Raw genomic sequence first — 230,686 nt, 5'->3', positions numbered from 1 at the left:
GCAGCATGGCTGGCGATCGTGATCACTGCGCACCGGCTTTACCTGACAGTGCGAAAACACCACGAACCACGAGATGTTAAGCACACCCCCGCCGGGAATACGTAACAAACACCCTTACAACCCGGGACTTACCGGTGATCTGTCGGCTTATGCGCTGCCGTCGACGCGTAATATTTCTCAATATTGGTTCGACGTGATATTGAGCCGGAGTCTAGCTTGTTCTGGTGAGCACTCAGACAAGCACCCCCTCTCCCGCACGGAAGACCGGATTCCAGCTGCCCAAGTGGGCGGGCTCGTTCGGCTTCCAGATCATCGCCGCCCTCATCGTGGGCCTCGGCCTCGGCCTGCTGGCAAAGTACACCGGCAGCAGCCACGACAACCCCAACGCCCTCGGCGCCACGCTGCAGACCATCGGCTCCAGCTACGTGTCGCTGCTGCAGACCGCCGTCGTCCCCCTGATTTTCACCGCCGTCGTCAGCTCCATCTCCAATCTCCGTCAGGTATCCAACGCCGCCAGGCTGGCATGGAACACCCTTCTGTGGTTTGCCATCACGTCCCTGATCGCCGTACTGATCGGGATGGGGCTCGGCGTGCTGCTCCAGCCCGGCGCCAACACCGGCATCACCCAGCAGGCCAAGTACGCCGGCAAGTCCGGTGACTGGTGGGCCTTCCTGGTGGGCCTCTTCCCCAAGAACTTCCTGGGCCTGGGTGCCAGCTCCACTGTCGGCGATTCCGGCGCCGTCACCACCTCCGTCAGCTTCAATGTCCTGCAGATCCTCGTCATCGCCATTGCCGTGGGCGTGGCCGCGCTCAAGGTGGGCAAGGCCGCAGAGCCGTTCCTCAACCTCAATGCTTCGGCCCTGGCCGTGATCCAGAAGGTCCTTTGGTGGATCATCCGCATCGCTCCGCTGGGCACCGTTGGCCTGATCGGCAACGCCGTTGCCGTCTACGGCTGGGACACCATCGGTTCGCTGGGCAAGTTCACCGTGGCCATCTACGCCGGCCTGGTCCTGGTGCTGTTCGTGGTGTACCCTATCCTCATCCGCAGCCATGGCCTGTCCATCAAGCAGTACTTCTCCGGTGTGTGGCCCGCCGTCCAGCTGGCCTTCGTGTCCCGCTCCTCCGTGGGAACCCTGCCGCTGACCCAGCGCGTCACTGAGCGCAGCCTGGGCGTGCCCCGGGCCTACGCTTCCTTCGCAGTGCCGCTGGGTGCCACCACCAAGATGGACGGCTGCGCGGCGATCTACCCCGCCGTCTCGGCCATCTTCGTGGCCCAGTTCTTCGGCATCCAGCTGGACTTCACCCAGTACCTGCTGATCGCCCTGGTCTCGGTCCTCGGATCAGCAGCCACCGCCGGCACTACCGGCGCCGTGGTGATGCTCACCCTGACGCTCTCCACGCTGGGACTGCCGCTGGCCGGCGTCGGACTCCTGCTCGCCATCGACCCGATCCTGGACATGGGCCGTACCGCGGTAAACGTCGCAGGCCAGGCCCTGGTCCCCACCATCGTGGCCAAGCGCCAGGGCATCCTGGACGAGTCGCTGTACAACGCGCCGCGCAACGGCACCCCGTTCGTGGATGACAGCGTGGCCGGCGAAACCGCCACCGACGGCACCACCGCGGACACCGCACCCCGCGAACTGCAGGACGCAAGGGCGTAGCGCCCACCAGCAGAGAAAAGACGTCCCCGGGAGAACCTCCCGGGGACGTCTTTCTGTATTAGGGACAATGCGTCATTCAGGACCAGGCGCCTGGCGGGAGGGCAGCAGTCAGCGGCGGCCGCCGCCAATCACCCCGTTCTGGACCGCCTTGGTCACGGCGTCGGCCTCCGCCTGCGTCAGCTTTCCGTCGATGACAGCCTTGTCGAGGCGCGTCTTGAGCGCGGCAGCATGCTCGGACTGCTCGTCGCTGCGGATCTCCTGGAGGGCAGCCGTCACCTTTGCTTCATCAATGCCAAGTGATGCAGCCAGGGACTTGGCGAGCGCGGCCTCGCGGGCGGCGGGGTCCGGCTTCTGGCCGTCAGCGGGCGGAGTGGTGGGTTTGTTGGCATCGCGGAAGGCCTTCAGCGCGTCGGTCACCTTGGCTTCGTCCACCCCGAGCTTCGCTGCCAGTGCGGACGCCTGCTCCATGCCTTGTCCGCCGCGGCCGCCATGCCTGCCCATGCCGTCGTGGCCGGTGCCGGTGTTGCCGTCGGTGGCGGCACTGGAACTCGAGCTGGGGGTGGGAGTGGGCGCCGTGGTGGTGGCAGAGGCCATGCCGGCCACTCCGATTCCTGCACCGAGTGCCAGCGCCGCGGCTGACAGGCCCAGGGTCATCTTCTTCGTGCGTGTCATTTCTTGTCTCCTGATTCGCCGTCACCTGACGGCTGCTGGTCATACGCCTCATGGCGGGACATCCCAAGCATCCGCGGCCAGGTTCGGGAATGGCTGTTGGGAACCTTTCGTTCTCCTGTGAATGAAACTTGCATACCGTGCAAACTTGCACGTAGTGTAAGTGCGTGCCAGTCCCTTTTTCGTCTCCGGACCCTGAACCTGCCGTCCCTTCCCGGCGCGAGCTGAACAAGGCCGCCACCCGCCAGGCCATCACGGATGCCGCACTGGGACTCCTGCGCTCCAAAGGCCCGGGAAACTTCACGGTGGAGGACATCGCCGACGCCGCGGGAATCTCGCGCCGCACCTTCTTCAACTACTTCGGCAGCACTGACGCCGCCCTGGCATCCATCGTCCACGGCTTCCTGGACAACGCCATCCAGCAGCTGCGGCTCCGCCCGGCCGACGAACCCATGCTGGAATCGGCCCAGGCAGCACTGGTGGCCCTGGCCGACCCCAAGGCCATAGCACCGCTGGCCGAACTGTTCACGCTGACCCAGCAGAGTCCGCTGATGTCACACACAGAACTCGAGGCGTGGGACCACTGCCGGGCCCAGGTCTTCACCGTCGCCCGCGAACGCCTTGCCGGCACTCCCGGCGCGCAGGACGAGCTCTACGTCCATGCCCTGGCCGGCTCCATCATCTCCTGCGGAAAGGCAGCCATGGAGGTCTGGTTCAACCGGCGTGGGCCGGACCTGTCACCCGCCTCCCTGGCGGAACTCCGCAAGCTGCTCATCGACGCCATGGCCCTGCTGGGCGCCGGCTTCAACACCACCGCTTCACCATCCGCCACCCGTTCCTCCTGATCAGATCGGTTCTCCCGCATGGCACTCCTCCTCTACCGCCTCGGCAAGTTTTCCTACCGCCGGCGCTGGCTGGTCATCTCCCTGTGGCTTGCCGTGCTGGTGGCAGTGGGCGGTTCTGCCGCAGCCTTCCACGGCACCCTGTCCAACAACTTCCAGATTCCGGGGACCGAGACCCAGCGGATCGCGGACAAGCTCAGGCAGGATTTGCCGTCGGCGTCGGGCGGCAGCGCCACGATTGTTTTCGAAGCGTCCGACGGCGGCTTTAATGCCGGGAGCCGGGCGGCCGTAACGGACGCGCTGAAGAAGCTCCAGGCCCTCCCCGAGGTCCGCGGCACGGTGGATCCGTTCGCCACCCAGGCCCAGGTGGACCAGGCCGGCAAGGCCGTCACCGACGGCGAGCAGCAGCTGGCGGCCGGCCAGGCACAGCTTGACGCCTCCCGGGCGCAACTCGATGCCGGCAAGGCACAGCTGGCGGCCGCCGAGCAGCAGCTCACCGCGGCAGGGGCGCCGGCCGCACTGATCGAGGCGCAGCTGGGCCAGCAGAAAGCAGCGCTGGCGGCCGGCCAGGCCAAGCTCGACGCCGGCGCCCAGGAGCTGGCGGCGAACAAAGCCAAGCTGGAACTCGGCAAGCGCCAGGCCCAGGCGGCCTCGGCCATCCGCTTCGTTTCGGAGGACAACAAGGCCGCTGTGGCGCAGGTGCAGTTCAAGACCTCCATCAACGGGCTGGCGCCCGCGGTGCGCAAGCAAGTCCAGGAGATCGCGCACGGTACCTCCTCGGCCGGTGTCACGGCCTTCGCCAGCAAGGAAATCACCGAGGACATCTCGGCCCTGTTCGGCACGGCGGAGATCGTAGGCATCGCCGTCGCGGCACTGGTCCTGATCCTCATGCTGGGCACGTTGGTCGCCGCCGGGCTGCCGCTGCTGATGGCCATCATGGGCGTCGGCGTGGGCGTCGGTATCACCTTTGCGCTCTCCGGCCTGTTCGACATGAGCTCCATCTCCCCCATGCTGGCCCTCATGCTGGGCCTCGCCGTCGGCATCGACTACTCCCTGTTCATCGTCAACCGGCACCGGACCCAGCTCCTGGCCGGCATGGACCCTGAGGAGTCCGTGGCCCGGGCCAACGGCACGTCCGGCAACGCCGTGGTCTTCGCCGGCCTTACCGTGATCATCGCCCTGGCCGCCCTGGTGGTCCCCGGACTGCCGTTCCTCACCGTCATGGGCCTCGCTGCAGCGGGAACGGTGGCGGTGGCGGTCCTCGTTGCCATCACCCTGACCCCCGCCATGCTCTCGCTGATTGGCCGCCGCATCATCTCCAAGCGGGCCTGGGCGAAGTCCGAGGCGCACAATGCCGAACCGGACCACGAGGCAGCCGACCTCGCCACGGACCGCGAACGCAGCACCCGCGGCTGGGGCGGCCTGGTCACCAAGCACCCTTGGTTTGCGCTGATCGCAGGGGTCCTCCTGCTGGGCACCCTGGCCCTGCCCGCCACCCAGCTGCAGCTTGCCCTGCCCGACGGCGGCTCCGAGCCCGTGGAATCCGAGGCCTACCAGGCCTACGACCTCACGGCGCGCAGCTTCGGCGAAGGCGTGACCGGACCCATTGTGGCCGTGGGCGAGTTCCCCGCGAACCTGGACGCAGCCCAGGCACAGAGGCTGCAGTACGACATCGCGGACAAGCTCCGCGCCGTAGACAACGTGGTGGCAGCCGTGCCGGTCGCGCTAAGCGAGGACCGCCGCACCGCCGTGTTCCAGGTCATCCCCAAGGAAGGTCCGGCCAGCGCCAGCACCGTCAAGGTGGTCTCCGAACTCCGCGGCCTCAACGGTGAAATCCAGTCCGACTACGGCGTCGCCATGGGCTTGACCGGGCAGACCGCCGGCAACGTGGACGTCTCCACCAAGCTCGGTGACGCCCTGCCGCCCTACCTGGCGATCGTCGTCGGACTTTCCCTGGTCCTGCTGCTGCTGGTGTTCCGTTCCATTGTGGTGCCGCTGCTGGCCACGGGCGGCTTCCTGCTGTCCCTGTCCGCGGCCTTCGGCGCAGTGGTGGCCGTGTACCAGTGGGGGTGGCTGGGGAACGTCTTCGACGTGGCCAACCCCGGTGCCGTGCTGAGCTTCCTGCCCATCATCCTGATCGGCGTGCTGTTCGGCCTGGCCATGGACTACCAGGTGTTCATCGCCTCCGGCATGCGCGAGGCCTACATGCACGGATCCTCGGCCAAGGAAGCGGTGCGGGTGGGCTTCCGGCATGCAGCGGCCGTGGTTACCGCCGCCGCGATCATCATGGTCAGCGTGTTCTCCGGCTTCATCTTCAGCCACCTCACCATGGTCCGGCCATTGGGCTTCGCGATGGCCTTCGGCGTGCTGTTCGATGCCTTCGTGGTCCGCATGACCATTGTCCCGGCCGTCATGTACCTGCTGGGCGAAAAGTCCTGGTGGCTGCCGCGGTGGCTGGACCGGATCCTGCCGGACGTGGATGTGGAAGGCGCCAAGCTCAACCGCGGCCAGGCGGCACCGGTTTCCAGCGAACTGGTCCACTAGGCTGAAGCCGTGCACCATCTGATCCTCGCCTCCCAGTCCCCCGCCCGCACCAAGCTCCTGGCCGAGGCCGGCATCCGGCACACCGTGCTGGTGTCCGACGTCGACGAGGACGCCGTCCAGGCACGGTACGGCGTCACCGACCCCCACGACACCGCGCTGCTGCTGGCCCGGGCCAAGGCCGAGGCCGTGGCGTCGCTTCCGGAGGCGGAGGGCGCCCTGGTGCTCGGCTGCGACTCGGTCTTCGAGTTCGACGGCGAGGCGCACGGCAAGCCCTATACCGCCGACGTCGCCCGCGAACGGATGCTCCGCATGAGCGGCAGCGCAGGCGTGCTCCACACGGGGCACTGGCTGGTGGACTGCAGGGACACGGACGACGACGGCCCCGACGGCCGCGGCTCGGGCGCCACGCTCGGGGCGGTGGCCTCCGCCGAAGTTTCCTTCCTGGAGATGGACCCGGCAGAAATCGATGCGTACATCGCCACCGGTGAACCGCTGCACTGCGCCGGGTCCTTCACCATCGACGGCCTGGGCGGGGCCTTCATCCGGAAGGTCGACGGTGACCCGCACGCCGTCGTCGGCCTGTCCGTCTCCACGCTGCGCGGCCTGCTCGCTGCCGCCAACATACGCATCACGGACCTCTGGCCGCCGCGTTAAGGGTGCCGTTTTTCGGACACCCTTGTAGCTTCCCTACAAAGGAGGGCCGGTTTACACGCGGATTCCGCAAGTAATATCGGCGGAACCCTCAAAACCGCGCTAGGCTCCCTGAAGGAAAGAAGGAGACGCCTTGTCAGCAAATTTGGAGCAGTCCGCAGGAACCACGCAGCCGAGCCTCACAAAGGTGCTGATCGCCAACCGCGGCGAAATCGCCGTGCGGATCATCCGGGCGGCCCGGGACGAGGGCATCGCCTCCGTGGCTGTCTACGCTGACCCGGACCGCGACGCGCTGCATGTCCGGCTCGCTGACGAGGCCTTCGCCCTGGGCGGCACCACCGCCGCCGAGTCCTACTTGGTCATGGACAAGATCATCGACGCCGCCCGCCAGTCCGGCGCCGACGCCATCCACCCCGGTTACGGGTTCCTGGCCGAGAACGCCGGGTTCGCCGCCCGCGTGATCGAAGCCGGCATCACCTGGATCGGCCCCTCCCCTGATGCCATCTCCGCCCTGGGCGACAAGGTCCAGGCCCGGCACATCGCCGAAAAGGTGGGCGCTCCCCTGGTCCCCGGCACCGCCGACCCCGTCGGGTCCGCGGAGGAGATCCTGGACTTTGTGGACCGGCACGGCCTGCCCGTAGCCATCAAGGCGGCCTTCGGCGGCGGCGGACGCGGCATCAAGGTTGCCCGCACGCGGGAGGAGATTCCCGAACTCTTCGAATCCGCGGTCCGCGAGGCCACCGCCGCCTTCGGCCGCGGCGAATGCTTCATCGAACGCTTCCTGGACGCCCCCCGGCACGTGGAAACCCAGTGCCTGGCCGACGCCCACGGCAACGTAGTGGTGGTCTCCACCCGCGACTGCTCCCTCCAGCGCCGCAACCAGAAACTCGTGGAGGAAGCCCCGGCACCGTTCCTCACCGAGGACCAGAACCGCCGCCTCTACGAATCCTCCAAAGCCATCCTGAAGGAGGCCGGCTACCTCGGCGCGGGCACCTGCGAATTCCTGGTGGGCCAGGACGGCACCATCTCCTTCCTTGAGGTCAACACCCGCCTGCAGGTGGAGCACTGCGTCTCCGAGGAAGTCACCGGCATCGACCTGGTCCGCGAGCAGTTCCGGCTGGCCCGCGGCGAGGAACTGGGCTACGGCGATCCCGAAGTGCGCGGTCACTCCATCGAATTCCGCATCACCGGCGAGGACCCGGGCCGGAACTTCCTGCCCGCCCCCGGCACGCTCCGCGTCCTGAAGAACCCCACCGGCCCGGGCGTCCGGGTGGACTCGGGCGTGGAACAGGGCGACGTTATCAGCGGAAACTTCGACTCCATGCTGTCCAAGCTCATCATCACCGGCGCCAGCCGCCCCCAGGCGCTGCAGCGTGCCCGCCGCGCCCTGGAGGAAATGGTGGTGGAGGGCATCCCCACCGTCATCCCGTTCGACCTCGCGGTCGTCTCCGACCCCGCGTTCGCGCCCGCTGAGGGTCCCTTCAAGGTCCACACGCGCTGGATCGAAACCGAATTCACCAACAACCTTCCCGCCTGGACCCCGGACAGCGCATCCGACGCCGATGGCTCCGCCGAGGAGCGCCAGCGCGTAGTGGTGGAGGTGGGCGGCAAGCGCCTCGAAGTGGTCCTCCCCGCATCCTTGGGCACGCCGGGGACGGCATCAGCCTCAGCCGGAAAGCCTGGCAAGGCCAAGAAACGCTCCCGCTCCGCCGGCCCTGCGGCCGCCACGGGCAATGCGCTGACCTCCCCCATGCAGGGAACCATCGTGAAGGTGGCCGTGGCGCACGGGGACGCGGTGTCCGAAGGCGACCTGGTAGTGGTCCTTGAGGCCATGAAGATGGAGCAGCCCCTCACCGCACACCGGTCCGGCATCATCACTGGCCTGACGGCAACGGCGGGTGAAACGGTGTCCGCGGGCGCCATCATCGCCACCATCGAAGACTAGAAAGCGGTCCAGGCAGCCATGCTCGCACCAAGTTTCCAGGAAGAAGTGGACCGCTACCACCAGGCGGTTCCCGAGATCACCCGGGGCAACCCGGCGCCGGTCAAGGAGCTGTACTCCCGGCTGGATGACGTCACCCTGGCCAACCCGTTCGGCGGAATAGCCCGCGGCTGGGCCCAGGTGGAGGCCCGGCTGGACCAGGCGGCACGGCAGTTCAGCGACGGCGAGATGCTGGGCTTCGATACCGTCAGCTCCTACACGGCCCGCGATACCGCCTACCTGCTGGAGACCGAGCATTTCCGGGCCCGGCTTGACGGAGCTGCCGCCACGGAGGAGTTCGCGCTGCGCGTGACCAGCATCTTCCGCCGCGAGGAGGGCTACTGGAAGCTGGTGCACCGGCATGCGGACCCTGCGGCCCGGCCCCAGTCCCGGCGGTCACTGCGCCAGCACACAGCCTGAGCAGGAACACGCCCCGCAAAGGCGCTGCCTGACCTGTCGGTGGCAGGCGGCGCCGGCAGGATGCAGACTTAGCACATGCTGCCTTTCCTGCTCCTGGCCTCCCGCGCGGAAGACGCCGCGGCCGAGGATGAGTATGCCGCGTACCTGAGGTACGGCGGGCTGGAGGAACGGGAGCTGCACCGGGTCCGGCTCGAGGCCGCTTCCCTGCCCACAGTGGACCTTTCGAAGTACTCCGGCGTCATCGTGGGCGGCAGCCCGTTTACCTCCAGCGACCCGCCGGAACACAAGAGCCCGGTACAGCACCGGGTGGAACGGGAGTTGTCAGCCCTCCTGGACCAGCTGGTGGACCTCGACTTCCCGTTCCTTGGCGCCTGCTACGGCGTAGGCACGCTCGGGAGCCATCAGGGTGCCGTGATCGACCGGACCTACGGCGAACCGCTGGGCGCGGTGGAGGTGGAACTCACGGAGGCCGGACTGCAGGACCCCATCCTGCAGGGCATGCCGCAAACCTTCACGGCCCTGACCGGACACAAGGAAGCTGTCAGAACGCTGCCCCCGCACGCCGTGCTGCTGGCGCGGGCCGCCACCTGTCCGGTCCACATGTTCCGCATCAGGACCAATCTTTATGCCACCCAGTTCCACCCCGAGCTGGACGCCGACGGGCTGGCGACGCGGATCGACATCTACCGGCACGCCGGCTACTTTCCGCCGGAATCCGCAGAGGAACTCATGGCGGCGGCGCGGCAGTTCACCGTCACCGAACCCATGACCGTACTGAAAAACTTCGTGGCCCGCTACGCCCGCTGAACATGAAAATGCCCGGCGTGCCGGAAGGCAGCGCCGGGCATTGTGGCAATAGAACCGTCAGGCCACGTTGTTCTCGTAGTCCAGGTCGCGGGTTTCGCGGGTGAGGAACAGCGCGATCAGGGTCAGCACCGCCATGGCGGTCAGGTAGATACCCACCAGCCCCGGACTGCCCTTGGCCGCTTCCCACAGGGCGACGGCGATGAACGGAGCCACCGCGGCGCCCAGGATGCTGGAGAAGTTGTAGCTGATGGCCGAGCCGGTGTACCGGACGTTCGTGGGGAACAGTTCCGGCAGCAGGGCGCCCATGGGGCCGAAGGTGAGGCCCATCAGGGAGAAGCCGATGATCAGCAGGCCCATGGTGCCCGCGAAGCCGCCACTGAACAGCGGGACGAACAGCAGGCCGAAGACGAAGATCCCGGCTGTGACGGCGAGCAGCATCTTGCGGCGGCCGTACTTTTCGGCGAGCGGTCCGGAGACCAGGGTGAAGATGCCAAAGAAGACGACGCCGGCAATCAGCATCCAGAGGAAGTCGTTGCGGGTGTAGCCAAGGCCGGGGACAAACGCGGCGGCAGCGGCCTCGGACATGGGTTTTCCGGCCTTCTCGGCTGCGGCCTTGGCACCCTCCAGGGTGGGCTTGGTGCCGTAGGTGAGCGTGAACGTGGTCATCAGGTAGAACAGCACGTACGTGGCCAGCATGATGAAGGTGCCCAGGATCAGCTGGCGCCAGCTGGACTTGAAGACGCGGCCCAGGGGCAGCTTGGCTACCTCGTTGGATTCCACCACCTTGGTGAAGGCGGGGGTCTCGATCAGCTTGAGCCGGACGTAGAGGCCCAGGATCACCATGACGGCGCTGAGCAGGAAGGGCACGCGCCAGCCCCAGGCCTGGAAGGCATCCGGCGTGAGGGTGTAGCTGGCCACCAGGAAGATGACGTTGGCGATGATGAAGCCGATCGGCGCGCCGAGCTGCGGGAAGGTGCCGTAGATGGCGCGCTTGTTGGCCGGGGCGTTCTCGGTGGCCAGCAGCGCGGCACCGCTCCATTCGCCGCCGAGGGCCAGTCCCTGGGCGAAGCGCAGGACCACCAGCATGGCCGGTGCCCAGAACTCCCAGCCCGGAACCAGTGCGGTGGGGAGGCAGCCGATGAGGAAGGTGGCAATGCCCATGGTCAGCAGTGACGCAACAAGGGTTCCCTTGCGGCCGAACTTATCGCCGAAGTGCCCAAAGACGATCGAGCCGAGGGGGCGGGCAATGAAGGCCACGCCGAAGACGGCGAAGGAGCTGAGCAGCTGGGTGGTTTCGTTCGCGCCCGGGAAGAAGAGCTTGGGGAACACGAGCACGGCTGCGGTGGCGTAGACGTAGAAGTCGTAGAACTCCACTGTGGTGCCGATCAGGCTGGCCACGATGACGCGGCCGCGGGAGTTCACCGGCTGGTGCGAACCGGGCACCTTGGTGGTATCGGTGGATGACATGGGTAAACGCTTTCGTGAGACCGGCCGGGCGCTGGCAGTGCTGCCTCCCGGCTCGAATAGTTAGAGTTCGATCTTACTTCTCCCCGTCCAGTCAATGGACGAAACGTCCATTATGCGGACATGCGTTGTGCGTCCCATGATCCGGTCGGTTTTCGACCTCCTCACGCCGTCCAGGCGGCCCGGATAGGCAAAAGTCACAACGCGTTAACAAACATCGACTGTCCGCGAAATGAGCCGTCCCTACCTTGGAGGAACAACATCCCCTGAAGGAGGTAACCCGTGACTGTTGACCGCACCGTTGATGCCGTATCCGCCAGCGCACAGCCCGGCTCTACCCGCACCACTGACGCCCCTGCCCTTGAATTCCGCCCCGGCCGCTGGATCGCCAACTGGGATGCCGAGAACAAGGAGCAGTGGGAGGCCGCGGGCCGGTCCATTGCCCGCCGCAACCTGAATTGGTCCATCTTCGCCGAGTTCCTCGGCTTCGTGGTCTGGCAGCTGTGGTCCATCGTGGTGGTCCAGCTTCCCGCCGCTGGCTTCACCTTCTCCACCTCGGAAGTCTTCTGGCTCATCTCCATGCCGAGCCTGGTGGGTGCCACCCTCCGCATCCCCTACACCTTCATGGTCCCCCGCTTCGGCGGCCGCAACTGGACCATCGTGTCTGCCCTGCTGCTCCTGATCCCCTCCACCGGGCTGGCCCTCTGCGTCTCCAACCCGGAAACACCGTTCGGCGTCATGCTCCTGGTGGCTGCCCTCGCCGGCTTCGGCGGCGGCAACTTCGCCAGCTCGATGGCCAACATCACCTTCTTCTACCCGGCACGGGAAAAAGGCTGGGCGCTGGGCCTGAACGCGGCCGGCGGGAACCTGGGTGCCGCCGTCGCACAGCTTGCCGTTCCCATCGTTATCACCCTGCTGGCCGCCGGCACCGTCAACCTTCCCATGGCCGGCTGGATGTGGGTCCCCTTCATCCTGCTGGCCGCGTTCGGGGCCTTCAAATACATGAACAACCTGACCAGCGCCAAGGGTGATGTTGCCGGCTCCGTCGCGGCACTCAAGGAACCGCACCTGTGGATCATGGCGTTGCTGTACATCGGCACTTTTGGCTCCTTCATCGGCTTCGCCGGTGTGTTCCCCAAGCTGATCAAGGACTACTTCCCGGAGTTCTCCTCCATCGCCGTGGGATCCGTTGCCCTGTCCCTGGCATTCCTCGGCCCCCTGGTGGGCTCGCTGGCCCGCCCCTACGGCGGCCGGATGGCGGACCGAATGGGCGGGGCCCGGATGACGGTATCCGCCTTCGCCGCCATGGCCGTGATCACGCTGACCATGATCTGGACCCTGCCACTGAAGAACTTCCTGCTCTTCCTGGTCCTCTTCCTGATGCTCTTCACCGCCAGCGGCTTTGGGAACGGTGCAACGTACCGGATGATTCCGGTCATCTTCGCCACCTCCAGCCGGGCCGCACGCAAGGGTGCAAGCTCCGTGGCCACCCAGCGGCTCGCGTCCTCGGCACTCGGCCTGGTCTCCGCGATCGGCGCCTACGGCGGCTTCGTGATTCCCCAGGTGCTGAATGCTTCCAGCACCGCCAGCGGCTCCTACACCCCTGCGTTCTACGGCTTCGTCGGCGCTTACGTCCTGATGCTGCTGGTCTGCTGGACCTGCTACATCCGCAAGGCCGGCCGGAATGCGATGGGACACGTCTAGCATGACCACAAGCGCCGACACGCACTGCCCTTACTGCGCCCTGCAGTGCGCCATGACGCTCACGTCCCCGGCGGACCCGGCCCCGGCTTCCCAGCCGGGGCCAGGCACCTCCGCACTTGCTGCACCCAAGGAATCCCCCTCCCTGGAGGTTGCCGGCAGGGACTTCCCCACCAACCGCGGCGGCCTGTGCCGTAAGGGCTGGACCTCAGCCAGCCTCCTGAACCACGCGGGCAGGATCACCGAGCCCCTGCTGAAAGACGCCGACGGCGTCCACCGGCCCATCGGCTGGGACCAGGCCCTGGATCTCGCCGCCGCGGCGGTAAGGGAGGCCCGCGCACGGTACGGGGCAGACGCCGTCGGCGTGTTCGGCGGCGGCGGGCTCACCAACGAGAAGGCCTACCAGCTGGGCAAGTTCGCCCGGCTGGCGCTGGGCACCTCCCGGATCGACTACAACGGCAGGTTCTGCATGTCCTCCGCGGCCGCCGCTGGAATGCGCGCCTTCGGCGTGGACCGCGGCCTGCCGTTCCCGCTCGAGGCCCTGGACACCGCCGGCACCATCCTGATGCTCGGCTCCAACGTTGCCGAAACCATGCCGCCGTTCGTCCAGCACCTCAAGGGAGCCCGCGACGCCGGCGGGCTGATCGTGGTCGATCCGCGCCGCTCCGCCACGGCGGCCTTCACTGCCGACGGCGGCATCCACCTCCAGCCCCTGCCGGGCACCGACCTCACCCTCCTGATGGGCCTGTCCCACGTGGTCATCCACGAAAACCTGGTGGACACCAACTACATCGAAGAGCGGACCACGGGCTACGGCGGCGTGGTCCGCAGCGTCAACGCGTTCTGGCCCGAACGCGTCCAGTCCCTCACCGGCGTCCCGGCGGAACTGATCCGGGAAACCGCCCGCCTGCTGGCCGCGGGGGCCCGAAAGGGCGGCAGCTACATCCTTACCGGGCGCGGCGTGGAACAGCATGTGGACGGCACCGACACGGTCACGGCCGCCATCAATCTCAGCCTGCTGCTGGGACTGCCGGGGACTGCCCGCAGCGGCTACGGCACCCTCACCGGCCAGGGCAACGGCCAGGGCGGCCGCGAGCACGGCCAGAAGGCCGACCAGCTTCCCGGCTACCGGAAGATCACCGACCCCGCCGCCCGCGCCCATGTGGCCTCCGTCTGGGGCGTCCCCGAAGAAACGATTCCCGGCCCCGGACTGCCCGCCGTCCAGCTGCTGAAATCACTGGGAAAGCCCGACGGCGTCCGGTGCCTTTTCGTGCACGCCTCCAACATTGCCGTGGCAGCACCTGATGCCAACGCCGTGATCGAGGGGCTGCGGAGCCTGGACTTCCTGGTGGTCTGCGACTTCTTCCTCTCCGAAACCGCTGCGGAGGCGGACCTCATCCTTCCCGTGCTCCAGTGGGCGGAGGAGGAAGGCACCCTGACAAACCTGGAAGGCCGCGTCCTGCGCCGCCGCCGCGCCATCGCCCCTCCCGCCGGCGCCCGCAGCGAGCTCTGGATCATGGCGCGCCTGGCGGAGCGGCTGGATGCCCCCTCCACCTATAGCGAGGATCCGGAAACCGTCTTCGAGGAACTCCGCCTGGCTTCCGCGGGCGGCCTGGCCGACTACTCCGGCATTGACTACGCCATGCTGGACCGGGGCGAGGCCGCCTACTGGCCCTATCCGGCCGGCAGCACCGGAACGCCGCGGCTGTTCCGGGACGGCTTCGCCCACCCCGACGGCAAGGCAGTCATGGTCCCGGTGGCGCCGCGCCGCCGTCGTACTCCCGACGCGGAGCCCGCCGGGCACGCAACAGACCCCGCCGGCAAAGCCATGACCCTCATCACCGGCCGGCTCCTGGAGCACTACCAGTCCGGGGCCCAGACCCGCCGGGTCGCCGAGCTCGTCGCCGCCCAGCCCGGGGCCACGGCGCAGCTCCACCCGGCGGCGGCCGACGCCCTGGGCATCGCCGCCGGAACGCTGGTCTCGGTGTCGAACGGGCGCGGCGAGGTGGTGTGCCGGGCCGAGCTCAGCACCGCCATCCGCCACGAGACGGTCTTCCTGCCCTTCCACTTCCCCGGGGCCGAAAGCGCCAACCGGCTGACCGAAGCCGCCACCGATCCGGTATCCGGGATGCCCGAGTTCAAGTTCAACACCGTATGGGTCCGGCCGGTGGCCGCACCCGATTCCGCCCGCATGCTGCAAACGACGGAGGCCTCATGAGCGAGCAGATTGTCATTGTGGGATTCGGTCCCGTGGCCGCACGCCTGGTGGACGAGCTCCTGCCCGCCGTGCGCAGCGGACACGCCAGCCTCACAGTGGTGGGTGAGGAGGCAGAAGCCGCCTACAACCGCGTCCTGGTGGCCGATCTCGGCGTCGGACGGACCACCGCTGGCGCCCTGGCGCTGGCCGATGCCACTGAACTGGCTGCAGAGGGCGTGGACGTCCGGCTGGGCGTCCGCGTCAGGCGCGTGGACCGGGCGCGGCAGCAGGTGGTGCTCACCGAGGGGGCGCCGGTGCACTACGACAGGCTGGTGTTCGCCACCGGATCCCGGCCGGTGATCCCCAACCTCACCGGCATCAATCCGGACCCGTCCTCCCCCGTGCTGCCCGCCGGGGTTACAGCGCTTCGGGACCTGCGCGACGCCGAGGTGCTGCGCCGGGCCGTGGCCGGCGGCCGGCGCGTGGTGGTCCTGGGCGGCGGCGTCCTGGGCCTGGAAACCGCGCTGGCCGCCGCGGAGGAAGGCGCCACGGTCACCGTGGTCCACAACGGCCCACACCCGCTGGGACGCTCCATTGACCGGGGCGGCGGGGCCGTCCTGGCTGCGGGGCTGCGCCGCTGCGGCGTCCGGGTGGCCGGCAATGCCCGGTCCATCGGCGTTGAGCATAACGCGCCCGACGGCGGTTTCTCGGCTTTGCTGCTCGATGACGGGTCCGCGATTGACGGCGACCTCCTGGTCATTTCGTGCGGGGTACGTCCCCGGACAGAGCTGGCCGAAGGATGCGGCCTCTCCACCGGAACCGGGATCCTGGTGGACCACCGGCTGCGGGCGCACCACGAGCCGCACATCTTTGCCATTGGGGACTGTGCCGAACTCCGCTGCCCGGACCCGGGCTGCGCCGCCTGCCGCAACGCCAAGGGCCCGTCCGGCCTGGTGGGTCCGGGCTGGCGCCAGGCCGAATGGCTGGCCGGCTACCTCACCCTCCTTGCCTCAGGCCTGGCCGCTGAGGCCGGACTGCTGCCCGCCCTGCCGCCGGAACAGCCCGGCGTCGTGGTCCTGAAAGCCCGGGGCATGAACATGGCCGTGGCCGGAGACAACGCTGCCGAGCCCTGGGACGAGGAAGCCCTCACGGCCGGGGCGGTCAGCGGCAGGCCCCGCCTGCAGGTCGCCCAATGGGCCGATCCTGAGCACGGCCGATACGTCAAAATGACCACGCGCGGCGGCGTGCTGGAAGGCCTCGTGGCGGTGGGCATGCCCCGCACCGCGGCTGAACTGGTGGGACTCTTCGAGCGGGGCGCCGAGCTGCCCGCCGACCGGTCGCTGCTCCTGCGCCTGGATGGACCGGACCAGCTGCCCGGGGCTGGAGCTACCGACCCCGCCGGCACGGTGTGCAGGTGCGCCGGGGTCAGTGGGGCGGCCATCACGGCGGCGGCCTCTGACGGCTGCTCCACGGTGGCCGAGGTTTCCAAGGCCACCCGCGCGGGCACTGGATGCGGCGGCTGCCACGAGGACATCAAGGGACTCATCGAGAAGCATTTCCAGGTGGCTGTGGCATAGGGGCATCCTGGGCTATGCCGGCACGGCCATGACCATCGCCGGCCGGCTCCACTCCGGGAAAGGTCCACATCAACGAACAGACCGTGTCCGATGAGGCGAACTCTCCTTTCGGCGGAACGAAGAACTCTGGTAACGGCTCGCGGATCGGCGGCCAGCACGCCACCATGGAGTCGTTCACCGAGATCCAGTGGCTGACCATGCGCCCCGACATCGCCCCGTACCCGTTCCAGGACAGGCGCCTGCCAGAAAGGACAGGGTTGGAAGGGGCCCAGCCCCCTCCTTACGGGAAACCCTTACATGTGGACGTGCAGGCGGCGGGCGGCCTCGGAGATGGACCCGGTCAGCGACGGGTACACCGTGAAGGTGCTGGCGACGTCGTCCACGTGCAGTTTCTGCTTGACCGCGATGGAGATGGAGAAGATCAGTTCGGATGCGTTTGGCCCGACGACCACGCCCCCGATGACAGTGCCGGAGCCCTTCCGGGCGAAGATCTTCACGAACCCGTCTTTGGCGTTGCGCATCTTGGCGCGGGCGTTGCTGCGCAGGGAGAGCTTGACGATGTCCGCCTGGTACTTGCCGGACTCGATCTCGGCCTCGGAGACACCCACGTTCGCGATCTCGGGCGAGGTGAAGATGTTGGACGCCACCTGGTGGAGCTTAAGCGGGGTGACGCCGTCGCCCATGAAGTGGGCCACCGCGATGCGGCCCTGCATGGCGGCCACGGAGGCCAGCGGCAGGACACCGGTGCAGTCCCCGGCGGCGTAGATGTTCGGAGCCGTAGTACGGGAGACGCCGTCGACCTTGATGTGGCCGCTTTCACTGACCGCCACGCCGGCCTCCTCAAGGCCGATGCCGGCGGTGTTGGGAATGGAGCCAAGGCACAGGAGGCAGTGGCTGCCGGTCACCGTGGAGCCGTCGGCGAGCGTCACCACCACGCCGTCGTCCGTGCGTTCCACCGCCTGGGCGCGGGAGCGGGAGAGGACCCGGACGCCGCGGCGTTCAAAGACTTCCTCCAGGACCACTGCGGCGTCAACGTCGGAGCCCGGCAGCACCCGGTCGCGGCTGGAGACGAGGGTGACCTTGGAACCGAGGCCGTTGTAGGCGGACGCGAATTCGGCGCCGGTGACGCCGGAGCCCACCACAATGAGCTCCTCGGGCAGCTCGTCAAGGTTGTAGATCTGGGTCCAGTTCAGGATCCGTTCGCCGTCCGGGCGCGCCGTTTCCAGCTCGCGGGGGTGCGCGCCAACGGCCAGCAGGATGGTGTCCGCTTCCACGGTTTCGGTGCTGTCAGCGGTCAGGACCTCAATGGTGTGGCTGTCCAGGATCCGCCCGGAGCCTTCGATAATGCGCACGCCCTGTTTCTCCAGGCCGTCGCGGATGTCCCGGGACTGGTTGCGGGCCAAGTTGAGGAGGCGGTGGTTGATGTGCTTGAGGTCGGCGTGCATCACCGGTACGAAGTCGCCGCCGTCGACGTCGAACTTCACGCCCAGCTCGCCGGCCTCTGCCACCCGGGTCATCAGGTCAGCCGTGGCGATGAGGGTCTTGGAGGGAACCACATCGGTCAGCACCGCGGAACCGCCGAGCCCGGCACGCTCGATGATGGTGACGGTCGCCCCCAGCGAGGCGGCCACCATGGCAGCTTCGTATCCGCCGGGACCACCTCCCAGGATTGCGATCCGGGGGGAACTGAAATCTGGGTGCGTAGTCACAGTAATCCATTCTCTCCCATTTACGGCCCGACCACCAAGAAACCAGGGCGCTTTCCGGGCCTGCCGTGACCGGGGCAACATGGGAGGCAGGATAACTTGTACTGGTGAGTACAACAGACTTCCTGAACACGGACCCGTTTGCCGCCGCCCGCGCCGCCGCGGACTACATTGCGGAAGAGACTGGAGTGGACCGCCATGACACCGCGCTGGTTCTCGGCTCCGGGTGGGGCGAGGCGGCGGACCTGATCGGCGAGACCACCGCCACGCTGTCCGCCGAGGAGGTTCCCGGCTTCCACGCCCCAGCCGTGGAGGGCCACGTCGGCACCATCCGCTCCGTGCTGACCAAGGAGGGAAAACGCGCCCTGGTCCTGGGCGCCCGGACCCACTACTACGAGGGCAAGGGCGTCCGTGCCGTGGTGCACGGTGTCCGCACCGCCGCCGCGGCGGGGTGCAGCACCCTGGTCCTCACCAACGGCTGCGGCGGCCTAAACGAGGACTGGGCCCCCGGCACGCCGGTCCTGATCCGGGACCACATCAACCTCACCGCCACCTCTCCGCTGGAAGGCGCCACCTTCGTGGACCTGACGGACCTGTACTCCCCGCGGATCCGCGGGCTGGCCCGCGAAGTGGACCCCACCCTGGACGAGGGCGTTTACGCACAATTCCCTGGCCCCCACTATGAGACGCCGGCTGAGGTGCAGTACGCCAAGCGGATCGGTGCGGACCTCATCGGCATGTCAACGGCGCTGGAGGCCATCGCCGGGCGGCACGCCGGCATGGAAGTGTTCGGCATTTCGCTGGTCACCAACCTTGCAGCGGGCATCAGTCCCCAGCCGCTCAGCCACCAGGAAGTCATTGAATCCGGCCAGGCAGCGGGGCCACGTATTTCCCGGCTGCTGGCTGACATCATCGCCCGGCTGTAGCGGGTCAGGCGCCCTCGGTGCGTCATGTGGACGGGCAATGACGATAGCGTTATGCCCATGACGTCTTCCGATGCCGAACTTCGCCTGCTCACCGAGGCCCGCGAATGGGCTGCCCAAGACCCGGATCCCGCAACGACGGCGTCGCTCCTGGAGCTTGTCCGGCTTGTGGAGGATGGCGATCCCGCGGCCCGGCAGGAACTGGAAGACAGCTTCCGCGGCACGCTGCAGTTCGGCACCGCGGGACTGCGGGCCGCGCTGGGCCCCGGGCCCAACCGGATGAACCGGGTGGTGGTCCGCCGCGCCGCCGCGGGACTCGCCGCGTTCCTTGTCGATGCCGTGGCCAAGGCTGCTTCGGGTACCCGGCCGCGCGCCGTCGTCGGCTATGACGCCCGGCATAACTCGAATGTCTTTGCAGCGGAAACGGCGGCGATCTTCACTGCGGCCGGCATCGAGACGTTCCTGCTGCCCGCACCCCTCCCCACTCCCCTGCTGGCCTACGCTGTCCGCGCCCTGGACTGCGACGGCGGCGTCATGGTCACTGCCAGCCACAACCCGCCGCAGGACAACGGGTACAAGGTGTACCTGGGGCGGCACGCCGTGCCGGCGGACGGCGACGGTGCCCAGATCGTGGCGCCGTACGACGCCGAAATCGCCGCACGAATCAGCGCTGTGGGGCCGCTGGAATCGATCCAACTGGCCGCGGATGGCTGGACTGTCCTGGACGGCTCGCTCGCTGCCGACTACCAGCGGGCGACGGCGGCACTCGCCATGCCGGAGCGTTTTCCGGCACGCGACCTTCGGATTGTCCTGACCCCGCTCCACGGCGTTGGCGGGGGCACGGCGCTGGAAGTACTGAAGTCGGCAGGTTTCACGGATGTCACCGTGGTGGCCGAGCAGGCCGATCCGGACCCCGATTTCCCTACCGTCAGTTTCCCCAACCCGGAGGAACCCGGTGCGCTGGACCTTGCCCTGGAAGCAGCGGCACGGCTCGACGCCGACCTCGTCATCGCCAATGACCCCGACGCCGACAGGGCTGCGGTGGCAGCGAAGGACCCCGACACCGGGGCGTGGCGCATGCTCCGCGGCGACGAAGTGGGTTCCCTGCTGGGCGCCCACATGGTGGCCCGGCTCGCAGACGGCGACTCCGTCGCGGAGGCTGACGGCCGGCGTGTGTTCGCCAATTCGATTGTTTCCTCACGGCTGCTGGCGCGCATCGCCGCCGCCGCCGGACTCGACCACGAGGAAACTTTGACCGGGTTCAAATGGATTTCCCGGGTTCCCGGGTTGGTCTACGGCTACGAGGAGGCGCTGGGATACTGCGTCGCTCCGGATCAGGTGAAGGACAAGGACGGCATTTCCGCCGCGGTCCTGATCGCCGAACTCGCAGCCACGGCCAAAGCAGCGGGCAAGACGGTTTTCGACACGCTGGACGAGCTGTACCTTCAGCACGGCCTGCACGCCAGCGACCAGCTGAGCATCAGGGTTGCGGACCTGGGCCTGCTGGACGCCATGATGAACCGCCTCCGGGTTTCGCCGCCGGAGTCGTTTGGGCAGTCAGCGGTGGAGGTCTTCACGGACCTGGCCGCAGGGAGTGCCCAGCTGCCGCCCACGGAGGGCTTGCTCTACATCACCCGGAACCTGACCCGCGTCATCATCCGCCCCAGCGGGACGGAGCCCAAGCTCAAGTGCTACCTGGAGGTCATCCACCAGGTTGGCTCGGCCGCGGAGCTGCCGGCCACACGGCAGGCCGCGCGGGCATCGCTGGACGAGGTCCTGCACGACGTCAGCGAAGCGCTGGGCCTGTAAACGGTTTAAGCGTGAAAAGGGGCGCCGCGGCTTTTGAAAGCCCGGCGCCCCTTTTTGTGTCGTGCCGCTGTTTGTGTCGTGCCCCTGTTTGTGTCGTGCCCTAGTGAGTCGTGGGCGTCAGAGCTCCACCTCGACGAAGCCGTCCCTGACACGGGTCCTGAACGCTTCCAGCCGCAAGCCTGCCGCGGTGAAGCACTCGCCGGTCTCGAGGTCATAGACCTCCTTGTGCAGCGGCGAGGCTACGGTGGGGCGGGTCCCCCTGGAACCGAGGATGCCACGGGCCATGACGTGGGCTCCGGTGGCCGGGTCCTGATGCGCCACGGCGAAGACTTCACTGGGGCCGGTGCGGAAAAGCGCCACCTGGCGGCCTGCCACCAAGGCGGCCTCGCCCCATGCTGGTTCAAGATCGTCCACCGCGCAGACACGGCGCCAGCCGGTCCCGAATCCTGCGATGTCTGATTCGGCGGCGAGCGCCCCGAGTTCAAGTGTTGCCGTCATGTCCGGCTCCTTTCCCTGTGCCTGTTGATCGGTGCCTGTTGTCCCCTGCAATGGCTGCTTTTGCGGCCGTGTCCCACGCTAGGGTCCGGGTGTTTCAACGGGGTGCGGTGAATGTGTCCGGCGGGTAAAAGAGACCTAACGTGGGCGGAAATGCGTTCGTGATGCAGAAGTTAAGTTGACGAAACAAATGGGAAACTGAGGCGAAACTGCCCTTTCCTAGGCTGGAGGCACAAGCTGCAGAGCACCGTCTGCGGCCCATGCGAAAGGCCCACAGTGACCGAACAGACTTCAAGCACCGAGATTCCGCGCCGCATCGTCGTCGCCGGCGGCGGCCCTGCGGCCCACCGTTTTGCGGACGCCATGCATGCCCGCGGCCTCGACGGCTGGCATGTCACGGTCCTCACCGAGGAAGCCCACCTCCCCTACGACCGGGTGGCGCTCTCCAAGGCCCTCACCGATGCCGGAGTGGACCTCACCCTGGGCACCGCCTCAATGTGGGACCACGGCTCGCTGGTCCTGAAGACCGGCGAACGCGTGGTCAGCATCAACGCAGAGGCGAAGACGGTGGAAACCGCTGCGGGGCACGCCTACGAATATGACGAACTGGTGGTGGCCACGGGCTCCGATGCCGTGCGCCTGCCTATTCCCGGTGCACAGCATGCCCACGTCTACCGCACCCTCGAGGACGTGTGGGCCATCAACAAGGCCATTGCCGAGCTCACCGAAAAGCTTGGCCGCAAGATCAACGCCGTGACCATCGGCGGCGGGCTCCTGGGCCTTGAATCCGCCGCCGGCACCGAGCAGCTCGGCGCCACCCCCGTGGTCATCAACGGGGCTCCCTGGCTGATGAACACCCAACTGGACGAGGGCGCCGGCCAGGCCCTGGGCCGCCTCATCGAAGCGAAGGGCTTCGAAGTCCACGGCGGCGTGTTCCCTTCCGAAATTTTGGCGGACGACGACGGCCAGGTCACCGGCGTGCTGATGGCGGACGGACGCATCATTCCGGCCGACCTGGTGATCGTCGCCGTCGGCGTCAGGCCCCGCGACGAGCTCTTCCGCGCCGCCGAGGGCGAAGAGCAGCTGTTCAGCCTGGGCCCGCGCGGCGGCGTGGTGATCAACGACTTCTGCGCCACAGAGGTACCGGGCATCTGGGCCATCGGTGAAGTGGCCAACTTCGGCGGCATGTGCCTGGGCCTGGTGGCCCCCGCCAACACGATGGCCGAGATCGTGGCTGACCGGCTCCACGGCGGCGACGCCACCTTCCCCGGCTTCGACACGGCCACCAAACTGAAACTGTCCGGGGTGGACGTGGCCAGCTTCGGCGATGCCTTTGCCAGGACCGAGCACGCCCTGGAAATTGTCTACGCCGACCCCGCCCGCGGCGTGTACCAGAAGGTCGTGACCACCGACGACGCCAAGACCCTTCTGGGCGGCATTTTTGTGGGCGACGCGTCCCCCTACATGAGCCTGCGCCCGCTCCTGGGCCGCGAGCTGCCCGCCGAGCCCGGCGCCTTCCTCAGTGCTGCAGGCGGCGGCGAAGCTCCCGAAACAGAGCTCCCCGACGACGCCACCTTGTGCTCCTGCAACAACGTCACCGCGGGCACCATCCGCGACACGATCAACGGCTGCGGCACCTGCGAGGGCAACGCCCCCGTCCAGGAGTTGGGCGAGCTGAAGGGCTGCACCCGGGCCGGCACCCAGTGCGGCTCCTGCGTGCCAATGCTGAAGAAGCTGCTGGAAACCGAGCTGACCAAGTCCGGCGTCGAGGTCTCCAAGGCCCTGTGCGAGCACATCGAGCTGTCCCGCCAGGAACTGTTCGACGCCATCCGCGTCCTGGAATTGACCTCCTTCGAGGAGATCATGGCCAAGTACGGGACCGGCGCCGGCTGCGACATCTGCAAGCCCACCGTCGCCAACATCCTGGCCAGCCAGAACAGCGCCTATGTGCTGGACGCCGGCCGCGGCACCCTGCAGGACACCAACGACCGCGCGCTGGCCAACATGCAGAAGGACGGCACCTACTCGGTGGTCCCCCGCATCGCCGGCGGGGAAATCACGCCCAAGAAGCTCGGCGTGATCGCGGCGGTGGCGGAGAAGTACAACCTGTATACCAAGATCACCGGCGGCCAGCGGATTGACATGTTCGGTGCCCGCCTGGAGCAGCTCCCCGAGATCTGGAAGGAACTGGTGGATGCCGGCTTCGAGTCCGGCCAGGCCTACGGCAAGAGCCTGCGCACCGTGAAGTCCTGCGTCGGGTCCACCTGGTGCCGGTTCGGTGTCCAGGACTCGGTGGCCATGGCCATCCAGCTGGAACTGCGCTACCGCGGCCTGCGGAGCCCGCACAAGCTCAAGATGGGCGTCTCCGGCTGCGCCCGGGAATGCGCCGAGGCCCGCGGCAAGGACGTGGGCGTGATCGCCACCGCCGACGGCTGGAACCTCTATGTGGGCGGCAACGGCGGAGCCACCCCGGCCCACGCCCAGCTTCTGGCCAAGGACCTGGATGACGAGACGCTGATCAAGTACATCGACAGGTACTTCATGTACTACATCCGCACCGCCGACCGCCTGCAGCGCACGGCCCGCTGGCAGGAAGAGCTCGACGGCGGCATCAAGCACGTGGAGGATGTGGTGGTCAAGGACACCCTGGGCATCGCAGCCGACCTCGAGGCCGCCATGGCCAAGCATGTGGACACCTACATCGACGAGTGGGCCGACACCCTGAAGGACCCTGAGCGCCTGCGCCGGTTCCGCTCCTTCGTCAACGCCCCGGACCAGAAGGACGACTCCATCACCTTCGTCCCGGACCAGCGCGGCCAGATGCGTCCCGCCACCCCGGAGGAAAAGGGGAAAGTCCTGATCGGCGCCTCCATCCCGGTCCGCACGGCCACGACGGAACCCAACGGAAACGAGGCATAACCATGCAGCTCAGTATCGACCTCACCGGCCGGAACGTCCTGGTGACCGGCACCTCCACTGCCGCGCGGCAGGCGGTGCGTCGCTACGAAGCCGCGGGCGCCGTCGTCCATCGCCTTGCCAGCCCCGGCAGCGTCCAGTCTGTCGAACTCCCGGAGCAGCTGTTCCTGGTTGCCGCCGTCGAGGATGGCCAGCCCGGTTGGGCCCCCCTCCTGGACCGGTGCCGGGAGGCCGGCATTCCCGTCGCCGCCGAACCTGCCGCCGGCCCCGCCGGCCACGTCACCCTGGTGGGCGGCGGCCCGGGCACCAGCGACCTGCTCACCGTGGCGGCCCTCAAGGTGCTGCGGGATGCGGACGTGGTGTTTTATGACCGGCTGGCCCCGTACCAGGAGCTGCCGCTGCTGACCTCCGCGGAATTGGTGGACGTGGGAAAGAAGCCCGGCCACCACAAGGTCAGCCAGTCGGACATCGAAAAACTGATGGTTGAAAGTGCGCTGGCCGGCAACAATGTGGTCCGCCTCAAGGGCGGGGACCCTTACGTCTTTGGCCGCGGCGGCGAGGAAGTAGCGGCCTGTGTGGCCGCAGGCATCAAGGTGCAGGTGGTATCCGGCGTCACCAGCGCCATTTCAGTGCCGGCCGCCGCGGGAATCCCGGTCACCCACCGGGAAGTCAGCCACATGTTCACGGTGGTCTCCGGGCACGCCCCGCTCACCGAAAAAGAGCACCACCACCTGGCCGGGCTGGGCGGCACCATCGTGGTGCTGATGGGCATCGGCACCCTCCACCAGCTCGCTGCGGGACTGCGCCGCGCCGGAATGCGGCCGGACATGCCCATGGCCGTGGTGGAACGGGGATACCGGCCCGGCCAGCGCACCACCATCGCCGACCTGGGCACCATCACCGCTGCTGCTGCCGGCTGCAGCAACCCGGCCGTGCTGGTGATCGGCGAGGTGGTGAGGGTGGCTGAAGCCAACCGGCAGCACGCCGGAGCCGCCGACCTGGACCGGCTGGCGGCCTCGCTGCTGGGATCATGAAAGGATTGACCCCCATGACTGCACTTGCACCGGTTGAACAGCCCCGGCCCGAACCAACCCAGGCTGAAGAATCCACCGATGCCGCGGAGTCGCCGCTGGAGGGATTCCGGATCGGCGTCACCTCGGACCGGCGCTCCCGCGACCTGATCGAGGCCCTGGAGCGCCGCGGTGCTGAAGTGCTGCACGCCCCGGCCTTGAAGATCGCCCCGGTCCAGGAGGACATGCGCCTTATCGAGGACACGCGGGCCATCATCGCTGCCAAACCCGACCTCTGCATCGCCACCACCGCGTACGGCATGCGCCGGTGGTGCGAGGCCGCAGACTCCTTCGGGATCGGTGACGAACTGCTGGAAACATTGGGAAACACCCGGATGTTCGTCCGGGGACCCAAAGCCCGCGGCGCCGTGCGCGCCGCCGGCCTGGCCGACGTCGGCATCAGCAGCGACGAAACCACCTCCACGCTGGTGGACATGCTGCTTGCTGAAGGCGTCCGGGGCAAGACCGTCGCCATGCAGCTGCACGGCTACACCGACGTCCGGCAGATCGAACGCCTGCGGATGTCCGGTGCCACTGTCCTGACCGTCACGCCCTACCGCTGGGTCAAGCCCGACGGCGAGGACAAGCTTCCGCGGTTGATCGACGCCGCCTGCACGGGGAACCTGGATGTCCTGACCTTCACCAGCGCGCCCGCGGTGGACGCGATGTGGAGCACTGCCCATGAGATGGGGCTCTACAAGCAGCTGGTGGAGAGCCTGAAGCTGAACGTCACCACCGCCGTGGTGGGCCCCGTGACGGCGCAGCCCCTGCTCGACGCCGGGATAACGCCGCTGATCCCGGAGCGGTTCCGGATGGGCGCCCTCATCCGGCTGGTGTGCGAGCACCTGGCGCTGAACCATGTCCGGCGGTTGGAGACGCGCTCGGGGAGCATCGAGCTTCGGGGCCGCAGCCTGCGCATCGACGGCCGGCAGGTGGAGCTGGCGCCAGCTCCCCTGCTGCTCCTGCGTGCCCTGCTCGGCGCGGGCGGCGCGGTCCTGTCCCGCGAATCGCTGTCCGAACTGCTGGAACTGCGCGGCTCCGTCCACGCGCTGGATATGACCGTGAGCCGCCTGCGGTCCTCGCTGCCGGACGGCAAGCTCATTGAGACGGTGGTCAAGCGCGGGTACCGGATCCGCGTCTGACGTGCAGGGAAACGTCCAATGTGTCTGCCGGCTGCCGGATGAGAGGTGCGTCACGGGTTCTGTTACCGGCCGGTAAATACTGGCGAACGCGGAGCCTTTAAACAGCAACTGGGGGGAAACACCCCGGAAAAACCGCGAGCCTACGCTGGGTTCCATCACGAAGTTCCGGCCACTTCCGGCCGCCAGCGAAAGGGCCAGCACATGTCCGCTCCGGCACCCTCCCCGTCCAACTCCGCCGCAACCCGCATTGTCATCGCCGGCGCGGGCCCAGCCGCGCAGGCCCTGGTGGCGCAGCTGGACCGGGCCCGGTTCACCGGCACCATCACCGTGCTGAGCAACCGGGATGACACCCCCGGCGAACTGCTTGAGCTGGCCATGCTGCCCCAGGTTTCCGTACGCTTTGGCCAGCCAGCCAGCAACATCGACGCCGTCAACCGCACGGTGGCAACGGCCGATGGCATGGAGTTCGCGTACGACCAGCTGGTCATCGCCACCGGCTCCGGCCCCGTGACCAAGCCCGTGGACGGCGCCGCCCAGTGCCTGCGCTACGCCACAATCGACGACGCACCGCGGATAGCGAAGGACGTGCAGAAGGTGGCCCGCGAGTTGGGGCGGCGCCCGGTGGGGATCCTGGTGGGCACCGGTGCCACGGCCGGACAGGCCGAAGCGGTCCTGCGCGCCAAGGGCGTGCGGCCCATCCGCACCACTGCCCGGCCGTCCGCCATCATCCCTGCGGTCGTATCCGGCCAACCCGCGTCCCGGGCCGCATCCGCGGTGGTCTTTGAAGATGGCAGCAGCATGACCGGTGACCTGGTTGTCCTGGCCGAGGAGCGGGTCTCCCGCGACGGCCTGGCCGCAAGCGCGGGCCTGCAGACGGCAGCCGGGGGTGGCATCGTGATCAGCCGCGACTACCGCACCTCCGTCCCGGGAATCTGGGCGATTGGGGACGCGGCAGCGTTCGACGGCGTCCGGCTGGGGCTGCTGGTGGCGGCCGCTTCGGCCGCTGGCGCCTGTGCCACGCAGCTGCTGACCGCGGTTTCGGCGGCACCGCTCCTGGAGGCGGCCTGAGCGGCCAAGCCCCGCTGCGGGCGCTCCTGCGCTGGGGCCTGCTGCGGTCCGGTCCACTGTGACAAGATGGTTCCCGAAACCGAGTCAACGCCGGGCCCACAAGGCCCTTCGAGAGGACCATTATGAGCAACGAAGCCACCGTTCACGCAGGCACGGCGGATCCGGCCGGCCCCGCGAACATCGCCTCCTATATTGACCACACATGGCTCAAGCCCGAAGCCTCGGAAGCTGACGTGCTGAAGGTCTGCGCCGAGGCATCCGAGTACGGGTTCAAGTCGGTGTGCGTCAACCCCATCTGGGTCAAGACCGTCTCCACGGCGCTACGGGGCTCGGGCGTCCTCACCTGCTCCGTGGTGGGCTTCCCCCTGGGGGCGACCCCCACGGACGTGAAGTCGTTCGAAGCCCGCGGCGCAGTACTGGACGGTGCGCAAGAGGTGGATATGGTCATCAACATTGCTGCCGCACGGGCCGGCGACAAGGGCGCCCTGGCAGAGGACATCGCCGCCGTGGCCGAGACCGTGCACGCGGGCGGCGCCATCCTGAAGGTCATCATCGAAACAGCCCTCCTGACGGACGGGCAGAAGGTGCTCGCGTGCCAGGCTGCCGTGGAGGCCGGAGCCGACTTCGTGAAGACTTCCACGGGATTCAACGGCGGCGGCGCCACAGTCGAAGACGTGGCACTGATGCGCAAAACCGTAGGTCCGGACCTTGGCGTCAAGGCCTCCGGCGGCGTACGGTCCCTGGCGGACGCTCAGGCTATGATTGCAGCAGGTGCAACACGAATTGGTGCCAGCTCCGGAATCGCCATTGTCAAGGGCGAACAGGGTTCAGCCGCTTACTGACCTTGGCCGGAAGCCGCCACAGATCAAGCCCCGCGGGGCCGAGGAGGAACACATGTCCAGCCAGATCAACGCATCCAGCAAAGACCCGGCGTCGAACCAGGACTACGTCCGGACCCCGCAGAACGAGAACAAGCTCGGCGGCAGCATCGTGCTTTTCGTGATCTGCTTCGCCCTGTTCCTGGGTGCCATCTACTCGCTGTCCTTCCTCAGCCTGGGCAACCCGTGGCCCATGGCCGTCTGCCTGGTCCTGTTCGGTCTCGCGTTCTGGATTCCCCAGACGATCTTCGGCCGCTCCGACTCAGCCGGTGAGCACTAAAGGCCCCATCAACAGCAGCAACAGTAGGGACCCCGGACTTTGTCCGGGGTCCCTTCTTTTGCTGCCTGCAGGAGTTGCTGGCCGCTAGAACCAGAGCCGGATCCATGCCCCCGCGGCTGCCGCCACGCGTCCCCAGTGGTGTTGGGCGATGGCCCAGCCGGCCATGGACAGGCCCACCATGGCGTAGGCGCTCACCGGAATCAGCACCAGCCATTCCCGCTTGGAACCGGCCCGGCCCAGCAGGGGTATGGACAAGGCGCCATTGGCCCGCCATACATTCCGCAGCAGGGGCAGCCGGCGCAGCGTTTTCGGCGGCCGGAGCACCAGCGGCCACAGCAGCGGCACTCCCCCGGTGGTGATGAGGTCGCCCACGATGTGCACCACCACCCCGATCAGCATCGATGTGGGCAGCCATGTCCACTGCTCCGGCGCATAGACGGTGACCAGGCCGGCCATCACCAGGGCGAAAATCCAGTTGGAGACGAAGCCGTTTTTGGGGAACAGCTTCAGTGCCTTCGCCGCGATGTTGATCAGGAACATGCACAGCAGCCCGGCGCCGACGGACAGCCGTCCCCAGCCAGTGTCCATGTGTACCTGCGATGCCAGGCCGGCCAGGAACACGAAGAACGCCGCCCCAAGGATGGAGTGCGTGCCCTGCCGGTGGCCACCGCTGGCGTTTTCAATGCCGCGCGCCACCATGTTGGACAGCGGCGGCAGCGAATGGGCCACGGTGCTGGCCCGGTGGTCCCAGTCACAGACCAGCGCGGTGCCGGCCGTGGCCATGCCGCCGATGAGGATGCCCGTAGGATCCAGCGGGTACCAGCCCAGGGTGTACGGGCCGGTGGACGCAACAGCTACCCACGCCGCGGCTCCTGACGCGGCGTGGTGTCCTCCCATCAAGTCCTAGCTCACCGCCAGCGGGGCATCGGAAAAGATGTTGCGGATGACGCCGTTGGCCCATTCCAGGATCTCGGCATCCTGGAGGTCCCGGCCGCCGATCCGTGCTGTCTTGGGCTTGGGAATGAGGATGGCGTCCAGGGCAGGCTTGGACTGCGATCCCGGGTACATCCGGTTCAGCCGCATGGTCTTGGACTCCGGGAGCGATGCCGGGGAGAACTTGATGAAGTTGCCCTGCAGCGCCACGTCGGACAGGCCGGCCTCGCGCGCGGCTACCCGGAACCGTGCCACTTCCACCAGGTTCCGGGCAGGCAACGGCAGCTCGCCGTAGCGGTCCACCAACTCCGCCTGGACCTCATCGATGGATTCGTTGGTGAGGGCGGCGGCGAGCTTCCGGTAGGCCTCCAGCCGGAGGCGTTCACCGGGGACGTAGTCGTGCGGCAGGTGCGCGTTGACGGGCAGCTCGATCTTCATCTCCGCAGCCTTCTCCTCGGCCTCGCCACGGAAGTCCGCCACGGCCTCGCCCACCAGGCGGATGTACAGGTCGAAGCCCACCCTCTGGATGTGGCCGGACTGTTCCCCGCCCAGCAGGTTTCCGGCGCCGCGGATCTCCAGGTCCTTCATGGCCAGCTGCATGCCGGCGCCCAGTTCGTTGTGCGCCGCGACGGCTTTGAGCCGCTCCAGTGCCACCTCACCCAGCGGCTTTTCCGAGGGATAAAGGAAGTATGCGTAGGCACGTTCCCGGCCACGGCCAACACGGCCCCGGAGCTGGTGCAGCTGGGACAGGCCATACTTGTCCGCGCCGTCGACGATCAGTGTGTTGGCGTTGGAGATGTCCAGGCCGGTCTCGATGATGGTGGTGCAGACCAGCACATCGAAGCGCTTCTCCCAGAAGTCCACGATGATCTGTTCCAGCCGGCTCTCGGACATCCTGCCGTGCGCCACCTCCACGCGGGCCTCGGGCACCAGCTCGCGGATCTTCGCGGCGGTGCGTTCGATCGTGGAGACGCGGTTGTGGACGAAGAAGACCTGCCCCTCGCGCATCAGCTCTCGCCGGATCGCCGCGGAGGTCTGCTTGTCCGTGTAGGGCCCGACATAGGTCAGCACCGGGTGCCGCTCCTCCGGTGGGGTAGCCAGGGTGGAGGTCTCCCGGATGCCGGTCAGCGACATCTCCAGGGTGCGCGGGATCGGCGTCGCACTCATGGCCAGGACGTCCACGTTGGTGCGCATCTTCTTCAGCGCCTCCTTGTGTTCGACGCCGAAGCGCTGTTCCTCATCCACGATCACCAGGCCGAGGTCCTTGAACTCGAAGTCCTTGGACAGCAGCCGGTGGGTGCCGATCACCACGTCCACGGCGCCGCTCTTGACGCCCTCGGCGGTTTCCTTGGACTCCTTGGCGGACTGGAAGCGGGACAGCGGCTTCACGCGCAGGGGGAAGCCGGAGAACCGCTCGGTGAAGGTCTCGTAGTGCTGCTGGGCCAGCAGCGTGGTGGGTACCAGGACGGCCACCTGCTTGCCGTCCTGCACCGCCTTGAACGCAGCGCGGACCGCAATTTCGGTCTTGCCGTAGCCCACGTCGCCGGAGACCAGCCGGTCCATGGGGATTTCCCGCTCCATGTCGGCCTTGACCTCGTTGATGGTGGTCAGCTGGTCCGGGGTTTCAACGTACGGGAAGGCTTCCTCGAGCTCGCGCTGCCAAGGGGTGTCGGGGCCGAACGCGTGCCCGCGGGAGGCCATGCGGGCCGAATACAGCCGGATCAGCTCGCCGGCGATCTCCTTGACGGCCTTGCGCGCCTTGGACTTGGTGCTGGCCCAGTCGGCGCCGCCCATCTTGCTCAGGACCGGGGCGTCGCCGCCCACGTAGCGGGTCACCTGGTCCAGCTGGTCCGTGGGGACGAACAACCGGTCGCCGGGGGCGCCGCGCTTGGCCGGCGCGTACTCCAGGACCAGGTATTCCCGGACGCCGTCGCCGCCGCCGGCAACCTTGCGCTGGATGAGTTCCACGAACCGGCCGATGCCGTGCTGTTCGTGGACCACATGGTCCCCCGCCACCAGCTGCAGGGGGTCCACGGCGTTGCGCCGCTTGGAGGGCATCCGCCGCATGTCCTTGGTGGACCCGGCGGAGGTACGGCCCAACAGGTCGGCTTCGGTGAGCAGGCCCAGTTTGAGGCCGTCCAGGACAAAGCCACGGCCGACGGCGGCAGTGGTCACCTCGATGATGCCCGCCTGGGGCTCGTGGTCCAGGCTGTCCACGCGGGCGCAGGGGATGTCGTTCTCGTGGAAGAGTTCCGCCAGGCGCTGTGCCGGCCCCGGGCCTTCGGTGGCCACCACGATCCGCCACTGGTCCCGGACGTGCGAGCCGATGAAGTCCATCATCTCGGCAACATCGCCCTGGTAGCCGCGGGGCTCCCGGGCGTGCAGGTTCAGGACGTCGATCTCGGGCAGCAGTTCCGTATCCTGGGCCAGGGAGGTGATTGACCACCAGGACACCCCGTGTGCCAGGGACGACGAGCGGGTTTCGGCCAGCGAGCGGAAGCTCGCCGAATGAAGCGCCGCGGACGCCTGGGAGCTGAGGTCCAACGGTGCCGAGCCGCCGTCGGACGCGGTGGACCACGCCGCCTCGAGGAACTCCTCGTTGGTGGCAGCGAGGTCATGGGCGCGGGTGCGCACCTTCTCCGGTTCAATCACCACTGCGATGGAATCGGCCGGCAGCTGGTCCACGAACGGCACCATGGCGTCCACCAGGACCGGCGCCAGGGATTCCATGCCTTCCACCGCGATGCCGCCGGCAATCTTCTCCAGCATGTCCGCGGCGGCCGGAAGCTGCGCCTTCAAAGTCGCCGCGCGGGACATCACGGAGGGGGTGATGAGGATTTCGCGGCACGGCGGGGCGTGCAGCTCGGTGGGGTGGTGGATGCCCGGAGCGGACAGCGAGCGCTGGTCGGCGACGGCGAACCAGCGCATTTGGTCCACCTCGTCCCCGAAGAACTCCACGCGGATCGGGTGGTCTTCCGTGGGCGGGAAGACGTCAATGATGCCGCCACGGACAGCGAACTCGCCGCGGTGGGTGACCATGTCCACCCGGGCGTAAGCGGCGTCCGCGAGCCTCTTCACCACGCTGGTGAACGGAACGTCCTGGCCCACTGTCAGCGTGACGGGAACCAAATCGCCAAGGCCGGCCACCACGGGCTGGACCACGGCGCGAACGGGCGCGACGACGACGCGCAGCCGGGCCGCCGTCGAACTTTCCGGATGTGCCAGCCGGCGCAGTACGGACAGCCGCCGGCCCACGGTGTCAGAACGCGGCGAAAGCCGCTCATGCGGGAGGGTCTCCCAGCTGGGGAACTCCGCCACCGAATCCGCGGGCAGGTAGGCGCGCAGGGCTGCGGACAGGTCCTCCGCCTCCCGGCCGGTGGCGGTGACGGCAAGCACGACGCCAGGCCCCCCGGCGTCAGCCTGTTCCGCCACGGCGGCCGCGAGCCCGTCCGCCATCTCCGCCAGCAGGGCGGGGCGCAGGCCGGCAGGAGCGCTGATCTGGTAATCCTGCCCGCGGACGGCAAAGCCCCTGGCGGCCTCGGCACGGACGCGGGCGAACGTCCGGTCCGGCTCCAGGGCACGGCGCAGTCCGTCCAGCGACGGGGATGTGCTGACTGTGCCGGCGGCGGACTGGCCGGGAAGACTCATGGCAGAAGCTCCTGTGGTGTTTCTCGAAGACAAGCAGGCAACGCGAAAACCCGAAATTCGCTGCGAATCCCGGGTACTCCCAGCCTACCGCGCGCCAGCGACATGGCAGGGCGGCAACCACAGGCCTAGGCTGGCAGGGCCGGCCCATTGGCGGAGCGGCGCCCGGACGGGTTGGAACAGCCGTCCGGACGCTCCGCCGCTCCGAACCACCAATGTCGAACAATGGGCCAGGACGAACAGGAGCCAGCATGACCGCGATGAATGCCCAGCCAACACCTCGGACCGTCCTCGTTACCGGCGCCACCGGCTACATCGGCGGCCGCCTGGTTCCGAAACTGCTGGAAGCAGGGCACAGGGTGAAAGTGCTGGTCCGCTCCCCCGAGAAGATCGCCGGTGTCCCGTGGCGCGACAAAGTGGACGTCGTGCAAAGCAGCCTCGACGACGGGGACGCCCTCCGGGAAGCCCTGGCCGGCGTCGACGTCTTCTACTACCTGGTGCATTCGATGGCGGCGGGGGCGGGGTTTGAAGCGAAGGAAAAGGCCATGGCCAGGACCGCAGCGGACGCTGCAGCCGCCGCGGGCGTCCACCGGATCGTCTACCTGGGCGGCCTCCACCCGCAGGACGTGGAGCTCTCCACCCACATGCGGTCCCGGGAGGCGGTGGGCAAGGTGTTCCTGGACAGCCCGGTGGACGCCGTCGTCTTCCAGGCTGGCGTAGTGATCGGTTCGGGCTCGGCGTCCTTCGAAATGATCCGCCACCTCTCCGAAACGCTGCCGCTGATGCCGGCGCCCAGCTGGGTGCGCAACAGGATCGAGGCCATCGCCGTGCGCGACGTGCTGTACTACCTGGTGTCCGCCGCTTCGCTGGAGGGCGCCATCAACCGGACCTTCGACATCGGCTGCCGGCAGGTGCTGACCTACGCGGGAATGATGAAGGAGTATGCCGCGGAGGCAGGACTGCCCCACCGGGTGGTCCTGGCGCTGCCCGTACCGGCACCCAAGCTGGCAGGCATGTGGGTGGCGCTGACCACACCCATTCCCCTCGCCATGGCCGTGCCCCTGGTCCAGTCGCTGCAGCATGACGCGGTGTCCAACGAGCACGACGTCGACCAGTACATTCCACAGCCCGACGGCGGCCTCACCACCTACCGCACAGCCGTGGCCCTGGCACTGGGCAAGGAACGCGACGGCCAGGTGGAGACCACGTGGGCCAATGCCGGCGCCGACTCCGATCCGCTGCCAAGCGACCCCGACTGGGCCGGGCACAAGGTCTACATCGACGAACGGACGTTCCACGGCGATGTTGACCCGGCCCACGTGTGGACGGTCATCGAGGGCATTGGCGGACGCAACGGCTGGTACTCGCTGCCGCTGGCCTGGCAGGTCCGGGGCTGGCTGGACAAACTGACGGGCGGCGCCGGGCTGCTGCGCGGGCGCCGGCACCCCCACACCCTGGCTACCGGTGAGGTGGTGGACTGGTGGCGTGTGGAGCGGATCGAGCGCGGCAGCTTGCTCCGGCTGCGCGCCGAAATGCGGGCACCGGGACGTGCGTGGCTTGAGCTCTCCGTGGAGCCCGACGGCGCGGGCAGCCGCTACCGGCAACGCGCCATTTTCTTCCCCAAAGGCCTGAGCGGCCGGCTGTACTGGCTCGCCGTCCTCCCGTTCCACAGCCTGATCTTCCCGGCCATGGCCCGCAACATCACCGCGACGGCCCGGAAACTGGCCGATGCGGAGCCCGCGGCCGCCACCCCGTAGGATGTTTGAGGCGTAAATCCTTTCCCCACGTCCCAGGAGGACCCATGGCGCTGAGCGCAACCACCACCCTTCCGCACTCCGTTGACAGCGTTGCCGCTGTGCTGGTGAACGAGGACTTCCAGCGCCACATCAGCCAGCTGGTGGGCGGCAGCCTGGAGTCCTTCACCGTGGACGGTGACATCGCCGGGGCCTTCAACACCACCTCCGTGCGCACCCTTCCCACCACGCGGCTGCCCGAAATCGCCCGGAAGTTTGTCGGTGAGCACCTCAAGGTGACCCAGGTGGAGAACTGGGATGCCCCCGCGGCAGACGGTTCCCGCCAGAGCAACATCTCGCTGAAGATCGCCGGGGCCCCCGTGGACGTCACCGCCGTCCAGCGGCTGGTGGCCGACGCCGGCGGAACCCGCGTGGAGCTTGAAGGCGCCGTAAAGTCCTCCGTACCGTTCCTGGGCGGAAAGATCGCCGACGCCGCCGAGCCCATGGTGGCCAAGGCACTGAACCTGCAGGCCGCACAGGCGCAGGCCTGGCTGGAAAGCCACTAGCCCCATGCAGCTTCCCGTCTTCGCCGCACTGGTCCTCGTCATCGCCGGCGTCTGGTCACTGGCGGTCTGGCCGCAGTTCCTGCGCCGGGTGATGAAGGACCCGCGGGCCCGCGATGCAGGCGGCAAGGCAACTAAGTTCCTGACCGTGCATGTGGTGCTGGTGGGCATCTCCATGGTGCTCGGGCTCGCCACCGCCGTGATCGGCGTCCTCGGCCTGCTGGGCTGACCTGGCCTAACTCACGCGTTTTTCCGCACGAAACAGCCCGGGCCTTCCTCCTGCTGGAGAAAGGCCCGGGCTGTTTGCTGTCCGGCTCAGGCCGCCTGGTTGAGGGCGTCCTCAGCGGCGACCCAGGAGATCATGGCGCACTTGACCCGGGCCGCGTAGCGGGCCACTCCCTCGAACGCTGCCGCATCGCCCAGCAGTTCGGGATCGGCGTGGACCTTTCCCCGCGAGCGCAGCACTTCCCGGAAGCTGTCGATGACTTCGTGCAGTTCGGCCACTGTCATGCCCTCTGCGAGATCAGTGAGGACGGACGCGGAGGCCATGGAAATGGAGCAGCCGGCACCGTCCCAGGCGATCTGGGCCACTTTCCCCTCCTGGACGGCAAGCCGGAGGGTCACTTCGTCCCCGCACACCGGGTTGAGCTGGTGTGACTGCCCCGTGGACGTGCCTTCGGGCGCCTCAGTAGCGGCGAGCCCGCTGCCGTGGCGGGCCTTGGAATGGTCCAGGATGATCTGCTGGTACAGCTGGTCGAGGCTCATGGTGTCACCTTTCGTCTTCTCCGCTAGGCGCGGAAGTAGGCCCGGACGCCGGCCACGGCTTCAAGGAAGCGGTCCACGTCGTCGGTGGTGTTGTAGAGGTAGGCGCTGGCACGGGTGGTGGCCGTCAGGCCCAGCCTTCGGTGCAGGGGCTGGGCGCAGTGGTGCCCCACGCGGACGGCAATGCCCCGGGAGTCCAGGAACTGCCCCACGTCATGGGCATGGACACCTTCGACGTCGAACGCGGCAAGGCCGATCCGGTCCTTTCCGGCGGCCGGGCCCAGGACCCTGATACCGGGAATGCTTTCCAACCCCTCAACCATGCGCTGGCCCAGTTCGGCCTCCCACCGGTGGATGCGGTCCAGCCCGGTTTCGGTCAGGTAGTTGGCGGCGGCGGCGAGGGCTACCGCTTGGGAGATGCGCTGGGTCCCGGCCTCGAAACGCTGGGGCGCCGGAAGGTACTCGGCCCGCTCCATGGTGACGGTGGTGATCATGGATCCGCCCGTCAGGAACGGCGGCAGGATGTCCATGAGCTCCTGCCGGCCGTACAGCACTCCGATCCCCGTGGGGGCAAGCATCTTGTGGCCGGAGAAGACCGCGAAGTCGACGTCGAGCTCCTTGACATCCAAGGGCAGGTGCGGCGCCGACTGGCAGGCATCCAGGACTACCAGGGCGCCCGCGGCATGCCCCAGGGCCGTCAGCTCCCGCACCGGGTTGATAATTCCCAGGACGTTGGAAGCTTGGGTGAATGCCAGGACCTTGGTACGCCGTCCGATGATCGCCGCGGCCTGCTCCATGCGGAGGCTGCCGTTGTCCTCAATGGGAATGTAGCGGAGCGTGGCACCGGTGCGGAATGCCAGTTCCTGCCATGGGATCAGGTTGGCGTGGTGCTCCATTTCGGTCACCACGATTTCGTCACCAGGCTTCAGGGCAAGTCCCCGGAGCGCCTCATCGCCGCGCCCCTGGGCGGCCCATAGACCGGCATTGGACAGCGCATAGGACAGGAGGTTCAATCCCTCCGTGGCGTTTGACGTCCAGATGGTTTCCGCATAGTCCGCACCGATGAAGTCGGCGATGGTTTGCCGGGCATCTTCGAAGACTTCGGTAGCCTCCACCGCAAGATGGTGGGCGCCCCGGTGCACGGCGGCGTTGCGCTGCTCGTAGAACTCCTGCTCAGCTTCGATGACGCTCATGGGGTTCTGCGACGTGGCTCCGGAGTCGAGGTAGACCAGCGGCTGCCCGTTGACCAGTTGGTTGAGGACCGGGAAGTCGTTGCGGATACGCAGCACCTCGGCGTTATCCATGACAGGTACGGCACGTTCCAGTGTGGCTGGCGTTGATACTACGGCCAAAACGAACTCCTTGGGCTGCCAATGTCTGACACCCAATTGTCCCACACACGGCTGTGGCGGCCGCCCGGGAGGGGCAGCCGCCACCGCTGCCCCGGGCTTCAGCCGAGGGAGCAGAGGGCCGGCGACGGCTGGGGGGAGAGTCTCGGTCTCAGAAGACTCTGACGTCGCCGACCCCGTCTATGTCCGGCCCTGAAGGACCGGAAGTTGAGAGGGCCTCAATGTCCTGTTCGGCTGCTCCGCGGCGTCCTGCCGGCCGCTTTGCTTTGCCTCCTTAAGTAAAGCCCGTGGCGTCCTCCCGTACACGAGTAGGAAGTACTCGAATCCCCCGGGGAGCACTACCGGTGCGTGGTGCTCGTACGCGCCATGCCGTCGAGGCCGAACGCCGGGAAGCATGCACTGCAGCACGGGTCGGGGCGGCACTGATCAGGGCAGCACTGTATGCCAGGCGGTCGACGGCGGACGGGAAGCGGGCGGCCGACGGCGCGCTTGGGCGGCGCACAGCCGCTCGCGGAAGGACCGGGCGTGGAAGGACCGGGCGCGGGCGCCCGGTACGAAACCTACTTGGGCAGGGCCGACTCCAGCTCATCGCGGCTGCGGACCCCGAGCTTGACGTAGGTGCGGTACAGGTGGCCTTCCACTGTCCGGACGGAGACCATCAGCCGCTGCGCGATCTCCCGGTCAGTCAGCCCCTGCACGGCCAGTTCCACTATGTCCTGTTCCCGCCGGGTGAGGCGGACGGCAGGCGCCGCCGCAATGAACCGGCCTTCACGGAACCGTTCACCCAGTTCGTGGTCGCACTTTTCGCGCTGGGCAACGGCCTGCCGTGACCGGCGGCGTTCGCCGGCCTGCTCCAGTACCGTGCTGGCACGGGCATACGCTTCACGGGCCATGTTGACAAAGCCTGCCTCCTCCAGCGAGGCAGCCGTTGCCATGAGGGCGTCGCCGTCGGCGTCTTCCCAGGCGGTGGCCAGGGTCAACAGCGCTTCCGCCCAACGGCCTTCCACTCCGCGGGCGGCTGCCTGCACCATGGGGACCACCGAGGGGTCCCCGAGGTCCCAGCACATGGCAAAGACTTCAAGGAGGTTTCCGGTACGCGCGGAAGCCTCAGTGGTGGTCATCAGCGTCTGCAGGGCGGCGAGCCCCTTGCCGTCACGGGCCAGATATTCCGCGGCTGCGGCCACGTAGGCTTCGGCAAGGAGATCATGGGCCGGCCAGCCGGCGCCGGCGTCCTTGTGATCCTGCTCCAGGCGTTTTGCCTGTTCCGTATCCCCGAGCCTGGCAGCAGCGTAGAAGCCCAGTGCTGTGCCAAAACGGTACAACTGAAGCGGATCGTTGCGCCTCAGCGCCTCCACCGCAGGCAACAGCACCTGGTACGCCCGCTCCATTCTCCCCTGCCGCAGCAGCGAGTAGCCGTGGAGCAGTTGGAGGCTCCCGTTGAAGGTGGCCGCAGCAGCCGGATTTCCGGCGGCGTAGTGGTTAATCTCCCGTTCAGCCGATTCCCACTCACCCATGGCCAGGTAAGCGGAGACCAGCCGTCCCAGCACGAACTCAGGGAAAAAGAACAGGCTGCCTTCCAGCGGGGGAAGTTCCGAGGCTGCCAGCAGGGCTGCCTCCAAGCCCTGGACCGGGCGTCCCGCGGAAGCAAGGGCATGCGCCAGGAGCCCCTCGGCCAGGGCGCGCAGCGGCTCTCCGCCGGACCCCGTGCGGCGCCTGCGCATATCGTTTACTACGTCGTTCAAGGCCTGGACATTCACCTCAGCCCCCAACTGCAGGAGGTGCAGGAGCTCTTCCTGCCAGCTCCGTTCGCTGCCGGAAGATGCGAAGTGCTTTTCGACGTCCTCCGCCACCACGCCAAGGGGGTGGCCAAGGGCCTGGTGTGCGGAGACCCGGAGCAGCAGGACCGCCGGCCCATCGGTGTCCTGTGCCAGCGGAAGCCAGCATGCGTCCAGGAGGGCCGCCGCCTCGGAATAGGCACCTTCGTTATATAGCGCCCGGGCCTGGATGGCCTGGGCCAGCGGAACCAGCGGCGGATGGTGGATGCGGGCGGCGATGGAACGCGCACCATGATTATGGAACCTCAGCAGGGCCTCTTTGGCTGCCGCCAGCATCTCCTCGTCACTGACCCGGACGCCGCACTCCAGGGCCCACTCCACGGACCGCAGCCTGCCCTCCCCCTGCAGCAGGGCAGGATTCTGGTGGGCGTTGACCTTCTCCAGCAGCTGGAGGCTGCGGGAGACAGAGACGGTATTCCTGATGGCGCCTGCAAAGAGCCCGTTCCACATGGAAAGCTCGGACGGGATGCCGGGGGCTTCCACGATCATCTGCTGGTCCAACAGTGAACGGACCACTGCTGCTCCACTGATGTCCTCGATGACTTTTCGGCCCACCGGCCCGGCCAGGGCGATGAGTTTCAGGGCTTCCAGTTCCTCCGGCCCCCGCCGGAGGTGGTCTTTGGCCACCACTCCTGCGAGCCGTGCCCCATCCGAGGGCAGGGGGGCCAGCAGCATCCAGATTCCGTTCCGCTTGGCGAGGACGCCGGCTTCGGCGGAGTCATGGAGCAGGGCATCCAGCATTCGGGGGTTGCCTCCCGACGCGTTCCAGATGGCATCCACTGTTGCTCCGGGGACGGTCCCGTCGAGGACGTGGGCCAGGACGTCCTCGATCTGTTCGCGGTTGAGGGGCCGGAGGTCCACCCGCTCGGCAAGACCGTCGTACCAGAGCTGGTCAAGCGGCTGTGGCAGGCCAGGCCGGGGCCGGGCGGCGGCGATCACTGTTGCCCACCCGGCGGAAATCACTTCTGCCAACACGCCCGCGGAGGCGTCATCCAGATGGTGGGCGTCATCGACTGCAAGCAGGACAGCCGCACCTTTGCCGCCCTTCAGCTTCTCGAAGTATGACCACATCGAACGGAGCACTGCCACGGGTGAGACGGATTCCTCAGCAGTGAGTTCCCCCGTGTAAGGGGTCAGGACCCCGAAGGGCACCCCTGCCAGGGCCGAGCTGGCATGGATACGCAGGATGTTCATGCTCCCGGCAAGGCGCTCCGTGACCGCGTCAGTCACGGCCGACTTTCCAATGCCCGGCCCGGCCATGATGAATACGGCCTGGTGGGTGCCGCTCCGGACCAGGTTGCAGATCCGGTCCACCGGCTCACGGCGGCCGGTAAGGAGCCGGTGCGCAGCCGGCGGCTTGTGGCCATTAGACGAGTCCAGTCAGATCACCCCTTGAGGTCACGCCGAGCTTGGTGAAGACCTGGTACAGGTGGCCTTCCACAGTGCGGACTGACACGCCCATTTCCATGGCGATGTCACGGTTTGAGGCGCCGCGGCCGGCCATCCGGGCAATCTGCCGTTCCCGGCTGGTCAGCAACGGGCTCCCGCTGCTGGGCACGATGGGCAGGTTGGACACGGTGGCGGCCAGGATGTCCAGCCGCGCCTGTGCCGTCCTTGCCGAGAGCGCGTCCCCCTCATGGCGGGCGAAGTCCACCGCCAGTGCCATGCACCGGGCTTCCACGGCATCGAGTTCGAGCGTGGCTGCGATTTCCCCGCCGGCAAGGAGGGCCTTGGCATCCTTTGTCCTGCTTCCGACTGCGATCAGCCGTGAGACTTCAGCTAATGGGCCTTGCCGGTGACCGGCGATGTCCTCTAGAAGGCGGAAGTCTGTGTCGCTGCCGTTCACTGTTGCTGCCAGCAGGTAGATGCCAGCGACAGTGTGCCTGCCCGCCTCCAGGTTCTTGCGGGCCCCTTGTTTCAAGGCCGCCGCCGCCTCCGAATCGCCAAGCCAGCGCCCGGCGGCCAACGCGCAGAATTCAATGATGGCCTCCGTGGCAAACCCTGCCCTGCCGGATGTCCGTTGCAGTTTGGTGAGGTACTTGCGGGCAAACGCGGCGTTGCCGGTCTGGGCATACGCCAGAGCCGTGGCCGCGTACGCGGTTCTCAGCGCCGCCTGGACCGGCTGGAGTTCCAGCTGGGCGGCGGCGGAGATCAACGGCTCCAAAGCGGCCTCGCCGCGGCCGGAAAAAGCAAAGGCCACCCCGGCAGCGAGCTCGGTGGCGGCGCTGCGGTACGGCAGCCGGTGGGGCTGCCCCGAACTGAAGGGGCTCAGGAGGTCTATGCAGCGCCGCCACTGGCCAGCCACCAGCAGGACGAAGTAGGCCTCCCTGACGTAGCGCTCGCGGAGGCCAACGATGTGCGAGGCGTCAGTGAGTTGGCCGCCGAGTTGGCGCATGAGTCCCAGCGCGTCCATTTCGCGCCCAGTCAGCGCGAGGGCGCTCATCAGGGTGATAGCGGACTGGAGCCGGTACGCGGCGTCCGGGTTGCCGGCAGGATCGGCCGCCCGTTCCAGGGCGGGAATCATGGCAGCATAATCGCCCGTATGGGCGTGGTATTCGAATTCACTCAAGGTGATGCGGTTCCCTGCCACCGCTGCGGGCGCGGGCCAGGGAGAGTGCGGGGCCGTCCTGTCCAACCGTTCCCGGGCGGAGGCGAGCAGTTCCGGGACCTTGCCCGCCTGCTCGGGGATGAAGAGCATGACCCGCGCTTTGGCGGCGACTACCTGGGCGTACTCCTCGAGATCCAGGGCTTCCAGTTCGGGCCGGGAAATATCTTCCAGGGCGGAAAGGGCCTGGACCGGCATGTCCAACTGAAGGTACGCCGCTGCCTTTTGCCGCTGCGCGGATGCCCACCCGGCGTCGGTCCGCTGGAGCATCTCCGCGTAGGTCAAGGCAAAACGCGGATCGAAGAGCTGGACCGCGGCCTGGGCCGCAGCCAACGCCAGCGCCGGGGCCAGTTGGGCCTCGCACTCGTGGGTCCAGGCGGCAAAGGACATCAGTTCTTCCACCGTCATGGTTGCCGGATCCGGCTCCCGGCCGCCCAGCAGCACGTTGCGAAGCTCCCGGCGCCGGGAAATGCTCAGCCAGGTCCGGACCACGTCGCCGATATATTTCTCCCGCAGCGACACCCAGCGGTGCTCGGAGTCGTCGATCTCCAGCAGTCCGCCGTCTTCCATGTCCGCAACCACATCCGCGCCGTAAATAGCGGTAAGGCCGGACAACTCCACCCTGCGGGCGCAGGAGAGCATCTCAATGACTTCCCGGGTTTCCGGTGTTTCCCGTGACCAGCGTGAGCGGACGATGTCATCAAGGCTGGCAGCACCGTCAAGCACTACTTTGTCCCGCAGCGTCCAGACGGAATCCGACAGGACCAGGTTCCCGGAGTGCTGCTGTTCGGTGACCAGGGCTTTGAGCAGCAACGGATTCCCACCCACCATCTGGTGGTAGGTGCTGACCAGGGAGGACGCGACGCGGTGACCCAGCAGGGACAGCAGGACCTGCCTGGTCTGCAGCTCGTTGAGGTTGCTGAGCCGCACTTCGGTGAGCTTCCGTTCCGTCAGCAGCCAGTGGAAGTCCGCCGGCAAGTCGCTGGAATTGGGGGCGACGGCTACAATCTTCGCCGTCCCCGTCAGCAGGACGTTCAACAGGACGCCTGCGCTCATGTCATCAATACTGGTGGACGTGTCCAGCGTAATGACGCATGGCCTTCCGGCGGCGTCGCTGCGGATCAGCGAAGTGATGCCGCGCAGGATTGCAGTGGGCGAGCCCATGTAGGCCTGCGGCAGCCGCGCCAGCAGGAACGACAGGCAGCCGTAGGGGGTGGTGGAGCCAGAGGGCCCGCTCCGGAGCTGCAGCGACCAGATATCGGGACCCAGGTCTGCCACTGCTGCCCGGGCCAGGGAGGACTTGCCCACTCCCCTTGCACCGGTGATGACAACGCCGAGGGAGTTTTCGCTGGTCAGGGCGGTGCGGACGGCGTCGAGGTTGGCGCTTCGTGCAGGCATGGACCATTGCTGGCCCTCCGGAACCCCGGAGGTCGGCGTGGGCAGCCCAGCACCTTGCGGCGTTGACCCACGTCCCCAGCTAAGTGGCTCGATCGACATGAACTTTTCCCCTACATCCTGCAATAGCGGGATGTAGCCCCTTTGCTCCCCCGCATAGGAAGAAGAGTACCCCGTGCCACAGACAGGGAAACAGGGCCGGAGGGAACTTTTACGATTCCGGCTGGTTTGATCCCGTTTTGGCAGGGTGGAATTTCTGCTGGGCGGCGGCGAGCCCTTCACGGAGCAGGGACTCCACGGCATCGGCGGCGTCGTCCAGCAGGAAGGGCAGTCCCTTATGCTCCGCCGTGCCGAAATCACGCAGTACGTAGTCGGCGGTGTCCATCCTGCCGGGCGGCCGTCCCACCCCGACGCGGATCCTCAGGTAGTCCTTCGTGCCCAGCGCCTTGGAAATGTCCCGCAACCCGTTGTGGCCGCCTTCCCCGCCGCCGAGCTTAAGTTTGACCGTGTTGAACGGGATATCGATCTCGTCATGCACCGCAACTACATGGTCTGCAGAGATGCCGTAAAAGTTGGCGAGGGCTGAGACCGGGCCGCCGGAAACGTTCATGTAGCTCATCGGCTTCGCCAGCACCACCCTGGGCCCGCCGATACCCAGGCGGCCTTCAAGGACCTGGGCGCGGGCCTTGTGGGTCTTGAAGCCGGCCCCGATGCGGCCTGCGAGTTCATCGAGCACCATCTGGCCCACGTTGTGCCTGTTGCCTTGGTACTGTGCGCCGGGGTTGCCGAGGCCAACAATCAGCCAGGTGTCTGTCATGGATTCAATCCTATGGTCGCGGCTTGGGAACGGTGGAACCGGACGCACACGGACGCCGGCTGCGGACATGACAGTGGCCGGACCCCTGGGGGATCCGGCCACTGCGGAAACTGCGGTGTTGTTACTCGGCTGCGGCTTCCTCGGCAGCTTCGGAAGCTTCGCCGGAAACAGCCTCGCCGCCTTCGGTGGCGCCCTCTTCCTCGGCGGCGGCAGCTTCGGAGATGTTAACCACGAGTGCCTCGGCGTCGGTCAGGAGGACGGTGCCCTTCGGCAGGACCAGGTCGGAGGCGTGGATGTGCTCGCCCGCGGCGCGGCCTTCGATGTTGACCTCGACGGCGGTGGGCAGGTGGGTAGCCTCGGCCTCAAGGGACACGACCGTCAGTTCCAGGTTGTGGACGGTGCCGGGGGCCGTTTCGCCTTCAACGTGGACCGGAACGTCAACCGTGACCTTCTCGCCCTGGCGGACGGTCAGGAGATCGATGTGCTCGATGATCTGCTTTACGGGATCGCGCTGGACGTCCTTGACCAGGGCCAGGTGTCCTTCGCCGTTGATGTCCAGGGACAGCAGGGCGTTGGGGGTGCGGACGGCCAGGGTGGTGGCCTTTGCCGGCAGGGTCACGTGGATGGGATCTGCGCCGTGGCCGTAGATGACGGCGGGGATCAGGTTGGCCATCCGGGCGCGGCGGGCGTAGCCCTTGCCGAATTCGGTGCGCAGTTCTGCTGCGAGCTTCTGCTCAGACATGGAAATCTCCTTGAAGACTAAACGGTGTTCAGCAAGGGCGGAGGTCTGGTGTGACCTTCAACGCCGGGCGGCCGGAAGGCGACCCTTCAAGAAGGCAGTCCCTCGCGGGAGGGACCAGCAGACCCAGTCGATAACGGAGACCTGCAAACCGGTGTCCCGGTTGCTCTCCCTCGCCAAGGTATCGGGAAAAGCCTACCAGCGCGGACCCGTTTGGCGAAAACGGGCCCGCGGGCAGCGTTATTAGGCCTTGCCGTCGAAGAGGCTGGTGACCGAACCGTCGTCGAACACTTCACGAATGGCCCTGGCAATCAGCGGTGCGATCGAGAGCACCGTCAGCTGCGGGAATGTCTGGGACGAGTTCAACGGAAGCGTGTTGGTGACCACCACTTCACGCGCGCCGGACTCCGAGAGGCGGCGGGCTGCAGGGTCGGAGAAGACGGCGTGGGTGGCTGCGATGATGACGTCCTTGGCGCCGGCGTTCTTCAGGACGGTGACGGCGCCGGAGATGGTTCCGCCGGTATCGATCATGTCGTCGATCAGGACGCAGGTCCGCCCCTCGATCTGGCCCACCACGGTCTTGGAAACGGCCTGGTTGGGGACAGTGAGGTCCCGGCTCTTGTGGACGAAGGCGAGCGGGGCGCCGCCCAGACGTTCGGCCCACTGTTCGGCCACGCGGACGCGGCCGGTGTCCGGCGACACGACGGTGATATTGTCCGAACCCACCCGGGTCCGGATGTAGTCGGCCAGCAGCGGAATGGCCATCAGGTGGTCAACCGGGCCGTCGAAGAAGCCCTGGATCTGGGAGGTGTGCAGGTCCACGCTCATGATGCGGTCCGCGCCGGCGGTCTTGTAGAGGTCCGCCACCAGCCGGGCGGAGATGGGTTCGCGGCCGCGGCCCTTCTTGTCCTGGCGGGCGTAGGGGTAGAACGGCGAAACCACCGTGATCCGCTTGGCGGAGGCCCGCTTCAGCGAATCAATCATGATCAGCTGTTCCATGAGGTGGTTGTTCAGGGGTGCGGGGTGCGCCTGGATCACGAAGGCGTCGGTGCCGCGGACGCTTTCACCGGCCCGGACGTAGATCTCGCCGTTCGCGAAGTCGTAGGCATCCAGGGGCAGGAGTTCGGTGCCGAGCTCCTTGGCGATTTCCCGGGCCAGCTCCGGATGGGCCCGCCCGGAGGCCAGCACCAGCTTCTTCTCGCCGTGTGCCGTAATTTCGCTCATTGTTACTTGCCCTCTTCTGTAGATGCCGGGGTACTTGAGGAGTCATTGGTGGCCGCGGCCTGGGCCAGTTCGGCCGAGCGGGTTCCCGGGCGGTGCGCCGGGACCCAGCCTTCGGAGTTGCGCTGTGCAGCGACGCTCAGCGCGAGCGCACCCGCCGGCACGTCTTTGCGGATCACCGCGCCGGCGCCGCTGTAGGCGCCGTCCCCCACGGTGACCGGAGCAACAAAGACGGTGTTGGAACCTGTCCGGACGCCCGAGCCGATCACCGTGCGGTGCTTCTTCTGGCCGTCGTAATTCGCCGTGATGTTGCCGCAGCCAATGTTGGTGTCCTCGCCGATTTCGGCATCCCCGGCGTACCCCAGGTGGGACAGTTTGGAACCACGGCCGATGGTCACGTTCTTGGTTTCGTAGAAGGCGCCGATCTTGCCTTTTTCCCCCAGCACGGTGCCCGGGCGGAGGTAGGTGAAGGGGCCGACGGCGGCACGCGGGCCGATCACCGAGCCGGAACCATGCGTGCGGACCACCGTGGCGCCCTCGCCGACAGTGACGTCTGTCAGGGTGGTGTCCGGCCCCACGACGGCGTCGCGCGCCACGGTGGTGGCGCCATGCAGCTGGGTGTTGGGCAGGAGCCTGACGTCCTCGTCCAGGGTGACGGACGAATCGATCCAGGTGGTGGCGGGATCCACCACTGTCACCCCGGCGCGCATCCAGGCCTCCACTGTGCGGCGGTTCAGCTCGGCACCGAGGGCGGCCAGCTGGACGCGGTCGTTGGCGCCCTCCACCTGCCAGCGGTCCGCGGTGACGACGGCGGCAACCCGGCCGCCTGCCCCGCGTGCCAGTCCCAGCACGTCGGTGAGGTACTTTTCGCCCTGCGCGTTGTCAGTGGTGACCTTGCCAAGTGCGTCGCGGAGCACGGCGGCATCGAATGCATAGATCCCGGAGTTGACCTCCCGGATCAGCCGTTCGGCCCCGGAGGCATCCTTGTGTTCGCGGATGCCGGTGACGGAGCCGTCCTCGCCGCGGAGGATGCGGCCATAGCCGGTGGCGTCGTCCAGGACCGCCGTGAGCACCGTGACGGCGTTGCCTTCGCGCTCGTGGGTGGCGACCAGTTCGTTCAACAGTTCCCCGGAGAGCAGCGGAACGTCGCCGTACGTGACCACAACGGTGCCTGCCAGGTCCTGGTCAGCGTGCAGCGCCTCAAGCGCGGCTTCAACGGCGCGGCCGGTGCCCGGGACGTCGTCCTGGTCCACGATGACGGCCTGCGGATCCAGCGCGGCCACGTGGCTTTCCACCAGGTCGCGTTCGTGGCGCACCACAATGGCAAGCCTTTGCGGGGTGATGCTGCGGGCCGCCCGGAGGGCATGGCCCACCATGGACAGGCCGCCGATCTGGTGCAGGATCTTGGGGGTACGCGACTTCATCCGGGTGCCGGCGCCTGCTGCCAGGACGATTACAGCGGCCGGACCGGCATTCTCGGGGATCACGTACGGGCTCTCCTTGCTTGATTGTGCTCGCGCACTTTCTTCTGCTGGCGCATTGCGGCATCCGGCGGGCCAGCCGCCGGCACCGGGTGCCATCCTCATGATCGCGCCCCGCGCAGCAGTTCCGCCCATAGGATTCGAACCTATACTCCACGGCTCCAAAGGCCGGGGTGCTGCCATTACACCAGAGCGGACCGTGCCGGAGGACGCAAGGCCCGGGCACAAGTCCCTATTTTGCCATGGGTTCAGGGGCCCGCGCGACACGGGGTGTTCCGCTCCCGCCGTCCCGCTGAATCGTGCCGCCGGCGGTGGGGCATGATGGGAAGGTGAGCAACAACCTTCCGCGGATGCGGATGACTGGCCTGCAGCGCCGGAGCCAGCTGATCGACGTCGGCCGCGGCCTTTTCGCCGTCCGGGGGCTGGACGGGACCACCATTGAGGAGATCGCCGCCTGCGCGGGGGTGTCCAAGCCGGTCATCTATGAACACTTCGGTTCCAAGGAAGGCCTGTACACCGAAGTGGTGGACTGCGAATTCCACATCCTGCTGGACGCGGTCAACGCCGCCCTCACCGAGGAAGCCAAGCCCCGCGTCCTCGTGGAACGCGCGGCCCTGGCCCTGCTGACCTACATCGAGGAACGCACGGAGGGCTTCCGGATCCTGATGCGGGACGCTCCCCCATCCCAGCCCGAGGGCGCCTTCTCCACCCTGCTGTCCCACATCACGGCGCGCGTGGAACACATCCTTTCCGACGAGTTCTCCCGTCGGGGCCTCAGCGGCGAGGACGGCGCCATGTACGCGCAAATGCTGGTGGGCATGGTGGCCATGACCGGCCAATGGTGGCAGGACAGCCGCCAGCCGGACAAGCACACCGTCGCTGCGCACCTGGTCAACCTCGCCTGGAACGGCCTGACCGGCCTCAAGAAGGACCCGGAGCTGCAGTCGGAGCCTTAGTCACCCAGGAGTTCTGAGGCCTCGAGCCATTCGAGTTCCAGGGCGTCCTTTTCGTCGGCGAGGTCCTTGAGCTGGCTGTTCTGCCGGGCAAGGGCGTCAAAGTCGGACTTCTCCGTGCTCTTGACCATGTCGTCGTGGAGTTTCTTCTCCTGCTGGTCGAGCTTCTTGATCTGCCGCTCGATCCTGTTGAGGGCTTTGCGGGCCTCGCGCTTCTCGGCCTCGGAGGGGCCGGTGACCGCGCCGGCAGCCTGCGCCTGGCCGGCGCTGGTGACGGGGTTGCCGCCGCCGGTGACCGTGGATCCCGCCAGGGCTGCCTCGCGGAGCTCAAGGTACTGGTCCACGCCCCCGGGCAGGCCCCGCAGCTTGCCATCACCCAGCAGCGCCATCTGGTGGTCGGTGACGCGTTCCAGCAGGTAGCGGTCGTGGCTGACCACCACCAGGGTGCCGGGCCATCCGTCGAGGACGTCCTCGACGGCGGCGAGGGTATCGGTGTCGAGGTCGTTGGTGGGCTCGTCGAGCATCAGCACGTTGGGCTCCCCCACCAAGAGCCGGAGGAGCTGCAGGCGGCGCCGCTCACCGCCGGAGAGGTCCCTCACAGGTGTCCACTGCTTCTGGTTGGTGAACCCGAGCTGCTCCACCAACTGGCCGGCCGTGAACTCCTTGCCGCCCACGTTGAAGGAACGTTTCTCACGCTCGATGACCTCGATGACGCGCAGGTCCGCGACGTCGTCGAGCTCCTTGACTTCCTGGGTGAGGACCGCCGTTACCACGGTCTTTCCCCGCTTGAGTTTTCCGGCGTCCGGGGTGATCTCGCCGTTGAGGAGCTTGAGGAGGGTGGTCTTGCCGGCGCCGTTGACGCCCACCAAACCGAGTCGCTCTCCCGGGGCCAGGCGGAGGGTGATGTTGTCGAAGAGCTTCCTGCCGTCGTCGGCACCCTGGAAGTCCAGGGACACGTTCTCCAGGTCCAGGACATCCTTGCCCTGGCGCGCCGTGGCCATCTTGCTCAACGCCATGGAGTCACGCGGAGCCGGGACGTCGGCGATGAGCGCGTTGGCTGCCTCGATCCGGAACTTCGGCTTGGCGGTACGGGCGGGGGCGCCCCGGCGCAGCCAGGCGAGCTCCTTCTTAACCAGCTGCTGGCGCTTGCCTTCCACCACGGAGGCCGTCCGGTCCCGTTCCGCGCGGGCCAGGACGTAGGCGGCGTATCCACCTTCGAACGGGTCCACGATCCCGTCGTGCACCTCCCAGGTCTTGGTGCAGACTTCGTCGAGGAACCAGCGGTCGTGGGTAACCACCAGGAAGGCGCCCTGGTTGGCCCGCCAGCGTGTCTTCAGGTGCCGGGCCAGCCAGGCCACGCCCTCAACGTCCAGGTGGTTGGTGGGCTCGTCAAGCATGATGACGTCGTGGTCCTCGATAAGCAGCTTGGCCAGGGCCACCCGCCGCTTCTGGCCGCCGGAAAGGGCGTGGACGTTGGCATGCCAGTCGACGTCGGACACCAGGCCGCCCATGATCTCCCGGATGCGGGGGTTGCGGGCCCATTCGTAGTCCGCCTGGTCCCCCACGATCGCGGCACCCACGGTCAGGTCGCCGTCGAGCACGTCGCTCTGGTCCAGGTACCCCACGTTGACGTCGCCACGCTTGGTGACCCGGCCGGAGTCCGGGGTGGAGCGCAGGGCGAGCAGCCGCATCAGGGTGGACTTGCCGTCACCGTTGCGTCCCACCATGCCGATGCGGTCCCCCTCCTCCAGGCCCAGGGTGATGCCGTCCAGGACGGTGCGGGTTGCGTAGGAAACCGTGAGGTTCTCGCCGCCAAGAAGGTGTGCCAAAGGGAACTGCTTTCTGCTGCCGGACTCGAAGTATTAAAGGATGGTGTCGGAGATGATGCGTGCGCCCGGGACCGGGCCGTGGACGGCGAGGGCTGTCAGGCCGTAGCGCTGCAGATCCTCTGCCAGGGCAGCGGCTGCAACAGAGTCCTCGGCCAGCAAAGCCACGGTGGGGCCGGACCCGGAGACCATGCCCGCGATGGCGCCATGGGACTCGCCGATTCCCAGCGTATCGCGCAGCGCGGGCGAGAGTTCAATGGATGCCCTTTGCAGGTCGTTGACCAGCACCCGGCTCAGGGATCCGGCGTCGCCGCCCCGCAGCGCGGCCAGGATCTTCGGGTCTACCCCGGTGGGTTCGCTGGCGTCGATCCCCTCGGCCTCGCGCAGCCGGTCCAGGGTCCGGTACACCTCGGGCGTGGAGAGGCCGTAGTCGGCCACCACCAGCACCCAGTGGGTCTGCGCCTTGGCCAGGGCCGGAGACAATTCGTCGCCCAGGCCCAGTCCGACGGCGGTCCCACCCAGGAGCGAGAAGGGGACGTCGGCACCGAGTTCCGCTGCAAGGTGTGCCAGTTCCTCGCGGGACAGCCCACTGTCCCAGAGGGCGTCGCAGGCCAGGAGCGTGGCAGCGGCGTCGGCCGATCCGCCGCCCATGCCACCGGCCACGGGGACCCGTTTTGTGATCTCCAGGTGCACACCGGTGGCATGCTCGGAGACGTCAGCCATGATGGCCGCGGCCTTGTAGGCAAGGTTGCTGCTGTCCAAGGGGATGTCGACCGCGTCGAGGTCCAGGGTGCTTTCGGGGCTGAGGCTGATGGTGATCCCGGCGGCAGCGGTGCTGGTGGCTGCCACTTCCTCGTAGAGGGACACGGCGAGGTAGACGCTGGCCACCGGGTGGTAGCCGTCCGGCCGCAGCGGTCCTACCGCGAGGGACACGTTGACTTTGCCGGGTGCCTTGACGCGCACCGTCCTGGCCGCGAAACGCCCTGCCGCGCTCACGGTCGGTTTTCCCTGGCTTCGGCGATCCTGGCGAATGCGGTGATGTCGATGACCTCGCCGCGTGCGGTGGGATCCACGCCGGCCGCCAGGAGGCAGCGCTCAGCTTCCGGTGCGCCCCCGGCCCAGCCGGCAAGCGCTGCGCGGAGCGTCTTGCGCCGCTGCGCGAACGCGGCATCCACCACGGCAAACACCTGTTCGCGGGTGGCGGTGGTGGCCGGGGGCTCGCGGCGGGTGAAAGCCACAAGCCCGGAGTGGATTTTCGGGGCCGGCCAAAAGACGTTCATGCCGATCACGCCGGCCTTGCGCATCTTGCTGTACCACGCCGCTTTGACGGAGGGAACACCGTAGGTCTTGGATCCCGGCCCGGCTGCCAGGCGGTCTGCCACCTCGTCCTGCACCATCACCAGGCCGTGCCGCAGGCTGGGGAAATGCTGCAGGAGGTGCAGCACCACGGGAACTGCCACGTTGTACGGCAGGTTGGCTACGAGGGCCGTGGGTTCCACCGGCAGTTCGGTGACCTTCATGGCATCCGCCTGCACCAGGTGGAACGCGTTCGCAGCCGCCGGCCGCCATTCCTTCACGGTTTCGGGGAGTTTTGCCGCGAGGACAGGATCGATTTCCACGGCGACAACGGCCGCTGCCGCGTCCAGCAGCCCCAGGGTAAGGGACCCCAGCCCGGGGCCGACCTCAAGCACCGTTTCATCGGGCCCCACGCCTGCCGCGGCGACGATCCGGCGGATGGTATTGCCGTCAATGACAAAGTTCTGGCCCAGGGTCTTAGTGGGCCTGACCCCGATTTCCTCTGCCATCCGGCGGATGTCGGAGGCACCGAACAACGGTGCGGGAACGGCGGGGATCGGTTCAGTCACCTAGGTATCCTATCCCCCGCCGCATATTGGCCCTGCCGTTTTAACGGCTGTGGCCGGCCCCAGGTACCTGGGGCCGGCCACAGCCGTTACCTGCGCGTTTGCGTCCGGCGGATCAGCTGCCTGCTGCCCAGCCGCAGCCCCAGGGCGACAGGCCGCGCTGAGCATAAATGCGGTTGGCGATGTCGATCTGCTGCGCCTTGGTGGCCAGGCTGGCGTTCGGGGCATAGGCGCCACCGCCGGCGCCGATCCAGGTGCGGATGTCGAACTGGAGGCCGCCGTAGTAGCCGTTGCCGCTGTTGATGCTCCAGTTACCGGTGGATTCGCACTGGGCGATCTTGTCCCACATGGCTTCGTTCATCACGGCGGGAGCTGCCGCGCCGGTGTTGGCGGCTGCCGCAGCAGGCGCGGGTGCGGCCTGGGGTGCCGGCTTGGCCTTGGTGCCCACGGTGACCTTTTCGGTGACCGGCTGGACAGCGACGTTTTCCGAGACCAGGGTGCGGGAAGCTTCCCGGCCGTCCACGAGCACCAGCTTAAAGGTGCGCTCAATCTTTCCGGCTGCTCCGGCCTGGGTCACCTGCTTCTCACCCTTGAGCATGTCGGCGCTTTCGGCGGTGACAGTGTCGAAGGGTACGTCTTCGCTGGTGACCGCGGTCTGACCGGTGTCCACCCGGGAAACCTTGATGACCATGTTGTTCACCACGTTGGCGTTGGCCGGCTGCGAGGTTCGGTCATTGGCGCCGAGGGCCACGCCGGAGTCCTCAAGGACCTTTCCGACGGTGGGGGCGGTGGTGGTGGCGGTGTTCACCTTGCCGTCGGCGACGATGCTGACGGTCTTGGGCGTGGAGATGGAGACGTAGGAACCGGCCAGCGAAAGGGTGGCATCCTTGGGCGCCGAAACGGACGAGGCACTGGCCACGCCGAGTTCAGTTACCAGGTCTTCAACGTCCTGCGCCGTGGTGTTGACCGTCTTTTCCGCCCCATCCAGGCTGACCTTGACTTCCTTGGCCTGGTTGATGTTGATAACGGTCCCGTCCTGGACGGTTGCGTCAAGGGAAGGCGAAACCCGGTCGCTGGGCTTCAGTTCCAGGTTGGCGCTCTTGACCACCTGTGCCACTGTTCCACCAAAGGACTGCACGGACGATGCTTTGCCGTCCACGTTGAGCGTGATTGTTTTGTTATTGCCCACGAAGGCTACGAGGCCCGCGACCAGGCCGCAGAGCACCAACAGCTGGGCGCCAACCTTAATAAAGCTGAACTTGCCGTCCGATGTGAAGAACTTGATCACGATTGCCCGTAACTCTCGGTCCATCCGGGCACGGGGAAACGCGCAGAAAAATGCCCGGAGTAACCTCAAATAAGGATCCGGGCACCGATGCGCCGCCACACTCCGCGGAGCACCATGGCTGTCCGAATGAACAGGCCGGGCCGGCCGCGAAAGGAGTGAAATTACCCGCTGGCCTTCCCCGACCCCGGCTAATAGTTTTCCACTGTAACCGTAGCGTTATAAAGCGGCCAACATTTTTGCATACCAGGTATATATCGGAGTGGTAGAGGAGGCGTGCGGGTCACGTCCAGGATCCGTACGCCCGCACGGTATTTTCGCCAATGGCGGTGCACAGGCCGGCGAGATCGGAGCCTGTCAATTCTGCCATGGCCCGGACCGTGTAGGGGACCATGTAACTCGCGTTCGGGCGCCCCCTGTGCGGGTGCGGGGTCAGGAAGGGAGCGTCCGTTTCCACCATGATGAGCTGGCGGTCCGCTATGGACAGGGCGCCCCGGAGGTTGGCGGCGTTCTTGAACGTCAGGGTGCCGGCAAAGGACATCCACCAGCCTTGGTTGTTACACGTCGCAGCCAGGTCCTCGTCGCCGGAGAAGCAATGGAACACCACCCTTTCCGGTGCACCTTCTTCCCGGAGCACCCGGACCACGTCGCTGTGCGCGTCCCGGTCATGGATCTGCAGGGTGAGGTCCAGGCGCTTGGCGATGTCGATGTGGCGCCGGAAGGAGTACTCCTGGTGGCGCAGCCCCTCGCCTTCGGTGCGGTAGAAGTCCAGGCCGGTTTCGCCGATGGCGCGGATGCGGGGATGCGAGGCCAGGCGCTCGATTTCGGCAAGTGCAGCCTCGAGTTCCCCCTTGGCGGCATAGTGCGGAGCATCGTTGGGATGCAGGGCTACCGCTCCCAGGAGCCGCTCGTCCTGGTCCACCGCTTCAACCGTGAACCGCGAGGACTCGAGGTCGCAGCCCACCTGCACCGCCCCCTGTACGCCGACGGCTGCTGCCGCATCGAGCGCAGCCTTGATCCCCACGGGTCCTGCGCCTTCCGGGAAGTCCAGGTGGGTGTGGTTGTCCATGACGGGGACCGGCAATGGCTCCGGGGCCGGCGGGAAATCCCTCCGGCGCGCGGCCTCCGGACCCGGAGTCCCCTCAGTGGCAGGCACCCGGTAGGCAGCGGGAATCGACGAATTGCACATCCGACCAGCCTAGCGGCCGAAGACTCCCGCATATTTGCCCGGAACTCTCTGTCAGGCACGGCAGTTGTGTTAGTAGTCTGGAACGAACACACGCGCACGCCCACCGAGGGGCGAAGGCAGGCTTGCTGTCACGTCCAGGTGAGAACCGGGCTGAAAGGTTGCCGATGGAACCCCACCGACGCATTGCCGACAACGGAAGCGCACCGAACCTCAACCTGGCCGGCGTCGCCGATTCCGTCAGCCAGCTGAACGGCCACCGGCCGGCGGCGATGGATTCCGATGCCTTCCACGCTGCGGCCCAGCGCATCCTCACCACAGTCAATACCGTCATCGACGGCAAGTCCGATGCCGCCAAGCTGGCGCTCACCGTCCTCCTGGCGCAGGGCCACCTGCTGGTGGAGGACGTGCCCGGCGTCGGAAAAACCCTGTTGGCGAAAACCCTCGCGCGGACCATTGACTGCACCGTCAACCGCATCCAGTTCACCCCGGACCTGCTGCCCTCTGACGTGACAGGGGTGTCCATCTACAACCAGGCATCAAGGCTTTTCGAATTCCGGCCCGGCGCAGTCTTCGCCAACATCGTCATCGGAGATGAGATCAACCGTGCGTCGGCCAAGACCCAGTCGGCCCTCCTGGAATGCATGGAGGAGCACCAGGTCACGGTGGACGGCACGTCCTACAAGCTCGATGAGCCGTTCATGGTGGTGGCCACCCAGAACCCGATCGAAATGGAGGGGACGTATCCCCTGCCGGAGGCGCAGCGGGACCGCTTCATGGCCCGGATTTCCATGGGCTACCCGGACAAGGATGCCGAGATCGAGATGCTCGAGACCCACCAGGCGGTCTCACCGCTGGCAAACGTCTCCCCGGTGGTGACCGCCGCCGATGTCGCCGGCATGATTGCCACCGTCCAGCAGGTCTACGTCTCAGGTCCCGTGAAGGAATACACGGTGTCACTGGGCAGGGCCACGAGGGAAAGTCCGCTGCTGCGGCTGGGCGCCAGCCCCCGGTCCCTGCTGCAGCTGCTGCGCGCCGCCAAGGCCACGGCGGCCCTGGACGGGCGCGATTTCGTCCTTCCGGATGACGTGGGTGATGTGGCCGAAGCCGTCCTGGCGCACCGGATCATCCTTGACCGGAAGGCTGCCGGCGCCGGGGAGACCCCGCACAGCGTCCTGCACGGCATCCTGTCCCGGCTGCCCGTGCCGCAGGCGGCTCCCGGGCACCCCACCCCGGCAGCGGCCGCCGCCGGCAGCAGGAACCGCTAGGCGCGAACCATGGCGCTCCTGGACAAGCTTCCACGGCACCTGTTCACCAGGCGCGGATGGGGCATGCTGGCAGCCGGCGCCTTCACGCTGGCCGCGGCCCAGGTCATGGGGCGCCGTGATCTTTTGACGCTGGCCCTGCTGCTGCTGCTGCTTCCGCTCGTCTCACTTGCCGGCATCCGGCTGGTCAAACCACGGTTCCGGGTCTACCGCGAATTCAACCCCTCTCCCGTGGAAACCTCCGCCACGGCCGCGGTGTACCTTGCGGTGGCCAGGACCGGCCCGGGCAGCGGGCGCGTGGTGATGGAGGAGCGCCTGCCGGCGCAATTCGGCGAGGCACCTGCCTTCCGGTTCCCATCCCGTTCCGCCAGCGGCGGCACCAGCCGCTACGAATACCACCTCACCTCCAGGTACCGCGGGCAGTTCAGGATTGGGCCGGTGACGGCCGAGTTCACCGACCCCTTCGGTCTCTCGCTGCACCGGCAGGCCATTGACGACGGCGACGTCCTCACCGTGACGCCTGCCGCCGTCGTCCTGCCGGCCGCCGGACTGGCCGGCGCGCGGGGCAATGACGGCGTCACCGCAACCCGCGTGCGGGCGAACCCCAGCGACGACGACGTGATGACCCGTGAATACCGCCACGGAGACCCGATGCGGAGGGTCCACTGGGCCGCCACGGCAAGGCATGGAGCCCTGATGGTCCGGCAGGAGGAATCGGTCACCACGCCGGAGGCGAGCATCATCCTGGACCACCGTTCCGGCGCGTTTGCAGGCGGCCCCGGAACATCCATGCCGGGGCTGCCAGGCCACGATGGGCACGCGCCGGCGACCAGCGACACTTTCGAGTGGGCCGTCGTTGCCGCCATGTCCGCCAGCGCCCACCTGGCTGAGCGCAACTACAGCCTTCGACTGCTGGATACCGGTGGCGACCCCGCGTTCCTTCACTCGCCCTCCTCCCCGGAACCGGCGGCGGAGGAGTTCAGCGGCCCATCCGGCCTGCAGTCGGTTGCCGAAAGCCTTGCCGCAATCCACCTCTCCGGGTCGCTCCACCCGCGGCGGGACGGCATGCTCCTCGACATGGCCGGCAGGAACACCGAGCGCCGGGGCGCTCCGGCGGCGCGAAGCCATGCGGGCAACGACCAAGGGCCGCCGGCCTTTGATGACCACTTGATGGACAAGTTGTCCGCGCACCGGATGCGTGGGCCGCTGATCGCCGTGCTGGGCCGGATTACCAGGGAGGAGGCAGTCGCCCTGGGACCGGCTGCCGCGTACGGCACCGATGCGTTCGCCCTCCTGGCGGTGGAACGGCCCGCGGAGTTCCAGGATGTCCTCGAAGTGCTGCGGCAGGGCGGCTGGCGGGCGGTGGCTGCGGCGCCGAAGACACGGCTTGCTGCTGCGTGGGGCCAGTTCGACCAGGACCCCGCCCTGCCGGCGGCGCCGGCATTGGAGGTCCGCCGGGGAGCGGGGGTGGCCAAATGACGATCGCACCGGCCCGGCCAACGAATGCCGGGCACCAGGCCCTGGGCGGCCCGGGAATGCCCGCGGGACGCACGGGCCCGGGCGCCTATCCCTGGGCGATAGCGGCAGCAATCTCACTGGCGGTCTGTGGGGCAGCCCTGTCCCTGAACGGTGTCCTCCGGGGCTGGAACTGGTATTGGGCGGCGATGACCACCGTGCTGGTGGTGGGTTTCACCCTGGCGGCGCTCCGTTCCGTCCGAGCCCAGCCGTTGCTGGTCACTGCCGGCGGGTTCGTGGCACTGGTCGGCGTCCTGACGTTGACGTTCTTCCGCAGTTCCAGCTTCCTTTGGGTCGTTCCGACCGGCGCTACACTGCCTGACCTCGACCGGTTGATCCAGCGCGCCAGCGAGACCGTCCTGGCGGAGACAGCCCCTGTGGCGCCCAACACCGGCATCGTCATGGTGGTCTGCGCCGTGCTCGGGCTGGCGGTCATTCTTGTGGATGCGCTCGCGGTGCCCCTGGGCATGCCGGCCGCCTCCGGGACGGGACTGCTGGCACTGCTGGTGGTCCCCGCCATGATCAAACCGCAGAGCGTGGGGGTATGGAGTTTTGTTGGCACCGCGGCCGGCTACCTGCTGATCCTCGCCTGCAGCCAATGGTTTGCCCCGGACGGCAGGCTGCAGGGCGGCTCTGCCCGCAGCCCGGGATTGATGCGGCGGGCGGTGCTGACCGGCGCCGTGGCCCTGGCAGCCACCCTGGTGCTCCCCCTGGCCATTCCCGGATTCGACAGCGGCACGTTCCCGCAAGGTTCGAGGCTTAATCCGTGGGGCGCCTCCACCGGCCTCAACCCGATGATCACGCTGGGCAACAGTTTGCGCACGCCTGATGGAAGCGGCAGGATCACGTATGCCACGAACTCACCCGCACCCCTCTACCTGCGCTCGGTGACGGTGGACAATTTCGACGGCGATTCCTGGGGCCCGGACGACCGACCCGGCTCGAGGGTGCCGCTGGATGGCCGGATCGACCCCGGCTATCCCGTCCTCACCGACGAGCAGGTGCGCCTGGTCACCGCTATCGACGCCGGTTCCTTCACCAGCCCCTACCTGCCGGTCCCCTATGCGCCCGAAACGGTCAATGGCCTGGGCGGCCAGTGGACCTGGGACCCGGCCACGCTGAGCATCAAAGGTACAGATACCACCACCAGGCGGCAGGAATACCTGGTGACCTCTGCGGTGCCCAAGCTCTCTGCAGCCCTGCTTGCCCAGTCATCGGGTCCGGTACGGGGCATCCCCGACCTCTTCACGAGGATCCCCGGCAACGTGCCGGACATCGTCAGATCCACTGCACAGACCGTGGCCGGAGGCGCGGGGACGCCGTACCAGAAGGCCCTGGCCATCCAGAAGTACCTGCGGTCGTCCGAGTTCACATACTCGCTGCAGTCACCTGTGCAGGGCGGCTACGACGGCAACGGGCTCTCCGTCCTTGCCGACTTCCTCCAGCAAAAGAGCGGCTACTGCATCCACTACGCCTCCGCGATGGCTGTAATGGCCCGGCTGGAAGGCATCCCCAGCAGGATCGCCGTGGGTTATGCCCCCGGCAGGTTGACCGGAGCCACGGTAACAGTGGCCGGTCAGGGGACCCTCCCGGAATACGAGGCGGATGCCCGCGACGCCCACGCCTGGCCGGAACTGTACTTCCAGGGCCTGGGCTGGGTCCCCTTCGAACCGACACCTTCCCGAGGGGTGGTCCCCGACTACGCCACCGAGACATCAGCACCATCGGTTGCAGAGTCCTTGGGCAACAACGACGGGCTTATTCCCGATACTGCCCCGGTACCCTCAACCACCCCCAGCGCAACTGCGCAGGCCGTCCCCGGTTCCGGTGGCGGCAGCGCCGGTGACGGGGCCCAGCCCATGCCCTGGCTCCTAGGGACAGCGGGAGCGCTGGGCCTGGCACTCCTGGCCGCAGCCCCGCACCTGGTCCGCGCCGGCACCCGGTCACGGCGGCTGCACCCGAAGCGTCCGGACCTGGCCGTGCCGCTGGCCTGGAGCGAGCTGAGGGACCTGGGCACCGATTACGGGCTGCCGCCCGGGGACAGCGAGACGCCCAGGGCCTACGCGGCCCGGTTCCGCAGTGCCCTGCTCGGCGAGCCCGACGGTATGGACCAGGACGCCCACGGGGCCGTGGCATCCCTCACTTCAGCCTTTGAGCACCACAGGTACGGCCGTCCGGGCGGTGGAGGTTTCCGCGTTGGAGGCCTTCATCCCAGGCAGGTCCACGGCAGCGCACCCGGCCAAGGCAGCGGGCCGGTCCATGCCGACCCGGCCGTCCAGGACATTCCCGCCGGAATTGCCACCGTCGAGGCGTCCCTCCGTGCCAATGCTCCCCTGGCCAGGCGGTGGGCTGCTTCGTGGCTCCCGCCGTCGGTCACCCGGCGGCTGGGCCTGCTGATCGGGGCGCCGTTCCGCGCCGCCGGCCGGGCCATCCGGCAAAAGGGGCGCGCCGGTGCTCGCTTCGGGCCCAGGCGCCCAACTTCGGAAGGGCGTGCCACAGCAGGGGCTTCGAGGGCATCCGTGCAGCCGGCGGCAGGAGGGCCCTTCACGCCGGCTCCGGACGACGGCGGAGGCAGGGCCGGCGGGCGCTGAATGCACACGTGCCGGCCGGGAAAGCTCCCGGCCGGCACGTGCGGTTTACGGACCGCCGGGGCTAGCCGGCGTAGGGGTCGGCGATGCCGATGTACTGCGTGTAGAGGTACTCCTCGATGCCTTCCAGGCCGCCTTCGCGGCCCAGGCCCGACTGCTTCACCCCGCCGAAAGGCGCGGCAGCGTTGGAGATGACTCCGGCGTTCAGGCCGAGCATGCCGGTTTCCAGGCGCTCGCCCATCCGGATACCGCGGTTGATGTCCTTGGTGAAGACGTAGGCCACCAGGCCATATTCGGTGTTGTTGGCCAGACGGACGGCCTCGTCCTCGCTGCTGAAGGTGATGATCGGGGCAACGGGGCCGAAGATTTCCTCAGACAGGATCCGGGTCCCCTCGGAGACGCCGGACAGGATGGTGGGCTGGTAGAAGTAGCCCGGCCCCTCCACCGGGCCGCCACCCAGGACTGCCTTGGCACCGCCGGCGACGGCGTCGGTCACCAACTCGTGCACCTTGTCCCGGCTCTTGGCGTCGATCAAGGGACCCACCTTGGACTCGGGTTCGGTGCCGCGGGCAGTGGTCATGTCCTTCATCTTCGCGGCGAATTTCTCGGCGAATTCGCCGGCCACGGACTCGTGGACGATGAACCGGTTGGCAGCGGTGCAGGCCTCGCCCATGTTCCGGAGCTTGGCGGCCATCGCGCCGGTGACGGCGGCGTCCAGGTCTGCGTCCTCGAAGACCAGGAATGGAGCGTTGCCGCCCAGTTCCATTGAGGTCCGCAGCACGTTTTCGGAAGCATCGGCCAGCAGGCGGCGTCCCACCTCAGTGGAGCCGGTGAAGGACAGCTTGCGGAGACGGGAATCCTTGATCAGGGGTCCGGTGGTGGCACCCGCCGTGGAGGTGGGGATGACGTTCAGGACACCGGCGGGCAGGCCGGCCTCCTGCATGACGGCGGCGAACAGCTGGGACGTCAGGGGCGTGAGGTTGGCCGACTTCAGCACCATGGTGCAGCCGGCAGCGACAGCCGGGGCGATCTTGCGCGTGGCCATGGCCAGCGGGAAGTTCCACGGGGTGATCAGCAGGCAGGGGCCCACCGGCTTTTTGGTGACCAGGAGGCGGGATTTTCCGTCCGGGGAAACCGAGTAGCGGCCAAAGGCACGTACGGCTTCCTCGGAGAACCAGCGCAGGAACTCGGCCCCGTAGGTGACTTCGCCACGGGCTTCAGCCAGCGGCTTGCCCATTTCCAGGGTCATCAGGAGGGCGAAGTCTTCCGCCCGTTCCGTGACCAGGTCGAAGGCCCGGCGGAGGATTTCCCCGCGCTCCCGGGGGGGCACCTTTGCCCAGGACTCCTGGGCTGCCGCGGCAGCGTCCAGGGCCGCAGCACCGTCCTCGGGGCCAGCGTCGGCAATGCTCAGCAGCACTTTCCCGGTGGCGGGATCCTCGACGTCGAACGTCTTGCCAGAGGCGGCGTCGCGCCACTCACCGTTGATGAGCAGCCCGGTGGGAACGGAGGCCAAAAGCCGGGTTTCGCGCTCGGCGGTAACGGCCGGCTGTGCAGTGACAGTCACGATGACTCCCTCGTCAGTAGGGTTGTGGCAGCCCGTGGCCGCGGCCGGAAGTGACCGGGATCATGGGGCTGATTAACAGCCAGACTACTGCGGGGCACCCCCGTGGTCTACGCCGTTGCGCACTGTGGAAATGCCGCCCCGCTGTGCAGCTGCACAGCCCAGCAGCACAGCCAGGAGCGCAGCGCAGCGCCATGGCGCCGGGAGCGGCGCCCCAGCCCGCTACCGCGCAGCAAGGACCGCCGAGTAGAGCTCCCGCTTGCTGACCCGGACGTCTTCGGCGACGGCGGCCACTGCCTCCTTCAACCGGATGCCCTGGGCCACCAGTTCATTGACTGCGGCCACGTGGTCCTCGGGGGTGCCGGCGGCCTGCTCGGGGGCCCCGCCCACAACCACGGCGATCTCGCCGCGAACCTCATTGTCCTCAGCCCACTGGAGGAGTTCGCCCACGCTGCCGCGAATGACTTCCTCGTACGTCTTGGTCAGTTCCCGGCACACGGCGATGGGACGGTCCGGGCCGAACCTCTCCCGCAGGGCCCGCAGCATGGCTTCAAGCCGGTGTGGTGCCTCGAAGAAGACCATGGTGCGCCGCTCCCCCGCAAGGTCCGCGAGGCGGGAGGCCCTTTCGCCGGCTTTGCGGGGCAGGAACCCTTCGAAGCAAAACCTGTCGGTGGGCAGGCCGGACAGTGCCAGTGCCGTGAGGACCGCCGACGGCCCGGGGACAGCGGTGACGGGAAGTCCCGCCGCAATGGCCCCCTCCACCAGCCGGAAACCGGGATCCGACACCGCAGGCATTCCCGCGTCGGTCACCATGAGCAGCGTGCTGCCGGCGCGCACCTGGTCAAGGAGTTCGGCCGTCCGGGTTGCCTCATTGTGCTCGTGGTAGCTGATGACCCGGCCCGCCACGGCAACGCCCAGGCTTTGGACCAGGCGGTGGAGGCGCCGGGTGTCCTCGGCCGCCACGATGTCCGCCGTGCCCAGCAGTTCCACCAGCCGGGCGGAGGCATCGCCGGTGTTCCCGATGGGAGTGGCGGCCAGGACGATCCGCCCCGCCGTCGAAGGGCCGGGCTCGGGAAGGGGGCTGGGGTTCGGATCCACCCACCAAGCCTACTGCTGCCGGGTCTTCCAGCCGCAAAAGGTAGCATGGGGCTCGTGACGCAGACCTCGACGCGGCCCGCCGGGGCCTGGAAACCCAGCCCGGCGGCATCCTCCACCGGTACCGGCGCCACTGAGGTAGCGCCCGGAGGGAAAGCCGGCCATTCCTGGATCAGCCGGCCGGACGAAGCGTTCACTGTCGAAGCGCTCCGGGCGAGGCTCATCGGTACCGGCACATCCTGGCGGGAGTACCCGCCGTCGCTGCGGCTCTGGTTCATCCTGGTCCCGGTCCTGACGGCGGTGGTTGGCGGGCTCCTCCGGTTCATCCGCCTCGAGGTGCCGCACAAGCTGGTGTTCGACGAGACGTACTACGTCAAGGATGCGTACTCGTACCTCATCAGCGGCTATGAACGCAGCTGGCCGGACAAAGCCAATGATTCGTTCAATGCCGGGAATCCGGACGTCCTGCTGAACACCCCCGAATATGTGGTCCATCCGCCAGTGGGCAAATGGATGATAGCGGCGGGGATGTGGCTGTTCGGGCCGGAGAATCCCTTCGGCTGGCGCTTCGCGGCAGCCCTCACGGGTACCCTCACGGTGCTGCTGGTTTCCCTGGTCGCCCTGAAACTGTTCCGCTCGCTTCCGCTGGCGGGCGCCGCAGGGCTGCTCCTCGCCGTCGACGGCCACCACCTGGTGATGTCCCGGACGTCGCTGCTGGACATCTTCCTCACGTTCTGGGTCCTTGCCGCCTTCGGCGCCCTGCTCATGGACCGGGACGATGGTCGCCGCCGCCTGGCCGCACGGCTGGCAGGCGCCGCCGCCGCGAACGGTGGACAACCGCCGGCAGGCGTGCTGCTGTCCGGGCCGTGGCTGGGTGTGCGCTGGTGGCGGGTTGCAGCCGGGGTCTGCATGGGCCTGGCGGTGGGAACCAAGTGGTCCGGCCTGTTCTTCCTGGCCGGGTTCGGCCTCCTCACGGTGCTGTGGGACCTCAACGCCCGGCGCGTGGCTGGCATCCGGGGCTGGATCAGCGGCGGGGTCATCCGGGACGGCGTCCCCGCGTTCCTTGGCATGGTGCCTGTGGCAGGAATCGTGTACTCGGCCACCTGGACAGGCTGGTTCCTGTCGGACAACGCCTACTTCCGCCATTGGGCGGAGAGCAACCCGTCGGCAGAATGGGGCTGGCTCCCCGACTCCGTCCGGTCCCTGGTCCACTATCACCTGGAAGCGTACAAGTTCCATCAGGGCCTGAGTTCGGAGCACCCCTACCAGGCCAGCGCCTGGAGCTGGCTGGTGATGGGTCGGCCCACGTCGTTCTTCTACGAATCCCCGCCCCAGGGCACGCCGGGCTGCGACGTGGAGAAGTGCACCTCCGCCATCCTGTCGGTCGGAAATCCGCTGATCTGGTGGGCGGCGGCCATTTCGCTGGTGGTCCTGCTGTTCTGGTGGGTGGGACGCCGGGACTGGCGTGCCGGCGCGGTGCTGGCCGGTGTCGGCGCGGGCTACCTGCCATGGTTCATGTACCCCGAGCGCACCATGTTCTACTTCTACGCGGTGTCCTTTGAACCGTTCCTGATCCTTGCCCTGGTGTATAGCCTGGGCCTGGTCCTGGGCCGGGCCGGCGATCCGCCATGGCGCCGCCGCTCCGGGCTGTACCTGGTGGTCCTGTTCCTGGCCGCGGCAGTGCTGCTGTCGGCGTTTTTTTACCCGATCTGGACCGCCGAAGTGATCCCGTACGTCGACTGGAAAGTCAGGATGTGGATGCCGTCCTGGATCTAGGGCAGGATGGCAACAGAGACCTGAAGGAGCCGCTGCCGCGGCATGGCAGCGGAAACGGAGACCTGCTGTGAGAGAAGCGAGCACGGAACTGCTGGTTGAGCTTGACGCCGACAGCAACGTGACTGACCTGCTGCTGGAGCAGCACGCCGCCAACCCGGCCCACGCGCTGTACCGGCGAAAAGGGCCCAACGGCTGGGTGGATGTTTCCGCCCAGAAGTTCCTGCAGGACGTCACCGCCCTTGCCAAGGGACTGATCGCAGGGGGCCTGGAACCCGGCGACACCGTGGCCGTCATGTCCCGCACCTCGTATGAGTGGACCCTGGTGGACTTCGCCATCTGGTTCGCCGGCGGCGTCACGGTGCCCATCTACGAAACCTCCTCCGCCAGCCAGGTGCAGTGGATCATCCAGGACGCGGGGGTCCGCCGCGTTTTCGCAGGTGACCGCGGCATCGTACAGCTGGTCGGTGGCGTGGTGGCCGGTTCTGCCGAACTCAGCGACCGGCTGGTCAACGTGGTGCGGATGGATTACGACGGCGAGGCCCCGGATCTTGCCAGCCTCGCCGCTGCAGGCACCGGAGTCAGCGATGCAGAGCTGGAGCGGCAACGAAGCCGCGCGGGGCTGGCCGATCTCGCCTCGCTGGTCTACACATCGGGCACCACGGGCAAGCCCAAGGGATGCGAGATCACGCACGGGAACTTCGCCCTGGTGGCGAGGAACATCGTTGCATTCCTGCCGGAAATCCTGCAAAAGGACCAGGCGCGCACCCTGATGTTCCTGCCGCTGGCCCATGTGCTGGCCCGGGCCGTCCAGGTGGTCTGCCTGGCCGCGGGGGCAACCCTGGGGCACACTCCCGGCGCCGCGCAGCTGCTGGAAGACCTCGGGACGTTCCGGCCCACCTTCCTGCTGGTGGTGCCGCGCATCTTCGAAAAGGTCCGGGCAACGGCAGCGCACAAGGCCGCCGTGGCAGGCAGGGGTAGGCTGTTCGACGCTGCTTCGGCGGCCGCCATCGAATACTCCCGGGAACAGGACCGGCAGAACCGGGGCAACGGTCTGGGTCCCGGTCTGCTGAGCCGGACCCGGCATGCGGTGTACGACCGCCTGGTCTATCCGAGGCTGCGCCAGGCGCTGGGCGGCGAGGTGGGATACACCGTTTCCGGAGCCAGTCCCCTGGCATCCGAGGACGCACACTTCTTCCGTGGCGTGGGGATTCCCGTCCTCGAGGGTTACGGCTTGACCGAGACCACGGCGCCCTGCACGGCCAACACCCCGTCACGCACCAAGGTGGGAACAGTGGGGATACCTGTTCCGGGCACCACCATCCGTGTGGCCGAGGACGGCGAAATCCTGGTTAAGGGCATCGGCGTCTTCAGGGGCTACCACGCCAACCCGACGGCGAACGCTGAGGCGTTCGTGGACGGCTTCTTCCGCACCGGCGACCTGGGCGCCCTGGACAAGGACGGCTTCCTCACCGTAACGGGCCGGAAGAAGGATCTGCTGGTCACGGCGGGCGGCAAGAACGTGGCCCCGGGGCCGCTCGAGGAAAAGATCCGCACCCACCAGCTGGTGGCCCACGCCGTGGTGGTGGGCGACGGCAGGCCCTTCGTCTCAGCCCTGCTGACCCTGGACCCGGAAGGCGTTGCCAACTGGCGGGCTGAGCGTAACCTGCCGCCGCTCCCCCTCAATGAGGCTGCGGGCGACCCTCAGATCCTGGCCGCCCTTCAGGAGGCGGTGGATCTTGCCAACCAGATGGTGTCCAAGGCGGAGTCGGTGCGCACTTTCAGGCTGCTGGACGCAGAGTTCAGTGTGGAGTCCGGACACCTGACGCCGTCCCTGAAACTGAAGCGGACCGCCGTCGTGCAGGAGTTCCAGGCGGAGATCGCCAAAATCTACGGCTGATCCACCGTCTCCTGCTCCGCGTCCACCTGCTTTTCCTCCCGCGCAATACCGCGGCGGCGGCGGGTGGGCCAGGTGAGCACCAGCGTCACGATGGATGCCAGGAGCACCAGGCCGCCGATGGCGATGCCGGCGTCAATCCAGAACTGGCTGGGGAACAGCCTGATAAGGGTATCGTCCAGGCTGAAGGTCCACGACCCCTCAGCGAAGAAGATCCGGTGGAATTCGGTGAAGAACTGCTGCCACCCCAGGGCCGCCAGCGTGCCCAGGCCCAGTATCAGGACCAACGTGATGATGGAGCCTGCGAAGAGGCCGCGCCGTATCCCGCCAGTGCTGCGCCGGCGCAGGTACAGGATGGCGATCAGCGCCAGGAGGAGCAGCAGCGCACCGGCACCAAAGGTGGAAAGGATGACCACCTTGACGTCCGCCATATGGCTGACTTCGCCGTCTTTGAAGAGTTTTTCGCCGCCGCGCTGCACCAGATCACCCAGGTACCTGGGGCCCGACCAGTTGATGAGGTAGTCAACGGCGTAGGAGCCGTAAGTCATCCTGTCGTCGGTGCTGAAGCCGTAGCCGTCGCCCGGGAAACCGGGACGGTTGTACTCCACCCAGAGGAAGAGCGGCGTTGTCACGGCGCGGACGGCAAGGATCAGGAGGATGAAAGGGTAGATGATGGCCAGCAGGACCTGCATGACGCGCGGCGCCACGGGCTTGGCGTTCGCGGCGCTTTCGCGCTGGGCATTGCGGCGCTCCACTTCCTCCTCCGGGGGACGGACGTGCAGGGCAGAAGTGGGAAGGGGTTCCTTGAAGACTGGCGAACCGTCGGCGCCGGCGGGCTCCTCCCGCGGGGAGGCGGCGGACGATCCGGCGGCGGGACGTCCGGCAGCTGACGGACCGGCAGCATGAATTCCGGGGGCGGAGGATCCGACGGCGGCTTCCGCCGCCTTGCGGTGGGCGCGGCTCTCGGGCTGGCCGGCGTTGCCCCCAGCGGTGGATCCGTGCCGGCCAGGCTTATCCCCTTCAGGTTCTCCCGCGTCGGGCTTGTCGCCGGCAGGCTCTTCGCCAGCGGAGTTGTCGCCATCAGTGGGCGTCAGCCAGGAGAACGCGGGCTCGTCGGAATCCCCGGAGGTATCCAGCAAAGGTTCCGGCTGCGGCGCAGCGCTTTTGGCGCGGACCGGTGTTTCGTCATTCACAGCAGCGTCACTTCCGTTGGGTTCCGCGCCGGTGCCATTCCGCCGGCGCGATTGATTCTGCTGACGAGCCTACCGTCCGGGACTTCCACTGGGCGAGGAACCACCCCGGCAGGATTACAACGATTCAGGCAGCGATTTCGGCGTAGCCGGCGTCTTCCCGGCGGAGGTCGCCGCGTTCCCCGGCGAGGAAGGCCCTCCTGCCCCACACCAGGACGTAAATCCAGTACGCGCCGAGAACTGCCGCGCCGATGCCGATCCTTGCCCAGGCAGGGAGCGGACTGGGAGTGACAAACCCTTCCACCAGTCCCGAGACGAACAGTACGAGGACCAACCCCAGGGCCACGGTGATCAGGGACCGGCCTTCGTCCGCCACTGCCCGGCCCCTGGTCCGGGACCCGGGCGAGACCATGGCCCAGAAGATCCGCAGTCCGGCCGCCGAGGCAACAAAAACGGCGGTCAGCTCCATCAGTCCGTGCGGCAGGATATAGCTGAAAAAGACGTCGGATTTACCGGCGGACGCGAAGATTCCGGCGGCAATGCCCACCCCCTGGGCATTGCCGAACAGGATCATGGGCACCCAAACCCCCGTGATCCCCAGGGCCACGGCCTGCGCACAGATCCACGCATTGTTGGTCCACACGGCACCGGCGAAGGACGCTGCCGGGTTCTCCGAGTAGTAATTGGTGAAGTCCTGGTCCACGTACTGGGCGGCCGCGCTCTCGGAGGCCACGGCCCTGAGCGCCTCCGGGGACGTACCGATCCATGCCGCGTACGCAGCGGCTATCAGGACGAAAGCCGTCCCGCACGCCAGGGTAAGCCAGGTCAGCCGGTACAGCGCCGCCGGCAGGGCCACCACGAAAAACCTGGCCAGGTCAGCCATGGCATTGGACCGTGCACCGGTAAAGCGGGTCCTGGCTTGGGCCAGCGTAGCTGAGAGGGAGGCAGACAACCCGCTCTCCGGGGCCACGGAGCGGACCAGTGACAGGTGGCCGGACGTTGACTGGTAGAGCGTCAGCAATTCATCGGACTCGGCACCCGTGAGCCTGCCTTTGCCGGCCAGCTCCTGCAGCCGCGCCCACTTGTCGGCGTTAACGGCGGCGAAGGCATCCATGTCCACGGCTACAGCCTAGCGCCCGGCATTAGACTTTGACCCTCCGCACCATCGGATCGTCCGCATCACCGGCAGCGAAGGGCAAGGACGCAGTGTGAGCCATATAATCACCGGCGAGGCAGTCGTACTCGAGCTCCGGCCCGCCAGCTTTGCTGCCCGGGCCCTTGGCCTGGTCATCGATGTCGTCGCCCACGTGGTCCTGCTCGTGCTCTTCATGGTTGGCCTGTCCGCCGCCGGTGCTGACCTGGACGGTGCCGCTGCCCGCGCCCTTGGCCTGGCCGCCGTCGTATTCTGCCTGGTGGTGCTGCCGGTGGGAGTGGAAACACTAAGCCGGGGCAGGTCGCTCGGCAAACTGGCAACGGGTCTGCGGGTAGTGCGTGAGGACGGCGGCGCCATCCGGTTCCGGCACGCCATGATCCGCGGGCTGACCGGATTCCTCGAGATCTACCTGACATTCGGCGGGCTCGCCCTCGCCGTGGCGCTCTTCAATGACAAATCCAGGCGGCTCGGCGACCTGCTCGCCGGAACCTACGCCGTGCGCAGCCGGGTTCCCGCGGAAGCAGCCGTTCCGGTTTTCGTGCCGCCCTACCTGCAGGCGTGGGCTGCCGCGGCCGACATTGGGCGCATCCCCGACGCCACGGCGCGCAGGGCCGCCCAGTTCATCCGCCAGGCAGGGCGGATGGCTCCGCTGTCCCGGGCCGGTATGGCGCAGGCGATCGCCGAGGAACTGTCGGCACACGTGGCCCCGCCCCCGCCGCCGGGGACCGGTCCGGATGACTACCTGGCCGCCGTCGTAGCCGAACGGCGGAACAGGGAGTTCACCAGGTTGTCGCAGGCACGCCGGCGGAACGCGGAAACAGGCCAGCGGCTGCAGCGCCTGCCGTTCGCCAACTGACTCAGTTGTCGTACTCGCTCCATGGAATGTTCCAGTCGCCATACCCGTCGGTGTTCGCAGCGTAGTCACCTTCGGTGTTGATGATCTGGACCACGTCACCGGTTCCCATGTTGTCGAACACCCAGGCTGCCCCGTCCGGGAGGAACCCGATGCAGCCGTGGGATACGTTGGTGTTCCCGATGTACGGATACGCGGACTCGAGCGCCTGGTGGATGTAGGCACCGCTCAGGGTGAGGCGGATGGTGTATTCGACGTCAGCCTCACCGTAGTAGGCGGGATCTCCGGGCTTCAGCCCGATGGTTGCCGCCCTGAAGTGGTCGAACCGGTTCTTCTCCATCAGTACCGCGTATCCCTTGGCGGAGGGGAAGCGCTTGTCCCCCATACTGACGGGCAGGGTCTTGACGGGCTGGTCGTTGATGCTCAGCGTGAACGTGTGGGCCGTGGCGTCGGCGATGGCCACCTTCTTGTCCCCAATGGCGACATTGACTTTCTTGTTGAAGTTCGCAATCTGGCCGTTTCCAAGGTCAACGCCGAAGAGCTGCATGTCCATGGTGATAGTGGAGTTGGCTGCCCAAAAGTTTTCGGGGCGGTACCTGACCATGGTGTCGCTGTACCAGTGGAACGCCCCGGCCTGTCCTGCCGTGGTGGTGATCTTGATGGCCTTTTCCACCGCGGCGCGGTTCGTCACGGGCTCGCTGAAGATGATCTGCAGGGGCTGTCCTACACCAACCTTCATGCCGTTCAGCGGGTAGATGGCGGCGTCAGCCTCATGCGAGCTGGAGACGGTGTTGAAGGACTGGGTTGTGCTGGTTTCCCGCCCTGCAGTGTCCTTGACCACGTAGGTGTAGCTGTACTCGGTGTTGAACTCCAGGGGCGCGGTGGCGGTCCATGACGTCCCGCTGGCGTCAATGCTGCCGTCGATCGTCTTACCCGAAATGCTGGCGAGGGTGACGCGCTGGATGATCCCGTTGCCCACCTTCAGGGACACCGGGGCGGCCGGATTCACCTGCTTGGCATTGTTGGTGGGAACCACGTCAAGCTTGACCGGCGGCACGACGGGCGATGCGATGCCCGGCGAAGTCCGCAGAGCGGAGCCTGCCTCCGATTCAAGGGGTCCACCCGCAAGGCCCGGAGCGACGGCGGCGAAAACCCCGCCCACGGCAGCCAGGATACATACGGCTGCCACGGCAAGGATTTTCTTGGCAGTCCCCCGGCGCCGGGGCTTTACATCAGGCTCCATGTTTTTGATCCTAGGTGCAGAAAATAACGGCCCGGGCGCTTGGCTGCGCCCGGACCCTTACGTCTCAGTAACGATAGTGCTCGGGCTTGTAGGGACCGGCGACGTCGATGTCCAGGTATTCTGCCTGGTCCTTGCTCAGTTCGGTGAGCTCCACGCCCAGGGCGCCCAGGTGCAGCCGTGCCACCTTTTCGTCCAGGACCTTGGGCAGGACGTAGACCTTGTTCTCATACTCGTGCTGGTCCCGCTTGGTCCACAGCTCGATCTGGGCGATGGTCTGGTTGGCGAACGAGTTGCTCATGACGAAGGACGGGTGGCCCGTGGCGTTGCCGAGGTTGAGCAGCCGGCCTTCGGACAGGACGATGATGGAGCGCTCGGCGTCCTTGCCCTCATCGAAGACCCACTCGTGGACCTGCGGCTTGATTTCAACCTTTTTGATGCCGGGGATGCGGGCCAGGCCGGCGATGTCGATTTCGTTGTCGAAGTGGCCGATGTTGCCCACAATGGCTTTGTTCTTCATGCCGGCCATGTGCTTGGCCAGGATGACGTCCTTGTTGCCGGTGGTGGTGATGAAGATGTCGCCCTGGGCGAGGACTGATTCCAGCTTTGCCACCTGGTAGCCGTCCATGGCGGCCTGCAGGGCGCAGATGGGGTCGATCTCGGTCACGATGACGCGCGAGCCCTGGCCGCGCAGCGCTTCCGCGGCGCCCTTGCCCACATCGCCGTAACCGCAGACGACGGCGACTTTGCCGCCCATCAGTACATCGGTGGCCCGGTTGATGCCGTCGGGCAGGGAGTGGCGGATGCCGTATTTGTTGTCGAACTTGCTCTTGGTGACGGAGTCGTTGACGTTGATGGCGGGGAAGAGCAGCTTGCCCTGGTCTGCAAGCTGGTACAGCCGGTGGACACCGGTAGTGGTTTCCTCGCTGACGCCCCTGATCGCGGCAGCCGTCCTGGTCCACTTCTTCGCGTCTGCGGCCAGGGAGCGGCGCAGCACGCCGAGGAAGATACCGTACTCCTCCGAATCCTCGGGATCAGCGGAGGGTACGTTGCCCACGGCCTCGAACTCCACGCCCTTGTGCACCAGCATGGTGGCATCGCCGCCGTCGTCCAGGATCATGTTGGGACCAAGCTCGGGGTTGGACTCTGCGCCGGGCCAGGTGAGGATCTGTTCCGCGGTCCACCAGTATTCCTCAAGGGTCTCGCCTTTCCAGGCGAACACCGGCACGCCCTGCGGATCCTCAACCGTGCCCTTGCCCACCACGACGGCCGCGGCGGCCTCGTCCTGGGTGGAGAAGATGTTGCACGAGGCCCAGCGGACCTCGGCGCCCAGCGCCGTGAGCGTCTCGATCAGCACGGCGGTCTGCACCGTCATGTGCAGGGAACCCGCGATCCTGGCACCTTTGAGCGGCTGGGTGGGGCCGAACTCCTCACGGAGGGACATGAGGCCGGGCATTTCGTGCTCGGCAAGGCGGATCTGGTGCCGGCCGGCTTCCGCCAGGGAGATGTCGGCAACTTTGTAGTCAAAAGTCATGGGTGGTCCTTTGCTTGGTCCGGGTCCTGGTCCAGGCCCCGTTCTGCTGTTTCTGTCCGTACGGATGCAGGTGAACTAGTGCCCTGCCGCAGCGGGATCATGCTGGTCAGAACCTGCGGAGGCTGCTGCACCAAGCAGTTCCGGAGGCAGCAGCAAAGGGATCCCGTCCTCGATGGCGTACCTGTTCCTGGCTCCCGTGGCCCCGGCGGCGGTGGCCACCAGCTCCTCGCCCTCCTGGACCAGGGGCGAGCCGGTCACGGGGCAACGCAGGACGGACAACAGCTCGGGACTGATCTTTGGCATTTGTTCATGCTCCCTGGCGGGCGCGCTCGCGCCGGTAGCGGAAAAGATGTGCAGCTCCAGCCTACCGCCAGATGTGGCTCAGGAAGGTTCCCGTAGGACCCGCAGGTGCCCCCGACGTGCGCCTTCGGTGCCGGCCGGAGCTTCAAGGGCGGAGTGGTGTGCCCGCTGGGCGGGTGCCTGCGGCTCAGGAGGGAGGGCGGCGGCATCGCGAACAGCGTTGGCGAGCGCCAAAAGGTCATCGGGTCCTGGCTGCTGCGGGGTGGAAGGCATGGCCAGGCGCAGGACTTCCCAGCCGCGGGGCACCGTCAACGAATCAGCGTGCTGCTCGCAGAGGTCGTAACAGTGCGGTTCGGCGTAGGTGGCAAGCGGACCCAGGACGGCGGTGGAATCTGCATACACGTACGTCAGGGTGGCTACCGCCGACTGGCGGCAGGCAGACCTTGAACATTGACGGATAGCTCCCACGACATCACAGACTACCCCTTCGCCGCCCAAAAGCCGCGCATTGCGGCCCGGCCGACGCGCCCCCTGGGCCAACGGGATGTGTCGCGGAAATCCTCCCCCGGGTTTACAGTCAATGTATGCAGTCATCGAACCATGAATCAGGTTTTTCGGTCCGGTTGGCTGACCCGGATGCCCCCGCGGCAACGGGTGGGGAGACCACCGGCAGGAGCTTCTCCAGGCGGCGCCGGAACCGCCATGGGCGGGGCCTCCGCGGCGAGGTCATGTTGCCTGCCCACCCCGGCTACCGGACGCGCGGCGACCGCTTTGACGACATGGTGCTGGACTCGGCCCAGCGGCTGCACGACATCTGGGGCAAGACCCTGGACGGCGTGCGGTTCGGCGTGGACGAGATTCCGCCGGACCTCGAGCAACTGGCTGCGAATGCGTCCGCTCCACCGATGGGCTCCTACACGCCCGCGGCGGGTGGGGACGGCCCCATGATCACGGTGTACCGGCGGGTGGTGGAGCAGGCGTGCTCCAGCGTGGAAGAACTGCAGGACCTGGTCCACGACGTTGTGGTGGAACACACGGCGGAAATGCTGGGCGTGGCGCCGGAGACTTTGGATCCGGTGTACCGCCGCCGCTACTGACACCGGCCGCAGGCAAACGTGCGGCCCGTTTCCCGCCTAGTAGCCCAGCGCGACCGGGACCGTTTCCTGGCCTGCGGCGGCTGCCAGGAAGGCCAGGGAGGAGACATCGTTGCGGCCGTCCTGCCCCAGCAGCACCGCTCCGTAGGCAGCACCACCGGAGGCGGACACAACGTAGCCCACGACGTCGGCCCCTTCAGCCTGGTCAGGAATGGTGATGGAGGCGGTGGTCCCGCCGGCGATATCGGCCGACGCAGCGGCACGGACCTTTCCGTCCGCGGTGATGGGCGCGTAGGTGATGGTGGCCCGGGTGTCCAGGGCCCCGAACACCAGTTGGCGTTGGCCGCCCTTGGGGACGGGAACCACGTGCTGGCTGCCGAGCCGTACTGCCGATGCCGCCCATGCCACATCCGAAGCCTTTCCCGCCTGAAGGCCGCGGCTCATGCGGGCGGCGGCGAGGAAGGAGACGTCGGATGAGGCGGCAACCGTGTACTGGCCGGCGGGCACCCCTGCCAGGGACACCTCAGTGGTTGAACCGGCTTTCGCGGTGATCACCCCGCCAGTCGGCAGCGCGTGCTGGCCGTCCCGCCCGTACAGCTTGATTTCCACCACTGCATCTGACGCGCCCGGAACGGTCAGTTCGAGGGCTGGTCCCGCATCCCGGTACCCGGGCTGTGCCGTCAGGGCGGCAAGCCCGGCAGGGTCCTGGATGTCCACGCCGGTCATCAGCTGGCGGACAGCTGGGGCGGTTCCCGGGCTGATGTAGTCCACACCACCGGGGGTGAGGCCGCGCAGGAAACTTTGCTGGATGGAGGCTGCAACCGGCCCACCGGCACTGCGGACGTGCACGCTGAGCTGCGGCTCGTTGGGCGCGAGACCAGCGAGGACTACGCTGCGCGTGGTGCCGGGGGCAACCAGCAGCCCCCGGCTCCCGGGTGCCTGGACTTGGCCGCCGGAACCGAACAATTCAAGGCTCACTGTGGCGGGTGTGCTGGAGGCGTTGGTCAACGCCAGCACGGAGGTGCGGCCCACAGTGGTGCTGGCACCAGCCAGCCACTGGTCATTCGAGGGCGTCCCGCAGTTAGCCGCTGCGCTGCCCTGGAGGTCGCCGTCGATTGCCGTGTACTTCATGGCTCCGGCGGCCGACGCATTCTGGTTTGCCACGGCGTTGGCGCTCAGGACGTTTACCTGGTCCACGGTCCGGTCTGCCACCACTCCGGCACGGAGATCCTGGGGGGCTCCGGCAGGGGGCGCCTGCCCCGGGTCTTTGGCGATTTCGACGGCGGCGCCTCCGTCCAGGTGCGCCAGCCGGCTTCCCGGCAGCACACCTCCGGCGCTCAGCACTGCGGCACTGACCCTGGTTGCCGCAGTAGCGGATTCGGGCCGGAACTGGGCATCGGTGCCTGCATCGGTGCCCTCGAGCAGGCGTGCAGGGCCTGGGCACACGCCGAGGCTGGCACCCGCGGGAACGGCAGCTTCGGCGGCCGGTACAGTCCGGCTCGACGCAGGCCCCGCTATCTGGGAACCGGCGGCCACTACGGCTCCGCCGCCGGCGAGAATAAGAATGCCCGCCGCGGCTCCGGCAATGGAAGCTGCGCGGCCCTTGCCGCCCGGCAGCCGGGTGGCGCCGCGGCCGGACGCCTTCCGGCCCTGCCCCGCTCCGGGATGGCTGGAAGCAGGCTTTCCGGCTGGCTCGGGTTTGCCCGGTACTTCCTGCTGATCACTTGGAAGCAGCGGTTCGGCAGGGTCCGGCGTTCCGGCACCAGCCCCGCCCTTGGCGGCCGGTGGGGTGTGCTCATGCATGTTGGTGTTCCTTACGCAGGGAGCCCTCGTCACGGGAGAGGCCGGTCCGCGGCCGCCGGGCCGGCATGGGGATGGCGAGGATGACGGTGAGCCCAATCACTGTTATTTGGGCGGCAGCAGCCCAGAATGACCACGGGTTTTCGTAACGGACCGTCAGCTGGCCTGCCGATGCCGGAAGGGTGAAGGCCTGAGACCATCCGGAGGTGGTGGAAGTCAGCTTCCGCCCGTCGAACCAGGCGCTCCAGCCGGGATCGGCCCGCTCGGCAAGTACCACCAGCCGGCCTTCCGGGCCGGCCGGGACAGCGGCGTCGACGTCGTCAGTGCCGGAAGCGACCAACGCTGTGGCCGTCCCGCCGGCATCCACAATACGGACCCGGTGGGCAACGTCGGCGGCCTGGGAGCCCCCCTGGCTTAGTGGGCTGATACGCCAGAGCCAGCCGACGTCGGTCTGCCCCACGGCCACCAGGCCCGGGACTGCATCCATGCGGCTTGCGGTCAGCTGGGCTGCGGTGTCCGCAGAGCGGAGCACCACAAAGCCGACACCAAGCTGTTCGAGGTCGGTGCGGGGATCCACGCCCTGCCCGGCGACCATGGTGGCCACAACGCGGCGGACAGCTGCGGTGACGTCGTCGTCATCGCGCACCTCTTCCGCACCGGGAGCCCCGATGATGTTCCGGGCGGAGGCGATGGCAGAGAGGCTGTCCAGGGTGGTGCCGGACCCGCGCATCAGGGATGCGTTAAAGGTGCCGTCGTCTCCGGTGCTGAGCAGGAGGGTACGCGTCTGTTCAGGTCCGGTGCCGCGGTCGACGGCGGTGGCGGGAAGGGACCGTGGGGTGGCGGCCTCCACGAGCCGCGGAGTGCCCAACGCTCCCCCGTTCCCGTCAGCGGACGGGTTCGAAGCGGGGGCCCCGCCCTGGCTTGCCGGTGCGGCGGCGGTACCGGCCGGACGCAGCAAGTTTTGTGCGGACCAGGCGGCCATGCCTGCCAGGGGTCCGGCCAGCAACACCACCAGGCCAAGTGCCAGGCCGGCGCGGGCGGCCGGCCTGGTCCTCGCCCCGGAACCGGCTCCGCGGTCCGCTGCTGAGAGCAGTTGCTCCGACCCGAGGAGCGCCGCGGCAAGGAGGGCAAAGGACGCGGCGGACACGGCGGGCCCGGGAAAGGGCGTCACCATGACACCTGCGTTCAGTCCGGTGGCAACATGGCCTGCCAGCCACCCGCCGGCCAGGGCGATAATCGAACCGATCCAGAACCATCTGGCAGTACGGGCCCTGCGCCCCGCGCTGAAGAGCCCTACTACGGCGAGGACCAGCACCGGCCCTGCAATGAGCAGAGCCAGGAGCAGGGCCCACGGCGCCGTCCCGCCCTGGAAGGCGGCGAGCCCCCGGAGGCCACCGGCGGGGTCGAAGGACAGGGGCTGGCCCAGGATCTGCTGCCACAGCGGGGCGGCGTCGAATCCAAGGGGGAGCCCGGGGTCGGCCAGGAGCGCGCGCGGCCTGTCGAGGGTGGACAGTGCAAACGGGATAAACAGGGCCGCGCTGGGGAGCAGCGCCCACCACACTGTCCGGCCACGCCGTCCGAGCAGGATGCCGCACAGCACGATGACCACAGTTGCGGGGATGAGCAGGGAGGGCGCGGACGCGGTGGTGACAGCCAGGGCGAGTCCTCCGGCTGCGGCTGCCGTCCACGATGGAACTCCGTTGATGCCTGCCTTGGCCGGGGGCTGCTCACCGGGTCCGTAACCGGACGCTGAGGTGAGGCTGAAACGGCCATGGCCAACTGCTGAGCCGGTAGCCCGCAGGAGGCCCAGGACTACCAGCGGCAGCATAATGTGTGCGATCAAGGCACCTGCCCGGCCTTGGTTCAGCGCGGCCTGGAGGGCCGGCGCAGCGGCCCAGAAGATTGCCGCCGCGAAGCGGAGCCGACGGCGTTCGGTCACGCCGCCCGCGGCGAACCACGCCGTGAGTCCTGACAGCGGGGCAGCGAGCAGAAGCAGCCAGGCCATGGCCGCGTTGGCATCGCCTCCGCCGGCGACGCCGATCACCCAAAGGACGTAGCCAAAGGGATCGCCCCGGCCGGGAAGGCCCGCTCCCAGGCTGACCCACCAACTGGAGGCGTTGTGCCAGATGTCCCCCAGGTCCGCCGAGACAGGGATCAGCGCTCCGCCGGCTACGGCCCGGGCACGGAACAGCCCTGCGAGCGCCAGGAGCGAGGCCACTGCTGCGATGATGGCGGCGGCGAGGGCACCGTTGCCCACCCAGCCGCGCTTGCTGGTGGCCAGGGCGGCAAAGTCGTCCGCGGCGTCTCCGGTGGGCTGGTGCGCGAGCGGATCCTGCACGAGGTGGTCAGAGGCCGACCCGTCGGATCCCAGGGCCTCCATCAAGGACCGGCGGTGGCTCCATACCTCCCGGCGGGGCGTCTGGAGTTTGCGGATGACGGACCGGCGGATGCGCCGCGTACGTTTGGCTGTCCGCCGGGCCTTGGCCACCGCCCGGGGCCGGCCCAGGGCAGCGCAAGTGGCCAGAAGCTGGGAGATGCCATGGCCCGGATCTTTGACCACGATGCTCAGGACCAGCTTGAAGAGGCTGCCCAGCAAGGCGCCGATGCCATGGACGGGCACCATCCAGAGCGGGCAGTGCTTTAGGCGCAGATGGACCTGCGCTTTACGGGCTGCGGACGGGTTTCCAAGGGCGTGCGGCCGGTGCGCCACATGGAACATCCGGGCTGCGGGGACCACCACTACGCGGTGCCCTGCCAGGCGGTTCCGCCAGCAAAAGTCGACGTCGTCGCCGCTGCCCGGCAAGGCGGGGTCGAAACCGCCCAACTGTTCCCAGACATCCCGGCGCACCAGCATGCCGGCAGAATTCACGGCGAAAGTGTCGGTGCGGCCGTCGTACTGGCCCTGATCCATCTCATCGGCGTCGATGAGGGTAAGCCGCTCGGCCCACCTGCTGGTGGAGAGGCCCACATCCATCAATTTCCGCGGCGAATGCCAGTCCAACTGTTTGCAGCCGGCAACGGTTACCGAGGGTGCACGCTCCACGGCGCCCAAGAGTTCAGCGAGTGCTTCCGGCGCCGGCGCAGCGTCGTCGTGGAGCAGCCAGAGCCACTCCGTCCTGCCGCCGTCCGCGTTTCCGTCAAGTGGCACCAGCGCTGCAAGCGCGGCGGAGACCGCGGCACCCATGCCGCCCTTGCCCCGGGGGTGCCTGGTTACGCCGGCGTCACCCAGGGCCTCCCTGAGGAGGTTGTATGAATCGTCGCCGGATCCCGCGTCCACGCCGACGGCGCGGTCAGCCGGGCGTGTTTGGGCCGCCAGGGCTGAAAGGGTTCTGGGCAGATAGGCACTGCCGTTGTGGGCAACCACAACGGCAGTGACATGGACATCCTGAAGAATTAGATTGCTCGCTTCCTAAGCCGCCGCCGCTCACGCTCGGAAAGGCCTCCCCAGATGCCGAACCGTTCGTCGTTGGCCAGCGCGTACTCAAGGCACTGTGACCGCACATTGCAGGCGCCACAGACCTTCTTGGCATCACGGGTCGAGCCGCCCTTCTCAGGAAAGAAGGCTTCCGGATCTGTCTGGGCGCACAAGGCGTCCGTCTGCCAGCCCAACTCACCCTCGTCGTCGAAGTCCTGCTGGAGCGGCAATCCAATCCACACCGGCTGGGCCGTCCCGGCCGCCGCCAGTTCCATGGGGGGGTCAAGGTCGTCTTCCGGTTCTGCACCGCCATCCAGGAGGGCTTCATGCGCGGCAAGGAACGCCGTGGCCTGATCCTCAAGGACGCTGGCGGAATTCCTGTTATACCGCTCCGCAGCACCAGGATCGGCGGGATCCACGTACCAGTCGCTCGGCACCCCCCGCGCACGGTATTTTGCCGTTGCCTGGCCGGCCACGACGGCATCTTCCTGGATACGCTCTGCTTGCCCCACGGCGACCCTCCTGATGTTTAAGCCACTGCCTGGATACATGGACACTCGGTTGTGTGCCGGTATTTACGCAATTGCTTTAGATACCTAATTACACGTGTGTAACTAGGGCTAGTCAAGCCGTCGCCGGGATAATAGACAGTCCCCGTTCGGAAATTTGTGCACGCCACGCCCGGGATTTTCACCGGCCTCGGCGTGGCGGAGCCTACAAGTGGGCGGATCCGGGCAGGAAAGCCCCAAAAACCCTGCACTGGCGGGAAAAATACCTGCTTTCAGCCTAAATAGCAAGCAAGCTTAGCAGCGCTAGTGATTAACATCACTTTCCGTGACGGTGGACCCACGGGCTCCTGCCGGATGACCCGGGGAATCGGTCAGTGGCAGGATGAAGCCATGACGACAATCCCCGCGATCGACTTGATGCAGAGCCTCCGTTCCGGCAACTCCACGGCACCACGCCTGACCTGGTACGGCCCCGATTCCGAGCGGGTGGAACTGTCCGGCCGGGTCCTGGACAACTGGGTGGCCAAGACCAGCAACCTCCTGCAGGACGAACTGGACGCGGAGCCGGGCATGCGGCTGCGGCTTGCACTTCCGGCGCACTGGAAAGCACTGGTCTGGGCCCTGGCCGGCTGGCAGGTTGGCCTGGAAACGGTGCTCGACGGCGGTGCGGCGGACTTCCTGGCCACAGACAGCCCCGGCGCTTTGGAGGGAGAGTACGACGCCGAAATCGCCGTTGCGCTGCCGGCCCTGGCCATGCGATGGGCTGGCCAGCTACCCGCCGGCTGCCTTGATTACGCTGCAGAAGTGCGGTCGCACGGGGATGTCTTCCTGGCGCACGCCGATCCGGATCCGTCAGCCCGCGCTCTGGTGACCGGCGAGGGACGGACAATTTTGCACAAAGAACTGATCACCGGCTTTGCCCTGCCGCACGCTGAAGGCGTCAGGCTGCATGTTCCGGCCGGCGCCGGGCTCGAAACTGCACTGGCCGATGCGCTGGGAGCGTGGCAGCAGGGCGGCTCCGTGGTGTTAACCCATGCGGACGTCGCACTTACCGACAAACTGCTGGCGGACGAACGCATTCACGGCAATTGACTGCCGGCGGCGCTAAGCCTGCGGGCCGCCGTCGACGGAAGTGGAAGCGGGACTCTCCGCCGCGCGTACGGGTTCGCGGTGCGGGTGGCCTTCGATGATTTCGTGGTCGTTGGAAAACTCCGGTTCCTGGTCCAGTTCCTGGTTGAAGACCAGGAAGCGGTACGCGAAGAAGCGGACAACCGTAGCCACCAGGATGCCGGCCACACCCGCCAGGAACAGCAGGTTCTTGTCGTCGATGCCCATCCCGTACTTGGCCAGCGCAGTGAAGCCGGTGGAGATGCCAATGCCAATGCCGTTGATGATGACAAACATGACAAACTCGCGGAGCACGTTGGCCTGGCGCCGGTGGCGGAAGGTCCAGAAACGGTTTGCCACCCATGAGAAGACCGTGGCAACGGTTGCGCCCACAAAGCGCGCCTTCGCCTCGCTGTCCGTCATGGGGCCATGCATCAGGTAATAGGTCAGGCCGTTGTCGATGACGAAGGCCACACCGCCCACCGCGCCGAACTTGGCCACCTCGCGCCAAAAGAGTGAGGCGAGCCCCCGGATACGATCTGCAAGTGTGCTAAACATGACCCTCCATGGCCGTGACGAACTGTGGGCCACTCGGCCAAGGGTCCATTTTAGCCCCCAAAGCTTTGAGCCGCCCCGGAGAAGCAGGCGCCCGCCGTTCCGCCCTTGAAAATCTCGTCCCCCGCCGGGGCGAAAAAAGCGGGATTCGGCCTGTCTTCGGTAGGCTGGAAGATGTGACTTTTCCAGTGATAGGCGTGGTTGGCGGCGGCCAACTCGCGCGAATGATGGCCCCTGCCGCTACAGCCCTCGGCTTTGAACTCCGCGTCCTCGCCGAGGGCGAGGACGTTTCCGCGGTGTCGGCCGTGCCCGCAACGCCGGTCGGCGATTACAAGGACCTGCAGACACTCCTGGAGTTCTCCAAGGGCCTGGACGTGATGACCTTCGACCACGAACACGTGCCGACGGACCACCTCCGTGCCCTGCAGGATGCCGGTGTCAACGTCCAGCCCGGACCGGACGCGCTGGTCCACGCCCAGGACAAGCTGGTAATGCGCGCCGCCATCGATCGGCTGGAATTGCCAAACCCCGTTTGGGCGTCCGTGGATGACGTTGAGGCCCTGGTCCGATTCGGCGACGAAACAGGCTGGCCCATAGTACTGAAAACCCCCCGGGGCGGCTATGACGGCAAGGGTGTCCGGATCGTCGCCTCAGCAGAAGAGGCCGCGGAGGCCGCTGACTGGTTTGCCGCCATGAGCCCCCTCCTGGCCGAGGCGAAGGTCGAGTTCACCCGTGAGCTCTCCGCGCTCGTGGCACGCACCCCCGACGGCGAGGCCAGGGCCTGGCCGGTGGTCCACACCATCCAGGTGGACGGTGTCTGCGACGAGGTGATCGCGCCCGCGCTGGACATCCCGCTGGAGGTAGCTGCCGCAGCCGAGGACGCGGCATTGCGCATCGCCGCCGAGCTTGACGTCACCGGCGTCCTTGCCGTGGAACTGTTCGAAACCCCGGGTGCGGGAGCTGGCTTCCTGATCAACGAGCTGGCCATGCGGCCGCACAACACGGGCCATTGGACCCAGGATGGTTCCATCACCAGCCAGTTCGAACAACACCTTCGCGCGGTCCTGAACCTGCCCCTGGGCGCCACCGATGCACTGGCACCCGTGGCCGTCATGAAGAACTTCCTGGGCGGCGAGAACCAGGACCTGTTCTCCGCCTACCCCATGGCACTGGCCTCCGAGCCGGCCGCCAAGGTCCATTGCTACGGCAAGTCGGTGCGGCCCGGACGCAAGATCGGCCACGTCAACCTGCTGGGCAGTTCCACTGCGGAGGTGGATTCGGTCCGCCGCCGGGCCACGGCCGTGGCGGGCATCATCCGCGACGGGCGGATTGCTGCCGAAGAGCCTTCCGCAATTTTCGAGGAGAACGCATGAGCGCCGAAGCCACCGCCGGTCCCGCAGCGAGCCCCCTGGTGGGCCTGGTCATGGGCTCCGACTCCGACTGGCCCGTCATGGAGGCCGCTGCAGATGCCCTCGCCGAGTTCGGCATCCCCTTTGAAGCGGACGTCGTCTCAGCCCACCGGATGCCCACCGAAATGATCCGGTACGGCCAGACAGCGCACGAACGCGGCCTGCGGGTGATCATCGCCGGCGCCGGCGGCGCGGCCCACCTGCCGGGCATGCTCGCCAGCGTCACCCCGCTGCCGGTGATCGGGGTTCCGGTTCCCCTGAAGACCCTCGACGGGATGGACTCGCTGCTCTCCATCGTCCAGATGCCGGCAGGCGTGCCGGTGGCCACGGTCTCCATCGCGGGCGCCCGGAACGCAGGGCTCCTGGCCGTGCGGATGCTGGCCGCCGGCACCGATGAACTTGCCGCTTCCCTGCGCGCGGATCTCCTGGACTTCGCAGCGGACCTCAACGCCGTGGCGGCCCGCAAGGGCGCAAACCTGCGGCAGAAAGTCAGCGAAGTCTTCCCGGGCGGCTCCAGCGCCCTTCGGGGCAGCCGTTAGGGCGCCGGGCATGGCCAGCAGCAGCAGCGTTCTCAACACCGGGCGGGGCGCGTCGCTGACGGATCCGGTGCGCTACCCGGTGAGTGCTTCCCCCGCTGTCCGTACCAAGCGTGCTTTTGTGCTCGTCCTGCTGACGCTCCTGGTGCCGGGCAGCGCCCAACTCGTGGCAGGCGACCGCAAGCTGGGACGCATGGCCCTGCGGGTAACGCTCGGTGTGTGGGCGCTCCTGCTGCTGGCTGTGGTCCTGTTGCTGGTCAACCGGACCCTGGTCATCAACATCGTGACCAACCCGGTCACGTCGCTGCTGCTGGTGGTCGTGTTGGCGGCGCTGGCCATCGGCTGGGCGTTTCTGTTCCTGAATACCCTGCGGCTCATCCGCCCCGTCCTGCTGGCACCGCGGGCGCGACCCGCCGTCGGCATCGCCCTGGTGCTGGCGTTGGTCCTGGGCAGCGGCTCCATGGGCTATGCCGCCTACCTGCTGAACGTTGGCCGGAACGCGATTGGCAACATCTTCTCGTCCGGCCCGGCGATCAAACCCGTGGACGGGCGCTACAACTTCCTCATGATGGGCGGCGATGCCGGGGACGACCGAACCGGCCGCCGTCCGGACAGCCTCTCCGTCCTGAGCGTGGACGCCCAGACGGGCCAGACCGCCATCATTTCCGTTCCCCGGAACTTCCAGAATGCGCAGTTCAGCGAGGGCTCGCCCATGCGGTCGCTCTATCCTGACGGTTACAACTGTGGCGACGAATGCCTGATCAATGCCATCAACACCGAGGTCACCAACGAGCACGCCGCCCTCTACCCAGCTGTGGAGGACCCCGGCGCGCAGGCAACCATGGAAGCCGTCTCCGGGACCCTGGGCATGCAGATCCAGGCCTATGTTCTGGTTGACATGCAGGGTTTCTCCACCCTGATCGACGCCATGGGCGGCATCCGGATCAAGGCCGGCGGCTGGGTTCCCATGAGCGGCTACTTCGACGAGGCCACCAAAACCCACGGGATGCCCCTCGGATGGATCCCGGCCGGGGACCAGACGCTGAACGGCGCCCAGGCGCTCTGGTACGGGCGATCGCGCGAATACGTGGATGACTATTCCCGCATCCAGCGCCAGCAGTGCGTGCAGCAGGCAATGCTGAAACAGCTGGATCCCGCCACCCTGCTGTCCAAGTTCGAGGACATCGCCAGGGCCGGTACCAAGGTGGTGGAGTCCAACATTTCCTCAGCCCAGCTGGGCAGCTTCGTGGACCTCGCCATCAAGGCACGGGGCAAGGACGTGAAGCGGCTCACCATCGGACCGCCGGACTTTGACCCGTCGTTCTCAACGAACCCTGACTTCAACCAGATCCACGAGCGCGTGGACCAGCTGCTGGCGTCGGCATCCGGCCAGGGGGCACAGTCGGCAGGAATTCCCGACGACGTGATGGCAGTTCCACAGGCAGGCGCCGGACATGTCCAGGCCGCCGGAGCCCTCCCGGCCACCCTGCCCACTGGCGGCAATGCTGTGCAGCAGCCCTCGCCGTCGGACTTCACGCCGGTGACCACAACACCGGACGGCGAGCCGATCACCGAGGAGATGCTCACCAAGCTCAAGCTCGAAGGCAATGAAGAGGCCATTCGCCAGCTCGTGGCCACCAACGGACAGTGCGCCCCGCTCTAGGGCCCACCCGTCAGATCCCACCCATCGAGGAACGGAACAGATTTGTACGAGATTGAGAACGTCCTCCGGGACTACACCTGGGGTTCGACGACGGCCATCGCCTCGCTGCTGGGCCGTCCCGAATCGGGCGGCCCCGAGGCCGAACTGTGGATCGGCGCCCACTCTGACTCGCCGTCGGTGGCGCACCTGCCGGAGGACGGGACCCGGAGCCCGCTCGATTCCCTGATCTCCTCCGACCCGGAGCGTTTCCTGGGTGCTGAATCCGTCGCCGCCTTCGGCCCCCGGCTGCCGTTCCTGGCCAAGATCCTTGCGGCCGCCCAGCCGCTCTCCCTCCAGGTCCACCCGAGCCTGGAACAGGCCCGGGAGGGGTTCGCGCGGGAAAACGAAGCCGGCCTGGATGCCCGTGCCGCGAACCGGAATTATAAGGATGACAACCACAAGCCGGAGATGATTTTCGCCCTGACGCCGTTCGAGGCGCTGTGTGGATTTCGTGCGGTCGATGAAACCCGCAGGATCCTGCAGCACATCGCGGATGCCTTCCCGGAGGGCGGGCAGGCCCCCACATTGGTCCAGGCGCTCCTTGGAGATCTTGCCGGCGCCGACGAAGGCGCTGGACTGCGCCGGGCCTTCGAACGCCTGATCACCGGCGGCCAGGGCGTGGCAGAGGAAACAGCCCGGGTGGTGGCAGCCCTGCTCTCCGGCTCTCCGCTTGAGCCCTACCAGGCCGAGCTGGGTACGGTCATCAGCCTCAACGAAAAATATCCCGGTGACCCCGGTGTCCTGATCTCGCTGCTGCTGAACAGGATCTCACTGGCGCCGGGTGAGGCTGTCTACCTTCCCGCCGGAAACGTGCACGCATACCTGCACGGGCTGGGCGTGGAAGTCATGGCCTCATCGGACAACGTCCTGCGCGGCGGGCTGACGCCCAAGTACGTGGACGTCCCTGAACTCCTCCGCACCATCGACTTCCACCCTGTGGCCGTGCCGATGCTGGACGCGGAAAAGACTGTGATGGACCAGGAACTGTTCCGTCCGCCGTTCAAGGAGTTCCAGTTGCAGCGCATTGAGCTGGGGCCGGACGAGGGCCCAGTCCCGCTGGCGCAGGCCGGTGCGGCGCTGGTCATTGTGGTGGCAGGCGCCGTGTACCTCGACTCCCCCAAGGGCGACCTGGAACTCGCACGCGGCGGCAGCGCGTTCATTGCGGCGGCGGAAGCCCCCGTCAACGTCCACCGGGTGGCCGGCAGCGCCGGGCCGGCACTGGCCTTCGCCGTGACCACAGGCCTGTAGGCCGGCCACAGCAGCAGGAAGGGCGACGGCGGCACCCACCAGGGTCCCGCCGCCGCCCTTCTGTCTTAGCCCAACCTGTGTGGCAGCCCCGTCAGCTTCCCGGACGCAGCTTCCGGACCCGTCCGGCTGCGCCCTTCAGCAGCTGACGCCCCTGCTGGAGGCCCTTGCGGGCCAGCGGCATGGCCTTCGAGTAGGCGGGGTAGAACGGCGACAGCGGCTTCTCCCATGTTCCCAGGAGCATGTTTTCGTGCCTGGCGAACTGCTTCTTGAAGTCGGAGATGCCGTCATTGAGGAGGCCGTTGAAGTCGTACCGGCTGCAGCCGTCTTCCCGCATCGCCTGCAAGGCCGCCCACTTCACGCCGTAGTTCACCCGCTGCTTCTGTCCTTCCGCCGAGACGCCGCCGTAGAGTTCGAAGGCTGTGGCGCCGCTGCGCGAAAGCCAGGTGAACGCAAGCATTTGCTCGCCGTCGAACGCGGCGATGATCGGCGAGGAGTCGCCGAGGTTCCGGAAGATGTCCCGGTAATACTGGTCCTCGTGGATGCCGAAGCCTGCGCGCTCCGCGGTGTCATGGTAGATGGCCAGCACCTGTTCCAGTTCGGAATCGTTTTTGACCTTGCGGAACTCCACGTCGCTGCGCATGGCTTTGCGGATGTTCGCCCGGGTGGACTTGGACATCTCCGCCATCAGCTCGTCGTCGGAGCGGGTGAGGTCCAGGATGAGCGTGCGCGGGATCAGGACGGTGTTGGTGGACTCCCGGAAGCCGGCGGCGGCCACGGCACCGGCGAAAGCGGAGTCCCGGTCCCAGTCCGGTTCGATGCTGAGGGCCACGCCCCGGTGGCGGAGGGCAGCGTGCTCCGCCAGCCGGTTCAGGACCACCTGCGCGTTGTCCGCCGAGCACATGGGACCCCTGGGAATGTAGACCAGGGCACGGAACGGGACAGGAAGCCGGCGGATCAGAAGCTGGGCGGCGCCGATCGTTTCGTCCCCGGCCTTCACCAGGACCCGGTCCACGGACCAGCCGTGCGCCCCCTTGGTCTCACCCCAGCCCCACAACTGTTGCGGATGCCCCTGGAACCGGTCAACGTGCTCATCCCAGAGGGCGCGGTCAGTACAGGGCACAACAGCAGGATTCATGGCTTAAACCCTATACCAAGGCCTTAACGCCAAAGCCCCCGGTGCGTGTGGCGCACCAGGGGCTGGCAGTCAGCGAAAGCTGCAGGTCAGTTCTTGCGGGCGTAGCCTTCCCACTTGCTGGCCTGGTGCTCGCCGTCCACAAAACGGATGGTGCCGGACTTGGACCGCATCACGATGGACTGGGTCAGGACCTTGTCCTTGGAGTAGCGCACGCCCTTGAGGAGGTCGCCGTCCGTAATGCCGGTGGCAGCAAAGTAGCAGTTGTCACTGGAGACGAGGTCGTTGGTGGAAAGCACGCGTTCGAGATCGTGCCCGGCGTCGAGCGCCTTCTGCTTCTCTTCGTCGCTGGTGGGCCAAAGACGGCCCTGGATGACGCCGCCCAGGGACTTGATGGCGCAGGCGGCCACGATGCCCTCGGGGGTGCCGCCGATGCCCATGAGCGCGTCCACGCCGGTGCCGGAGCGGGCCGCGGCAATGGCCCCGGCAACGTCGCCGTCCATGATGAACTTGGTGCGCGCCCCCGCTTCCCGGATTTCCTCCACCAGCGGACGGTGGCGGTCGCGGTCAAGGATCATGACGTTGAGCTGGTTGACCTTCACGCCCTTGGCCTTGGCGATCAGGTGCAGGTTCTGCTTGACCGGCAGGCGCAGGTCCACCATGTCCGCGGCTTCGGGGCCGGTGACGAGTTTTTCCATGTAGAACACGGCAGAGGGATCGAACATTGAGCCACGCTCGGCGACGGCCAGCACTGCCAGCGCGTTGTTGATGCCCAGGGCGGTCAGCCGTGTTCCGTCGATGGGGTCGACGGCGACATCGCACTCGGGGCCGGTGCCGTCGCCAACGCGTTCACCATTGAACAGCATGGGGGCCTCGTCCTTTTCGCCTTCACCGATCACCACGACGCCGTTGAAGTGGACGGTCTGGAGGAAGGACCGCATGGCGTCGACGGCGGCGCCGTCTGCCTTGTTCTTGTCGCCAAAACCGACCCAGTGGCCGCCGGCGATGGCCGCCGCTTCGGTGACGCGGACCAGTTCCAGAGCCAGGTTGCGGTCAGGCTCATCGATGCCGACGGCGAGCGACGGGGAAAGCGTGGAGTACTTCTGGGTCATGGACGCTGGTGACACGTGAACCTCTTCTTCGAGTGGCGATCATTGAACCCGCCCGCCGGTGCAGCAGGACGGTGATTCCTCTGCTACCGATCATAGTCGTGGCACCGCGCCGCGGGCGGCCCGTGACGCAATCGCGAAATGTGCATTGTGGTTGGCCGCAGCTTGCGGGTCAGGCCCGAATGGAAGTCCGGCTCCGGGATGGGCGACTATTGAGGGGTGAATGACATGCAGGAAGCCACCAGTCCCAGCTCCGGCGAGGCGCAGCCCGGGTCCCGTCCCGGCGCCGCGGGCAGCAGTGCCGCCACCCCGGTGAAGCCCGTCATTCCGGCGGCCGCCGCCAAGCGCGCCAACGCTTCGGTGATCGGCATGATCATTGCCCTTGTGCTCAGCATCGCTGCGTTCCTGCCCGTTGTCCTGATGAATCCGCAGCCGAAGAGCGGGGGCTACCGGCCGGACATTGATGTTGCCTCAGTGGCCCGCAACGCGGCCGGTGTGGCAGGATTCACACCCGTTGCCCCCGACACCGGCAACGCGTTCCAGGCAAATTACGCCCGTTGGGAAGCCGGAACGGGCAGCGGGGTGCCCACGTGGGAGGTTGGCTACGTGACCCCCAAGACGTCCTTCATTGCATTGGTGCAGACCACGCAGGCCAACCCCACGTGGCTGCTCCAGCAGACCCGGAACGCCCCCATCACCGGTACGCGGAATGCCGGCGGCCGGGACTGGGAACTGCGGGACACCGGCAAGGGCGAAAAGTCGATGGTCCTGAACTACCGCGGCAGCACCGTTGTCCTCTCGGGAGCCGCGCAACTGGACGAATTCGCAACCCTGGCGGCCGCCGTCGTGGGCTCCCTCGAAAGCAATCCCGCCGTCACAGTTTCACCGTCCGCCCCCGCGGCACCTTAATGTAATAAGCATGGCTACTAATCTGACTCCTGCATTGGCCTGGCGCCGACTGCGCGAAGGCAACGAACGTTTCGTCACCGGCGAGTCCTCGCATCCAAACCAGAATGCTTCGCGCCGCTCATCGCTGGTGGAGACGCAGAATCCCTTCGCGGTGATCTTCGGCTGCTCAGATTCCCGGCTCGCGGCAGAAATCATCTTCGACGTCGGCCTTGGCGACGTTTTCGTGGTCCGCACGGCCGGCCAGGTGATTGACGACGCCGTCCTGGGCTCCCTTGAGTACAGCGTCGGCGTGCTGAACGTGCCGCTGATCGTCATCCTTGGACACGACAGCTGCGGTGCCGTGACGGCCACCAAGGACGCGGTGGAGACCGGCGAGATGCCGCCCGGCTTCATCCGCGACCTTGTGGAGCGCATCACGCCCTCCGTGCTGACGTCCCTGCGGAATGACCAGCCCGAGGTCAACGACATGGTGGTGGAGCACGTGAAGCAGACGTCGCAGCGCCTTGCGGACAGCTCGCGTGTGATTTCCGCCGCAATTGAGGACGGCAGCACCGCCGTCGTCGGCCTTTCCTACCGGCTGGCAGAAGGCCGCGCGGACTTGGTTTACGGAATCGGAGAGCTCTAGGAGCCGCGTGCCGGCGGTCCAGGGGGCCGCCGGCACGCTCCCTTAACGGTTTTCGATGGGGCGCCGGATCGCCATAAGCTAGCCCCATGACTTCCACTGAAGAGTTCCGCATTGAACATGACACGATGGGCGAAGTCCGCGTCCCCGTGAACGCACTGTACCGCGCGCAGACGCAGCGGGCAGTGGAGAACTTCCCCATCTCCGGCAAGACCCTGGAGCGCACCCACATCGAGGCGCTGGCCCGGGTCAAGAAGGCTGCCGCCCAGGCCAACGCAGAACTGGGCGTGCTCGACGGCGAGCTGGCCAAGGCGATCGCAGATGCAGCCGATGAAGTGGCCGCCGGTAAGTACGACGGCGACTTCCCCATCGACGTTTTCCAGACCGGCTCCGGCACCTCCTCGAACATGAACACCAACGAGGTTCTGGCCGAACTGGCAACGCGTGCGCTGAAGGCCGCCGGCAGCGACAAGGTGGTCCACCCCAACGACCACGTCAACGCGTCGCAGTCCTCCAACGACGTGTTCCCCACGTCGGTCCACGTTGCGGCCACCTCTGCCCTGATCAACGACCTGATCCCAGCCCTGGGCTACCTGGCGGAGTCCCTGGAGCGCAAGGCCGTTGAGTTCAAGGACGTCGTGAAGTCCGGCCGCACCCACCTCATGGACGCCACCCCGGTGACCCTGGGCCAGGAATTCGGCGGCTACGCCGCACAGGTCCGCTACGGCATCGAGCGCATCAACGCCTCACTCCCCCGCGTTGCGGAGGTTCCGCTGGGTGGCACCGCCGTGGGCACCGGCATCAACACACCCGCCGGCTTCCCCGAGCGAGTCATCGAACTGCTGGCCACGGACACCGGCCTTCCGCTGACCGAGGCCCGCGACCACTTTGAGGCCCAGGCCAACCGCGATGGCCTGATTGAAGCCTCCAGCCAGCTGCGCAACATCGCCATCTCGTTCATGAAGATCAACAACGACCTTCGCTGGATGGGTTCGGGCCCCAACACGGGCCTGGGCGAAATCGCCCTCCCGGACCTGCAGCCCGGCTCCTCCATCATGCCCGGCAAGGTCAACCCGGTTATCTGCGAGGCGTCCATCATGGTGGCCGCCCAGGTTATCGGCAACGACACCGCCATCGCCTGGTCCGGCACCAACGGCGCTTTCGAGCTCAACGTGGGCATCCCCGTGATGGCCGCCAACCTGCTCGAGTCCATCCGCCTGCTCGCCAACACCAGCCGCGTCATGGCGGACAAGATGATCGACGGCATCACCGCCAACGTCGAGCGCGCCCGCTTCCTGGCCGAGGCTTCCCCGTCCATTGTCACCCCGCTGAACAAGTACATCGGCTACGAGAACGCCGCCAAGATCGCCAAGACCGCCGTCAAGGAGGGCCTGACCATCCGCCAGGCCACCGAGCAGCTCGGCTTCGTCGGCGACGGCGAGGGCAAGGTTTCCGAGGCCGATCTCGAGAAAGCACTGGACGTCACCACCATGACGGCCCCGGCGCACAAAGCCTGAGTCCCTACCGCTTAGCTGCCGACGGCGGCCCGTCACCTTTCGTGGGAAAGGTGACGGGCCGCCGTCGTACTTTAAGCGCGTCCTGCAGCCGTCACAATAACTTGCACTAACTCAAATTTAGTGCAAACATTTACTTTGTGACTGAAAGTGCAAGTTCCGATCCAGGCCTGCGTGAGCGCAAGCGCGCAGCCACCCGCAGCGCCATCACCTCCACTGCCCGCGCCCTGACTGCCGACCGCGGACTCAACGGATACACCGTGGAGGAAGTGTGCGAGGCCGCGGGAATCTCGCGGCGGACCTTCTTCAACTACTTCCCCACCAAGGAGGACGCCATCATCGGCCACGCCGACGACGATATTCCGTCGGACGTCATCGAGGAGTTCGTGGCCGGTGGCGCCGACTCGCCCGCCGGCGAGATCTCCCCCAGCCTGTTCCGCGACCTCATCCGGCTCTCGCTCCGCCTGGCCGAAGGCATGTCAGCCTCCGAGGAAGACACCCGCCAGCTCATCGGGGTGGTCCGCAAGGAACCGCAGCTCATCCTGCGCATCATCGGAGTCACCGAGCAGCGCGAAGCCCAGTTCGCGCGGGACGTCGCCCGGCGTGAAGGAGTGCCGGCGGACCACCCGGTGGTCCAGATGGCAGTGGTGCTGCTCAGCACCATCGCCCGCAAGAGCAGCATGGCCTATTTCTCCGACGGCAATACCCGCACCTACCCGGACCTGCTGCTGGAGAACATTTCCGCGGCGCGCGTCCTCTTTTCACAACCGTTTGACACCCCTGATACCACCCCCGCAAAAGGACAACCATGAGTACCGCCACCGCCAAGGCCCCGGCAGGGCCCCTGCTGTTGACGCAAAAACGCATCTGGATCATCTTTTCCGCGCTGATCGCCGGAATGCTGCTGTCCAGCCTGGACCAGACCATCGTCTCCACCGCGATGCCCACCATCGTGGGCAAGCTTGGCGGTGTGGAGCACCAGGCCTGGATCACTACGGCCTACCTGCTGGCCACCACCATCGTGATGCCCATCTACGGCAAGTTCGGTGACATCCTGGGCCGGCGCAACCTCTTCCTGGTGGCCATCGCGCTCTTCACAGTGGCGTCGGTGGGCTGCGCGCTGGCCTCAGATTTTTGGGGCTTCGTGATCTTCCGCGCCATCCAGGGCCTGGGCGGCGGCGGACTCATGATTCTCTCCCAGGCGATCATCGCCGATATCGTTCCCGCCAAGGAGCGCGGCAAGTACATGGGCCCGCTCGGGGCCATCTTCGGCCTCTCCGCCGTTGCCGGCCCGCTGCTGGGCGGCTTCTTCGTGGACCACCTCACCTGGGAATGGGCGTTCTACATCAATATCCCGGTTGGCCTTGCCGCCTTCGCCATTGCCTGGTTTGCCCTGACCCTGCCGAACAAGAAGGCCGAAAAGCGGATCGACCTCCTGGGCGTGGTGCTGCTGTCCGCCGCCACGACGAGCCTGATCTTCTTCACGGACTTTGGCGGCAAGAAGGACGAGGGCTGGGATTCCCCGCTCACGTGGGCGTTTGGTGCGGGCCTGCTGGTTTCGGCGGCCGCTTTCGTAATGGTGGAGCGCCGCGCGGAGGACCCCATCATTCCGCTGAGCCTGTTCCGCAACCGCATCTTCATCAACGCCACCGCCATCGGCTTCACCCTGGGGCTGGGCATGTTCTCCGCCATCGCGTTCGTACCCACGTTCCTGCAGATGTCCTCCGGTACGTCCGCTGCGGAATCCGGCCTGCTCATGCTCCCGATGATGGCCGGCCTTATGGGGACCTCCATCTACTCGGGCATCCGGATTTCCAAAACGGGCAAGTACAGGATGTTCCCCATCCTGGGCGCCATCTTCACCATGGCGGCCATGCTGTGGATGACCACGCTCGCCGCCAGCACCCCCATCTGGGTCATTTGCCTCCAGCTGTTCGTCTTCGGCGCCGGCCTGGGCCTGATCATGCAGGTAGTGGTCCTGGTGGTCCAGAACTCCGTGCCGGCGGACCAGATCGGCACCGCCACCAGCACCAACAACTACTTCCGTGAAGTGGGTGCCGCGATGGGCGTGGCAGTGTTTGGCTCGATCTTCACCACCCGGCTGTCGGAAGCCCTCACCAGCGCCTTCACGGGGGCAGGAGCCTCCGCCGAGCAGGCCGGGCAGTCCACCCGGACCCTGGACCCGCAGTCACTTAACCAGCTCCCGGAACAGCTGCGTGACGCCATTGTGAACGCCTACGCCGATTCCCTGGCACCGGTGTTCTGGTACCTCCTCCCGTTCATCGCCGTTGCGCTGCTCCTGGCCCTCACGCTCAAGCAGATCCCATTGTCCGACACCGCCGGTATGGTGGCACGCGGTGAGGCAGTGGGCGGAGAGGAAGCCGAGCGGCTCGCCGCCGGCGGCAGGCCGGAAGGGCCGGACGCGTCCGAGGTGCGGGAAGGGGCGGACCTAAGTGACCCGTCAGACGTGAAGGACGACGACGGCGAGTTGGTTTCCCAAAGCCGCTGACCGACGTCGGACACTGGCCTGCGTGGCGCCGCTTTAGCCGGCGCCTGCTTGGGCCCGGACGCAAGGGACCAACAGGGTCGCCGCAATCTTGGGGGTTGCGGCGCCCCTGTTTCTTTTCGGCTTCAGTGCTGCAGGTTTTACGGCTCGAAGTGCACGGCCGCGGAAGATGTCAGCGCCTGGCGGATGCTGGTGAGGTGCCCGGGCATGAGTTCGGGAAGTTCGTCCAGGCTGAACCAGCCAACGGCAAGGGATTCGTCGTCATTGACCCTGGCTTCGCCGGAGACGTAGCGGCACAGGAACACTACGTCCAAAAACTCGCAGACATCGCCGTTGGGGTAGGTGACGGGACCCACTGCGCCTACGGACACCACGCGTTCGGCCTCGGCCACCACAGCCGTTTCCTCGAAGATCTCACGGACCAGGCCGCGGGCCGGCTGCTCCCCCGGGTCCAGCATGCCGCTGATGAGCGCCCACTGGCGGTTGTCCGCCCGCTGGGCCAGCAGGACGCGGCCAGCGGCATCGACCACCACGCCCCGGACGCCGGGAACCCAGAGGGGATCATTGCCGATTTTCTTGCGCAGCTTCAGGACGTACTCGGGTGCAGGCATACCGCCAGCCTAGCGAACGCCCCCACAGGACACCTGCAGTTCAGGCTGGAAGCAGCATGGCAGCCGCGGCCCCCGCGAGCATGAACGGCCCGAACGGGATGGACGATTTCAACGTCCCCCGGCGGGCGGCAAGAAGGGCCAGGGACCAGAGGCCGCCCAGCAGGAACGCCAGGAAGGTCCCCGCAAACAGGTGCCCCCAGCTGAGGTAGCCAAGGTACATGCCCAGCACACCTGCAAGCTTGACGTCGCCGAATCCCATGCCCGGCGGATAGACGAAGCGGAGGACGAAATAGAACAGCCACAGGATTCCGGCCCCTGCCACCACGCGAAGGGCCGGGGCCGCCAGGATTCCAGTGACGGCGTCACCGGCGGCCGGAAGTGGGCTGGCCCAGGCAACGGCTGCTGCCGCCAGGAGGAGAGCCCCGGCCACCGCGTAGGACGGAAAGACGATCCGGTTGGGCAGGAGGTGGTGCCGGACATCGATGATGGTGAGCCGGACCGCCATCACCGCAAAGTAGAGGCAGGCCGCCAGCACCAGCCAGAAGGCAAGCGGGGTGTGCTGCCAGAGTTCACCGAGTCGTCCAATCACCCCTCGGATGCTACTGGATCCACCCATTCCCGCCGTAGTGCCCCCGCGTAAAATGTGGATATGTCGACCTGGGACTCCCGGCGCAGCCCGGCTCCGGACTCTCCTGCCGCCCCGGCGGACCTGCCCACCGTGTTCCGGAACCTGTGCCGGTCCTCCCCCTGGAAGTGGCAGTCGCTGCGGTTTGAGTACTGGGACCAGGCGTATGCGTCAGCCCCCGCTCCCGGTGCCCCCTTCGTCCGTGCCTGGCTGCGCCGTCCGGGCGCGCTCCGCCTGGAAAGCCCGGAGCGCCTGGTCCTGCACAGCACCACCGGAATCAACGATTCCCGTGACGTTTTCTACGTGAGTGCCACCCGCAAGTCCTGGCTCCTCCCTCCGCATCTGGTCACCCCCGTGTACGATGACGGCGGGCTGGTGCGCCGCCGGCCCGAAGCCGCGTACGGCGAGCCCGGGTTCGGCAACGGCCGTTTCTCCGCTGCGCTGGACCCCGTGGAACTCGCGGGTAACGCGCCCGTGCCCATCGAATTTCCGGGCAGCAACGCGCTGGACATTCGGGAGGTACGGTCTTCCGACCACGAAGGCCGGCCCGTCATTGAAGCGGTGGTGGCCCCCAACGCCGCCTACCGCCCCATCGATCCTGCCGCTCCCCTGTGCCTTCCCGGGCGTTCCCTCCTCCGCATGGACGTGGGCACCGGCGTCTGCGTGTCCAGCCAGTCACTGGAACCTGAAACGGAAGGGTATGGCCACTGGATCCGGATCATCGCCGTGGACGAGTACATGCTGGATGACCTGTTCCTGGCCGAGTCCATGAACCTCACCGATGTCCGCCGGCACATCAGCTGGGACATTCCCGCCTGAGCATGACACAGCCCGGCGGTGCTCATCGGTTAGGCTTCGCGGATGACGACGATGAGCTCCATTTGGCCCCTGTTCGACCTCAGGCTGACCACGCCCCGCCTGGAGCTCCGGCCCATCACTGACGCGGACATCCCGGCAGCCGTGGACGCCGCCCGCACCGGAATCCACGATGCATCCAGGAACCCCTTCAGCACGCCGTGGACAGAGCTGCCCGACGACGAACTGGGCGCCAACATGGCCCGCTGGTACTGGCGCTGCCGCGGGGAGTTCACGCCGGAGAACTGGACCCTGCTTTTGGGCATCTGGCACGAGGGGCAGTTCATCGGCTGCCAGGACGTGGGTGCGAAGGACTTCGCGGCGCTAAGGACGGTCACCACCGGTTCGTGGCTCAAGCAGTCCGTCCAAGGCCAGGGCCTCGGCAAGGAGATGCGCGCCGCCGTCGTCCTGTGGGCCTTTGACTGGCTCGGCGCCGAAGTGGCCGAATCGGAAGCCGCCGCCTGGAACAGCGCCTCCTTGGGGGTATCCCGCACCCTCGGCTACGAGCTCAACGGCACCACCCGCAAAGCCTGGGGCACCAAAGTCCAAACAGTCCAGCACGTCCGCCTCACCCCGGGGACCTTCAAGCGCCCTGGCTGGGCCCTCCAAGTCCAAGGCCACGAAGCAGCGGCGAAGTTCCTGAAGGTCACGTGACTCCAAGCAGGGTTGCGGTCCTTCTCGTAGGAGCGCATCGCGACGCATCGGCCGCCGGAGGTCGCCCAGCGACCGGAGGCGGCCCTATGCGGTGTGTCTAAGCGACGGAGAAGGGCCGTGGCCCGGCGAACCCAGCCACGGCCCTCATCCAGGTGAAGCTAACCCTCGAGGAGTTCTGTCACCAGGGCGGCGATTGGGGACCTTTCCGAGCGGGTCAGGGTGACGTGGCCGAAGAGCGGGTGTCCTTTCAGGGTTTCGACGACGGCGGCGATTCCGTCGTGGCGTCCGACGCGGAGGTTGTCCCGTTGGGCGACGTCGTGGGTGAGCACGATTTTGGAGTTCTGGCCGATGCGGCTCATAACGGTCAGGAGGACGTTCTTTTCGAGGGACTGGGCTTCGTCGACAATCACGAAGGCGTCGTGGAGGGAGCGTCCGCGGATGTGGGTGAGCGGCATGACCTCCAGCATCCCCCGGTCCATGACTTCCTCCACCACCTCCTGGCTGGCCAGGGCGCCGAGGGTGTCAAAGACGGCCTGCGCCCAGGGGTTCATTTTCTCCGACTCTGAGCCGGGCAGGTAGCCGAGTTCCTGGCCGCCCACTGCGTAGAGGGGCCGGAAGACGATCACTTTGCGGTGTTCCCGGCGTTCCAGCACAGCTTCAAGGCCCGCGCACAGGGCCAGCGCGGACTTCCCGGTGCCGGCGCGGCCTCCCATGGAAACGATGCCCACCGAGGGGTCCATCAGCAGGTCGATGGCCAGCCGCTGCTCGGCGGAACGGCCGTGGAGGCCGAACACGTCACGGTCGCCCTTGACGAGGCGGACCTGCTTGTCGGAGCCCACCCGGCCCAGTGCGGAGCCGCGGTTGGACAGCAGCACCAGGCCGGTGTTGACCGGCAGTTCGGCCGCGGCGGGGATGAAGACGGGTTCGTGGCCGTAGAGGGTGGAGATTTCGTCCTCGTTGGCTTCGATTTCGGCAACGCCCGTCCAGCCGGAGTCCTTGACCAGTTCGTTGCGGTACTCGTCGGCTGTGAGGCCCATGGCGGAGGCCTTGACCCGCATGGGCAGGTCCTTGGACACCACGGTGACGTTGCGTCCCTCGTTGGCCAGGTTCTTGGCGACGGCGAGGATCCGGCTGTCGTTGTCCCCGCTGCGGAAGCCCAACGGCAGCACCTCCGCGGAGATGTGGTTGAGTTCCACCATGAGAGTGCCGCCCTCATCCCCGATGGGAAGGGGCTGGTTGAGGCCGCCGTGCTTGACCCGGAGGTCGTCCAGGAGCCGCAGGGCGTTCCGGGCGAAGTAGCCGAGTTCCGGGTCGTGCCGCTTGGCTTCGAGTTCGGTGATGACTACCACCGGTACCACCACCTCATGTTCGGCGAACCGCAGGAGTGCCCGCGGGTCGGAGAGCAGGACGGAGGTGTCGATGACGAAGGTGTGGATGTCGGCGTCCCTTCCGGAGACAACAAAACCGGCCGCAGCATCAGTTGCTGCGCCGGTTCCAGTGGTGGCTCGCTTGGCGCGAGAGGTAGCTTTGCCGCCCTGTCCAAACGGGACCTCAGGCAGTTGTTCAGAAGTAGCCACATCGACTCCAGCCCCGGGCGCCAGCCCGGAATTGTTATTGGTGAGGCGGCTCGGCCACGAGGCCGGGTCCGGCCTCCCATACAACCGGCGCGATGTTTCGCTCCATGTACTGGCCTCCCCGATCAGCCGGCGGTTTTGCCAGCTGATGGATATAACGTAAATCCACGCCGGGTAGTTTCCGCAACCATTACGCGGCGATTTCCCTTGCAGATATATGAACTCGTGATGAACAGGGGTTTTCAGGCGCCGAAGCGCCGCTGCCGGCCGGCGTAATCCCGCAGGGCGCGGAGGAAGTCGACCTTTCGGAAGGCGGGCCACAGGGCCTCGCAAAAGTAGAACTCGCTGTAAGCGCTCTGCCACATCAGGAAGCCCGAGAGGCGCTGCTCGCCCGACGTCCTGATCACCAGGTCCGGGTCCGGCTGGCCGCGGGTGTACAGGAAGCGCGAGATGTCATCAACGCACAGGTCGTCGGCGAGCTTGGCGATGTCCATGCCCTTGTCGACGGCGTCATGCAGGAGTTCCCGGACGGCGTCAACGATCTCCCGGCGGCCGCCGTACCCCACCGCCACGTTGACATGGATCTTTTCCCGGACGGGGGTCCTGGCGGTGAGCTTGTTGAGGCGCTCGGCCAGGTAGTCCGGCAGCAGCTCAGGGGCACCCATGGCATGCACGGAAATGTTTGCGTCCTCGTCCAACCGGTCCAGGGTGTTGGCGATGATGCCCATCAGGAGGTCGAGTTCCTCGCTGGAGCGGTTCATGTTGTCCGTGGACAGCATGTACAGCGTCACCACTTTGACGCCCAGTTCCTGGCACCAGCCCAGGAATTCGTGGATCTTGTCCGCACCGGCCTGGTGGCCCTGGGCGGTGGGGGCGTTGAACTGCTTGGCCCAGCGCCGGTTGCCGTCCACCATGACGCCGATGTGCCGGGGAATGCGGTCGCGCGGGAGGTCCTTGAGCAGGCGGCGCTCGTAGTAGCCATAGAGGAACCCGGGTAACTCCACGCGTCCACTCACCTGACTTTCCTGCCGTACGTACATCCACATCCTAGGCTACCGCCCGGGCGGCCTCGGGACAGGCAGCATTGCAGGGAGGGCTTCCAAGGGATGTTACCGAGCGGTAACTTACCGGTCCGTAAGTTATTCTGGTGCCATGGACAGTGACTCTCCGCAGGCCTCCCCGGCGCCCCGGCCGGAAGACAGAAGTGAAGGCGCGGACCAGGAGCCCACCGCAGTGGATGACGCCGCGGTCCGCCTTGCGGAACTTCTCATGATCAAGCCCAAGTGGCGCGGCTGGATCCACACCGTTACGGCCCCGCTGGCCCTCGCCGCGGGAATCATCCTGGTTGTCCTCGCCCCCACGGCGGACCGCCGGATCACGTCTGCCATCTACGCTGCCACCGGCGTTTTACTGTTCGGCGTCAGTGCCGTGTACCACCGCGGCAACTGGTCACCGCGGGTCAAGCTCGTCCTCAAGCGACTGGACCACACCAACATCATGCTGGTGATCGCCGGCACCTACACGCCACTGGCGTGGACACTCCTGGAACGCCAGCAGGCGGTGGTGCTGCTGTGGGTGATCTGGGCCGGGGCCATCCTCGGAGTGCTGTTCCGGTTGCTGTGGACTGACGCGCCGCGCTGGCTCTACGTTCCCATCTACATCGCCCTCGGGTGCGGCGCGCTCTTCTACCTGCCGCAGTTCTTCCAGGCAAGCGTTCCCGCCGCCGTGCTGATCTGCGTGGGAGGCGTCCTCTACATCACGGGCGCTGTCTTCTACGCGCTGAAAAAGCCCAATTTCAGCTACTACCACTTCGGCTTCCACGAACTGTTCCACGCGTTCACCGTGTTTGCCTTCGCAGCCCACTTCGGGGCGATCGCCCTGGCGGTCCTTGCCTAAGCCTCCGTCACCCGCGAAACTGCTTTATTCGCGCGGCCGCGAAAGCCCGCCTGCCGGGCCGTTTCCATTGGCGTCCGGCGCTGCCGGGTCCGTTCCGCCGTCGAGCCCGTCCTGGGCGTCCGCTGCGTCAATGTCTGCCGCGGCAGCGGCCGCGAGGCGCTCTTCCTCCACCTGCGCGCGGTAGCGGACCCTGCGGATCCTGCGCACCATGTCCACGATGAGCAGGGCGGTGGCCACCACGAAGAAGGCCGTCATGATGAACCCCAGGAGGCCCGGCGTTACCTGGTCCTCGGATATTCCGTCCCGGAGCGTCGGAGTGGGCAGCGGACTCGGCGTGGTGGCGAGGCGGAGAAGCAGAGAATGCACGGTTAATACCTTCTGGTGGAACGGATGCAGCAGGACGGGAAAGGAACGGGCCGTCGCCGCGCCTGTCTTCTATGCAAGATAGAAATAGCCTGCCCGTCTATCTTAGCCCTGCGAACAGGTCCTTCTCGGGGAGTTGGGACGGCACCCGGGAGTGGATCAGGGAATAGTCTTCCCACGGCCAGACCCGGCGCTGCATATCCGGCGAAACAGCGAAGAAGAACCCCAGCGGGTCCACCTGCGTGCGGTGGGCACGCAGGGCCTCGTCGCGCGTTTCGAAGAAGTCGCCGCAGTCCACCTGCGTAGTGGTGGGGTGTGCCGCAGGAGGCGGAGTGTGCCCCTCGGCGTCGGACTCCAGCCACGCCGCCAGGCGCTCAGCGTACGGAGACTGCAGGCCCGCCTCTTCCAGCGCAAAGTGCAGGGCCCGGAACCGTTCAGGGCTGAAGGCACGGTCGTAATAAAGCTTGCTCGGCTCCCAGGCCTCCCCCGCCTCCGGGTAGCGTTCCGGATCGCCCGCCGCGTGGAAAGCTTCCGCCGCTACCCGGTGGGACATGATGTGGTCCGGGTGCGGGTAGCCGCCGTTCTCGTCGTAGCTGAGGATCACGTGGGGCTTGAAGGACCGCACCAGCCGGACAAGTGGCGCCGCGGCCTGGCGCAGGGGCAGGGTGGCGAAGGAACCGGCCGGCAACGGCGGGAGCGGGTCGCCTTCGGGGAGGCCGGAGTCCACGAAGCCAAGCCACCGCTGGCGGATGCCCAGGATGGCAGCAGCCCGCTGCATCTCCAGCCTGCGGGCACCGGCCATGTCCCGCTTGGGGTGGGGCACGCCTTCCATGGCGGGATTCTGGATGTCGCCGCGGGAACCGTCCGTGCACGTTGCCACCAGGACATCGACGCCGGCAGCCGCATACATCGCCATGGTTGCAGCGCCCTTGCTGGATTCGTCATCCGGGTGGGCGTGGACCGCGAGCAGCCGGAGCGGCACCTGGGAGTTGCTGGACGCTGTCATGGAAGGGACGGCTCCTTAATTGTCTTGCGCGGCTTGTGGCAGCTTGCGGATGTTGGTTGCGGGTGAATCGACCGGCGGCAGCTGTAACCACCGCAAAAGAGCCCGGCGGAAAGGGCACTAAACTGGTCTGGTGACTTCCCCGGACCAGCCGGCCCAATCCGCGCCCGCAGACACTAGCCTAGCCAATCGGTATGGTGCTAAAAAGCGCCGGCTCTCCCCTGCGGCCGCCCGGACTGCCATCGGTGTCGCACTGCTTGTGGGAATTGGCTTCCTGGCGTGGGTGACCACGTCCGACTCGCTCTCGGGCGTGACATACAAGGACGTGGGTTACAGCACCACCGATGCCACGCTTGCCGAAGTGGACTTCCAGGTCACCCGGGACCCGGCCAAGGCCGTCAAGTGCGCCGTGAAGGCGCTGGACGCCAAATTTGCGGTGGTGGGCTGGAAAGTGGTGGACATTCCGCCATCAGCGGCGGATGGAACGCCCGACGGCGGCAAGACAGTCGCCCAGCGCGTCACCTTGCGCACCGAGTCGGCGTCCGTGTCCGGCGTGGTGGACAGCTGCTGGATTCCCGGCGGGGCATCGTAAGGGACGTGATCTTCGACGCTTGCTTGTTGGGTTATCTCCAAGGGATTGACTACAATGGAGAGATACCTTTACCCCGCTGAGCTGGTTACTGTTCCACAAGTGGCCACCGTGGCGGGGTCTTTTGCATTGTAGGACCACTAGAGGAGAAGTCCGTGTCTACCACCAACAGCGCATCTGCAGCCTGGCTTACCCAGGAAGCTTTTGACCGCCTGAAGGCAGAGCTGGACCACCTTTCCGGCGCAGGCCGGGCGGAGATCGTCCAGAAGATTGAAGCAGCGCGGCAAGAGGGGGACCTCAAGGAAAACGGGGGCTACCACGCAGCCAAGGAGGAGCAGGGCAAGATTGAAGCCCGCATCCGCCAGCTGACGGTGCTGCTCCGGGACGCCCATGTGGGTGAAGCGCCTGCCGATGATGGCATCGTTGAGCCCGGCATGATCGTGGTTGCCAGGATCGCCGGCGATGAGGAGACCTTCCTGCTGGGGTCGCGCGAAATAGCGGGCGACTCAGACCTGGATGTCTTCAGCGAGAAGTCTCCCCTTGGTGCGGCGATCCTGGGACACAAGGAGGGCGAGACCCTCGGCTACGTTGCGCCGAACGGCAAGGACATCAAGGTGGAAATCCTCTCCGCCAAGCCCTACACCGGCTAGCGCCGGGACAGGCAGGAAGCCTGTCCTGTGAAGAGCGGCGGCTGTCCCCACCAGGGGGCGGCCGCCGCTCTTTTATCTGTGCTGTGGGTGGGGGTGCTGGGGGTTGGGGTGGAGGACCTGCGGTCAGGGTTCCCGCGGGAGCGCAGGGAGGCGCCGGCGAAGCAGCAGTGCCGCCACTACCCCGCCCGCGGCACCACCCAGGTGCGCCTGCCAGCTCACGTAGCCTGCCACAAACGGCAGGGCACCCAGCAGGATACTGCCGTAGCCCATGAAGAGGACCACTGCGAGCAGGATCTGCCGCCAGCTGCGGTTGAAGAACCCGCGCACCAGCAGGAACGCGAAGAGTCCAAAGACCAGGCCTGACGCGCCCACCGTGACACCCGTGCCGATGAGCCAGACTGTCACCCCGCTGCCAAGCCAGCTGAAGGCCAGCGCGGTGAGGAACACGCGCAGCCCGGAGAGGAACACGAGGAAGCCAAAGATGACCAGGGGCAGGCTGTTGGAAAGCAAATGGTTCAGGTTGGCATGCAGGAGCGGGAAGGTGAAAATGTCCAGCAGTCCGTCGGCAGTCCTGGGCCGCAGCCCGAAAGTCCGGGTGAGGGCGCCCATCATCAGTGTGTTGACCACTTCGATGGCGAACAGCAGGGCCACGAAGCCACCCAGCACTGCCAGCCCGCCCTTGGCGCGCGAGGCAATAATCTGCCGCGCCGGGGCGCCCCCGTTGCCCGTCAGTCCGTTACCCAGCCCGGCCATGGCCGTTCCTAATGCACAACGATCGGCTGGAAACCCTCGGCACGGAGTGCGCTGAGGACCTGTTCACCGTGCTGGTGGCCCTTGGTCTCCAGGTTCACGGTGATGGAGACATCCCCCATGCTGATGGATCCCCCCACCCTCGTGTGGTCCAGGCCAGTGACGTTGGCATCATTTTCGGCGATGATGCGGGCAATGGTCGCGAGGGAACCGGGCCGGTCGTCAAGCATCATCCGTACCGTCATGTATCGGCCAGCGGCGGAAAGGCCGCGCTGGATGACCTTGAGCATCAGCATGGGGTCGATGTTCCCGCCGGAGAGTACGGCCACGGTGGTCCCGGGGTTCTCGATCTTGCCGTCCATCAGGGCTGCAACCCCCACTGCCCCTGCGGGTTCCACCACCATCTTGGCCCGCTCGAGCAGGAAGATCAGGGCGCGGGCCAGGGAGTCCTCGCTGACGGTGACCACATCGTCCACCAGCTCGCGGATGATGCTGAAGGGCAGCTGTCCCGGCCGTCCCACGGCAATGCCGTCCGCCATGGTGGAGACCCTCTTCAGTGGCACCAGGGCGTCAGCGGCAAGCGAGGGCGGGTAGGCGGCAGCGTTCTCCGCCTGGACGCCTATGATGCGGATCTCCCGGCCGAGTTCCTTTGCACGGGCTTTGATGGCGACGGCGACACCGGCCAGGAGCCCGCCGCCGCCCACGCCCATGAGAACAGTGTCAACGTGGGGAACCTGCTCGAGGATTTCCAGCCCGACGGTCCCCTGGCCTGCCACCACGTCCACATTGTCGAAGGGATGGACGAAGACCATGCCCGTTTCATCGCTGTAGCGCTGGGCTTCGGCGAGCGCCTCGTCCACGTTGTGCCCGTGCAGGATGACTTCGGCACCGTGGCTGCGGGTAGCAGCAAGTTTGGGCAATGCTACGCCCAGGGGCATGTAGATTCTGGCCTTGATGCCAAGGCTTTTGGCAGCAACGGCAACGCCCTGTGCGTGGTTGCCGGCCGAGGCCGCCACCACTCCCCGTTTTTTCTCTTCCGGGGAGAGCCGCGCCATGCGGACGTAGGCGCCACGTACCTTGAACGAGCCGGCGCGCTGCAGGTTTTCGCATTTGAAGAAAACCTCGCCGCCCACCATGCCGCCCAGCGCCCGCGACGACTCCACAGGGGTCCGCGTAATGATCCCGTCAAGCAGCTTCTGCGCCTCAAGGACATCGTCCAGTGTGACGGGAAGGGTTTCAAGGATCTTCACGGACTACTCTCCTCTGGGTTCTGCCCCGGCGCCCTCCGGAGAGGCGGTACGGGCATCACGGTGTTCGGATGAAGTGCCGGCCACCGGGCCGCTCCCCGCGTCGGATGCAGACGGCGGCTCAACGTCCTCGACGGTGTTGTCCCCGCCCACTCCGGCTGTGATGGGCTGCCCGGCAATTACCGGCACCTGTTCATGTTCCCACGTTCTTGCGGCAATGTAGCGAACGGCCGAGTTTGCTACGGCCAGGATCGGTACGGAGAACAGCGCTCCAGGGATGCCGGCAAGATAGGAGCCCGCCGCAACGCTGAGGATCACTGCCACCGGGTGGAGTGACACCGCCTTGCCCATGACCAGGGGCTGCAGGATGTGGCCCTCCAGCTGCTGGACCAGCAGGACGATTGCCAGCATGATCAGGGCGTTGACGGGGCCGTTGGCCACCAAGGCCAACAGGACGGCTACGACGCCCGTCAACAGGGCACCCACCACCGGAATAAAGGAACCGAGGAAGACCAGCACGCCCAGGGGAAGGGCCAGCGGAACACCGATGATCGCGGCGCCTACCCCGATGCCCAGGGCGTCGACGGCCGCAACGAACATCTGGATGCGCGCATAGCTGACCATGGACGCCCAGCCCTTGTGGCCGGCGCCGAACGTGGCGGCCCGGGCTTTGCGGGGAAGCATCCTGACCAGGAAGGCCCAGATCCGGTCCCCCTCCAGGAGGAAGAAGATGAGGATGAACAGCGAGAGGAGCAAACCGGCGGCGAAGTGTCCGGCGGTGCTTCCGAAGGACAGGGCGCCGCTGACGATGCTGCTGCTGTTGTTCTGCAGCGCGTCGGTGGCTTCCTTGATGTACTGGTCGATCTGGGTGGCCGTCAGGTGCAGGGGGCCCGCGGACAGCCAGTCCTGGACCTGCCGGACGCCCTCGAGCGCCTGGGAATAGAGTTCACCGAAACCGACCGCCAGTTGCCTGCCCACCAGGGCCACCGCACCGGCGATGACGCCGATGAAGCCGAGGACTGTCACGGCGACGGCCAGGCCTGCCGGCAGACCACGCCGCTTCAACCAGGCCGTGACCGGACTGAGGAGTCCAGCGAGGAGGGCTGCCACCATGATCGGGATAATCAGGAGGGTGACGTGGCTCAGCAGCCAGACCAGCGCCCCCGCCATCAGGAGGATCAGGCCCAGCCGCCACGACCAGGAGGCCGCGATGCGGATACCGTACGGGATGTCCTTGTCGAGTTCGCGGTCAGTCAGGACCCGCAACGGCGCTGCCGCGGCGGGTGCCGGCGCGGGAGCTGGGTGGGCCGGCGCTGGATGGGCAAGGGTAACGTCGTCCTCTTTTGGCGTCATAATGCCCATACTTCCCCAGCAGTGGCCCAACGCAAACTACTGCGCCACCGTGCGGGGCGTGTAGTCGATGCCCCATTCCATGCTGAAAGACTCACCGGCAGGCAGCCAGCGGAGACCGTCACCGGAGTTAAAGGCATTGGCCGGACCAGTCATCGGCTCCACGGCTATTGCCCGGGTCCGGCCCGGATACACCGTGCTCACGTAGATGTGGACGAACTGGCAGGACTCGTCCTGCCAGAGCGACACGGTGCTGCCGTCGCCCGCTAAAAGGGTATGCCTTGCCACCCCGCCCTCAAAGCGGAGGTCTGTCAGGGCAACATCCACTGCCAGGCCAGCGACGTGCCGGCCGGAACGGAAGTCAACATCCCCGTCAACAGGGGCCGAACTGCGCGGAATCAAGCGTTCATCGGTGACCAGCCGGGTGTCGGCGGCTACCGTCAGCTGCAGTTCCTCCACCGGGGCGTCACCAACCCGCAGGTAGGGGTGCGCACCCAGGACGAAGGGTGCGGCCGCCGTGCCCTCGTTGGTAAGGGTCTGCCGGACACGCAGGCCGAGGTCCTCCGAAAGCTGGTATTCCACCCGGTGCCGCACCAGGAAAGGGTAGCCGTGCTGCGGAAAGACGGTGGCCTCCAGCGCCACAGCATGCGGGGCTTCCCCCGCCGGAGCATAACCTGTGTTTCGGAGCAGGCCGTGGCTGGCATTGTTGCGGGACACTTCGGTGATGTCCAGTTGCTGCTTCCTGCCGTCAAGGAACCATTGCCCGCCCTCTACCCTGTTGGCCCAGGGTGCCAGCGTGATCCCCGCACCGCCCGGAGAGATCTCGTCATCGCCGTACGTCTCGGTCAGCAGGATTCCGCCCCGGCTGAACAAGCGGAGTCCGGCGGCGAGCTCGGTCACCACGGCCACGGCATCTCCCCGGCGAAGTTCGTATTGCCGGCCGGTGGCGCAGGACCGGGTGGATGCAACGGCAGAAGTTCCCTGTTCGGAAGAGGCAGTCATGGAAATTACCGTACAACGTGCGGCCTCACACCTCCATCCCAATTCCTGTTGCTTTTTGTTCAAAACTATTCTTTTTTGATCGCTTGTGTCAGACTTTTTGCATGACAGGGATTACCAGCACCAGACTCTCCGACGGCCGGGAGCTGATCTACTTCGACGATGCCGGCACCAGGACCTCGCGCGAAGGGCACCTCACCACTGACCACCGCGGGCTCCCACCACGGGGGGAACCCGGCGAGGTCCGCTTCGATGCGCTGACGGACGAATGGGTCGCCGTAGCCGCACACCGGCAGGCCCGCACCCACCTGCCGCCGGCGGACCAGTGCCCCATCTGTCCCACCACCCCGGGCAATGCTTCCGAGATTCCCGCTGCCGACTACGACGTGGTGGTCTTCGAAAACCGGTTTCCCTCCCTGGGGCCTGCGCTGGGAACGGTCCCTGAAGATGCCGCCTGGGGAACGAAGGGCCCGGCGTACGGCCGCTGCGAGGTGGTGTCCTTCACCCCGGAGCACACCGGATCCTTCAGCGGGCTAAGCCAGGAGCGGTCCCGGACCGTGATTGAAGCGTGGTCGCAGCGCACCGCTGCCCTCAGCGCCATGGCGGGCGTTAAGCAGGTCTTCCCGTTCGAAAACCGCGGCGCTGACATCGGAGTGACACTGCACCATCCGCACGGGCAAATCTATGCCTACCCCTACGTCACGCCGCGCGCCGACGTCCTGGGTGCGGCGGCCCGGAAGTATTACGACGCGAAGGACGGCAGGAATACCCTGACGGGTTCGCTGCTGCGCGCTGAGCGGGAGGACGGCAGCAGGATGGTGCTGGAAGGAAAGCACTTCAGCGCCTACGTGCCCTTCGCAGCCCGGTGGCCCCTGGAAATCCATCTGGTCCCGCACCGCCAGGTCCCCGACCTCGCCCACTTGGGAGGGGAGGAAAAGGATGAGCTGGCACATGTCTACCTGGACCTGCTCAAGCGGGTTGACTCCCTGTACCCCACGCCAACGCCCTATATCTCCGCCTGGCACCAGGCACCGCTGGATGACGTCCTGCGGCCGGCGGGCTACCTCCACCTCCAGCTGACCTCCCCCCGCAGGGCAGCCGATAAGCTGAAGTACCTGGCCGGGTCGGAGGCAGCGATGGGCGCTTTCATCAACGACACCACGCCCGAAAGCGTGGCGGAACGGCTGCGCAATGTTGCCGTCCCGCCGTCGTCCACGCCTGCTGACGCCCTGGCCGCCACCCCGGAAGGAGCATCCGCATGAACACCCGGAACCAGGACCACAACGGGGCCGCAGCGGACGCGCCGCAGGATCTCAGCGCCCGCTTTGAGCAGGAGTTCGGCGCCGCCCCCGACGGCGTATGGCAGGCGCCCGGGCGGGTGAACCTGATCGGCGAACACACGGATTACAACGAAGGCTTCGTCCTGCCCTTCGCCATCGACCGCACTGCCCGGGTGGCCGTCGCCGTCAGGCAGGACGCCACCGTACGGCTGTTGTCCACCTATGGCGACCAGGGCGTGGTCACCACCACGCTGGACTCGCTGCAGCCCGGGAAGGCCAAAGGCTGGACCAAGTACCCCCTGGGCGTCATGTGGGCCCTCAGGGACCGGGGCATCGACGTCCCCGGACTGGACCTGCTCCTTGACTCGAACGTTCCGCTCGGCGCCGGCCTGTCGTCGTCGCACGCCATCGAATGCGCTGTCATCACCGCGCTGAACGACGTCACGGGCGCCCGGCTGGAGGCACAGGACATGGTGCTGGCAACCCAGCGGGCGGAAAACGACTTCGTCGGGGCGCCCACTGGGATTATGGACCAGTCGGCCTCCCTGCGCGGTTCAAAAGGGCACGCCGTATTCCTGGACTGCCGGGACCAGGCCGTACGCCTGGTCCCGTTTGAGACCGAACCGGCCGGCCTGGTGCTCCTGGTGATCGACACCAAGGTGTCCCACTCGCACGCAGACGGCGGCTACGCCTCGCGCCGGGCATCCTGCGAGCTGGGCGCGGAGGTCATGGGGGTGAAGGCTCTGCGGGACCTGGAGGTGGCGGACCTTGAGGAGGCCAGTGGGCTGCTGGACGAGGTGACCTTCCGTCGGGCGCGGCACGTGGTCACCGAGAACAGCCGGGTGCTCCAGACCGTGGAGTTGCTGGGTGGCCCGGGGCCCAGTGCAATCGGTCCCCTGCTGGACGCCAGCCATGCCTCCATGCGCGACGATTTCGAAATCTCATGCCCTGAACTGGACCTGGCGGTGGAGACTTCGCGGGCCCATGGGGCCATTGGCGCGCGGATGACGGGCGGGGGGTTTGGCGGCGCGGCAATAGCACTGACGCCCGTGGATTCAGTGCAGAAGGTGCGTGACGGCGTCGCCAAGGCATTTGCCGACGCCGGCTTTGCGGCGCCGGAGATCTTCACCGTCTCCCCTGCCGCAGGTGCCATGCGTATCTCCTAGGCACGCGCGCTCGCCTTTAACGGCCGTGGGCCCCACCAGTCCGGTGGGGCCCACGGTTGTTTCATTTACGACGGCGGACGGCGGCTACGTGCTCAATCGTCGCCGCGCAGGATGGCCAGCAGGCGGATGATCTCCACGTACAGCCAGACCAGCGTGACGGTCAGGCCGAAGGCAGCTGTCCACGAGAACCGCTGCGGAGCCCCGCTGCGGACGCCCGCCTCGATGCTGGTGAAGTCCATGATCAGGGAGAACGCGGCCAGGCCGATGGCCAGCAGGCCGATGAAGACGCCCAGCGGGATGCCGAAGATTTCAACGCTGGTGCGCAGGCCGAATGGCGTCTGCACGGCGCCTGTCCAGACCAGCACCATGTTAATCAGGGAGAACACGGCGTAGCCGATGATGGCGATCATGAAGAACCGCATGGCGCGGGGCGTTGCCCGGACCTTGCCGCTCTTGAAGAGGATCAGGGTTACGGCGAACACCGAGAGTGTGCCGATGACTGCCTGCAGGCCGACACCCGGGAACTGGGTGTCCAGGATCCGGGTCAGGCCGCCGAGGAAGAGTCCTTCCAAAGCTGCATAGGCGAGGATCAGTGCCGGCGAGGGCTGTTTCTTGAAGGTGTTGACCAGGGCCAGGACGAATCCGCCCAGCGCTCCGAAGATCATCAGCATGGAAGCCAGCGGCAGGCCGACCGTCAGGGTGATGGCCGCTCCCACCAGCACGGCACCGAGGCATGCAGCTGTCTTCATGATGACGTCGTCGAACGTCATCCGGCCGGTGTCCGCGGGGCCGGCCGACGGCTGGCTGTACATCTGCCGCAACTGGTCGTCGGTCATGCTCTGGGGCTGGGTGCCCCAACCCTGCTGGCCATACGGTTGCCGGCCGTAGGGTGCCTGGCTGTAAGGCGCCTGGCCGTACGGCGCACCGTAGGGAGCCTGCGGGACAGGCGGTGCCTGGGTGGCTCCACGGAAGTTCTTTCCGTTGAAGATCGGGTTGCCGCCAAGTGCCATTGCGGGATTCCTCCATGGGGGTGTGGGTGATGAGCTGTTGGTTACGCTACCAATTCCCACGTGGGGGCCGTTGCGAAAGTTCCCATGGGGCCCGGTTGCAACCGAACCGTGACCGTTGCCTCCGGTTGGGCACCGGGCCCCATGCGATGAACTACCCCACGCCCAGGTAGGCCTCTTTGATGGAGGGATCTTCCAGCAGCTGCTTGCCGGTGCCGCTGTGGGTGATCTCCCCGGTCTCCAGCACGAAGGCGCGGTGCGCTCCGGCCAGGGCCTGGTTGGCGTTCTGCTCCACCACCAGGACCGTGGTGCCCTGGTTGTTGATTTCCTTGATGATCCTGAAAATCTGGCGGATGAACTGCGGCGCGAGGCCCATGGACGGCTCATCCAGCAGCAGAAGTTTCGGGTTGGACATGAGGGCCCGCCCAATGGCCAGCATCTGCTGCTCACCACCGGACATGGTTCCTCCGTACTGCTTTTCCCGCTCTTTCAACCTCGGAAACAGGTCAAAGACGCGGTCCAGGTCCCTGCCTACGCCGGTTCTGTCCTTGCGCCCGAACGTTCCCATGTCGAGGTTTTCCATGACGGTCATGCCCGGGAAGATACCGCGCCCTTCAGGGGCCTGGGAGATGCCATGGACCACGCGGATGTGGGCCTTCATCTTGGTGATGTCCTGGCCGCCGAAGGTGATGCTGCCTTCGGAGCAGTTCAGCAGGCCGGAAATAGTCCGCATGGTGGTGGTCTTGCCGGCACCGTTGGCACCAATGAGCGCCACCACCTCGCCTTCGTCGACGGTGAAAGAGATGTCCCGCAGGGCCTGGATGCGGCCGTAATGGACGGACACTCCCTTAAGTTCAAGCAACGTCATCTTCAGGCTCCCCTAGGTAGGCGGCAATTACGCGCGGGTCTTCGCGGATCTCGCGCGGCAGTCCGTCCGCAATCTTCTTCCCGAATTCCAGCACGACGATCCGGTCTGTCACGCCCATCACCAGTTTCATGTCGTGCTCGATCAGCAGCACGGTATAGCCCTCATCCCTGATGGTGCGGATCAGGGCCATCAGTTCCTCTTTTTCGGCGGGGTTGAAGCCGGCCGCAGGCTCGTCCAGGCAGAGCACCTTCGGATCAGTGGCCAGTGCCCGCGCAATCTCAAGCCGGCGCTGGTAGCCGTATGGAAGCTGCCGGGAGAGCACATGCGCATGGCTGCCGATACCCACGAAGTCGAGGAGGGCCATGCCCCGCTCGATGGCCGATTTCTCCTCCCTGGTGTGGGTAGGCAGGCGCAGCAGTGCCCCGCCCACACTGGTCCGGTGCCGCGCGTCCAAACCCACCACCACGTTCTCAAGGGCGGTCATCTCCCCGAACAAGCGGATGTTCTGGAACGTCCGGGACAGGCCCAGGCGGGTGATTTTGTGCTGCTTGATGCCGTTCAGGACCTGGCCCTCCAGCATCACTTTCCCGCTGGTGGGCTTGTAGACGCCGGTCATCGCATTAAAGCAGGTGGTCTTGCCGGCGCCGTTTGGCCCGATGAGCCCCAGGATCTCGCCACGCTTGATGTTGAAGCTGACGTTGTCCAGCGCCACGAGGCCGCCGAACTTGATGGTCAGGTTCTGCACCTCCACGATGTTGTCGCCAACCTTGACCGCGATATCGCGGTCGGGTGCCACCTTCTCGGCCAGTTCCTGGTCCACGCCGGCCTCGGCGAGGGCATCCATGTCCAGCTCCGGCGCGACAGGAGCCACCTCGCTGCCTCCAGCCCCGCCGTCCTCAATCGTGCTGTCGCGTCCCGGCTGTGCCTCCACGCTGCTGGAGCCGGAGCGCGTTTCCTCGTTGCTCATGCCTCCGCTCCTCTCTGTCCGGCCACGCGGCCTTCCGGGCCGGCCGGTGGAATGCCCGTGTCTTTGGGTTCCGCGTCCCGGCTGGTGATTTTGTTCAATGCGGTCCTGCCGTAGGCCAACAGCCGCTGCCGGGCGGGCAGCAGTCCCTGGGAACGGAAGATCATGATCAGCACCAGGGCAATGCCGAAGATCAGGTACTTGTATTCGGCGATGGCCGTGAATCTCAGCGGGATGTAGCTGACCAAGGCCCCGCCAAGGATGGCGCCTACCTTGTTGCCGGCGCCGCCCAGGACAACTGCGGCGAGGAACAGGATCGACGTGGTGACGTCAAACTTCTGGTTGTTGACGAACCCCACCTGCCCGGCGAACAAAGCGCCGGAAAGGCCGCCGATCGCGGCACCGATGGCGAAGGCCCACACCTTGTATTTGAACGTGGGAACGCCCATGATTTCGGCGGCGTCCTCGTCTTCACGGATGGCGATCCAGGCCCGGCCAACCCTGCTGCGTTCCAGGTTGCCCACCAGGAGGGTGACGATGATGATGATGGTCAGGGTCAGCCAGTACCAGGGCACGCCGTTCGAGTTGGAGAAGATCGGCGTTCCGCCGGCTTCCGTACCCGGCGGGTGTCCCACGTTCTGGAAACCCACCTGGCCTTTCATGGCCGGAATGATGGTTGCCAGGATGCGGACAATTTCGCCGAACCCGAGCGTCACGATGGCAAGGTAATCGCCCCTGAGGCGCAGGGTAGGCACGCCCAGGACCACGCCGAAGAACATCGTGACCGCCATGGCGATCGGGATGGTCCACAGGTACGGGATGTGCAGGAATGGCGAGTCGGGACTGGTCAGCATGGCCGCACAGTAGGAACCCACCGCGAAGAAGGCGACGTAGCCCAGGTCGAGCAGGCCGGCGTAGCCAACCACCACGTTGAGGCCGACGGCGATGAGCGCGAACCGGGCCATGTCGAAGCAGGCCAGCGCGAAGTTGTTGCCGGGCTCCGTGGTGATGATGGGCGGGTTGAACAGCGGAAGCAGGTAGGCCAGTATGACGACGACCACCAGGAAGGCCCACTGCTGTTGCCGGGACAGGGCATGCCAACGGTCGGAGAAGGACCCCGACTTGCGCCTCCCACGTTGCCCGAGGTCGCTCTTACCCGCTGCTTTCGATGATGCTTCGCGTTCCTCTGCTGCCTGCTCGGCGGCCGCTGTCCGCAGCGGCGTGGGGCCGTCCGTCATGCTCATGCTTTGCTCCTTCCAAGGGAGGTTCCCAGGATGCCTTCGGGCCGCAGCAGCAGCACGAGCACCAGCACTACGAACGCCACGACGTCGGTCCACTGCGAGTTGCCCAGCAGGATCTGGCCGTAGTTGCCGATCAGGCCGAGCAGCAGGCCGCCCAACAGTGCGCCGCGGACGTTTCCGATGCCGCCGAGCACGGCCGCAGCGAACGCCTTGATGCCCAGGACGAAGCCACCGCTGTACTGGACACCGGACGGGATTTTCATGACATAGAACAAGGCGGCGGCTCCTGCGAGCAGACCTCCGATGACGAAGGTGGTAATAATGATGCGCTCTTTGTTGACGCCCATCAACGTGGCGGTATCGGGATCCTGGGCAACGGCCCGGATGCCGCGGCCGGTGCGCGACTTGCTGATGAACCTGTCGATGCCCACCATCATGATCACTGCGGCGATGATGATCACCAGCTGCTGCGAATCGACGATGGTGCCGAAGACGTCGAAGATGGGCGTGGGCCGGAACATGGTCAGGGCCAGTTCGGGGCTGGGACCGCGCCACAGGTAGATGAGGTACTGGATGGTGAAGGACGCGCCGATGGCGGTGATCAGGAAGACCAGGCGGGGCGCGTTCCGTTGCCGCAGGGGTTTGTACGCGATCCGCTCCAGCAGGAAGGCTGTCACGGCCGACGCAACCATGGCCAGGACCAGCGCCAGCAGCAGGTTCAGGATGATGGCCCAGATGTCGAGCCTGGGAACTGAGGGGCCGAAGCCAAGGCTGCTGAGGGTGAAGAAGACTGCATAGCAGCCAACGATGAACACTTCCGAGTGGGCGAAGTTGATCAGGTTCAGGACGCCGTAAACCAGGGTGTAACCCAGCGCCACGAGCGCATAGATGGCTCCGAACGTGAGGCCGTCAAAGGTGGCACTCCAGAAGTTCTGGGCCAGGGACGGTATGTCGAAGGTGATCCAGTCGTTTTCCGTCGGAAGTAGTGGGACAAGAGAGGGAAGCATGGGAACATCCTGATCCAGTTGCACGCGGCCTTGTGGGCCCGGCCGTGGGACTTGTGTCTATTGACGTAACTTTGGCCTGGGCTGCTGCCAAGCGAAGAAAAGGCTGTGGGGGCCCGCTATTGCTGGCCCCCACAGCCGGTTCATGCGTAGCTGCTACTCCCCAATGGGACCGACGGGAACGATCTTTCCGTTTTCCACCTTGTAGCCGTAAACCGTGGGGGCCTGGAGCTCGCCCTTGGCATCCCACTTGTAGTGCTTGCTCAGGCCGTCCTTGTCATAAGCCTTGACCCAGGCCAGCAGGTCAGCCCGGTTTTGCTTGCCTGCGTCGATGCCGGACAGGAGGACGGTTGCGGCGTCGTAGCCTTCGATGGAGTACGTTCCGGGCTCGGCACCCTTGGAAACGTCCTTGTAGGCCGTTGCGAATTCCGGGATCAGCTCACCGGGGAGGCAGGGGCAGGTGAAGTAGGCGTTGTTGGACGCGTCGCCCGCCTGCTTGATGAACTGGTCGTCCTTGACGCCATCAGGTGCCACGAACGTTCCGGTGAAGCCCTTTCCGACCAACTGCTGGTCGAACGGTGCACCTTCAGCGTAGTACCCGGAGTAGAACACCGCGTCAGCCTTGGCGTTCATGATCTTGGAGATCACTGCGGAGAAGTCCTTCTGCCCCGTGGTCACCTTTTCAGTCCCGGCAAGGGCACTGCCCAGGCCGGCGGAGGTGGAGGTTCCCAGGCCGATGCCGTAGTCGGAGTCATCCTGGACCAGGTACACCTTCTTGGCACCGAGCTTCCCGGTGAGGAACTTGGCGGCAGCTGGGCCCTGGACGGCGTCATTGCCGAGGCCGCGGAAGAACGTGGTCCAGCCGTTTTCGGTCAGCGTGGGGTTGGTGGCCGACGGGGTGATGTGGACCAGGCCCTTCTGCTCGAAGATGTTGCCCGTGGCCTTGGATTCACCGGAGAACGGCAAACCGACCACACCTACGATGTCCGGTTCACTTACCATCTGGGTGACGGGACCGGTGGCCTTGTTCGGGTCGCCTTCCGTGTCGAACTTCTTGAACTGGACCTGGCATCCCGGGTTGGCCTTGTTGTGCTGGTCGATGGCCAGCTGGATGCCGTTGAAGATGTTGACGCCGAGCTGGGCGTTGGGGCCGGTCTCTGCACCTGCGTAGGCGAGCGTGGTGGTTGCGGGGCAGGTTGCCTTGCCGTCACCGGCGGGCTTTACCGCACCGGCAGGAACATCCACTTTCGAAATGGCGGGGATGTTCACCTTGCTGGACGAGCCGGAGCTTTCGGTGGTGCCAGGACCCGCCTGGTTGGCGCAGGCCGACAGCAGCATGCTGAATGTGGCTGCCGCTGCCAACGAGGTGAGGACTTTCTTTCGGTACATTTGTCTGCCTTCCGAAACAGGGCCATGCGATGCGCGTGCGGATCAATGGGGCGCCTCAGCGCCCGGAATTGGACCAGGAATTCCTGATTTAGCTTCAAGCTAATGCATAGACGGCGGCGAACCTAAGTGACAGAGGTCACAGCCTTATAACAGTCGTTTCCTCCGCGGAATTAAATGCAGGAAGCCGCCTGCATTGCAGGCGGCTTCCTGGTGTCCGGGACCTCGCGGGCGCCGGAAGGGACAGTCTGTACCCCAGGTGGGACTCGAACCCACAACACGCGGATTTTAAGTCCGCTGCCTCTGCCAATTGGGCTACTGGGGCGCCGGGTCAATGGTACCTGCCCGGGGCGGGTTGGCTGGAAACGCCGACGGCGGCCGGCCCGCAAAGGGGACGGCCGCCGTCGGACGCTGTGAACCGTGGTGGAACGGGGGCGCTACTTGGCGTTGGCTGCCACGGTCTCCTTGGGAGCGGCGGCAGCGGCTGAGCCGGAGCCGGCGGCCGGAACCGCTGCGGGTGCAGAGGCGGGCTTGGGGGCCGGGGTGGCCGCCGAGACGAAGGCGCCGCGGGGGTTGTCCAGGTCCATCAGCTGCGTGGTGTCGCGTCCGGCGAAGAAGCCAATGATCCAGTTCAGGATGACGCGGAACTTACGCTCAGCCGTGGGCATGGCCATGCCGTGGTAGCCGCGGTGGGCCAGCCAGGCGAGTCCGCCCTTGAGGCCGATCCGGCCCAGCAGGTTGATGTTGGCAACGCCTTTCCACTCGCCGAAGCCGGCCACGGCACCGAGGTTCTTGTGCTTGTAGTCCGTCAGCGGCTTGTCCCAGCGCGAGGCCCACAGGTTCTCGGCGAGGCGCTTGGCCTGGCGCAGGGCATGCTGGGCGTTAGGCACGCAGGTGCCGTCAGGCAGGCCCTTGCCGGTAAGGTCCGGAACAGCGGCGATGTCGCCGGCTGCCCAGGCGTTCTCCACGATGCCTTCGTCGCCGGAGATTCGCAGGTCCGGCAGGACGCGGACGCGGCCGCGGGGCTCGAGCGGGAAGTCGGTGGAGCGGACCATCGGGTTCGCCTGCACGCCGGCCGTCCACACGAGCGTGTCGGCCTCGAATTCCTGCGCGGGGGTCTTGTCCGGAAGGTTGATCAGCTTCAGGGAGCCTTCCGCGCTGTCCAGCGAGGTGTTCAGGAGGACCTCAATGCCGCGGCTGCGCAGGTGCTCGACTACCCAGTCAGCCTGCTTGGCGGTGACCTCGGGCATGATCCGGCCCATGGCTTCGACCAGGACGAAGCGGACTTCCTCCTGCTTGATGCGGGGGTTGTTGCGGACTGCTGCCCGTGCGAGGTCTTCCATCTCGGTGATGCACTCGATGCCGGCAAAACCGCCGCCGACCACCACGAAGGTGAGGGCCCGGGCGCGTGCCGCGGGGTCCGTCATGGTGGAGGCAACCTCGATGCGCTCCAGCAGCTTGTTGCGCAGGGCAACAGCTTCCTCGATGGTCTTCAGGCCGATGCCCTTGTCCGCCAGGCCCTTAATGGGGAAGGTGCGGGTGATGGCGCCGGCTGCGAGCACGACGTCGAAGTAGGGCACCTCGAAGTTGGCGCCGCCATCGGCGGGAGCCACCACGGCCGTCCGGTTGACGTGGTCGATCGACGTGACGCGGCCCTGGATGAGTTCGGTCTGCTTGAGGTGCTGGCGGTGGGAGACCACCGCGTGGCGGGCTTCAATGTTGCCGCCGGCCACCTCGGGGAGGAAGGGCTGGTAAGTCATGTAGGGCAGGGGATCGACGACGGTGACGATGCCACCGGCATTGGCGATCTTCTTCTGCAGTTTCAGTGCTACGTACAGGCCGACGTACCCGCCGCCGACGACGAGTACCCTGGGACGGTCCTGGAGCTGTGGGGTGGTTGCCATTGTTCAAGGATACAGGAGTTTGTGAAAATCTTCACTAACCGCGGAAGCCTCCGTAACCTAGGAATCGGGGCTTGACCGGACGCTTTCCATCACTCCCGTATCCGGTTCCTCCCCGCCCAGGGAAGGGTTGCGGGCGGCCCTTCGGAGCTGGATGGCAGCGGCGGCAATGATCGCCACGAAGAGGACGGCAAAACCGATCACGACGGCGGCGCCGATGGCACTGTCGCGCTGGGACGGCGCCTTGGCAGCCGGAACGGTTGCTTCCGGCAGCGTGGGTGCCGCGCTGGGCGCGGAGGTGGCCGTGGGCAACGGGGTTGCCGGGGCAGCATTGCCCCGCCTGTGCACGCGGATCCACTCAGCGATGGTGCCCAGCGGATTGACAGTGACCTCCGGAACGTCGGCCTTGAGCGCCGCCTCGGCGTTGAGGATGCCATAGCCGTACAGCGGATCCTTGCCCGGGGTGCCGGCATCCTTTGCCGTGGAGACGATCCTGTTGATCACCTGCTCGGCGCTCATGTCCGGCCATTTGGACCGGATCAAGGCGGCGACGCCGGCAACGATCGGGGTGGACCCTGAGGTTCCGGCCCACTCGGCATAGCCACCGCCGGGCAGTCCACCCAGGAGGTTCTCCGCTGGGGCAGCTACGCCGATACTGATCCCCTGCGACGAAGCGTCCACGCTGGCCACGTTCTTGCGGTCCAGGCCGGCGACGGTAAGCACGCCGGGAATGGTGGCGGGCGCACCCACCTGGGCGTTCCCGCCCACCCGGTTGCCGGCGGCAGCCACAATGACCACGTCCTTTTGCTCGGCATACAGGAAGGCGGCGTCCCAGCTCTGCGGCCACTGCGGCGTCGTGCTGCCGAGCGAAATATTGATGACCCTGGCACCGTTGTCCACCGCCCAGCGGACGGCTTCGGGAATCTGGTCCTGGTCGCTTTTGCCGGAGGGGTTGGCGGAGCCCAGCCAGGTGGAGACAGTGAGAAGCTGCGCTTCGGGCGCTACACCCATGATGCCGTCCGGCGGAACCGCCGGGCCCGGGCTTGGGCTGGGGCTCGCGCTGGCGGGCTGGTGTCCGCGCCCTGCCAGCATGGTGGCTACCAGGGTTCCGTGTTCAGGCTTGGAGCCGACGCTTTTCTGGCCGTCCGGCTGGCCTGAGCCGGATGCGTCGTAACCGCCGGCAATTGCGCCTTTGAGGTCCGGGTGCTGGGCATCGATGCCGCTGTCGATGACCGCCACCTTGACGCCGGCGCCTTTTGACACTTCCCAGGCCTTGGTAATGCCCGAGTCTGCCAGCCAGTATTCCTTATCGCGCCACTCGTCGGCGTGCGCGGCGGGCGCGGTGAACAGGCCGCCGAACAGGCAGCACACGGCCAGCAGGACGGCTACTGCGGCGGCGGCAGCCCGGGACATGGGGCGGATTGAAGCGGGGGTGGAGTGCATGGGCCTACCCGATGCTCAGCGCGATGCCGTCAAGGATGTCGTGTTCGCTCGCGGTTGCTGCGGTGATCCTCCCGCCGCTCAGCTCCCCCATCCGTTCCAGGATTCGGCGCCATACCAGTCCCCCGGCACCGATGACGTCCACGCGGCCGGGGTGCATGTACGGCAGTGCGGCACGGCCGGCGCGGGTCATCTCCAGCAGGTCGGTGGCGGCGTCGCGGATATCCGCGAGGGGCAGCGCTGCGCCGTGGATTGCCTCCGGCGAATATTCGGGCAGGCGGAGCGCATGGGCGGTGATGGTGGTGACGGACCCGGCAACGCCGACGACGGCGGCGGCTCGTTCCAGGGGCACGTCACGGCCGGCGCGGGCGATGGCTGCGTCCACGTCAGCTTCCGCGGCGGCGATCTGCTCGGCAGTAGGCGGATCATTGCGGAGGTGCCGTTCGGTCAGCCGGACGCAGCCAATATCCACGGACTTGGCGGCGGTGACGCCCGCCGCGGTACCCAGGACGAACTCGGTGCTCCCCCCTCCGAGGTCCACCACCAGCACCTGCTGGCCGTCAAGGACGGGCAGGACGCTGCTGGCCCCGGCGAAGGACAATGCCGCTTCCTCGTCCCCGGAGATGACCTCCGGTTCCACTCCCAGCAGCTCCCTGACACCATCCACGAAGACGTCCCGGTTGCGTGCGTCGCGGCTGGCGGAGGTGGCCACGAACCGGATCCGCCCTGCGCCATGGTCCCTGATCAGGCGGGCGTAGTCGGCGGTTGCGGCAAGCGTGCGCTCCAGCGCCTCCGGAGCCAGTTCGCCGGTGGCGTCCACGCCCTGGCCCAGCCTGACCACGCGCATTTCCCGCACGACGTCGGTAAGGGCGGCGCTGCCGTTGCTGCGGTCGATGTCAGCAATCAGGAGCCGGATGGAGTTGGTGCCGCAGTCAATGGCGGCCACGCGGGTCATTCTGCCGCCCCCGTGGTTCCGGTGGACTTCCGAACGGGGGCGGGCCGGCCGACGATGTCCGGCAGGCCCTGCGGTCCGTGGCGGCTGAGGTCGCGGGACGGAGCCTCCCCGGTGGTGTCCCAGGCACCGTCGCAATAGCATCTGTCGGCCGTCCACCACTCACTGATCATGGCGAGGGCCTGGTCTCCGAGCGGGTTCACGCCGCTGCCTGCTGCCAGGGAGTGGCCCACCAGGACATGCAGGCATTTGACGCGCGCGGGCATCCCGCCGGCCGAGACGCCGTCGATTTCGGGCACCGGACCGATGCCGGAGCGCTGTCCGATGCCCTCCCGCGCGGCCAGGTACTCCGTGTGGGCCGTCCGGTAGGCAGCCGCAAGTTCGGCGTCAGCGGCCAGCTCATCGTTCATGCTGTTCATGACACCAGCAGCTTCAAGCCTCGAAACGGCGGACGTGATGACCGGGTGCGTCAGGTAGAAGGTGGTGGGAAATGGCGTGCCGTTGCTCAGCCGGGGGGCAGTGGCCGCCACCAGGGGGTTGCCGCAGACGCAGCGGGCCGGAATCTCCACGACATCGCGGACGGGACGTCCCAGCTGCCTGCTCAGTACTTCAAGGTCGTGTGCTGTTGGTTGGCGGGATTCGTCCCGGGCGGCTGCCGTGTTGTGTTCCACTGTCGCGGGCCGTCCTTCCTGTGCGGTTCAGTCTGTGGCCGCACGCCTGATGGACTCCCACAGGGAATCCACCCACGGCAGATCGGCGGGGTCTTGTGCTGCTGCGCCGGCGGGGCTACTGCTTTCTCCGGCCGGCTCATCGCTGCCAAAAACCCAGTAGCCGGTTTCGCCCGGCATAACCATGTTAATGCGGTCGCGGGCCTGCTGCTTGACGTAGTTGGGGTCCTGCCAGCGCGAAACCTGCTGGCGGAGGGCGTCGCCCTGGGTCTGGCGTGCAGCGATGTCAGCGTTAAGGGCGTCGATTTCGGCCTTTTTGTCGAAGAAGATCTTGACCGTGGGCGCCAGCATGATCGTAATTGCGATCATCACCACGGCCAGTGCCAGCATGCGGCCGGAAAACGCCTTGGCGGGGACGGGGTGCTGTTCCTCGTCAGGGGTCCGGGCGTCCTTGCCGTCAACCGGACTGCTGCCTTTGCGCCTGGCAGACGGCCCGGGCGTTTTGGCTTCCCCCGCTTTTCGGCTTTGGCCTGCAGTTCCGCGCCCGTGGTTGTCCGTCGAAGGTGAAGGGGGCGTGGTGGCCGCGCCCTTGCCCGGCCGGAAATCCGCGCGGATCACCGCGGCACCACTGGAGGAACCGTCGTCGGCCGTTTCCTTGGCTGGACGGGCGGGGGCAACCTTGGGAACTTTGGGACGGCGGGTAGCCATGACACTCCTGAAACGCAGCCTCCCGGGGCCGCCACTATCTGTGCTGGATATTCACTGCTGAAACCACTGCTGGGATAAATGCTGCTGGAGACAACAACGGTGGCTATGGTCTTTCAACCATAGCCACCGCGGATGGGTTTAGGCGGTTACTAGCCCTTGAAACGCGGGAACGCGCTGCGTCCGGCGTAGCGTGCGGCGTCGTCCAGTTCCTCTTCGATGCGCAGCAGCTGGTTGTACTTGGCAACACGCTCGGAGCGGGCGGGTGCGCCGGTCTTGATCTGGCCGGCGTTGGTGGCCACCGCGATGTCAGCGATGGTGGTGTCCTCGGTTTCACCCGAGCGGTGCGAGGTGATGGTGGTGTACCCGGCGCGCTGCGCCAGGCTGACGGCGTCCAGGGTCTCGGTCAGCGAGCCGATCTGGTTGACCTTGACCAGCAGGGAGTTGGCGGTCTTGGTGTCGATGCCGCGCTGCAGGATGGAGGGGTTGGTGACGAAGAGGTCGTCGCCAACCAGCTGGACTTTGTCACCGATGGCGTCGGTGAGGGTCTTCCAGCCTTCCCAGTCGTTCTCGTCCAGCGGGTCCTCGATGGAGACCAGCGGGTAGTCGGCCACGAGCTCGGCATAGTAGGCGCTCATGTCGCTGGCGGACAGGGCCTTGCCTTCGAACTGGTAGGCGCCGTCCTTGTAGAACTCGGAGGAGGCAACGTCCAGGGCCAAGGCGATGTCCTTGCCCGGGGTGTAGCCGGCGTTCTTGATGGCTTCGGTGATGAGGTCCAGGGCTGCACGGTTGGACGGCAGGTTGGGCGCGAAGCCGCCTTCGTCGCCGAGGCCGGTGGACAGGCCCTTCTGCTGCAGGACGGACTTGAGGTTGTGGTACACCTCCACGCCCCAGCGCAGGCCCTCGGAGAAGGTCTCGGCGCCGATGGGGGCGATCATGAATTCCTGGATGTCGACGTCGGAGTCCGCGTGGGATCCACCGTTGAGGATGTTCATCAGCGGCACCGGCAGGACGTGTGCGTTGGGGCCGCCCAGGTACTTGTAGAGCGGCAGGTCTGCGGAAGCTGCGGCCGCGTTGGCAACCGCCAGGGAGACGCCCAGGATGGCGTTGGCACCGAGCTTGCCCTTGTTGGGGGTGCCGTCCAGGTCCAGCATGGCCTGGTCGATGCTGCGCTGGTCGGTGGCGTCGAAGCCGGTCAGGGCGGGGGCGATCTGGTCGATCACGGCGTCCACGGCCTTCTGCACGCCCTTGCCGAGGTAGCGGCCCTTGTCGCCATCGCGGAGTTCGACGGCCTCGTGCTCACCGGTGGAAGCGCCGGAGGGAACCGCCGCGCGGCCGATCTGGCCGTCCGAAAGCAGGACTTCAACTTCGACGGTGGGGTTGCCGCGGGAATCGAGGATCTCGCGGGCGTGGATGGCATCGATAAGCGCCATGAATTTGCTCCTTATGGGCGATTAACGGGGGGAATCAGGCAGAAAACTCGACGTACTCGTCACGGTCCAGCCTAGTCGAGAGTGCTCCGGGTTACTCAAACCGGTCAAGGCCTGGACGTCATGATGGCGCTGGGTCATTTTGGTCGGCCGGATCGTTTTGGTACCGGCGGACGGCGGCGCGCAGGGCCCGCTCGGCGTCCATGCCGTTGTCCCGGGCGGAGCGCACGACGGCGAGCAGCAGGGTTCCCAGCTCCTCCTCGCTTTCGGGGACGGGAGCCCCCGGAGGAAGTCCGAGGCCGGCGCGGGCTGCACGGTCAAGCGACTTTTGTGCCCTGGCCAGTGCGGGAAGGGCGCGCGGGATTCCTTCGAAGGGATCCCTCCGTTCCGGCTTTTCGGCCCGCTTGACGGCATCCCATTTATGCTCGATCTCCGCAACGGTGGCCGGGAAGCTGTCCTGCAGGGAGCCGTCAGGCCGGAAAACGTGGGGATTCCGGCGGACCATTTTGGCAGCCAGGCCGCGAGCCACGTCGTCGAACGTGAAGGCGCCGCGTTCCTGGGCTAGCCGGGCGTGCAGCACCACCTGGAGCAGGACGTCCCCCAGCTCGCCCCGGAGTTCGGCGTCGGGGTGGCCCTCTTCGATGGTCTCAGCCACCTCGTAGGCCTCCTCAAGGAGGAATTCCACCAGCGATGCGTGCGTCAGCGCGCCCATCCAGGGGCAGTGCTCGCGCAGTTGGGCGATTTTCTCCAGCAGCTCCGCCGTGGCGGAGCTGCTGGGCCCGGGAGGCGGGTCAGCCAAGGTTGGCGTAGGCGTCGTTGATGTACTCCACCAGCGCTTCCTTTTCCTCCAGTGGCAGGAAGGATGCCTCGGCGGCGTTCAGGGTCAGCTCCAGCAGGTCGTCGAGGTCGTAGTCGAAGGTTTCCACCAGCAGGTTGAACTCGTCGGTCAGGGTGACGCCGCTCATCAGCCGGTTGTCGGTGTTGATGGTGACGTTGAAGCCCAGCTGGTAGAGCATGTCCAGGGGGTGGCTTTCGATGCCTTCGCCGAACTCCGCGATCGCGCCGGTCTGGAGGTTGGAGGAAGGGCAGATCTCCAGGGCGATGCCGCGGTCGCGGACCCAGCTGGAGAGGTCGCCGAGGGTGACCAGGCCCACGGTATCCCCGGCGTCTTCGTCGTCGTCGAATTCCACCATGATGTCCTCGGCGATGCGGACGCCGTGTCCCAGCCGCAGGGCGCGGCCGTCCACCAGCGCGGACTGGATGCTCTCCAGCCCGGCAGCCTCGCCCGCGTGCACGGTGGCGGGGAAATTATGCTGGGCAAGGTACGTGAAGGCGTCCTTGAAACGGCTGGGAAGGAACCCGTCCTCTGCCCCGGCGATGTCAAAGCCCACGGCACCCTTGTTGCGGTGGCGCACGGCCAGTTCAGCGATCTCCTGCCCCCGGTCGGCGTGTCGCATCGCGGTGATCAGTTGGCCCACCTGGATCTCGCGCCCGGTCTCGGAGACGGCCTCGACACCCGCTTCCAGGCCTTCCTGTACCGCCTCCACGGCCTCATCAAGGCTGAGCCCCTTCTGGAGGTGCTGCTCCGGCGCCCAGCGCACTTCGCCGTACACCACGCCGTCGTCCGCGAGGTCCTCGACGAACTCCTTGGCCACCCGGAACAGGCCGTCGAAGGTCTGCATGACGGCCACGGTGTGGTCGAACGTCTCCAGGTACCGGACCAGGGACCCGGAGTCGGCCGATTCGCGGAACCACTGCCCCAGGGCCACCGGGTCCGTTGAGGGGAGCGTGTGGCCAACGGCCTCCGCCAGTTCGATGATGGTGGCCGGACGGAGTCCTCCGTCCAAGTGGTCGTGAAGGGAAACCTTGGGCAGGCTCTTCAGGTCAAAATCGATGGCAGGGGCAGCGTCAACAATGGGCTCAGTCACGTTCCCACCTTAGGGTGGGCCGGAGTTCAAAGCCAGCCGTTCAAAGCCGGCAGCTCAAAGCCAGCCGTGCAAAGCCGCCCGCTACTTTGCCGCTGGACGGGTCTTTGCCGAGGGCACCACCAGGGCCTGCGCGCCGGGCCGGCCTTCCTGCCCGGAACCGGAGGACTCTTCACTCGGTCCGTCCGCATCCTGTGCGTCGTGCCGGCCCAGCCGTTTGTGCCACCAGCGGAGCAGGTGGTCGATGGCCACGCCCAGGACAATGGCGAACACGACGGCGATGCCCGCGCTGAGCAGCGGGTTGTGGTGCAGCCACGGGAACGAGCTGGCCAGCACGCCGATGCCAAGGGAGTAGCCCACCCAGGTCACGCAGGCAAAGGCGTCGAAAACGAAGAACCGGCGGTGCGAGAAGCCGGTGCTTCCGGCCACGTAGTTGACGGCGACGCGTCCCCAGGGGATGTACCGTGCTGTGAAGATCAGCACCGCGCCGCGTTTTTCAAGCTCATAGCGGGCCCAGGCGAAGACTTTCCGAACCTTGGGCCGGCGCATCCAGCCCCAACGCTCCAGGCCGATCTTGCGGCCGAGCAGGTAGGCCATGTTGTCCCCGCAGATGGCGCCGACCAGTGCCGTGAGGCCGAGGATCCAAAGGTTGGGTTCGCCGCTGTGCCGGGAGAAGGCTGCGAGCGCCACGATGAGCGTCTCGCTGGGGACCACCATGGCGAAGCCGTCCACGAAGAAGAACACCAGCAGCGCCGGGTAAATCCACCACTGGCCCGCTGCATGGAGCACGGCCTCATTAATAAACTCCACGCGGTGTTGCTCCTGTATAAAAATGACACAGCTAAAGTGCCGCAGCCAAAGCGGAAATCGTTCCTAAGTGTCCCACGCTCCGGGCCCTGTCCGCTACGCCCGAATGGCCCTAATTACCCCTTAAACGCGCTGCTCAGGCCCCAGGTTCCCGGATCCGTTCCATCACGTTGGTTTTACCCCGGATTTTGTTGATCGCCAGGTCCACCACAATGCCCAGCGCAACCGCGCAGACAATGGCGATTGCAGCGCCAAGGATGTGGTTGTCCTCAAACCACTGGCCGAAGAAGAGCCCGACCGCCACCGAGTAGCAGGCCCACAGGCTTGCTGAAAGGATGGTCAGGCCCACGAACCGCAAGTGGTGGTAGTGGGTGACCCCGGCGGTCAGGTTGACCGCCACCCGTCCGATCGGAACGAATCGCGCCACCAGGATCAGTGACGCGGGCCGCTTGCGCAGTTCCCTGCCGGCCCAGCGGAACGCGGCCTGCATGCGCGGTCCCCGCATCCAGGCCCAGCGGCTGGTACCCACCCGGCGGCCCAGCAGGTACGCAATGTTGTCGCCCAGGAAGGCCCCGGCGGCGGCCACGACTGCCAGGACCAAGGGGTTGGGCACATCCGCGGTGGCCGCCACGGCGGCGAGGCCCACCACTACGGATTCACTGGGAATGGGCGGAAAGAAGCCGTCAATGACACAGCAGGCCAGCACCAGGACCAGCACCCACGGCTGGCCGGCTGCGGCGAGGATGAAGTCATTGATGGCCTGCATTGGTCCCTATGCTATGCGGTCGATAATGAGCTGCTGGGCAGGCCGCGAACCTTCCGGAGCGATGACCACGGCGTGTTCCAGGGCTTCCCGGGCGCGGGCGAACCGCTCCGGGGTGTCGGTGAGCAGTGTCATCAGAGGTTCCCCTGCACGCACGGTGGCACCGGGCTTGGCGTGCATGCGCACCCCGGCCCCCGCCTGGACTGCGTCCTCCTTGCGGGCGCGGCCGGCCCCCAACCGCCATGCAGCGACACCGACTGCGAGCGCATCCAGTTCCACCAGCACCCCGTCGGCAGGGGCGTAGACGACGTCGGATTCCCGCGCCACGGGCAGGGCGGCGCGGGGGTCACCGCCCTGCCCGGCGATCATCCGGTTCCAGACGTCCATGGCCCGGCCGTCCTTGAGGGCGGCGGCTGGGTCGGCGTCGTGCACGCCTGCACAGGCGAGCATCTCTTCGGCGAGCCGGACGGTCAACTCCACCACGTCCTCCGGGCCGCCGCCTGCCAGCACCTCCACCGATTCCTCGACTTCAATGGCGTTGCCGGCGGTGAGGCCCAGCGGGGTGTTCATGTTGGTCAGCAGGGCGACGGTGTTAACCCCCGCGTCCTTGCCGAGCGCCACCATGGTTTCGGCCAGTTCGCGGGCTTTGGCTTCGTCCTTCATGAAGGCACCGCTGCCCACCTTGACGTCCAGGACCAGCGATCCGGTGCCCTCGGCGATCTTCTTGCTCATAATGGAGGAGGCGATCAGCGGGATGGCCTCAACCGTTCCGGTGACGTCGCGCAGCGCGTAGAGCTTCTTGTCCGCGGGTGCCAGGCCGGAACCGGCGGCGCAGATCACCGCCCCCACGTCCTGGAGCTGGGCCAGGATTTCGTCGTTGGACAGGCCTGCGCGCCACCCCGGAATCGACTCGAGCTTGTCCAGCGTGCCGCCGGTGTGGCCCAGGCCGCGGCCGGACAGCTGTGGGACGGCGACGCCGAATACAGCCACCAGGGGGGCCAGCGGCAGGGTGATCTTGTCCCCTACCCCGCCGGTGGAGTGCTTGTCCGTGGTGTACTTCAGGCCGCCGTCGGGACGCCTAAGGCTGGAGAAATCCATTCGCTCCCCGGACGCAATCATGGCGGCCGTCCAGCGGGCAATTTCGGCACGGTCCATGCCGTTGAGCAGGATGGCCATGTTGAGGGCTGCCATTTGTTCGTCAGCTATGGCTCCCCGGGTGTACGCGTCGATGGTCCAGTCGATCTGTTCGGGGCTCAGCGTCCCCTTGTCGCGCTTGGTGCGGATGATGTCAACGGCGTCGAACGCCTCGGCTTTGCTGCCGGTCATTGGGTCTCCTCCAGGTGTTCGGGACCAAAGGCGTCGGGCAGCACCTGGTCCATGGTTTTGATGCCTTGGCTGGTCATGAGCTGCATGTCGGGGGCCCTGAATTCGTAGAGCAACTGCCGGCACCTGCCGCAGGGCATGAGCACGTTGCCCGCCCCATCCACGCAGTAGAAGGCCCGCAGCAGGCCGCCGCCGGTCATCTGCAGTTCACCCACCAGGACGCACTCGGCGCAGAGGGTCAGCCCATAGCTGGCGTTCTCCACGTTGCAGCCGCTGACAATCCGGCCGTCCCCGGTCAGCGCCGCGGCTCCCACCGGAAATTTTGAGTACGGGGCGTAGGCATTCTTCATGGCAGCGACGGCGGCAACCTCCAGGGCTGCCCAGTCCACCGTTTGCGCGTTGTCCATGGCGGTCATCCCTTGACGTACGGTATGCCGTCGGCCGCGGGGGGCCTGGATCGTCCTACCAGGCCGGCCACCGCGATGACAGTCAGGGCGTAGGGCAGCATCGCCATGAACTGGCTGGGCACAGGCGAACCGATGATGGTGATGATGCTCTGCAGGTTGTCGGCGAACCCGAAAAGCAACGCGGCCAGGAAGGCCCCGATGGGATTCCAGCGGCCGAAGATCATGGCGGCAAGGGCGATGTAGCCGCGGCCGCCGGACATGTCCTTGCTGAAGGCGTCCACTGACACCAGGGTGAAGAAGGAACCGCCGATGCCGGCGATCGCGCCGCCCATGAGGACGTTGATGAAGCGGGTCCGATTGACGTTGATTCCCACGGTGTCAGCCGCTTGAGGGTGTTCGCCGACGGCACGCACGCGCAGGCCCCATTTGGTGTGGAACAGCCCGACGTACACGACGATAACGGCCACGTACATGAGGTAGCCCACCAGCGACTGGCGGAACAGGATGGGGCCGATGATCGGGATGTCGGAGAGGAACGGGATATCCACTGCCTGCAGCCGGCCGGGCTTGTTGAGGTGTTCGGGGTCCGCCGTGAGCAGGGTGGAGAACAGGAAGCTGGTGAGGCCGCTGATCAGGACGTTGAGCACCACGCCGACGATGATCTGGTTGACCAGGTACTTGATGCTCACCAGGGCCAGGACCAGGGACACAAGCGCACCGGCCACGGCGGCGGAGATGAGCCCCACATAGACGTTGCCGGTCATGGTGGCCACGACGGCGGCGGAAAACGCGCCGAGCAGGAGCTGGCCTTCGATGGCGATGTTGACCACGCCGGCCCGTTCGCACAGCACACCGGACAACGAGCCAAACACCAAGGGTACGGCCAGGGTCACTGCACCGGCCAGGAGGCCGCCGAGGGAAATGGACGGCTCGGGATCACGGCCGCCCGCCACGATCCAGATCATGAATCCGACGAGGAAGACCACTGCGAAGACACCGCCCACCCATCCGGGGGTGCGCCGCCGCTGCACGGTCAGGAAGCAGGCGTATCCGGCCAGGGCGAGCAGCAGGACGGAGCAGATCCAGCCCAGCGCCATCGAGGGAACGGTAATCTTCTCCACCCGGGCGACGCCCAGGGCGGCCAGGCCCAGGACCACGACGGCGGAAATTGTGGTGGCGGGGATCCAACGGTCCACTCCCCCGCCCTCGCGCCGCTGGCTGAGCCAGCGGTAGCCGACGTAGGCGGCGGCGGCCAGGGCCACGGCGAGGGTAACCCAGGCTGCGGTGGAGGAGGCGTTCGGATCGCGGGCCTCAGCGATCCGGAACCCGGCAGACTTTGGGTTGGCCAGGAACCCGAACAGCAGGGTGCCCAGGAGGGCGAGCAGGCCCAGGCCGATGCCGGCTTTCCAGCTCACGAGTTCCGTTGTGCTTGCCGGACCTCCGGCGCGGCTGGCTCCGGGGGTATTGCCGGTTCCTTCTCCGGTGCCGGGCTGTTTGCCGGCGGGAGATTGTGTCGTGGCGCTCATGCTGCCGCTCCGCTCTTGATGCCGCTGGTACGCGAACCGGCGGTCCCACTGGTGGTGGTTTTCTTCTTACGGGGGTTGAGTCCGAATATCGCACGGACCAGCGGCGGTGCCGCGATGAACAGCACGATCAGGGACTGGATGACGAGCACGATGTCGATCGGCGTCTGCGTCTGGGCCTGCATGGCTACGCCGCCGGCGCGGAAGGCGCCGAAGAGCAGGCCCGCGAAGAAGGTTCCCCACGGCGTCGAACGTCCCAAAAGGGCAACCGTGATGGCATCAAAACCAATGGAAGCGGCGACACCGCCGGACAGGTACTTTTCCGTGCCGGACACCTGGGCCACACCGGCCAGGCCTGCCAGCGCACCGGCGATCGCCATCACCAGGATGGTGCTGCGGGCCACATTGATGCCGGCGGTGCGGGCCGCGCTGGGGTTTGCCCCAACGGCCCGGAATTCAAAACCGATCGTGGAGCGGTTCAGCAGCCACCAGACGAAGGCGGTGGCCGCTATGGCGACCAGGAAGCCGGCGTGCAGGCGGAATTGCGGTCCGAGCAGTTCGGGGAACAACGCGGTGGAGTCAAGGAACGGGGAGATCGGGTTGGTTGAACCCTTGCGCTGGAAAGCCGGGGTGGTGAGCAGGAACAGCAGCAGGAAGTTGGCGATGTAGTTCAGCATGATGGTCACGATCACCTCATGCGCGCCGGTCCGTGCCTTCAGCAAACCCACGACGCCGCCCCAGACTGCGCCGCCGACCAGCCCGGCCAGGATGACGACCAGCAGGTGCAGGCCGATTGGCAGGTGCCAGGCAAAGCCGACATAGGCGCCGAAGAGCGCGCCGAAGATGATCTGCCCCTGCGCACCGATGTTGAACAGGCCGGCGCGGAACGCCAGCGCGACGCCGAGCCCGGCGCAGATCAGTGGGGTGGCGACGGTGAGGGTCTCGGTGATCGGGTACAGCTGTGCAGCCAGGTCCGCGCCTGCCCAGTTGAAGATGGAACCCTGCACCAGGGCAGTGTAGGGACGAATGACCTCGGTCAACAGGTCCCCTGGCTGTGCGAAGAAGTAGCCGGCCGTGACCGCTACCTTTGGGTTGGTCACGGCCATCAGGATGCCGCCGAGCACGATCGCGAGCAGCACGGAGAGCACGGACACCATGGCGTTGCCCGTGAAGATTTGGTGAAGGACGGATCCGTTGCCGTCCTGGTCCCGTCCGCGCCGCAGGGTGGCTGCCGGAACGGCGGAGGGCGGCATCTGGCCACCGGCAGTGTCCAGGACGACGTCTGAGGCCATAGCCTCGGAGGTGGTGCCGCCGGGCTCCCGGATGTCGGCGGGCTCCGGGCTGTCGTCGGGGCTCGTGGCCTGCGGTTCCGGGGTTGTCTTCTCAGACATGGGTTTCTCCTTCGTGGCCGGCAGGCTCCGTTACCGCCGATGTCGTCGCGCCGCTGGGTGTGTGGGCAGAGGCACTGGCTTCGGCTTCGGCGGCCGGGACCCCGGCCATCATCAGGCCCAGCACGTCCCGGGAGGTGGTGGCGGGTACGATCCCCACCAGCCGTCCGCGGTAAAGCACCGCGATCCGGTCGGCCAGTTGCAGCACTTCGTCCAGTTCGGTGGAGACGATCATGACCGGCGTTCCGTGGTCACGCTCGGCGATGACACGCTTGTGCACGAATTCAATCGAGCCGACGTCGAGCCCGCGCGTTGGCTGTGAAGCGATGAACAGGCGCAGCGGGCGCGAAAGCTCACGGGCCAGGACGACTTTTTGCTGGTTGCCGCCGGAGAGGGTGCCCACCGCGGCGGATACGGACGGTGTGCGGACGTCGAATTCCTCAACCTTCCTGGCCGCGTTCTCCGCGATCACGCCCGGCTTCATGCCAACGCCGCGAGCGAAGGGCGCTTTGTCGTAGAGGTCCAGGATCATGTTCTCGGAGATGGTGAACGTTCCGACGAGACCGTCGAGGGTGCGGTCCTCGGGGACGAAGCCCACTCCGGCGCCGAGGACGTGCTTGACGCTCTTGCCAAGCAGTTCCTCGCCGTCGAGCGTGATGGACCCGGCCACGTGCGGCTGCACACCGAGGATGGCTTCGGTCAGTTCGGTCTGGCCGTTTCCTTGCACTCCGGCGATGGCGAGCACTTCGCCCTTGGCGATGTCGAAGGACAGGTCATCGACCACGTGCTGGCCGTTGTGGTTCGTCACCGTCAGGTTGCGGACCTTGAACGACACGTCGCCGGTCTTGGCAGGCGCCTTGTCCAGGGTCAGGCTCACGGTCCGGCCCACCATGGCGGAGGCCAGTTCGGTGGGAGAGGCCGTGGGGTCCGCCTGCCCCACCACCTTGCCGCGGCGGATGACCGTGATGGTGTCCGAGATGGCTTTGACTTCACGCAGTTTGTGGGAGATGAAGACGATCGACTTACCGTCGCGCTTCAGCTGCCGGATGATGTCGAGGAGTTCGTCGGTCTCCTGGGGCGTCAACACGGCGGTGGGTTCGTCAAGGATGAGCACTTCGGCATCACGAACCAGGGCCTTGATGATCTCGACCCGCTGCTGGACGCCGACCGGCAGGTCTTCCACCATGGCATCGGGGTCGACGTCGAACCCGTACTGGTCAGAGATGCTGCGGATCTTCCCACGCGTGGCTTCGAGGTTAAGCAGTCCGGCCGCTTTGGTGGTCTCATTGCCCAGCGCCACGTTCTCGGCCACGGTGAAGACCGGGATGAGCATGAAGTGCTGGTGGACCATCCCGATACCGGCCGCCATCGCCTCGCCGGGGTCCTTGAAGACCACCGGTTTGCCGTCGACCAGGATTTCACCCTCGGTGGGATCGTACAGGCCGTAGAGCACGTTCATCAGGGTGGATTTCCCTGCGCCGTTTTCGCCAAGGAGGCAGTGCACCTGTCCCGGTTCGACGACCAAATCAATGTGGTCGTTGGCTACAAGGGACCCGAATCGCTTCGTGATCCCTTTCAGTTCGAGTTTCAAAACCCCAACCAATCTATGTGTGTATGGATCTGCTCCGGCGCGCTGTCGGCGGCAAGGCAGCGGGTAGTCCCAGCCTAGTGTCACGGGTGGTTCGTGGGCAGGGCAGGCAGCCGGCAAAGACCGCCGGCGTGATGCTTGGCGGAACGTTGCCGGCAAAACAGAACGCGCTGCCCTTCGGCCGGGGTGGCGGCGGAAGGGCAGCGCGCCCCGGGGTTTGTGTTTACTTGGTGGGGCTGGACTTCGATTCGACCTTGACGGTGCCGGAGATGACGTCCTTCTTCAGCTGGTCCAGTTCGCTCTTGAGGTCTGCCGGCACGGCGGAATCGAGATCGTGGAACGGAGCCAGGGCCACGCCGCCGTTTGCAAGGGTTCCGATGTACGGCGATGCGTCGAACTTGCCGTCCTTGTCGTCCTTGATGACCGTCTCCACAGCTGTGGACATGGTCTTCTGGACGGAGGAGAGGATCACGGACTTGTAATCCGGGGCAGTGAGGTAGCCATCCGAGTCAACCCAGATGAGCTTGGCATCCTTGCCCTTGGACTTGGCGTCAAGGATCGCGCTGCCCGCGCCGCCGCCGACGGGTCCGGCCACGGGAAGGACGATGTCGGCGCCCTGGTCAAGGAAGCCCTGGGTCAGGACCTTGCCCTTGTCCACCTGCTTGAAGTCACCGACGAAGGTGCCGTCCTGCTTGTCCTTGTCCCAGCCGATGAGCTGGACGCTCTTGCCCTTCTTCTGGTTGTAGTACTTCACGCCATCAGCGAAGCCGTCCATGAAGATGGTGACGGTGGGGATGTTGATGCCGCCGAACGTGGCCACCTTGCCGGTCTTGGAAGTGCCGGCAGCCAGGTAGCCGGCCAGGAACGCAGCCTGGGCCGTGTCATAGACGATCGGCTTGACGTTCTTGGGGAAGGTGGGGTCGTTGTAGTCGATGATGGCAAAGTGGCTGTTCGGGTTGGCCGTCGCGATGGACTTCGTGGCGTCGCCGAGCAGGAAGCCGACGGTCACGGTGAGCTTGCAGCCCTGCTGGACCATGGAGCGAAGGTTGGGGTCGTAGTCGGTGTCAGCCTTGGACTGGACGTGCTTCTCCTGGATGCCGAGGTCCTTGACCGCACTCTGCAGGCCCTCATAGCCGGACTGGTTGAAGGACTTGTCATCGAAACCCCCGGAGTCGGACACCATGCATGCGGTGTAGCCCGAGGCGGTGGCTGAACCTGAGGGGCCGGACGAGGACGGGGCGGCCCCGCAACCGGTGAGCAGTAAGGCGGATGCACCGAGGGTGGCCACGCCGGCCATTGAACCGCGTTTGAAGCTGGCACGCAGTGATTTCTTCAATTTTCCTCCAGGGGTGATGCGAGTGGCGCTACGGGCTGGAATTCAATGAGTGTCCGTTTCGGCGCTGAAATTCTGTACTCACGGAAGGCACGCAGCACTGCGCCGGAGCGCACTGATGGCACTTACTTTAGTGGCCTGCGCCACGTCCCCATAGCACGGCAGGAGCCCATCTGGAAGATTGTTTACAAGTTGTTACCAAGCAGTAGGGGGCACCGCGGATCGCGGTGCCCCCTACTGCTTTGTGTTCGCTTGCAGCGGCTACAGCCGGACCAGCATCTTGCCGGTGTTTGCACCGTCCAGGAGGTCCATGAACGCCTGCGGGGCGTTCTCCAGCCCGTCCACGATCGTCTCGTCGTAACGCACGGTTCCGTCTGCAAGCCAGCCCGCCATCTTTTCCGCGAACTCAGCCGCGTGCTGCCGCTGGCCGCCCACCAGGAAGCCGCGTAGGGTCAGCTGCTTGCCGATTGCCTGCATCAGGTTGTGGGGTGCGGGAGTGGGCTCGGTGGAGTTGTACTGTGCGATCGCGCCGCACATCGCGACGCGGCCCCCCACGTTGAGGACTGCCAGGGCAGCCTCCAGGTGCTCACCGCCCACGTTGTCGAAGTAGACGTCGATGCCGGCGGGGCCCGCCGCCTTCTCCAGCTGGTCCACAACGGGACCGTCATGGTAGTCGAAGGCGGCATCGAAGCCGAGCTCCAGCAGCCGGGCCACCTTGGCGGGCGAGCCTGCGGACCCGATGACGCGGGAAGCGCCCATCGCTTTGGCGATCTGGCCCACCAGGGATCCCACCGCCCCTGCCGCGCCCGAGACGAACACGGCGTCCCCCGGCTTGAATTCTGCAACCTTCAGCAGACCCGTATACGCCGTCAGCCCGGTCATGCCCAGGGCGCCCAGGAAAGCCGAGGCCGGCGCCAGGTCCGTGCGGGCCGGGGTGGCAGCATTGCCGTCCACCACTGCATACTCCCGCCAGCCGAGGGAATGGACGACGACGTCGCCTTCCTTGTGTGCAGACGAACGGGACGCGACCACCTCACCCACCGCGCCGCCGTCGAGCGCTTTGCCCACGGCGAAGGGTGCGGAGTAGGACTTGACGTCGTTCATGCGGCCCCGCATGTAGGGGTCCACGGACATGAAAAGGTTCCGGACCAGGATCTGGCCGTCTTCAAGGGCGGCCAGCGGTGACTCTGCGAGTTCGAAGTTGCCGCTGGTGGGGCGCCCCACGGGGCGGGACGCCAGCCGGATTTCACGGGTGGTGGTTGCGAGGGATGTGCTCATGCTGCGTACTCCAGGATCTTGAGGTCGACGTTGATGTTGCCGCGCGTGGCGTTCGAGTAGGGGCAGACCTGGTGCGCCTTGGCCACCAGGTCTTCAGCGGTGGCCAGATCCAGGGCGGGGAGGGCAATCTCCAGCTCTGCGGCCAGGCCGAAGCCGGTGCCGCCATCCAGTTGTCCAAGGTGGATTCTTGCTGCGACTGCCGAGTCCGTCAGGTCTGCGCCCGCCTTCCGGCCCACCAGGCGCAGTGCAGAGTGGAAGCAGGCGGCATAGCCGGCGGCGAAGAGTTGTTCGGGGTTGGTGCCCTGCCCGCTGCCGCCAAGTTCCACGGGGCTGGCCAGGTCCACCGACAGCCTGCCGTCATTGCTGCGTGCAGCGCCGTCGCGCCCTTCGCCCGAGGCCAGCGCCTCGGCGGTGTAGAGGGTTTTCACAAGGAATGTCCGTCCTGTAGATGTGATGGTGCCGGATTAGGCGTTTACAGCGATTCGTGCAGCGCGGCCGTGAGCTTGCCCAGGGTGGTCCGCAGCTGCTCAAGTTCGTCCAGGGAGAGCCCTGCAGCGTCGGCCAGCCGTTGCGGAATCGCACTGGCCGGCCCGCTCAGGCTTCGCCCGGCGGGGGTCAGGTGGACCGCCACGCGGCGTTCATCCTCGCCGGACCGCCGGCGCTCCACGAGCCCGAGTGCTTCCAGGCGCTTGAGGAGGGGTGACAGGGTGCCTGAGTCGAGGCCAAGTTCCCCGCCGAGTTCCTTGACGCCCCGGGGTTCGCTTTCCCACAGCACCAGCATCACCAGGTACTGCGGGTAGGTGAGGCCCAGTTCGTCAAGAACGGGCCGGTAGACGGCCGTAGCTGCCCGGGACGCCGAATAGAGCGCAAAACATACTTGTCGGTCCAGGCGGGGGGCTTCGCTCATGAACTAACAATAACACACAACTAAGTTGTGCACAACTTACCTATCATGAGTACCCGCTCTGTGGCTGCCGTGACCCCTCCCCGGCGGTGGGCTTGGAGTTGCGGGTCAGGAAAGGGGTGTCTGCTCCAGGTCCCGGATAGTGCGCAGGGCTGCTGCGGTGAGCACCCGGATGCCCAGGCCCAGGGAGCGCTCGTCCAGGATGTAGTCACCCCGGTGGAGATCGTAGTCTTCGCCGCCGGGAGTCTTGGTGCCCAGCCTCATCATCGCTCCAGGGAGTTCGGCCAGGAACCAGGCGAAGTCCTCGCCGCCCATGGACTGCGGAGTCAGCACCACGGCGCTTTCACCGATTTCGGCGCGGGCCGCCGCCTCGATGATGGCTGTCTCATGCTCGGAGTTCACCACAGGGGGCACTCCCCTGGTGTGCTCAAGGTGGACGTCCACACCGTAGGGCGCGGCCACCTGGTGCACCACCTCGTCGAGCAGTTCGCCGGCGGCATGCCAGGCATCCCGGTCCAGGCAGCGCATGGTGCCTGCCATGTATCCGGAGCCGGGGATGGCATTGGGTGCCGAACCTGCCGCGATTTGGCCCCACACCACCGACACGCCGCTCCGGACGTCTACCCGGCGCGACAGCACGGCCGGTACGTTGACTGCGATCTGCGCCAGCGCGAACACCAGGTCCTCGGTGAGGTGCGGGCGGGACGTGTGGCCACCACGGCCGGAGAGTTCAATCCGGATGGTGTCCGACGCCGAGGTGATGGCACCGATCCGGGTACCCACCTTGCCCACTTCGATCCGCGGGTCGCAGTGCAGCGCCAGAATCCGGGGGACACCGTCCAGGACACCCTGTTCAATGCAGGAATGCGCGCCGCCGGGCATGGTCTCCTCCGCGGGCTGGAAGATGATGCGGACGGTGGCACCAAGGGGAGTTTCCTCGTGCATCCGGTGCAGGACCAGGGCAATGCCCAGCATGGTGGCGGTGTGCACATCATGGCCGCAGGCGTGGGTAACGCCATGGTTCTTCGAAGCGAACGGCAGCCCCGTCTCCTCGATGATGGGCAAGGCATCGATATCGCCGCGCAGGGCTGTGGCGATGGGGCCTTCGCCCACGTCCACCGTCAGCCCGGTGCCGTCGAGGCGGCGGGGGCTCAGGCCGGCAGCTTCGAGCCGTTCAGCGAGCTTGTCGGTGGTGCGGAACTCCTTGAAGGACAACTCCGGGTGCGCATGCAGGTCCCGGCGGAATTCGATCAGTTCCGGCAGGAGCGGCTCGAGCCACGGCGCCACCAGGGCGGTGGGCTCGGCTTCAGTAGTGTAATTGCGCACTGTTTCACTCTAGCGAGGGTGGCGGCTTTAGCGCCCATTCACTGACGCCGCGTTACATCCCGGCCCAACCGGCACACGGGCGGCGCCGGAAGGGTACCGGTCAGAGGACGTCCGTGTCCCCACTTGCCTTGAGGGCATCAACGGCAGCTTTCACGCGCTGCGAATTGGCCATGGTGGTCACCAGCAGGGCGTCCGGCGTATCCACGATGACGACGTCCTGGATGCCGATCAGGGCGATGACACGCTTGGTGTCGGTGACAACAACGCCGCTTGAGTTCTCGGTGAACACGCGGGCGCCTTCACCCAGCACGGTGACATCGTCCACTTCCTTGGCGCTGTTGAGGCGGCCCACCGAAGCGAAGTCGCCTACGTCGTCCCAGCGGAAGGAACCGGGCACGACGGCGACGTCCCCGGCTTCGGCGGCGGGCTCGGCCACCGCGTAATCGATGGCGATCTTGGGGAGGGTGGGCCAGACACGGGCGGTGACCTCGTCACGCTGGGGAGTGTCCCAGGCGCGCGCGATTTCCTGGAGGCCCTGGAACAGTTCCGGCTGGTTGGCCTCAAGGTGCTTGAGCATCAGCGCCACAGGCGCCACGAACATACCGGCGTTCCACACATAGTCGCCACTGTCCACATACTGCTGGGCCACCACTTCGTCAGGCTTCTCAACGAACTCCACAACGTCGTGGGCGCTGGGAGCCCCTTCGATATTCAGCGCCCTGCCGGAACGGATGTAACCGAAACCGGTGGACGGGTGGGTGGGCTTGATGCCGATGGTCACGATCTTGCCCGTGGCAGCCGTATGAATGGCTTCCCGGACTGCCTGCTGGAACAGGTCGTCCGGACTGATCACCTGGTCGGCGGCGAAGGAACCCATGATGGTATCGGGATCACGTTCATGCAGGATCGCGGCCGCCAGGCCGATCGCCGCACCGGAGTCCTTGGGTTCCGATTCCAGCACAAGATCGGAGTCACGGACCTCGGGAAGCTGGCGGCACACGGCTTCACGGTGCGCCTGGCCGGTCACCACCAGCATCCGGTCGCCCGCGAGGGGGTGCAGCCGGTCGTAGGTGGCACGCAGCAACGTGCTGCCCGATCCCGTGAGATCGTGAAGGAACTTGGGAGCTGCTGCTCGTGACAGTGGCCAGAGACGGGTCCCCACTCCGCCTGCCGGAATCACCGCAATGAAGCGGTCAATGGGTGAAGCCGGGCTTGTCACTTTGTCTGTACTCATCACGGCTACTTTAGCTGAAGGGCCACGGGCGGCTCCTTTCGCGATGCATCGGCCTGCGTTTTGGACCGCTTCAAGGACCGGGGGACCGCGGGGATGTGGTGTTTGTCTCATTTCGCCGGAAAATCCGCTCCAGCACTGGGCACCAACAAACACCTAAATTGAATAAGCTGTTAGCGAAGCCTAGATTTAGGCCTGAGCTACGAGTGCTCTCGCAGCAGGCGTTCCCCCCGCATGGATCTCATGCCAGCGCCGCTGTGTTGCAGGGAGGTTTATCAGTGCCGACAAAACCAGCTGGCACCTTGTACCGCGGCCGTGAAGGCATGTGGTCCTGGGTAGGACACCGTATTACCGGTGTAGTGATCTTTTTCTTCTTGTTGGTCCACGTCCTGGACACCTCCTTGGTGCGTGTGTCACCGGAGGCCTACACCGCCGTGATCGGCGCCTACAAGAATCCCCTGATGGCGCTGGGTGAGACCGGCCTTGTTGCCGCCATCGTTTTCCACGCCTTCAACGGCCTGCGGATCATCGCCGTCGACTTCTGGAAGAAGGGCGCCAAGTACCAGCGGCAGATGCTGTGGGCAGTGCTGGCCCTCTGGGTCGTCACCATGGTTGCCTTCTCCATCCGCCACCTGTCCCTCGCCCTCGGAGGTCACTAAGCCATGACTGCAACCATCGAGAGCCCCCGCAGCGGGCGGATCGCCCCCCAGTACCGCCGCAGCGGCGGTTCCAAGGGCAACTTCGAGATGATCGCCTGGCTGTTCATGCGCCTCTCCGGCGTGGTGCTGGTGGTCCTCATCTTCGGCCACCTGTTCGTGAACCTCATGGTCGGCGAAGGCATCCACGCCATTGACTTCGGCTTCGTGGCCGGCAAGTGGGCGGATCCGTTCTGGCAGTTCTGGGACCTGGCCATGCTCTGGCTGGCCATGCTGCACGGCACCAACGGCGTGCGGACCATCATCAACGACTACGCCGAGAGGACGTCCACCCGCCGCTGGCTCAAGACTGTTCTCTACGCGGCCGCAGTGGTCATCATCCTCCTGGGCACCCTGGTCATCTTCACCTTCAACCCGTGCCCCGTAGTGAACGGCGTTGCCCTTCCGGGCGGTTTCTGCCCTGCCTAGCACTGGCACCACCCCGGGCCCGCGGGCTTATCCGCGGGCCCTGTTTTGCGGAGCAGGCAAAGCCGCCCCGTTGTTTTATTGCGAATTTTGAGAGAAAGAGCGTCTGGTATGCAGGTCCATAAGTACGACGTCGTCATCGTCGGTGCCGGTGGCGCTGGCATGCGCGCCGCGATCGAGTCCGGTCAGCGCGCGCGCACAGCAGTACTGACCAAGCTCTACCCCACCCGCTCGCACACGGGTGCGGCACAGGGCGGCATGTGTGCAGCCCTTGCCAACGTCGAGGAAGACAACTGGGAATGGCACACGTTCGATACCGTCAAGGGCGGTGACTACCTGGTTGACCAGGATGCCGCCGAGGTCATGGCCAAGGAAGCCATCGACGCCGTGCTGGACCTGGAAAAGATGGGCCTGCCCTTCAACCGCACCCCGGAGGGCAGGATCGACCAGCGACGCTTCGGCGGCCACACCCGCGATCACGGCAAGGCGCCAGTCCGCCGGGCATGCTACGCCGCTGACCGTACCGGACACATGATCCTGCAGACCCTGTACCAAAACTGTGTCAAGCACAACGTTGAGTTCTACAACGAGTACTACGTCCTGGACCTGCTGACGGTGGAAGAGGACGCTGTCCGCGAAGACGGCACCCCGTACAAGCAGAAGCGCGTGGCCGGCGTGGTCTCCTACGACCTCGCCTCCGGTGAACTGCACGTCTTCCAGGCCAAGTCCGTGGTGTTCGCCTCTGGCGGCGCCGGCAAGGTCTTCAAGACCACGTCCAACGCCCACACCCTGACCGGTGACGGCATGGGCATCGCCTTCCGCCGCGGCATCCCGCTGGAAGACATGGAGTTCTTCCAGTTCCACCCGACAGGCCTTGCCGGCCTGGGCATCCTGCTGTCCGAAGCAGCCCGTGGTGAAGGTGCGATCCTCCGCAACTCCGAGGGTGAGCGCTTCATGGAGCGCTACGCCCCGACCATCAAGGACCTGGCGCCGCGTGACATCGTGGCCCGTTCCATGGCCAACGAGGTGCGCGAAGGCCGCGGCTGCGGCCCGAACAAGGATTACGTCCTCCTTGACCTGACCCACCTGGAGCCGGCGCACATCGACGCAAAGCTTCCGGACATCACCGAGTTCGCCCGCACCTACCTGGGCGTGGAACCGTACACCGAGCCGGTCCCGGTGTTCCCCACCGCGCACTACGCCATGGGCGGCATCCCCACGAACATCCAGACTGAGGTCCTGCAGGACAACGACACGGTCATCCCCGGGCTGTATGCCGCGGGTGAGGTGGCCTGCGTGTCCGTCCACGGCTCCAACCGCCTGGGCACCAACTCGCTGCTGGACATCAACGTGTTCGGCAAGCGCGCCGGAATCGCCGCCGCGGAGTACTCAAAGACCGCACAGTACGTGGAGCTGCCGGAAAACCCGCTGGCCTACACGACCGAACTGCTGGACATTGCCCGCAATGGTACCGGGGACGAGAAGGTGGCCCAGATCCGCAAGGAACTGCAGGACACGATGGACGCCAACATGCAGGTGTTCCGTACCGCGGACACCCTGAACCAGGTGCTGCGCGACATCGCCTCCTTCGAGGAGCGGTACAAGCGCATCAACGTCCAGGACAAAGGCAAGCGCTTCAACCTGGACCTGCTCGAGGCCGTTGAGCTCGGCTTCCTGCTGGAACTGGCCAAGGTCATGACCGTGGCCGCCCTGCACCGTGAGGAATCCCGCGGCGGACACTTCCGCGAGGACTTCCCCGAGCGTGACGACGAGAAATTCATGAAGCACTCCATGGCGTACAAGGATGACCATGCGCCGGCCGACGGATCGGCGGAATCAATCGCCGGCATCCGGCTGGCCACCAAGCCGGTTGTCTTTACCCGCTACGAGCCGATGGTGAGGAAGTACTAAGATGACCGCTGAAATCGCTGAGCCCGCTTCAAAGGTTGAGCTTCCTGCCGGCGTTGGCGGGGGCGGGGAAATCCCCACGTTCGACGTCCACCTGCGGGTGCGCCGCTACAACCCGGAGGTCTCCGGGGAAGCAACCTGGGACGATTTCCACCTGACCATGTACGGCACGGACCGTGTCCTGGACGCCCTGCACAAGGTGAAGTGGGAGATGGACGGCAGCCTGTCCTTCCGCCGCTCCTGCGCCCACGGCGTCTGCGGCTCCGACGCCATGCGCATCAACGGCCGCAACCGCCTGGCCTGCAAGACCCTGCTGAAGGACCTGGACACGTCCAAGCCCATCACGGTGGAACCCATCAAGGGCCTGCCGGTGGAGAAGGACCTCATCGTGGACATGGAGCCCTTCTTCCAGTCCTACCGCGAGGTCATGCCGTTCCTCATCAACAAGGGCCACGAGCCCACCAAGGAGCGCCTGCAGTCAGCCGAGGACCGTGAGCGCTTCGACGACACCACCAAGTGCATTCTCTGCGCTGCGTGCACGTCCTCCTGCCCGGTGTTCTGGACCGATGGCCAGTACTTCGGCCCGGCGGCGATCGTGAACGCACACCGCTTCATCTTCGATTCCCGTGATGATGCCGGCGACATGCGGCTGGAGATCCTCAACGACAAGGAAGGCGTGTGGCGCTGCCGCACCACCTTCAACTGCTCCGAGGCATGCCCCCGCGGCATCCAGGTCACGCAGGCAATTGCGGAGGTCAAGCAGGCCATCCTGGCCCGCAGGATCTAGCACCTCCACCACAGATATAACGGCCGACGGCGTCGCCCACCACAAGTGGTGGCGGCGCCGTCGTCGTTTCTCCCCACCCGCCCCCTGACCTCGCAAGCTCGGCCAGGGAACCCTGCGGGCGTGGGCCCACAGCCGTTCGTACCAAACGAAAGGGTCTCCCTTGTCCCGTTCAGAAAAAGTGTCCTTCGCCGGTTCCACCGGCGAAATACTGTCCGGCATCATCGACATCCCGGAAGTGCCCGTCAAGGGCTGGGGAGTGTTTTCGCACGGGTTCACCCTGGGCAAGGACAGCCCGTCCGCGGCACGGATGTGCAAGGCGCTTGCGGACTGTGGCATTGGCATGCTGCGCTTCGACAACCTTGGCCTGGGTGGCTCCGCCGGGGAATGGTCTGCGGGTTCGTTCAGCCACAAGGTGGCCGACACGGTGAAGGCTGCGGAGTTCATGCGCAGCGAAGGCAGGGAAATTTCGCTGCTGGTGGGTCATTCATTCGGTGGCGCGGCGGTCCTTGCGGCCGCGAGGGAGATTCCCGAACTCGACGCCATTGCCACTGTGGGCGCGCCCTTCTCCCCCAAGCACGTGGCCCACGTGTTCGATGCCGCACTGGACCGGATCCTGAGTGAGGGCAGCGCAGAGGTGGACCTGGGCGGCAAGCGGGTGGAGATCCGCCGGCATTTCGTGGAAGACCTGGAGAACGCAGACCTGACGGACTGCATCCGGCAGCTGCACAAGCCCCTGATGGTGCTCCACTCCCCTACCGACAACACCGTGGGGATTGAGAATGCGAGCACCATCTTCCAGACCGCCCGGCACCCCCGGAACTTCGTCTCCCTCGAGGGAAGCGACCACCTTCTGACCGGCAAGGGGCAGGCAGCCCGTGCAGCGCGGATTATCGCCGCCTGGGCCGACCAGTACCTGGACGCAACCCCCGCCTGACGCCGGCGGCCCGGACCCCGGCGGTGCCCGATCGCCTACTTGCCGATGGCGGCCTTGCTCTCAGTGATCCACTGTTCGGCCGCCTTCTCCGGTGTGAGCCGCTTGAACAGGACGTCGGTGTTGATGCGGGCGGTGATTTCGGAGACGGCGGTTGATCCTGTGGGGCCAATGAACGTTGGGGCGAAGTCCATCTTGCCGATCTGGTCGATGTACGCGGCTTCCACCTTGCCCTGGGGGGTGAGCAGATCCTTGATGGCTGTACGCATTTCAGGGTTGCTGGGGACGCCGCGGTCGCTTTGGATGATCTTGGCGGCAGACTCGCTGTTTACCAGGAAGCTGACCAGCTTGGCGGCGGCATCTGTGTGCTTGCTGCGCGCGGAGATGGTGTAGAACTGCGAGGACTGGAGCCAGATCCCGGGGGTGGGCGCTTCACCGGGGAGCTTGAGCAGCTTCAGCTCGGCGCCCGAGGCCTTACTGAGGGCAGAAAGTGAGTTGCTCCACGTGAGCATCATTCCGGCTTTACCCATGCCCATCAGGGTCTGCTCGGTGCTGGCGTTGAGCTTTTCCACCGTTTCCGACGCACTCGGAGCAGCACCGGATTCACTGAGCTTCAGCGAGTAGTCGAAGTAGTCCTGCACCGTTTGCTGGCCCAGCCCCAACTGTCCGTCCTGCGTGTAAAGGGATTCGCCCCGCTGGCGGGCGAACGCGTCCAGGGAATCATGGGTGAGGACCGTTGCAGTCCCATAGGTGCCCTTGGGGCTCTTGGCCGTCACGTCCGCCGAAATCCCGGCGAAATCGTCCCAGGTCCACTTGCTGTCATCGGGAAGTGCCACGCCCGCGGCCTGGAAGACAGCCGGGTTCACCACGATCGAGAGTGCGTTGGCGCCGGTGGAAACCCCGTACTGCTTGCCTTTGACCTGGCCGTTTTCCAACGCTCCCTGGTCCATCTTCGACAGGTCCAACGAGCCGTTGACCTTTGACAGGTCCAGCAGGGCGCCGCGGTTGGCATATTCAGCCGGGTACGCACCGCCCATGGTGATGACGTCTGGAGCATCATTTGCCGCCACCTGCGTGGCCAGTTTGTCGAAATAGCCGCTGATGTCCCCGTATTCCGGCTTCACCTTGATGCTGGGGTTGGCTGCCTCGAACTCCGCGATCGCCTTGTTGGTCAAGTCAGCGCGGCCCGCGTTGCCCCACCAGGAAAAGCGGATCTCCACCGGCCCGTCCGCGGCCTTGTCCCCGGAGGGGCTTGAACAGCCCGCGGTCATCGCCAGCATGGCTGCTGCTGACAGGATGACGATGGATTGACGAATGTGTGACATCCCGTGACGGGTCATTGGGCAGGCTTCTTCCTCAGTCGGAAAGGGCGAGAAAACGGTTTCGTGAAACGTATCAATAGCATTCCTCGCGCGTCAATAGGTTCCGCGCGTCCTGATCCGTTCCGGCCTGCCATCGAAATCTTTCCGGACGCACCATGGCCGGTCGAGTGCCTTGACACCGCCCTGAAAGCGTTCAAGGATGGACAGCGGGAAACCGATTTCTCGCCTCCTCCAGGCGGCTGCCCGCCGCTAGGGAACGAGGCCTGGGCACCTTGAAACCTCAGCCACAGCCACACAACACCGGTCAGGAGGGCGTGCACTTTGCACCGCCACAGCAATACCGCAGACCCCAGCGGGGCCGGGAACGGATCGTCGGAGGCCCGGCGAAGCATTGACAGGGAAGCCCTGGTGCGGCGCCACAATATCCACCAGCAGCGACTGGATCCGCGCAGTCCCCTGTCCGTGGGCAACGGCGAATTCGCTTTCACTGTGGATCTCACCGGCCTCCAAACCCTGCCGTCGGAGTATCCGGTGGACGCGCGCGAAGCCCTGCCGCCAGGAACCCTGCTGGGGACGCAGTCCACGTGGGGCTGGCACTCCATGCCTGGCGGCGAAAATTACAGGCTGGCATCCTCCACCGTCCTTTACGATTCGCCCCATGGACCGGTTCCCTACGTGGACATGGTGGGAGACATCGTGAATGACCGCGAAACGGGTACCTCCGCCGCGGAAACATGGTTGCGGGCCAACCCGCACCGGCTGGACCTTGGCCGGATCGGTTTCGTGCTCGAGCAGGACGGCACCAGCCGCACCATCAACAGCAAGGAACTTTCCGGCACCGGGCAAACGCTCGATCTGTGGACGGGCGTCGTTACCAGCACCTTCACCGTAGCCGGTTACCCTGCCACGGTGACCACCGCATGCCATCCAGACCGGGACGAACTGGGAGTACGCGTCGAGTCGGCTGCCGTCCGGGCCGGGCTGCTGATCAGTATCGACTTCCCCTACGGGTCAGAGGCCTGGCACGACGCAGCCGGCTGGGACCAGCCCGGTGCCCACACAACCCGTCTTGGCCAAGCCCACTCCTCACACCTTCGCCCCGGGGCCAGCAGCTGGACCGTGGACCGTGAGCTGGACAACTCCCGGTACCAAGTGGTGGTTTCGGGGCAGGGCCTGGACGTGGAACAGACGGGGACGCACCAGGTGACGATACGTGCCGCCCAGGACGCGGACCCAGGCATCCTGGACCTATCCATCGCGTTCATAACCGCTGGAGACGGCGACTGTATTCCGCGGGGCCGTGCCGGCCCTTCCCGGGTGCCAGGCGAGGCGGGTGCCGGCGCCCAAGTCCGTCCCGCCGCCGGGCATTCGCCCAGGGACCGGCCGTCGCCCGGCAGCAGCGTCGCCGCCGCATCAGCGTCGCACTGGCCCGGCTTCTGGGCATCCGGCGGTGCCGTGGAACTGGCTGCAACCGCAGATCCCCGGGCCAGGGAGCTGGAACGGCGCATTGTGCTGTCGCAGTACCTCACTGCGGTCAACTGCTCCGGGTCGCTGCCGCCCCAGGAGACCGGGCTGGTGTGCAATTCCTGGCGCGGCCGCTTCCATCTGGAGATGCACTGGTGGCACGCCGCCCACTTTGCGCACTGGAACCGCGTGGAGCTCCTCCTGCCGTCCCTGCGCTGGTATGCCACCGTACTGGAGAGCTCGCGGAAGACGGCCCTGGCACAAGGGTTCGACGGCGTCCGCTGGCCAAAGCAGGTAGGTCCGGACGGCAGGGAGAGCCCCAGCCCGATCGGGACGTTCCTGATCTGGCAGCAGCCGCATCCCATCCACTTGGCGGAACTGGTGTACCGGGCCCGTCCCAGCCGGGAGGTGCTGGAGGAGTTCGCGGACATCGTCTTTGAATCCGCTGACTTCATGGCCAGCTTCGCCCACTCCACATCGCGCGGTTTTGAGCTGGGGCCGCCCCTCATCCCTGCGCAGGAAAGCTATGGTTCCCTGCGTGGAACGGTCACCAACCCCACCTTTGAACTTGCGTACTGGCAGTGGGGCCTCCGAACGGCCGGTGCCTGGCGGGAGCGGCTGGGCCTGGAACCCGTAAAATCCTGGCACACGGTGGCCGACGGCCTGGTGCCCCCGCGCGTACTCAACGGCGTATACGCAGGCATGGACGTGGAACCGTTCACCATCAGGACGGACCACCCCTCCATGCTTTGCGCGCTCGGCGTCCTTCCGCGGACGGACCTTATCGACGAAGGCATCATGAAAGCCACCCTTCACGATGTCCTCGCTGACTGGGACTGGAACAGTACCTGGGGCTGGGACTACCCTGTCATGGCCATGACGGCCGCCCGCCTGGGCGACCCCGAAGCTGCAGTCAGGGCGCTCCTTCAGGAGGCAGGAAAAAATACCGTGCTGCCCAACGGACACAACCGCCAGACAGGCTCGCTTCCGCTGTACCTGCCTGGCAACGGCGGCCTGCTTGCCGCCGTCGCCCTGATGGCAGCGGGCTGGGACAACGGCCCGGACCGGCACGCCCCCGGTTTTCCTGCCGGTTGGACGGTGGCCTGGGAAGGGCTGGTGCCGGCACCCTAGATAGCGGACCTTGGCCCGGCTGGCATCACCCACGCCTGCAGGTCATATCTGCAGATCACGTGTGCGGGTCAGGTCTGGGGCGTCGCCCGCCGGGCGCCGAGGATGGTCTTCCGCGGAGCTCCGCCCGACTCCAGGTCGGCCTCGCGGACAGCCGACCATCCCGCCGAGACGAGGTAGACCTGGCTGACCAGGTTGAACCAAATGAGCAGGCCGATAATGATGGCAAACGGCGCCAGGATGGGATTACGGCTGGCTCCGCCCAGCAGCTCCGTGCTGAAGATCTGCAGGATGGTGGTGCCCACGGCGGCCAGCACGGTACCTTCGAGCAGCGCCTGGCGTGACAGCTTCAGCCCGGCAGCCAGCCGGAACATGATCAGGGCCGTGACCCAGTTCAGCACCAGTGGTACAACGATCTTGACGGATGTCGTGAGTGGCCCGGCCAGGGTGTCGCTGAGGTGAAGGAATCCCGCCACCCAACCGGCCGCCGTGCCGAACACCAGCGAGGCACCCGCGCTGATGACCAGGGCCATGCCCAGCAGCAGGAGTGTGCCGGCGTCGCGCAGCTTCATCAGGATGGGATTGACCACGAGCGGAGGCAGCTGAAGGACGCCCCTCAGGCCGTCCCGGAGTCCGTTGATCCAGCCGAGGGACGTGACCACGGTGACCACGGCACTGATCACCGCGGTCCAGCCCAGCCCGTTGGGGTCCAGCAGGTCCTTGGGATCCACCAGGCCCTGGCTGCCGTTGATTTTCAACAGGCCGGGGGCGCTTCTGGCCACACTGCTGATGATGGTGTCCAGCAGGGCGGGCTGGCCGCGCAGTACCAGGCCGGCAATGGAGAACCCGGTGGCCAGCAGGCCGGTGATGGAGAAGAACATGTTGAAGCCGATGCCGGCGCTCATCAGCGGGCCGTAGTGGAGGCTGTAGTGCCGGAATGCCCGCATGGGCCGCAGGACGTTCAGGCGCGCGGTGAGCCACTGCGCCAGGGCCATCAGCGCTGCGAACTTTCCTCCGGACCTGCGCGCCCGGTTCCATTCCATCCGCTTTTCGATGACCGCCAGCTTCAGCCGGGCGTGCTCGGTGGGCAGCGGCTGCTGGTTATCCTGCGTCGGTTGAGGGGTCCTTGGCAGCGTCCGTGAAGCCGGTGCCGCCGTGGTTGTCAGTTTCGGTCCCAAAGTCCAGCTCTTCCCGTAGCTGCCAGATGCCATCGGCATCATGCTCATAGAGTCCCATGCTAACCACGGGGAAGGTGGCCCTGTAGTTCTTCAGCACCGTTTCGGCTTCGTCCAGGCTTTCCGGGGCGACATCGTGGGCGATGGTGACGTGGGGATGATACGCAAAGGGCAGTTCGCGGTGGAGGGGACCCTGCTGAAGCCTGCGGTGCAGGTCCACGCAGTGATCGAAGCCGTCCTCCACGTTGATGAAGACCACCGGCGAAACCGGCCGGAATGTACCGGTTCCGGCAATGGTGACCATGAAGGGGCTCTGGCAGCGGGCCACCTCGCGGACGTGCCGGCGGGTGGCTTCCCAGTCCTGGGTGGGAGTGGTGGTGACCAGCGTAATGTGTGCAGGCACCACTCCGGCCAGGGGATCTCCAAAGGACGCCCGCCAGCGCTGCAGTTCGTCGGCTATCTCATCCGGAAAGCCCAGGATGACGCCCACACTGATTTCTTCGGTGCGGGCCACGTCATGATCCGCCGCCGCATGATGGCCGGACTGGTCTTCGAAGCGGCCGGCCAGGGTCCGATCCACCTGCCCGGCCGGGCAGGCGCCTCCCCTGGCGGTGACGTTTCTCGAAGACATGGCGCTAGTGGACTCCTGCGAGGCTGAGGGACGGCAGGAAACCCATGCGCTGGTACACCTGGCCAAGCGTGACCGAGGCAATCTCCCGGGCCCGTTCCGCACCAAGGGCCAGCAGCCGGTCAAGCTCGGCTGGATCGGCCATCAGCTCGTTGGTCCGGTTGCGCAGCGGGGTGATGAAGTCCACCACTACTTCTGCGAGATCCACCTTCAGGTGGCCGTACATCTTGCCCTGGTACTCGGCTTCGAGCTCCGCCACGGACTTGCCGGTGAGGGAAGAGTAGATGGTCAACAGGTTGGACACCCCGGGCTTCTCCCCGGCGTCGAACCGGATGTCCGTGCCGGCGTCGGTCACTGCCGACTTGATGCGCTTGGCGGCGATCTTGGGGTCCTCCAGAAGCTGGATGGCACCGTTGGGGGACTCCCCCGTCTTGGACATCTTGGCGCTGGGATTCTGGAGGTCGTAGATCTTGGCGCTTTCCTTGACAATCGTGGCCTCGGGGACCGTAAAGGTGTGGCCAAACCGGGTGTTGAAACGCTGCGCGAGGTTCCGGGTCAGTTCCAGGTGCTGCCGCTGGTCCTCGCCCACAGGCACCAGATCGCTCTGGTAGAGGAGGATATCCGCAGCCATCAGTGTGGGATACGCGAAGAGGCCCAGGGTGGCGGAGTCTGCGCCGGACTTCTGGGTCTTGTCCTTGAACTGCGTCATCCGTGACGCCTCGCCGAAGCCGGTGATGCAGTTCAGGGCCCAGGCAAGCTGGGCATGCTCCGGGACATGGGACTGGACGAAGAAGATGCTTTTGTCCGGGTCGATGCCCGCGGCGATGTACTGGGCTGCCACAATGCGGGTGCGCTTGGCCAGTTCAGCGGGATCGAAGTCCACCGTGATGGCATGCAGGTCCGGGATGAAGAAGACGGCGTCGTATTCAGCCTGCATGTCCACCCAGTTGCGCACGGCGCCGATGTAGTTGCCCAGGTGCAGGGAATCGGCGGTGGGCTTGGCGCCGGAAAGAATGCGCTTCTTGGCAGTGGGGGAAGTCTGGGTGGTCATGGAAAACTTTCGGGCTTAGAGCTGGTAGTCCACTACCAGCGGGGCGTGGTCGGAGAAGCGGGTGTCCCAAGAGGCTGCACGGTCCACAACAGCCGAAATAGCGGACGCCGCCAGTTCGGGAGTAGCCAAGTGGTAATCGATGCGCCAGCCGGTGTCGTTGTCGAATGCCTTGCCGCGCCAGGACCACCATGTGTACGGCCCGTCGATATCGCCGGCAAGGTTCCTGTGGACATCATGCCAACCGATCTCCTCGCCGAAGAACCGGTCAAAGTAGGCACGTTCCTCCGGCAGGTGGCCGGCCTTCTTGAGGTTGCCCTTGGAGTTCCTGATGTCCCTGGGAGTGTGGGCAACGTTCAGGTCCCCCACCACAAGCGCGTGGTCGCTGTGCTTGGTCAGCTCCGGCAGGCGGGCGCTCATGACGTCAAGGAAGCGGTATTTGTCGTCCTGCTTTGGAGTGCCCACTTCACCGGAATGCACGTAGGCGCTGGCAACGGTCAGCTGGACGGGGTTCCCGGCGGCGTCGGGGACACGGAAATCCGCTTCCACCCATCGCCCGGCGCTGGCGAAGTAGTCATCGCCGATGCCGTTCCTGGTTTCCAGTGGTTCCTGGCGGGAAGCAATGGCGACGCCTGCACGGCCTTTTGCTTCCGCTTCGGTGTGCAGGATGTGCCAGCCGTCACCCAGCAACTCCCGGACGATCGCGTCAGGGGCGCGGACCTCCTGCAGGCAGAGGATGTCCACTTCGCGCGGCTCCAGCCAGGCCGCCATGCCGTTCTTGTAGGCAGCCCGGAGGCCGTTGACGTTGACGGATGCGATGCGAAGGTAGTCCTTGTTCAATGCCGAGCTCACCCGCTCCACTCTAGTCGATGATGGTTCCGGTCACCGGCTCTCCGCTGCCGCCGGAGGACTTGATCATGTCCCGGGCGTTGGTGGCTGTAATCTCGATCGTTTCGAGGGCGCGGTTGATGGTGTCCTGGTTCGCGGCGGCCCCCTTGGCCCGCTCCTCCTCCACCACACGGACCTGTACCTGGACGATTTTGAAGGAGTGGTCCAGTTTCAGGTCGCGCACCTCGTCGGCCTCGCTGCGTTCGTAAATCACCCGGGTCCCGCCGTGATCGGCGGAAGCCTGTGCCGGCGCGCGGCCGGTCGCGGTGTGGAAGGCGCTCTGGGCCTCGGACAGCTTGGCGCCGGCCTTTTTGGCGGCCCGTTGGATGCTGAAGACCACGAACGCGGCCAGCGCGAGCCAGAAGGCGGCAATGACGGCGACAACCCAGCCCACGACGTCGTTCTGGTTGGCGGCAAAGATGACAGCCACGATGAATGCCGTCACCAGGACCATCAGGCCCGGCCCGCTGATCCGGAACATCGAAAAACCGGCCCTGCCGGATTTGGAGGGTGACGAGGAGCTGCCCAAAGTTCGCATGCAGCCATTGTCTCAAACGGCAGGCTGTGGTTCCGCCGCCTTCCACCCCCGGCGAACACCCAGCGGTGCAGTCCGTATTAAACGGCCGACGGCGGCCCGGCGCCTTTCGGATGAAAGGTGCCGTACCGCCGTCGTACTTCTTGCTTGCGGAACTATCCGGCGGTGCCCGCCGCGCGTTCCGCGGCCTCCACCACGTTGGTCATCAGCAGCGCCACGGTCATGGGGCCCACGCCGCCCGGGTTCGGCGAGATCCAGCCGGCAACCTCGGCGGCGGCGGGATCGATGTCGCCGTAGACGCGGCTCTTGCCCGTCTCCGCGTCCGTCTCGCGGGTGACGCCGACGTCCAGCAATGCCGCACCCGGCTTCACGTCTGCGGGTTTGACGATGTGCTTCACACCCGCCGCGCCCACAATGACGTCCGCCTGCTTCAGCAGTTCCGAGAGGTTCGTGGTGCCCGTGTGGGTCAGGGTCACAGTGGCGTTGACGTCCCGCCGCGTGAGCAGCAGGCCGATCGAGCGGCCGATCGTGACGCCGCGCCCCACCACCACAACGTGCTTGCCGGCCAGGCTGTACCCGTTGCGTTCCAGGAGCTCGATGACTCCCCTCGGGGTGCAGGGCAGCGGTGTGGTGATCTTCTTGTTGACGTTCAGCACCAGCCGGCCAAGGTTGGTGGGGTGCAGCCCGTCGGCGTCCTTGGCGGGGTCGATCCGCTCCAGGATGGCGTCCGTGTCAAGGTGCTTGGGCAGCGGCAACTGCACAATGTAACCGTGGCAGGCGGGGTCCGCATTGAGTTCATCAATGAGGGCCTCCACCTGTTCCTGGGTGGCGTCAGCCGGAAGCTCACGCTGGATGGAGTTCATCCCGATCTGCACGGACTGCTTGTGCTTCATGGAGACATACAGCTGTGAGGCGGGGTCGGCGCCCACCAGCACAGTGGCGATACCGGGAGTGACGCCCTTGGCCTTGAGTGCGGCCACGCGTTCGGTCAGCTCGGCCTTGATGGCGGCGGCGGTAGCTTTGCCGTCAAGGATCTGTGCGGTTGTGGTCTCAGTCATTGCTTACCACTGCTCATGCTGCGGGTAGAGCGGGAAGTCCGCTGCCAGCTTGTCCACCCGTGACTGCAGGGCGTCGACGTCGGTGCTGTTGCCTGCCTTGAGGGCGGTGGCGATGATTTCGGCGACCTCGGTGAACTCGGCAGCACCGAATCCGCGGGTGGCCAGGGCGGGGGTGCCGATGCGCAGGCCGGAAGTGACCATCGGGGGGCGGGGGTCGAAGGGCACGGCATTGCGGTTGACGGTGATGCCTACGGAGTGCAGGAGGTCCTCGGCCTGCTGGCCGTCCAGCTGCGAGTTGCGCAGGTCCACGAGCACCAGGTGCACGTCCGTGCCGCCGGTGAGGACGGAGACGCCGGCCTCTGCCACATCGGCCTGGTTCAGGCGGTCGGCGATGATCCTGGCGCCTTCCAGGACGCGTTCCTGCCGCTCCTTGAATTCCTGGGTGCCGGCGATCTTGAAGGCCACGGCCTTGGCAGCGATGACGTGCATCAGCGGGCCGCCCTGCTGGCCGGGGAAGACGCTGGAGTTCAGCTTCTTGGCCCACTGTTCCTTGGCGAGGATCACACCCGAGCGGGGACCGGCCAGGGTCTTGTGCACGGTGGAGGTGACGACGTCGGAGTGCGGCACCGGGCTGGGGTGCAGGCCGGCTGCCACCAGGCCGGCGAAGTGTGCCATGTCGGTCCAGAGCAGCGCGCCCACTTCATCGGCGATGGAGCGGAAGGCAGCGAAGTCCAGATGGCGCGGGTAGGCGGACCAGCCGGCGATGATGACCTGGGGCTTTTCGGCGATGGCCTGCTCGCGCAGCTTGTCCATGTCGATCCGGAAGTTGTCTTCCTCCACCTGGTAGGCAGCGACGTTGTACAGCTTGCCGGAGAAGTTCAGCTTCATGCCGTGGGTGAGGTGGCCGCCGTGCGCCAGGGACAGTCCCAGGATCTTGTCGCCGGGAGTGATCATGGCGGAGAGCGCGGCGGCGTTGGCCTGCGCGCCGGAGTGCGGCTGGACGTTGGCGAACTCGGCGCCGAACAGGGCCTTGACCCGGTCGATGGCCAGCTGCTCCGCAACGTCGACGTACTCGCAGCCGCCGTAGTAGCGGCGACCCGGGTAGCCCTCGGCGTACTTGTTGGTGAGGACCGAGCCCTGGGCTTCCATCACGGCGCGGGGGGCGAAGTTCTCGGAGGCAATCATTTCCAGGGTGCCGCGCTGGCGGCCGAGCTCCTGCTCAAGGACTGCTGCGATTTCGGGGTCAAGCTCAGCCAGCGGCTGGTTGCTGACGGCTGTGGTTGAGGTGGCTGTAGTAGTCACGAAGAACTCCTGGCTGGGGATACGGGCACTGCTTAGGTCAGGCTACCGGCTGGGGCGCTTTCGCACCGCGTTGATGACAGGGCGTGAAAGCTCGGCATGGTGCTGCTGCGCTGACGCGGGGGCAGCCCCATTTCCGGCAAAACATGACCCTCGGCCCAGGCGTACGATCCGTGGTCTTCGTGATTGCCGCTCCCTGGTGGTTAGCCACCCAACGCCAGTTGCGACTCTCCCAGCCTACCAAACCGGTACCCCCAGCGCGGGTAGGCTGTTACGCGTGAATCAAGAGCAGCTGAACCAAGCGTATGTCGTCACCCTGTCCTGCCCGGACCGCCCCGGAATCGTCCATGCCGTGGCCGGGGCACTGTTGGTGGCCGGGTGCAACATCATGGACTCGCAGCAGTACGGCAGCCCTTCCACCGGTAATTTCTTCATGCGCGTGGAGGTAACCACAGCGGCCGCCAAGTCCGAGCTGCGCGCGGCGCTGGAGCCGGTGGCGGAAGCATTCTCCATGCAGTGGAACCTCAATACCGTCGGCGACAAGGTCCGCACCCTGGTGATGGCCAGCACCTCGGCCCACTGCCTGAACGACCTGCTCTTCCAGCAGCGCTCCGGTACCCTTCCCATTGAAATCCCGGCCATCGTCTCCAATCACCAGGACCTGGCCGGGCTCGCGGAGTTCTATGGCATCCCGTTCCACTACATCCCGGTGACCAGGGACACCAAGGTCCAGGCGGAGGACAAGCTGCGCGCCCTGATTGCGGAACACGACATTGAACTGACCGTACTGGCCCGCTACATGCAGATCCTCTCGGACGAGCTGTGCACCGAGCTCACGGGCAAGGCCATCAACATCCACCATTCGTTCCTGCCGTCCTTCAAGGGCGCCAAGCCGTACCACCAGGCGCATGCGCGCGGTGTGAAGCTGATCGGAGCCACCGCGCACTACGTGACGGCTGCCCTGGACGAGGGGCCGATCATCGAGCAGGAAGTCATAAGGGTGGACCATGCCCGCACCCCCGAGCAGTTCGTGCAGATGGGCCGCGACGTGGAGGGCCGCACGCTGGTCCAGGCCGTGCAGTGGCACGCCGAGCACCGGGTGCTGCTGGACGGCAACCGCACGGTGGTCTTCAACTAGCCAGGATTTAACTCAGTTGTGCCACCAAGCCGCTGTCAGTGTGCTGGCTTAGGGTGAAGCCATGGCTCCTCTTTACCCTTTCGCCGGCAATTCCCCGGCTGTCCATGAATCAGCGTTCGTCGCCCCGTCGGCCTCGATCATCGGCAACGCCACCCTGGGCCCGGAGGCCAGCGCCTTCTACGGCGTCTCCGTCCGCGCCGATACCGCGGCCATCACCGTGGGCGCCGGCAGCAACCTGCAGGACAACGTGGTGCTGCACGCCGACCCCGGCTTCCCCTGCACGGTGGGCGAACGCGTCAGCGTCGGGCACGCCGCCGTCGTGCATGGCTGCACGGTGGAGGACGACTGCCTGATCGGCATGGGCGCCACCGTCCTCAACGGTGCAGTGATCGGCGCCGGCTCGCTGGTGGCGGCCGGCGCCGTGGTGCTGGAAGGAACCGTGGTTCCGCCCCGGTCACTGGTGGCCGGCGTGCCGGCCAAGGTGCGCCGCGAACTCACGGATGAAGAGTTCGACGGCGTGCGCGCCAACGCGGCGCGCTACGTGGAGCTCGCGTCGAAACACCGCGAGCTCCACGGTTCGAACAGTTAATCCAGACTGACCGGACCGAACTCCTCCAGCAGGTCGCCCGGACCCGGGTTGCCCGGCGCCGATGACCCGCCCAGGTGCTTCACCACGCCCCACACGGCATTCAGTCCGGTGGTCACGGCGCCCTCGGCCCACCCGGCAGTAAAGGATACGTCGTCGCCGGCCAGGAAGATGCCGCGCTGGGATTCCGGCAGCTTGTCCTGCTTGAAGTGCGTGAACAGCCGCTGCTGGTAACGGTAGTGCCCGGGCAGGTTGGCCTTGAAGGCACCCATGAAGTTGGGATCCGCCTCCCAGGACACGGTGATGGGCTGGCCCACGATGTGCCCGGCGATGTCCACCCCGGGATAGATCTGCTCAAGCGAGTGGAGCATCAGTTCCACGCGTTCGTCCGCGTCCAGGGCCAGCCACTTCAGGGCATCGTCGTTCCAGGTGTAGGACAGCAGGATGACGGCGGGCTGGTCAGGGCCGTTGTCCAGCAGGTAAGTGGCCCGGTTCAGCCGGTCGGTCAGCGTCATGGACAGGACCTCGTTGCCGGTGGTGGGGTCGATGTCCTTCCAGAACGGCCGGTCCACCATCACGAAGGTCTTGGAGGACTGCATATAGTGCGATTTCTCCATGGCGGTCCACAGCTCCGCCGGGAACAGCGCCTCTTCTGTGTGGATCCGAGTGGACAGCAGCCACGACTGGCAGGTGGTCACCACGGCCGGGTAGCTGGCCTCGCGGCCCCAGCGTTCCCGGATGCGCAGGTTGCCGTCCGGGTCCCGGCTGATCCTTCCCACGGCCCCGCGGGGCGAGCCCGCGTGCAGCGAGGCCAGGGAGGTGCCGGCGGGCCAATGCGCCATGCCCGACGGCGCGTGCTGCCACAGTGCCTCGGGCAGCCGCTGCGCTCCCCCGCGGATGAGCCGGTGCTGGTCGTCCGCGTCGGTGTAAACCACGCGGAGGATCTCCAGGATGGAGTTGGGAAAGTCGGTGTCCCAGCCGCCCGTGCCGAAGCCCACCTGGCCAAAGGCTTCCCGGTGGGCGAACCCTGACTTCTTAAAGGACTCGCTGGCGGCGATGAAGCCATAGAAGGTCTGCTCGTCCATGTGCGGGAGCTGTTCGTTCCACAGTTCCTTGATGCGCACCATGTCCCGCGCTTTGATTGCCGCCTGCATCTCGACGAACTTGGCACCGTCGTTGACCGCGGCTTTCCAGGCGTCAGCGACCTCGCGGAAGAACGGCGGCAGGTCGCTGGGCTTTTCCGCGTAGTACTTCTTGCCGGCCAGTTCGATCACGGTGCTGGAGGTGGCTTCGGCAAGCGGGTTGGGGAAGTCCTGGGTTTCCAGGCCCAGCAGGTCCACATAGTGGTAGAACGCCTTGCCCGAGACCGGGAACCGCATCCCGCCCAGGTCTGCCACCACGCCGGGGGCCGCAGGGAAGGCTGCCGTCCGGAGTCTTCCGCCGATTTGGTCCGCCTCATAAACCACGGGCCGCAGCCCAAGTTTCATCAGTTCATAGGCAGTAACCAGCCCGGAAAGCCCGGCGCCGATAACGGCAACTTCCGTGCCGTACAGCTCCGGCGGGACCGTGCCCAGGCCGTCGGGGTGCGCCAGGTAGTGGTCGTAGCTGAACGGGAAGTCCGGGTTCAGCATGGTGATGGGCGCTGCCTGCCCGCCGGTGCCCCTTCCGGCCGCATCCGCCGGCGGCGTGGAGGTGCTGGAGGGGTCGAAGGCAGGCAGTTCGGTGGCGATGGTCATGATTGTTCTGCTTTCACAGGTTCCTGGCTGGGTGCCTTGGCGGTCAGTTCACGGTAGTCGAGCTCGCTGAGAGCCGCTACCTTGGAGTTCCGGCGTCCATAGCCGAAGTAGATGGCGATGCCCACGAGCATCCAGGCGCCGAAGACAACCCAGGTATCGGCCCCGAGGTTTGCCATCAGGTAGGCGCACATGAGCGTGCCGAACACGGGAGTGATGGGGTACAGCGGCACCCGGAAGCTGCGCTTCAGGTCGGGGCGGTTGCGGCGCAGGTAGATGACGGCCACGTTGACCAAAGCGAACGCGAACAGGGTTCCGATGCTGGTGGCATCAGCCAGGGCGCCGAGCGGGACCAGCCCCGCGGTGAGGGCGACGGCGGTGCCCACAATGAGGGTACCGGCGGCTGGGGTGCCGGTGCGGTGGGAGATGCGTCCGAAGACCTTGGGGACCAGGCCGTCCCGGGACATCGACAGGAGGATCCGGGTCTGGCCGTACAGGACGGTGAGCACGATGCTGGCGATGGCGAGGACGGCACCAACGGAGAAGACCAGGGCGATCCACGGTTGGTGGGTGGTTTCCTCCAGGATCTGGACAAGGGCGGCCTCGGTGCCGTCGAACCAGCCCCATGGCCGGGCGCCGATGGCGGCCACGGCTACCAGGACGTAGATACCGGTGACGATCACCATGGACAGCAGGATCGCCCGGGGAAGGTCGCGCTTGGGGTCCCTGGCCTCCTCGCCGGCAGTGGAGGCGGCATCAAAGCCGATATAGGAAAAGAACACCCTGGAGGCTGCGGCCGAGACACCGGCCGCGCCCATGGGCAGGAGCGGTTGGAAGTTTCCTGCATTGAACGCAGTGAAGGCAACGGCGCAGAAGAACAGCAGGATGCCTACCTTGACGATGACGATTGCGGTGTTGATCCGGGCGCTCTCCCGTGCTCCGCGGACCAGCAGGATCATGGCCAGCACCACGATGGCCACCGCCGGAACGTTCACCAGTCCCCCGTCACCGGGAGGCTGGGCCACTGCGTCGGGCAGCACCTGCCCGAACGCCGCCAGTGTTTCGTTGACGTACTGGCCGGCCCCCACTGCCACGGCGGCCACGGACACCGCGTATTCGAGGACAAGGCACCAGCCGCAGATCCACGCCATGCCTTCACCCAGGGTGGCGTAGGAGTAGGAGTAGCTCGAGCCCGCCACCGGGACCAGGCCCGCCATCTCGGCGTACGACACCGCGGAGAGCAGGGCGGCCAGGCCTGCGATGACAAACGAGATCCAGATGGCGGGCCCGGCCAGCGGAACCGATTCACCGAGGATCACCAGGATGCCGGTCCCCAGGGTGGCGCCAACGCTGATCATTGTCAGGTGGAGGACGCCGAAGCTGCGCACCAGTCCGGGCGCGCCCTCGCTGCCGTCGGCTTCGCCGGCCAGCTGGCCGATCGGTTTGCGGCGCAGGAGCTGCGCCCTGAGGCCGGGCCTTTCGCCGTCGCGTGCACTCGGTTTTTCGATGGTCGCAGGCACAGTCACCGTTGACGTCCCTTCAGAGTAGTTGTCGGATTCCCCTCCCCAAGGTTGGCATGTGAGACACCTCTCACCTTGGTGCGGATTGCCCTATAGTGGTCACCCATGGGACGTTATGCACCTACTGAGACCTCGGCCGCGGGACACGCCGATGCCTGAGGCCGCCGAGTCCGGACCTCTGAGCTTCGTCACGCTCCAGCAGTTCCTGGACCAACTGCCGCCGCTGCTTGCCATGCTCCACGACGGCGGCAGCGGGGACCGTCTGCTGAGGTGGGTTGAACCCAGTGAGCTCGAAGACCCCACCCCCTATCTTCCGGAGGGTGAGTTCCTGCTCACCGCCGGCCTTCCCTTCCTTGACGAGGGAGGCTCGCCCGCCAGGGTGGATGCTTATGTCCGGCGGCTGGTGGACGCCAAGGTGGCCGCGTTGGGCTTCGGGATCAGGCCCTATTTCGACACCGTCCCGGACGCTGTCATCGAGGCGTGCCGGCGGCATAACCTGACGTTGTTCGAAGTGCCGGAAACACTCCCTTTCGCGGCGATCGGGCTTCAGTTCTCCCAACTTTTGGAATCCGATAACGCGAGGGTCTTCCGGCAACTGGCGGAGACCAACCGCCAGTTGATGCGCGCAGTCCTCTCCCCCAGGCCGGAACACGAACTGCTGGCCGCCCTGGTCCAGCGCGTGCCCGTTTGGGCAGTCATGGTGGGCGCGGACGGGCGGGTCCGGGCCCGGGGAGCCAGTGCCGGCGGCAGCACCGCCGTCGACCTTTCCCTGCTCGAACCCATGCTTGAACGACTGCTGTCCGGACGCGGCCCCCGGGTGGAGATGGACGGCTTTGACCAGCCGGGCTCGGCGCTGGTGGTGGGCCACCCGCTGCGCAGCACCAAGGACGCCAACCTCGGCGCCCTGGTGCTCGGCTCCGACGTTCCGCTGACCCCCGCGCAAAACAACACGGTCCAATCCGCCGTCGGGCTGCTGGAGCTGCTGGTGCGGCAACGCACCAGCGGGTCCCTCGCCCCGAGCCAACTGGCAACCGCCGTCCTGCTGCACCCCGAAAGCCTCACCACGGGCAGCACCAGGCATCTCAACGGGCTCAAGGGGCTGCTGGCGCAGAGCCTTTCCTCCACCCGGTCCGCGCCCATGCGGGTAGTGCAGGGCATCAACGTGGAGACGCCGCATTGGCCGGGGGGCGACGGACCAGTCCGGGAACTGCTGCAGTGGCGCCGGATGCTCGACACGAAGCTGGTGGAGATCACTGACTACGGCTTCGCCGCCGTCACACGGCTCAGGGTGGACGACGCCCTGCTTGCCGACGTGGAAAAACTCGGGTGGCGCCTGGTGGTCGGGGAACCAACCGAGCTCACCGGCCTTCCTGCCGCATACCAGCGCGCCACGTCCCTGCGCAGCCAGGTCCAGAGAAGCGGGCACAGCATCCGCGCTGACGAGGTGTCCTGGTCGATCACCGGGCTGCTGGGACGCGAGGCCGGGACCCTGCTGGCCGAGCGCCTCCTGCGGCCGGTCCTGGCGCTTGAGGCGGACCGGCGCCATCCACTGCTGGCCGTCCTCCGCGGCTGGCTCAGCGAGAACGGCAGCTGGGACGCCTCCGCCAAACTGCTGGGCCTGCACCGGAACAGCGTGCGGCGGCAGATCGGCGTCCTTGCCGAACTGCTCCAGATGGACCTGAACCAGGCACAGGTGCGGGCAGAGCTGTGGATTGCGCTGCAGTACGCGGACAACCTGGCGGGCAAGGTGGACTGAGGGGCAGCGGCTAGGCCCGGGTGTCCCCGGGCCGGCCTGGTTCCGGCGCCAGGCGCGCCTCCCACTCCTGGTACAGCCCGGGCCGGCGCTCCCGCAGGTACGGCACCTCATCCCGTGCAGCACGGACAGCCTCCGCACCCACCTCGGCAAACAGCAGCGCCGCGGAGTCCCCGGCACGGGCGAGGAGCGCGCCGTCGGGTCCCGCCACCACGCTTCCGCCACCGAAGGTGTACGCATCCTCGATTCCGCAGTGGTTGGCATAGGCCACGTTGAGCTGGCTCTCCAGCGCCCGGGCGCGGACCAGCACCTGCGGCACCGCGTCGAACCCGGCGGACAAGGCAGTGGGCACCAGGAGCAGCTCGGCGCCCCGGGCAGCGGCCGCACGGGCGGCCTCCGGGAATTCGATGTCGTAGCAAATCAGCAGTGAGGTGCGGATGCCGCGGAAATCCACGACGGCGGGTGGTTCCGTGGCTGCGGCGAAGGCCTTGCGTTCCTCGCCGCCAAAGAGGTGCACCTTGGCGTAACTGAGGATTTCCGTGCCGTCGGCATCCACAAGGGTGGCTGAGATGTGCCATCGCGGCACATCGGCGGGCGCCTGGCCGGCCCCGCTCAGCGCCCCGGCGCCGTTTTCCGCACCAGCCGCGGCGGGCAGGCTGTAGACGAGCGCGATTCTGTTCCGGCGCGCGATCCGGGCAAGCCGGTCGCGGATGGCGGGAAGGGCCGCGGGATCCAGTTCACTTCTCAGCCGCAGCGGGGCGTAGCCCACGGGAAACAGTTCCGGCGTGAGCAACAGGTCAGCGCCGGCCTGCGCGGCCCGCTCGGCGGCCTGGTCCACGGTCCGGAGATTGGCCTCAATGTCCAGGACCACGGCGTTCGCCTGCAGGACGGACAGCAGCATCGTTACCACCTTCTTTGCGCCCGTCCTTGCGGACATGCTTGGGCCCGACTGTTTCCGTCTTCCAGCCTAGCCAGCCGCCCCGGTGGGCGGCAGGTCGTTTGGACCCGCGGGCACCCCGTTCGGGACAGAATGCACGCGGCTTCCCGAATGGGCCCGTCGCTGCCGCCCCATCGCCCATTCAATGCATCCATGCGTTAACTTCTTGACTACAAGAGCAGCGGTAGGGCAATGTTCTTAGCATGTCCGCCACCACGCGCTCAACGAGGAGCAAACCCAAGAATCCCGGATCGCAGTCTGCCCTGCGGCAGCTGAACCAGCAGCGGATTATCGAGACGCTGATGGGCGGCCCGTCCACCCAGGCGGAGCTGGCCCGGCAGACGGGGCTGTCCACCGCCACCGTCTCCAACATCGTCAAGATCATGCTCGATTCCGGCCTGGCGTCCACCGAACCCATCACCAGTTCCGGGCGGCGGGCACTGAACGTGCGGTTGAACAGCAATGGCGCCGTGGCCGTCGGGATCGACTTCGGCCGGCGGCACCTGCGGGTAGTCCTGGCCTCGCTCAGCTACCACGTGATCGCCGAAGAATCAGTGATGCTCCCCCTGGGCCACCAGGCGGATGACGGCATCCAGTCAGCCGTGGCACTCCTGGGGAAACTGCTGCGGGAAAGCGGGGTGGAACGCACCTCCGTTGTGGGGGCCGGAGTCGGCATTCCGGGCCCCATCGACCGCCGGACCGGGACGGTGGCGCAGGGTGCAATCCTCCCGGAATGGGTGGGAATCAACATCCTGCAGCACCTTGAGGAAACCTTGAGGATCCCCGTGTTTGTTGACAACGATGCCAACCTGGGCGCCTGGTCGGAGGTGACCTGGGGGCAGCATTCCGGGGTCAGCAACCTGCTGTTTTTGAAGATCGGCTCGGGCATCGGCGCCGGCCTGATCCTCAACGGGGCCCCCTACTACGGCAACGTAGGAATCACTGGCGAGATCGGGCACGCCACCATCCATGAGCAGGGCCTGGTGTGCCGCTGCGGCAATCGCGGCTGCCTGGAAACCATCGCATCCACCACCACCATGATTGAGCTCCTCAGCCGCGGTGAGGACCGGCCCATGACACCGGCGGACATTGTCCGCAAGGCCCTGAACCGCGACTCTGCCACCCTTCGCGTGGTGGATGATGCCGGGCTGGCGGTGGGCCGCGCGCTGGGGAACGTGGCCAACCTGATCAACCCTGAGGTCATCGTGGTGGGAGGGCCGCTGGCCGGCCTTGGAGACATCCTGTTGGACCCCATCCGGCGGGGCCTGATCCGGCATGCAGTGCCGGTGATCGGAGAAACCACCGCCCTGACCATGTCGTCTCTGGGCGACCGCGCCGAAGCGCTTGGCGCTGCCGCTTTAGTCTTCCAGCACGCCGGAATCCGCAAGCCGTAGACCATTTCGTTATCCAGCAATTGCGTTAAAGACTTGACGACAACGGCTGTGATCCAGTTTACTTTTGGTTCAGACGGCCCTGCGCTTTGCCGGCCGGACAAAGAAGTCATTGCATTGGAGGGTTAGGGTTCATGACGTCCCAGACCACGCATACAGATCCAGTCATCCTCGAGATGCGGTCCATCACCAAGGAATTCCCCGGTGTTAAAGCCTTGTCGAACGTGAACCTGCGGGTTAAGGCCGGCGAGATCCACGCCATCTGCGGCGAAAACGGCGCCGGCAAGTCCACCCTCATGAAGGTCCTGTCCGGCGTATACCCGCACGGAAGCTACGACGGCGACATCGTCTACCAGGGGCAGGTGCAGCAGTTCCGGGACATCAGGGCCAGCGAGCACGCCGGCATCGTGATCATCCACCAGGAGCTGGCGCTGATCCCCGAGCTGTCCATCATGGAGAACATCTTCCTGGGCAACGAGCCCACCAAGCGGGGCGTCATCGACTGGGCCGAGGCCCGCCTGCGGTCCCTGGACCTCCTGGCGCGGGTTGGCCTGCGCGATGACCCTGACACCCCCATCAAGGAAATCGGCGTCGGCAAGCAGCAGTTGGTGGAAATCGCCAAGGCGCTGAACAAGTCCGTCAAGATCCTCATCCTGGACGAGCCCACCGCGGCCCTGAACGAATCGGATTCACAGCACCTGCTGGACCTGATGCTGGGCCTGAAGGCCAAGGGCATCACATCCATCATCATCTCCCACAAGCTCAACGAGATCGAGCAGGTCGCTGACTCGATCACCATCATCCGCGACGGCAAGTCGATTGAGACGCTGGATGTCAAAAAGGATGGCGTGGACGAGGACCGCATCATCAAGGGCATGGTTGGCCGGACCCTGGAATCCCGTTTCCCGGACCACACGCCCAAGGTCGGCGAGGTGTTCTTCGAGGTCAAGGACTGGACGGTGGGCCACCCGGCCATCCAGGACCGACTGGTATGCAAGGGCTCCAACTTCTTCGTCCGCCGTGGGGAAATTGTCGGCTTCGCCGGGCTCATGGGCGCAGGGCGCACGGAACTGGCGCGCTCGGTCTTCGGCCGCTCCTACGGGCGCTTCATCGACGGCCACATCTACAAGGACGGCAAGGAGGTGGTCCTCAAGAACGTCCGGCAGGCCATTGATGCCGGGCTGGGTTACGTCACCGAGGACCGCAAGTCGCTGGGCCTGAACCTGCTCGATGACATCAAGACCACCACCGTGGCGGCAAACCTCCGCAAAATCAGCCACAACTTCGTGGTGGACGCCAACCAGGAGTTCACGGTTGCGGAGCAGTACCGCAAATCGCTGCGGACCAAGACGCCGTCGGTGGAGGAAGGCGTTGCCAAGCTCTCCGGCGGCAACCAGCAGAAGGTGGTCCTCGCCAAGTGGATGTTCACGGACCCCGACCTGCTGATCCTCGACGAGCCCACCCGCGGTATCGACGTCGGCGCCAAGTATGAGATCTATGGCATCATCCAGCAGCTCGCAAACCAGGGCAAGGGCGTCATCGTTATTTCCTCGGAGCTCCCCGAGCTCCTGGGCCTGTCCGACCGCATCTACACCATCTTCGAAGGCGCCATCACTGGTGTCCTGAACAAAGACGAGGCCAGCCAGGAAAGCCTGATGAAACTGATGACCTCCGCGACCCGAAAAGCCGCCTGACCTTCTGGCGAACCCCAGAACCTTCCGGACACAAGGACTGACACCATGAACGCCCTCAAAAAGCTGTTTGGCGGCAACACCCGCCAATTCGGCATGATTTTCGCCCTGGTGGCGCTGATCATTTTCTTCCAAATCTTCACCGCCGGCCGCACCCTTACTCCCGGCAACGTCATCAACCTCTTCAACGGCAACTCCTACATCCTCATCCTGGCGATCGGCATGGTCCTGGTGATCATCGCCGGCCACATTGACCTCTCGGTCGGTTCGGTCGCCGCGTTTGTTGGGGTCAGCGTCGCCCTGGCCATCCGCGATTGGGGCATCCCCTGGTACGCCGGCGTGCTTCTGGGCCTGCTGCTCGGAGCCCTGATTGGAGCGTGGCAGGGCCTTTGGACGGCGTATGTGGGCATCCCTGCCTTCATCGTCACCCTGGCCGGTATGCTCCTGTTCCGCGGCTTCAACCAGTTCGTGGGCAAGTCCAACACCATCCCCGTCCCGGAAGACTTCCAGTACTTGGGTTCCGGTTACCTTCCCGAGGTGGGACCGGACACCGGGTTCAACAACCTCACACTCCTGATGGGCATCGCCGTTGCGGTCTTCGTCGTGGTGGGCGAACTCCGCGCCCGGGCACGGGCCAAGGCGCTGGGCGCCGGAGTGCCCGAAATGTGGGTTACCGTGGTGAAGCTGGTGCTGATCTGCGCCGCCATCCTTTACGCCACCTACCTGTTCGCCACAGGCCGGCCCGGCACCTCCTTCCCCATTCCCGGCCTGATCCTGGCTGTCCTGGTCCTGATCTACGGCTTCATCTCCTCGCGCACCGTCGTTGGCCGCCATGTCTACGCAGTGGGCGGCAACCGGCACGCGGCCGAACTCTCCGGTGTCCAGTCCAAGAAGGTCAACTTCCTGGTCATGATGAACATGTCCATCCTGGCAGGGCTGGCCGGCATGATCTTCGTTGGCCGTTCCACCGCATCCGGCCCCTTTGACGGCGTGGGCTGGGAACTGGATGCCATCGCTGCAGTCTTCATCGGCGGTGCGGCAGTAACCGGTGGCGTCGGCACCGTTGTCGGCTCCATCATCGGTGGCCTGGTCATGGCCGTGCTCAACAACGGCCTGCAGCTCCTCGGCGTCGGCGCCGACCTCACCCAGATCATCAAGGGCCTGGTGCTCCTGATCGCCGTGGCCTTCGACGTCTACAACAAGTCGCAGGGCAAGCGGTCCATCATCGGCATGCTGACCCGGAACATGAACCGCCCCACCTCGGGTCCCAGCGGCCCCATGCAGCCTGACGAAACCACCTCCACCAAGGAAGCGATCGCCAGGGAAGCCTGAGTTTGCAGCCTGAATATCGTTCAATCACACAAAGAAAGAGAACCAACAATGCGAATGTTTGGTAATGCAGGAAAGGCCGCAGCGGTAGCTGCCATCGCAGCACTGGCGCTGACAGGCTGTGGACGCTCGGAGCCGTCCGGCGGTTCCAGCAGCGGCGCCGCAGGATTCGACCAGAGCTCCTCCATCGGCGTTGCGCTTCCGCAGAAGACCAGTGAAAACTGGGTGCTTGCCGAGAAGCTGTTCAACGACGGCCTCAACGGCGCCGGGTTCAAGGCTGACGTCCAGTTCGCCAACGGCGGCGTCTCGGAGCAGCAGAACCAGATCAGCGCAATGGTCACCAAGGGTGCCAAGGTGATCATCGTGGGCGCCATCGACGGCTCCCAGCTGGGTACCCAGCTCAAGCAGGCCAAGGACGCCGGCGCCACCATCATCGCCTACGACCGTCTCCTGCTGAACACCGCCAACGTGGACTACTACGTGGCGTACGACAACTTCAAGGTCGGCGTCCTCCAGGGCCAGGCCCTGCTGGACGGGCTCAAGGCCAAGAAGCCGTCCGGCCCCTACAACGTGGAACTGTTCGCCGGCTCCCCGGACGATGCCAACGCGAAGGTGTTCTTCGATGGTGCCATGAGCGTCCTGAAGCCGAAGATCGACGACGGCACCCTCAAGGTCGTCTCCGGGCAGGCCACGTTCGAGCAGGCTGTAACCCAGGGCTGGAAGGCTGAAAACGCCCAGCGGCGCATGGACACCCTGCTCAGCGGCAGCTACAGCAGCGCCAACGTTGACGGCGTCCTGTCCCCCAACGACACCCTGGCCCGCGCGATCCTGACTTCCGTCAAGGCCGCCGGCAAGCCGATCCCTGTTGTCACCGGCCAGGACTCCGAGGTTGAGTCGGTCAAGTCCATCCTTGCCGGCGAGCAGTACTCCACCATCAACAAGGACACCCGCAAGCTCGTTGAGCACGCAATCACCATGGTCAAGGACCTGCAGGCGGGCAAGAAGCCTGAGGTCAACGACGACAAGTCCTACAACAACGGCAACAAGGTGGTTCCCGCCTACCTGCTGGAGCCGGTCATCGTGACCTCCGCCAACGTGAAGACGGCCTACACGGACGACCCCGTACTCGGCCCGATCACCAAGTAACTCCTGTAGAAACAGCCGGCCAAACCCGGCGAGCGGAAAGCCCGGTCCCTTCGTGGGGCCGGGCTTTCCTGTGTCCTGCCTCAACAGCAACAGCCTTCACAGCCCAAACACAGGTTCGGCCGGATTCCTGCACAGGATGCCGGGCAAGGGTTGATGCGAAGCCGGCCCCCGGCGCCGGCACCTGAGTCATAGGAGTAACGTGAGCGTCCTCGCCCGAAGCGTAGGCAATGCCTTCAGAAACAAGGTCCGCACCGCAGCTGTTGTCGCGGTGCTGGCCGTCGCGATCGGCCTGGCACTGGCCATGCTGGTGGCGAACCAGGCGGTCGGAGCGAAAGTGCAGGAGCTGAACGCCTCCGTCGGCACCGTCCTGACTGTCAATCCTGCCGGCGGCCAAGGCTTCGAAGGCGGCGGTGAGCCGCTCACTGCCGCCCAGGCAGCCACCGCCGCCGCCGTGCCAAACGTCAGTGCCGTCGTCGGGACCTCATCGCTGCGGCTGCGGAACGCTGCAGCCGCCGCTGCACAAGCGGCCCAAACTGCCCAGACCGGCCAGGGCGGGCCGGGCAACCAAACCGGGCAGGCGGGCCCCGGCGGCCAGGCCGCAGCCACCTTGACCACCAGCCTCACCGCCGCGGTGGATGCAGGCACACTGGGCAACCGCAATCAGCAGGCCAACGGGACCACGGGCTCCACCGGAACCACCAGGCAGCCCGTCCGCTCCCTGCCCATCACCGCCACCGGCATCGGCGCTGAAGTGGACACAACGGGCAAGGGACTGAACATCACCCAGGGCACCGGGCTGGGCGATTATTCGGCAGCATCCACCGGCGCGCTGCTGGGCACCACGCTGGCGGAAAAGAACAACCTGTCCATCGGCTCCACATTCACCATCAACGACCAGACCTACACGGTGACCGGACTGTTCGACGCCGGCACGGCTTTTGGCAACAACGCCGTGTACATCACCCTCCCCACCGCCCAGACGCTCGCCGGAACCCCGGGCGAATTGTCCAGCATGATCGTCACGGTCAACTCGATGGACAACGTGGCCGCTGCAAAGACGGCCCTGCAGGCCGCCCTGGGCTCTGACAAGGCTGACGTCACCCAGGGCCAGAACCTGCAGACCGCCGTCAGCTCCCTGGACAGCGTCAAGAACATCTCCTTCATCGCCTTCATCGCCGCCCTTGGCACAGCCGGCCTGATCATCCTGCTCATCATGGTGATGCTGGTCCGCGAGCGCCGCCGCGAAATCGGTGTCCTGAAGGCCATCGGCGCACCCAACCGCACCATCGGCCTGCAGTTCGTCCTCGAGGCCCTGGTCCTGGCAGCCCTGGGCAGCGCATTCGGTGCCGCCATCGCGTCCTTCGCCAGCAACGGGATTGCCTCCGCCCTGATCAGCAGCAACACCTCCACGGGCGCTGCAACCACGGGCCGCGGTTTCCCGGGCGGGGCCGGTGGGGCCTTCCAAGGCGGCCAGCGCGGACCCTTCGGCGGCGCTTCCCAGCTCCTGAACTCCGTGACTGCGAGCGCATCGCCGGGAGTCATCGCCGGCGGCATCGCTGCAGTCTTCGGCGTTGCCATCATCGGCGCCCTGGTTCCCGCGCTGCTCACGGCGCGAATCCGTCCCATCGAAGTCCTGCGAGGAGAATAGCCATGATTGAAGTCAAGAACCTGGTCCGCACCTTCAACTCCGGTGACCGCACCATCAAGCCCGTCAACGATGTCAGCTTCGTCCTGGAGCAGGGAACCCTCGCCTCCATCGTGGGCAAGAGCGGCAGTGGCAAGAGCACCCTGCTGTCCCTCCTTGGTGCCCTCGACAAGCCCACCAGCGGAGACGTCGTCGTGGACGGCGTCAGCCTGGCAAGCCTGCCGGACAGCAAGCTGACGGAATACCGGCGCCGGGACATCGGCTTCGTGTTCCAGCAGTTCAACTTGATCCCCAACTTGTCCGCTGTGGACAACGTCATGCTGCCCATGGAGTTCGCGGGGGTCCGGAAGGCCTCCAGGCTGGAGCGCGCCAAGGAGTTGCTGGAGCAGGTACAGCTGGATCCGTCCAAGCACGACCGGCGCATCAACAGGCTCTCCGGCGGCGAGCAGCAGCGCGTGGCAATTGCCCGGGCCCTGGCCAACGAGCCGAAGCTCATCCTGGCCGATGAACCCACCGGCAACCTCGATGAGCAGACCGGGGACCACATCATCGAGCTCCTCAGCTCGCTGAGCCGCGACCACAACACCACCATTCTGGTGGTTACCCACGACAGGGTCCTTGCGAACAAGACCGACCGCCGGTTCCGCCTGCAGCAGGGCAAGTTGACGGAAGAGCCGGCCCGGGAGCGGGCTGTCGCGGCAACCGCCTAACACGCGCAGCGAGGGCCGGGGGCACGCGCTCCCGGCCCTCGCCGTCGTCCGCTTCCTCCCCCCGCCGTAAGTTCCCTGCTCCTCCTGCACCGCTGTGACAGGATGGCACTTATGAGTGCTCCCATTGCCACGCCATGGCTGTCCAAGCAAGCCGACCAGGATCCGCGGTCCGCCACGGGGGCTCCGCTGCGCTGGGGAATCATCGCAACTGGAAGCATCGCCCGCGCTGTCTCGCAGGATCTCGCGCTGCTTCAGGATGCCGAGCTGTACGCGGTCAGTTCCCGCGCCCAGGACACCGCAGATGCCTTCGCCGTGGCCTATGACTTCGCCAAGGCGTACGGGGACGACGGCGGTGTGCCCGGCTACCAGCGGCTGCTCGCTGATGATGCCGTAGACGTTGTCTACGTGGCCACGCCGCACGCCCAGCACCACGAGATGGTTCTCGCCGCCCTCAATGCCGGCAAGCATGTGCTCTGCGAGAAAGCCTTCACCATCAACGCGCGGGAAGCGGCGGAGCTCATCGAGGTTGCGCGCAGCCGCAAGCTTTTCCTGATGGAGGCGGTCTGGAGCCGGTTCCTGCCCTCCATGCAGCGTGCTTTCGAAATCGCGGCTTCCGGTGAGCTGGGCGACATCCATTGGGTCACCGCCGATCTGGGTTTCCCGGCACCGTACTCCCCCACGGCCAGGCTGTGGTCGCGGAAGGACGGCGGAGGCGCACTGCTGGATTTGTCGGTCTACCCGCTCCTGTGGGCGCTCGGTACGCTGGGCTTCCCGCAAACCGTCAGCGCCACAGGGTTCGTCAATGAGGACGGAGTGGATGCTCAAAATGCCATGAGCCTAGGCTACGGCCACGCCGCCCAAGTCCAGCTCACCTCCTCCCTGTTGGCCCACGGACCCCGAACTGCCACCGTGGCGGGAAGCCGTGGATTTCTGCAAAGCGTGGGGTCCATCAACAACCCCGGCGAACTCGTCATCGCCAAGGGGTGGGAAGAGCGCCGGACCGAAACGTTCGACGTAGTGGGCAAGGGCTACGCCTACGAGCTGCGCGAGGTGATGCGGTGCGTCCAGCAGGGGCTGACTGAAAGCCCGGTTATGCCGCTGGAGGACACGTTGAACACCATGCGCCTTTTCGATGGTGTGCGTGCCCAACTCGGGGTTACCTACCCCAATGACAGCCACTAGCCTGTCCTTGAACGGACGGACGGACGACGGCGGGGTGCAGCTTTCGCTCCGTCGCTCAGGAACGTCACAGCCCACCGCCGTCATCGGCGCGTCCTGCTCGCGTTGCCGGGAATTTGTAAATTCCCTGTAGCCAGGTCTGGACTTACGGCAATAAGCAGTCTTACCATTTAGACGGCAACGATTGCACCGGACACTGGGGGGTGGCACGCATGGCTCGTATGAGTTCGCCATGGCGTGCCCTGCGCCCCGCCATCCTTGCCGGGGCCGCCGCAGTCACTTGGTTGACGCTCTCGTCCACCGCTGCGTCCGCCGATACCACGCCGGACCCATCATCGCTGTTCCCTACAGTTACCAGTTCGTCTTCATCCCTGACCCATGGGCTTGCGGATACGTTTTCACTGAATCCCGCCGGCTCACCGGCAGGAGCCGTTGCAGCCCCCGGGCTGCTGCAGCCCGTCGTGACGCCGGTTTCCGGGCTTACGGACAACCTCATTGCCGCCGTTCCCGTGGTGAACCAGGTGGTACCGTCAGGAACTGTTTCCGCCGTCTCCGCCCCCGTCGTTGGGCTTGGCGACACCGTAACGGCCGGCGTGGCCCAGGTTGTTGTAGCCCCGGCGGCAGAGGCCATTCCGGTACTCCAGCCAGTTTCTGACCTCATGACCGGCGCTGCTCCGCTGCCCGTCCCACCCTTGGCAGCCGTGCAAGCGGATGTTCCTGACGTGCTGGCCCCAGCTCTCGCAGAGGATCAGCCTGCTGCCCTCCCTGGGACCCCGGAAGCCGTGGAAGCGGCCCAGGAAGCTGCCCAGGCTTTTGAAAGCTTGTCCCCGACCGCACAGGCCAATGGCATTGCAGCCCTGGAAAGTGCTGGTCCCGGCATCCTTGCCTACACGGCTGTCCAGCAGCCTGCGGTGTCCGCGATAGCTGATCTTCTTTCGGAACAGCCCCTTCCCGCTGACCCCTCGCCCGTTCCCGCCCAGGCTCCTGCAGCCCCGGCGTCGGGCACGGGCAATGGCGGATCGTCCGGCGGCCCTTCCGGTGCTGCAGCGTGGCTCAACCCCTTCGACTTTGACTTTGTACCAGCCGGCGCTGTTTCCGCCGGCGAGGCCCCTGAGCACGCCCCTGCGCCGGTGGCATTCGACCCCGGTTCTTCTCCTGACTAGTTGAGGCCCCCTGCCCTTTTTGCGGGCAGCACGTGGCTCTACGGGCAGCCGACCAGCGCCCGAACACCCTCAACTATTTCAGGAGTAACCACCATGAACTGCACCCTTCGCAGGGGGCTGCTTAGCACCCTCTTTGCCGGCGGCCTTTTGGCTTTCGGCTGCGCTGCCGCCAACGCGGCGGACACCACCAGCGGGACGGACCTTTCCGCTTCCGCCCTCATCTCGGCGGCGGCACCCGCTAATTCGACGTCGTTGGGCCTGCTGGGTGACCCAACGCCTGCCGGATCCGCGGGCGTCGCCGCCGCAGCAAACGTTAACGTCGGCCTCGGCGGCATCACCGGTCCCGTCACCAGCGGCACCGGGACCGGAACCACGGACGGCACGGCAACGAACCTCGCCGTCGACGCCAACGTAAACCTCGGACTTGGCAGCGTCCCCACCGCCCCGGCACCCGCCGGAACCAGCGGCCCCACCGATCTGGCAGCCGCAGCAGACGTCAACCTCGGCCTCGGCGGCATCACCAACCCCGCAACCACGGACCTCGCAGCCGCAGCAGACGTCAACCTCGGGCTCGGCAGCATCACCGACCCCACCACCGGCGGCACCGGGACCACGGACGGCACCACGGCGGATCTCGCCGTCGACGCAGCCATGGACCTGGGCCTTGGCGGGATCACCAACGGTGACACCACCGGGCTCGGCAGCACTGTGGACGCAGCCCTCGACCTCACCCTCGGCGGCATCACCAACGGTGGCACGTCAGGTGCCGTCGACGCAGCCGTGGGCCTGGGTACCGATACGGGCAACAGCACTGTAGGCAACGGCGGCCTGGATGCTGTTGTCGACCTCGGTATTGGGCTCGGCGGCGACACCACCACGGGCACTCCGGGAACTTCCGACCCGGGTACTGCCAACCCCGGCGACGGCACCACCGGCGACACCGGCTCCCTTGATCCCGGGGCGGTGGACCCCGGAACCAGCACCCCGGGCTCGGACAACACGGGAGACAACACTGCGGGCAACGGGAACGGCACCACGGGCGGTGATTCCACCGGCACCGGTACTACTGGCGCAGGCGACGTCACGGCAGCATCCGCCGGTTCCACCGCGGTCAGCGGCGCCATCCCCACTGTGACAGTGCCCCGCGGTACCCCGGCCACCGGTAACCGTGCCCTTGCCACCACAGGCGCTGCCCACACCGGCCTCGCCAACACCGGCTGGGACGGATCGCTGATTCCCTTGGCCCTGCTGCTCCTTGCCGCCGGGCTGCTGGTTCTCCGCAAGCGCAAGGTGTCGTAAAGGCCTCACGGCAAAGCGATAAGCGCCCGCAAATGTGCGCCTGAAGCGGCAGCACGCAGCGGGCTGACGAAAGGAGGACGGCGGCCCCGAAAAATAACAGCAATACAAAAACATGTCATCAGCACACATGTCCTTGTAGCCAATGGTCCGGCGGCGAAGGTGTTCGAAATCGCCGCCGGACCGTCGGCGTGCCAGGCCGGGAAGGCCTGGGTTGATCACAGGTTCCGGCCTACCGCCCGTATAATTTGAGGTACGACAGTGCCGCAGCGCACCGGGAGGAACGGTCATGGTGGCGGAATCGCCTAGCTCCATCAAGAATGAAGTTGTCGGCGGTCGCTACCGTTTGGGTGAAGTTGTAGGCCGCGGCGGAATGTCGTCGGTGTATTGCGCCCGGGACGAAAACCTGGGCCGCGATGTGGCGCTGAAGCTCTTCGCCCCACAGGCCCCGGACGCGGATGAGCTAAAGCGGCAGGAAGCTGAAATACGGCTCCTCGCCACACTCAATCACCCGGGTTTGGTGACCCTCTTCGACGCCGGTATCGATGATCGCATTCCGGATGAGCCCCGGCCCTTCCTGACCATGGAACTGGTGGAGGGCCAGGACCTGCGCAGCCGGATAAGGCACAGCAGGGTTCCGCTGGAAGAACTGTCCGTCATTGGCGCAGGCATCGCCGACGCCCTGGCATACGTGCACGGCCTGGGCATTATCCACCGCGACATCAAACCGGGCAATATACTCCTGGTGCAGATCCGGCCGGGCGAGCCGCTGCGCCCCAAGCTCACGGATTTCGGTATCGCCAGGATTGTGGATTCCACCCGGCTCACGTCCACGGGCACCATGGTGGGCACCGCGGCCTACCTCAGTCCCGAGCAGGCCCTCGGCAAGCCACTGTCTTCGGCCACGGACATCTACTCTTTGGGACTGGTGCTGCTGGAGTGCATCAAAGGCACCATCGAATACCCCGGCAGCGCGGTGGAATCTGCAGTTGCCCGGCTCCACCGTGCCCCGGAAATCCCCGACGACGTCCCCTCCGAGTGGGCGGACCTCATCCGTTCCATGACAGCCATCGAGCCACTGGAACGGCCGGCCGCCGCGGACATCGAAACGTCGCTGCGCCAGGCCCTGGTCTCCCCCGCCTCTACGCCGGGAGAACTGGCCCCGGAAACCACGCGGGTGCTTCCCGCCATGCCCTTCCACCCTCCCTCCATCACCGCAGAAGAATCGGTGGACGAAGTGCGTGAGGCAGCAGCTGCCACGGGCACAGAGGCTCCTGCCTCACCTGCTTCAAAGACTTTGTCCGGGACGGCGGCCGGCTCATCGGCAGCCAAGGCCCCCGGCAAGCCCCGCCTGTCACGGAGCCGTTGGATCTGGCTTGCCGTGGTGCTCGGTGTCCTGGTGGTGGCCGCAGCCGCCGCCGCAGTAATGATGAGCATCTCCGCGCGCCCCGCCGACATGGTCCCTTATCCCACGGTAACCGGCGTCCTTGGCGACCATCTGCAGGAACTCCAAAAGAGCGTGGCCCCGTGACCCTGTTGCGGGAAGCCCCGGGCCGGCTGCTGCTTGCCGGAGCGGCGGCCCTGCTGGCGGCAACCCTCCTCAATGCCTGTGCGGCCCCTGGAAACGGGCTGCAGCGCGAAGCCGCAACCCAGCTCCAGGCCCGGGTCCTGGAGGTAACCCAGGCTTCGTCCCAGAACGATCCGGTGTCGGCGCTGAAGGCATTGGACGGTCTCGATGCGGATCTTTCCGCGGCGAAGGCGAAGGGCCAGGTTTCCGAAGAGCGGCGCCGCAGCATCACCACCGTGGCCACCGCGGTCCGGGCAGACCTCGATGAAGCCGTCGCCGCCCAGGCCGCGGCCGCGAAAGCTGCCGAGGACGCCCGCATCGCCGCCGCCCAAGCAGCACAGACTCCCCCACCCGCACCGGCACCAGCTTCTCAGGCGGCTCCCGCGCCCGCCCAGGGCAACGCCGCCGGCAACGGAGCGGACGCAGGCAAGAACAACAACGGCGACAAGGGCAAAGGCAAGAACTGAGTCCGCGCTGCAGACGCTACAACGGAAAAGAAGCGGTGCCCGGTAGAAAATGAACTGGAGCAGTTCAAAACCAGGGCACCGCTTCTTTATGCCTTACCGGCCCGTGTCAGGCCAGGCTGGCGATGACCTTGTTCAGCGTGGCCGAAGGACGCATGACGGCGGACGCCTTGGCCTCCTCCGGGCGGTAGTAGCCTCCGATGTCCGCGGGTGAGCCCTGTACCGCGGCCAGCTCGCCCACGATCGTTTCCTCCTTCGAGGAAAGCTCGTTGGCGACTGAACTGAACGCGGCGGCCAGGTCGGCGTCGTCCGTCTGCTTGGCCAGTTCCTCTGCCCAGTAGCGGGCCAGGAAGTAGTGGCTGCCGCGGTTGTCCAGCTCGCCGACGCGGCGGCTCGGGGACTTGTTCTCCAGCAGGAACGTGCCGGTGGCACGGTCCAGGGTGTCGGCCAGGACCTGGGCGCGGGCGTTGCCCGTGGTGGTGGCCAGGTGCTCGAAGCTCACGGCCAGGGCCAGGAACTCACCCAGGCTGTCCCAGCGAAGGTGGTTTTCCTTGAGCAGCTGCTGGACGTGCTTGGGGGCCGATCCGCCGGCGCCGGTCTCAAAGAGGCCGCCGCCGTTCATCAGCGGAACAACCGAGAGCATCTTGGCGCTGGTGCCCAGTTCCAGGATGGGGAACAGGTCCGTGAGGTAGTCGCGGAGCACGTTGCCAGTGACGGAGATGGTGTCCTCGCCCTTGCGGATGCGCTCGAGCGTGAAGGCGATGGCCTTGACGGGGGCCATGATCTGGATGTCCAGGCCCTCGGTGTCGTGCTCCTTCAGGTACTCGTTGACCTTGGTGATGAGGTTGGCGTCGTGCGCGCGCTCCTCGTCCAGCCAGAACACGGCGGGGGTCTGGGACGCACGGGCGCGGGTGACGGCCAGCTTGACCCAGTCGCGGATGGGGGCGTCCTTGGTCTGGCAGGCACGCCAGATGTCGCCCTCGGAAACCTCGTGCTCGATCAGGACGTTGCCGGCGCCGTCAACGATCTGCACCTTGCCGGCTTCCTGGATCTCGAACGTCTTGTCGTGGCTGCCGTATTCTTCAGCCGCCTGCGCCATGAGGCCAACGTTCGGGACAGTGCCCATGGTGGTGGGGTCGTAGGCGCCGTTGGCGCGGCAGTCATCGATGACCACCTGGTAGATACCGGCGTAGGAGCTGTCCGGCAGGACGGCGAGGGTGTCCGCTTCGTTGCCGTCCGGGCCCCACATGTGGCCGGAGCTGCGGATCATTGCCGGCATGGAGGCGTCCACGATGACGTCGCTTGGGACGTTCAAGGTGGTGATGCCCTTATCGGAGTCCACCATGGCCAGGGCGGGGCCGTCTTCCAGGCCCTTCTTGATCAGGTTCTGGACGCCCTCGCGCACATCCGCGGGCAGGTCCTCGAGGCTGCTGAGGATGGCGGCGAGACCGTTGTTGGGGCTGATGCCGGCTGCTGCGAGCTGCTTGCCGTAAGTATCGAACAGTTCGGAGAAGTAGGCCTTCACCACGTGGCCGAAGATGATGGGGTCCGAAACCTTCATCATGGTGGCTTTAAGGTGCGCGGAGAACAGCACGCCCTCTTCCCTGGCGCGGGCAACCTGGGCCTTCAGGAATTCGTCCAGGGCGGCGGCGCGCATCACGGTGCCGTCAATGACTTCGCCGGCCAGCACAGCGAAGGCCTTCTTCAGGACCTTCACCGAGCCGTCCCCGCGGACCAGCTGGATGGCGATGGTGCCGTCCTTCTCGATGACCACGGACTTCTCGTTGGAGCGGAAATCGTTCTGCGCCATGGTGGCCACGTTCGTCTTGGAGTCAGCGGTCCAGGCGCCCATGGAGTGCGGGTTCTGGCGGGCGTAGTTCTTGACGGACAGCGGTGCCCGGCGGTCCGAGTTGCCTTCGCGCAGGACCGGGTTCACAGCCGAGCCCTTGATCTTGTCGTAGCGCGAGCGGACGGCGGTCTCCTCGTCGGAGGAAGGGTTGTCCGGGTAGTCCGGCAGCGCGTAGCCCTGGCCCTGCAGCTCTGCGATGGCGGCCTTCAGCTGGGGAATGGACGCGCTGATGTTGGGCAGCTTGATGATGTTGGCTTCCGGCGTCTTCGCCAGCTCTCCAAGTTCAGCAAGGGCGTCACCGATCTGCTGCTCCGGGGTGAGGTAGTCACCGAACACGGCGATGATGCGGCCGGCGAGCGAAATGTCGCGGGTCTCCACCTCCACACCTGCGGTCGAAGCGAATGCCTCGATGATGGGCAGGAACGAATAGGTAGCCAGCATCGGCGCTTCGTCGGTGTGGGTGTAGATAATCTTGGACATGCGCGGGCGTCTCCCTGTGGGTCGGCTTGGTTGTGAAAAATTCGGTCTATTTCACCATGTACAACTTACCCGAGGACGGGACATTGAACCGTACCGGAGTCCCACCGTTACCCCGGCGGTGAGCAGGATTACAGCGATGGAGAACGTCCGACGGCGGGACGCATGCGGGTGCCCGGGCCGCCGTCTCAATGGCCGGGCAGGCGGGAACAGGTAAAGGACCTAAGACGGTATTTGATATCTCACTACTGTGTACAAACTTGCCGGGTGGCGATAAATTCGCTTAGTCACTCCCGATCCAGGGCCCAACCCCGTTCAGACAGGACAACAATGACACGCACCAGGTCTCTGGCTTCCGGCCTCCTGACTTTTTCGGCGGCCGCCGTGCTTGCGCTTACCTCGGCCGGCGGGGCTTCAGCCGCCCCGGCACCGTCCGAAGGAAACGCAAACCCGTCCGTCGCCAGCGTCACCGTTGACGCCGGCGGCGCAGCAGATTACTGGACTCCCGAGCGGATGCAGAGCGCCGTTCCCGGTGACACCCTTGCCGGCAAGGCCCTGGAACGCGGCAACCGCTCCAGCCCCCTCCTGGTACAGAAGGGCAAGCCTGCCACCACTAAGGGAACCAAAGGCAAGTCCACCATCGCCCAGAGCGAGAACCCCGTTTCGCATATCGGCAAGGTCTTCTTCACCATGGGCACTACCAACTATGTGTGCTCCGGCAACGCGCTTAACTCGGGCAACCACAGCACTGTAGCCACTGCCGGACACTGCGTGAATGAGAGTGGCGCGTACGCCACCAACTTCGTCTTCGTGCCTGCCTACGACAACGGCGCCGCACCCTACGGCAAGTGGACCGCCAAGGCCTTGTACGCCCCCACCCAGTGGGTTTCCAGCGGCGACATGACCTATGACACCGGGTTTGCCGTGGTCAACCCGGACAGCAAGGGCCGCCTCCTCACGGACGTCGTGGGTGGCTCAGGCACAGCCTTCAACCAGGCACGGGGCCAGTCCTACACGGCCTACGGCTACCCGCAGGCTGCACCGTTCGACGGTACGTCCCTCTGGAGCTGCAACGGCGTGGCCAAGGACGATACCAACAACCCGCAGTTCGGCACCCAGGGGATCCGTTGTGACATGACGGGCGGCTCCTCAGGCGGTCCATGGTTCCTCGGCGTCGGCTCGGACGGCGTCCAGAACTCCATCAACAGCTACGGCTACAACGGCTCCGCCGTGATGTACGGCCCGTACTGGGGCGCCGTTATCCAGGCCACCTACAACAATGCGGCAGTCTCCTAAACCTGAGCCGGGTGAGGATCCCGTCAGCCATATCGACCTGAGCCAGTCGCCCGAGGAAGTCCTCGAATACTGGACAGAGGAGCGGATGGCGGAGGCGAAGCCCCGGGAGATCCAGCTTCCCAAGCCTGGCCCACGCCAAGAAGACCAGGACTGATCCAGAACATACGACGACGGCGCCCGTCCCCAATCGCAGGGGGCGGGCGCCGTCGTCATTTGACCTGGGCCCACGCCGCCAGGGTTCCCTGGCCCAGCGCCAGCAAGGTTAGGGCGGCGGTGGGAATTAGTGGAAGAAGTGGCGGGCCCCGGTGAAGTACATCGTGATGCCGGCAGCGTTCGCCGCCGCAACCACTTCCTCGTCCCGGACCGAGCCGCCGGGCTGTACCACCGCGCGCACGCCGGCGTCGATCAGGATCTCCAGGCCGTCCGCGAACGGGAAGAACGCGTCGGAGGCGGCCACGGCGCCGCGGGCCCGCTGGGGAGCGCCGCTCGCGTCCGCGTTGGAGGCACCGCCGGCGCCTTCGACGTCGGACTGGACGGTGACGCCAAGGGTGTTGGCACGTTCCACGGCCAGCCGGCAGGAGTCAAGCCGGTTGACCTGGCCCATGCCGATGCCGACGGCGGCTCCGTTGTCGGCGAGCAGGATCGCGTTGGACTTCGCTGCCCGGCACGCTGTCCAGGCGAAGGCGAGGTCGGCGAGGGTCTTCTCATCCGCGGCTGCACCGGCGGCGAGGGTCCAGTTGGCGGGGTTGTCGCCGTCGGCGTCCACCTTGTCGCTGACCTGCACCAGCATGCCGCCGGAGACCTGGCGGAACTCCGTGGGGTAGCGGCCGTAGCCCTCCGGCAGGGCGAGCAGGCGGATGTTCTTCTTCTTGGAAAGGATCTCCACGGCCTCGGGTTCGAAGCCGGGGGCGATGACCACCTCGGTGAAGATGTCCTTGACAGTGTTGGCCATGCCGGCAGTGACGGTGCGGTTCGCGGCGATGACGCCGCCGAACGCGGAGACCGGATCGCAGGCGTGGGCCTTGGCGTGGGCATCGGCGATGGGGTCGGCGGCGTCTGCCGAACCCACGGCAACACCGCACGGGTTGGCGTGCTTGATGATGGCAACGGCGGGTTCGCTGAAGTCGTAGGCGGCACGCAGGGCAGCGTCGGCGTCAACGAAGTTGTTGTAGCTCATGGCCTTGCCGTGCAGCTGGTCCGCCTGGGCGATGCCAACCGGCGCGGCCTTGTCCACGTACAGTGCGGCCTGCTGGTGGGGGTTTTCGCCGTAGCGCAGGACCTCTGAGCGTTCCAGGGACAGGCCGGCGTAGGCGGGCCAGTCGATGACGCCGTCGCCGTCCTCATCCAGGAACTGGCCGGCGGTCCAGGTGGCCACGGCGTTGTCGTACGCGGCGGTGTGCGCGAATGCCTTGGCGGCGAGCCGGCGGCGGGTCTTCAGGTCGAAGCCGCCGGCGGCAGCAGCTTCCACCACCTGGCCGTAGAAATTCGGGTCCACCACAATGGCGACGGCGGCATGGTTCTTCGCTGCCGACCGCACCATGGCGGGGCCTCCGATGTCGATCTGCTCCACGACGTCGTCCTGCGCGGCACCGGACTTGACGGTCTCCACGAAGGGGTAGAGGTTCACCACCACAAGATCGAAGGCTTCGATGTCCATGCTGGCGAGGGTTTCCATGTGGGCCGGAACCCGGCGGTCTGCCAGGATGCCGCCGTGGACGCGCGGGTGCAGCGTCTTGACGCGGCCGTCCAGCATCTCGGGTGAACCCGTGACTTCTTCAACCTCCTGCACGGGAATGCCCGCCGCGGCGATCTTCTTCGCGGTGGAACCGGTTGAGACCAGCTTCACGCCCGCTGCGTGCAGGCCTGCGGCGAGCTCCTCCAGACCGGTCTTGTCGTAAACCGAGATCAAGGCCCGGCGGATGGGCACACGGTCAATGGATACGCGCTCATGCTGCGTGAAGCTCACAAATGTCTCCGTCTTTTCTCGCGGAACAGGGCCGCGGTTGGTGGGGATGGGGCCAGTTTATCGCGAAGGGCGCGGTTGCCCCTTGTGCCTCCCGGAGTGTGAACGCCGCAGGGCCCCCGCTAGAGTTTTCAACAGGAGGCGGCGATGAATACTTACACCACTGTGCCCAGCGGCGAACAGGTGGTCCAGGAACTACCCTGGCGATGGAAAGTCCAGGGCAGGATCTTCCTGATCGGGGGCCTCGGCTTCATGTTCGACGCCTGGGATGTCACCCTGAACGGCATCCTCATTCCATTGCTGTCCAAACACTGGTCACTCTCCGCCGGGGAGGCGGCCTGGGTGGGCACCGCGAACCTGGTCGGCATGGCCCTGGGCGCCTTCATCTGGGGAACCATCGCGGACACCCTGGGGCGGAAGAAGGCCTTCACCGCCACGCTGCTGCTGTTCTCCGTGTTCACCGTCCTGGGCGCATTCGCCCCCGACTTCATCTGGTTCTGCGTCTTCCGGTTCATGGCCGGGTTTGGCCTGGGCGGCTGCATTCCGGTGGATTACGCACTGGTGGGTGAGTTCACCCCCCGGAAGCAGCGCGGCAAGGTGCTTACTGCCATGGACGGCTGGTGGCCTGTCGGCGCAGCCCTGGCGGGGTTCGTCTCGGCCGGCCTGGTGGCCCTCTACGGCGACTGGCGCCTGACCATGCTGGTGATGGTGCTGCCGGCCCTGCTGGTCTTCTGGATCCGGCGCAGCGTGCCGGAGTCCCCGCTGTTCCTGATCCGGAAAGGCCGGCGGGAGGAGGCCGCCAGGATCATTGACGGACTGGTGGAAGCCACGGGGGCGGAACCGCGCGCCTACAGCCTTCCCGATGCCCGGGATGTCCCGCGGCTTTCCGCCGGCAGTGCCTGGACCCAGCTGCGCTCGGTGTGGCAGTTCGACTGGAAGATCACCGCGGCTGCCTGGGCCCTGTTCTTCAGCATCCTGCTGGTGTATTACCTGTCCCTGACGTGGATGCCGCGGATCCTGATCGGCGCCGGGTTCGCCGAATACAAGGCGTTCATCACCACGGCGTCCATGGCCGCCGTCGGCTTCCTGGGCGTTGTGGTGGCGGCGCTGCTGGTGGAGCGGGTGGGCCGCAAGTGGATCCTCGCCATCACCGGGCCGCTGTCGGCGCTGACTTTGGTGATCGTGGCGTTCGTGGTGGATATCCCCACGGCCGCGGTGTTCTGGCTGCTGGTGTTCGGTTTCGTTGTGCAGGTGGCCATTCCGGTGCTCTATGCGTATGTGTCCGAGCTTTATCCCACCGAGCTGCGCGGCACCGGGTTCGGCTGGGCGTCCACGTTCTCGCGCCTGGGAGCGGGTTTTGGACCGTTGATCTTTGCCAACTACTTCTGGCCGGAATTCGGGCTGGCCACCTCCTTCGCCCTGGCCGGCGCCCTGGTGCTGGCCTCCGTTCTGTGGATGGCGTTCTTCTCCCCTGAAACCCGCCAGGCCCGCCTGCAGTAGCCGCTTTCCGCTACGCGCTTATTCATTTTCGACGCGCACGTTCCCCGGCGCGCACAGTATGTGGGCCGCGAAACGGCATATGCGAATCGAAACGGACAGTGCGCGTCGAGGGCGGCCTAGGAGGCGGTGAACGACGGGTCCGCGGCGAGGGCGGCCAGCGTGGAGACCAGGAGCCGGCGCTCCACCACCTTGATGCGTTCGTGCAGGGTTTCCTCGGTGTCGGAGTCCTCGATGGCCACGGCCTCCTGGGCGATGATGGGGCCGGTGTCCACCCCGGCGTCCGCCCAATGCACCGTGCAGCCGGTGACCTTAACGCCGTACGCCATCGCATCGCGCACGCCGTGGGCGCCGGGGAACGCGGGGAGCAGCGCGGGGTGCGTGTTGAGGTACCTGCCGCTGAAGGCATCGATAAAGCCCGGGCTGACGATCCGCATGAACCCCGAGGAAACCACCACGTCCGGCTTGTAGGCGGCCACGGCCTGGGTCAGCGCGGCGTTCCAGTCGGCGCGGTCCGGGTAGGCCTTGAAGTCCACCACAAAGGTGGGAATACCGGCGGCAGCGGAGCGCTCGACGCCGTAGGTCCCTGGGCGGTCGGCTCCCACCGCGGCAATTTCCAGGCCGAGCTCCCCCGCTTGGACGGCGTCGATAACTGCCTGGAGATTGGACCCTGTTCCGGAAACGAGGACGACGATACGCATTGGTCCAGCTTAGGTGCAGGCTCGCGTACGCTGGAAAAATGAACAGAGCACCGGGCCGAAGCGGGCAGCAGCAGGCCAAACCCCCGCTCAGCGAGGCGGGAAAAGCCTCCCTCGCCAAGACCCACACCCTGTTCCGGACGTTCGTGGTGTCGGTGCTCGGGGCGTTCTTCGTATACCAGCTGGACGTCAGTTATCTGTGGCTGACCATTCTGCTCACCGCCGCGAGCCTGGTTCTGGGGATAGTCCTGCTGGTCCGGGCAATCCGGCTGAAGGAGTCCAAGCTGGTCCTTTTGGGCACCATTTCGGGGCTGGTGGTTGCGGCCGTCATGGTGCTGCTGATTGTCACCACCCTGGTCCTGTTCAACCAGGTGCGCGAGTACCAGGCCTGCCTGGGCCGGGCGCTGACGGACCGGGCCACCCACGCATGCATGGTGCAGTTCCAGGATGTCCTGCCCACCAACGTCCGCTGATCCCGGCAGGTCCTAGTGGACCAGTTCGGCGTCCTGTTCCGCCGCCCGGATTTTCTCCCTTTCCAGCCACGGCCCGGCCGCGTAGCCAATGACGACGCCGGCACCCACCTCGGCGGCCACCCATAGTCCTGTCCACAACGGGTCCGGTCCGATGGCGGTGAGGCGCCCAAGGCCGGCTGATCCCCTGGCCATCCAGGCCAGGCACATGGTCAACAGTCCGGCAGCCAGTCCAGCCAGCACGCCGAGCACCAGGGTGGAGGCAGTTGCCGTGAACCAGCGCGCGTGGACCTTGATGGCGAGCCACTCATCGAAGTGGTTCTCGCCCTCCCGGAGGAACCACCATCCCGCCATGACGCCTGCCAGCACCGGAACGATCAGGGCAACGAAAGCATAGTCCAGGGTCCCCGACGGGATGGCCGCCAGGACTGGTATGGACGGAAGCGGTCCGACGGCAGTACCCAGTGCCCCCGCCTGGGAGCCGGCCCCCATGGCAAAGCCGGCGCCGGATGTCCAGGCGAGGGCGAAGACCACGAGGTTGGGGAGGAAGCCAAGCTGCGCGATGGTGAGGGCGGCACCTCCCACCGGGCCGGCGTCGAGCGCTTCATAAACGGACACCACCAGGTTCCAGTGGATGAACAGGTCAACGGCCAGCAGCGCTGCGGCCAGGGTGAGGGCCGAAAACACGGCAACGAACCCTGCCTTCGCCGCGGAAGCAAAGTATGATCCGGCCCAGCGGGAATGCTGGCTGGTGCGCGATATCCAGTCCACCGCGTCAACGCCGATGAGCCGGCTCCAGGACCCTGCTTCCCTCCGCGCCCCAATCACCATGCCGAGCCCGAATGGAACCAGGGGAACCAGCATGGCGTACCAAAGGTTGATGACGACGTCGGCGTTGCGGCAGACGAACCCCGTGGCCGCACCGAACGCTGCATAGACTGCCCACGAGCCAAGCAGCGCCTGCCACAGCTGGTCCGTGTAGGAGGCGCGGGCCAGCCGGCGGCCGGCGCGCCAGGCCAGGAGGAATGGGATCAGGGTCAGGCCCAGGGGAATCAGGTTCAGGATGCCCGATCCGCCGTGGCTGGCGGCCCCGGTGCCGGCGCCGGCAAGTTCCAACGGCACCCCGTGGACCAGGAGCCAGGACTGCCCTGCCAGACGTGCCAGGACCTCGAACTGCCCGTTCTGGAAACCCGCTGTGGCCCAGACAGCCACGATGGGCGCCACGACCACCAGCGCCGAAATGATGGCTGCCTGCGCCGCTTCAAGGCCACCCTGCAGCCATAAGGGCATGGGAAGGCCACGGTCTCCGGTCTGATCAGCGCGCAGTTTCATCGTGTTCCATGGTGTCACGCCGTATGCGCCGCGCCTGCGAACGACAGGCTCCCCGCGGGCACCGATCAACAATCCACTGCCGTGGCATCCGGCGCTTTTTGCCCTGCCCCGCCGTAAAATTGGTAGAAACCAACACGCGCCGCCCCACCGGGGGCATATTGCAATTTCTGCTGGCCGCCGGGCGTGAACCGCGCCAGCCGTGTACCCGGATTCCGTAAACCGGGAAAACAGGAGCCGCGAATGAGAGATGAACCGTAAGTTCTGAAGATATTCGTCCTACTGGCTGGTGCAGTCACCGCTCTCAGCGCGGCTGCACCAGCGTTTTAAAATGGTGCGGCGCCGGGAGCCCCTTCAAGCAGGCTCCCGGCGCCGTTCACCGTATCAGGGCCACCTGATTCGCTCAGCGTGGGCCCCCGGAACTGGAGGCCGAGGCCCCCGTCCCGGATCAGCGACGGGTGTCGCCGTCTGTTTCGATGTTTTCCTTGCGGACTTCCTCGTTGACCGTGACGTCGTCGCGGACAACTTCCTTGTCCAGCCGGACCCGCTCCACGGGGACAGCTTCCTTCTGCACTACCGGGCGCTCCTCGTGGAGGATCACCTCGTGCTCTTCTTCGCTGATGGCAGGTCCGTCGAGGGCGGCACCGCGGTTGGCGTCCGTGATGGGCTCACGCTCGATCCGGACTTCCTCACGCTCCACCGGGATCGTCTTGGTGACATTCTCAGTGGTGACGTACTTGCGCAGACGTGCCCGGCCGGTGGCCTCGCGTTCCTTGCCCACGTGCAGCTGTTCCTCGGAACGCGTCATGGCGTCGTCCGTGGTGGGGCCGGACGTGTCGTGGCCAACCGTTCCACGCGTGGTGTCACGATCGTTGCCTGCGCCGAGCCCGGTGGTGGGGGTGCCTGCGTTGAGGTCGGCGTCGCCCTGCAGGTCGACGTCCCCTGCGGCACCGGAGCGGGCCTCGGTGTAGGTCCGTGCGCCTCGCTCGTAGTAGGTGTACAGCCGGTCCTCTTCCTCAGGGGTGAGGTGGCCGTCGGCATCCACGCGGGGAGCGTCCTTGACGTGCTCCTTGCTGAAGGGAACCACCAGGTCTTCGCCCTGGTTGTGCGCACCCTCAACTGGAACAAAGGACTCGGAAGTACCGAAGAGGCCCGTCTTTACGGTGACCCAAGTGGGCTCGCCCGTATCGTCGTCTGCGTACAGCTGGCCGATCGAACCGATTTTCGTGCCGTCGGAACCGACGACGTTGCCGCCCTTGGTGAGCAGGTTTTCAAGGTTTTCCCTGGTAAGCATGACGTCTCCTCTGGATGGTCGTTGCACTGGGTCTGCCAGCAATGGATGTTCCGGACCGGGGCTTTCTCCCGTCGTCCGGCTTCCGGCCCCGGCTGCTTGAGGCCCTGCGCTGACTGCCCCACTACCGTAAGCATGCTTAGCATCAAATGCAAAGCCTGCTTAGTAATTTTTTTTGGCGCCGGGTCAGCTGTTCACCCGGCCTTCTCCTCCGGGTAACGCTTTTTCCCCCGCCATTTCAAGGACGACGCCCAGGGTGGAGGGGTGAGGATCGCAATCGTCGCCGAGTCATTCCTGCCGTTGATGAACGGTGTCACCCATTCAATCCTTCGGGTCCTGGACCATCTCCAGGAGCGGGGCGACGACGTCCTCGTCATCGCCCCGTCGGCCCAGGATGGGGCGGCGCCCGGCCAGGTCAAGGGGGCGGAAGTCCACCGACTGCCGTCGGTCCCGTTGGCCGGCTACACGAACGTGCGGGTAGCACTGGGAGGTGTGTACCGGGTCAAGCGAATCCTTGCCGAGTACGCGCCCGACGTTGTGCATCTTGCCTCGCCATTCGTCCTGGGCTGGCGGGCCGCCCAGGCGGCGTACCAGCTTGGCATCCCCACCGTGGCCATCTACCAGACCGAAGTTCCCAGCTACGCCGCCCGGTACGGCGTTCCCTTCCTGGAGAACTGGGCCTGGAACAGGGTGGAGAACATCCATCTGCTGGCCTCACGCACGTTGGTGCCCTCCACGTTCGCGCTGAACCAGTTGCGCGGCCGGGGCATCCCGCGGGTGCGGATGTGGCGCCGTGGCGTGGACACCGCGCGGTTTTCGCCGGAAAAGCGCGACGACGGCTGGCGGGCATCGGTCGCCCCGGACGGTGAACGGATCATCGGCTATGTGGGCCGCCTGGCCGTGGAAAAGCAGGTGGAAGACCTTGCCTCCCTCGCCGGAATACCCGGCTCGAAGCTGGTGATCGTGGGCGACGGACCCCAGCGGGCAGCGCTGGAGGCTGCGCTCCCCCGTGCGGCGTTCACGGGCTTCCTGGGCGGTGACGATCTGCCGCGAGCGGTGGCATCGTTCGACCTGTTCGTCCATCCCGGCGAGTTCGAAACCTTCTGCCAAACCATCCAGGAGGCCATGGCGTCGGGCGTTCCGGTGGTGGCCACGGGCCGGGGCGGGCCCTTGGACCTGGTGGAAAATTCGCGCACCGGGTGGCTGTACGAACCGGGCGACCTGTCCGCCATGCGTGCCCGGGTGCTGGACCTGATGGGCGATGACGCTAAACGCCGGGCATTTGCCGCCACAGCGCATGCATCGGTGCAGGACAAAACCTGGCCTGCCCTCTGCACGGAATTGGTGCAGCACTACTCGGATGTCATCGCGGCGGCGCCTTCAGCCGCGCAGAAAGCCTCAAAGGCAGGAGCATCATCATGAAAATATCCGTGATCGGATGCGGTTACCTGGGCGCTGTCCACGCGGCAACCCTGGCATCCATGGGCCACACCGTGGTGGGCATCGACATCGACCCCGGCAAAATAGCACAGCTGGCACAGGGCGCGGCACCGTTCCACGAACCCGGACTGGATGAGCTCCTCCGGGACGGCATCGCCACCGGACGGCTGAGGTTCACCACCGATCCCGCCGCAGCAGGAGGCGCACAAGTGCACTTCCTGTGCGTGGGGACGCCGCAGGACAAGACGTCCGACGCCGCCGACCTCACCTTCCTGGTCTCCGCAACGGAAGCGCTGTTGCCGCACCTGGCTGCAGGCGCCGTCGTCGTGGGCAAATCAACGGTGCCCGTTGGCACCGTTGACATGCTGCGTGGTGTCCTGGCTTCGCGGCCGGACGTGCTGCTCGGCTGGAACCCCGAGTTCCTGCGACAGGGCACTGCCGTCAAGGACTCGCTGGTCCCGGACCGGCTGGTCTACGGCGTGGACGGCGGCCGGACCGGCGCCTTCAACCTGTCCACCGGTGCACCCCTGGGGGTGGCAGCAGCGCTGGACGCCGTGTACGAACCGTTGCTGGCCGCCGGGATTCCGCGTCTGGTGTGCAACTTCGCCACGGCGGAACTGATCAAGTCGGCGGCCAACGCATACCTGGCCACCAAGGTCAGCTTCATCAACGCGGTGGCGGAATTGTGCGATGCTGCGGGCGCTGATATCACCGAGCTCAGTGAGGCGATGGGGCTGGACCCGCGGATCGGCAGCCGGTACCTCCATGCCGGGCTTGGTTTCGGCGGCGGGTGCCTGCCCAAGGACATCCGCAGCTTCCGCATCCAGGCTGCCACCCTGGGCGTGCCCGCGGTGGAGGACTGGATGCACTTGGTCGATGCCGTGAACCTGGGCCAGCGTCAACGCACGGTGGGCCTGGCGGAGGAGCTGTGCGGCGGGACGGTGGCTGGGCGTTCCATTGCCGTGCTGGGTGCCTCCTTCAAACCTGATACCGACGATATCCGCGATTCCCCGGCACTGGATGTGGCGGACCGGCTGGCCGCTGCCGGGGCCCACGTCACGGTCACTGACCCCAAGGCGGTGAACCTTGCCTGGCGCCGCTACCCGCGCCTCCGCTTCGAAGCCTCCGCGGCGCGCGCACTCCAGGACGCTGAGCTGGTGCTGCTCCTCACCGAGTGGGACGAGTACCGGCAACTGTGCCCCGCCGCGGCCGGGCAGCAAGTACGACGGCGGGTGGTCCTGGACGCGCGGAATGTGCTGGATGCAGCGGCGTGGGAGGACCAGGGCTGGGTGGTGCGCGGGCTCGGCACGTCCGCTGCTGCTTCGACCGCGGCAGCCGCCGCGCATTGAGCCCTACCCCAGGAGCCCCAACTCTGCGAAGGCCAGCGCAACGCCGCCGCCGGCCGGCGCGGCCGTAGTCCTGTCCGCCACAGCAAGAACGGCAGGGTGGCCGCCCTCCACGGCAATGCCCACGCCGGCGTATTCGAGCATCTCAATGTCATTGGCGCTGTCGCCGATGGCCACGATGTCCGCCCGGTCCAGGCCGAGCCGGGCCTCCACCACCTGGATGCCCACGGCCTTGTGGATGCCTGCCATGTAGATCTCCCCCGCACGGTCGCCCAGCGCCGACAGGGAACTGGGGATCAGCCCCACCCCGGGGCCGAAGGCCTCCATCAGGCGGGCCAGCGGCACCGGTGAATCGAAGCAGGAGATCTTGGCGTATGACGTAGCGCGGAGATCGTCGCTGTACTGCATGGGCCCGAGGATGTCCTCCAGTGGGTCCACGTCCGTGCTGAGGACGCCATCGTGCCGTGCCCGGCCGGCAAAGATCGGCCCAAGGACCTCCCGGAGCCGCCGGTCCACGCCCGTGCGGCCATGCAGCGCCTCGGGTGCTTCCAGGATGTAGGCGGCACCGTACGCGTCGAGCGTTTCCACGATGTGTGCGGCCACCTCCGGCTCAAAACGCGCATCCTTGAGGACTTCGCCGGCAACCTCCACCCTGGCGCCGGCACCCGTGATGGTGCCGTCGAAGCCCACCTCCAGGATGTGCCCGGGGACCATGGACAGGGGACGCCCGGTGCAGACGAACACGAGGTGGCCGCGTTGGCGTGCGGTCCGGACGGCATCAACGTGCGCCTCCGGGGCAAGGCCGTGGTCGGCGTAGGTGCCATCAATGTCGAGGAAGATCGCTCGCCGCCGCTGGGCCTGGGTGGACATGCCGGAGCTCCTTCATCAGCTGCAGGGACACCCAATCCTATCGGCAGCCGCTTTTTCCAGCCGACAAAGTTCTACTATATTCGGGCCAAACTGACAGTCATCCTGTGATAATCAAGGCCTTGCAGAGTAGTAAGCCTGCTGATTGAATAAAGGAACCGGAAATGGGGGCCCGGCACAACTTACTGACAAGGAGTGGCAACATGGGCATTATCGGTTTTCTCATTTTGGGCCTGATTGCTGGAGCCATTGCAAAGGCCATCCTGCCGGGCCGCCAAGGCGGTGGCTGGGTGATCACCATGGTCCTCGGCGTTGTTGGGGCCATCTTGGGCGGCTGGATCGGATCACTGATCTTTGGCGGCGGACTGGCGGAGTTCTTCGACCTCAGGACCTGGCTGCTGGCGATCCTCGGCTCGATCATCGTGCTGCTGATCTACGGCGCCGTCACCAACCGCAGCGGCCGCCGGGTGTAGCCGTTTCACTAAAGTCAATTGTAAGAGGCGCCGGACTCCAAAAAGGAGGCCGGCGCTTTTTACGTCCGGCGCCAGGTTCGTGTGGAATAAATCCGACGTCACGGGTACACCCCCCAATTTCCCCCTGCGGCCTTTATGATTGCGAAGGGGTGGTGTGATGACCGGTTTTTCAGGCCGTGAAAACAATGTGGCATTACAGACTTTTGGCGTCGTCATGGATGCAAGCCCGGATGCACTCCTGGCACTGGGCGCCGACGGCACCGTCCTGGCGGGAAATGCCGCAGCGGCACGGCTGTTCGCCCTGCAGCAGGACGCCTTCCCCGGCCTGGACCACCGGCTGCTGATCGGAGAGGGCTGCCGCGACGAGGTGGCCCAGCTGCTGCACCAGCTCCTCACCCAGCCGCAGGAGCATCCACCGCCGCGGGAAATCATCGCCCTGCGCAGGGACGGAACCGAGTTCCCCATTGAACTGGCCGGTGCGCTTCTCCCCCGGCACGATCCGGCCGGCACTGCCCAGGCGGCATCCGGAAAGACGGGCCCGGCAAGCCCACGGCTGCTGCTCTCCGCCCGCGGGACCGGTCACCGCAAGACGGGCGCCGCAAACCTCAGCGAGGCCATGTCGCTGCTGACGGCCACCCTTGAATCAACCGCGGACGGCATCCTTGTGATCGGCAATGACGGCAGCGTGACCGGATTCAACGACCAGTTCCTCGCCATGTGGCGTATCCCGCCCGAGCTCATGGAAGGCGACACCGAGGAACCGGTAATGCAGCTCATCGTGGAGCAGGTGGCCGACCCCGTGGCCTTCACCGCCCGGCTGGGCGAACTCCAGGAGGACCCGGCCGCCGAAAGCCACGATGTTGTGGAATTCCGTGACGGCCGTACCTTCGAAAGGTATTCCCGCCCACAGCGGGTAGGCGAAAAAATCGTGGGCCGGGTATGGAGCTTCCGCGACGTGACGCCGCGGCGGAAGGCGCAGGAGCAGGCGCACCGGGCCATGATGGACCTTGCAGTCCAGGCTGAAAAACTGCGCGCCATGGCATTCCAGGATCCGCTGACCGGGCTCGCCAACCGGGCCGTGTTCAACGACGCCCTTGCCGAATCGCTGCAGGAACCCCGGCTGAAGACAGTGGATGTCCTGCTCCTTGACCTGGACGACTTCAAGGAAGTCAACGATATCCTTGGCCACCAGGCGGGAGACGACATGCTCATCGAAGTGGCACGCCGGCTCCGCGGCTGCGTCCCCACCGCCGACGTCGTGGCCCGTCTGGGCGGTGACGAGTTCGTGGTGCTCCTGACTGCCAGCCCCGATGCCGATGCGATCGCCGCATGCATCGTGCGCTGCCTGCACGTCCCCGTGACCATCAACGGCACTGTCCTCCGTCCCAGCCTGAGCCTGGGGCTCGCCTCCCTTGGCCAGGACAGCGTGGGCCCCTCCGAACTGCTCCGGCATGCAGACATTGCGATGTATGCTGCCAAGGCTGCCGGCAAGAACCGGTTCCTGCGTTTCCACCCGGACATGATGCAGGCGCTGGTGCAGCGGACGCACATGGAAAGCGGGCTGCAGCTGGCCGTACCCCGCGGCGAAATTACCGTGGACTTCCAGCCGATCGTCTCGCACCGCATGGGCCAGGTGGTCCAGCTGGAGGCGCTGGCCAGGTGGGACAGGGACGGCGAGCGGGTTCCGCCGTCGATCTTTATTCCACTCGCGGAGCGCACCGGGCTGATCGGCGAGATCGGCGCCGAAGTGATGGCCAGCGGAATGGTGCAGCTGGCCCGTTGGCTCAGCGAGGATCCGTCGCGCTCCCTGGCCGTGAACGTCTCCGGCGTCCAGCTGCAGGAACCTCACTTCGCCGAGAGCGTCCTCCGGCTTGCGGAAGCGAGCGGCGTGGCCCCCTACCAGCTGGTCCTGGAAGTGACCGAGAGCGTGTTCTTCGACGCCGACTGCAGCCTGATCCAGCAACTCAGCGCGCTGCGGGACGCCGGCGCCCGGGTGGCGCTGGATGATTTTGGCACCGGCTACTCCTCGCTGGGCCGGCTTCAGGACCTGCCCGTGGATACAGTCAAGATCGATAAGACCTTTGTGTCCATGGTGCGGACCGGCAACGAGCGCCTGCCCATCCTCAGCTCCATGATCAACATGGCTCACAGCCTGGGCCTGACCGTGACAGCGGAAGGGATCGAGACGGCGGCGCAGGCGGACTACCTGACGGCGCTGGAGTGTGATTCGCTGCAGGGCTACCTGTTTTCACTGCCGGAGCCCGGCGACAGGCTTGGCCAGGCTTTGCACCACGCGGAAGAGGCCCTCAACGCCCTGAAGGGCAGGTAGGCAGGGCGGCCCCGGGGCCTAGGCCGCTTCCTGGCGGCCGGGGCGCTGCGGCTTGCCCGGTGCCGGCTGGGTGCTTGGGGGCTGTGCGGGCTGGGAGGCTTCCCCGGCGCCGGCAGAAGAATTGGCCATGCCGGAATCCGCGGAGGCGGCGGGTACGGCGGCGCGGTTGCGGCGCCAGCGGCGGACCAGGTCGACGGCGGCGAGCAGCCCTGCGAGGGGAGTCAGCACAGCTGCTGCGTAGACGAACAGCATCCAGGTCAGGGTGGTCAGCGGCGGCTGGTTGTTGTTGAGCAGCGACAGGCCGCCAAGCATGGCGACGACCCAGAACAGCAGGACAGCCGCCAGTACGGCGCCGGCAGGGAAATACTGGTTGGTCACGACTTTTTTCAGGGGTTCCATGCACTTCCTCCTGCCTGGCCGGGGGACGGCAACAGCCGTTCAATGACAAGTATGGGGCCCGGCGGGGGCGAAACCGCGCAAGACGACACGGCGAGTGATGAAGCTAACGTGGCGTCCCGCCGTCGGACGAACTCCGCGCCGGAACCGCTGGCTGAAGAACCCTTCCCGGAAGGGCTCCGGCCGAATACCGTAAAGCCTGTCCGATCATTATTTGGAGGCTTCCCATGCGCAAAGTCACTGCCGGCCTGTTCCACTCCGTGGACGGGGTGGTGTCCGAACCTTTCAAATTCCAGTTCGACAGCTTCGACGACGATCTCGGTGCGGGGTTGACCAGGATGATCAGCGCCGTGGACACGGTTATACTGGGCCGCGTCAGCTACCAGGAGTGGGCCGGTTACTGGCCTAACGCCCCGCAGGACCAGGACTTTGCGGCGTTCATCAACCCGGTGGAGAAGTTCGTCGCGTCGCGCACCCTGACGGAGCCGCTTGAATGGCAGAACTCGCAGCTGATGGACGCGCCGCTTGAGGAGTTCGTGGCCGCGTTGAAGGAGCGCGACGGCGGCGAAATCGCCGTGTGCGGAAGCATCTCCGTGGTGCGGCAACTGCTGTTCGCAGGCCTGCTGGATTCGCTGCAGCTGATGACCCATCCGGTGATCGCCGGCAGTGGCCGCCGGCTGTTCGAGGACGGTGACCCGCTGACCCGCCTTGAACTGCAGGACCAGAAAACCACCAGTAAGGGCAACGTGCTGAGCACCTACGGGGTACGCAGGGAGTAGCTGGGGGCCGCCGGCGGCACTGAACGGCTGTAGGTCAGGCGGCCAGCGGCGCCCCGAAAAGCTCCTCCGCGAGCCGGGCCAAATGGTCCGGGACGTCCGCCTCGGCCCCGTGCTCACCGCGGCCCAGGAAGACGGCGGTGCCGCGGATCCCGTCAAGGTCCAGGCCGCATTCGTGCATCAGCTGCCCGGCGCGGACGTTGACCGGCAGGAGCATGGTGACGCTTTCCGCGTTGAGGTGGACGTGCCAGTCACCGCGGATTACCGACTCGAGGGGCCCGCCCACCAGGGTTTCCAACGCCGGCTGGTCCGCGCCGACCTGCTCCATCCGGATCGGTTCGGAATTGCCTGCCGGTACTACTAGTGCTGTGTAAGTTCTGGTGTCCATCGTTTGTTTCTCCATAGGCTTTAACACCTGTGGAGTCGGCGGTGTTCCCGGCAGCTATGCCTTCCCGGCCAGCCGGGCGATGTCCGCGGGTGTGGTCCGGCAGCACCCGCCCAGGATCCGGGCACCCCGTTCCAGCCAACCGGGGGCACCGGCGGCAAGGCTTGCCGGAGCCCCTCCCCCGGCACCGGCCCCGCCATCTGTCGCCTGGCCCCACGTCTTGGTCCCGGGATCGTAAGTCTCCCCCGAATTGGGGTAGGCAACCAACGGCAGGTCCGTGTGTGCCCGCAGTGCAGCGAGCGCCGGATCAACCAGGCCGAGCGGGACGCAGTTGACCCCCACCGCGGCCACGTGCGGCTGCCCGTCAAGGAGCCGGGCCACTTCGGCGAGCGGGGTTCCGTCACTGATGCGGTCACCGGCGCGCAGGGAAAAGGAAAACCAACTGTCGACGCCGTGTTCCCGGCCGAGTGCCAGCAGGGCCTCCGCCTCGGCAAGGGACGGCAGCGTCTCAAAAGCGAGGAAGTCCACGCCCGCCTTGACCAGCGCAGCAATGCGCCCGGCGTGGAAATCCTCGAACTCCCCCGGCGTCAGGGCATAGTCCCCCCGGTATTCTGATCCATCCGCAAGGTAGGCGCCGTAGGGTCCAACAGATCCCGCTATGAGCAACGGACCGGCGTGCGGATGATCCGCCAGGTACTCCCGCCGCGCTTCATCCGCCAGCCGAACGGACAAAGCAACCAGGTCCACCGCCTCCTGCTCACCGATCCCCCGGGCGGCAAATCCTTGGGGCGTGGCCTGGTAGCTGGCGGTGGTGGCGATGGTGGCCCCTGCCGCGAAGTAGTCGCGGTGGACCTCCCGGATAAGTTCGGGCTTTTCGAGGAGGACTTTGGCAGACCACAGCGGATCATTCAGGTCGCACCCGCGAGCCTCCAGTTCGGTGGCCAGGGCGCCATCGGCAGCCGTAAAGACGTCCTCTTCGACCAAGCGGGACAGGGAAATGCGGGGAGCCATATCAACCTCAGTGCAAGTGAACGTTTTAATCATCATAAACAATTTTTCATGCTTGTAATGAACATCACGGTATGCCACCATGGCTGGCATTGGAGACGACCACAGGAGGAACAGTTGTGAATCTGCAGTTGAACAGGGTCCGCAAGCTCAGGGTCCACTGGCCCATCAGTACGGAGACCTTGAGCCTGATTGCGTCCGGAGATGCCGGCGCCATCCACCAGGACCTGGGCCTTGCCAGGCTCCTGCATGCCGTTGAGCAGCTTCCCGAACTCGGGGATTTTGGCAACTACAAGCATGTCTTTGAGTCCGGCCTCGGATTCGAGGGATTCACCTGCGGCGAAGGGGCAGTGCCGACCCTCGGCAGCGTGGGCGAGCAAACGGTTTCGCCAACGTTCGTCTTCACCACGTATTTTGATGCTGCCTTGGACGACGCAGCGGTGGAACAGGTCATGCAGGCACTGGTGGCCATCCACCCGTGGGAATTGCCGGTCATCGAGGTGACCGGACCTTTGAGCGTTGCCGGCGGCCTGCAATGTGGGGCTCCTTCGACGGCGGCAGCATCATGACCCACACCACCACCGCCGCCTGGCCCGCGCTTCAGTCCGCGCTTGCGGGCAGGACGTTCACGGATCTCACCCACTCCTTCCACCCGGGCCAGCCGCGCTTCGCCGCCTTTCCCGATGAAACCCGGGACGCCCTTTTCGATCTTGGGAACGGCGACGGATTCACCGCCCACCGGTATTCCATCGTTGGGCAGTGGGGCACCCATGTGGACCCCCCGTCCCACTTCATCCGCGGAGGCCGCACCTTGGATCGAATCCCGGTGCAGGACATGATCCTCCCCCTTGTGGTGCTGGACATCACCGAGCGGGTTGACCAGGATGCGGATGCAACCCCTGTCCTGCAGGACGTCCAGGAATGGGAGGACAGGAACGGCACAATTCCCCCGGGATCTTTCGTCGCCTTGAGGACCGGCTGGAGCCGGAGGTGGCCGGATGGGCAGGCCATGGCCAACAGGGGCGCCGACGGTATCAGCCACACTCCTGGCTGGTCCCGGGAAGTGCTCTCCTTCCTTGTCGAGGAACGTAACATCTCCGCCGTCGGGCATGAGCAGACGGACACGGATCCCGGGCTTGCTACATCCCGGGGCGACTTCGGCCTGGAAACGTACATTCTTGCCCAGGACCGGTGGCAGATAGAGCTGTTGGCGGATCTGTCCGGGCTCCCGGAGTCGGGCGCGGTGGTGGTGGCCAGCTGGGCAAAGCCGAGTGAGGGAAGCGGCTTTCCAGCCCGGGTCTTCGCCATCTCCTGACCGCTGCGGTCGGTCATTTAGACTCGGACCATGGTAGGGACAACAAGCATGGGGCGGGGAGTCATGGCGGTGCTTGCCGCCGGGGAGCGCCACGCACGCGGCCTCCCGGGCGGCACGGTTGCCGAGATTGCCGCGGACCTCGACAAGGACCGAAGCCAGGTCTCCCGCAGCCTGCGGACGGCGGAGCAGGAGGGCTTCCTGCAGCGGACGCCCCAGCGCACCTTTGCCCTGGACTGGAGCGTCCTGACGGACGCACACCTGTTAACCCGCCGTCGGCTGCACACCGACGGAGCAGCCGCCTTGGAGCACCTGTCGGGCTTAACCGACGAGGGATGCTTCCTGGGCGTACTCAGCGGCAACAGCACAGTCACCGTGGGCGAATGCATCCCCGCCAGCAGCAGGATGGTCGGCTCATGGCTTGGCCGCCCCTACCCTGCCTACTGCAGCGACGCGGGGCAGGCACTCTTTTGGGAAACCCCCGATGACGAGGTTCGAAAGATGTTCGCCGGCGTGCCTTTCCAACAGCACGGCCCGAATACGCCGGCCGATATTGAAGAATTCCTGGCACGCCTCAAGGACGCGCGGCTGCGAGGCTACTCAATCGTCGACGAGGAAGCGGAACCGGGGCTGTACTCGCTGGCGGTGCCTGTAAGGGACTTCAGGGGCGCGGTAGTGGCCGCGCTGCAGGTGGTGGGCTTGAAGAGCCGCCTCCAGCCCCGGCAAGCCGAGCACGCCCAGGCCCTCCGGCGGGAGGGGGAATGGCTGGAAGCCAGGCTCGGGGGCCAATCGCCAAGCAAGCGTCCATAGGCCCGGCGGGCGTGCAGTTATTGCTCCGGAGCGGGGCCAGCGGATCCCAGCCTGGCCGCAGCCCCGGCAAGGAGCTCCGATACTTCCTCCGTACGGGAATCCAACTCAGGCCGGCTGCCCAGCACACTGAGTGAAGCGAGGATGTTGCCCTGCCGATCCCTGATGGGTAGGGCCACTTCGCTGATGCCGTGCTCAAATTCTTCAACAGCAACGACATAGCCGCGGGGTTTGTCCCTCACCATCAACTCCCAGGCCTCCGCACTGGAATGCGGAGCACCGGGGCCGCCAACGCCGACGAAATTTACCTCGGAGAGCAAGGCCTCGAAACCACGCCGCCTGTGGTCCCACAACAAAGCACGCCCCGACCCGGTGCACCAGGCGGGGGTGACCATCCCAGGCTGGACGAAGCTGCCGGCCTGCGAATCATTGCCGGAGGCCATCAGGAGGATAACCCGGTAGCCTTCGCGGACCGATACCCGGGCCCGCAGCCCCGTTGAGGCCACCAATGCTTCCAATTCCAGCCCGGCGTCCGCTATCCACCCCGCGTTGAGTGTCGCGGCAAGACTGAAGAAGCGGCTTCCCACCCGGAACGGGCCCCGTTCGCGGCGCTCCAGGAGGCCAAGGTCGCACAGCTCCTGCGCCAGGCGGGAAACGCGGCTTTGGTCCATGTCCAGCTCGGCCGCCAGCTGCGTGACGCCCACCAACTGCTTGCCGGCCTTCTCCCGGTCAACCACCAGGCGCACTATCCGCAGTCCCTGCGCCAGTGATGACGCCTCCGGGGAGGTATCCACCCTTGCTGCTCCTTCCGACCGGCAACCAGCCTATCCTCACACGGGCAAAGCGTTGTCGCCCGCGAGGCAACGCCCTGGCCTCACAAACGGGGCCTGGTGCGGACGGATCGTATCTCCGCACCTGGCCCCGAAGGGAGGTCTTTTAGGCCGCCACGCCAAGCCGGGACTTGCGTCCGTGCCTGAGGTGGAAGTAGCCGTAGCAGGCAGCCACGAAAGGTATGCCGAAGTACAAGGCCGCGGCCTGGGCGGGGTCAAAGGCTATGCCCACCAAAGAAACGACGCAGAGGGAAAAAGCCAGGACCGGCACCAGCGGGAAGAGCGGGGCGCGGTAGGCCAAGGTGGAAACGTCCCCGCCGTTCCGGACGAAGGAGCGCCGATGGAAGAAGTGCGAGGCAGTGATGGACATCCACACACCCACCACGGCGAAGCCCGCCACCGATACCAGCGCCAGGTACACCGTCTCCGGGGCGACCACGCTGCTGATGAGTGAGGCCAGCCCGCCGAGCATGCTCACGGAGAGCGCGATCATGGGGATGCCGCGCCCAGTCAGCTTCTTGAGCGCCTGCGGCGCGTGGCCCTCGTCGGCGAGCGAGTAGAGCATCCTGGCGCACGAGAACAAGCCGCTGTTGCCGGCAGACAGCAGCGCCGTGATGATGACGAAGTTCATCAAATCGGCGGCGAAGGGAACACCCGTCGCCGTAAAGACGGTAACGAAGGGGCTCTCGTCAAGCCCGACTTCCTGGTAAGGAATGGTGGCGGCAATGACAGCAATAGCACCGACGAAGAACACGAGGAGGCGGAAGACGGTGCTGCGCATTGCTTTAGGGATGCTCGTGGCGGGGTCCTTCGTCTCACCCGCGGCCACGCCAATGAGTTCTGAGCCGGAAAACGCGTAAAAGACCGCCAGCGCAGTAACGAGGACGCCGGTGAATCCGTTGGGAAACGGTCCGCCGGCGGTGTTGAAGTTTTCGAAGAGGAAGGGATGGGCGCCCGAATCATTCAGCGGGTGGAAACCCAGGAGGGCTGCCCCGCCCAGGACGATGAGCCCGATGATGGCACCGACCTTGGTGATGGCGAACCAGAATTCCGACTCACCGAAGAACCTGGACGATACCGCGTTCAGGCCGAACAGCACCACGGCGAAAACGAGGCACCAGACCCAGACGTCAATGCCGGGAAACCAACGTTGCATGAGCAGGCCCGAGGCCGTGAACTCGGATCCGATGGCCACCGCCCAGCACAGCCAGTAGAGCCAGGCCGTGGCGAACCCGGTAGCGGGACCGATGGACCGGGAGGCGTAGATATGGAATGCGCCTGACACGGGATAGGCGATGGCGAGCTCACCAAGGCAGGCCATGACCAGGTAGACCACGAAGGCGCCGACCAGATACGCGAGGACGGCGCCCAGGGGGCCCGCCTGCGAAATGGTGTAGCCCGAGCTAAGGAACAAGCCGGAGCCGATCACACCGCCCATGGCGATCATGACCAGGTGGCGGGCACCCATGGAGCGGCGCAACCCTGGCTCCGTTGACGGGGGTGCGCCTGGTTCCGGCTTGAGGGTAAGGGGGGTCGAAGATTCCAAGAGATGCCTCCAGTGGGGAAATGGTGGGGAAGGACGGCCGCGGTTCGATTGCCCGTCCTAGAGGAGCTGTTAGCGCGTCGACAGTGACGAAAGTAACACAAATGGGAAGTTTTAGTCATCAAGGTCATATAGAAATGCGAATGTTGCACGTCTGTTGCCGTTACGCCATATGTCGATCTGGATGGTCAATGGTCGATCTGCCGTCCCGATAGGGCGTTTGGGCATGTCTGGACGGACGCCGGTCAGGTTCACGATGGGAGCACCCCATTCACCACTTCGAAGGAGCACCATGACCACCTACGACATCGCACTGATCGGCTTCGGTGGGGTCAACCGGACCCTCGCCGAACTTATCGCCACCCGCGGGGAGAAACTCAGCAGCGAGCTGGGCTTCGGCCTCCGGGTAGTCGCCATTACGGACCTTCGGCTCGGTTCCCTAATCCGGCAGGAGGGAATCGATTTGGATTTGGTCCTGCGCCTTGACCCGGCTGACGGGACGTTCGAGGATCACGGCGGGTCCGCCCAGCCGGACAACGATCGCGTCATCCGGACGTGCCCCGCCGACATCATTTGTGAAGCGACCTTTACTAACCCGGCAACCGGAGAACCAGCGGCCTCCCATGTGCGCTGGGCCCTCGAAGCGGGAAAGAATGTCTGCACCACCAACAAGGGCCCGGTGGCCCTGCATGGCGCGGAGCTGAGCGGTCTCGCGCGGCAGCACGGGCTGCATTTCGAATTTGAGGGCGCCGTCATGAGCGGGACTCCCGTCATCCGGTTCGCCAGGCAACTCTTTCCCGGCCTGGCCCTCAACGGCTTCGAGGGCATCCTTAACGGCACCAGCAACTACGTCCTGGGCCGGATGGAAGAGGGACTCAGCTTTGATGAGTCGGTCCGTGAAGCCCAGATGCTGGGATACGCCGAGGCGGATCCCACAGCCGACATTGACGGTTACGATGTCCAGCTCAAGGTCCTGATCCTTGCAAACGAGCTTTTGGGGGCGGGCCTCGCGCTTGCGGACGTGCAGCGCCAGGGCATCTCGGCGTTGACCCCCGAGGACCTCATCAAGGCAAGGCGCGAGGGCCTGCGATGGAAACTGGTGGGCTCAGCACGGCGGAACCCCGATGGATCCGTCATGGCCTCGGTGGCACCGGCGGCCCTCCCCCTGGACCACGGCCTCGCGGGCGTTTCAGGCGCCAGCAACGCCGTATCGTTCAACACCGACCTCCTCGGCCCGGTGACGGTTTCCGGACCTGGGGCGGGACGGATGGAGACGGCCTACGCCCTGCTGTCAGACATCATTGCCATGCACGGTGCGCGGAACCCGGTGGCTGCAGATGCGTGAGTCGATCCTCGCCCTTGATCATGCAGTAGCCGGCTTCCGCGACGTGGTAAGCCCGTATGACGGCCAGGTGGTGGGCTCAGTCGCCCTGACGCCGCCGGAATCCGTCGACGCGATCGTCTCGGCGGCCCAGGCCGGGGCCGTGCAGGCGCGGGGTTTGTCACGCCATGCCCGGGGGAAAGTCCTGGATGACGCCGCCACCAGGATTGAGGAACGGCGTGCGGAGTTTGCCCTCACCATCACCGCGGAGAGCGGGAAACCGATCCGCCAGGCCCGCAAGGAGGTGCTGCGGGCGGTCAACACCCTGCGACTGTCCGCGGCGGAGGCGCGCCGTAACGCCGGCGAGGTGGTTCCCTTCGATTCCTACGAGGGTTCGGAGGACCGCATGGGATGGTACTCGCGCGAACCGCTGGGGATCATCGCTGCAATCACTCCCTACAACGATCCACTAAACCTGGTGGCGCATAAAGTGGGTCCCGCCATCGCAGGAGGAAACGCCGTCGTCCTCAAGCCATCTGCCCTGACGCCCCTGTCCGCACAGCTGCTCGCGGAGGTACTCAGCGAAGCGGGCCTGCCGCCCGGGGTGCTGACGGTGGTCCACGGGGACAGGGAAGTGGCGGAGGCGGTCGTGGGGAACCGCGGGATCCGCATGGTGTCCTTCACTGGCGGGTTCTCGACCGGGGAGGCCATCGCCAGGACCGCAGGGCTGAAGAAGCTGTCCATGGATCTGGGCGGAAACGCTCCCGTGATCGTCATGGCCGACGCAGACGTTGATGCCGCGGTGGCGGCCTGCGTTTCGGGCGCGTTTTGGGCCGCCGGGCAGAACTGCGTGGGAGTGCAGCGCATCCTCGTGGCCCAGCCCCTGTACCGTGAATTCCGTCAACGCTTCCTGCAGGAGACCTCGCAACTGGTGACAGGCGACCCCGCGAACGAAGCCACGGACGTGGGCCCCATGATCACCGCTGCAGCCGCAGACCAGCTCACTGCAAAGATCGATGCGGCCATCGCTGCCGGAGCCCGGGTCCTGGCAGGCAACATACGGAACGGCAACGTCCTCCATCCCACGGTCCTGGAGAAGGTCGATCCCGGCAGCAGGCTGTGGATGGATGAGGTCTTCGGACCGGCCGTCATGCTCCAGCCGTTCTCCACTTTCGACGAAGCCCTGGAGCTGGCTAACGCCGTCGACTTCAGCCTGCACGCCGGGATCTTCACGCGTTCGCTGGACTCGGCGCTGCAGGCAGCCTCCCGCATCGACGCCGGCGGAGTCATGATCAACGATTCGTCGGACTACCGGTTCGATGGCATGCCGTTCGGCGGATCCAAGTACGGCAGCATGGGCCGCGAAGGCGTCCGCTTCGCCTTCGAAGAGATGACCCAGCCGAAGGTCGTCTGCATCAAGCGATAGGGGTGAAGGGCCCGGCGTTCCCGCCCTGCACTGGAGGCCGGCTTCGGCCGGGTCAGTGGTGGATGCGGCGATTACTGGAGGTGGAACATGGGCGGTTGGCCCACCTTGCTAGCCCGGCAGCACTCCCGCACCCCGCCGGACGTAGTTGGACAGGGTCATCGCCGTGACAGTGTCCGCTACACCGGGAGTTGCCGCTATCTGCTCCCAGATCTCCTGGATCCGTTCAAGGGAACGCGCTTCCACCCGAACCAAGAGATCGAAGTCGCCACTGACCACATCGCACAGGACCACCTCCGGAATGGATTGGAGCACGGCAATGACGTCCGCCCCGCGCACCCTGTCTTTCCGGTAGACCATCAGGAATGCCGAGACGGTGCCCTGTCCGGGGGCACCGGCAACCACGGTGTAACCCTGGATGTATCCCTGCCGTTCCATACGGTCGATACGCTGCCGAACGGCGTTCCGGGAGAGCAGCACCTTCGCCGCCAGCTCCGCATGGCTGATCCTGGCATTGCGCGTCAGCTCCGCCAGGATGCTCTGATCAATCCGGTCAAGACTCGCCCGATCCATGTCCACCCTTCACCGCACGAATTACTAACAGCAGACGCGAGTCGGCCCGGCTCCAGAATGAAAGCTCACAGAGATGATACTTCGGCACCAGCCCTTCCAACGCCGCAGGGCAGCCTTCAGCTGCGTGCTGTTTGACATGGACGGGACGCTCCTGGATTCGGCGCCGGGGGTCACAGCCAGCGCTGCTTCCGCCCTGCATGCCGTTGGGGTGCCGGTCCCACCGGAGACGGACCTGCTCCGGCTGGTGGGACCTCCGATGCTCGAATCCTTCAGGAAGTACTTGGGACACGATGAGGCTGCTGCCCAACGGGCACTGAAGCATTACCGGCAGGCCTACGCTGATGCCGGCGCACAACAGTCGGTTCCGTATGCTGGAATACCGGAAATGCTGGAGTACCTGCGTCTCGCCGGCGTACCGATGGCGGTTGCGACGTCCAAGGCCGAGGACCAGGCGGTCCGGATGGCACGCCGCTTCGGAATGGACCACTATTTCACTGCTATCTGCGGCGCATCGGACCAGGACGGGAGATGGAGCAAGGCGGAGGTCATTGCTGTCGTACTGGAGCGAATGCGTTATGCGAACGTAGACGCTTCAAACCCGGTTATGGTTGGCGACCGCAGCTTTGACGTGGAAGGGGCCAGCGGGCACCGCATTCCCGCCATATTCGCCAGCTGGGGTTACGGCGGTGCCGGGGAGGAAGCAGGAGCCGCGGCCGTTGCCGCCTCACCCGCCGCGGTACTCGCGGCCGTCATGGGTTGGGAAGCAGCACCGGGCATGACTTCCGAGGCGTCGGTGGCGTCGCCTCGTCCATGAAGAGGGCGACGGCGGAACTCGGCCGGATCCCGCCGTCGCGCCTTCAAGGGTGGCAGGGAACGGGACCGGGTAAACTTGTCCAGTCATGCACTGTTCCTATTTCGATGCCGGCACCTGCCGCTCCTGCACCCAGATGGGCAGGCCCTACGCCGAACAGCTGGCCGGCAAGCAGCTGCATTGCCAGACCCTCCTCGCCGGGCACACGGAACTGGAATGGCTGCCACCGGTGGCAAGCCAGGAATCCGGCTTCCGCAACAAAGCCAAGATGGTAATTGGCGGGACGGCGCAGAACCCCACCATCGGAATCCTCGACGCCGACGGCCAAGGGGTGGACCTGCGCAAATGCGGCGTCTGCTCCCCCGGCCTGCGGGCCGTCTTCCCGGTCCTCGCCAACTTCATCCGCCGGGTCCGCCTCACGCCCTACGACGTCCCAAAGCGCACCGGCGAACTCAAGCATGTCATCATCACCGAATCCCCTGACGCTGAGATCATGCTCCGCCTCGTCCTCCGCTCGGAACAGGTGGTGCCGCGGATCCGGAAGCACCTTCCGGAGCTCCTGGCCGACCTGCCACAGGTGAAGGTGGTCTCCGTCAACCTCCTCCCGGAGCACAAGGCCGTGCTCGAAGGCGAGCGCGAGATCCTGCTGACGGAGCAGTCCACCCTGCAGATGCGGGTCAATGACATCAACCTGCACCTGAGGCCGCAGAGCTTCTTCCAGACCAACACGGAAATGGCCGCGGCCCTCTACCGGCAGGGGCGCGACTGGGTCAACGAACTGGCGCCCGCCTCGGTGTGGGATCTGTATTGCGGCGTGGGCGGTTTCGCCCTGCACAGCGCCGCCCCGTCCCGCACGGTCACAGGCATTGAAACCAGCAGCGAAGCGATCGTCTCGGCGCGGTTCAGCAGCGACGAGGCAGGCCTGGAGGGCATGGAGTTCCGGGCCGGCGACGCCACCGCGTTTGCCCTCGCGGCGGAGCAGTCCCCGGACCTGGTCATTGTGAACCCGCCCCGGCGCGGCATCGGGCAGGACCTGTGCGGCTGGCTGGAAACGTCGGACGTGCAGCATGTGGTGTACTCCAGCTGCAACTCCCAGTCGCTGGCCCGCGACCTGGCCGCCCTCCCTTCCTTTGCTGCGCGGCGGGCACGGGTCCTGGACATGTTCCCGCAGACCACGCACTACGAGGTGATGGTGCTCCTGGAGCGGACGGCCTAGCGCCGGCCGGTTTCGCGGGGCTCAGGTGCGGACCCGTTCGACGGCGGCCGCGCCCGCGTCCCGCCCTTCGGCCCGAAGCCCAGCCGCCACTCCTGCGGCATCGGCGGCGGAGCGGTTCTGGCTCAGTTTCTCCTTCGCCTCGATCCGGGTAATCACCAGTTCCACGCCCACAATCGCGCGCAGCTGCCCGGCGATGAACTTCTCCGGGGCGTCGTCCACGGCCCACGGATCCTGCCGGCCGCCCTCATGCAGGCCGGTCAGGTGCCGGACATGCCGTGCCAGCCAGCCGTCGTCGTCATGGATTACCAGCTCGCCGTAGACGTGTGCGGTGCTGTAGTTCCAGGTGGGAACCACGCGGCCATGCTCTGCTTTCGAGGGGTACCACGACGGCGAGATGTAGTCATCGGGGCCTTGGATGATGGCGAGCGCCTCCCCACCGGTCGCGCCGGACCACTGCGGGTTGTTCCGCGCCATGTGGGCCTGCAGTGCGCCGCGCTCCCCCACCGCCGGGTTGAAGGCGAAGGGCAGCAGCGTTGCCATCAGTCCGCCGTCGGTCATGGTCACCAGGTTGGCGGCGCCCGGGCTGAAGAGGAGGTCCCGGGTGGCGTCGGGCTGGGCGGCGAAGTGGGCAGGAATGTACATGGGTGTCCTTCCGAGTGGTTAGCGGGTTGGCATGAGCCGGACGCGGACGGCTGCGGCGGCGCAAAGGATGACGGCAACGGCGCCGATGACAGTGGTCCAGGTGAGCGGCTCGCCCAAAAGGAGCGCAGCCCAGCAGATGCTCATCACCGGCTGGAGCAGCTGGATCTGGCTGACCTGCGTCATGGGGCCGATGGCGAGCCCGCGGTACCAGGCGAAAAAGCCGAGGAACATGCTGACCACGGCAAGGTAGCCGAACGCCGCCCATTGGGTGGGCGTGGCCGACGGCGGCTGGTCCCGGACGGCGACCACTGCCAGGACCAGCATGGCCGGCGCGGCAAGGACCAGCGCCCAGGCAATGGTCTGCCACGATCCCAGTTCCCGGGCCAGCAGGCCGCCCTCCGCATACCCCACCGCGGCGCAGGCGACGGCGCCAAGCAGCAGGAGGTCCGCCCAGTGCAACTGCGCCGCTCCCCCGGACTGAAGGAGGGCGAAGGATATGGCCGCCAGCGAGCCAAGCACCGTCACGGCCCAGAAGAGGGCGGCCGGCCGCTCGCCGGCACGCAAAACGGCCACTGTGGCCGTGGCGGCGGGCAGGAGGGCGATCACCACGGCGCCGTGCCCCGCCGGTACGGCGGTGAGTGCGTAGGAGGTGAGCAGCGGAAAGCCGGCGACGACGCCACCGGCCACGAGCGCAAGGCGCAGCCACGTGTGTGGGTGCGGCAGCCGTTGGCGGGTGATGGCGAGTGCTGCGGCGGCAAGGACGGCGGCCACCACGGCCCGGCCGGAACCTATGAACAGCGGCGGCATAATTGCGACGGCCACGCGTGTGAAGGGAACGGTGAAGGAAAAAGCCGCCACGCCCACGAGCCCCCACCAGATCCCGGGTGACGGGCGGGGCAGTATCAGTGGGCCGCTCTGGACAGTAGCGCTACTATGTTCTTTCATGAACAACGATAGCAGTTCCCGCATCGTGGCGGCACTCCGGCAGTGGATCGCGGGAGCTGCCCCGGGAGCGAAACTCCCGTCAACCCGCTCCCTGGTGGCCGAGTACCAGGCGAGCCCGGTGACGGTCCAGAAAGCACTGCAGGCGCTGGCATCGCAGGGCCTGATCGAAGGCCGGCCCGGCGTCGGGACGTTTGTCCGTGCCGTCCGCACCGCACGCCCGTCGGACTACGGTTGGCAGACCGCAGCGCTGCGGTCGCCGTCATCCCCGCTGCCGCCGTCGTCGGGCACCATGCGCAATGTCCCCAGCGACGCCATCTGGTTCCACTCCGGCTACCCGGACCGGGAACTGCTGCCGGAACGGCTGGTCCGGACCGCCCTGGCCCGCGCCGCCCGCGGTGATGCGGCCCTGTCCCGGCCGCCTGCGGCCGGCATGCCCGAACTGCAGCAATGGTTTGCCCAGGAACTGGGATCGGCGACCCCCGTGGGAGTCACGCCGCCGACGCCGAATGACGTGATCATCCTGCCGGGCAGCCAAAGCGGGCTTAGCTCCATCTTCCGCGCGCTGGTGGGGGCCGGGCAGCCCCTGCTCATGGAGTCGCCGTCGTATTGGGGTGCCATCCTGGCCGCGGCCCAGACCGGGGTGCGGGTGGTCCCGGTGCCCACTGGCCCTGACGGACCGGATCCCGATGACGTGGACCGGGCCTTCGTGGAGACCGGGGCACGGGCATTCTACGTGCAGCCCAACTACTCCAACCCTACGGGGGCGCAGTGGGCGGCGGGCCGCGGCAACGAGATCCTTGACGTCGTCCGCCGGCATGGTGCCTTCCTGGTGGAGGACGACTGGGCCCACGATTTCGGTATCACCTCAGACCCCGTCCCGTTGGCCACGCAGGATGATTCCGGCCACGTGGTCTACGTCAGGTCGTTGACCAAGAGCGTTTCCCCCGCCATCCGCATTGCCGCCGTGACGGTGCGCGGACCGGCGCGGGAACGCATCCTGGGCCACCGTGCCGCCGAGTCAATGTACGTCAGCGGGCTCCTGCAGGCGGCTGCGCTGGATGTGGTGGCGCAGCCCGGATGGCAGACCCACCTGCGCAACCTCCGCCAGCAGCTCCAGTCCCGCCGGGATCTGCTGGCCACCAGCATCCGGGAGCACATTCCGCAGGCACATCTCGGGAACCTGCCGAAGGGTGGACTGAACCTGTGGCTGCGGCTGCCCGACACCACGGACCTTCCGCGGCTGGTGCGTGACTGCGAGGACGCTGGAGTAATCATCGCCGCAGGCACCGAGTGGTTCCCGGCCGAGCCCGCCGGCGCGTTCATCCGCCTCAACTACTCAGGACCGAACCCCGGAGCCTACCCCGAAGGCACCCGGATCATCGGCGAAGCGCTGGCAGCCAACGGCCGGTAGGGGCGCCCAAAGCGCCAACCGGTCAATCCCGGGACAACAGCAGTTCACCGGAGCGCCACTCCCGGTTCATTACCCATTAGTAACTTGAGAGCTCCTGTTGAGACCCCAACCTTAAGAGGCCCCCACGATGAGCTTCACACCCACCCGGCGCGCCCTGGCCATGGCCGCGTCCCTGATTGTTGCCGGTTGCGCGGCCGTCGGCACTGCCGCAGCGCAGGCCAACGTCCCCGGGCAGGGCATCAGCCCCGAGTCCGGAACGCACCATGAAACCAACGCTGACCTCTCCAACGCATTCGACTCCGTCACCCGGAACACCGCATGGCAGCAAACGTCCAAGCTGAAGTTGAATTTCCCCACGTACCACACCGAGGGAATCGCCTACAGCCAGGACCACATCTTCCTCTCAGCCGTCCAGATCCTTGAACCCACGGTCAAGTACCCCACTCCCCAGGGCGGGTACGACCGCACTCCGGGCAAGGGCATCGGCCACCTGTTCGTCATGGACAAGGCCGGCAACCTGCAAAAGGACATCACGCTGGGCGAGGGCGACATGTACCACCCCGGCGGCATTGACTTCGACGGCACCAACGTCTGGGTTCCGGTGGCCCAGTACCGGCCGGACAGCAGCGCCATCATCTACAAGGTCGATGCCAATACCCTGGACGTCCACAAGCAGTTTGAGGTCAAGGACCACTTCGGCGGCATCGTCCTGGATCAGCAGACCGGGCACCTTGTCGGAAACACCTGGGGTTCACGGCGTTTCGCGGAATGGGACCTCCAGGGCAAGGAGCTGTCCACCTGGGAGAACCCGAACTACTTCATTGACTACCAGGACTGCCAGTACGTTCCCAACGCCAAGATGCTCTGCGCCGGAGTGACCAACCTTCCGCAGACCCCGGCCGCCGGCGGCACCTCAGCCACTTATGAGCTCGGCGGCATGGCAATGATCGACCTGAAATCCCACGAGGTAACCCGCGATGTGCCGTTCCAGAAGTGGTCCACCGCCGGTCACGTGGCCACCCGCAATCCGTTCAAAATGACCGCCGACGGCAACCACCTCACCATGAAGGTCGCCCCGGACAACGGCGAAGAAGGCAACGGCACCGAAATCCTCACCTACGAAGCCGACGTCACCCCGGCCAAGTAGCCCCCGGCACTCCCGCCGCCGGCGGCAGTGCATCCACATAGCAGGAACGATTGGATAACCCATGCCTCAGAAGGCACCAAGATTCACCAGGAAAAGTGTCACCGCTGCCACCGGCGCGGCCGTCCTCGCTGCCTCAGCAGTAACAGCCGGGCTGGTGGGCTTCAACGCCGTCCCGGCCACCGCCGCGGGCACGCAGGACAATACGGCGACGCCGATCAAGCACGTTGTGGTCCTCTTCCAGGAAAACGTCTCATTCGACCACTACTTCGCCACCTACCCCAAGGCAGCCAACGCTGCGGGCGAGACACTTCAGGGCTCAGGTTCGCCGGCGGCCTCCTTCACGGCGTCCGAGGACACCCCGAAGGACATCAACACCCTCGCCAACGCAGGCCTGCTGGCCCCCAACAACCCCAACTCGGTCCAGCCCGCCCGGCTCTCGCCGATGCAGGCCGTGACCTGCGACCAGGACCACGGGTACAAGGCCGAACAGAACGCCTACAACGGCGGGCTCATGGACAAGTTCGTGCAGTTCACCAGCCGCGACGCCTGCGGCACCAACCAGTACGGACGTCCCGGCCTGACCATGGACTACTACGACGGCAACACCGTCACCGGCATCTGGAACTACGCCCAGAACTACGCCATGAGCGACAACCACTTCAGCACCGTCTTCGGCCCCTCCACCCCCGGCGCACTGAACCTGATCTCCGGCCAAACCCGCGGCGTCAAGGAATACAACGCCGCCGGCCAGCCCGTCACCACACCGGCCGCCGGAAGCAGCGCCGTCCGCCAGCCCGACGCCAACGGTGTCGGCACCGTGATCAACGACCCCGACCCGGTCTACGACGACTGCTCCAACAACAGCCACGCCAAAACCAACAACCTCGCGGGGATGACCGGGAAGAACATCGGCGACCTGCTCAACGCCCAGGGAACCTCCTGGGGCTGGTTCCAGGGCGGCTTCGCCCCTTCCACCCCCGCGACCGGGACTGCCCCGGCGTCCTGCCTGGCCAGCCACACCAACGCCGCCGGCGCCTCCGTGGTGGACTACTCCCCGCACCACCAGCCCTTCCAGTACTACGCCTCCACCGCCAACCCGCACCACCTGGCCCCGGCCTCGGACGCCGAAATCGGGCACAACGGCCAAGCCAACCACCAGTACGACCTCACCGACTTCAGCAAGGTGGTGGACAGCGACAACATGCCCGCCGTGTCCTTCCTGAAGGCCTCCGAGTTCCAGGACGGCCACGCCGCGTACTCGGATCCCGTCGACGAGCAGAACTTCATCACCAAAACCGTCAACCAGATCCAGCAGTCCAAGAACTGGGACAACACCGCCGTCGTGCTCGCGTATGACGATTCGGACGGCTGGTACGACCACGCCGCCGCCCAGCCAAAGAACGCCTCCACCGGGTCCGACGACGCCGCATGGTGCCTGAACGCAGCAGCAAGCGGCGTCCCTGTCGCAGGGGGCTACGCAGACCGCTGCGGCCCCGGCCCCCGGCAGCCACTGGTGGTCATCTCCCCGTACGCGAAGAAGAACTTCGTGGACCACACCGAAACCGACCAGGCATCCATCCTGCGGTTCATCGAGGACAACTGGCACACCGGACAGATCGGCGACTCCGCAGCCGACGCAACCGCCGGGTCCGTGGAGGCAATGTTCAACTTCCACCACGAACGCAACGACAAAGTCCTGCTCAACGAACAAACCGGCGCGGTGGCCTCCATCAGCCACAACGGGCACCCCGCAGGGCAGTGACCTAACCCCATTGCAGCAGGCACGGCGGGAGCGCTGTCCGGCACAGGCCGGGCAGCGCTCCTGCCGTTAATGACTCAAGATTTGCGCTTAATCGGTTCTCCCCCCGGTGGACGAAGTTACGCTGGCCGTGCCATCCGTATCCAGGACACGCATTTGGGGGACACATGCCTACCACCCGTCACTTTTCCGTGCCTCTTCGCGCACGCCGAAGGGAACAGCTGCCTCCCGCGGCAGGTCTACGGCGGAAGGGCGCGAACAAGGCACTCGGAGCGGGGGCCGTGGCCGCCGTCGTTCTTCTGCTGACCGGCTGCGCAACCCAGGCTTCGCTGAGAGTTGCTGCCGGCCCCGTCAGCGAATCCGCTGCAACTACTCCTACCGCTACAGCCACTCCGACTGCAACGCCCATCGCGGATACTCCCTGTACAAGCGTCGACGCCCGGCAGGCGTCAGCCGGCAGCAGCTATGTGTGCACCAAGGACGAGTCAGGCAGGCTGGTGTGGCTTGAGGCCTCAGCGTCCAAGCGTGTCACCGACAAACTCGCTGCGGCCGCAGCCGCGAAGGCGGCGGCGGACAAGGCCGCAGCAGAAAAAGTCGCGGCAGACAAAGCAGCAGCAGATAAGGCTGCGGAGGACAAGGCCGCCGAGGACAAAGCAGCGGAGGAGGATGCGGCCCGGCAAGCCGCCGAGGCGAAGGCGGCACAGGACGCGGCCGCTGCAAAGGCGGCTGCCGAGGCTGCGGCCAAGGCCGCCGCGCCACCCGCGCCCGCGGCCCAGCCGGTACCGGGAACGAATCCGGGCTGCGACCCGAACTACTCAGGCTGCGTGCCGATCGCATCCGACGTCGACTGCGCCGGCGGGAGCGGCAACGGGCCTGCCTACGTCCGCGGACCCATCCAGGTCACCGGCCGTGACATCTACGGGCTGGACGCGGACCATGACGGCATCGCCTGCGAAAGGTAGGACCCGCGCAAGGGCTCAGGCGAACGCTTTGACCAGCTCCTCGCTCTTCTCCCACAGGCCGCGTGCCAGCTCGGCGTCGTAGGCCTGGGCATTGGCCTTGGCCAGGGCTCGCTTGGCGTAGTAGGCCCCCGAAATCCAGTCCGTGCCCGCGGTGCCGTTGATGAGCCAGAGCATGGTGTCTGCACCCTGGTCCGGGCTGAGCATGAAGCGGTTAAGCAGGGTGGTGTACGCATGCCGGAAGGGGCTTGAAGACTCCGCCGCGAAGTTGGTGCGCACCACGCCCGGGTGGAAGGCCGCCGTCGTGATCCCCTGGTCGTGGAAGCGGCGGTGCAGCTCGGAAGTGAACAGGATGTTGGCGAGCTTGCCCGTGCCGTAGGCGCGGTTGGTGCTGTACCCGTACTCGGCGGTGAGGTCGAAGAGGTCCAGCTTGCCGAAGTTGTTGGCGGCGCTGGCGGTGTTGATGACCTTGGCGTTGCTGGCGGTGAGCGTGTCCATGAGGAGGGTGGTGAGCAGGAACGGTGCCAGGTGGTTGACCTGGAAAGTCGATTCGTTGCCGTCCACGGTGAGTGTCCGCTTGCCCATGATCCCGCCGGCGTTGTTTGCCAGGACATCGATGCGCGGGTACTTTGCCTTCAGGTTCTCCGCGAGGTCACGGACCTGTGCAAGGTCCGCGAAGTCCGCCAAATAGTGGTCGGCGCCGATGTCTCCGGCCAGGGCGCGGGTCTTGTCAGCGGAACGGCCGACGATCACCACCTGCTCCCCCGCCTTGGCCAGCGTCCTTGCCGCTGCCGCTCCGATGCCGTCGCTGGCACCGGTGATCACGATGGTGCGGGGAGTCGTCAAGGGGTGTCCTTTGCTAGGCGAGTGGCGCACCGGCATGGCACACCAAGGGGCATAACGACGGCGGGACGGCCGGTGTTCCCGGGCAATCGCCCCAGGCGCCCGCAGGTCGGCATGCCCGCCGTCGGGGAGAGCATGAGGGTGCGCTGGCGAAAATCGGAAATGTCCTACTTATTCATTTTTCTTGGTGTCATACGTCATACTTATTATGGCAGCCACCAGTTTCGTTGGCCGCCCTACCCCACACCGAGGAAGCAACATGCAATCCCTTCTCCTTCCCGCCGCCACGGAGCCGTGGAACGGACACGACACCCAACTGGTCGTAGTCGCCGCCATCGGCATTGCGCTGATCGTATTCCTGATCGTCAAACTCAAGCTCCACCCGTTCCTGTCGCTGGTCCTCGGATCGGCATTCGTCGGCCTCGCCTCCGGGATTGAACTGGGGAAGGTCATCAGCAACTTCGAAGATGGCGTCGGTGGCACGCTGAAAGAAGTCGGCCTGCTGATCGCACTCGGTGCCATGCTGGGCAAACTGTTGGCAGACTCCGGTGGCGCCAACCGTGTGGTGGACACCCTGCTCGGCAAAGTCTCCCCGAAAGTCCTCCCCTGGGCCATGGCGCTGGTTGCCGTCATCATCGGCTTGCCGATGTTCTTCGAGATCGGCCTCGTGCTGCTGCTGCCCGTCATCGTCCTGGTGGCCCAGCGGTCGGGCCGGAAGCTGATGCGGGTAGCCATTCCCGCCCTCGCCGGCCTCTCGGTCCTGCATGGCCTGGTCCCGCCGCACCCCGGTCCCCTCGTGGCCATATCCAGCCTTAACGCCCCGCTGGGCATCACCCTGGCCCTCGGACTCCTGATCGCCATTCCCACTGTGATCATCTGCGGCCCGCTGTTCGCCGTCTATGCTGCCCGCTGGGTCCCCGTGGATGCACCGAAGGTAGCAGGCGGCATCGACACCGAACACACCCAGGCCGATCCTGACGTCAAGCGCCAGCCCACGTTCCTCGTGACCCTGCTGACCATCGTCTTCCCGGTCGTGCTGATGCTCCTCAAGGCCGTAGTGGACATTGTGGACCCCAACTCCAAGAACCCCAGCGCGGCGCGCGTCTTCTTTGACTTCATCGGTGAGCCGCTGGTGGCCATGACCCTCGCAGTCCTGCTGGCCCTCGTGACCTTTGGCTACGCCGTCGGCTTCAGCGGCACCAAGATCGGCACCAAGATCGGCGCATCCGTGGGCCCCATCGCGGCAGTGATCCTGATCGTGGGCGCAGGCGGCGGATTCAAGCAGACCCTCATCGGAGCCGGAGTCGGCGATGCCGTTGCCAAGTGGGCCACCGGAGCCAACATCTCCGTCCTGGTCCTGGGCTTCCTGATCGCGGTGGCCATTCGGCTCGCAACCGGTTCAGCCACCGTGGCAACCGTGACCGCGGCAGGCATCGTTGCGCCGCTGGCGGCCACCCTCTCCCCCGGCCACGCTGGGCTGCTCGTACTCGCCGTGGGCGCCGGCTCCCTGTTCCTCTCCCACGTGAACGATGCCGGTTTCTGGCTGGTCAAGGAACTCTTTGGCCTGACCGTAGGCCAAACATTCAAAACCTGGTCAGTCATGGAGACCCTCATCTCTGTGGTCGGCTTCGCGCTGGTCATGGTCCTTTCAGTGGTGATCCCCTGATGGACGCCGCACCCACCCCCGAGTCCGTCCAGCAGCCGGTTCTCGTCATCATGGGCGTGTCCGGCTCGGGCAAGTCAACGGTGGCGGGCATCCTTGCCGGCCAGCTCGGCTGGGACCTGGAGGAAGGCGACGACCTGCACCCGGCCGAAAACGTGGAAAAGATGGCTGCCGGGATCCCCCTCACCGACGAGGACCGCTGGCCCTGGCTGGACACCATTGCCTCATGGATCATCGAGCACACGATGGCCGGGATACCAGGCATCATCACCTGCTCCGCGCTGAAAAAGATCTACCGCGACCGGCTCCGGGAAAAGAACGTCGTTTTCGTGCATTTGTCGGGCTCCAAGGAACAAATCGGCCGGCGGCTGACGGCGCGCATGGACCACTACATGCCCGCTTCCCTGTTGGATTCGCAGATCGCCACCCTGGAGCCGCCGGGACCGGAGGAGAACACCATCGTGGTGGACGTGGGGCGGACTCCCGCCGAGGAAGCGGCCGAGGTGGTCAGCCGCCTTGGCCTCTCGCCGGCTTCCGGTTCAACGGCTCTGGGCCACCCCCATCCGGGCCGGTCGTCCGCGGGGGGCCAGCCTGGAGACCCTGCCAACTCCTAGGCCTGTCTGCCCCGGGAGGTGGAATCACCAGCGCGCCCGGCCGGAGCGAAAGCTCCAGCCGGGCGCGCTGTCGTATTCATCAATCGACGACTTTCACCTTGCCCACCATGCCCATGTAGTCATGGAGTGCACAGATGTAGTCGAAGGTTCCCTCCGCCTGGAACTTCACAGTGAAGTCCTTGCCCGGCAAAATGATTCCCGAGTTCAGATTTCCGCCGGTGAACTGCCACGGGTCGCCGGACGGGGCGAAAACGTTCGCCGGTTCGGTGCCGAAGGTAACAGTATGCGGAGCGCCCATGCCGGTGTTGGCGAACACCACTGTCTCGCCCACATGCACTGTCACGGTGGGCCGGACGAAGCGCATGACCATCGCAACGCCGTCGTCACCGCCGGCGAGCACACGGTGGTTGGTGGCCTGGTCGGCGAGCGAGGCGTCAAGCCGTTCGCCGTCACGGATGATGGAACGCTCCTCCGCCTTCGACGACCGGTTGTAGTCACCCTGGCTGTACGGGTATTCCGTGCCGCGATCCCGAACGTGGACGGTTCCTTTCATAGCCATGCCATGGACCAGGCAGTAGTAGGTGAAGTCACCTTCCCACGGGAACGCCAGGCTGTAGTCCTTGGCTGTCGGGAAGCCTGGTACGTCCACGTTGGCAAGGAGGCCGGAGTTGTAATACGAATGCCCGTCGTAGCTACTTCCACCGACCGGCCCCAACTGGGCGGGGTCGAACGGGTTGAATTCCTGCAGCGACTGGCCCGACGCCAGGAACGTCACAGTGTGGATTTCCGCTGAGTTTGCTCTCCAATGAATGGTGTCTCCCTCATTGATAAAGATCTCAGACGGGAGGAACGCCATGCCTTGGATTTCCTGGTCCCAGGATTCTGAGCCCACTTGCACCTGCCAGTTACGGTGGCCCTGTCCGTCGGCGGATGCGGGACCGGCTGCGGCCAGCGAAGCGAACAGCGCAACAACGGCTGCAACGATGAATGCCAGTTTGTTGAATCTGAAATTGATTCCCCGATATTCCTTCATAGCAATGCTCTCTTGAACGGCAATCGGCCAGAAACCGATGTTTTCCAAGGCCGATTCAACGCATAGCTTCGATGGGCCGAACCGGCCGCTGATTTAGGGCGTTAAGGGTGCCGGCTGCCGATGCCGGGGAGCGCGGGCAGCTGGTGCCGGCCGATGTTCGTGCCGGACATGCACCACCCCAACTGGTGCCGCGCAGGTTAGATTTTTTTCTCGAGGCGCCGCCGCGGGCGTGGGTTCGGCAGGCTCCGACGTACGCAAGTATTAGCTTGCTCCTTCAACTGAATTTTGTCGAGAGAGCAATAATTTCGCCCGGCGGCCGGCGCCTATAAGAGCAAGGGGCCGCTGCGATGGGCGCACCGGCACGCCTGCGTTAACAAAAAGCAGGGCCTGCCGTATAACGGCAAGCCCTGCTTAGAAACCTAACGGTCCCGGATCCCTAGGAAATTAGAGAGCCTGGATATTGGTGGCCTGGGGACCCTTGGGGCCCTGCTCGGTGTCAAAGGAAACCTTCTGGTTCTCTTCGAGGGAGCGGAAGCCGTTGGAGTTGATCGCGGAGTAGTGCGCGAAAACATCCTGCGAGGAGTCGTCCGGGGAGATGAAGCCGAAGCCCTTTTCAGCGTTAAACCATTTGACGGTACCAGTAGCCATTATTTTTGTCCTTCGTGAAGGTGGAGGGAAAATCCCGACTTTCGGGCCCTCCGGCGTGGGGTGTTCAAAAACCGCTACTTCAGAAGAACACGGACTTTCGACCGCGCGTACTGCCTGAACTACCAACTGCATAAACACAACAACAGGTTCAACACTACAGGAAATTGCGCCCACGTCTAATTGCGTGCCTGATCAGCCCCGATTTAGGCCTTCCCGGGGCCCACCAGTGCCGTGCTGTAGCGGGTATATCCGGGGCGCAGCCGGACAGACCCGGTGCCCACCGCCGCAACGTCCTCCCAGAGCACCAGGAAAGATCCGCGGTGCCGCCACCTCAGTATCCGGGCCAGCAGCCGGGGATGGGTCAGGCCGTTCCGCTCGTAGCCCATGAAAGAGGACGCACTGTGCGGGCCAACTACCAGCCCCAGCAGGCGGGCCTCGACCATCAGCTGGTGGGGGGCGCCCTCCAGCACGAACCGCGCGTCCGCTACGCGGCCCAGCCGCCCGCCGTCGGCATCAAACACGGGGGTACCCAGCAGGTCACCGAGGATCATGGCGGCCTCCCGGGATGCGGGCAATGATCTTGTCCCGGACCCACCGCTCCACCCAGCTGGCGTCCAGCGGCTCCCCGCTGACGCCAAGCCTCACCACCACGCCCACCTCCGCCACGTCAGTCCAAGGGATACGGACCAGCCGGGACGACGGCGGCCTGCCGCCAAAGATGCGCGTCCCCAGCACGGAACCGGTCAGCAGGGCGGTAATAACCGGCGGTTCCGTGCCCGGCGGAATCTCCACGTCCAAAGCAGGCCCGCTCACCTCAAGGTCATCCACGGTAGTGACCGGGACGCCGTCGTGATCCAAAACCTGCCGGTCCATGAGGTGCAGCTGGGCGTCGAGGATGCGCCCGGCCACGTGTGGGACCGGAGGCAGCGGGTTGTGCAGGGAAGTCATGAGCCGGCTCCTGTGGCGATCATGAGGGGAATTGCCGCGATGGAGGCGAGAAGGATGATCACCAGGTAGACCATGCCCAGCACGTTCACTGCCGACCCGTTCACGTGTTCGCGCATGTACTGGGGATCGTTGGCCACAATCAGGATGGGCAGGTAGGTCAGCGGCAACGCGATTGCCGAGAACACCACCGAGTATTCCGTCACCAGGACGGGGTCCACGCCGGTGGCCAGCACCGCGATGCCCACCAGCAGGCACACGATCATGGACAGGTGAAAGCGCGCCGCCTCCGCGGGCCGGCGGAATTTGCCCCAGGACCAGCCAAAGAACTGGGCCAGGGTGTATCCACTGGAAAGGGTGGTTTCCAGTGCCGCACCGAACGTCGCCGCTGCCATGCCCACCAGGACAAACGCCAGCCCCAATTTTCCGGCGCCCTCCGCCACGGGCAGGACCACCTGGGACAGCGAGGTCACCGAGATCCCTGCCGGCAGGAGGACGACGGCGGCGCAGGCCGCGATGGAGACGGACAGCAGGCCGCCCAACGGAAAACCGACCAGGACGTTGATCCGCGACTGCCCCAGGTCCTTCGCGGTCCACCCCTCCTCCACGGCACCGGAGGAGAAGAAGAACACCTCGTAAGGGGTCATGGCCGCGCCGAACAAGGCAATCGCGTAGTAGCTGTACGTCCAGACCGTCTCCTGCTGCGGCACCGCGGGCGTCAGCTGTCCGGCCAGCGAGCCCCAGTCCGGTTTGAGCAGGAACAGCGCCACCGCGAAGATGATCAGGGTCAGCCCCAGCAGGCCCGTGACGTTCTCCATGATGGAGAACCGGACCCGCCAGATCACCAGCCACACCGCCAGCGCAGCCACGGGAATCCACAGCAGGTAGTAGACGCTGCTGGCCAGCTGCAGGGACAGGGCAATGCCGCCGATCTCCGCTGTAACAGTCATGAGGTTGATCAGGAACGATGCCGAAAGGTTGGCCAGTCCGGCCCTGGGCCCCAGCCGTTCGCGGATCACCTCGAAGGTGGCCCGGCCTGACACTGCTGCCACCCGGCCCGACATGTTGGCGAACAGGATGATCCCCAGCACGCCGATGGCCACCACCCACACCAGGGACAGTCCAAAGCGGGAGCCGACGACGGCGTTGGTCACCAGGTCCCCGATGTCCACGAACCCACCGATGGCGGTGAGGACCCCGAGCGCGACGCCGAGGAGCCGCTTCACGAGTGAGCCTTCATTGGGACCCCACATTGTCTTCGAGCTGCTTCAGGGCGTCCTGCGCGTCAGCCAGCGCCTTGTCTCCGTCCGGCAGGGAGGGGGTGCCGCCGTCGTTCCCTGCCAGCGCGGCGCGTGCCGTGGTAAAGCCGGCGGCGCACTGGTCCAGCACGTCCAGTGCCTGCTTCTGGGTGTCGCGGTCCTCCTGGGTGGAGGGCGAGAGCTTCAGGACGGTGCTGCGGCTGGTCTGGATCTCCTTGAGCTCGTCATCCAGGCTGGTGGAGGCTGCGGCACGGGTGAGCTTGCCGTCCATGTCCTGCCGCAGGGCGATCCGGGCGGTGGCGACGGCAGAGGAACTGTCCTTGACGGCCGTGGACACCGACTGGCTGGTGCCGCCGCTGCAGCCGGTCAGCAACGCGAGGCTGAGGCAGGCGAGCGCGGCGAGGGACGGGGGCGTGAGCCTGCCGGCGGCCGGGGTCCGGGACTGTGGAGCCGGGTTCAGGGCTGGCGTGTTCAGCACCGTTGCCTCCAGCCTTCGGAAGTATCCCGGATCAATGTCCCGTGGCAGGGCAGCCAATAAATAGTTGCCTTGAGCTATGTATAGCACTCCTGCAGGAAGTTTGACCTGCTCAGTGGCGCATTTATTGCCGGCTGGGCCCCTGCCCCAACCTCTTCTCGACCGTGCCGCCAAAGAGGCATATCCTGCATCCAGATCCTGCGGAAATACGCTGCCACCGGGAGGCGAAGCCATGGAGATGCCCAAAGCAACCGAGGAAGAAAAAGAGCGGTTCCGCCGCGTGGTCCCGGACCACCCCGGGGTGGTGGTGAAGCCGATGTTCGGCAACCTGGGCGCGTTCGTCAACGGCAACATGTTCGCCGGGCTGTTCGGGTCCACCATCGGCGTGAAGCTCTCCCCAAAGGACAGGGAGCTGCTGGAGTCCTCCGAGCGGACCGTCCCGTTCGGCCCGGCGGAGCGGCCCATGGGCGGATACACCGGGCTGCCCGAAGTGTGGAACGAAGAGGGCGACGGCGACGAGACCCGGGCGCGGGCATGGGCAGAGAAGGCATTGGGCTACGTCGCCTCCCTGCCAGCCAAAGAGCCTAAAGAGCCGGGGCCCCCGACGTCCAGGACATCACGGACGGCGGGGTAGCCGCCGGATTCCCCTGGCCGGACTCCCCTGGCTGACCCGGCGGGCCGGATCCACCAGCCTAAGTTGGGTGTATGGACACCGCCACTGACGCCGGCAGTACTTCGTGGCCGTGGGGGCCATGGCCATCAGCGTCCTGGCCGGGGCACGCATCGTGGAGATGGCAGGGGCACGCATGGTGGATGCGACGCGCGGTTTGGTGGCCGGCGCCTCGGTGGTGTTCCGGTCCTTCGCCTCGTGGCTGTGGGCCACGCTTCTTGCCCGATCCCTCCCCCCGGGCCGGCACGTAATGGCAAAGTTCCCGTCCGGGACTGCCGTGTAGTGCCATCCCGCGGTCTCAGCCTGCGCGCGGCCCTGGACCGTGTGCCTTCTGCCGTCCGTCACGGTAGGTGAGGTAGGCGTAGACCATCAGGGCGAGCCCCGCCAGGATCATGACCGCGGGGAAGGCGAAGTCCACGGGGATGAGCAGCGCGGTTGCCTGGAGGACGAAGATCAGTCCCATGACGGCAAGGATCCCGGCCGGGATCAGCGGCCATTTCATCCGGTCCGTATGGTCGCGGGCAGGGTCACTGGTGCGGACCGGCACCAGTGACAGCACACCAAAGGTTGCGGCCAGGCCCAGGAAGAGGACTGCTGCAGTAGGGGTACCCTGCAGTTCTTGCGGAAGGGCCACGATGACCGCCAGCGTGAACATGACGCCTGACGGGATCAGGGCCCACCAGTTGGTGCTTTCCCGGGCGAACACGGCCCCGAAGCCCGCGGCCATGAAGAGGAACAGGAAGGCTGCGCCCCAGGCACCCCCTGTGAGCTGGGTGGTGGTGATGACCGCGGCCAAACCCAGGAACTCCCGGATCCTGCAGCCGGCCAATACGCCGCACTGCTTCTTTCAGGCTAGGGCGGCCCCGAAGCCTGAAACAGGGCACAAAGCCCCACCGGCGGCCGCAGGCGACGGTACCGTGGCCCTCTTGGACGTCGGGACTTTCAGCCCTACAGCCGGGCTTGTGACACTTGGCATCCTTGTAAAGGCGTGCCATCCGGGTCCTCATATTGCGAGGCCGGAGCGGCTTTCGCCAATGAACCCAGAGGCTTTCCGCCGGGGGCACCGTAGAGGATCCCCCTGCGTGCAGGCGCATCCTGCTGGCTGGATTTTGAAAGGACCGGCATGTCCGCTGACATCATCACCTTCCGCCCCGCTACTTTGTCGCAGGCGGAAGCGGCACGCCGACGTGCGATGCTCCTCCACCCCTCCAATTTCAATCCCTCATCAGCTCCGGCCGGTGACACGGCGAAGAAAGCCGAGGAACTGGCCGGCCGGTTCGACACCCTTTACAAGGAGTTCCTGGCCCGGGGGCTTTCCGTCAACGAGGCGCGGACTGAGGTGGCGCGGACGGCGGCGCAGGAAATCTGGGACGGGTTGGCCTCCCAGCTGCGCCGCCACCGGGCAGCGGGCCAGCAACTGGATGCCAACGTCCTGGCCGTCGCCCTTGCTTCGATCCAGTGCATGACCCGTGCCCTGCCCCGCCGCCTGGAAGACCTTGACCATGCCGTCCGCACCGTCAATACCGCACGGCGCCGGCTCCAGTACAACGGCGGCCTGCTGCACCGCCTGCATCCGCACCGCAACCCGGTCTTCCAGGACGCAGAGGTCACGCTTCAGTCGCTGGAGGTCTTCCTCGCCCACCCGCAGCATCAGGCTGCCTGAGCCGGTAGAAGAGATACCGGAACATGGCAACCATGGACGAGTACAAGGCAGTACACGGCGGCAGCGAACCGGCAAGCGGCCAGCGCCGGAACACAGCACCGTGCGCGCTGCGCGCGGCGTTCCCCGGGAGATCCCGGTCTCTTCCGGCACGGCGCTGGGAATTGAATGGCCGTAAGTGCCGATGATTTAATGAGGTTCCTTCCGGAGGGGCGGTTGCAGGGAAAGGGCAGCCGGGGAGGACGTCGAGCCGATGAGAGCGTCCCAATGAACACATTTGCAGAACCAGCCAGTGAGTTTTGGTCCCCCGGCCTGCCCATCCGGGTCTTTATCCTCAACGACCACGAAATGGTGCGGCGGGGCCTTGCCGACCTGCTCGAACATGATGGATTCGACGTTGTTGGCGACAGCGGATCGGCCGCGGAAGCCAGTCGCCTGATCCACATCCTGCAGCCGGACATCGCCGTGCTGGACGACAGGCTGCCGGACGGCACCGGCATCGAGGTGTGCCGTGACCTGCGCTCCGCTGCTCCCCGCGTGCGTTGCCTGATCCTAACCAGCTGGGACGAGCAGCACGCCGTGCGGGCGGCGGTCCTGGCGGGCGCGTCAGGGTATGTGCTCAAACGAATCGGAAACAACGACGCACTGGTTGACTGCATCCGCAGCACTGCCGCAGGCATCGCGCCGATCGGCCCCGGGGTCCGGGAACGGGTGGCCGAGAGCCTGTATGCAACCGCTTCCGCTCCTTGGCTGAGGGCCATGACGCGCACGGAGCGGAAGGTGCTTGCCCTCATGGCGCGTGGACTGACCAACGGGCAGATCGGTCAGGAGCTGGTGCTCCCTGATGACGCCGTTGCGGCCGGCGTGTCCGCCGTGCTCCAGAAGTTGGGCTTCCGGCGGCGGAGCCTCCTGATCCCCGCGCCGATCCCGCGGGCCTGGGAACTGCTGCACTGACATATATCCTGGCCGCCGCTTTGCACGGCCCGGAACCGCCAGTCCGCCGGCCGGTCGGTCAGCCCGCAGCGGGTGCCCTCCATGTCACGCTGGTGCCTTCGCCGGGGGCGCTGTCGATGATGCAGTCCCCGCCCAGGCGGGTGGCCCGGTTCTTCATGTTGTTCAACCCGCTGACGCGTTCAGGATCCTTGAATCCGCGGCCGGTGTCGCGGACCGTGAGGACCACCTCGCCCTCCTGCACGGCGAGCAGGATGGAGATGTCCTCCGATCCCGAATGCCGCACGGCGTTGCTGACGCTTTCGTGGAGCACCCGCAGCAACTGTTCGGCTACCTCATCTCCCACAACATCGTCCACCGGTCCTGAAAGCTCGATCCTGGGAACGAACCCGGCAGCGTTGGCGGCTTCCTGCACAGCGCGGAGCAAACGGCCGCTGAGGAGTTCCTTATCGGGTTCGCGGGCCTGCAATGAGTAGATGGTGTCGCGAAGCTGATGGATGCAGTCGTCCAGCTCCGAGGTGATCCCGGCAATCCGACGCTCGTGGGCCGCCGGGTCAGCGGTGTAGCGGCGCAGGCCCTGGATGCTTAGCCCGGCTGCGAAGAGCCGTTGGATCACCAGGTCGTGCAGGTCCGCCGCAATCCGTTCGCGGTCTATGAACAGGGCGTGCTCTTCCCGCAGTTGGTTCGCCTTGAGGAGGTCCAGCGTCAGGCCTATCCGGGACGCAAACACAGCGCTTTGCTCCACATCCACGTCCGTATACCGGGCTCCCCCCACAGCCCTGGCCAGGACCAGGACGCTGTCACGGTGGCCGTCGCTGTTGCTGCCCAGGGCGGCCACCAGGACCGGCCCAAGCTTTTCGGCCGACGTCGGATCGAATACCAGGAGCGGGTCGGACAGGACTGTGGATTCCCCCGTCTCCAGCACTTCAGACAGGACGCCGGCAGCGGGCAGTTCCTGGCCGCCGGGCATCGACTGGGCACCCACGGCGGTCCGGCACCTGATGGTTCCGTCCGCACCCACCGATGCGATCAGGGACAGGACCGAGGAGGAGGCGTTCAGGGCGCGCTCGGCAATCATGTCCAGGTTCTCGGTATCGGACCGCGGCTGATCCTTCAGGCGGTCACTTACTTCCATCCCGGCCTCGAGCCACCGCTGGCGGCGCCTGGTGTCGTCGAACAACTTCGCGTTCTGGATGGCCACACCGGCGGCCGCGGCCAGGGCAACAGCAAGATCTTCGTCCTCGCCCGTGAATTCCTGGCCGCCGATCTTTTCAGTCAGGTACAGGTTGCCGAAGACCTCGTTCCGGACCCGGACCGGAACGCCCAGGAAGGTGCCCGTGGGCGGGTGGTTGGAAGGAAAGCCAACTGCTATGGGGTGTTCGGTGGGCAGGTCGCCGATGACCCTGGCACCTTCTTCATCAATGCCCACCGTGATGAAGTGGCTGAGCTGCTGGTCATCACCAATGACGCCCAGAGCCCCGTAACGGGCCCCTACAAGTTCGCACGCTGACTGGACCAAGCGGTCCAGCACTGCTTCCAGGCTCAGGTCCTCCGTCATGGAAACCACTGCGCCGAGCAGTCCCTCGATGTGTTCCTGGGCCCGGACAAGATCATCCGCCCGCTCTACGAACTCCCGCAGGAGTTCCCGGGTCCGTCGCCTTATTGGTTCTCGCCACATGAAAAACGCTCCGAACTCGAACGTATCCACGGCGGCCTGCATCACCCCGGATCCGATATTTGAAAGCCCCCAGCGTCCCTCCCTCCATGCTAACAACCCTCGGCCCGGCAAGCCCTAAAGGTTACGGACTGCCTTCCCCCGCCGCGCCCTGCGCCCCCTTAGCGACGGGCCCCTGGCCGGCGCCCCCAGCGGAGGAACCCTAACCGGAATGCTGAACCGGAACGCCCGCCGGGAGATGTGGTGGGTGGCGTGCCGGCGCTGGACGGGCGGCAGCGGCACCGGCAGCTTTTGGGCGTCGCGGGCGAAGAACCATTGTTTGGCGAACTCCACCAGCACCAGGTACACCACCACCATTCCCAGCAATGCCAGGAAGAAGGGCACCGGCAGGGGGTCGAAGCCCAGCACGCCGGCCAGGGGTGAAAGCGGCAGGAACACCCCCAGGGCCACCACTCCCAGGGACGCGGCCAGCAGGCCGGTGGACGGGCGGCTGCGCAGGAACGGGACGCGCCGGGTGCGGATGGCGAAGATGATCAGCGTCTGGGTAGCGATGGATTCGATAAACCAGCCGGCCCGGAATTCCCCCGGCGCTGCGGTGAACACGAACAGCATCAGGGCGAACGTGGCGAAGTCGAACAGCGAGCTGATGGGCCCGAAGAGCAGCATGAACCGCCGGATGAACGCGATGTTCCAGTGGGAGGGCGCCCGCAGTTGTTCCTTGTCCACGCGGTCCCCCGGGATGGCCAGCTGCCCGGAATCGTAGAGCAGGTTGTTCAGCAGGATCTGGCCGGGCAACATGGGCAGGAAGCTGAGCACCACGGAGGCCGTGGCCGCGCTGAACATGTTGCCGAAATTGCTGGACGTACCCATCAGCACGTACTTGATGGTGTTGGCGAAAATCCGCCGCCCCTCCATCACTCCGTCGGCCAGGACGCCAAGGTCCTTGTCCAGGAGGACGACGTCGGCCGCGTCTTTGGCAACGTCCGTTGCGGTATCCACGGAGATTCCGATGTCCGCCTTGTGCAGTGCCAGGGCGTCGTTGACGCCGTCGCCCATGAAGCCTACTGCCCCTCCGCTTTGCCGCAGGAGGGTGATGATCCGCGCCTTTTGTTCGGGCGAGACGCGGGCGAAGATGGTGGCCGTGCGCGCGGCGGCGGCAAGGTCGGCGTCGGACATTGCCTCGACCTCGGCGCCCGTCAGCGTGCCGCCGGAGATCACGTCCAGGTCCGCGCACACCTTCTCCGCCACTTTCGCGTTGTCGCCGGTGGCGAGCTTCACAGCGATGCCCAGCGCCTCCAGCCGGTCCAGCGACTGCCGCGCGTTGGCCTTGGGCCGGTCCAGGAACACCAGGAAGCCGGCAAGGGTGAGGCCGCCCTCATCGGCAGGAGTCAGCCTGGCCAGTCCGGCGGCCGGGCGGGTGGCCACGGCAACCACCCGGGAGCCGGCGTCGAACTGTTCATCCAGCTGCGCCTGCGCTGCCGGCGTAACGGGTCCGCACAGGGCCAGGACGTCCTCGGGGGCGCCCTTGGTGACCAGCAGGGCGGGACCGCCGGCTTCACTGACCAGCACCGTAGTCCGGCGGCGCTGGTGGTCGAAGCCGATCAGGTCCAGCCGCTCGAACCGTGCCGCGTCGAAGGCGGCCGCACCCGGACTCTCCCACAGCGCGGCGTCCAGGGGATTCTGGCCCGCGGAGGAAGCCTTCGCCCCTGCATAGTTCGCCTCGGTGGCCAGCAAACCCAGGGTGAGCAGGCCGTCGTCGGACATCCCGGCGTGGGCAGGAAGTGCATGGGTGAAGCTGATCTTGCCCTCGGTGAGGGTGCCGGTCTTGTCCGTGACCAGGATGTCCATGTCCCCCAGGTCCTCAATGCACACCAGCCGCTTGACCAGCACCTTCCGCTTGGCCAGCTGCCGGGTGCCGGTGGCCAGGCTGGTGCTCACGACGGCGGGCAGCAGCTGCGGTGTGATGCCCACCGCGATGGCAAGGGAGAAGAGCAGCGATTCCAGCAGGGGCCGCTGCAGCAGCAGGTTGGCGACGAAGATGAGCGAGGTGAGCACGACGGCCACCTGCAGCAGCAGGAACGAGAACCGTTTGAGGCCCAGCTGGAACTCGGTCTGCGGCTGCCGTTCGCCCAGGCCCAGCGCGATGCGGCCGAACTCCGCCCGCCCGCCCGTGGCCACCACCACGCCGCTGCAGCCCCCGGACTGCACCATGGTGCCCATGAACACACAGGAGGAGAGGTCGGCAAGGGAGGCGCCGCCGGGAACGGGGGCAGGGTCCTTGCCTGCGGGCTGGGACTCCCCCGTGAGGATGCTTTCGTCGCAAAGGAGGTTGCTGGTGGTGAGGAGGCGGATGTCCGCCGGGACGATCGCGCCGAGGGAAAGGTGGACCACGTCGCCGGGCACCAGCGCGGTGACATCCACTTCGCTGGTGGTTCCGTCGCGCTGGACGGCAGCCTTGTGGGTGACGCGGGAGTGCAGGGCCTCGGAGGCGAGCTCTGCGCGGTATTCGTTGGTGAAGCCGAGGCCCACGCTGACCAGCAGGATCACGCCGATGACGATGGAGTTGGTGGCGTCGCCCAGGAACAGGGACAGCCCGGCGGTGACGATCAGGAGGAGGAGGATGGGGCTGGCGAACTGCCGCCCCAGCACGGCCCATCCATTGGCGCGGTGGGTGCGGACGGCGTTGGGTCCCAGCTGTTCCAAACGGGCGGCAGCTTCCTCCCGGGTGAGGCCGCCCGGCCCGGATCCCAGGCGCGCCAGCGTTTGCTCCGCCGTCAGGCTCGCGGCGTCGGTAATGGCCAGCTGGAGGGGGCTGCGCTCCTGGACATTCACGTCTGTCATGCCGATCCGTTCGGACGCGTGGACTTCGTGACTTTAACCTAAGGCAAGGGTACGACGGCGGGATCTCGCCGAGCGCCGGCCGGCCCGCTTAGTTTCGCGGCCCGGTCAGTTGGCGGTCCGCTTAGGTGGCGGCCCGGTCAGTTCGCGGCCCAGGACTGGTGGCAGTGCCCAGGATGTGGGCGAGCGCTGGCGGCTGCTGCTGCCTTTTCCGCCACGCTCCTCAGGTAGTTATCGGGCTCCAGGGCCAGGACGTGGGTGACAGCGGGCGGGTACAGCGCGAAGGATGAGCCTGCCCCTGCGCCAATCTCGATCACCGATCCCTGCAGCCCGGCCAGGATGCTGCCCCGATGCTCCGCAGCCCCTCGGCGGTCCATGCCCCTCACGGCGCGTGCGAAGGCCCTGGCGAAAAGCGGGTGTTGCAGGCGGTCCATGCGGTTGCCTCCCTGTGGATGTTGTCGGCAAGCACCCTTACACCTACTTAAGGCTGAGCACCTCGTCAATCGGCCGGCCGTTGACGAACACCTGCGCGCTGGTGGCCCCGGAGGCCGCCATGGCCGTGTATTCCAGCTGCGCCTTCGCCCGCGGGATGTCGCAGACGCCGCCGAGCATGAACTGCCCGGACAGCCAGATGCTGATGGTGCTGCCGTCAAGCTCGCCACCGAGGTACGTGAGGTTGGACTGGTACAGGACGTTGATCAGCCCGGACAGGCCGACGTCGCGCTTCTTGTTGGCCAGCAGGGTCCCGACGCTGGGGCCCACCTGGTCCGTGAAGCGGACGGGCGCCGTGGTGGTGGCCACCAGGCTGTCACCGCAGCCGATTTTCGGCCCCGAGACGCCGTTGTCACCAACAGCCACGTAGTAGACGGTCAGCGGCCCCACCTGCTCCGGCAGTCCGGTCGGGGCGGGTTCCTGCGTCGGGGGCGGGCTGGCGGGAGCGGACGACGGCGGCATGGCAGCTGGGGTGGTGGGCGCGGCGGAGGTGCCGGCCGGCGTCGTCGGGGTCGCCGAAGTGGTGGTCGCAGAAGTGGTGGGGCTCGCCGTCGTACTTGGACTGGCGCTGCTCACCGTGGGACTGGGAGCGGCCGAACTGTTGGTTGGACCCGGCGCCGGAGGGCCGAAGCAGCCGGTGAGCACGATCAGGCCGGAAAGCCCGAGAACGCCGAGAACTGTATGCCGAGGCCTGGCCATGATGCCCCCTTGGAATGTGGGTCCCGCGGCTGCAGGACCCACATTCAAGCTACGCCTGAGGGTTACTCCACAACAGGGACTAAAGTCCGAGCTGCCCCTAAGGGTGCACCAGCACCTTCGCTGCCGTGTCCTTGTGGTTGATGAGGGGCAACGGATATGGGTGCTGCCGATTCTTTGGGTGTCCAGGAGCTGGGCGGGCTGGTGGGGCGCGGGGACCCTCGGTACGTGGCCTTCCGGGCTTCCCCCCGGCTGGTTGAGGCCCACGCTGATGACCCTGCCCCGCTGGTGACGCTGCTTCCGGAATCGGGAAGTTGTAAAATGGCCGGGATCATACCGTCCGTCTGCCCAGGCCCAAAGCCTGCGCTGAAGGACAGGCCCCGGGCTCAGCCGGGGCTCCCGGGCAAGGACTGGCGGTGCGGATCAGGGAATGGTTTCCGTTTCCGCCGAAAGCTGGGGAGCATAAGGAAATTGTCTGGGGCTATCGCATTTACTGCCGGCCATTGTCATTGCCGGCCCGCAACGCATGGAGCCTCCTTTGCCGCGCCCGGAACGGCCACCGGAACCACCCACGGTTTATTTGCCGCAGGACGCATCGGTCACTAGGAGGCCTCCATGTCATTTCCCAAGCGATTCCGGGGTTCCGCAGGCGCGGTTCTGGCCGCCGCGGTTGCTGTCATGCTGATGGCTCCGCAAGCCAGTGCTCAAACCTCCACGGTGGCCGTCGATCCGCCGCCCTCGCCGGTGATCAGCGGTAACGCGCAGGCAGCCGGCCCCGTGAACGGCGACGAGGGCCGGTACCTGGTCAGTTTCAGCAAGGGCGCGGATGTGGCCGCGGAGGCGGGGTCCCTCCGGGCGCAGGGCGTGCGCGTCGGCAAGACCTTCTCGGCGGCGGTCCGGGGCGCGGCGATTACCGCCACCAATGCCCAGGCGGCTGCCCTGACGCATTCGCCACGGGTTTCCGTTATTGAGCCGGATTTGCCCGTTTCGGTTTCCGACACCCAGCAGTCGCCGCCCTGGGGCCTGGACAGGATCGACCAGCGCGCGCTCCCGCTCTCCGGCACCTTCACGCCCCCGTCCACCGGGGCGGGCGTCAGTGCCTACGTCGTCGATACCGGTGTCCTGGCGGAGAACACTGATTTTGGCGGCCGGGTGGCGGCGGGCTGGACTGCCATCGCCGACGGAAAGGGCAGCAGTGACTGCAACGGCCACGGCACGCATGTTGCCGGGATCATCGCCGGGAAAACCCATGGGGTGGCCAAAGCGGCCACCGTGGTTCCGGTGCGGGTGCTCGGCTGCGACGGTTCGGGGTATGACTCCGACGTCATCGCGGGGCTTGACTGGATCGTGTCCCAGCACGCCGCCGGCACCCCGGCAGTGGCCAACCTCAGCATTGGCGGCCCCACCAGCACCACGCTTGATGACGCCGTCCGGGGAGTCATCAATGACGGGGTCACAGCCGTGGTTGCTGCCGGAAACTCCGCGGTGGACGCCTGCACCACCTCCCCCGCACGGGTACCCGAGGCGCTGACCGTCGCCGCCAGCGATGCCTCCGACCACCAGGCTGCGTTCTCCAATTACGGAAGCTGCGTTGATATGTATGCGCCCGGGGTGGGCATCCTGTCCGACTGGGATACGGCCACGACGGCGCTTGCCACCTTGAGCGGGACATCCATGGCGTCTCCGCACGCTGCAGGGGCGGCGGCGCTTGTCCTGGCACGGAACCCCCAGGAGACGCCGGCGGCAGTAACAGCGGAACTGAGCTCCGCCGCCACCCAGGGCGTCATCGCCAATGCGTCGGCAGGTACCCCTAACCGCCTGCTCTTCACCGGGTCAGCACCCGCCCCGGTCCCTGTTGCCAGGGACTTCACCAGTGATGGCAAGGCGGACCTGCTGGCCCAGGACGGCAACGGCACCCTCTGGACCTACCCCGGCCAAGGAAACGGCCTCTTCGGCTGGCGCATCAAAGTCGGCGACGGCTGGAACGTCATGACCGCCA

General features: G+C 66.4%; 201 protein-coding genes, 2 tRNA genes and 1 pseudogene (1 of these 204 cut by a window edge). 95 read left to right on the top strand and 109 right to left on the bottom strand.

Features of this window, described 5'->3' with window-relative positions:
* A protein-coding gene (locus J7I84_RS03905) for a phosphatase PAP2 family protein (RefSeq protein ID WP_251046017.1) crosses the window boundary here: on the top strand, window positions 1-105 show its 3' end. 747 nt of this gene lie to the left of the window's left edge; the window shows 105 of its 852 coding nt (coding positions 748-852); its start codon lies off the left edge, out of view; its stop codon occupies window positions 103-105.
* Between the two features lie 119 nt (window positions 106-224).
* Window positions 225-1,661, top strand: coding sequence for a dicarboxylate/amino acid:cation symporter (locus J7I84_RS03900; RefSeq protein ID WP_214940838.1), 1,437 nt, complete (start codon window positions 225-227; stop codon window positions 1,659-1,661).
* Window positions 1,662-1,769: 108 nt separating this feature from the next.
* Here the strand turns inward: J7I84_RS03900 and J7I84_RS03895 are convergent, their stop codons facing one another.
* Entirely contained in the window at window positions 1,770-2,333 is a 564-nt protein-coding gene (locus J7I84_RS03895; RefSeq protein ID WP_214940835.1) for a hypothetical protein, read from the bottom strand.
* Between the two features lie 164 nt (window positions 2,334-2,497).
* Between J7I84_RS03895 and J7I84_RS03890 the strand changes: the two genes are divergently transcribed.
* The 6 genes from J7I84_RS03890 to J7I84_RS03865 all read left to right on the top strand — a co-directional run bounded on the left by J7I84_RS03890 (window position 2,498) and on the right by J7I84_RS03865 (window position 9,575).
* On the top strand, window positions 2,498-3,175 hold the full coding sequence (locus J7I84_RS03890; protein ID WP_214940832.1) for a TetR/AcrR family transcriptional regulator: 678 nt from the start codon (window positions 2,498-2,500) through the stop codon (window positions 3,173-3,175).
* 18 nt (window positions 3,176-3,193) lie between these two features.
* The gene (locus J7I84_RS03885; RefSeq protein ID WP_214940828.1) at window positions 3,194-5,716 is read left to right on the top strand and encodes an MMPL family transporter; all 2,523 of its coding nucleotides are present in this window, start codon (window positions 3,194-3,196) and stop codon (window positions 5,714-5,716) included.
* A gap of 9 nt (window positions 5,717-5,725) precedes the next feature.
* Complete coding sequence (locus tag J7I84_RS03880) at window positions 5,726-6,370, top strand: nucleoside triphosphate pyrophosphatase (RefSeq protein ID WP_214940827.1); 645 nt, start codon at window positions 5,726-5,728, stop codon at window positions 6,368-6,370.
* A gap of 130 nt (window positions 6,371-6,500) precedes the next feature.
* Window positions 6,501-8,312, top strand: coding sequence for an acetyl/propionyl/methylcrotonyl-CoA carboxylase subunit alpha (locus tag J7I84_RS03875; RefSeq protein ID WP_396020025.1), 1,812 nt, complete (start codon window positions 6,501-6,503; stop codon window positions 8,310-8,312).
* A gap of 18 nt (window positions 8,313-8,330) precedes the next feature.
* The gene (locus J7I84_RS03870; protein WP_214940825.1) at window positions 8,331-8,768 is read left to right on the top strand and encodes a nuclear transport factor 2 family protein; all 438 of its coding nucleotides are present in this window, start codon (window positions 8,331-8,333) and stop codon (window positions 8,766-8,768) included.
* 75 nt (window positions 8,769-8,843) lie between these two features.
* Window positions 8,844-9,575 (top strand): glutamine amidotransferase, encoded by a 732-nt coding sequence (locus tag J7I84_RS03865; protein WP_214940823.1) that lies wholly within the window; start codon window positions 8,844-8,846, stop codon window positions 9,573-9,575.
* A 57-nt stretch (window positions 9,576-9,632) separates the two neighbouring features.
* On the opposite strand, the gene J7I84_RS03860 is transcribed toward J7I84_RS03865, so the two are convergent.
* Window positions 9,633-11,042, bottom strand: coding sequence for an MFS transporter (locus tag J7I84_RS03860; RefSeq protein ID WP_214940821.1), 1,410 nt, complete (start codon window positions 11,040-11,042; stop codon window positions 9,633-9,635).
* Between the two features lie 279 nt (window positions 11,043-11,321).
* Between J7I84_RS03860 and J7I84_RS03855 the strand changes: the two genes are divergently transcribed.
* The 4 genes and pseudogenes from J7I84_RS03855 to J7I84_RS21855 form a co-directional block, all read left to right on the top strand.
* Entirely contained in the window at window positions 11,322-12,743 is a 1,422-nt protein-coding gene (locus J7I84_RS03855) for an MFS transporter (protein WP_214940819.1), read from the top strand.
* A gap of 1 nt (window position 12,744) precedes the next feature.
* Window positions 12,745-14,958, top strand: coding sequence for a molybdopterin oxidoreductase family protein (locus J7I84_RS03850; RefSeq protein WP_214940817.1), 2,214 nt, complete (start codon window positions 12,745-12,747; stop codon window positions 14,956-14,958).
* Window positions 14,955-16,514, top strand: a complete 1,560-nt coding sequence (locus tag J7I84_RS03845) for an FAD-dependent oxidoreductase (protein WP_214940815.1) — start codon at window positions 14,955-14,957, stop codon at window positions 16,512-16,514. Before J7I84_RS03850 ends, J7I84_RS03845 begins: the two co-directional genes overlap by 4 nt.
* Before the next feature lie 83 nt (window positions 16,515-16,597).
* Window positions 16,598-16,645, top strand: a pseudogene (locus J7I84_RS21855) (hypothetical protein); the annotation flags it as partial.
* A 162-nt stretch (window positions 16,646-16,807) separates the two neighbouring features.
* Here J7I84_RS21855 and J7I84_RS03835 read toward each other — a convergent pair.
* Window positions 16,808-18,223, bottom strand: coding sequence for an NAD(P)H-quinone dehydrogenase (locus tag J7I84_RS03835; RefSeq protein WP_214940812.1), 1,416 nt, complete (start codon window positions 18,221-18,223; stop codon window positions 16,808-16,810).
* Between the two features lie 104 nt (window positions 18,224-18,327).
* Between J7I84_RS03835 and J7I84_RS03830 the strand changes: the two genes are divergently transcribed.
* Both J7I84_RS03830 and J7I84_RS03825 read left to right on the top strand, forming a co-directional pair.
* Window positions 18,328-19,146 (top strand): purine-nucleoside phosphorylase, encoded by an 819-nt coding sequence (locus J7I84_RS03830; RefSeq protein ID WP_214940809.1) that lies wholly within the window; start codon window positions 18,328-18,330, stop codon window positions 19,144-19,146.
* Between the two features lie 57 nt (window positions 19,147-19,203).
* A complete protein-coding gene (locus tag J7I84_RS03825; RefSeq protein WP_214940807.1) occupies window positions 19,204-20,952 on the top strand; it encodes a phospho-sugar mutase in 1,749 nt (582 codons plus the stop codon).
* 117 nt (window positions 20,953-21,069) lie between these two features.
* Here J7I84_RS03825 and nirD read toward each other — a convergent pair whose 3' ends face one another.
* Window positions 21,070-21,450 (bottom strand): nitrite reductase small subunit NirD, encoded by a 381-nt coding sequence (nirD, locus tag J7I84_RS03820; RefSeq protein WP_214940805.1) that lies wholly within the window; start codon window positions 21,448-21,450, stop codon window positions 21,070-21,072.
* Window positions 21,451-21,723: 273 nt separating this feature from the next.
* Here nirD and nirB point away from each other — a divergent pair, with 273 nt between their 5' ends.
* From nirB to J7I84_RS03790, 6 genes are all read left to right on the top strand, one after another.
* On the top strand, window positions 21,724-24,366 hold the full coding sequence (gene nirB, locus J7I84_RS03815) for a nitrite reductase large subunit NirB (protein WP_214940803.1): 2,643 nt from the start codon (window positions 21,724-21,726) through the stop codon (window positions 24,364-24,366).
* Window positions 24,367-24,368: 2 nt separating this feature from the next.
* Window positions 24,369-25,397, top strand: coding sequence for a uroporphyrinogen-III C-methyltransferase (gene cobA / locus J7I84_RS03810; protein WP_214940801.1), 1,029 nt, complete (start codon window positions 24,369-24,371; stop codon window positions 25,395-25,397).
* A gap of 14 nt (window positions 25,398-25,411) precedes the next feature.
* Complete coding sequence (locus J7I84_RS03805; protein ID WP_214940799.1) at window positions 25,412-26,575, top strand: uroporphyrinogen-III synthase; 1,164 nt, start codon at window positions 25,412-25,414, stop codon at window positions 26,573-26,575.
* Between the two features lie 201 nt (window positions 26,576-26,776).
* Window positions 26,777-27,643, top strand: a complete 867-nt coding sequence (locus J7I84_RS03800; RefSeq protein WP_214940796.1) for an FAD-dependent oxidoreductase — start codon at window positions 26,777-26,779, stop codon at window positions 27,641-27,643.
* Between the two features lie 122 nt (window positions 27,644-27,765).
* Window positions 27,766-28,485 carry a deoxyribose-phosphate aldolase gene (gene deoC / locus J7I84_RS03795; protein WP_214940794.1) on the top strand — a complete coding sequence of 240 codons (720 nt, stop codon included), beginning with the start codon at window positions 27,766-27,768 and terminating at the stop codon, window positions 28,483-28,485.
* Window positions 28,486-28,537: 52 nt separating this feature from the next.
* Window positions 28,538-28,801, top strand: a complete 264-nt coding sequence (locus J7I84_RS03790; RefSeq protein ID WP_214940791.1) for a hypothetical protein — start codon at window positions 28,538-28,540, stop codon at window positions 28,799-28,801.
* 84 nt (window positions 28,802-28,885) lie between these two features.
* On the opposite strand, the gene J7I84_RS03785 is transcribed toward J7I84_RS03790, so the two are convergent.
* Both J7I84_RS03785 and mfd read right to left on the bottom strand, forming a co-directional pair.
* Window positions 28,886-29,698 (bottom strand): metal-dependent hydrolase, encoded by an 813-nt coding sequence (locus tag J7I84_RS03785; RefSeq protein WP_214940789.1) that lies wholly within the window; start codon window positions 29,696-29,698, stop codon window positions 28,886-28,888.
* Between the two features lie 6 nt (window positions 29,699-29,704).
* Entirely contained in the window at window positions 29,705-33,382 is a 3,678-nt protein-coding gene (gene mfd, locus J7I84_RS03780; protein WP_214940786.1) for a transcription-repair coupling factor, read from the bottom strand.
* Between the two features lie 248 nt (window positions 33,383-33,630).
* On the opposite strand from mfd, the gene J7I84_RS03775 reads away from it, so the two are divergent.
* Genes J7I84_RS03775 through J7I84_RS03765 form a run of 3 tightly spaced genes read left to right on the top strand, consistent with a single transcriptional unit; the run spans window position 33,631 to window position 35,904 of the window.
* Window positions 33,631-35,136 (top strand): SDR family oxidoreductase, encoded by a 1,506-nt coding sequence (locus J7I84_RS03775; RefSeq protein WP_214940784.1) that lies wholly within the window; start codon window positions 33,631-33,633, stop codon window positions 35,134-35,136.
* Window positions 35,137-35,180: 44 nt separating this feature from the next.
* The gene (locus J7I84_RS03770) at window positions 35,181-35,678 is read left to right on the top strand and encodes a DUF2505 domain-containing protein (protein ID WP_214940781.1); all 498 of its coding nucleotides are present in this window, start codon (window positions 35,181-35,183) and stop codon (window positions 35,676-35,678) included.
* A 4-nt stretch (window positions 35,679-35,682) separates the two neighbouring features.
* On the top strand, window positions 35,683-35,904 hold the full coding sequence (locus tag J7I84_RS03765) for an SCO4848 family membrane protein (RefSeq protein WP_214940778.1): 222 nt from the start codon (window positions 35,683-35,685) through the stop codon (window positions 35,902-35,904).
* 86 nt (window positions 35,905-35,990) lie between these two features.
* Here the strand turns inward: J7I84_RS03765 and sufU are convergent, their stop codons facing one another.
* The 9 genes from sufU to J7I84_RS03720 form a co-directional block, all read right to left on the bottom strand.
* Window positions 35,991-36,440: a Fe-S cluster assembly sulfur transfer protein SufU gene (gene sufU, locus J7I84_RS03760; protein ID WP_159632488.1), complete on the bottom strand. Its 450-nt coding sequence runs from the start codon at window positions 36,438-36,440 to the stop codon at window positions 35,991-35,993.
* Between the two features lie 23 nt (window positions 36,441-36,463).
* A complete protein-coding gene (locus tag J7I84_RS03755; protein WP_214940776.1) occupies window positions 36,464-37,789 on the bottom strand; it encodes a SufS family cysteine desulfurase in 1,326 nt (441 codons plus the stop codon).
* Window positions 37,790-38,346: 557 nt separating this feature from the next.
* Window positions 38,347-40,851 (bottom strand): LuxR C-terminal-related transcriptional regulator, encoded by a 2,505-nt coding sequence (locus J7I84_RS03750; RefSeq protein WP_311381057.1) that lies wholly within the window; start codon window positions 40,849-40,851, stop codon window positions 38,347-38,349.
* Between the two features lie 136 nt (window positions 40,852-40,987).
* The gene (locus J7I84_RS03745) at window positions 40,988-43,624 is read right to left on the bottom strand and encodes a LuxR C-terminal-related transcriptional regulator (RefSeq protein WP_251046015.1); all 2,637 of its coding nucleotides are present in this window, start codon (window positions 43,622-43,624) and stop codon (window positions 40,988-40,990) included.
* A 208-nt stretch (window positions 43,625-43,832) separates the two neighbouring features.
* Window positions 43,833-44,438, bottom strand: a complete 606-nt coding sequence (pth, locus tag J7I84_RS03740; protein WP_214940773.1) for an aminoacyl-tRNA hydrolase — start codon at window positions 44,436-44,438, stop codon at window positions 43,833-43,835.
* A gap of 121 nt (window positions 44,439-44,559) precedes the next feature.
* On the bottom strand, window positions 44,560-45,180 hold the full coding sequence (locus tag J7I84_RS03735; protein ID WP_214940771.1) for a 50S ribosomal protein L25/general stress protein Ctc: 621 nt from the start codon (window positions 45,178-45,180) through the stop codon (window positions 44,560-44,562).
* A 240-nt stretch (window positions 45,181-45,420) separates the two neighbouring features.
* Window positions 45,421-46,401 carry a ribose-phosphate diphosphokinase gene (locus tag J7I84_RS03730; RefSeq protein WP_214940769.1) on the bottom strand — a complete coding sequence of 327 codons (981 nt, stop codon included), beginning with the start codon at window positions 46,399-46,401 and terminating at the stop codon, window positions 45,421-45,423.
* A 2-nt stretch (window positions 46,402-46,403) separates the two neighbouring features.
* Window positions 46,404-47,885: a bifunctional UDP-N-acetylglucosamine diphosphorylase/glucosamine-1-phosphate N-acetyltransferase GlmU gene (gene glmU, locus J7I84_RS03725; RefSeq protein ID WP_214940767.1), complete on the bottom strand. Its 1,482-nt coding sequence runs from the start codon at window positions 47,883-47,885 to the stop codon at window positions 46,404-46,406.
* Window positions 47,886-48,004: 119 nt separating this feature from the next.
* Window positions 48,005-48,076 (bottom strand) — tRNA-Gln (locus J7I84_RS03720).
* Window positions 48,077-48,208: 132 nt separating this feature from the next.
* On the opposite strand from J7I84_RS03720, the gene J7I84_RS03715 reads away from it, so the two are divergent.
* Window positions 48,209-48,835, top strand: coding sequence for a TetR/AcrR family transcriptional regulator (locus J7I84_RS03715; protein ID WP_214940765.1), 627 nt, complete (start codon window positions 48,209-48,211; stop codon window positions 48,833-48,835).
* On the opposite strand, the gene J7I84_RS03710 is transcribed toward J7I84_RS03715, so the two are convergent.
* From J7I84_RS03710 to J7I84_RS03690, 5 genes are all read right to left on the bottom strand, one after another.
* A complete protein-coding gene (locus J7I84_RS03710; protein WP_214940762.1) occupies window positions 48,832-50,661 on the bottom strand; it encodes an ABC-F family ATP-binding cassette domain-containing protein in 1,830 nt (609 codons plus the stop codon). The genes J7I84_RS03715 and J7I84_RS03710 overlap by 4 nt on opposite strands.
* A 33-nt stretch (window positions 50,662-50,694) precedes the next feature.
* Entirely contained in the window at window positions 50,695-51,654 is a 960-nt protein-coding gene (locus J7I84_RS03705) for a 4-(cytidine 5'-diphospho)-2-C-methyl-D-erythritol kinase (RefSeq protein WP_214940759.1), read from the bottom strand.
* Window positions 51,651-52,523 (bottom strand): 16S rRNA (adenine(1518)-N(6)/adenine(1519)-N(6))-dimethyltransferase RsmA, encoded by an 873-nt coding sequence (rsmA, locus tag J7I84_RS03700; RefSeq protein ID WP_214940756.1) that lies wholly within the window; start codon window positions 52,521-52,523, stop codon window positions 51,651-51,653. The genes J7I84_RS03705 and rsmA overlap by 4 nt, the downstream gene beginning before the upstream one ends.
* Before the next feature lie 112 nt (window positions 52,524-52,635).
* On the bottom strand, window positions 52,636-53,832 hold the full coding sequence (locus J7I84_RS03695; protein ID WP_251046013.1) for a resuscitation-promoting factor: 1,197 nt from the start codon (window positions 53,830-53,832) through the stop codon (window positions 52,636-52,638).
* 256 nt (window positions 53,833-54,088) lie between these two features.
* Complete coding sequence (locus J7I84_RS03690) at window positions 54,089-54,994, bottom strand: TatD family hydrolase (RefSeq protein ID WP_214940754.1); 906 nt, start codon at window positions 54,992-54,994, stop codon at window positions 54,089-54,091.
* A 164-nt stretch (window positions 54,995-55,158) separates the two neighbouring features.
* Between J7I84_RS03690 and J7I84_RS03685 the strand changes: the two genes are divergently transcribed.
* Genes J7I84_RS03685 through J7I84_RS03675 form a run of 3 tightly spaced genes read left to right on the top strand, consistent with a single transcriptional unit; the run spans window position 55,159 to window position 60,362 of the window.
* A complete protein-coding gene (locus J7I84_RS03685; protein WP_214940751.1) occupies window positions 55,159-56,259 on the top strand; it encodes a MoxR family ATPase in 1,101 nt (366 codons plus the stop codon).
* Window positions 56,260-56,268: 9 nt separating this feature from the next.
* Complete coding sequence (locus tag J7I84_RS03680) at window positions 56,269-57,735, top strand: DUF58 domain-containing protein (protein ID WP_214940749.1); 1,467 nt, start codon at window positions 56,269-56,271, stop codon at window positions 57,733-57,735.
* Window positions 57,732-60,362 (top strand): DUF3488 and transglutaminase-like domain-containing protein, encoded by a 2,631-nt coding sequence (locus J7I84_RS03675; RefSeq protein WP_214940748.1) that lies wholly within the window; start codon window positions 57,732-57,734, stop codon window positions 60,360-60,362. Before J7I84_RS03680 ends, J7I84_RS03675 begins: the two co-directional genes overlap by 4 nt.
* A 61-nt stretch (window positions 60,363-60,423) precedes the next feature.
* Here the strand turns inward: J7I84_RS03675 and J7I84_RS03670 are convergent, their stop codons facing one another.
* Together J7I84_RS03670 and rsmI are read right to left on the bottom strand one after the other, a co-directional pair.
* Entirely contained in the window at window positions 60,424-61,923 is a 1,500-nt protein-coding gene (locus J7I84_RS03670) for an NAD-dependent succinate-semialdehyde dehydrogenase (protein ID WP_214940746.1), read from the bottom strand.
* 219 nt (window positions 61,924-62,142) lie between these two features.
* Entirely contained in the window at window positions 62,143-63,018 is an 876-nt protein-coding gene (gene rsmI, locus J7I84_RS03665; RefSeq protein ID WP_214940745.1) for a 16S rRNA (cytidine(1402)-2'-O)-methyltransferase, read from the bottom strand.
* Between the two features lie 45 nt (window positions 63,019-63,063).
* On the opposite strand from rsmI, the gene J7I84_RS03660 reads away from it, so the two are divergent.
* Window positions 63,064-64,791 carry a dolichyl-phosphate-mannose--protein mannosyltransferase gene (locus J7I84_RS03660; protein ID WP_214940743.1) on the top strand — a complete coding sequence of 576 codons (1,728 nt, stop codon included), beginning with the start codon at window positions 63,064-63,066 and terminating at the stop codon, window positions 64,789-64,791.
* Between the two features lie 67 nt (window positions 64,792-64,858).
* Window positions 64,859-66,688 carry a long-chain fatty acid--CoA ligase gene (locus J7I84_RS03655; RefSeq protein ID WP_214940722.1) on the top strand — a complete coding sequence of 610 codons (1,830 nt, stop codon included), beginning with the start codon at window positions 64,859-64,861 and terminating at the stop codon, window positions 66,686-66,688.
* Here J7I84_RS03655 and J7I84_RS03650 read toward each other — a convergent pair.
* Window positions 66,679-67,878: a TIGR01906 family membrane protein gene (locus J7I84_RS03650; RefSeq protein WP_214940718.1), complete on the bottom strand. Its 1,200-nt coding sequence runs from the start codon at window positions 67,876-67,878 to the stop codon at window positions 66,679-66,681. The genes J7I84_RS03655 and J7I84_RS03650 overlap by 10 nt on opposite strands.
* Window positions 67,879-68,002: 124 nt before the next feature.
* Window positions 68,003-68,995, bottom strand: a complete 993-nt coding sequence (locus J7I84_RS03645; protein ID WP_214940716.1) for a stage II sporulation protein M — start codon at window positions 68,993-68,995, stop codon at window positions 68,003-68,005.
* Between the two features lie 88 nt (window positions 68,996-69,083).
* Here J7I84_RS03645 and J7I84_RS03640 point away from each other — a divergent pair, with 88 nt between their 5' ends.
* Window positions 69,084-69,884 carry an RDD family protein gene (locus J7I84_RS03640; RefSeq protein WP_214940714.1) on the top strand — a complete coding sequence of 267 codons (801 nt, stop codon included), beginning with the start codon at window positions 69,084-69,086 and terminating at the stop codon, window positions 69,882-69,884.
* A 1-nt stretch (window position 69,885) separates the two neighbouring features.
* On the opposite strand, the gene J7I84_RS03635 is transcribed toward J7I84_RS03640, so the two are convergent.
* From J7I84_RS03635 to J7I84_RS03620, 4 genes are all read right to left on the bottom strand, one after another.
* Window positions 69,886-71,124, bottom strand: coding sequence for an Ig-like domain-containing protein (locus J7I84_RS03635; protein ID WP_214940712.1), 1,239 nt, complete (start codon window positions 71,122-71,124; stop codon window positions 69,886-69,888).
* Window positions 71,125-71,188: 64 nt separating this feature from the next.
* Entirely contained in the window at window positions 71,189-72,655 is a 1,467-nt protein-coding gene (ahcY, locus tag J7I84_RS03630; protein ID WP_214940710.1) for an adenosylhomocysteinase, read from the bottom strand.
* 75 nt (window positions 72,656-72,730) lie between these two features.
* Window positions 72,731-72,958 (bottom strand): hypothetical protein, encoded by a 228-nt coding sequence (locus J7I84_RS03625; protein WP_214940709.1) that lies wholly within the window; start codon window positions 72,956-72,958, stop codon window positions 72,731-72,733.
* Window positions 72,959-73,036: 78 nt separating this feature from the next.
* On the bottom strand, window positions 73,037-73,423 hold the full coding sequence (locus J7I84_RS03620; protein WP_159632513.1) for a DUF3499 domain-containing protein: 387 nt from the start codon (window positions 73,421-73,423) through the stop codon (window positions 73,037-73,039).
* 116 nt (window positions 73,424-73,539) lie between these two features.
* Between J7I84_RS03620 and J7I84_RS03615 the strand changes: the two genes are divergently transcribed.
* Window positions 73,540-74,052 (top strand): metallopeptidase family protein, encoded by a 513-nt coding sequence (locus J7I84_RS03615; protein WP_214940708.1) that lies wholly within the window; start codon window positions 73,540-73,542, stop codon window positions 74,050-74,052.
* A gap of 36 nt (window positions 74,053-74,088) precedes the next feature.
* Here the strand turns inward: J7I84_RS03615 and J7I84_RS03610 are convergent, their stop codons facing one another.
* From J7I84_RS03610 to J7I84_RS03600, 3 genes are read right to left on the bottom strand one after another with little or no spacing between them, the layout of a single operon-like run.
* The gene (locus tag J7I84_RS03610; protein ID WP_214940707.1) at window positions 74,089-75,852 is read right to left on the bottom strand and encodes a DUF5719 family protein; all 1,764 of its coding nucleotides are present in this window, start codon (window positions 75,850-75,852) and stop codon (window positions 74,089-74,091) included.
* Complete coding sequence (locus tag J7I84_RS03605) at window positions 75,845-79,213, bottom strand: glycosyltransferase (protein ID WP_214940706.1); 3,369 nt, start codon at window positions 79,211-79,213, stop codon at window positions 75,845-75,847. Before J7I84_RS03605 ends, J7I84_RS03610 begins: the two co-directional genes overlap by 8 nt.
* 29 nt (window positions 79,214-79,242) lie before the next feature.
* Window positions 79,243-79,776: a WhiB family transcriptional regulator gene (locus tag J7I84_RS03600; RefSeq protein WP_214940705.1), complete on the bottom strand. Its 534-nt coding sequence runs from the start codon at window positions 79,774-79,776 to the stop codon at window positions 79,243-79,245.
* Window positions 79,777-80,163: 387 nt separating this feature from the next.
* Between J7I84_RS03600 and J7I84_RS03595 the strand changes: the two genes are divergently transcribed.
* On the top strand, window positions 80,164-80,865 hold the full coding sequence (locus J7I84_RS03595; RefSeq protein ID WP_214940704.1) for a TIGR03089 family protein: 702 nt from the start codon (window positions 80,164-80,166) through the stop codon (window positions 80,863-80,865).
* Between the two features lie 12 nt (window positions 80,866-80,877).
* On the opposite strand, the gene J7I84_RS03590 is transcribed toward J7I84_RS03595, so the two are convergent.
* Window positions 80,878-81,438 carry a GtrA family protein gene (locus J7I84_RS03590; protein ID WP_214940702.1) on the bottom strand — a complete coding sequence of 187 codons (561 nt, stop codon included), beginning with the start codon at window positions 81,436-81,438 and terminating at the stop codon, window positions 80,878-80,880.
* Between the two features lie 173 nt (window positions 81,439-81,611).
* On the opposite strand from J7I84_RS03590, the gene J7I84_RS03585 reads away from it, so the two are divergent.
* The 4 genes from J7I84_RS03585 to manA are packed head-to-tail and all read left to right on the top strand — an operon-like array spanning window position 81,612 to window position 86,330.
* The gene (locus tag J7I84_RS03585; RefSeq protein ID WP_214940701.1) at window positions 81,612-82,808 is read left to right on the top strand and encodes a 5-(carboxyamino)imidazole ribonucleotide synthase; all 1,197 of its coding nucleotides are present in this window, start codon (window positions 81,612-81,614) and stop codon (window positions 82,806-82,808) included.
* Window positions 82,805-83,383 carry a 5-(carboxyamino)imidazole ribonucleotide mutase gene (gene purE, locus J7I84_RS03580; protein ID WP_214940700.1) on the top strand — a complete coding sequence of 193 codons (579 nt, stop codon included), beginning with the start codon at window positions 82,805-82,807 and terminating at the stop codon, window positions 83,381-83,383. The genes J7I84_RS03585 and purE overlap by 4 nt, the downstream gene beginning before the upstream one ends.
* A 10-nt stretch (window positions 83,384-83,393) precedes the next feature.
* Window positions 83,394-85,043, top strand: coding sequence for an LCP family protein (locus J7I84_RS03575; protein ID WP_214940699.1), 1,650 nt, complete (start codon window positions 83,394-83,396; stop codon window positions 85,041-85,043).
* Between the two features lie 42 nt (window positions 85,044-85,085).
* A complete protein-coding gene (gene manA, locus J7I84_RS03570; protein ID WP_214940698.1) occupies window positions 85,086-86,330 on the top strand; it encodes a mannose-6-phosphate isomerase, class I in 1,245 nt (414 codons plus the stop codon).
* A 91-nt stretch (window positions 86,331-86,421) separates the two neighbouring features.
* Here the strand turns inward: manA and J7I84_RS03565 are convergent, their stop codons facing one another.
* Window positions 86,422-87,465: a peptidoglycan bridge formation glycyltransferase FemA/FemB family protein gene (locus J7I84_RS03565; RefSeq protein ID WP_214940697.1), complete on the bottom strand. Its 1,044-nt coding sequence runs from the start codon at window positions 87,463-87,465 to the stop codon at window positions 86,422-86,424.
* Between the two features lie 86 nt (window positions 87,466-87,551).
* Window positions 87,552-88,574, bottom strand: a complete 1,023-nt coding sequence (gene glpX, locus J7I84_RS03560; RefSeq protein ID WP_214941346.1) for a class II fructose-bisphosphatase — start codon at window positions 88,572-88,574, stop codon at window positions 87,552-87,554.
* A gap of 225 nt (window positions 88,575-88,799) precedes the next feature.
* On the opposite strand from glpX, the gene J7I84_RS03555 reads away from it, so the two are divergent.
* From J7I84_RS03555 to J7I84_RS03535, 5 genes are all read left to right on the top strand, one after another.
* The gene (locus tag J7I84_RS03555) at window positions 88,800-89,480 is read left to right on the top strand and encodes a DUF4245 domain-containing protein (RefSeq protein ID WP_214941343.1); all 681 of its coding nucleotides are present in this window, start codon (window positions 88,800-88,802) and stop codon (window positions 89,478-89,480) included.
* A gap of 10 nt (window positions 89,481-89,490) precedes the next feature.
* A complete protein-coding gene (locus J7I84_RS03550) occupies window positions 89,491-90,105 on the top strand; it encodes a carbonic anhydrase (protein WP_214940696.1) in 615 nt (204 codons plus the stop codon).
* 86 nt (window positions 90,106-90,191) lie between these two features.
* Entirely contained in the window at window positions 90,192-91,619 is a 1,428-nt protein-coding gene (locus J7I84_RS03545) for a class II fumarate hydratase (protein WP_214940694.1), read from the top strand.
* A gap of 137 nt (window positions 91,620-91,756) precedes the next feature.
* Window positions 91,757-92,428, top strand: a complete 672-nt coding sequence (locus J7I84_RS03540) for a TetR/AcrR family transcriptional regulator (protein ID WP_214940692.1) — start codon at window positions 91,757-91,759, stop codon at window positions 92,426-92,428.
* Window positions 92,425-94,125 carry an MDR family MFS transporter gene (locus tag J7I84_RS03535; RefSeq protein WP_214940690.1) on the top strand — a complete coding sequence of 567 codons (1,701 nt, stop codon included), beginning with the start codon at window positions 92,425-92,427 and terminating at the stop codon, window positions 94,123-94,125. The genes J7I84_RS03540 and J7I84_RS03535 overlap by 4 nt, the downstream gene beginning before the upstream one ends.
* A 137-nt stretch (window positions 94,126-94,262) precedes the next feature.
* On the opposite strand, the gene J7I84_RS03530 is transcribed toward J7I84_RS03535, so the two are convergent.
* The gene (locus tag J7I84_RS03530) at window positions 94,263-94,733 is read right to left on the bottom strand and encodes an NUDIX domain-containing protein (RefSeq protein ID WP_214940688.1); all 471 of its coding nucleotides are present in this window, start codon (window positions 94,731-94,733) and stop codon (window positions 94,263-94,265) included.
* Between the two features lie 40 nt (window positions 94,734-94,773).
* On the bottom strand, window positions 94,774-95,322 hold the full coding sequence (locus J7I84_RS03525) for an A24 family peptidase (protein ID WP_214940686.1): 549 nt from the start codon (window positions 95,320-95,322) through the stop codon (window positions 94,774-94,776).
* A gap of 60 nt (window positions 95,323-95,382) precedes the next feature.
* Between J7I84_RS03525 and J7I84_RS03520 the strand changes: the two genes are divergently transcribed.
* Together J7I84_RS03520 and J7I84_RS03515 are read left to right on the top strand one after the other, a co-directional pair.
* Complete coding sequence (locus J7I84_RS03520) at window positions 95,383-96,177, top strand: hypothetical protein (RefSeq protein WP_214940685.1); 795 nt, start codon at window positions 95,383-95,385, stop codon at window positions 96,175-96,177.
* 42 nt (window positions 96,178-96,219) lie between these two features.
* Window positions 96,220-96,867 (top strand): GNAT family N-acetyltransferase, encoded by a 648-nt coding sequence (locus tag J7I84_RS03515; protein WP_214940682.1) that lies wholly within the window; start codon window positions 96,220-96,222, stop codon window positions 96,865-96,867.
* 158 nt (window positions 96,868-97,025) lie between these two features.
* Here the strand turns inward: J7I84_RS03515 and J7I84_RS03510 are convergent, their stop codons facing one another.
* Window positions 97,026-98,444 (bottom strand): PhoH family protein, encoded by a 1,419-nt coding sequence (locus J7I84_RS03510; RefSeq protein WP_214940679.1) that lies wholly within the window; start codon window positions 98,442-98,444, stop codon window positions 97,026-97,028.
* Between the two features lie 239 nt (window positions 98,445-98,683).
* Window positions 98,684-99,445, bottom strand: a complete 762-nt coding sequence (locus J7I84_RS03505) for an isoprenyl transferase (protein ID WP_311381065.1) — start codon at window positions 99,443-99,445, stop codon at window positions 98,684-98,686.
* A gap of 148 nt (window positions 99,446-99,593) precedes the next feature.
* Here J7I84_RS03505 and J7I84_RS03500 point away from each other — a divergent pair, with 148 nt between their 5' ends.
* A complete protein-coding gene (locus J7I84_RS03500; protein WP_396020024.1) occupies window positions 99,594-100,337 on the top strand; it encodes a hemolysin III family protein in 744 nt (247 codons plus the stop codon).
* A 24-nt stretch (window positions 100,338-100,361) separates the two neighbouring features.
* On the opposite strand, the gene J7I84_RS03495 is transcribed toward J7I84_RS03500, so the two are convergent.
* Together J7I84_RS03495 and mca are read right to left on the bottom strand one after the other, a co-directional pair.
* On the bottom strand, window positions 100,362-100,703 hold the full coding sequence (locus J7I84_RS03495; protein WP_214940673.1) for a hypothetical protein: 342 nt from the start codon (window positions 100,701-100,703) through the stop codon (window positions 100,362-100,364).
* A gap of 97 nt (window positions 100,704-100,800) precedes the next feature.
* Window positions 100,801-101,706, bottom strand: coding sequence for a mycothiol conjugate amidase Mca (gene mca / locus J7I84_RS03490; protein ID WP_214940671.1), 906 nt, complete (start codon window positions 101,704-101,706; stop codon window positions 100,801-100,803).
* 130 nt (window positions 101,707-101,836) lie between these two features.
* On the opposite strand from mca, the gene J7I84_RS03485 reads away from it, so the two are divergent.
* Both J7I84_RS03485 and greA read left to right on the top strand, forming a co-directional pair.
* Complete coding sequence (locus tag J7I84_RS03485) at window positions 101,837-102,295, top strand: DUF4307 domain-containing protein (protein ID WP_214940669.1); 459 nt, start codon at window positions 101,837-101,839, stop codon at window positions 102,293-102,295.
* A 152-nt stretch (window positions 102,296-102,447) separates the two neighbouring features.
* On the top strand, window positions 102,448-102,942 hold the full coding sequence (greA, locus tag J7I84_RS03480) for a transcription elongation factor GreA (protein WP_214940667.1): 495 nt from the start codon (window positions 102,448-102,450) through the stop codon (window positions 102,940-102,942).
* 123 nt (window positions 102,943-103,065) lie between these two features.
* Here greA and J7I84_RS03475 read toward each other — a convergent pair whose 3' ends face one another.
* The 4 genes from J7I84_RS03475 to J7I84_RS03460 are packed head-to-tail and all read right to left on the bottom strand — an operon-like array spanning window position 103,066 to window position 107,291.
* On the bottom strand, window positions 103,066-103,695 hold the full coding sequence (locus tag J7I84_RS03475) for a rhomboid family intramembrane serine protease (RefSeq protein ID WP_214940665.1): 630 nt from the start codon (window positions 103,693-103,695) through the stop codon (window positions 103,066-103,068).
* Between the two features lie 8 nt (window positions 103,696-103,703).
* Window positions 103,704-104,942, bottom strand: a complete 1,239-nt coding sequence (gene ilvA / locus J7I84_RS03470) for a threonine ammonia-lyase (protein ID WP_214940663.1) — start codon at window positions 104,940-104,942, stop codon at window positions 103,704-103,706.
* A 3-nt stretch (window positions 104,943-104,945) separates the two neighbouring features.
* Window positions 104,946-106,292, bottom strand: a complete 1,347-nt coding sequence (locus tag J7I84_RS03465; protein ID WP_214940661.1) for an AI-2E family transporter — start codon at window positions 106,290-106,292, stop codon at window positions 104,946-104,948.
* 36 nt (window positions 106,293-106,328) lie between these two features.
* Window positions 106,329-107,291: an aldose 1-epimerase family protein gene (locus J7I84_RS03460; RefSeq protein WP_214940658.1), complete on the bottom strand. Its 963-nt coding sequence runs from the start codon at window positions 107,289-107,291 to the stop codon at window positions 106,329-106,331.
* A 101-nt stretch (window positions 107,292-107,392) separates the two neighbouring features.
* On the opposite strand from J7I84_RS03460, the gene galT reads away from it, so the two are divergent.
* Both galT and galK read left to right on the top strand, forming a co-directional pair.
* Window positions 107,393-108,550 (top strand): galactose-1-phosphate uridylyltransferase, encoded by a 1,158-nt coding sequence (gene galT, locus J7I84_RS03455; protein ID WP_214940655.1) that lies wholly within the window; start codon window positions 107,393-107,395, stop codon window positions 108,548-108,550.
* Entirely contained in the window at window positions 108,547-109,734 is a 1,188-nt protein-coding gene (gene galK / locus J7I84_RS03450; protein WP_214940652.1) for a galactokinase, read from the top strand. The genes galT and galK overlap by 4 nt, the downstream gene beginning before the upstream one ends.
* A 92-nt stretch (window positions 109,735-109,826) precedes the next feature.
* Here galK and J7I84_RS03445 read toward each other — a convergent pair whose 3' ends face one another.
* The 28 genes from J7I84_RS03445 to J7I84_RS03310 all read right to left on the bottom strand — a co-directional run bounded on the left by J7I84_RS03445 (window position 109,827) and on the right by J7I84_RS03310 (window position 139,099).
* The gene (locus J7I84_RS03445) at window positions 109,827-110,744 is read right to left on the bottom strand and encodes a Bax inhibitor-1/YccA family protein (RefSeq protein ID WP_214940649.1); all 918 of its coding nucleotides are present in this window, start codon (window positions 110,742-110,744) and stop codon (window positions 109,827-109,829) included.
* 151 nt (window positions 110,745-110,895) lie between these two features.
* Window positions 110,896-111,603 (bottom strand): ABC transporter ATP-binding protein, encoded by a 708-nt coding sequence (locus tag J7I84_RS03440; RefSeq protein WP_396020029.1) that lies wholly within the window; start codon window positions 111,601-111,603, stop codon window positions 110,896-110,898.
* On the bottom strand, window positions 111,596-112,576 hold the full coding sequence (locus J7I84_RS03435; RefSeq protein ID WP_251046009.1) for an ABC transporter ATP-binding protein: 981 nt from the start codon (window positions 112,574-112,576) through the stop codon (window positions 111,596-111,598). The genes J7I84_RS03440 and J7I84_RS03435 overlap by 8 nt, the downstream gene beginning before the upstream one ends.
* Window positions 112,573-113,817 carry a branched-chain amino acid ABC transporter permease gene (locus J7I84_RS03430; RefSeq protein ID WP_214940644.1) on the bottom strand — a complete coding sequence of 415 codons (1,245 nt, stop codon included), beginning with the start codon at window positions 113,815-113,817 and terminating at the stop codon, window positions 112,573-112,575. Before J7I84_RS03430 ends, J7I84_RS03435 begins: the two co-directional genes overlap by 4 nt.
* Entirely contained in the window at window positions 113,814-114,821 is a 1,008-nt protein-coding gene (locus J7I84_RS03425; RefSeq protein ID WP_214940642.1) for a branched-chain amino acid ABC transporter permease, read from the bottom strand. The genes J7I84_RS03430 and J7I84_RS03425 overlap by 4 nt, the downstream gene beginning before the upstream one ends.
* A 153-nt stretch (window positions 114,822-114,974) precedes the next feature.
* The gene (locus tag J7I84_RS03420) at window positions 114,975-116,207 is read right to left on the bottom strand and encodes a branched-chain amino acid ABC transporter substrate-binding protein (protein WP_214940640.1); all 1,233 of its coding nucleotides are present in this window, start codon (window positions 116,205-116,207) and stop codon (window positions 114,975-114,977) included.
* Between the two features lie 248 nt (window positions 116,208-116,455).
* Window positions 116,456-116,529, bottom strand: a tRNA-Leu gene (locus tag J7I84_RS03415).
* A gap of 112 nt (window positions 116,530-116,641) precedes the next feature.
* Window positions 116,642-118,108, bottom strand: coding sequence for an NAD(P)/FAD-dependent oxidoreductase (locus tag J7I84_RS03410; RefSeq protein ID WP_214940638.1), 1,467 nt, complete (start codon window positions 118,106-118,108; stop codon window positions 116,642-116,644).
* Window positions 118,109-118,165: 57 nt separating this feature from the next.
* Window positions 118,166-119,548, bottom strand: coding sequence for a S8 family serine peptidase (locus tag J7I84_RS03405; RefSeq protein ID WP_214940636.1), 1,383 nt, complete (start codon window positions 119,546-119,548; stop codon window positions 118,166-118,168).
* A gap of 4 nt (window positions 119,549-119,552) precedes the next feature.
* Window positions 119,553-120,500, bottom strand: a complete 948-nt coding sequence (locus tag J7I84_RS03400; protein ID WP_214940634.1) for a Ppx/GppA phosphatase family protein — start codon at window positions 120,498-120,500, stop codon at window positions 119,553-119,555.
* The gene (locus J7I84_RS03395) at window positions 120,497-121,168 is read right to left on the bottom strand and encodes a DUF501 domain-containing protein (protein WP_214940632.1); all 672 of its coding nucleotides are present in this window, start codon (window positions 121,166-121,168) and stop codon (window positions 120,497-120,499) included. The genes J7I84_RS03400 and J7I84_RS03395 overlap by 4 nt, the downstream gene beginning before the upstream one ends.
* A gap of 27 nt (window positions 121,169-121,195) precedes the next feature.
* The gene (locus J7I84_RS03390; protein WP_214940629.1) at window positions 121,196-121,873 is read right to left on the bottom strand and encodes a septum formation initiator family protein; all 678 of its coding nucleotides are present in this window, start codon (window positions 121,871-121,873) and stop codon (window positions 121,196-121,198) included.
* 149 nt (window positions 121,874-122,022) lie between these two features.
* Window positions 122,023-123,303 (bottom strand): phosphopyruvate hydratase, encoded by a 1,281-nt coding sequence (gene eno / locus J7I84_RS03385; protein ID WP_214940626.1) that lies wholly within the window; start codon window positions 123,301-123,303, stop codon window positions 122,023-122,025.
* Between the two features lie 118 nt (window positions 123,304-123,421).
* Window positions 123,422-124,012 (bottom strand): MazG nucleotide pyrophosphohydrolase domain-containing protein, encoded by a 591-nt coding sequence (locus J7I84_RS03380; protein ID WP_251046058.1) that lies wholly within the window; start codon window positions 124,010-124,012, stop codon window positions 123,422-123,424.
* A gap of 79 nt (window positions 124,013-124,091) precedes the next feature.
* On the bottom strand, window positions 124,092-125,228 hold the full coding sequence (locus J7I84_RS03375) for an adenosine deaminase (protein ID WP_214940620.1): 1,137 nt from the start codon (window positions 125,226-125,228) through the stop codon (window positions 124,092-124,094).
* A gap of 81 nt (window positions 125,229-125,309) precedes the next feature.
* On the bottom strand, window positions 125,310-126,035 hold the full coding sequence (locus tag J7I84_RS03370) for a DedA family protein (protein ID WP_214940617.1): 726 nt from the start codon (window positions 126,033-126,035) through the stop codon (window positions 125,310-125,312).
* Between the two features lie 133 nt (window positions 126,036-126,168).
* On the bottom strand, window positions 126,169-126,798 hold the full coding sequence (locus tag J7I84_RS03365) for a DedA family protein (RefSeq protein WP_214940613.1): 630 nt from the start codon (window positions 126,796-126,798) through the stop codon (window positions 126,169-126,171).
* Between the two features lie 6 nt (window positions 126,799-126,804).
* A complete protein-coding gene (locus J7I84_RS03360; protein ID WP_214940611.1) occupies window positions 126,805-128,121 on the bottom strand; it encodes a thymidine phosphorylase in 1,317 nt (438 codons plus the stop codon).
* Window positions 128,118-128,525: a cytidine deaminase gene (locus J7I84_RS03355; RefSeq protein ID WP_214940609.1), complete on the bottom strand. Its 408-nt coding sequence runs from the start codon at window positions 128,523-128,525 to the stop codon at window positions 128,118-128,120. The genes J7I84_RS03360 and J7I84_RS03355 overlap by 4 nt, the downstream gene beginning before the upstream one ends.
* 5 nt (window positions 128,526-128,530) lie before the next feature.
* Window positions 128,531-130,051 (bottom strand): ABC transporter permease, encoded by a 1,521-nt coding sequence (locus J7I84_RS03350; RefSeq protein WP_214940607.1) that lies wholly within the window; start codon window positions 130,049-130,051, stop codon window positions 128,531-128,533.
* The gene (locus J7I84_RS03345; RefSeq protein WP_214940605.1) at window positions 130,048-131,439 is read right to left on the bottom strand and encodes an ABC transporter permease; all 1,392 of its coding nucleotides are present in this window, start codon (window positions 131,437-131,439) and stop codon (window positions 130,048-130,050) included. Before J7I84_RS03345 ends, J7I84_RS03350 begins: the two co-directional genes overlap by 4 nt.
* Complete coding sequence (locus tag J7I84_RS03340) at window positions 131,432-133,027, bottom strand: ABC transporter ATP-binding protein (RefSeq protein ID WP_214940603.1); 1,596 nt, start codon at window positions 133,025-133,027, stop codon at window positions 131,432-131,434. The genes J7I84_RS03345 and J7I84_RS03340 overlap by 8 nt, the downstream gene beginning before the upstream one ends.
* A 220-nt stretch (window positions 133,028-133,247) precedes the next feature.
* Window positions 133,248-134,360: a BMP family protein gene (locus J7I84_RS03335; RefSeq protein WP_251046007.1), complete on the bottom strand. Its 1,113-nt coding sequence runs from the start codon at window positions 134,358-134,360 to the stop codon at window positions 133,248-133,250.
* Between the two features lie 258 nt (window positions 134,361-134,618).
* Window positions 134,619-135,635: an NADP-dependent oxidoreductase gene (locus tag J7I84_RS03330; protein WP_214940600.1), complete on the bottom strand. Its 1,017-nt coding sequence runs from the start codon at window positions 135,633-135,635 to the stop codon at window positions 134,619-134,621.
* Window positions 135,632-136,063: an organic hydroperoxide resistance protein gene (locus J7I84_RS03325; RefSeq protein ID WP_214940598.1), complete on the bottom strand. Its 432-nt coding sequence runs from the start codon at window positions 136,061-136,063 to the stop codon at window positions 135,632-135,634. Before J7I84_RS03325 ends, J7I84_RS03330 begins: the two co-directional genes overlap by 4 nt.
* A gap of 44 nt (window positions 136,064-136,107) precedes the next feature.
* Window positions 136,108-136,542, bottom strand: a complete 435-nt coding sequence (locus J7I84_RS03320) for a MarR family winged helix-turn-helix transcriptional regulator (protein WP_214940596.1) — start codon at window positions 136,540-136,542, stop codon at window positions 136,108-136,110.
* A gap of 105 nt (window positions 136,543-136,647) precedes the next feature.
* Window positions 136,648-137,865: an amidohydrolase gene (locus J7I84_RS03315; RefSeq protein ID WP_214940593.1), complete on the bottom strand. Its 1,218-nt coding sequence runs from the start codon at window positions 137,863-137,865 to the stop codon at window positions 136,648-136,650.
* Window positions 137,866-137,965: 100 nt separating this feature from the next.
* The gene (locus J7I84_RS03310) at window positions 137,966-139,099 is read right to left on the bottom strand and encodes a mannose-1-phosphate guanylyltransferase (RefSeq protein WP_214940590.1); all 1,134 of its coding nucleotides are present in this window, start codon (window positions 139,097-139,099) and stop codon (window positions 137,966-137,968) included.
* Between the two features lie 275 nt (window positions 139,100-139,374).
* Between J7I84_RS03310 and sdhC the strand changes: the two genes are divergently transcribed.
* From sdhC to J7I84_RS03285, 5 genes are all read left to right on the top strand, one after another.
* The gene (gene sdhC, locus J7I84_RS03305) at window positions 139,375-139,755 is read left to right on the top strand and encodes a succinate dehydrogenase, cytochrome b556 subunit (RefSeq protein ID WP_081620212.1); all 381 of its coding nucleotides are present in this window, start codon (window positions 139,375-139,377) and stop codon (window positions 139,753-139,755) included.
* A gap of 3 nt (window positions 139,756-139,758) precedes the next feature.
* A complete protein-coding gene (locus tag J7I84_RS03300; RefSeq protein ID WP_214940587.1) occupies window positions 139,759-140,220 on the top strand; it encodes a succinate dehydrogenase hydrophobic membrane anchor subunit in 462 nt (153 codons plus the stop codon).
* Between the two features lie 108 nt (window positions 140,221-140,328).
* On the top strand, window positions 140,329-142,128 hold the full coding sequence (sdhA, locus tag J7I84_RS03295; RefSeq protein ID WP_214940584.1) for a succinate dehydrogenase flavoprotein subunit: 1,800 nt from the start codon (window positions 140,329-140,331) through the stop codon (window positions 142,126-142,128).
* A 1-nt stretch (window position 142,129) separates the two neighbouring features.
* A complete protein-coding gene (locus J7I84_RS03290; protein ID WP_214940581.1) occupies window positions 142,130-142,912 on the top strand; it encodes a succinate dehydrogenase iron-sulfur subunit in 783 nt (260 codons plus the stop codon).
* Between the two features lie 160 nt (window positions 142,913-143,072).
* Window positions 143,073-143,846 (top strand): carboxylesterase, encoded by a 774-nt coding sequence (locus tag J7I84_RS03285; RefSeq protein ID WP_214940580.1) that lies wholly within the window; start codon window positions 143,073-143,075, stop codon window positions 143,844-143,846.
* Between the two features lie 35 nt (window positions 143,847-143,881).
* On the opposite strand, the gene J7I84_RS03280 is transcribed toward J7I84_RS03285, so the two are convergent.
* Window positions 143,882-145,168 carry an ABC transporter substrate-binding protein gene (locus J7I84_RS03280; protein WP_396020023.1) on the bottom strand — a complete coding sequence of 429 codons (1,287 nt, stop codon included), beginning with the start codon at window positions 145,166-145,168 and terminating at the stop codon, window positions 143,882-143,884.
* Window positions 145,169-145,573: 405 nt separating this feature from the next.
* Between J7I84_RS03280 and J7I84_RS03275 the strand changes: the two genes are divergently transcribed.
* Entirely contained in the window at window positions 145,574-147,760 is a 2,187-nt protein-coding gene (locus tag J7I84_RS03275; RefSeq protein WP_311381056.1) for a hypothetical protein, read from the top strand.
* A 68-nt stretch (window positions 147,761-147,828) separates the two neighbouring features.
* Here J7I84_RS03275 and J7I84_RS03270 read toward each other — a convergent pair whose 3' ends face one another.
* The 7 genes from J7I84_RS03270 to glyA form a co-directional block, all read right to left on the bottom strand.
* The gene (locus J7I84_RS03270) at window positions 147,829-148,800 is read right to left on the bottom strand and encodes a YihY/virulence factor BrkB family protein (protein WP_214940576.1); all 972 of its coding nucleotides are present in this window, start codon (window positions 148,798-148,800) and stop codon (window positions 147,829-147,831) included.
* A 58-nt stretch (window positions 148,801-148,858) separates the two neighbouring features.
* Window positions 148,859-149,563 carry a 2'-5' RNA ligase family protein gene (locus tag J7I84_RS03265; protein WP_214940574.1) on the bottom strand — a complete coding sequence of 235 codons (705 nt, stop codon included), beginning with the start codon at window positions 149,561-149,563 and terminating at the stop codon, window positions 148,859-148,861.
* Between the two features lie 4 nt (window positions 149,564-149,567).
* Window positions 149,568-150,611 (bottom strand): tryptophan--tRNA ligase, encoded by a 1,044-nt coding sequence (gene trpS / locus J7I84_RS03260; RefSeq protein ID WP_214940572.1) that lies wholly within the window; start codon window positions 150,609-150,611, stop codon window positions 149,568-149,570.
* A gap of 15 nt (window positions 150,612-150,626) precedes the next feature.
* Window positions 150,627-151,460, bottom strand: coding sequence for an exodeoxyribonuclease III (locus J7I84_RS03255; protein ID WP_214940570.1), 834 nt, complete (start codon window positions 151,458-151,460; stop codon window positions 150,627-150,629).
* A gap of 10 nt (window positions 151,461-151,470) precedes the next feature.
* Complete coding sequence (locus J7I84_RS03250) at window positions 151,471-152,034, bottom strand: hypothetical protein (protein WP_214940568.1); 564 nt, start codon at window positions 152,032-152,034, stop codon at window positions 151,471-151,473.
* A 152-nt stretch (window positions 152,035-152,186) separates the two neighbouring features.
* The gene (locus tag J7I84_RS03245; RefSeq protein ID WP_214940565.1) at window positions 152,187-153,089 is read right to left on the bottom strand and encodes a bifunctional methylenetetrahydrofolate dehydrogenase/methenyltetrahydrofolate cyclohydrolase; all 903 of its coding nucleotides are present in this window, start codon (window positions 153,087-153,089) and stop codon (window positions 152,187-152,189) included.
* Between the two features lie 3 nt (window positions 153,090-153,092).
* A complete protein-coding gene (gene glyA, locus J7I84_RS03240; protein WP_214940563.1) occupies window positions 153,093-154,391 on the bottom strand; it encodes a serine hydroxymethyltransferase in 1,299 nt (432 codons plus the stop codon).
* Between the two features lie 274 nt (window positions 154,392-154,665).
* On the opposite strand from glyA, the gene purU reads away from it, so the two are divergent.
* On the top strand, window positions 154,666-155,526 hold the full coding sequence (gene purU, locus J7I84_RS03235; RefSeq protein ID WP_214940561.1) for a formyltetrahydrofolate deformylase: 861 nt from the start codon (window positions 154,666-154,668) through the stop codon (window positions 155,524-155,526).
* Between the two features lie 61 nt (window positions 155,527-155,587).
* Window positions 155,588-156,115, top strand: coding sequence for a gamma carbonic anhydrase family protein (locus J7I84_RS03230; protein ID WP_214940559.1), 528 nt, complete (start codon window positions 155,588-155,590; stop codon window positions 156,113-156,115).
* Here J7I84_RS03230 and J7I84_RS03225 read toward each other — a convergent pair.
* Both J7I84_RS03225 and J7I84_RS03220 read right to left on the bottom strand, forming a co-directional pair.
* Window positions 156,112-157,848, bottom strand: a complete 1,737-nt coding sequence (locus tag J7I84_RS03225) for an NAD(P)/FAD-dependent oxidoreductase (RefSeq protein WP_214940557.1) — start codon at window positions 157,846-157,848, stop codon at window positions 156,112-156,114. The genes J7I84_RS03230 and J7I84_RS03225 overlap by 4 nt on opposite strands.
* Window positions 157,845-159,371 (bottom strand): amino acid permease, encoded by a 1,527-nt coding sequence (locus J7I84_RS03220; RefSeq protein ID WP_214940554.1) that lies wholly within the window; start codon window positions 159,369-159,371, stop codon window positions 157,845-157,847. The genes J7I84_RS03225 and J7I84_RS03220 overlap by 4 nt, the downstream gene beginning before the upstream one ends.
* A gap of 145 nt (window positions 159,372-159,516) precedes the next feature.
* Here J7I84_RS03220 and J7I84_RS03215 point away from each other — a divergent pair, with 145 nt between their 5' ends.
* Window positions 159,517-161,121, top strand: a complete 1,605-nt coding sequence (locus J7I84_RS03215; protein WP_214940552.1) for a PucR family transcriptional regulator — start codon at window positions 159,517-159,519, stop codon at window positions 161,119-161,121.
* A 10-nt stretch (window positions 161,122-161,131) separates the two neighbouring features.
* On the opposite strand, the gene J7I84_RS03210 is transcribed toward J7I84_RS03215, so the two are convergent.
* The gene (locus J7I84_RS03210) at window positions 161,132-162,019 is read right to left on the bottom strand and encodes a nitrilase-related carbon-nitrogen hydrolase (RefSeq protein WP_214941328.1); all 888 of its coding nucleotides are present in this window, start codon (window positions 162,017-162,019) and stop codon (window positions 161,132-161,134) included.
* A 239-nt stretch (window positions 162,020-162,258) separates the two neighbouring features.
* Between J7I84_RS03210 and J7I84_RS03205 the strand changes: the two genes are divergently transcribed.
* From J7I84_RS03205 to J7I84_RS03155, 11 genes are all read left to right on the top strand, one after another.
* The gene (locus J7I84_RS03205; RefSeq protein ID WP_214940550.1) at window positions 162,259-163,449 is read left to right on the top strand and encodes an ROK family transcriptional regulator; all 1,191 of its coding nucleotides are present in this window, start codon (window positions 162,259-162,261) and stop codon (window positions 163,447-163,449) included.
* Window positions 163,450-163,580: 131 nt separating this feature from the next.
* On the top strand, window positions 163,581-165,140 hold the full coding sequence (gene mmsA / locus J7I84_RS03200; RefSeq protein WP_214940548.1) for a multiple monosaccharide ABC transporter ATP-binding protein: 1,560 nt from the start codon (window positions 163,581-163,583) through the stop codon (window positions 165,138-165,140).
* Window positions 165,141-165,185: 45 nt separating this feature from the next.
* Window positions 165,186-166,469 carry a multiple monosaccharide ABC transporter permease gene (gene mmsB / locus J7I84_RS03195; protein ID WP_214940547.1) on the top strand — a complete coding sequence of 428 codons (1,284 nt, stop codon included), beginning with the start codon at window positions 165,186-165,188 and terminating at the stop codon, window positions 166,467-166,469.
* Between the two features lie 48 nt (window positions 166,470-166,517).
* Window positions 166,518-167,612 (top strand): sugar-binding protein, encoded by a 1,095-nt coding sequence (locus J7I84_RS03190; RefSeq protein ID WP_214940545.1) that lies wholly within the window; start codon window positions 166,518-166,520, stop codon window positions 167,610-167,612.
* Between the two features lie 199 nt (window positions 167,613-167,811).
* A complete protein-coding gene (locus J7I84_RS03185) occupies window positions 167,812-169,260 on the top strand; it encodes an FtsX-like permease family protein (RefSeq protein ID WP_214940543.1) in 1,449 nt (482 codons plus the stop codon).
* A 2-nt stretch (window positions 169,261-169,262) separates the two neighbouring features.
* Window positions 169,263-169,967, top strand: coding sequence for an ABC transporter ATP-binding protein (locus tag J7I84_RS03180; RefSeq protein WP_214940541.1), 705 nt, complete (start codon window positions 169,263-169,265; stop codon window positions 169,965-169,967).
* Between the two features lie 111 nt (window positions 169,968-170,078).
* Window positions 170,079-171,149, top strand: coding sequence for a Gfo/Idh/MocA family protein (locus J7I84_RS03175; RefSeq protein WP_214940539.1), 1,071 nt, complete (start codon window positions 170,079-170,081; stop codon window positions 171,147-171,149).
* Between the two features lie 209 nt (window positions 171,150-171,358).
* On the top strand, window positions 171,359-172,309 hold the full coding sequence (locus tag J7I84_RS03170) for a hypothetical protein (protein WP_251046005.1): 951 nt from the start codon (window positions 171,359-171,361) through the stop codon (window positions 172,307-172,309).
* A 93-nt stretch (window positions 172,310-172,402) separates the two neighbouring features.
* Window positions 172,403-173,608 carry a hypothetical protein gene (locus J7I84_RS03165; RefSeq protein WP_214940537.1) on the top strand — a complete coding sequence of 402 codons (1,206 nt, stop codon included), beginning with the start codon at window positions 172,403-172,405 and terminating at the stop codon, window positions 173,606-173,608.
* 286 nt (window positions 173,609-173,894) lie between these two features.
* Window positions 173,895-175,136 (top strand): serine/threonine-protein kinase, encoded by a 1,242-nt coding sequence (locus tag J7I84_RS03160; RefSeq protein WP_214940535.1) that lies wholly within the window; start codon window positions 173,895-173,897, stop codon window positions 175,134-175,136.
* Window positions 175,133-175,639, top strand: a complete 507-nt coding sequence (locus tag J7I84_RS03155) for a hypothetical protein (RefSeq protein ID WP_311381055.1) — start codon at window positions 175,133-175,135, stop codon at window positions 175,637-175,639. The genes J7I84_RS03160 and J7I84_RS03155 overlap by 4 nt, the downstream gene beginning before the upstream one ends.
* A 106-nt stretch (window positions 175,640-175,745) precedes the next feature.
* Here the strand turns inward: J7I84_RS03155 and J7I84_RS03150 are convergent, their stop codons facing one another.
* On the bottom strand, window positions 175,746-177,965 hold the full coding sequence (locus J7I84_RS03150; protein WP_214940533.1) for an NADP-dependent isocitrate dehydrogenase: 2,220 nt from the start codon (window positions 177,963-177,965) through the stop codon (window positions 175,746-175,748).
* Between the two features lie 327 nt (window positions 177,966-178,292).
* Here J7I84_RS03150 and J7I84_RS03145 point away from each other — a divergent pair, with 327 nt between their 5' ends.
* Both J7I84_RS03145 and J7I84_RS03140 read left to right on the top strand, forming a co-directional pair.
* The gene (locus J7I84_RS03145; RefSeq protein WP_214940531.1) at window positions 178,293-179,258 is read left to right on the top strand and encodes a serine protease; all 966 of its coding nucleotides are present in this window, start codon (window positions 178,293-178,295) and stop codon (window positions 179,256-179,258) included.
* The gene (locus tag J7I84_RS03140; RefSeq protein WP_214940529.1) at window positions 179,242-179,412 is read left to right on the top strand and encodes a hypothetical protein; all 171 of its coding nucleotides are present in this window, start codon (window positions 179,242-179,244) and stop codon (window positions 179,410-179,412) included. Before J7I84_RS03145 ends, J7I84_RS03140 begins: the two co-directional genes overlap by 17 nt.
* A 126-nt stretch (window positions 179,413-179,538) precedes the next feature.
* Here J7I84_RS03140 and purH read toward each other — a convergent pair whose 3' ends face one another.
* On the bottom strand, window positions 179,539-181,224 hold the full coding sequence (gene purH, locus J7I84_RS03135) for a bifunctional phosphoribosylaminoimidazolecarboxamide formyltransferase/IMP cyclohydrolase (RefSeq protein WP_214940526.1): 1,686 nt from the start codon (window positions 181,222-181,224) through the stop codon (window positions 179,539-179,541).
* Window positions 181,225-181,368: 144 nt separating this feature from the next.
* Here purH and J7I84_RS03130 point away from each other — a divergent pair, with 144 nt between their 5' ends.
* Window positions 181,369-182,721, top strand: a complete 1,353-nt coding sequence (locus J7I84_RS03130; RefSeq protein WP_214940524.1) for an MFS transporter — start codon at window positions 181,369-181,371, stop codon at window positions 182,719-182,721.
* Window positions 182,722-182,837: 116 nt separating this feature from the next.
* On the opposite strand, the gene purN is transcribed toward J7I84_RS03130, so the two are convergent.
* Window positions 182,838-183,419, bottom strand: coding sequence for a phosphoribosylglycinamide formyltransferase (gene purN / locus J7I84_RS03125; protein WP_214940521.1), 582 nt, complete (start codon window positions 183,417-183,419; stop codon window positions 182,838-182,840).
* A 38-nt stretch (window positions 183,420-183,457) separates the two neighbouring features.
* On the opposite strand from purN, the gene J7I84_RS03120 reads away from it, so the two are divergent.
* Window positions 183,458-183,889 (top strand): hypothetical protein, encoded by a 432-nt coding sequence (locus J7I84_RS03120; RefSeq protein WP_214940519.1) that lies wholly within the window; start codon window positions 183,458-183,460, stop codon window positions 183,887-183,889.
* Window positions 183,890-183,901: 12 nt separating this feature from the next.
* Here J7I84_RS03120 and J7I84_RS03115 read toward each other — a convergent pair whose 3' ends face one another.
* Window positions 183,902-185,218: a DUF6350 family protein gene (locus tag J7I84_RS03115; RefSeq protein WP_214940517.1), complete on the bottom strand. Its 1,317-nt coding sequence runs from the start codon at window positions 185,216-185,218 to the stop codon at window positions 183,902-183,904.
* 445 nt (window positions 185,219-185,663) lie between these two features.
* Window positions 185,664-186,509 carry a DUF2382 domain-containing protein gene (locus J7I84_RS03110; RefSeq protein ID WP_214940515.1) on the bottom strand — a complete coding sequence of 282 codons (846 nt, stop codon included), beginning with the start codon at window positions 186,507-186,509 and terminating at the stop codon, window positions 185,664-185,666.
* A gap of 261 nt (window positions 186,510-186,770) precedes the next feature.
* Between J7I84_RS03110 and J7I84_RS03105 the strand changes: the two genes are divergently transcribed.
* On the top strand, window positions 186,771-187,928 hold the full coding sequence (locus tag J7I84_RS03105; protein WP_214940513.1) for a glycosyltransferase family 1 protein: 1,158 nt from the start codon (window positions 186,771-186,773) through the stop codon (window positions 187,926-187,928).
* On the top strand, window positions 187,925-189,295 hold the full coding sequence (locus tag J7I84_RS03100) for a UDP-glucose/GDP-mannose dehydrogenase family protein (protein ID WP_214940511.1): 1,371 nt from the start codon (window positions 187,925-187,927) through the stop codon (window positions 189,293-189,295). Before J7I84_RS03105 ends, J7I84_RS03100 begins: the two co-directional genes overlap by 4 nt.
* Before the next feature lie 3 nt (window positions 189,296-189,298).
* On the opposite strand, the gene J7I84_RS03095 is transcribed toward J7I84_RS03100, so the two are convergent.
* A complete protein-coding gene (locus tag J7I84_RS03095; protein WP_214940507.1) occupies window positions 189,299-190,162 on the bottom strand; it encodes an HAD hydrolase family protein in 864 nt (287 codons plus the stop codon).
* 200 nt (window positions 190,163-190,362) lie between these two features.
* On the opposite strand from J7I84_RS03095, the gene J7I84_RS03090 reads away from it, so the two are divergent.
* Both J7I84_RS03090 and J7I84_RS03085 read left to right on the top strand, forming a co-directional pair.
* Entirely contained in the window at window positions 190,363-190,632 is a 270-nt protein-coding gene (locus tag J7I84_RS03090; protein WP_214940505.1) for a GlsB/YeaQ/YmgE family stress response membrane protein, read from the top strand.
* A 157-nt stretch (window positions 190,633-190,789) separates the two neighbouring features.
* Window positions 190,790-192,961, top strand: coding sequence for a bifunctional diguanylate cyclase/phosphodiesterase (locus J7I84_RS03085; protein ID WP_251046003.1), 2,172 nt, complete (start codon window positions 190,790-190,792; stop codon window positions 192,959-192,961).
* An 18-nt stretch (window positions 192,962-192,979) separates the two neighbouring features.
* On the opposite strand, the gene J7I84_RS03080 is transcribed toward J7I84_RS03085, so the two are convergent.
* Window positions 192,980-193,360 (bottom strand): hypothetical protein, encoded by a 381-nt coding sequence (locus J7I84_RS03080; protein ID WP_214940503.1) that lies wholly within the window; start codon window positions 193,358-193,360, stop codon window positions 192,980-192,982.
* Window positions 193,361-193,584: 224 nt separating this feature from the next.
* Here J7I84_RS03080 and J7I84_RS03075 point away from each other — a divergent pair, with 224 nt between their 5' ends.
* Window positions 193,585-194,136 carry a dihydrofolate reductase family protein gene (locus J7I84_RS03075; RefSeq protein ID WP_214940501.1) on the top strand — a complete coding sequence of 184 codons (552 nt, stop codon included), beginning with the start codon at window positions 193,585-193,587 and terminating at the stop codon, window positions 194,134-194,136.
* Window positions 194,137-194,170: 34 nt separating this feature from the next.
* Here the strand turns inward: J7I84_RS03075 and J7I84_RS03070 are convergent, their stop codons facing one another.
* On the bottom strand, window positions 194,171-194,521 hold the full coding sequence (locus tag J7I84_RS03070) for a hypothetical protein (protein WP_214940499.1): 351 nt from the start codon (window positions 194,519-194,521) through the stop codon (window positions 194,171-194,173).
* 54 nt (window positions 194,522-194,575) lie between these two features.
* Window positions 194,576-195,529 (bottom strand): homocysteine S-methyltransferase, encoded by a 954-nt coding sequence (mmuM, locus tag J7I84_RS03065; RefSeq protein WP_214940497.1) that lies wholly within the window; start codon window positions 195,527-195,529, stop codon window positions 194,576-194,578.
* A gap of 116 nt (window positions 195,530-195,645) precedes the next feature.
* Here mmuM and J7I84_RS03060 point away from each other — a divergent pair, with 116 nt between their 5' ends.
* Genes J7I84_RS03060 through J7I84_RS03050 form a run of 3 tightly spaced genes read left to right on the top strand, consistent with a single transcriptional unit; the run spans window position 195,646 to window position 197,648 of the window.
* On the top strand, window positions 195,646-196,095 hold the full coding sequence (locus J7I84_RS03060) for a hypothetical protein (RefSeq protein WP_214940496.1): 450 nt from the start codon (window positions 195,646-195,648) through the stop codon (window positions 196,093-196,095).
* Window positions 196,092-196,841 (top strand): cyclase family protein, encoded by a 750-nt coding sequence (locus tag J7I84_RS03055; RefSeq protein WP_214940494.1) that lies wholly within the window; start codon window positions 196,092-196,094, stop codon window positions 196,839-196,841. Before J7I84_RS03060 ends, J7I84_RS03055 begins: the two co-directional genes overlap by 4 nt.
* A 30-nt stretch (window positions 196,842-196,871) precedes the next feature.
* Window positions 196,872-197,648, top strand: coding sequence for an IclR family transcriptional regulator (locus tag J7I84_RS03050; RefSeq protein ID WP_214940492.1), 777 nt, complete (start codon window positions 196,872-196,874; stop codon window positions 197,646-197,648).
* 17 nt (window positions 197,649-197,665) lie between these two features.
* On the opposite strand, the gene J7I84_RS03045 is transcribed toward J7I84_RS03050, so the two are convergent.
* Window positions 197,666-198,439: an IclR family transcriptional regulator C-terminal domain-containing protein gene (locus J7I84_RS03045; RefSeq protein WP_214940490.1), complete on the bottom strand. Its 774-nt coding sequence runs from the start codon at window positions 198,437-198,439 to the stop codon at window positions 197,666-197,668.
* A 142-nt stretch (window positions 198,440-198,581) separates the two neighbouring features.
* On the bottom strand, window positions 198,582-200,021 hold the full coding sequence (locus J7I84_RS03040) for an amino acid permease (RefSeq protein WP_214940488.1): 1,440 nt from the start codon (window positions 200,019-200,021) through the stop codon (window positions 198,582-198,584).
* 289 nt (window positions 200,022-200,310) lie between these two features.
* Between J7I84_RS03040 and J7I84_RS03035 the strand changes: the two genes are divergently transcribed.
* Complete coding sequence (locus J7I84_RS03035; RefSeq protein WP_214940486.1) at window positions 200,311-201,363, top strand: homoserine dehydrogenase; 1,053 nt, start codon at window positions 200,311-200,313, stop codon at window positions 201,361-201,363.
* Entirely contained in the window at window positions 201,356-202,765 is a 1,410-nt protein-coding gene (locus J7I84_RS03030; RefSeq protein ID WP_214940484.1) for an aldehyde dehydrogenase family protein, read from the top strand. Before J7I84_RS03035 ends, J7I84_RS03030 begins: the two co-directional genes overlap by 8 nt.
* Before the next feature lie 108 nt (window positions 202,766-202,873).
* Here J7I84_RS03030 and J7I84_RS03025 read toward each other — a convergent pair whose 3' ends face one another.
* The gene (locus tag J7I84_RS03025) at window positions 202,874-203,335 is read right to left on the bottom strand and encodes an Lrp/AsnC family transcriptional regulator (protein ID WP_214940482.1); all 462 of its coding nucleotides are present in this window, start codon (window positions 203,333-203,335) and stop codon (window positions 202,874-202,876) included.
* Between the two features lie 124 nt (window positions 203,336-203,459).
* Between J7I84_RS03025 and J7I84_RS03020 the strand changes: the two genes are divergently transcribed.
* Both J7I84_RS03020 and rlmC read left to right on the top strand, forming a co-directional pair.
* Window positions 203,460-204,149 carry an HAD hydrolase-like protein gene (locus tag J7I84_RS03020; protein WP_311381054.1) on the top strand — a complete coding sequence of 230 codons (690 nt, stop codon included), beginning with the start codon at window positions 203,460-203,462 and terminating at the stop codon, window positions 204,147-204,149.
* Between the two features lie 85 nt (window positions 204,150-204,234).
* On the top strand, window positions 204,235-205,362 hold the full coding sequence (gene rlmC, locus J7I84_RS03015; RefSeq protein WP_214940476.1) for a 23S rRNA (uracil(747)-C(5))-methyltransferase RlmC: 1,128 nt from the start codon (window positions 204,235-204,237) through the stop codon (window positions 205,360-205,362).
* Between the two features lie 21 nt (window positions 205,363-205,383).
* Here the strand turns inward: rlmC and J7I84_RS03010 are convergent, their stop codons facing one another.
* Together J7I84_RS03010 and J7I84_RS03005 are read right to left on the bottom strand one after the other, a co-directional pair.
* Window positions 205,384-206,004 carry an FMN-binding negative transcriptional regulator gene (locus J7I84_RS03010; RefSeq protein ID WP_214940473.1) on the bottom strand — a complete coding sequence of 207 codons (621 nt, stop codon included), beginning with the start codon at window positions 206,002-206,004 and terminating at the stop codon, window positions 205,384-205,386.
* A gap of 18 nt (window positions 206,005-206,022) precedes the next feature.
* The gene (locus J7I84_RS03005) at window positions 206,023-206,949 is read right to left on the bottom strand and encodes a DMT family transporter (protein ID WP_214940471.1); all 927 of its coding nucleotides are present in this window, start codon (window positions 206,947-206,949) and stop codon (window positions 206,023-206,025) included.
* Here J7I84_RS03005 and J7I84_RS03000 point away from each other — a divergent pair.
* The 4 genes from J7I84_RS03000 (at window position 206,948) to J7I84_RS02985 (ending at window position 212,228) form a co-directional block, all read left to right on the top strand.
* Window positions 206,948-208,360: a PLP-dependent aminotransferase family protein gene (locus J7I84_RS03000; RefSeq protein ID WP_214940468.1), complete on the top strand. Its 1,413-nt coding sequence runs from the start codon at window positions 206,948-206,950 to the stop codon at window positions 208,358-208,360. The genes J7I84_RS03005 and J7I84_RS03000 overlap by 2 nt on opposite strands.
* A gap of 127 nt (window positions 208,361-208,487) precedes the next feature.
* On the top strand, window positions 208,488-209,507 hold the full coding sequence (locus J7I84_RS02995) for a DUF6454 family protein (RefSeq protein WP_214940466.1): 1,020 nt from the start codon (window positions 208,488-208,490) through the stop codon (window positions 209,505-209,507).
* Between the two features lie 61 nt (window positions 209,508-209,568).
* Window positions 209,569-211,269: a phospholipase C gene (locus tag J7I84_RS02990; protein ID WP_214940463.1), complete on the top strand. Its 1,701-nt coding sequence runs from the start codon at window positions 209,569-209,571 to the stop codon at window positions 211,267-211,269.
* A 164-nt stretch (window positions 211,270-211,433) separates the two neighbouring features.
* Window positions 211,434-212,228, top strand: a complete 795-nt coding sequence (locus J7I84_RS02985; RefSeq protein WP_251046002.1) for a hypothetical protein — start codon at window positions 211,434-211,436, stop codon at window positions 212,226-212,228.
* Window positions 212,229-212,243: 15 nt separating this feature from the next.
* On the opposite strand, the gene J7I84_RS02980 is transcribed toward J7I84_RS02985, so the two are convergent.
* Window positions 212,244-213,071: an SDR family NAD(P)-dependent oxidoreductase gene (locus tag J7I84_RS02980; RefSeq protein ID WP_251046000.1), complete on the bottom strand. Its 828-nt coding sequence runs from the start codon at window positions 213,069-213,071 to the stop codon at window positions 212,244-212,246.
* A gap of 256 nt (window positions 213,072-213,327) precedes the next feature.
* On the opposite strand from J7I84_RS02980, the gene J7I84_RS02975 reads away from it, so the two are divergent.
* Together J7I84_RS02975 and J7I84_RS02970 are read left to right on the top strand one after the other, a co-directional pair.
* Complete coding sequence (locus J7I84_RS02975) at window positions 213,328-214,734, top strand: gluconate:H+ symporter (RefSeq protein WP_214940457.1); 1,407 nt, start codon at window positions 213,328-213,330, stop codon at window positions 214,732-214,734.
* Window positions 214,734-215,345: a gluconokinase gene (locus J7I84_RS02970; RefSeq protein WP_214940454.1), complete on the top strand. Its 612-nt coding sequence runs from the start codon at window positions 214,734-214,736 to the stop codon at window positions 215,343-215,345. The genes J7I84_RS02975 and J7I84_RS02970 overlap by 1 nt, the downstream gene beginning before the upstream one ends.
* A gap of 79 nt (window positions 215,346-215,424) precedes the next feature.
* Here the strand turns inward: J7I84_RS02970 and J7I84_RS02965 are convergent, their stop codons facing one another.
* The 6 genes from J7I84_RS02965 to J7I84_RS02940 all read right to left on the bottom strand — a co-directional run bounded on the left by J7I84_RS02965 (window position 215,425) and on the right by J7I84_RS02940 (window position 219,765).
* Complete coding sequence (locus J7I84_RS02965) at window positions 215,425-216,378, bottom strand: plastocyanin/azurin family copper-binding protein (protein WP_214940451.1); 954 nt, start codon at window positions 216,376-216,378, stop codon at window positions 215,425-215,427.
* Between the two features lie 444 nt (window positions 216,379-216,822).
* On the bottom strand, window positions 216,823-217,026 hold the full coding sequence (locus tag J7I84_RS02960; protein ID WP_009372930.1) for a cold-shock protein: 204 nt from the start codon (window positions 217,024-217,026) through the stop codon (window positions 216,823-216,825).
* 203 nt (window positions 217,027-217,229) lie between these two features.
* Entirely contained in the window at window positions 217,230-217,577 is a 348-nt protein-coding gene (locus tag J7I84_RS02955) for a PRC-barrel domain-containing protein (protein WP_214940448.1), read from the bottom strand.
* A complete protein-coding gene (locus J7I84_RS02950; RefSeq protein WP_214940446.1) occupies window positions 217,564-217,974 on the bottom strand; it encodes a hypothetical protein in 411 nt (136 codons plus the stop codon). The genes J7I84_RS02955 and J7I84_RS02950 overlap by 14 nt, the downstream gene beginning before the upstream one ends.
* Window positions 217,971-219,197 carry an Nramp family divalent metal transporter gene (locus tag J7I84_RS02945; RefSeq protein WP_214940442.1) on the bottom strand — a complete coding sequence of 409 codons (1,227 nt, stop codon included), beginning with the start codon at window positions 219,195-219,197 and terminating at the stop codon, window positions 217,971-217,973. Before J7I84_RS02945 ends, J7I84_RS02950 begins: the two co-directional genes overlap by 4 nt.
* Window positions 219,198-219,207: 10 nt before the next feature.
* Window positions 219,208-219,765, bottom strand: coding sequence for a hypothetical protein (locus tag J7I84_RS02940; protein WP_214940440.1), 558 nt, complete (start codon window positions 219,763-219,765; stop codon window positions 219,208-219,210).
* Window positions 219,766-219,937: 172 nt separating this feature from the next.
* Between J7I84_RS02940 and J7I84_RS02935 the strand changes: the two genes are divergently transcribed.
* Window positions 219,938-220,339, top strand: coding sequence for a TfoX/Sxy family protein (locus J7I84_RS02935; RefSeq protein WP_214940437.1), 402 nt, complete (start codon window positions 219,938-219,940; stop codon window positions 220,337-220,339).
* Between the two features lie 118 nt (window positions 220,340-220,457).
* On the top strand, window positions 220,458-220,658 hold the full coding sequence (locus tag J7I84_RS02930; RefSeq protein ID WP_214940435.1) for a hypothetical protein: 201 nt from the start codon (window positions 220,458-220,460) through the stop codon (window positions 220,656-220,658).
* 15 nt (window positions 220,659-220,673) lie between these two features.
* On the opposite strand, the gene J7I84_RS02925 is transcribed toward J7I84_RS02930, so the two are convergent.
* Window positions 220,674-221,204: a hypothetical protein gene (locus J7I84_RS02925; RefSeq protein WP_251045997.1), complete on the bottom strand. Its 531-nt coding sequence runs from the start codon at window positions 221,202-221,204 to the stop codon at window positions 220,674-220,676.
* A gap of 294 nt (window positions 221,205-221,498) precedes the next feature.
* Here J7I84_RS02925 and J7I84_RS02920 point away from each other — a divergent pair, with 294 nt between their 5' ends.
* Together J7I84_RS02920 and J7I84_RS02915 are read left to right on the top strand one after the other, a co-directional pair.
* Entirely contained in the window at window positions 221,499-222,038 is a 540-nt protein-coding gene (locus tag J7I84_RS02920) for a hypothetical protein (RefSeq protein WP_214940433.1), read from the top strand.
* Between the two features lie 264 nt (window positions 222,039-222,302).
* Window positions 222,303-222,989, top strand: a complete 687-nt coding sequence (locus tag J7I84_RS02915) for a response regulator transcription factor (RefSeq protein ID WP_214940431.1) — start codon at window positions 222,303-222,305, stop codon at window positions 222,987-222,989.
* Between the two features lie 58 nt (window positions 222,990-223,047).
* On the opposite strand, the gene J7I84_RS02910 is transcribed toward J7I84_RS02915, so the two are convergent.
* From J7I84_RS02910 to J7I84_RS21430, 4 genes are all read right to left on the bottom strand, one after another.
* Window positions 223,048-224,664 carry a GAF domain-containing sensor histidine kinase gene (locus J7I84_RS02910; RefSeq protein WP_214940428.1) on the bottom strand — a complete coding sequence of 539 codons (1,617 nt, stop codon included), beginning with the start codon at window positions 224,662-224,664 and terminating at the stop codon, window positions 223,048-223,050.
* Window positions 224,665-224,778: 114 nt separating this feature from the next.
* The gene (mgtA, locus tag J7I84_RS02905; protein ID WP_214940427.1) at window positions 224,779-227,502 is read right to left on the bottom strand and encodes a magnesium-translocating P-type ATPase; all 2,724 of its coding nucleotides are present in this window, start codon (window positions 227,500-227,502) and stop codon (window positions 224,779-224,781) included.
* A gap of 137 nt (window positions 227,503-227,639) precedes the next feature.
* Window positions 227,640-227,933, bottom strand: a complete 294-nt coding sequence (locus tag J7I84_RS02900) for a hypothetical protein (RefSeq protein ID WP_251045995.1) — start codon at window positions 227,931-227,933, stop codon at window positions 227,640-227,642.
* Window positions 227,934-227,976: 43 nt separating this feature from the next.
* Window positions 227,977-228,567 (bottom strand): hypothetical protein, encoded by a 591-nt coding sequence (locus tag J7I84_RS21430; RefSeq protein ID WP_311381053.1) that lies wholly within the window; start codon window positions 228,565-228,567, stop codon window positions 227,977-227,979.
* Window positions 228,568-229,302: 735 nt separating this feature from the next.
* On the opposite strand from J7I84_RS21430, the gene J7I84_RS02890 reads away from it, so the two are divergent.
* Window positions 229,303-230,686, top strand: a 1,384-nt coding sequence (locus J7I84_RS02890) for a S8 family peptidase (RefSeq protein WP_251045992.1), incomplete at its 3' end; no start/stop codon positions are given.

This window comes from Arthrobacter sp. ISL-85 (genome assembly GCF_018613675.1).
In the GTDB taxonomy this organism is placed as follows: domain Bacteria; phylum Actinomycetota; class Actinomycetes; order Actinomycetales; family Micrococcaceae; genus Arthrobacter.
Note: the sequence above shows the minus strand (reverse complement) of the source record. Positions and strands in the feature narration are given on the sequence as shown.

Bases quoted from the DNA above. Each gene is read 5' to 3' on its own strand.
- J7I84_RS03870 (WP_214940825.1), top strand. From the start codon at position 8,331: ATGCTCGCACCAAGTTTCCAGGAAGAAGTGGACCGCTACCACCAGGCG.
- J7I84_RS03130 (WP_214940524.1), top strand. From the start codon at position 181,369: ATGAATACTTACACCACTGTGCCCAGCGGCGAACAGGTGGTCCAGGAA.
- J7I84_RS03565 (WP_214940697.1), bottom strand. From the start codon at position 87,465: ATGAATCCTGCTGTTGTGCCCTGTACTGACCGCGCCCTCTGGGATGAG.
- J7I84_RS03535 (WP_214940690.1), top strand. From the start codon at position 92,425: ATGAGTACCGCCACCGCCAAGGCCCCGGCAGGGCCCCTGCTGTTGACG.
- J7I84_RS03885 (WP_214940828.1), top strand. From the start codon at position 3,194: ATGGCACTCCTCCTCTACCGCCTCGGCAAGTTTTCCTACCGCCGGCGC.
- J7I84_RS03030 (WP_214940484.1), top strand. From the start codon at position 201,356: ATGCGTGAGTCGATCCTCGCCCTTGATCATGCAGTAGCCGGCTTCCGC.
- J7I84_RS02900 (WP_251045995.1), bottom strand. From the start codon at position 227,933: ATGGACCGCCTGCAACACCCGCTTTTCGCCAGGGCCTTCGCACGCGCC.
- J7I84_RS02995 (WP_214940466.1), top strand. From the start codon at position 208,488: ATGAGCTTCACACCCACCCGGCGCGCCCTGGCCATGGCCGCGTCCCTG.
- purE (WP_214940700.1), top strand. From the start codon at position 82,805: ATGAGCGCCGAAGCCACCGCCGGTCCCGCAGCGAGCCCCCTGGTGGGC.
- J7I84_RS03365 (WP_214940613.1), bottom strand. From the start codon at position 126,798: ATGCAGGCCATCAATGACTTCATCCTCGCCGCAGCCGGCCAGCCGTGG.
- J7I84_RS03515 (WP_214940682.1), top strand. From the start codon at position 96,220: ATGACGACGATGAGCTCCATTTGGCCCCTGTTCGACCTCAGGCTGACC.
- J7I84_RS03145 (WP_214940531.1), top strand. From the start codon at position 178,293: ATGACACGCACCAGGTCTCTGGCTTCCGGCCTCCTGACTTTTTCGGCG.
- J7I84_RS03430 (WP_214940644.1), bottom strand. From the start codon at position 113,817: ATGAGCATGACGGACGGCCCCACGCCGCTGCGGACAGCGGCCGCCGAG.
- J7I84_RS03035 (WP_214940486.1), top strand. From the start codon at position 200,311: ATGACCACCTACGACATCGCACTGATCGGCTTCGGTGGGGTCAACCGG.
- sdhA (WP_214940584.1), top strand. From the start codon at position 140,329: ATGCAGGTCCATAAGTACGACGTCGTCATCGTCGGTGCCGGTGGCGCT.
- J7I84_RS03675 (WP_214940748.1), top strand. From the start codon at position 57,732: ATGACGATCGCACCGGCCCGGCCAACGAATGCCGGGCACCAGGCCCTG.
- J7I84_RS03850 (WP_214940817.1), top strand. From the start codon at position 12,745: ATGACCACAAGCGCCGACACGCACTGCCCTTACTGCGCCCTGCAGTGC.
- mca (WP_214940671.1), bottom strand. From the start codon at position 101,706: ATGACAGCGTCCAGCAACTCCCAGGTGCCGCTCCGGCTGCTCGCGGTC.
- mmsA (WP_214940548.1), top strand. From the start codon at position 163,581: ATGACGTCCCAGACCACGCATACAGATCCAGTCATCCTCGAGATGCGG.
- J7I84_RS03320 (WP_214940596.1), bottom strand. From the start codon at position 136,542: ATGAGCGAAGCCCCCCGCCTGGACCGACAAGTATGTTTTGCGCTCTAT.
- J7I84_RS03765 (WP_214940778.1), top strand. From the start codon at position 35,683: ATGCAGCTTCCCGTCTTCGCCGCACTGGTCCTCGTCATCGCCGGCGTC.
- J7I84_RS03360 (WP_214940611.1), bottom strand. From the start codon at position 128,121: ATGACCGGCAGCAAAGCCGAGGCGTTCGACGCCGTTGACATCATCCGC.
- trpS (WP_214940572.1), bottom strand. From the start codon at position 150,611: ATGACCACCCAGACTTCCCCCACTGCCAAGAAGCGCATTCTTTCCGGC.
- J7I84_RS03730 (WP_214940769.1), bottom strand. From the start codon at position 46,401: ATGAGCGAAATTACGGCACACGGCGAGAAGAAGCTGGTGCTGGCCTCC.
- J7I84_RS03355 (WP_214940609.1), bottom strand. From the start codon at position 128,525: ATGGACAACGCGCAAACGGTGGACTGGGCAGCCCTGGAGGTTGCCGCC.
- mmsB (WP_214940547.1), top strand. From the start codon at position 165,186: ATGAACGCCCTCAAAAAGCTGTTTGGCGGCAACACCCGCCAATTCGGC.
- J7I84_RS03500 (WP_396020024.1), top strand. From the start codon at position 99,594: ATGGACAGTGACTCTCCGCAGGCCTCCCCGGCGCCCCGGCCGGAAGAC.
- J7I84_RS03300 (WP_214940587.1), top strand. From the start codon at position 139,759: ATGACTGCAACCATCGAGAGCCCCCGCAGCGGGCGGATCGCCCCCCAG.
- J7I84_RS03635 (WP_214940712.1), bottom strand. From the start codon at position 71,124: ATGGAGCCTGATGTAAAGCCCCGGCGCCGGGGGACTGCCAAGAAAATC.
- J7I84_RS03435 (WP_251046009.1), bottom strand. From the start codon at position 112,576: ATGAGCAACGAGGAAACGCGCTCCGGCTCCAGCAGCGTGGAGGCACAG.
- J7I84_RS03625 (WP_214940709.1), bottom strand. From the start codon at position 72,958: ATGCCAAAGATCAGTCCCGAGCTGTTGTCCGTCCTGCGTTGCCCCGTG.
- J7I84_RS03680 (WP_214940749.1), top strand. From the start codon at position 56,269: ATGGCGCTCCTGGACAAGCTTCCACGGCACCTGTTCACCAGGCGCGGA.
- J7I84_RS02960 (WP_009372930.1), bottom strand. From the start codon at position 217,026: ATGGCTACTGGTACCGTCAAATGGTTTAACGCTGAAAAGGGCTTCGGC.
- J7I84_RS03695 (WP_251046013.1), bottom strand. From the start codon at position 53,832: ATGGACCGAGAGTTACGGGCAATCGTGATCAAGTTCTTCACATCGGAC.
- J7I84_RS03205 (WP_214940550.1), top strand. From the start codon at position 162,259: ATGTCCGCCACCACGCGCTCAACGAGGAGCAAACCCAAGAATCCCGGA.
- J7I84_RS03685 (WP_214940751.1), top strand. From the start codon at position 55,159: ATGGAACCCCACCGACGCATTGCCGACAACGGAAGCGCACCGAACCTC.
- J7I84_RS03115 (WP_214940517.1), bottom strand. From the start codon at position 185,218: ATGAAACTGCGCGCTGATCAGACCGGAGACCGTGGCCTTCCCATGCCC.
- J7I84_RS03425 (WP_214940642.1), bottom strand. From the start codon at position 114,821: ATGCTTCCCTCTCTTGTCCCACTACTTCCGACGGAAAACGACTGGATC.
- J7I84_RS02970 (WP_214940454.1), top strand. From the start codon at position 214,734: ATGGACGCCGCACCCACCCCCGAGTCCGTCCAGCAGCCGGTTCTCGTC.
- J7I84_RS03250 (WP_214940568.1), bottom strand. From the start codon at position 152,034: ATGCGAACTTTGGGCAGCTCCTCGTCACCCTCCAAATCCGGCAGGGCC.
- J7I84_RS03225 (WP_214940557.1), bottom strand. From the start codon at position 157,848: ATGACCATCGCCACCGAACTGCCTGCCTTCGACCCCTCCAGCACCTCC.
- J7I84_RS02950 (WP_214940446.1), bottom strand. From the start codon at position 217,974: ATGACTTCCCTGCACAACCCGCTGCCTCCGGTCCCACACGTGGCCGGG.
- J7I84_RS03140 (WP_214940529.1), top strand. From the start codon at position 179,242: ATGCGGCAGTCTCCTAAACCTGAGCCGGGTGAGGATCCCGTCAGCCAT.
- rlmC (WP_214940476.1), top strand. From the start codon at position 204,235: ATGCACTGTTCCTATTTCGATGCCGGCACCTGCCGCTCCTGCACCCAG.
- J7I84_RS03595 (WP_214940704.1), top strand. From the start codon at position 80,164: ATGACGACAATCCCCGCGATCGACTTGATGCAGAGCCTCCGTTCCGGC.
- J7I84_RS03025 (WP_214940482.1), bottom strand. From the start codon at position 203,335: ATGGATCGGGCGAGTCTTGACCGGATTGATCAGAGCATCCTGGCGGAG.
- J7I84_RS02955 (WP_214940448.1), bottom strand. From the start codon at position 217,577: ATGATCCTCGGTGACCTGCTGGGTACCCCCGTGTTTGATGCCGACGGC.
- J7I84_RS03230 (WP_214940559.1), top strand. From the start codon at position 155,588: ATGGCTCCTCTTTACCCTTTCGCCGGCAATTCCCCGGCTGTCCATGAA.
- J7I84_RS03215 (WP_214940552.1), top strand. From the start codon at position 159,517: ATGCCTGAGGCCGCCGAGTCCGGACCTCTGAGCTTCGTCACGCTCCAG.
- J7I84_RS03805 (WP_214940799.1), top strand. From the start codon at position 25,412: ATGACTGCACTTGCACCGGTTGAACAGCCCCGGCCCGAACCAACCCAG.
- J7I84_RS03350 (WP_214940607.1), bottom strand. From the start codon at position 130,051: ATGAGCGCCACGACACAATCTCCCGCCGGCAAACAGCCCGGCACCGGA.
- deoC (WP_214940794.1), top strand. From the start codon at position 27,766: ATGAGCAACGAAGCCACCGTTCACGCAGGCACGGCGGATCCGGCCGGC.
- galK (WP_214940652.1), top strand. From the start codon at position 108,547: ATGAACACCCGGAACCAGGACCACAACGGGGCCGCAGCGGACGCGCCG.
- purN (WP_214940521.1), bottom strand. From the start codon at position 183,419: ATGCGTATCGTCGTCCTCGTTTCCGGAACAGGGTCCAATCTCCAGGCA.
- J7I84_RS03210 (WP_214941328.1), bottom strand. From the start codon at position 162,019: ATGCTGCTGTCCGTCCTGCAGGCGAACGCCGTGGTCCTGGACATTGAG.
- J7I84_RS03550 (WP_214940696.1), top strand. From the start codon at position 89,491: ATGGCTACTAATCTGACTCCTGCATTGGCCTGGCGCCGACTGCGCGAA.
- J7I84_RS02965 (WP_214940451.1), bottom strand. From the start codon at position 216,378: ATGAAGGAATATCGGGGAATCAATTTCAGATTCAACAAACTGGCATTC.
- J7I84_RS02930 (WP_214940435.1), top strand. From the start codon at position 220,458: ATGGCCATCAGCGTCCTGGCCGGGGCACGCATCGTGGAGATGGCAGGG.
- J7I84_RS03095 (WP_214940507.1), bottom strand. From the start codon at position 190,162: ATGTCCACCCAGGCCCAGCGGCGGCGAGCGATCTTCCTCGACATTGAT.
- J7I84_RS03770 (WP_214940781.1), top strand. From the start codon at position 35,181: ATGGCGCTGAGCGCAACCACCACCCTTCCGCACTCCGTTGACAGCGTT.
- J7I84_RS03265 (WP_214940574.1), bottom strand. From the start codon at position 149,563: ATGTCTTCGAGAAACGTCACCGCCAGGGGAGGCGCCTGCCCGGCCGGG.
- J7I84_RS03070 (WP_214940499.1), bottom strand. From the start codon at position 194,521: ATGGACACCAGAACTTACACAGCACTAGTAGTACCGGCAGGCAATTCC.
- J7I84_RS03380 (WP_251046058.1), bottom strand. From the start codon at position 124,012: ATGGGCGCGCTGACGCACGCATCGCTGGTGGAATTCCTCCTTGAGGAG.
- J7I84_RS03345 (WP_214940605.1), bottom strand. From the start codon at position 131,439: ATGTCTGAGAAGACAACCCCGGAACCGCAGGCCACGAGCCCCGACGAC.
- J7I84_RS03000 (WP_214940468.1), top strand. From the start codon at position 206,948: ATGAACAACGATAGCAGTTCCCGCATCGTGGCGGCACTCCGGCAGTGG.
- J7I84_RS03895 (WP_214940835.1), bottom strand. From the start codon at position 2,333: ATGACACGCACGAAGAAGATGACCCTGGGCCTGTCAGCCGCGGCGCTG.
- nirD (WP_214940805.1), bottom strand. From the start codon at position 21,450: ATGACGGCAACACTTGAACTCGGGGCGCTCGCCGCCGAATCAGACATC.
- J7I84_RS03165 (WP_214940537.1), top strand. From the start codon at position 172,403: ATGAACTGCACCCTTCGCAGGGGGCTGCTTAGCACCCTCTTTGCCGGC.
- J7I84_RS03075 (WP_214940501.1), top strand. From the start codon at position 193,585: ATGCGCAAAGTCACTGCCGGCCTGTTCCACTCCGTGGACGGGGTGGTG.
- cobA (WP_214940801.1), top strand. From the start codon at position 24,369: ATGCAGCTCAGTATCGACCTCACCGGCCGGAACGTCCTGGTGACCGGC.
- J7I84_RS03190 (WP_214940545.1), top strand. From the start codon at position 166,518: ATGCGAATGTTTGGTAATGCAGGAAAGGCCGCAGCGGTAGCTGCCATC.
- J7I84_RS03330 (WP_214940600.1), bottom strand. From the start codon at position 135,635: ATGAGCACATCCCTCGCAACCACCACCCGTGAAATCCGGCTGGCGTCC.
- J7I84_RS03520 (WP_214940685.1), top strand. From the start codon at position 95,383: ATGTCGACCTGGGACTCCCGGCGCAGCCCGGCTCCGGACTCTCCTGCC.
- J7I84_RS03775 (WP_214940784.1), top strand. From the start codon at position 33,631: ATGACCGCGATGAATGCCCAGCCAACACCTCGGACCGTCCTCGTTACC.
- J7I84_RS03270 (WP_214940576.1), bottom strand. From the start codon at position 148,800: ATGGAATGGAACCGGGCGCGCAGGTCCGGAGGAAAGTTCGCAGCGCTG.
- J7I84_RS03660 (WP_214940743.1), top strand. From the start codon at position 63,064: ATGGGGCTCGTGACGCAGACCTCGACGCGGCCCGCCGGGGCCTGGAAA.
- J7I84_RS03405 (WP_214940636.1), bottom strand. From the start codon at position 119,548: ATGCACTCCACCCCCGCTTCAATCCGCCCCATGTCCCGGGCTGCCGCC.
- ahcY (WP_214940710.1), bottom strand. From the start codon at position 72,655: ATGACTTTTGACTACAAAGTTGCCGACATCTCCCTGGCGGAAGCCGGC.
- J7I84_RS03110 (WP_214940515.1), bottom strand. From the start codon at position 186,509: ATGCTTACCAGGGAAAACCTTGAAAACCTGCTCACCAAGGGCGGCAAC.
- J7I84_RS03555 (WP_214941343.1), top strand. From the start codon at position 88,800: ATGCAGGAAGCCACCAGTCCCAGCTCCGGCGAGGCGCAGCCCGGGTCC.
- J7I84_RS03860 (WP_214940821.1), bottom strand. From the start codon at position 11,042: ATGTCATCCACCGATACCACCAAGGTGCCCGGTTCGCACCAGCCGGTG.
- J7I84_RS03445 (WP_214940649.1), bottom strand. From the start codon at position 110,744: ATGGCACTTGGCGGCAACCCGATCTTCAACGGAAAGAACTTCCGTGGA.
- J7I84_RS03290 (WP_214940581.1), top strand. From the start codon at position 142,130: ATGACCGCTGAAATCGCTGAGCCCGCTTCAAAGGTTGAGCTTCCTGCC.
- J7I84_RS03615 (WP_214940708.1), top strand. From the start codon at position 73,540: ATGCAGTCATCGAACCATGAATCAGGTTTTTCGGTCCGGTTGGCTGAC.
- J7I84_RS03475 (WP_214940665.1), bottom strand. From the start codon at position 103,695: ATGGCCGGGCTGGGTAACGGACTGACGGGCAACGGGGGCGCCCCGGCG.
- J7I84_RS03400 (WP_214940634.1), bottom strand. From the start codon at position 120,500: ATGACCCGCGTGGCCGCCATTGACTGCGGCACCAACTCCATCCGGCTC.
- J7I84_RS03280 (WP_396020023.1), bottom strand. From the start codon at position 145,168: ATGTCACACATTCGTCAATCCATCGTCATCCTGTCAGCAGCAGCCATG.
- J7I84_RS02915 (WP_214940431.1), top strand. From the start codon at position 222,303: ATGAACACATTTGCAGAACCAGCCAGTGAGTTTTGGTCCCCCGGCCTG.
- J7I84_RS03160 (WP_214940535.1), top strand. From the start codon at position 173,895: ATGGTGGCGGAATCGCCTAGCTCCATCAAGAATGAAGTTGTCGGCGGT.
- mgtA (WP_214940427.1), bottom strand. From the start codon at position 227,502: ATGACAGACGTGAATGTCCAGGAGCGCAGCCCCCTCCAGCTGGCCATT.
- J7I84_RS03010 (WP_214940473.1), bottom strand. From the start codon at position 206,004: ATGTACATTCCTGCCCACTTCGCCGCCCAGCCCGACGCCACCCGGGAC.
- J7I84_RS03420 (WP_214940640.1), bottom strand. From the start codon at position 116,207: ATGTACCGAAAGAAAGTCCTCACCTCGTTGGCAGCGGCAGCCACATTC.
- J7I84_RS03150 (WP_214940533.1), bottom strand. From the start codon at position 177,965: ATGTCCAAGATTATCTACACCCACACCGACGAAGCGCCGATGCTGGCT.
- J7I84_RS03825 (WP_214940807.1), top strand. From the start codon at position 19,204: ATGACGTCTTCCGATGCCGAACTTCGCCTGCTCACCGAGGCCCGCGAA.
- J7I84_RS03100 (WP_214940511.1), top strand. From the start codon at position 187,925: ATGAAAATATCCGTGATCGGATGCGGTTACCTGGGCGCTGTCCACGCG.
- J7I84_RS03745 (WP_251046015.1), bottom strand. From the start codon at position 43,624: ATGCCTGCACGAAGCGCCAACCTCGACGCCGTCCGCACCGCCCTGACC.
- mmuM (WP_214940497.1), bottom strand. From the start codon at position 195,529: ATGGCTCCCCGCATTTCCCTGTCCCGCTTGGTCGAAGAGGACGTCTTT.
- sufU (WP_159632488.1), bottom strand. From the start codon at position 36,440: ATGAGCCTCGACCAGCTGTACCAGCAGATCATCCTGGACCATTCCAAG.
- glpX (WP_214941346.1), bottom strand. From the start codon at position 88,574: ATGACCCAGAAGTACTCCACGCTTTCCCCGTCGCTCGCCGTCGGCATC.
- J7I84_RS03610 (WP_214940707.1), bottom strand. From the start codon at position 75,852: ATGCATGAGCACACCCCACCGGCCGCCAAGGGCGGGGCTGGTGCCGGA.
- J7I84_RS03120 (WP_214940519.1), top strand. From the start codon at position 183,458: ATGAACAGAGCACCGGGCCGAAGCGGGCAGCAGCAGGCCAAACCCCCG.
- J7I84_RS03390 (WP_214940629.1), bottom strand. From the start codon at position 121,873: ATGGCTACCCGCCGTCCCAAAGTTCCCAAGGTTGCCCCCGCCCGTCCA.
- J7I84_RS03575 (WP_214940699.1), top strand. From the start codon at position 83,394: ATGGCCAGCAGCAGCAGCGTTCTCAACACCGGGCGGGGCGCGTCGCTG.
- J7I84_RS03180 (WP_214940541.1), top strand. From the start codon at position 169,263: ATGATTGAAGTCAAGAACCTGGTCCGCACCTTCAACTCCGGTGACCGC.
- J7I84_RS03410 (WP_214940638.1), bottom strand. From the start codon at position 118,108: ATGGCAACCACCCCACAGCTCCAGGACCGTCCCAGGGTACTCGTCGTC.
- eno (WP_214940626.1), bottom strand. From the start codon at position 123,303: ATGGCGCTTATCGATGCCATCCACGCCCGCGAGATCCTCGATTCCCGC.
- J7I84_RS02990 (WP_214940463.1), top strand. From the start codon at position 209,569: ATGCCTCAGAAGGCACCAAGATTCACCAGGAAAAGTGTCACCGCTGCC.
- J7I84_RS03090 (WP_214940505.1), top strand. From the start codon at position 190,363: ATGGGCATTATCGGTTTTCTCATTTTGGGCCTGATTGCTGGAGCCATT.
- J7I84_RS03175 (WP_214940539.1), top strand. From the start codon at position 170,079: ATGAGTGCTCCCATTGCCACGCCATGGCTGTCCAAGCAAGCCGACCAG.
- J7I84_RS03800 (WP_214940796.1), top strand. From the start codon at position 26,777: ATGTCCGCTCCGGCACCCTCCCCGTCCAACTCCGCCGCAACCCGCATT.
- J7I84_RS03590 (WP_214940702.1), bottom strand. From the start codon at position 81,438: ATGTTTAGCACACTTGCAGATCGTATCCGGGGGCTCGCCTCACTCTTT.
- J7I84_RS03465 (WP_214940661.1), bottom strand. From the start codon at position 106,292: ATGACGCCAAAAGAGGACGACGTTACCCTTGCCCATCCAGCGCCGGCC.
- J7I84_RS03170 (WP_251046005.1), top strand. From the start codon at position 171,359: ATGGCTCGTATGAGTTCGCCATGGCGTGCCCTGCGCCCCGCCATCCTT.
- J7I84_RS03785 (WP_214940789.1), bottom strand. From the start codon at position 29,698: ATGGGAGGACACCACGCCGCGTCAGGAGCCGCGGCGTGGGTAGCTGTT.
- J7I84_RS02935 (WP_214940437.1), top strand. From the start codon at position 219,938: ATGGAGATGCCCAAAGCAACCGAGGAAGAAAAAGAGCGGTTCCGCCGC.
- J7I84_RS03245 (WP_214940565.1), bottom strand. From the start codon at position 153,089: ATGACTGAGACCACAACCGCACAGATCCTTGACGGCAAAGCTACCGCC.
- J7I84_RS03735 (WP_214940771.1), bottom strand. From the start codon at position 45,180: ATGTCTGAGCAGAAGCTCGCAGCAGAACTGCGCACCGAATTCGGCAAG.
- J7I84_RS03530 (WP_214940688.1), bottom strand. From the start codon at position 94,733: ATGCCTGCACCCGAGTACGTCCTGAAGCTGCGCAAGAAAATCGGCAAT.
- J7I84_RS02910 (WP_214940428.1), bottom strand. From the start codon at position 224,664: ATGTGGCGAGAACCAATAAGGCGACGGACCCGGGAACTCCTGCGGGAG.
- J7I84_RS03545 (WP_214940694.1), top strand. From the start codon at position 90,192: ATGACTTCCACTGAAGAGTTCCGCATTGAACATGACACGATGGGCGAA.
- pth (WP_214940773.1), bottom strand. From the start codon at position 44,438: ATGACAGACACCTGGCTGATTGTTGGCCTCGGCAACCCCGGCGCACAG.
- J7I84_RS03865 (WP_214940823.1), top strand. From the start codon at position 8,844: ATGCTGCCTTTCCTGCTCCTGGCCTCCCGCGCGGAAGACGCCGCGGCC.
- J7I84_RS03845 (WP_214940815.1), top strand. From the start codon at position 14,955: ATGAGCGAGCAGATTGTCATTGTGGGATTCGGTCCCGTGGCCGCACGC.
- J7I84_RS02920 (WP_214940433.1), top strand. From the start codon at position 221,499: ATGTCCGCTGACATCATCACCTTCCGCCCCGCTACTTTGTCGCAGGCG.
- J7I84_RS03790 (WP_214940791.1), top strand. From the start codon at position 28,538: ATGTCCAGCCAGATCAACGCATCCAGCAAAGACCCGGCGTCGAACCAG.
- J7I84_RS03085 (WP_251046003.1), top strand. From the start codon at position 190,790: ATGACCGGTTTTTCAGGCCGTGAAAACAATGTGGCATTACAGACTTTT.
- J7I84_RS03310 (WP_214940590.1), bottom strand. From the start codon at position 139,099: ATGAGTACAGACAAAGTGACAAGCCCGGCTTCACCCATTGACCGCTTC.
- J7I84_RS02975 (WP_214940457.1), top strand. From the start codon at position 213,328: ATGCAATCCCTTCTCCTTCCCGCCGCCACGGAGCCGTGGAACGGACAC.
- J7I84_RS02985 (WP_251046002.1), top strand. From the start codon at position 211,434: ATGCCTACCACCCGTCACTTTTCCGTGCCTCTTCGCGCACGCCGAAGG.
- galT (WP_214940655.1), top strand. From the start codon at position 107,393: ATGACAGGGATTACCAGCACCAGACTCTCCGACGGCCGGGAGCTGATC.
- J7I84_RS03050 (WP_214940492.1), top strand. From the start codon at position 196,872: ATGGTAGGGACAACAAGCATGGGGCGGGGAGTCATGGCGGTGCTTGCC.
- J7I84_RS03460 (WP_214940658.1), bottom strand. From the start codon at position 107,291: ATGACTGCCTCTTCCGAACAGGGAACTTCTGCCGTTGCATCCACCCGG.
- J7I84_RS03005 (WP_214940471.1), bottom strand. From the start codon at position 206,949: ATGAAAGAACATAGTAGCGCTACTGTCCAGAGCGGCCCACTGATACTG.
- J7I84_RS03055 (WP_214940494.1), top strand. From the start codon at position 196,092: ATGACCCACACCACCACCGCCGCCTGGCCCGCGCTTCAGTCCGCGCTT.
- J7I84_RS03690 (WP_214940754.1), bottom strand. From the start codon at position 54,994: ATGTGCAATTCGTCGATTCCCGCTGCCTACCGGGTGCCTGCCACTGAG.
- mfd (WP_214940786.1), bottom strand. From the start codon at position 33,382: ATGAGTCTTCCCGGCCAGTCCGCCGCCGGCACAGTCAGCACATCCCCG.
- J7I84_RS03080 (WP_214940503.1), bottom strand. From the start codon at position 193,360: ATGGAACCCCTGAAAAAAGTCGTGACCAACCAGTATTTCCCTGCCGGC.